This is a genomic window from Asticcacaulis tiandongensis, assembly GCF_006475605.1.
GTDB lineage: Bacteria > Pseudomonadota > Alphaproteobacteria > Caulobacterales > Caulobacteraceae > Asticcacaulis > Asticcacaulis tiandongensis.
The window spans coordinates 861,667-1,085,654 of sequence record NZ_SSBC01000010.1 but is presented as its reverse complement, the minus strand read 5'-3'; the positions used below and the strand labels follow the sequence as shown (position 1 = coordinate 1,085,654).

Annotated in this window: 242 protein-coding genes, 2 tRNA genes and 1 riboswitch (2 of these 245 only partly in view); of the genes, 160 read left to right on the top strand and 84 right to left on the bottom strand. The window is 56.5% G+C overall.

The window, feature by feature from the left end:
• The 12 genes from hisF to rpmH form a co-directional block, all read right to left on the bottom strand.
• Nucleotides 1-99, bottom strand: the start of a protein-coding gene (hisF, locus tag E5201_RS09335; RefSeq protein ID WP_140985758.1) for an imidazole glycerol phosphate synthase subunit HisF. It extends 669 nt beyond the left edge of the window; only the first 99 of its 768 coding nucleotides appear in the window; it begins with the start codon at nt 97-99; its stop codon lies off the left edge, out of view.
• Nucleotides 89-820 (bottom strand): 1-(5-phosphoribosyl)-5-[(5-phosphoribosylamino)methylideneamino]imidazole-4-carboxamide isomerase, encoded by a 732-nt coding sequence (gene hisA, locus E5201_RS09330; RefSeq protein ID WP_140985757.1) that lies wholly within the window; start codon nt 818-820, stop codon nt 89-91. The genes hisF and hisA overlap by 11 nt, the downstream gene beginning before the upstream one ends.
• Nucleotides 817-1,416, bottom strand: a complete 600-nt coding sequence (gene hisH / locus E5201_RS09325; RefSeq protein ID WP_140985756.1) for an imidazole glycerol phosphate synthase subunit HisH — start codon at nt 1,414-1,416, stop codon at nt 817-819. Before hisH ends, hisA begins: the two co-directional genes overlap by 4 nt.
• The gene (gene hisB, locus E5201_RS09320; RefSeq protein ID WP_140985755.1) at nt 1,413-2,909 is read right to left on the bottom strand and encodes an imidazoleglycerol-phosphate dehydratase HisB; all 1,497 of its coding nucleotides are present in this window, start codon (nt 2,907-2,909) and stop codon (nt 1,413-1,415) included. The genes hisH and hisB overlap by 4 nt, the downstream gene beginning before the upstream one ends.
• 4 nt (nt 2,910-2,913) lie before the next feature.
• Entirely contained in the window at nt 2,914-4,212 is a 1,299-nt protein-coding gene (gene hisD / locus E5201_RS09315; protein ID WP_140985754.1) for a histidinol dehydrogenase, read from the bottom strand.
• A gap of 26 nt (nt 4,213-4,238) precedes the next feature.
• Nucleotides 4,239-5,120: an ATP phosphoribosyltransferase gene (gene hisG / locus E5201_RS09310; RefSeq protein WP_140985753.1), complete on the bottom strand. Its 882-nt coding sequence runs from the start codon at nt 5,118-5,120 to the stop codon at nt 4,239-4,241.
• A gap of 14 nt (nt 5,121-5,134) precedes the next feature.
• The gene (locus E5201_RS09305) at nt 5,135-5,428 is read right to left on the bottom strand and encodes a YerC/YecD family TrpR-related protein (protein WP_140985752.1); all 294 of its coding nucleotides are present in this window, start codon (nt 5,426-5,428) and stop codon (nt 5,135-5,137) included.
• Nucleotides 5,429-5,559: 131 nt separating this feature from the next.
• Nucleotides 5,560-6,792 carry an Hsp70 family protein gene (locus E5201_RS09300; protein WP_140985751.1) on the bottom strand — a complete coding sequence of 411 codons (1,233 nt, stop codon included), beginning with the start codon at nt 6,790-6,792 and terminating at the stop codon, nt 5,560-5,562.
• 154 nt (nt 6,793-6,946) lie between these two features.
• Nucleotides 6,947-7,519: a ribosome biogenesis GTP-binding protein YihA/YsxC gene (gene yihA / locus E5201_RS09295; protein ID WP_425456575.1), complete on the bottom strand. Its 573-nt coding sequence runs from the start codon at nt 7,517-7,519 to the stop codon at nt 6,947-6,949.
• Between the two features lie 78 nt (nt 7,520-7,597).
• Complete coding sequence (gene yidC, locus E5201_RS09290; protein ID WP_140985749.1) at nt 7,598-9,571, bottom strand: membrane protein insertase YidC; 1,974 nt, start codon at nt 9,569-9,571, stop codon at nt 7,598-7,600.
• A gap of 46 nt (nt 9,572-9,617) precedes the next feature.
• Nucleotides 9,618-9,953 carry a ribonuclease P protein component gene (rnpA, locus tag E5201_RS09285; protein ID WP_140985748.1) on the bottom strand — a complete coding sequence of 112 codons (336 nt, stop codon included), beginning with the start codon at nt 9,951-9,953 and terminating at the stop codon, nt 9,618-9,620.
• Between the two features lie 73 nt (nt 9,954-10,026).
• Nucleotides 10,027-10,161, bottom strand: a complete 135-nt coding sequence (gene rpmH / locus E5201_RS09280) for a 50S ribosomal protein L34 (RefSeq protein WP_140985747.1) — start codon at nt 10,159-10,161, stop codon at nt 10,027-10,029.
• A gap of 222 nt (nt 10,162-10,383) precedes the next feature.
• On the opposite strand from rpmH, the gene E5201_RS09275 reads away from it, so the two are divergent.
• The gene (locus tag E5201_RS09275; protein WP_246050533.1) at nt 10,384-11,991 is read left to right on the top strand and encodes a sensor histidine kinase; all 1,608 of its coding nucleotides are present in this window, start codon (nt 10,384-10,386) and stop codon (nt 11,989-11,991) included.
• 60 nt (nt 11,992-12,051) lie between these two features.
• Here the strand turns inward: E5201_RS09275 and dapD are convergent, their stop codons facing one another.
• The 11 genes from dapD to E5201_RS09220 form a co-directional block, all read right to left on the bottom strand.
• The gene (gene dapD / locus E5201_RS09270; RefSeq protein WP_140985745.1) at nt 12,052-12,912 is read right to left on the bottom strand and encodes a 2,3,4,5-tetrahydropyridine-2,6-dicarboxylate N-succinyltransferase; all 861 of its coding nucleotides are present in this window, start codon (nt 12,910-12,912) and stop codon (nt 12,052-12,054) included.
• A gap of 64 nt (nt 12,913-12,976) precedes the next feature.
• On the bottom strand, nt 12,977-13,804 hold the full coding sequence (locus tag E5201_RS09265) for a DUF2145 domain-containing protein (protein ID WP_246050531.1): 828 nt from the start codon (nt 13,802-13,804) through the stop codon (nt 12,977-12,979).
• The gene (locus tag E5201_RS09260) at nt 13,801-14,166 is read right to left on the bottom strand and encodes a hypothetical protein (RefSeq protein WP_140985744.1); all 366 of its coding nucleotides are present in this window, start codon (nt 14,164-14,166) and stop codon (nt 13,801-13,803) included. Before E5201_RS09260 ends, E5201_RS09265 begins: the two co-directional genes overlap by 4 nt.
• Before the next feature lie 100 nt (nt 14,167-14,266).
• Complete coding sequence (locus E5201_RS09255; RefSeq protein ID WP_140985743.1) at nt 14,267-14,917, bottom strand: pyrimidine 5'-nucleotidase; 651 nt, start codon at nt 14,915-14,917, stop codon at nt 14,267-14,269.
• Between the two features lie 2 nt (nt 14,918-14,919).
• Nucleotides 14,920-15,864, bottom strand: a complete 945-nt coding sequence (gene argB / locus E5201_RS09250; RefSeq protein ID WP_140985742.1) for an acetylglutamate kinase — start codon at nt 15,862-15,864, stop codon at nt 14,920-14,922.
• An 86-nt stretch (nt 15,865-15,950) separates the two neighbouring features.
• Entirely contained in the window at nt 15,951-16,643 is a 693-nt protein-coding gene (locus E5201_RS09245) for a TPM domain-containing protein (RefSeq protein WP_140985741.1), read from the bottom strand.
• A 1-nt stretch (nt 16,644) separates the two neighbouring features.
• Nucleotides 16,645-17,472, bottom strand: coding sequence for a TPM domain-containing protein (locus E5201_RS09240; protein ID WP_140985740.1), 828 nt, complete (start codon nt 17,470-17,472; stop codon nt 16,645-16,647).
• 21 nt (nt 17,473-17,493) lie between these two features.
• Nucleotides 17,494-18,174 carry a LemA family protein gene (locus E5201_RS09235; protein WP_140985739.1) on the bottom strand — a complete coding sequence of 227 codons (681 nt, stop codon included), beginning with the start codon at nt 18,172-18,174 and terminating at the stop codon, nt 17,494-17,496.
• Between the two features lie 144 nt (nt 18,175-18,318).
• Nucleotides 18,319-21,051, bottom strand: a complete 2,733-nt coding sequence (locus tag E5201_RS09230) for a TonB-dependent receptor (protein WP_140985738.1) — start codon at nt 21,049-21,051, stop codon at nt 18,319-18,321.
• A 329-nt stretch (nt 21,052-21,380) separates the two neighbouring features.
• The gene (locus E5201_RS09225; protein WP_140985737.1) at nt 21,381-22,142 is read right to left on the bottom strand and encodes an ABC transporter permease; all 762 of its coding nucleotides are present in this window, start codon (nt 22,140-22,142) and stop codon (nt 21,381-21,383) included.
• Nucleotides 22,139-23,080: an ABC transporter ATP-binding protein gene (locus tag E5201_RS09220; RefSeq protein WP_246050527.1), complete on the bottom strand. Its 942-nt coding sequence runs from the start codon at nt 23,078-23,080 to the stop codon at nt 22,139-22,141. Before E5201_RS09220 ends, E5201_RS09225 begins: the two co-directional genes overlap by 4 nt.
• Nucleotides 23,081-23,201: 121 nt before the next feature.
• Between E5201_RS09220 and E5201_RS09215 the strand changes: the two genes are divergently transcribed.
• From E5201_RS09215 to E5201_RS09145, 15 genes are all read left to right on the top strand, one after another.
• The gene (locus E5201_RS09215) at nt 23,202-24,482 is read left to right on the top strand and encodes a BNR repeat-containing protein (RefSeq protein ID WP_246050525.1); all 1,281 of its coding nucleotides are present in this window, start codon (nt 23,202-23,204) and stop codon (nt 24,480-24,482) included.
• Nucleotides 24,483-24,564: 82 nt separating this feature from the next.
• Nucleotides 24,565-25,713, top strand: coding sequence for a glycoside hydrolase family 88/105 protein (locus tag E5201_RS09210; RefSeq protein ID WP_140985735.1), 1,149 nt, complete (start codon nt 24,565-24,567; stop codon nt 25,711-25,713).
• A 111-nt stretch (nt 25,714-25,824) separates the two neighbouring features.
• Nucleotides 25,825-26,265 carry a TadE/TadG family type IV pilus assembly protein gene (locus E5201_RS09205; protein ID WP_246050523.1) on the top strand — a complete coding sequence of 147 codons (441 nt, stop codon included), beginning with the start codon at nt 25,825-25,827 and terminating at the stop codon, nt 26,263-26,265.
• Between the two features lies 1 nt (nt 26,266).
• Nucleotides 26,267-28,012 (top strand): pilus assembly protein TadG-related protein, encoded by a 1,746-nt coding sequence (locus E5201_RS09200; RefSeq protein ID WP_181404581.1) that lies wholly within the window; start codon nt 26,267-26,269, stop codon nt 28,010-28,012.
• 67 nt (nt 28,013-28,079) lie between these two features.
• Complete coding sequence (locus E5201_RS09195; RefSeq protein WP_181404580.1) at nt 28,080-28,874, top strand: ABC transporter ATP-binding protein; 795 nt, start codon at nt 28,080-28,082, stop codon at nt 28,872-28,874.
• Nucleotides 28,875-29,003: 129 nt separating this feature from the next.
• A complete protein-coding gene (locus E5201_RS09190; protein ID WP_140985732.1) occupies nt 29,004-29,765 on the top strand; it encodes an SPOR domain-containing protein in 762 nt (253 codons plus the stop codon).
• Complete coding sequence (gene nagZ / locus E5201_RS09185; protein WP_140985731.1) at nt 29,766-30,857, top strand: beta-N-acetylhexosaminidase; 1,092 nt, start codon at nt 29,766-29,768, stop codon at nt 30,855-30,857.
• Between the two features lie 6 nt (nt 30,858-30,863).
• Nucleotides 30,864-31,715, top strand: coding sequence for a segregation and condensation protein A (locus E5201_RS09180; protein WP_246050521.1), 852 nt, complete (start codon nt 30,864-30,866; stop codon nt 31,713-31,715).
• Nucleotides 31,712-32,365: an SMC-Scp complex subunit ScpB gene (gene scpB, locus E5201_RS09175; RefSeq protein ID WP_140985730.1), complete on the top strand. Its 654-nt coding sequence runs from the start codon at nt 31,712-31,714 to the stop codon at nt 32,363-32,365. Before E5201_RS09180 ends, scpB begins: the two co-directional genes overlap by 4 nt.
• Before the next feature lie 117 nt (nt 32,366-32,482).
• Nucleotides 32,483-32,677, top strand: a complete 195-nt coding sequence (locus tag E5201_RS09170; RefSeq protein WP_140985729.1) for a twin-arginine translocase TatA/TatE family subunit — start codon at nt 32,483-32,485, stop codon at nt 32,675-32,677.
• 102 nt (nt 32,678-32,779) lie between these two features.
• On the top strand, nt 32,780-33,382 hold the full coding sequence (gene tatB, locus E5201_RS15075) for a Sec-independent protein translocase protein TatB (protein ID WP_140985728.1): 603 nt from the start codon (nt 32,780-32,782) through the stop codon (nt 33,380-33,382).
• A complete protein-coding gene (tatC, locus tag E5201_RS09160) occupies nt 33,375-34,262 on the top strand; it encodes a twin-arginine translocase subunit TatC (protein WP_140985727.1) in 888 nt (295 codons plus the stop codon). The genes tatB and tatC overlap by 8 nt, the downstream gene beginning before the upstream one ends.
• Nucleotides 34,263-34,415: 153 nt before the next feature.
• Nucleotides 34,416-35,714, top strand: a complete 1,299-nt coding sequence (gene serS / locus E5201_RS09155; protein ID WP_140985726.1) for a serine--tRNA ligase — start codon at nt 34,416-34,418, stop codon at nt 35,712-35,714.
• Between the two features lie 15 nt (nt 35,715-35,729).
• Nucleotides 35,730-36,533, top strand: a complete 804-nt coding sequence (gene surE / locus E5201_RS09150; protein ID WP_140985725.1) for a 5'/3'-nucleotidase SurE — start codon at nt 35,730-35,732, stop codon at nt 36,531-36,533.
• Complete coding sequence (locus E5201_RS09145; RefSeq protein ID WP_140985724.1) at nt 36,526-37,203, top strand: protein-L-isoaspartate(D-aspartate) O-methyltransferase; 678 nt, start codon at nt 36,526-36,528, stop codon at nt 37,201-37,203. The genes surE and E5201_RS09145 overlap by 8 nt, the downstream gene beginning before the upstream one ends.
• Here E5201_RS09145 and E5201_RS09140 read toward each other — a convergent pair.
• Genes E5201_RS09140 through E5201_RS09130 form a run of 3 tightly spaced genes read right to left on the bottom strand, consistent with a single transcriptional unit; the run spans nt 37,200 to nt 38,395 of the window.
• Nucleotides 37,200-37,502, bottom strand: a complete 303-nt coding sequence (locus E5201_RS09140; protein WP_140985723.1) for a hypothetical protein — start codon at nt 37,500-37,502, stop codon at nt 37,200-37,202. The two genes, E5201_RS09145 and E5201_RS09140, sit on opposite strands and share 4 nt — an antisense overlap.
• Complete coding sequence (locus E5201_RS09135) at nt 37,492-38,016, bottom strand: RNA polymerase sigma factor (RefSeq protein WP_140985722.1); 525 nt, start codon at nt 38,014-38,016, stop codon at nt 37,492-37,494. Before E5201_RS09135 ends, E5201_RS09140 begins: the two co-directional genes overlap by 11 nt.
• A gap of 4 nt (nt 38,017-38,020) precedes the next feature.
• Entirely contained in the window at nt 38,021-38,395 is a 375-nt protein-coding gene (locus E5201_RS09130; protein WP_140985721.1) for a hypothetical protein, read from the bottom strand.
• Nucleotides 38,396-38,608: 213 nt separating this feature from the next.
• Here E5201_RS09130 and E5201_RS09125 point away from each other — a divergent pair, with 213 nt between their 5' ends.
• The 4 genes from E5201_RS09125 to E5201_RS09110 all read left to right on the top strand — a co-directional run bounded on the left by E5201_RS09125 (nt 38,609) and on the right by E5201_RS09110 (nt 43,595).
• Entirely contained in the window at nt 38,609-39,781 is a 1,173-nt protein-coding gene (locus E5201_RS09125) for a M23 family metallopeptidase (protein ID WP_140985720.1), read from the top strand.
• A gap of 101 nt (nt 39,782-39,882) precedes the next feature.
• Nucleotides 39,883-40,191: a preprotein translocase subunit YajC gene (gene yajC, locus E5201_RS09120; protein ID WP_281280214.1), complete on the top strand. Its 309-nt coding sequence runs from the start codon at nt 39,883-39,885 to the stop codon at nt 40,189-40,191.
• A gap of 108 nt (nt 40,192-40,299) precedes the next feature.
• Complete coding sequence (gene secD, locus E5201_RS09115) at nt 40,300-42,897, top strand: protein translocase subunit SecD (RefSeq protein WP_140985719.1); 2,598 nt, start codon at nt 40,300-40,302, stop codon at nt 42,895-42,897.
• Nucleotides 42,897-43,595, top strand: coding sequence for a squalene/phytoene synthase family protein (locus E5201_RS09110; protein ID WP_140985718.1), 699 nt, complete (start codon nt 42,897-42,899; stop codon nt 43,593-43,595). The genes secD and E5201_RS09110 overlap by 1 nt, the downstream gene beginning before the upstream one ends.
• Before the next feature lie 114 nt (nt 43,596-43,709).
• Here the strand turns inward: E5201_RS09110 and E5201_RS09105 are convergent, their stop codons facing one another.
• From E5201_RS09105 to E5201_RS09095, 3 genes are read right to left on the bottom strand one after another with little or no spacing between them, the layout of a single operon-like run.
• The gene (locus E5201_RS09105) at nt 43,710-44,378 is read right to left on the bottom strand and encodes a DUF1353 domain-containing protein (protein ID WP_140985717.1); all 669 of its coding nucleotides are present in this window, start codon (nt 44,376-44,378) and stop codon (nt 43,710-43,712) included.
• Between the two features lie 51 nt (nt 44,379-44,429).
• Nucleotides 44,430-45,788 (bottom strand): ATP-binding protein, encoded by a 1,359-nt coding sequence (locus E5201_RS09100; RefSeq protein WP_140985716.1) that lies wholly within the window; start codon nt 45,786-45,788, stop codon nt 44,430-44,432.
• A 6-nt stretch (nt 45,789-45,794) separates the two neighbouring features.
• Nucleotides 45,795-46,496, bottom strand: coding sequence for a response regulator (locus E5201_RS09095; protein ID WP_140985715.1), 702 nt, complete (start codon nt 46,494-46,496; stop codon nt 45,795-45,797).
• A 151-nt stretch (nt 46,497-46,647) separates the two neighbouring features.
• Between E5201_RS09095 and E5201_RS09090 the strand changes: the two genes are divergently transcribed.
• Nucleotides 46,648-47,925 carry a NupC/NupG family nucleoside CNT transporter gene (locus tag E5201_RS09090; RefSeq protein WP_140985714.1) on the top strand — a complete coding sequence of 426 codons (1,278 nt, stop codon included), beginning with the start codon at nt 46,648-46,650 and terminating at the stop codon, nt 47,923-47,925.
• Here the strand turns inward: E5201_RS09090 and E5201_RS09085 are convergent.
• Nucleotides 47,922-48,368, bottom strand: a complete 447-nt coding sequence (locus E5201_RS09085; protein ID WP_140985713.1) for a PaaI family thioesterase — start codon at nt 48,366-48,368, stop codon at nt 47,922-47,924. The genes E5201_RS09090 and E5201_RS09085 overlap by 4 nt on opposite strands.
• Nucleotides 48,369-48,400: 32 nt before the next feature.
• On the opposite strand from E5201_RS09085, the gene E5201_RS09080 reads away from it, so the two are divergent.
• Nucleotides 48,401-48,673 carry a DUF3253 domain-containing protein gene (locus tag E5201_RS09080; RefSeq protein WP_140985712.1) on the top strand — a complete coding sequence of 91 codons (273 nt, stop codon included), beginning with the start codon at nt 48,401-48,403 and terminating at the stop codon, nt 48,671-48,673.
• 62 nt (nt 48,674-48,735) lie between these two features.
• Here the strand turns inward: E5201_RS09080 and E5201_RS09075 are convergent, their stop codons facing one another.
• Nucleotides 48,736-49,098: a hypothetical protein gene (locus tag E5201_RS09075; RefSeq protein WP_140985711.1), complete on the bottom strand. Its 363-nt coding sequence runs from the start codon at nt 49,096-49,098 to the stop codon at nt 48,736-48,738.
• 252 nt (nt 49,099-49,350) lie between these two features.
• Between E5201_RS09075 and E5201_RS09070 the strand changes: the two genes are divergently transcribed.
• From E5201_RS09070 to E5201_RS09060, 3 genes are all read left to right on the top strand, one after another.
• On the top strand, nt 49,351-49,770 hold the full coding sequence (locus tag E5201_RS09070) for a RidA family protein (protein WP_140985710.1): 420 nt from the start codon (nt 49,351-49,353) through the stop codon (nt 49,768-49,770).
• Nucleotides 49,771-49,879: 109 nt separating this feature from the next.
• Nucleotides 49,880-50,395: a glycine zipper 2TM domain-containing protein gene (locus E5201_RS09065; RefSeq protein ID WP_246050520.1), complete on the top strand. Its 516-nt coding sequence runs from the start codon at nt 49,880-49,882 to the stop codon at nt 50,393-50,395.
• Nucleotides 50,396-50,509: 114 nt separating this feature from the next.
• A complete protein-coding gene (locus E5201_RS09060; RefSeq protein WP_140985709.1) occupies nt 50,510-50,977 on the top strand; it encodes a glycine zipper domain-containing protein in 468 nt (155 codons plus the stop codon).
• A 64-nt stretch (nt 50,978-51,041) separates the two neighbouring features.
• Here the strand turns inward: E5201_RS09060 and E5201_RS09055 are convergent, their stop codons facing one another.
• A complete protein-coding gene (locus E5201_RS09055) occupies nt 51,042-52,271 on the bottom strand; it encodes an RICIN domain-containing protein (RefSeq protein ID WP_181404579.1) in 1,230 nt (409 codons plus the stop codon).
• Between the two features lie 169 nt (nt 52,272-52,440).
• Between E5201_RS09055 and gatB the strand changes: the two genes are divergently transcribed.
• From gatB to otsA, 6 genes are all read left to right on the top strand, one after another.
• Nucleotides 52,441-53,937, top strand: coding sequence for an Asp-tRNA(Asn)/Glu-tRNA(Gln) amidotransferase subunit GatB (gene gatB, locus E5201_RS09050; protein WP_140985707.1), 1,497 nt, complete (start codon nt 52,441-52,443; stop codon nt 53,935-53,937).
• A gap of 3 nt (nt 53,938-53,940) precedes the next feature.
• The gene (locus E5201_RS09045) at nt 53,941-54,618 is read left to right on the top strand and encodes a peptidylprolyl isomerase (protein ID WP_140985706.1); all 678 of its coding nucleotides are present in this window, start codon (nt 53,941-53,943) and stop codon (nt 54,616-54,618) included.
• 103 nt (nt 54,619-54,721) lie between these two features.
• Entirely contained in the window at nt 54,722-54,979 is a 258-nt protein-coding gene (locus tag E5201_RS09040) for a hypothetical protein (RefSeq protein ID WP_140985705.1), read from the top strand.
• A gap of 171 nt (nt 54,980-55,150) precedes the next feature.
• The gene (gene otsB, locus E5201_RS09035; RefSeq protein WP_140985704.1) at nt 55,151-55,885 is read left to right on the top strand and encodes a trehalose-phosphatase; all 735 of its coding nucleotides are present in this window, start codon (nt 55,151-55,153) and stop codon (nt 55,883-55,885) included.
• Complete coding sequence (locus E5201_RS09030) at nt 55,873-57,744, top strand: glycoside hydrolase family 15 protein (protein ID WP_140985703.1); 1,872 nt, start codon at nt 55,873-55,875, stop codon at nt 57,742-57,744. Before otsB ends, E5201_RS09030 begins: the two co-directional genes overlap by 13 nt.
• On the top strand, nt 57,741-59,126 hold the full coding sequence (gene otsA / locus E5201_RS09025) for an alpha,alpha-trehalose-phosphate synthase (UDP-forming) (RefSeq protein ID WP_140985702.1): 1,386 nt from the start codon (nt 57,741-57,743) through the stop codon (nt 59,124-59,126). Before E5201_RS09030 ends, otsA begins: the two co-directional genes overlap by 4 nt.
• A gap of 46 nt (nt 59,127-59,172) precedes the next feature.
• Here otsA and trxB read toward each other — a convergent pair whose 3' ends face one another.
• The 5 genes from trxB to E5201_RS09000 form a co-directional block, all read right to left on the bottom strand.
• Nucleotides 59,173-60,150, bottom strand: coding sequence for a thioredoxin-disulfide reductase (gene trxB / locus E5201_RS09020; protein ID WP_140985701.1), 978 nt, complete (start codon nt 60,148-60,150; stop codon nt 59,173-59,175).
• Between the two features lie 77 nt (nt 60,151-60,227).
• Nucleotides 60,228-61,271 (bottom strand): mitochondrial fission ELM1 family protein, encoded by a 1,044-nt coding sequence (locus E5201_RS09015; protein WP_246050514.1) that lies wholly within the window; start codon nt 61,269-61,271, stop codon nt 60,228-60,230.
• A gap of 34 nt (nt 61,272-61,305) precedes the next feature.
• Complete coding sequence (gene greA, locus E5201_RS09010; RefSeq protein WP_140985700.1) at nt 61,306-61,779, bottom strand: transcription elongation factor GreA; 474 nt, start codon at nt 61,777-61,779, stop codon at nt 61,306-61,308.
• Nucleotides 61,780-62,000: 221 nt separating this feature from the next.
• Nucleotides 62,001-64,232: a DUF6311 domain-containing protein gene (locus E5201_RS09005; protein ID WP_140985699.1), complete on the bottom strand. Its 2,232-nt coding sequence runs from the start codon at nt 64,230-64,232 to the stop codon at nt 62,001-62,003.
• A gap of 237 nt (nt 64,233-64,469) precedes the next feature.
• The gene (locus E5201_RS09000; RefSeq protein WP_140985698.1) at nt 64,470-64,880 is read right to left on the bottom strand and encodes an acyl dehydratase; all 411 of its coding nucleotides are present in this window, start codon (nt 64,878-64,880) and stop codon (nt 64,470-64,472) included.
• 153 nt (nt 64,881-65,033) lie between these two features.
• Here E5201_RS09000 and E5201_RS08995 point away from each other — a divergent pair, with 153 nt between their 5' ends.
• From E5201_RS08995 to ispG, 4 genes are all read left to right on the top strand, one after another.
• On the top strand, nt 65,034-65,318 hold the full coding sequence (locus E5201_RS08995; RefSeq protein ID WP_219993580.1) for a hypothetical protein: 285 nt from the start codon (nt 65,034-65,036) through the stop codon (nt 65,316-65,318).
• A 168-nt stretch (nt 65,319-65,486) separates the two neighbouring features.
• Nucleotides 65,487-65,810 carry a hypothetical protein gene (locus E5201_RS08990; protein ID WP_140985697.1) on the top strand — a complete coding sequence of 108 codons (324 nt, stop codon included), beginning with the start codon at nt 65,487-65,489 and terminating at the stop codon, nt 65,808-65,810.
• A 132-nt stretch (nt 65,811-65,942) separates the two neighbouring features.
• Complete coding sequence (locus E5201_RS08985; RefSeq protein WP_181404578.1) at nt 65,943-67,094, top strand: helix-turn-helix domain-containing protein; 1,152 nt, start codon at nt 65,943-65,945, stop codon at nt 67,092-67,094.
• Nucleotides 67,095-67,229: 135 nt separating this feature from the next.
• Nucleotides 67,230-68,348, top strand: coding sequence for a flavodoxin-dependent (E)-4-hydroxy-3-methylbut-2-enyl-diphosphate synthase (ispG, locus tag E5201_RS08980; RefSeq protein ID WP_140985695.1), 1,119 nt, complete (start codon nt 67,230-67,232; stop codon nt 68,346-68,348).
• Between the two features lie 66 nt (nt 68,349-68,414).
• Here the strand turns inward: ispG and E5201_RS08975 are convergent, their stop codons facing one another.
• From E5201_RS08975 to E5201_RS08960, 4 genes are all read right to left on the bottom strand, one after another.
• Nucleotides 68,415-69,383: a magnesium and cobalt transport protein CorA gene (locus tag E5201_RS08975; protein ID WP_140985694.1), complete on the bottom strand. Its 969-nt coding sequence runs from the start codon at nt 69,381-69,383 to the stop codon at nt 68,415-68,417.
• Between the two features lie 3 nt (nt 69,384-69,386).
• Nucleotides 69,387-69,881, bottom strand: coding sequence for a GNAT family N-acetyltransferase (locus tag E5201_RS08970; protein WP_140985693.1), 495 nt, complete (start codon nt 69,879-69,881; stop codon nt 69,387-69,389).
• Between the two features lie 51 nt (nt 69,882-69,932).
• Entirely contained in the window at nt 69,933-70,436 is a 504-nt protein-coding gene (locus tag E5201_RS08965; RefSeq protein ID WP_246050512.1) for a GNAT family N-acetyltransferase, read from the bottom strand.
• A gap of 155 nt (nt 70,437-70,591) precedes the next feature.
• Nucleotides 70,592-71,335 carry a HesA/MoeB/ThiF family protein gene (locus E5201_RS08960; protein WP_140985692.1) on the bottom strand — a complete coding sequence of 248 codons (744 nt, stop codon included), beginning with the start codon at nt 71,333-71,335 and terminating at the stop codon, nt 70,592-70,594.
• An 85-nt stretch (nt 71,336-71,420) separates the two neighbouring features.
• Here E5201_RS08960 and E5201_RS08955 point away from each other — a divergent pair, with 85 nt between their 5' ends.
• The 4 genes from E5201_RS08955 (at nt 71,421) to hslU (ending at nt 74,677) form a co-directional block, all read left to right on the top strand.
• On the top strand, nt 71,421-72,179 hold the full coding sequence (locus E5201_RS08955; protein WP_140985691.1) for a YoaK family protein: 759 nt from the start codon (nt 71,421-71,423) through the stop codon (nt 72,177-72,179).
• 151 nt (nt 72,180-72,330) lie between these two features.
• Entirely contained in the window at nt 72,331-72,885 is a 555-nt protein-coding gene (gene hslV, locus E5201_RS08950; RefSeq protein ID WP_140985690.1) for an ATP-dependent protease subunit HslV, read from the top strand.
• Nucleotides 72,882-73,379, top strand: coding sequence for a GNAT family N-acetyltransferase (locus E5201_RS08945; RefSeq protein WP_140985689.1), 498 nt, complete (start codon nt 72,882-72,884; stop codon nt 73,377-73,379). Before hslV ends, E5201_RS08945 begins: the two co-directional genes overlap by 4 nt.
• The gene (gene hslU, locus E5201_RS08940) at nt 73,379-74,677 is read left to right on the top strand and encodes an ATP-dependent protease ATPase subunit HslU (protein ID WP_140985688.1); all 1,299 of its coding nucleotides are present in this window, start codon (nt 73,379-73,381) and stop codon (nt 74,675-74,677) included. Before E5201_RS08945 ends, hslU begins: the two co-directional genes overlap by 1 nt.
• A gap of 109 nt (nt 74,678-74,786) precedes the next feature.
• On the opposite strand, the gene E5201_RS08935 is transcribed toward hslU, so the two are convergent.
• A complete protein-coding gene (locus E5201_RS08935; protein WP_140985687.1) occupies nt 74,787-75,065 on the bottom strand; it encodes a DUF3144 domain-containing protein in 279 nt (92 codons plus the stop codon).
• 209 nt (nt 75,066-75,274) lie between these two features.
• On the opposite strand from E5201_RS08935, the gene E5201_RS08930 reads away from it, so the two are divergent.
• The 7 genes from E5201_RS08930 (at nt 75,275) to E5201_RS08900 (ending at nt 82,773) form a co-directional block, all read left to right on the top strand.
• Nucleotides 75,275-76,429, top strand: a complete 1,155-nt coding sequence (locus E5201_RS08930) for an FtsW/RodA/SpoVE family cell cycle protein (protein WP_140985686.1) — start codon at nt 75,275-75,277, stop codon at nt 76,427-76,429.
• A 202-nt stretch (nt 76,430-76,631) separates the two neighbouring features.
• Nucleotides 76,632-77,726 carry an undecaprenyldiphospho-muramoylpentapeptide beta-N-acetylglucosaminyltransferase gene (gene murG, locus E5201_RS08925; protein ID WP_140986104.1) on the top strand — a complete coding sequence of 365 codons (1,095 nt, stop codon included), beginning with the start codon at nt 76,632-76,634 and terminating at the stop codon, nt 77,724-77,726.
• Between the two features lie 155 nt (nt 77,727-77,881).
• Nucleotides 77,882-78,952: an AI-2E family transporter gene (locus E5201_RS08920; protein ID WP_140985685.1), complete on the top strand. Its 1,071-nt coding sequence runs from the start codon at nt 77,882-77,884 to the stop codon at nt 78,950-78,952.
• 209 nt (nt 78,953-79,161) lie between these two features.
• On the top strand, nt 79,162-80,589 hold the full coding sequence (gene murC / locus E5201_RS08915) for a UDP-N-acetylmuramate--L-alanine ligase (RefSeq protein WP_140985684.1): 1,428 nt from the start codon (nt 79,162-79,164) through the stop codon (nt 80,587-80,589).
• Nucleotides 80,586-81,545, top strand: coding sequence for a UDP-N-acetylmuramate dehydrogenase (murB, locus tag E5201_RS08910; RefSeq protein ID WP_140985683.1), 960 nt, complete (start codon nt 80,586-80,588; stop codon nt 81,543-81,545). The genes murC and murB overlap by 4 nt, the downstream gene beginning before the upstream one ends.
• Before the next feature lie 82 nt (nt 81,546-81,627).
• Entirely contained in the window at nt 81,628-82,422 is a 795-nt protein-coding gene (gene folP / locus E5201_RS08905; protein ID WP_140985682.1) for a dihydropteroate synthase, read from the top strand.
• Nucleotides 82,423-82,506: 84 nt separating this feature from the next.
• Nucleotides 82,507-82,773 carry a hypothetical protein gene (locus tag E5201_RS08900; RefSeq protein ID WP_140985681.1) on the top strand — a complete coding sequence of 89 codons (267 nt, stop codon included), beginning with the start codon at nt 82,507-82,509 and terminating at the stop codon, nt 82,771-82,773.
• A gap of 18 nt (nt 82,774-82,791) precedes the next feature.
• Here the strand turns inward: E5201_RS08900 and E5201_RS08895 are convergent, their stop codons facing one another.
• Both E5201_RS08895 and E5201_RS08890 read right to left on the bottom strand, forming a co-directional pair.
• Nucleotides 82,792-83,148, bottom strand: coding sequence for a hypothetical protein (locus E5201_RS08895; protein WP_140985680.1), 357 nt, complete (start codon nt 83,146-83,148; stop codon nt 82,792-82,794).
• Between the two features lie 12 nt (nt 83,149-83,160).
• The gene (locus E5201_RS08890; protein ID WP_181404577.1) at nt 83,161-83,403 is read right to left on the bottom strand and encodes a DUF1653 domain-containing protein; all 243 of its coding nucleotides are present in this window, start codon (nt 83,401-83,403) and stop codon (nt 83,161-83,163) included.
• 67 nt (nt 83,404-83,470) lie between these two features.
• On the opposite strand from E5201_RS08890, the gene thiD reads away from it, so the two are divergent.
• Nucleotides 83,471-84,253, top strand: a complete 783-nt coding sequence (gene thiD, locus E5201_RS08885) for a bifunctional hydroxymethylpyrimidine kinase/phosphomethylpyrimidine kinase (RefSeq protein WP_140985679.1) — start codon at nt 83,471-83,473, stop codon at nt 84,251-84,253.
• Between the two features lie 387 nt (nt 84,254-84,640).
• Here the strand turns inward: thiD and E5201_RS08880 are convergent, their stop codons facing one another.
• Nucleotides 84,641-85,036, bottom strand: a complete 396-nt coding sequence (locus tag E5201_RS08880; protein ID WP_140985678.1) for a hypothetical protein — start codon at nt 85,034-85,036, stop codon at nt 84,641-84,643.
• Between the two features lie 172 nt (nt 85,037-85,208).
• On the opposite strand from E5201_RS08880, the gene E5201_RS08875 reads away from it, so the two are divergent.
• The 4 genes from E5201_RS08875 to E5201_RS08860 all read left to right on the top strand — a co-directional run bounded on the left by E5201_RS08875 (nt 85,209) and on the right by E5201_RS08860 (nt 90,769).
• A complete protein-coding gene (locus E5201_RS08875) occupies nt 85,209-86,384 on the top strand; it encodes a phosphoserine transaminase (protein WP_140985677.1) in 1,176 nt (391 codons plus the stop codon).
• A 248-nt stretch (nt 86,385-86,632) separates the two neighbouring features.
• On the top strand, nt 86,633-87,922 hold the full coding sequence (locus E5201_RS08870; protein WP_140985676.1) for an adenylosuccinate synthase: 1,290 nt from the start codon (nt 86,633-86,635) through the stop codon (nt 87,920-87,922).
• Between the two features lie 209 nt (nt 87,923-88,131).
• Nucleotides 88,132-88,932, top strand: coding sequence for a PleD family two-component system response regulator (locus tag E5201_RS08865; protein WP_140985675.1), 801 nt, complete (start codon nt 88,132-88,134; stop codon nt 88,930-88,932).
• An 85-nt stretch (nt 88,933-89,017) separates the two neighbouring features.
• Nucleotides 89,018-90,769, top strand: a complete 1,752-nt coding sequence (locus E5201_RS08860; RefSeq protein ID WP_140985674.1) for an aspartyl protease family protein — start codon at nt 89,018-89,020, stop codon at nt 90,767-90,769.
• Between the two features lie 39 nt (nt 90,770-90,808).
• On the opposite strand, the gene rpoH is transcribed toward E5201_RS08860, so the two are convergent.
• The 4 genes from rpoH to folE form a co-directional block, all read right to left on the bottom strand.
• Nucleotides 90,809-91,699 carry an RNA polymerase sigma factor RpoH gene (rpoH, locus tag E5201_RS08855; protein ID WP_425456569.1) on the bottom strand — a complete coding sequence of 297 codons (891 nt, stop codon included), beginning with the start codon at nt 91,697-91,699 and terminating at the stop codon, nt 90,809-90,811.
• 271 nt (nt 91,700-91,970) lie between these two features.
• Nucleotides 91,971-92,972, bottom strand: coding sequence for an RluA family pseudouridine synthase (locus tag E5201_RS08850; protein WP_140985673.1), 1,002 nt, complete (start codon nt 92,970-92,972; stop codon nt 91,971-91,973).
• Between the two features lie 71 nt (nt 92,973-93,043).
• On the bottom strand, nt 93,044-93,481 hold the full coding sequence (locus tag E5201_RS08845) for a biopolymer transporter ExbD (protein ID WP_140985672.1): 438 nt from the start codon (nt 93,479-93,481) through the stop codon (nt 93,044-93,046).
• Between the two features lie 152 nt (nt 93,482-93,633).
• The gene (folE, locus tag E5201_RS08840) at nt 93,634-94,296 is read right to left on the bottom strand and encodes a GTP cyclohydrolase I FolE (RefSeq protein WP_140985671.1); all 663 of its coding nucleotides are present in this window, start codon (nt 94,294-94,296) and stop codon (nt 93,634-93,636) included.
• A 210-nt stretch (nt 94,297-94,506) separates the two neighbouring features.
• Here folE and cysS point away from each other — a divergent pair, with 210 nt between their 5' ends.
• The 4 genes from cysS (at nt 94,507) to E5201_RS08820 (ending at nt 98,124) form a co-directional block, all read left to right on the top strand.
• Nucleotides 94,507-95,931: a cysteine--tRNA ligase gene (cysS, locus tag E5201_RS08835; protein WP_140985670.1), complete on the top strand. Its 1,425-nt coding sequence runs from the start codon at nt 94,507-94,509 to the stop codon at nt 95,929-95,931.
• Nucleotides 95,932-96,363: an SRPBCC domain-containing protein gene (locus E5201_RS08830; RefSeq protein ID WP_140985669.1), complete on the top strand. Its 432-nt coding sequence runs from the start codon at nt 95,932-95,934 to the stop codon at nt 96,361-96,363.
• Nucleotides 96,363-96,788, top strand: coding sequence for an iron-sulfur cluster assembly scaffold protein (locus tag E5201_RS08825; RefSeq protein WP_140985668.1), 426 nt, complete (start codon nt 96,363-96,365; stop codon nt 96,786-96,788). Before E5201_RS08830 ends, E5201_RS08825 begins: the two co-directional genes overlap by 1 nt.
• Before the next feature lie 244 nt (nt 96,789-97,032).
• Complete coding sequence (locus E5201_RS08820) at nt 97,033-98,124, top strand: GNAT family N-acetyltransferase (RefSeq protein WP_140985667.1); 1,092 nt, start codon at nt 97,033-97,035, stop codon at nt 98,122-98,124.
• 7 nt (nt 98,125-98,131) lie between these two features.
• On the opposite strand, the gene E5201_RS08815 is transcribed toward E5201_RS08820, so the two are convergent.
• Nucleotides 98,132-98,371, bottom strand: coding sequence for a DUF2798 domain-containing protein (locus tag E5201_RS08815; RefSeq protein WP_140985666.1), 240 nt, complete (start codon nt 98,369-98,371; stop codon nt 98,132-98,134).
• Between the two features lie 205 nt (nt 98,372-98,576).
• On the opposite strand from E5201_RS08815, the gene yidD reads away from it, so the two are divergent.
• From yidD to E5201_RS08800, 3 genes are all read left to right on the top strand, one after another.
• A complete protein-coding gene (gene yidD / locus E5201_RS08810; protein ID WP_140985665.1) occupies nt 98,577-98,828 on the top strand; it encodes a membrane protein insertion efficiency factor YidD in 252 nt (83 codons plus the stop codon).
• Nucleotides 98,829-98,913: 85 nt separating this feature from the next.
• Nucleotides 98,914-100,839 (top strand): threonine--tRNA ligase, encoded by a 1,926-nt coding sequence (gene thrS, locus E5201_RS08805; protein WP_140986101.1) that lies wholly within the window; start codon nt 98,914-98,916, stop codon nt 100,837-100,839.
• Nucleotides 100,840-100,863: 24 nt separating this feature from the next.
• Nucleotides 100,864-101,874, top strand: a complete 1,011-nt coding sequence (locus tag E5201_RS08800) for a glycosyltransferase family 2 protein (RefSeq protein WP_140985664.1) — start codon at nt 100,864-100,866, stop codon at nt 101,872-101,874.
• A gap of 30 nt (nt 101,875-101,904) precedes the next feature.
• Here the strand turns inward: E5201_RS08800 and E5201_RS08795 are convergent, their stop codons facing one another.
• Nucleotides 101,905-103,587: an ArnT family glycosyltransferase gene (locus tag E5201_RS08795; RefSeq protein ID WP_140985663.1), complete on the bottom strand. Its 1,683-nt coding sequence runs from the start codon at nt 103,585-103,587 to the stop codon at nt 101,905-101,907.
• A gap of 144 nt (nt 103,588-103,731) precedes the next feature.
• Between E5201_RS08795 and E5201_RS08790 the strand changes: the two genes are divergently transcribed.
• Together E5201_RS08790 and E5201_RS08785 are read left to right on the top strand one after the other, a co-directional pair.
• Nucleotides 103,732-104,463, top strand: a complete 732-nt coding sequence (locus E5201_RS08790) for a glycosyltransferase family 2 protein (RefSeq protein ID WP_140985662.1) — start codon at nt 103,732-103,734, stop codon at nt 104,461-104,463.
• 110 nt (nt 104,464-104,573) lie between these two features.
• Nucleotides 104,574-105,023, top strand: coding sequence for a hypothetical protein (locus E5201_RS08785; RefSeq protein ID WP_140986100.1), 450 nt, complete (start codon nt 104,574-104,576; stop codon nt 105,021-105,023).
• Nucleotides 105,024-105,199: 176 nt separating this feature from the next.
• Here the strand turns inward: E5201_RS08785 and E5201_RS08780 are convergent, their stop codons facing one another.
• Nucleotides 105,200-105,418 carry a hypothetical protein gene (locus E5201_RS08780; protein WP_246050510.1) on the bottom strand — a complete coding sequence of 73 codons (219 nt, stop codon included), beginning with the start codon at nt 105,416-105,418 and terminating at the stop codon, nt 105,200-105,202.
• A gap of 149 nt (nt 105,419-105,567) precedes the next feature.
• Entirely contained in the window at nt 105,568-106,206 is a 639-nt protein-coding gene (gene phaR, locus E5201_RS08775) for a polyhydroxyalkanoate synthesis repressor PhaR (protein ID WP_140985660.1), read from the bottom strand.
• Between the two features lie 456 nt (nt 106,207-106,662).
• Here phaR and E5201_RS08770 point away from each other — a divergent pair, with 456 nt between their 5' ends.
• The 3 genes from E5201_RS08770 (at nt 106,663) to E5201_RS08760 (ending at nt 109,684) form a co-directional block, all read left to right on the top strand.
• A complete protein-coding gene (locus E5201_RS08770) occupies nt 106,663-107,868 on the top strand; it encodes an acetyl-CoA C-acetyltransferase (RefSeq protein WP_140985659.1) in 1,206 nt (401 codons plus the stop codon).
• 149 nt (nt 107,869-108,017) lie between these two features.
• The gene (gene phbB, locus E5201_RS08765; protein ID WP_140985658.1) at nt 108,018-108,743 is read left to right on the top strand and encodes an acetoacetyl-CoA reductase; all 726 of its coding nucleotides are present in this window, start codon (nt 108,018-108,020) and stop codon (nt 108,741-108,743) included.
• Between the two features lie 191 nt (nt 108,744-108,934).
• Nucleotides 108,935-109,684 carry a DUF4908 domain-containing protein gene (locus E5201_RS08760; RefSeq protein ID WP_246050508.1) on the top strand — a complete coding sequence of 250 codons (750 nt, stop codon included), beginning with the start codon at nt 108,935-108,937 and terminating at the stop codon, nt 109,682-109,684.
• Between the two features lie 2 nt (nt 109,685-109,686).
• On the opposite strand, the gene gloB is transcribed toward E5201_RS08760, so the two are convergent.
• Nucleotides 109,687-110,460 (bottom strand): hydroxyacylglutathione hydrolase, encoded by a 774-nt coding sequence (gloB, locus tag E5201_RS08755; protein WP_342774722.1) that lies wholly within the window; start codon nt 110,458-110,460, stop codon nt 109,687-109,689.
• 65 nt (nt 110,461-110,525) lie between these two features.
• Here gloB and E5201_RS08750 point away from each other — a divergent pair, with 65 nt between their 5' ends.
• The 12 genes from E5201_RS08750 (at nt 110,526) to E5201_RS08695 (ending at nt 121,055) form a co-directional block, all read left to right on the top strand.
• The gene (locus E5201_RS08750) at nt 110,526-111,296 is read left to right on the top strand and encodes a methyltransferase domain-containing protein (RefSeq protein ID WP_140985656.1); all 771 of its coding nucleotides are present in this window, start codon (nt 110,526-110,528) and stop codon (nt 111,294-111,296) included.
• A gap of 63 nt (nt 111,297-111,359) precedes the next feature.
• Nucleotides 111,360-111,863, top strand: a complete 504-nt coding sequence (locus E5201_RS08745) for a SixA phosphatase family protein (RefSeq protein WP_246050506.1) — start codon at nt 111,360-111,362, stop codon at nt 111,861-111,863.
• 54 nt (nt 111,864-111,917) lie between these two features.
• Nucleotides 111,918-113,000 carry a quinone-dependent dihydroorotate dehydrogenase gene (locus E5201_RS08740; protein WP_140985655.1) on the top strand — a complete coding sequence of 361 codons (1,083 nt, stop codon included), beginning with the start codon at nt 111,918-111,920 and terminating at the stop codon, nt 112,998-113,000.
• Between the two features lie 78 nt (nt 113,001-113,078).
• Entirely contained in the window at nt 113,079-114,332 is a 1,254-nt protein-coding gene (locus tag E5201_RS08735) for a dicarboxylate/amino acid:cation symporter (RefSeq protein ID WP_181404576.1), read from the top strand.
• Between the two features lie 252 nt (nt 114,333-114,584).
• The gene (locus E5201_RS08730) at nt 114,585-114,887 is read left to right on the top strand and encodes an ElaB/YgaM/YqjD family protein (protein ID WP_140985654.1); all 303 of its coding nucleotides are present in this window, start codon (nt 114,585-114,587) and stop codon (nt 114,885-114,887) included.
• 84 nt (nt 114,888-114,971) lie between these two features.
• Nucleotides 114,972-115,445 carry a hypothetical protein gene (locus E5201_RS08725; protein WP_140985653.1) on the top strand — a complete coding sequence of 158 codons (474 nt, stop codon included), beginning with the start codon at nt 114,972-114,974 and terminating at the stop codon, nt 115,443-115,445.
• A 159-nt stretch (nt 115,446-115,604) separates the two neighbouring features.
• Nucleotides 115,605-115,748 (top strand): entericidin A/B family lipoprotein, encoded by a 144-nt coding sequence (locus E5201_RS08720; RefSeq protein ID WP_181404575.1) that lies wholly within the window; start codon nt 115,605-115,607, stop codon nt 115,746-115,748.
• Between the two features lie 162 nt (nt 115,749-115,910).
• The gene (locus E5201_RS08715) at nt 115,911-117,743 is read left to right on the top strand and encodes a sensor histidine kinase (protein ID WP_246050504.1); all 1,833 of its coding nucleotides are present in this window, start codon (nt 115,911-115,913) and stop codon (nt 117,741-117,743) included.
• Nucleotides 117,740-118,189 (top strand): response regulator, encoded by a 450-nt coding sequence (locus E5201_RS08710; protein ID WP_140985652.1) that lies wholly within the window; start codon nt 117,740-117,742, stop codon nt 118,187-118,189. Before E5201_RS08715 ends, E5201_RS08710 begins: the two co-directional genes overlap by 4 nt.
• A gap of 3 nt (nt 118,190-118,192) precedes the next feature.
• On the top strand, nt 118,193-119,782 hold the full coding sequence (locus E5201_RS08705; protein WP_140985651.1) for a hybrid sensor histidine kinase/response regulator: 1,590 nt from the start codon (nt 118,193-118,195) through the stop codon (nt 119,780-119,782).
• A 49-nt stretch (nt 119,783-119,831) separates the two neighbouring features.
• Nucleotides 119,832-120,206, top strand: a complete 375-nt coding sequence (locus E5201_RS08700; protein WP_140985650.1) for a hypothetical protein — start codon at nt 119,832-119,834, stop codon at nt 120,204-120,206.
• Between the two features lie 132 nt (nt 120,207-120,338).
• Nucleotides 120,339-121,055: a sensor histidine kinase gene (locus E5201_RS08695; protein WP_140985649.1), complete on the top strand. Its 717-nt coding sequence runs from the start codon at nt 120,339-120,341 to the stop codon at nt 121,053-121,055.
• 99 nt (nt 121,056-121,154) lie between these two features.
• Here the strand turns inward: E5201_RS08695 and E5201_RS08690 are convergent, their stop codons facing one another.
• The gene (locus E5201_RS08690) at nt 121,155-121,550 is read right to left on the bottom strand and encodes a DUF1489 family protein (protein ID WP_140985648.1); all 396 of its coding nucleotides are present in this window, start codon (nt 121,548-121,550) and stop codon (nt 121,155-121,157) included.
• 92 nt (nt 121,551-121,642) lie between these two features.
• On the opposite strand from E5201_RS08690, the gene E5201_RS08685 reads away from it, so the two are divergent.
• Complete coding sequence (locus E5201_RS08685; RefSeq protein WP_140985647.1) at nt 121,643-123,580, top strand: patatin-like phospholipase family protein; 1,938 nt, start codon at nt 121,643-121,645, stop codon at nt 123,578-123,580.
• A gap of 56 nt (nt 123,581-123,636) precedes the next feature.
• On the opposite strand, the gene E5201_RS08680 is transcribed toward E5201_RS08685, so the two are convergent.
• Nucleotides 123,637-124,113, bottom strand: a complete 477-nt coding sequence (locus tag E5201_RS08680; protein WP_140985646.1) for a hypothetical protein — start codon at nt 124,111-124,113, stop codon at nt 123,637-123,639.
• A 294-nt stretch (nt 124,114-124,407) separates the two neighbouring features.
• Here E5201_RS08680 and E5201_RS08675 point away from each other — a divergent pair, with 294 nt between their 5' ends.
• A complete protein-coding gene (locus E5201_RS08675; RefSeq protein WP_140985645.1) occupies nt 124,408-125,457 on the top strand; it encodes a glycosyl hydrolase family 18 protein in 1,050 nt (349 codons plus the stop codon).
• Here E5201_RS08675 and panC read toward each other — a convergent pair.
• Nucleotides 125,454-126,323, bottom strand: coding sequence for a pantoate--beta-alanine ligase (gene panC / locus E5201_RS08670; RefSeq protein ID WP_140985644.1), 870 nt, complete (start codon nt 126,321-126,323; stop codon nt 125,454-125,456). The two genes, E5201_RS08675 and panC, sit on opposite strands and share 4 nt — an antisense overlap.
• Nucleotides 126,324-126,380: 57 nt before the next feature.
• Here panC and E5201_RS08665 point away from each other — a divergent pair, with 57 nt between their 5' ends.
• Together E5201_RS08665 and E5201_RS08660 are read left to right on the top strand one after the other, a co-directional pair.
• Nucleotides 126,381-127,157 (top strand): SPOR domain-containing protein, encoded by a 777-nt coding sequence (locus E5201_RS08665; protein ID WP_140985643.1) that lies wholly within the window; start codon nt 126,381-126,383, stop codon nt 127,155-127,157.
• Nucleotides 127,158-127,243: 86 nt separating this feature from the next.
• Nucleotides 127,244-128,965 (top strand): phosphatidylglycerol lysyltransferase domain-containing protein, encoded by a 1,722-nt coding sequence (locus E5201_RS08660; RefSeq protein WP_140985642.1) that lies wholly within the window; start codon nt 127,244-127,246, stop codon nt 128,963-128,965.
• On the opposite strand, the gene sfsA is transcribed toward E5201_RS08660, so the two are convergent.
• On the bottom strand, nt 128,906-129,607 hold the full coding sequence (gene sfsA, locus E5201_RS08655; RefSeq protein WP_140985641.1) for a DNA/RNA nuclease SfsA: 702 nt from the start codon (nt 129,605-129,607) through the stop codon (nt 128,906-128,908). The genes E5201_RS08660 and sfsA overlap by 60 nt on opposite strands.
• A gap of 48 nt (nt 129,608-129,655) precedes the next feature.
• Between sfsA and E5201_RS08650 the strand changes: the two genes are divergently transcribed.
• The 15 genes from E5201_RS08650 (at nt 129,656) to E5201_RS08580 (ending at nt 146,454) form a co-directional block, all read left to right on the top strand.
• Complete coding sequence (locus E5201_RS08650) at nt 129,656-130,456, top strand: competence/damage-inducible protein A (protein ID WP_140985640.1); 801 nt, start codon at nt 129,656-129,658, stop codon at nt 130,454-130,456.
• Nucleotides 130,453-131,868, top strand: coding sequence for a M20/M25/M40 family metallo-hydrolase (locus E5201_RS08645; RefSeq protein ID WP_246050502.1), 1,416 nt, complete (start codon nt 130,453-130,455; stop codon nt 131,866-131,868). The genes E5201_RS08650 and E5201_RS08645 overlap by 4 nt, the downstream gene beginning before the upstream one ends.
• Before the next feature lie 65 nt (nt 131,869-131,933).
• Nucleotides 131,934-132,020 (top strand) — tRNA-Leu (locus E5201_RS08640).
• 165 nt (nt 132,021-132,185) lie between these two features.
• Nucleotides 132,186-132,668 carry a GNAT family N-acetyltransferase gene (locus E5201_RS08635; protein ID WP_140985639.1) on the top strand — a complete coding sequence of 161 codons (483 nt, stop codon included), beginning with the start codon at nt 132,186-132,188 and terminating at the stop codon, nt 132,666-132,668.
• Nucleotides 132,669-132,771: 103 nt separating this feature from the next.
• Entirely contained in the window at nt 132,772-133,437 is a 666-nt protein-coding gene (locus E5201_RS08630; protein WP_140986093.1) for a GntR family transcriptional regulator, read from the top strand.
• Nucleotides 133,438-133,606: 169 nt separating this feature from the next.
• Complete coding sequence (locus tag E5201_RS08625) at nt 133,607-135,022, top strand: aldehyde dehydrogenase (RefSeq protein ID WP_425456574.1); 1,416 nt, start codon at nt 133,607-133,609, stop codon at nt 135,020-135,022.
• Between the two features lie 10 nt (nt 135,023-135,032).
• Nucleotides 135,033-136,487, top strand: coding sequence for an NAD-dependent succinate-semialdehyde dehydrogenase (locus tag E5201_RS08620; RefSeq protein ID WP_140985637.1), 1,455 nt, complete (start codon nt 135,033-135,035; stop codon nt 136,485-136,487).
• The gene (locus E5201_RS08615; protein ID WP_140985636.1) at nt 136,484-137,893 is read left to right on the top strand and encodes an aspartate aminotransferase family protein; all 1,410 of its coding nucleotides are present in this window, start codon (nt 136,484-136,486) and stop codon (nt 137,891-137,893) included. The genes E5201_RS08620 and E5201_RS08615 overlap by 4 nt, the downstream gene beginning before the upstream one ends.
• A gap of 105 nt (nt 137,894-137,998) precedes the next feature.
• On the top strand, nt 137,999-139,372 hold the full coding sequence (locus E5201_RS08610; RefSeq protein ID WP_140986092.1) for a glutamine synthetase family protein: 1,374 nt from the start codon (nt 137,999-138,001) through the stop codon (nt 139,370-139,372).
• A 75-nt stretch (nt 139,373-139,447) separates the two neighbouring features.
• Nucleotides 139,448-140,551, top strand: a complete 1,104-nt coding sequence (locus E5201_RS08605) for an ABC transporter substrate-binding protein (RefSeq protein WP_140985635.1) — start codon at nt 139,448-139,450, stop codon at nt 140,549-140,551.
• Between the two features lie 205 nt (nt 140,552-140,756).
• Nucleotides 140,757-141,860: an ABC transporter substrate-binding protein gene (locus E5201_RS08600; protein ID WP_140985634.1), complete on the top strand. Its 1,104-nt coding sequence runs from the start codon at nt 140,757-140,759 to the stop codon at nt 141,858-141,860.
• A gap of 60 nt (nt 141,861-141,920) precedes the next feature.
• On the top strand, nt 141,921-142,832 hold the full coding sequence (locus E5201_RS08595; protein WP_140985633.1) for an ABC transporter permease: 912 nt from the start codon (nt 141,921-141,923) through the stop codon (nt 142,830-142,832).
• Nucleotides 142,829-143,707: an ABC transporter permease gene (locus E5201_RS08590; RefSeq protein WP_140985632.1), complete on the top strand. Its 879-nt coding sequence runs from the start codon at nt 142,829-142,831 to the stop codon at nt 143,705-143,707. The genes E5201_RS08595 and E5201_RS08590 overlap by 4 nt, the downstream gene beginning before the upstream one ends.
• Before the next feature lie 8 nt (nt 143,708-143,715).
• Nucleotides 143,716-144,852 carry an ABC transporter ATP-binding protein gene (locus tag E5201_RS08585; RefSeq protein ID WP_140985631.1) on the top strand — a complete coding sequence of 379 codons (1,137 nt, stop codon included), beginning with the start codon at nt 143,716-143,718 and terminating at the stop codon, nt 144,850-144,852.
• Between the two features lie 207 nt (nt 144,853-145,059).
• Nucleotides 145,060-146,454 carry an aspartate aminotransferase family protein gene (locus E5201_RS08580; RefSeq protein WP_140985630.1) on the top strand — a complete coding sequence of 465 codons (1,395 nt, stop codon included), beginning with the start codon at nt 145,060-145,062 and terminating at the stop codon, nt 146,452-146,454.
• A gap of 52 nt (nt 146,455-146,506) precedes the next feature.
• Here E5201_RS08580 and E5201_RS08575 read toward each other — a convergent pair whose 3' ends face one another.
• The 3 genes from E5201_RS08575 to E5201_RS08565 form a co-directional block, all read right to left on the bottom strand.
• Complete coding sequence (locus E5201_RS08575; protein WP_140985629.1) at nt 146,507-147,292, bottom strand: hypothetical protein; 786 nt, start codon at nt 147,290-147,292, stop codon at nt 146,507-146,509.
• A gap of 153 nt (nt 147,293-147,445) precedes the next feature.
• Nucleotides 147,446-147,958: a hypothetical protein gene (locus E5201_RS08570; protein ID WP_140985628.1), complete on the bottom strand. Its 513-nt coding sequence runs from the start codon at nt 147,956-147,958 to the stop codon at nt 147,446-147,448.
• Between the two features lie 235 nt (nt 147,959-148,193).
• Nucleotides 148,194-148,988: a DUF3313 family protein gene (locus E5201_RS08565; protein WP_140985627.1), complete on the bottom strand. Its 795-nt coding sequence runs from the start codon at nt 148,986-148,988 to the stop codon at nt 148,194-148,196.
• 131 nt (nt 148,989-149,119) lie between these two features.
• Here E5201_RS08565 and E5201_RS08560 point away from each other — a divergent pair, with 131 nt between their 5' ends.
• Nucleotides 149,120-149,866: a site-2 protease family protein gene (locus E5201_RS08560; RefSeq protein WP_140985626.1), complete on the top strand. Its 747-nt coding sequence runs from the start codon at nt 149,120-149,122 to the stop codon at nt 149,864-149,866.
• On the opposite strand, the gene E5201_RS08555 is transcribed toward E5201_RS08560, so the two are convergent.
• A complete protein-coding gene (locus E5201_RS08555; RefSeq protein ID WP_140985625.1) occupies nt 149,867-151,147 on the bottom strand; it encodes an NAD(P)/FAD-dependent oxidoreductase in 1,281 nt (426 codons plus the stop codon).
• Between the two features lie 68 nt (nt 151,148-151,215).
• Nucleotides 151,216-152,619, bottom strand: a complete 1,404-nt coding sequence (locus E5201_RS08550; protein ID WP_140985624.1) for a glutamine synthetase family protein — start codon at nt 152,617-152,619, stop codon at nt 151,216-151,218.
• Between the two features lie 118 nt (nt 152,620-152,737).
• On the opposite strand from E5201_RS08550, the gene E5201_RS08545 reads away from it, so the two are divergent.
• The 3 genes from E5201_RS08545 to E5201_RS08535 all read left to right on the top strand — a co-directional run bounded on the left by E5201_RS08545 (nt 152,738) and on the right by E5201_RS08535 (nt 156,486).
• Nucleotides 152,738-153,508, top strand: coding sequence for a TrmH family RNA methyltransferase (locus E5201_RS08545; protein WP_140985623.1), 771 nt, complete (start codon nt 152,738-152,740; stop codon nt 153,506-153,508).
• A gap of 74 nt (nt 153,509-153,582) precedes the next feature.
• Complete coding sequence (locus E5201_RS08540) at nt 153,583-154,794, top strand: glycoside hydrolase family 27 protein (RefSeq protein WP_140985622.1); 1,212 nt, start codon at nt 153,583-153,585, stop codon at nt 154,792-154,794.
• Between the two features lie 234 nt (nt 154,795-155,028).
• The gene (locus E5201_RS08535; RefSeq protein ID WP_140985621.1) at nt 155,029-156,486 is read left to right on the top strand and encodes a sigma-54-dependent transcriptional regulator; all 1,458 of its coding nucleotides are present in this window, start codon (nt 155,029-155,031) and stop codon (nt 156,484-156,486) included.
• A gap of 134 nt (nt 156,487-156,620) precedes the next feature.
• Here the strand turns inward: E5201_RS08535 and thiC are convergent, their stop codons facing one another.
• Nucleotides 156,621-158,474 carry a phosphomethylpyrimidine synthase ThiC gene (gene thiC / locus E5201_RS08530; protein WP_140985620.1) on the bottom strand — a complete coding sequence of 618 codons (1,854 nt, stop codon included), beginning with the start codon at nt 158,472-158,474 and terminating at the stop codon, nt 156,621-156,623.
• 82 nt (nt 158,475-158,556) lie between these two features.
• A riboswitch (TPP riboswitch) is annotated at nt 158,557-158,678 on the bottom strand.
• A gap of 179 nt (nt 158,679-158,857) precedes the next feature.
• A complete protein-coding gene (locus tag E5201_RS08525; protein WP_140985619.1) occupies nt 158,858-159,070 on the bottom strand; it encodes a DUF6496 domain-containing protein in 213 nt (70 codons plus the stop codon).
• Nucleotides 159,071-159,432: 362 nt separating this feature from the next.
• Between E5201_RS08525 and E5201_RS08520 the strand changes: the two genes are divergently transcribed.
• The 36 genes from E5201_RS08520 to E5201_RS08350 all read left to right on the top strand — a co-directional run bounded on the left by E5201_RS08520 (nt 159,433) and on the right by E5201_RS08350 (nt 183,463).
• Nucleotides 159,433-159,630, top strand: a complete 198-nt coding sequence (locus E5201_RS08520) for a hypothetical protein (RefSeq protein WP_140985618.1) — start codon at nt 159,433-159,435, stop codon at nt 159,628-159,630.
• Nucleotides 159,631-159,632: 2 nt separating this feature from the next.
• On the top strand, nt 159,633-159,986 hold the full coding sequence (locus tag E5201_RS08515; RefSeq protein WP_140985617.1) for a hypothetical protein: 354 nt from the start codon (nt 159,633-159,635) through the stop codon (nt 159,984-159,986).
• A 423-nt stretch (nt 159,987-160,409) separates the two neighbouring features.
• Nucleotides 160,410-160,781, top strand: a complete 372-nt coding sequence (rpsL, locus tag E5201_RS08510) for a 30S ribosomal protein S12 (RefSeq protein ID WP_140985616.1) — start codon at nt 160,410-160,412, stop codon at nt 160,779-160,781.
• 12 nt (nt 160,782-160,793) lie between these two features.
• The gene (gene rpsG, locus E5201_RS08505) at nt 160,794-161,267 is read left to right on the top strand and encodes a 30S ribosomal protein S7 (RefSeq protein WP_140985615.1); all 474 of its coding nucleotides are present in this window, start codon (nt 160,794-160,796) and stop codon (nt 161,265-161,267) included.
• A gap of 129 nt (nt 161,268-161,396) precedes the next feature.
• Nucleotides 161,397-163,475 (top strand): elongation factor G, encoded by a 2,079-nt coding sequence (gene fusA, locus E5201_RS08500; protein ID WP_140985614.1) that lies wholly within the window; start codon nt 161,397-161,399, stop codon nt 163,473-163,475.
• 111 nt (nt 163,476-163,586) lie between these two features.
• The gene (tuf, locus tag E5201_RS08495; RefSeq protein WP_140985475.1) at nt 163,587-164,777 is read left to right on the top strand and encodes an elongation factor Tu; all 1,191 of its coding nucleotides are present in this window, start codon (nt 163,587-163,589) and stop codon (nt 164,775-164,777) included.
• Between the two features lie 371 nt (nt 164,778-165,148).
• The gene (locus E5201_RS08490) at nt 165,149-166,291 is read left to right on the top strand and encodes a GNAT family N-acetyltransferase (protein WP_140985613.1); all 1,143 of its coding nucleotides are present in this window, start codon (nt 165,149-165,151) and stop codon (nt 166,289-166,291) included.
• A gap of 347 nt (nt 166,292-166,638) precedes the next feature.
• Nucleotides 166,639-166,947: a 30S ribosomal protein S10 gene (gene rpsJ / locus E5201_RS08485; RefSeq protein ID WP_006273890.1), complete on the top strand. Its 309-nt coding sequence runs from the start codon at nt 166,639-166,641 to the stop codon at nt 166,945-166,947.
• Nucleotides 166,948-166,960: 13 nt separating this feature from the next.
• Nucleotides 166,961-167,698: a 50S ribosomal protein L3 gene (rplC, locus tag E5201_RS08480; protein ID WP_140985612.1), complete on the top strand. Its 738-nt coding sequence runs from the start codon at nt 166,961-166,963 to the stop codon at nt 167,696-167,698.
• 2 nt (nt 167,699-167,700) lie between these two features.
• Nucleotides 167,701-168,336, top strand: a complete 636-nt coding sequence (rplD, locus tag E5201_RS08475) for a 50S ribosomal protein L4 (RefSeq protein WP_140985611.1) — start codon at nt 167,701-167,703, stop codon at nt 168,334-168,336.
• A 4-nt stretch (nt 168,337-168,340) separates the two neighbouring features.
• Nucleotides 168,341-168,637, top strand: coding sequence for a 50S ribosomal protein L23 (locus E5201_RS08470; RefSeq protein ID WP_140985610.1), 297 nt, complete (start codon nt 168,341-168,343; stop codon nt 168,635-168,637).
• A 15-nt stretch (nt 168,638-168,652) separates the two neighbouring features.
• Nucleotides 168,653-169,489: a 50S ribosomal protein L2 gene (rplB, locus tag E5201_RS08465; RefSeq protein WP_140985609.1), complete on the top strand. Its 837-nt coding sequence runs from the start codon at nt 168,653-168,655 to the stop codon at nt 169,487-169,489.
• Between the two features lie 3 nt (nt 169,490-169,492).
• Nucleotides 169,493-169,771: a 30S ribosomal protein S19 gene (gene rpsS, locus E5201_RS08460; RefSeq protein WP_140985608.1), complete on the top strand. Its 279-nt coding sequence runs from the start codon at nt 169,493-169,495 to the stop codon at nt 169,769-169,771.
• A gap of 2 nt (nt 169,772-169,773) precedes the next feature.
• Nucleotides 169,774-170,157, top strand: a complete 384-nt coding sequence (gene rplV, locus E5201_RS08455; RefSeq protein ID WP_140985607.1) for a 50S ribosomal protein L22 — start codon at nt 169,774-169,776, stop codon at nt 170,155-170,157.
• Entirely contained in the window at nt 170,157-170,909 is a 753-nt protein-coding gene (gene rpsC / locus E5201_RS08450; RefSeq protein ID WP_140985606.1) for a 30S ribosomal protein S3, read from the top strand. Before rplV ends, rpsC begins: the two co-directional genes overlap by 1 nt.
• A gap of 5 nt (nt 170,910-170,914) precedes the next feature.
• Nucleotides 170,915-171,355 (top strand): 50S ribosomal protein L16, encoded by a 441-nt coding sequence (gene rplP, locus E5201_RS08445; RefSeq protein ID WP_140985605.1) that lies wholly within the window; start codon nt 170,915-170,917, stop codon nt 171,353-171,355.
• Between the two features lie 3 nt (nt 171,356-171,358).
• The gene (gene rpmC, locus E5201_RS08440) at nt 171,359-171,550 is read left to right on the top strand and encodes a 50S ribosomal protein L29 (RefSeq protein WP_140985604.1); all 192 of its coding nucleotides are present in this window, start codon (nt 171,359-171,361) and stop codon (nt 171,548-171,550) included.
• 9 nt (nt 171,551-171,559) lie between these two features.
• The gene (rpsQ, locus tag E5201_RS08435) at nt 171,560-171,799 is read left to right on the top strand and encodes a 30S ribosomal protein S17 (protein ID WP_140985603.1); all 240 of its coding nucleotides are present in this window, start codon (nt 171,560-171,562) and stop codon (nt 171,797-171,799) included.
• Between the two features lie 306 nt (nt 171,800-172,105).
• Complete coding sequence (gene rplN, locus E5201_RS08430; RefSeq protein WP_006273901.1) at nt 172,106-172,474, top strand: 50S ribosomal protein L14; 369 nt, start codon at nt 172,106-172,108, stop codon at nt 172,472-172,474.
• Nucleotides 172,475-172,476: 2 nt separating this feature from the next.
• The gene (gene rplX / locus E5201_RS08425; RefSeq protein ID WP_140985602.1) at nt 172,477-172,791 is read left to right on the top strand and encodes a 50S ribosomal protein L24; all 315 of its coding nucleotides are present in this window, start codon (nt 172,477-172,479) and stop codon (nt 172,789-172,791) included.
• Complete coding sequence (rplE, locus tag E5201_RS08420; RefSeq protein WP_140985601.1) at nt 172,784-173,344, top strand: 50S ribosomal protein L5; 561 nt, start codon at nt 172,784-172,786, stop codon at nt 173,342-173,344. The genes rplX and rplE overlap by 8 nt, the downstream gene beginning before the upstream one ends.
• Before the next feature lie 18 nt (nt 173,345-173,362).
• The gene (rpsN, locus tag E5201_RS08415; RefSeq protein WP_140985600.1) at nt 173,363-173,668 is read left to right on the top strand and encodes a 30S ribosomal protein S14; all 306 of its coding nucleotides are present in this window, start codon (nt 173,363-173,365) and stop codon (nt 173,666-173,668) included.
• Between the two features lie 15 nt (nt 173,669-173,683).
• Complete coding sequence (gene rpsH, locus E5201_RS08410) at nt 173,684-174,082, top strand: 30S ribosomal protein S8 (protein ID WP_140985599.1); 399 nt, start codon at nt 173,684-173,686, stop codon at nt 174,080-174,082.
• A gap of 26 nt (nt 174,083-174,108) precedes the next feature.
• Complete coding sequence (gene rplF / locus E5201_RS08405; protein WP_140985598.1) at nt 174,109-174,642, top strand: 50S ribosomal protein L6; 534 nt, start codon at nt 174,109-174,111, stop codon at nt 174,640-174,642.
• Nucleotides 174,643-174,645: 3 nt separating this feature from the next.
• A complete protein-coding gene (gene rplR, locus E5201_RS08400) occupies nt 174,646-174,999 on the top strand; it encodes a 50S ribosomal protein L18 (protein ID WP_140985597.1) in 354 nt (117 codons plus the stop codon).
• 12 nt (nt 175,000-175,011) lie between these two features.
• Nucleotides 175,012-175,584, top strand: coding sequence for a 30S ribosomal protein S5 (gene rpsE / locus E5201_RS08395; protein ID WP_140985596.1), 573 nt, complete (start codon nt 175,012-175,014; stop codon nt 175,582-175,584).
• A gap of 3 nt (nt 175,585-175,587) precedes the next feature.
• On the top strand, nt 175,588-175,764 hold the full coding sequence (gene rpmD, locus E5201_RS08390) for a 50S ribosomal protein L30 (RefSeq protein ID WP_140985595.1): 177 nt from the start codon (nt 175,588-175,590) through the stop codon (nt 175,762-175,764).
• 159 nt (nt 175,765-175,923) lie between these two features.
• Nucleotides 175,924-176,403 carry a 50S ribosomal protein L15 gene (gene rplO / locus E5201_RS08385; RefSeq protein ID WP_140985594.1) on the top strand — a complete coding sequence of 160 codons (480 nt, stop codon included), beginning with the start codon at nt 175,924-175,926 and terminating at the stop codon, nt 176,401-176,403.
• Nucleotides 176,404-176,571: 168 nt separating this feature from the next.
• The gene (gene secY / locus E5201_RS08380) at nt 176,572-177,933 is read left to right on the top strand and encodes a preprotein translocase subunit SecY (RefSeq protein ID WP_140985593.1); all 1,362 of its coding nucleotides are present in this window, start codon (nt 176,572-176,574) and stop codon (nt 177,931-177,933) included.
• Complete coding sequence (locus E5201_RS08375) at nt 177,930-178,502, top strand: adenylate kinase (RefSeq protein ID WP_140985592.1); 573 nt, start codon at nt 177,930-177,932, stop codon at nt 178,500-178,502. The genes secY and E5201_RS08375 overlap by 4 nt, the downstream gene beginning before the upstream one ends.
• A 257-nt stretch (nt 178,503-178,759) precedes the next feature.
• Complete coding sequence (gene rpsM / locus E5201_RS08370) at nt 178,760-179,128, top strand: 30S ribosomal protein S13 (RefSeq protein ID WP_140985591.1); 369 nt, start codon at nt 178,760-178,762, stop codon at nt 179,126-179,128.
• A gap of 13 nt (nt 179,129-179,141) precedes the next feature.
• Entirely contained in the window at nt 179,142-179,531 is a 390-nt protein-coding gene (rpsK, locus tag E5201_RS08365) for a 30S ribosomal protein S11 (protein WP_140985590.1), read from the top strand.
• 72 nt (nt 179,532-179,603) lie between these two features.
• The gene (locus E5201_RS08360) at nt 179,604-180,620 is read left to right on the top strand and encodes a DNA-directed RNA polymerase subunit alpha (RefSeq protein ID WP_140985589.1); all 1,017 of its coding nucleotides are present in this window, start codon (nt 179,604-179,606) and stop codon (nt 180,618-180,620) included.
• Nucleotides 180,621-180,917: 297 nt separating this feature from the next.
• A complete protein-coding gene (gene rplQ / locus E5201_RS08355) occupies nt 180,918-181,334 on the top strand; it encodes a 50S ribosomal protein L17 (RefSeq protein ID WP_140985588.1) in 417 nt (138 codons plus the stop codon).
• Nucleotides 181,335-181,835: 501 nt separating this feature from the next.
• Nucleotides 181,836-181,985, top strand: coding sequence for a hypothetical protein (locus E5201_RS14780; RefSeq protein ID WP_181404573.1), 150 nt, complete (start codon nt 181,836-181,838; stop codon nt 181,983-181,985).
• Between the two features lie 206 nt (nt 181,986-182,191).
• Nucleotides 182,192-183,463, top strand: a complete 1,272-nt coding sequence (locus E5201_RS08350) for an alkaline phosphatase family protein (protein WP_140985587.1) — start codon at nt 182,192-182,194, stop codon at nt 183,461-183,463.
• A gap of 67 nt (nt 183,464-183,530) precedes the next feature.
• Here E5201_RS08350 and E5201_RS08345 read toward each other — a convergent pair whose 3' ends face one another.
• Nucleotides 183,531-184,427 (bottom strand): hypothetical protein, encoded by an 897-nt coding sequence (locus tag E5201_RS08345; protein ID WP_140985586.1) that lies wholly within the window; start codon nt 184,425-184,427, stop codon nt 183,531-183,533.
• A gap of 119 nt (nt 184,428-184,546) precedes the next feature.
• Between E5201_RS08345 and E5201_RS08340 the strand changes: the two genes are divergently transcribed.
• The 5 genes from E5201_RS08340 to E5201_RS08320 all read left to right on the top strand — a co-directional run bounded on the left by E5201_RS08340 (nt 184,547) and on the right by E5201_RS08320 (nt 189,180).
• Nucleotides 184,547-185,971: a Do family serine endopeptidase gene (locus tag E5201_RS08340; RefSeq protein ID WP_140985585.1), complete on the top strand. Its 1,425-nt coding sequence runs from the start codon at nt 184,547-184,549 to the stop codon at nt 185,969-185,971.
• Between the two features lie 154 nt (nt 185,972-186,125).
• Nucleotides 186,126-187,454, top strand: coding sequence for a replication-associated recombination protein A (locus E5201_RS08335; RefSeq protein WP_140985584.1), 1,329 nt, complete (start codon nt 186,126-186,128; stop codon nt 187,452-187,454).
• Between the two features lie 172 nt (nt 187,455-187,626).
• Nucleotides 187,627-187,935, top strand: coding sequence for a DUF805 domain-containing protein (locus E5201_RS08330; RefSeq protein ID WP_181404572.1), 309 nt, complete (start codon nt 187,627-187,629; stop codon nt 187,933-187,935).
• A 99-nt stretch (nt 187,936-188,034) separates the two neighbouring features.
• Complete coding sequence (locus tag E5201_RS08325) at nt 188,035-188,493, top strand: DUF805 domain-containing protein (protein WP_140985582.1); 459 nt, start codon at nt 188,035-188,037, stop codon at nt 188,491-188,493.
• Nucleotides 188,494-188,643: 150 nt separating this feature from the next.
• Nucleotides 188,644-189,180 carry a hypothetical protein gene (locus tag E5201_RS08320; RefSeq protein WP_140985581.1) on the top strand — a complete coding sequence of 179 codons (537 nt, stop codon included), beginning with the start codon at nt 188,644-188,646 and terminating at the stop codon, nt 189,178-189,180.
• On the opposite strand, the gene dusA is transcribed toward E5201_RS08320, so the two are convergent.
• The 3 genes from dusA to E5201_RS08305 all read right to left on the bottom strand — a co-directional run bounded on the left by dusA (nt 189,177) and on the right by E5201_RS08305 (nt 192,159).
• The gene (dusA, locus tag E5201_RS08315) at nt 189,177-190,214 is read right to left on the bottom strand and encodes a tRNA dihydrouridine(20/20a) synthase DusA (protein ID WP_140985580.1); all 1,038 of its coding nucleotides are present in this window, start codon (nt 190,212-190,214) and stop codon (nt 189,177-189,179) included. The genes E5201_RS08320 and dusA overlap by 4 nt on opposite strands.
• Before the next feature lie 69 nt (nt 190,215-190,283).
• Entirely contained in the window at nt 190,284-191,321 is a 1,038-nt protein-coding gene (locus E5201_RS08310; RefSeq protein ID WP_246050499.1) for an alpha/beta hydrolase, read from the bottom strand.
• Between the two features lie 67 nt (nt 191,322-191,388).
• Entirely contained in the window at nt 191,389-192,159 is a 771-nt protein-coding gene (locus tag E5201_RS08305) for a PhoH family protein (protein WP_140985579.1), read from the bottom strand.
• 377 nt (nt 192,160-192,536) lie between these two features.
• Here E5201_RS08305 and E5201_RS08300 point away from each other — a divergent pair, with 377 nt between their 5' ends.
• Entirely contained in the window at nt 192,537-193,061 is a 525-nt protein-coding gene (locus E5201_RS08300) for a gamma carbonic anhydrase family protein (RefSeq protein WP_140985578.1), read from the top strand.
• Here the strand turns inward: E5201_RS08300 and E5201_RS08295 are convergent.
• Nucleotides 193,033-194,241, bottom strand: a complete 1,209-nt coding sequence (locus tag E5201_RS08295) for a BaiN/RdsA family NAD(P)/FAD-dependent oxidoreductase (protein ID WP_140985577.1) — start codon at nt 194,239-194,241, stop codon at nt 193,033-193,035. The genes E5201_RS08300 and E5201_RS08295 overlap by 29 nt on opposite strands.
• Nucleotides 194,242-194,393: 152 nt before the next feature.
• Between E5201_RS08295 and E5201_RS08290 the strand changes: the two genes are divergently transcribed.
• The 5 genes from E5201_RS08290 (at nt 194,394) to E5201_RS08270 (ending at nt 196,417) form a co-directional block, all read left to right on the top strand.
• Nucleotides 194,394-194,621, top strand: coding sequence for a DUF2061 domain-containing protein (locus E5201_RS08290; RefSeq protein WP_140985576.1), 228 nt, complete (start codon nt 194,394-194,396; stop codon nt 194,619-194,621).
• Between the two features lie 165 nt (nt 194,622-194,786).
• Entirely contained in the window at nt 194,787-194,993 is a 207-nt protein-coding gene (locus E5201_RS08285; RefSeq protein WP_140985575.1) for a DUF2061 domain-containing protein, read from the top strand.
• 129 nt (nt 194,994-195,122) lie between these two features.
• Complete coding sequence (locus tag E5201_RS08280; protein WP_140985574.1) at nt 195,123-195,248, top strand: entericidin A/B family lipoprotein; 126 nt, start codon at nt 195,123-195,125, stop codon at nt 195,246-195,248.
• Entirely contained in the window at nt 195,205-195,861 is a 657-nt protein-coding gene (locus E5201_RS08275; RefSeq protein WP_140985573.1) for a DUF1287 domain-containing protein, read from the top strand. The genes E5201_RS08280 and E5201_RS08275 overlap by 44 nt, the downstream gene beginning before the upstream one ends.
• Entirely contained in the window at nt 195,827-196,417 is a 591-nt protein-coding gene (locus E5201_RS08270) for a hypothetical protein (protein ID WP_140985572.1), read from the top strand. Before E5201_RS08275 ends, E5201_RS08270 begins: the two co-directional genes overlap by 35 nt.
• Nucleotides 196,418-196,482: 65 nt before the next feature.
• On the opposite strand, the gene E5201_RS08265 is transcribed toward E5201_RS08270, so the two are convergent.
• From E5201_RS08265 to E5201_RS08245, 5 genes are all read right to left on the bottom strand, one after another.
• Entirely contained in the window at nt 196,483-198,456 is a 1,974-nt protein-coding gene (locus tag E5201_RS08265; protein ID WP_140985571.1) for an ArnT family glycosyltransferase, read from the bottom strand.
• Between the two features lie 72 nt (nt 198,457-198,528).
• The gene (locus tag E5201_RS08260) at nt 198,529-198,870 is read right to left on the bottom strand and encodes a hypothetical protein (RefSeq protein WP_140985570.1); all 342 of its coding nucleotides are present in this window, start codon (nt 198,868-198,870) and stop codon (nt 198,529-198,531) included.
• A gap of 204 nt (nt 198,871-199,074) precedes the next feature.
• Nucleotides 199,075-199,383 carry a Dabb family protein gene (locus tag E5201_RS08255; RefSeq protein ID WP_140985569.1) on the bottom strand — a complete coding sequence of 103 codons (309 nt, stop codon included), beginning with the start codon at nt 199,381-199,383 and terminating at the stop codon, nt 199,075-199,077.
• Nucleotides 199,384-199,472: 89 nt separating this feature from the next.
• Nucleotides 199,473-200,015 (bottom strand): YcxB family protein, encoded by a 543-nt coding sequence (locus tag E5201_RS08250; RefSeq protein ID WP_140985568.1) that lies wholly within the window; start codon nt 200,013-200,015, stop codon nt 199,473-199,475.
• A gap of 51 nt (nt 200,016-200,066) precedes the next feature.
• Entirely contained in the window at nt 200,067-200,480 is a 414-nt protein-coding gene (locus E5201_RS08245) for a MerC domain-containing protein (protein WP_140985567.1), read from the bottom strand.
• Nucleotides 200,481-200,691: 211 nt separating this feature from the next.
• On the opposite strand from E5201_RS08245, the gene E5201_RS08240 reads away from it, so the two are divergent.
• Both E5201_RS08240 and E5201_RS08235 read left to right on the top strand, forming a co-directional pair.
• On the top strand, nt 200,692-202,671 hold the full coding sequence (locus E5201_RS08240) for a glycoside hydrolase family 2 protein (RefSeq protein WP_140985566.1): 1,980 nt from the start codon (nt 200,692-200,694) through the stop codon (nt 202,669-202,671).
• A gap of 28 nt (nt 202,672-202,699) precedes the next feature.
• A complete protein-coding gene (locus E5201_RS08235; RefSeq protein WP_181404571.1) occupies nt 202,700-203,392 on the top strand; it encodes a DsbA family oxidoreductase in 693 nt (230 codons plus the stop codon).
• Nucleotides 203,393-203,398: 6 nt separating this feature from the next.
• On the opposite strand, the gene E5201_RS08230 is transcribed toward E5201_RS08235, so the two are convergent.
• Nucleotides 203,399-204,154, bottom strand: coding sequence for a polysaccharide deacetylase family protein (locus E5201_RS08230; protein WP_140985564.1), 756 nt, complete (start codon nt 204,152-204,154; stop codon nt 203,399-203,401).
• 121 nt (nt 204,155-204,275) lie between these two features.
• Here E5201_RS08230 and E5201_RS08225 point away from each other — a divergent pair, with 121 nt between their 5' ends.
• A complete protein-coding gene (locus E5201_RS08225) occupies nt 204,276-205,001 on the top strand; it encodes a hypothetical protein (RefSeq protein WP_140985563.1) in 726 nt (241 codons plus the stop codon).
• A 4-nt stretch (nt 205,002-205,005) separates the two neighbouring features.
• On the opposite strand, the gene E5201_RS08220 is transcribed toward E5201_RS08225, so the two are convergent.
• Entirely contained in the window at nt 205,006-205,812 is an 807-nt protein-coding gene (locus tag E5201_RS08220; RefSeq protein WP_140985562.1) for an SGNH/GDSL hydrolase family protein, read from the bottom strand.
• A gap of 151 nt (nt 205,813-205,963) precedes the next feature.
• Between E5201_RS08220 and E5201_RS08215 the strand changes: the two genes are divergently transcribed.
• Nucleotides 205,964-207,814, top strand: a complete 1,851-nt coding sequence (locus E5201_RS08215) for an ABCB family ABC transporter ATP-binding protein/permease (protein WP_140985561.1) — start codon at nt 205,964-205,966, stop codon at nt 207,812-207,814.
• 71 nt (nt 207,815-207,885) lie between these two features.
• Here the strand turns inward: E5201_RS08215 and E5201_RS08210 are convergent, their stop codons facing one another.
• From E5201_RS08210 to E5201_RS08200, 3 genes are all read right to left on the bottom strand, one after another.
• Nucleotides 207,886-209,940, bottom strand: coding sequence for a glycoside hydrolase family 43 protein (locus E5201_RS08210; RefSeq protein WP_140985560.1), 2,055 nt, complete (start codon nt 209,938-209,940; stop codon nt 207,886-207,888).
• A gap of 77 nt (nt 209,941-210,017) precedes the next feature.
• Nucleotides 210,018-210,812, bottom strand: a complete 795-nt coding sequence (locus E5201_RS08205; RefSeq protein ID WP_140985559.1) for a 3-hydroxybutyrate dehydrogenase — start codon at nt 210,810-210,812, stop codon at nt 210,018-210,020.
• A gap of 5 nt (nt 210,813-210,817) precedes the next feature.
• Nucleotides 210,818-211,189, bottom strand: a complete 372-nt coding sequence (locus E5201_RS08200; RefSeq protein ID WP_140985558.1) for a phasin — start codon at nt 211,187-211,189, stop codon at nt 210,818-210,820.
• 717 nt (nt 211,190-211,906) lie between these two features.
• On the opposite strand from E5201_RS08200, the gene E5201_RS08195 reads away from it, so the two are divergent.
• From E5201_RS08195 to E5201_RS08150, 10 genes are all read left to right on the top strand, one after another.
• Nucleotides 211,907-212,785 (top strand): MotA/TolQ/ExbB proton channel family protein, encoded by an 879-nt coding sequence (locus E5201_RS08195; RefSeq protein WP_140985557.1) that lies wholly within the window; start codon nt 211,907-211,909, stop codon nt 212,783-212,785.
• 5 nt (nt 212,786-212,790) lie between these two features.
• On the top strand, nt 212,791-213,228 hold the full coding sequence (locus tag E5201_RS08190) for an ExbD/TolR family protein (protein WP_140985556.1): 438 nt from the start codon (nt 212,791-212,793) through the stop codon (nt 213,226-213,228).
• A 13-nt stretch (nt 213,229-213,241) separates the two neighbouring features.
• On the top strand, nt 213,242-213,961 hold the full coding sequence (locus E5201_RS08185; RefSeq protein WP_140985555.1) for an energy transducer TonB: 720 nt from the start codon (nt 213,242-213,244) through the stop codon (nt 213,959-213,961).
• 258 nt (nt 213,962-214,219) lie between these two features.
• On the top strand, nt 214,220-214,936 hold the full coding sequence (locus E5201_RS08180; RefSeq protein WP_140985554.1) for a hypothetical protein: 717 nt from the start codon (nt 214,220-214,222) through the stop codon (nt 214,934-214,936).
• Nucleotides 214,937-215,104: 168 nt separating this feature from the next.
• Nucleotides 215,105-215,872, top strand: coding sequence for a M48 family metallopeptidase (locus tag E5201_RS08175; RefSeq protein ID WP_140985553.1), 768 nt, complete (start codon nt 215,105-215,107; stop codon nt 215,870-215,872).
• Between the two features lie 45 nt (nt 215,873-215,917).
• A complete protein-coding gene (locus E5201_RS08170) occupies nt 215,918-216,328 on the top strand; it encodes an energy transducer TonB (protein WP_181404570.1) in 411 nt (136 codons plus the stop codon).
• A gap of 113 nt (nt 216,329-216,441) precedes the next feature.
• Nucleotides 216,442-216,517 (top strand) — tRNA-His (locus E5201_RS08165).
• Between the two features lie 69 nt (nt 216,518-216,586).
• Nucleotides 216,587-217,681 carry an NAD(P)/FAD-dependent oxidoreductase gene (locus E5201_RS08160; RefSeq protein ID WP_140985551.1) on the top strand — a complete coding sequence of 365 codons (1,095 nt, stop codon included), beginning with the start codon at nt 216,587-216,589 and terminating at the stop codon, nt 217,679-217,681.
• 73 nt (nt 217,682-217,754) lie between these two features.
• A complete protein-coding gene (locus E5201_RS08155; RefSeq protein ID WP_342774721.1) occupies nt 217,755-218,534 on the top strand; it encodes a transglycosylase SLT domain-containing protein in 780 nt (259 codons plus the stop codon).
• A gap of 231 nt (nt 218,535-218,765) precedes the next feature.
• Complete coding sequence (locus E5201_RS08150) at nt 218,766-219,776, top strand: LLM class flavin-dependent oxidoreductase (RefSeq protein WP_140985549.1); 1,011 nt, start codon at nt 218,766-218,768, stop codon at nt 219,774-219,776.
• Here E5201_RS08150 and E5201_RS08145 read toward each other — a convergent pair.
• The 4 genes from E5201_RS08145 to E5201_RS08130 all read right to left on the bottom strand — a co-directional run bounded on the left by E5201_RS08145 (nt 219,756) and on the right by E5201_RS08130 (nt 222,955).
• Nucleotides 219,756-219,941, bottom strand: coding sequence for a Thivi_2564 family membrane protein (locus E5201_RS08145; RefSeq protein WP_140985548.1), 186 nt, complete (start codon nt 219,939-219,941; stop codon nt 219,756-219,758). The two genes, E5201_RS08150 and E5201_RS08145, sit on opposite strands and share 21 nt — an antisense overlap.
• A gap of 146 nt (nt 219,942-220,087) precedes the next feature.
• Nucleotides 220,088-221,836 carry a DUF4153 domain-containing protein gene (locus E5201_RS08140; protein WP_140985547.1) on the bottom strand — a complete coding sequence of 583 codons (1,749 nt, stop codon included), beginning with the start codon at nt 221,834-221,836 and terminating at the stop codon, nt 220,088-220,090.
• Between the two features lie 57 nt (nt 221,837-221,893).
• Nucleotides 221,894-222,520: a histidine phosphatase family protein gene (locus E5201_RS08135; RefSeq protein WP_140985546.1), complete on the bottom strand. Its 627-nt coding sequence runs from the start codon at nt 222,518-222,520 to the stop codon at nt 221,894-221,896.
• A gap of 3 nt (nt 222,521-222,523) precedes the next feature.
• Nucleotides 222,524-222,955 carry an HIT family protein gene (locus tag E5201_RS08130; RefSeq protein ID WP_140985545.1) on the bottom strand — a complete coding sequence of 144 codons (432 nt, stop codon included), beginning with the start codon at nt 222,953-222,955 and terminating at the stop codon, nt 222,524-222,526.
• Between the two features lie 81 nt (nt 222,956-223,036).
• On the opposite strand from E5201_RS08130, the gene E5201_RS08125 reads away from it, so the two are divergent.
• A protein-coding gene (locus E5201_RS08125) for an RluA family pseudouridine synthase (RefSeq protein ID WP_140985544.1) crosses the window boundary here: on the top strand, nt 223,037-223,988 show its 5' portion. The gene runs 56 nt beyond the window's last position; the window shows 952 of its 1,008 coding nt (coding positions 1-952); the start codon lies at nt 223,037-223,039; the stop codon falls past the right edge of the window.

Below are 223,988 nucleotides of genomic sequence, written 5' to 3'. Positions count from 1 at the left end.
GACCGCGTCACCCAGCACTTCGTGGCCAACAAACTGTACGCCCTTGACGACCTTGCCGTCCTTGACATCCAGACAGGGGATGATGCGTCTAGCCAACATTTATAGCTGCTTTCAGGTCAATCAGGCCCTCATAGATCGCCTTGCCGACGATTGCGCCGTTGATGCCGATGGCCTTGAGGTCATAGAGGTCTTCGACCGAACGCACGCCGCCCGAGGCCTGAATGTCAAGATCAGGGCGCGCCTTGCGCAGGGCTTTCATTAGCTCCATGTTCGGCCCCTGCAACATGCCGTCGCGCGACACATCGGTGACCAGAATACGCTGCGCCACGCCCACCGGATAATAGTCCAGTACATCCCACAGTGAGATGCCAGAGCCTTCGACCCAGCCATGCAGGGCCGCGTCATAGCCACCGTCTTTGGTCGGCAGCACATCAAGCGCCAGTGTAATGCGATCCTTGCCGAAATCCTTAAGCCAGTTGCGTACCTCTTCAGGGGTTTTCACCGCCGCTGATCCTACCACGACCGCCGAAACACCGGCATCGAGCAGGGTCTGGACATGTTCGCGCGAACGCACACCGCCACCGGTCTGGATCTTGGCACGTGACACCGCCGCAAGACGGCCAATCAGTTCATGCTGCTGCGGTGACCCGGCCTTGGCGCCATCAAGGTCCACAATATGCACCCATTTGGCAAATTCGGCGTTGAACAGATCAAGACGCTTGAACGGGTCAGAGTCATACTTGGTGACGGCATCAAAACGACCCTGTTCAAGACGAACGCATTCACCCTCGATCAGGTCTATGGCGGGATAAAGGATCATGAAGGCACCTTAAGGAAATTCTCTAAAATCTTGGCTCCGGCGACGGAGGAGCGCTCAGGGTGGAACTGACAGCCCCAGACATTGTCCTTGCGCACCATGGCGGCAAAGGGGGCGGCATAGTCTGATGTCGCCAGCGTATGCTCGCTCACCGGACAGACATAGCTATGGACGAAGTAGGCATAGTCACCGTTCGTCAGGCCGCTGGTCAGAGGATCGTCGCGCACGATCTCAAGCTGGTTCCAGCCCATATGCGGCACCACCAGAGGGGCGGGGGCCTCAAGCTTTTTGACACGTCCCGGAATAAGCCCCAGACAGGCGACATCGCCTTCTTCGGACGAGTCAAACAGCATCTGCTGCCCAAGGCATACACCCATCAGCGGCTGTTTCAGGCTGCGGATGGTGTCATAAAGCCCCAACTCATGCACACGGTTCATCACATAGCCTGCCGCGCCCACGCCCGGCAGCACAACCTTATCGGCAGCGGTGATTTCAGCGGCATCGGACGACAGCACGACATCGGCGCCAAGGCGCTCAAACGCGAACAGCACCGAGGCCGTATTGGCGCACCCAAGTTCGATTATGACGATCTTGCTCACGCCAGCATCCCCTTGGTTGAAGGCAGGGCCGTGCCTTCGATGCGCGTGGCCATGCGCAGAGCACGACCCAGCGCCTTGAAGCAGGCCTCGACCTTGTGATGGTCGTTCTCGCCTTCGACCTCGACATGCACCGAAGCGCCCAGCGCATCGGCCAGTGAGCGGAAAGCGTGGCCGGTCATCTCGGTCGGAAACTCGCCGATGTGCGAGGCGGCAAATTCGCCCTTGAAGACACAGAAGGCGCGACCGGAAATATCGACACTGACCTTGGCTTCGGTTTCATCCATCGGCAGGACAAAGCCAAAGCGCGCCATGCCGATGCGGTCACCGAGCGCCTGCTTCAGCGCTGCGCCAAAAGCCAGCATACAGTCTTCGATGGTGTGGTGCGCATCGATATGCAGATCCCCCTCACAGGCCAGTTGCAGAGAGAAACCGCCGTGCGTCGCCACCTGATCCAGCATGTGATCAAAGAAGCCGTTGCCGGTGTGAATGGTGATCGGCTTCGGGCTATCGAGATCGACAATGGCGGAAATACGCGTTTCCTTGGTGTCGCGCAGAACCTCGCCACGCCGTGCGGGCTTGGATTGACTGACCACACCAATCGCCGCCAGCAAGCGGTCATTGTGTGCTACGTCGCCGACGGGCACGATCAGGCCGTCAAAGGCGACCTGCGCCTTAAGCCCCAGACGCTTGATGGCCCCAAGGGTAGCCGCCTTGTCAACGGGTTGCAGCCAGACCCACGGCCCGTCATTGAGGGCAAAATCGCTTAAGGCAGTGCTTTGGGCCAGTTGCTTACGCAGTCGCGTCTGCTCCGAACGGATCAGGCGAATGCGGTCCTCAAGATTAAGCGCCCGCGAAGGGGACAAAGAGGCCTCAGCCGCACGGATCGACGGCGTCGCCAAAGGCGTGGCCTCGGCGAAACGTTGCAAACCGGCTGCCAGCTTATCCGAGGTGATCAGTGCGCCAACCTGAGCGCCCGCCAGTCCATAGAGGAACGACAGGCTTTTTAAGACCACGACATTGGTTTCGGTCGCCGTCAAAGCCGTCAGGCTTTGGGCATCGGCGGCGTCAAAAGCGCTTTCGTCGATCACCAGCAGGGTCGGGTAAATATCCACCGCCAGCGTGCGGGCGGCTTCGATGGTCCAGGCCTTGCCGTCCGGCAGACGCGGGTTGTCAATCAGGTAAGCACCGGCGGTCTTGCCCTTGGGGGCGGTGTCGCTGAATTTGACCGACAAACCATAGGCCTCGGCCATGGTCTCAAGCACCGTCTTGCGGGTGTCATCCGCCCGCACCGAGGTGAAGCCTTCAAAGCCATTGACCTTAAGGCGACGCAGGATCAGCTCGAGACCGCCTGTAATGTCGCGGGTCACCACAAGGCGTGACGGTTCAACGCCGTAAACCTCGGCCATGCGGTTACGCAAAGGCTCCAGCGACGGCGGGGCGCTTTCAAGGCCACTTGAGGCGGCGTTCAGGGCAGAAAAGGGCGAAGGTATCATATTATTAAATCTCCAGCCTGAAATCTGCCGCCCGTGCGTGGGCTTCAAGGCCCTCAAGACGGGCCAGACGGGCGGCGGCAGGGGCAATAGTGGCGGCACCGGCTTTGGTGGCGCGTTGCACCACAAAGCTGGTCAGGTAGGAACGCACGGTAATGCCGTCATAGGCCCGCGCGGCTCCATCGGTCGGCAGGACGTGGCTTGGCCCCGCCGCATAGTCACCAAAGGTTTCAGCGGCATAGGTGCCTGCGAAAATCGTACCGGCGGCGGTCAGGAGCGGTATAAGCGCATCCAGTTCTGCCACCTGTAAGGCAAGGTGTTCCGGCCCATAGAGGTTCGACACCTCGGCGGCGGCCTCAAGGCTGTCAACGACAAACAGACGCGCCTGCTCAAGCGAGGCACGGGCAATGGTTTCGCGCGGCAATTGCGAAACCTGAGCCTCAACCTCAGCGGCGATGGCGTCGGCGATGGCGGCATCAAGCGCCACCAGAACCACCTGCGCATCGGCATCGTGTTCGGCCTGACTGAGCAGGTCCGCCGCCACCAGACGCGCATTAGCCGTCGCATCGGCAATGACCAGAAGTTCTGAAGGGCCCGCAGGCATATCAATGGCAATGCCGGATACGCGCTCAAGTGCATAGCGCTTGGCTTCGGCAACATATTTGTTGCCCGGTCCGAACAGCTTGTCTGCCGCCGGTACGCCCTCAAGCGCCCCAAGCGCCATAGCGGCGATGGCATGTGCACCACCGACGCGCCAGACGGCCTCAAGACCCGCAGCCTGACCCGCAGCGATCATCATCGGGTGCAGCGAACCGTCCTTTGACGGCGGCGTGACGCAGACGCGATTCGGGACACCGGCCACAAGCGCAGGCACTGCCGTCATGATCAGGGTCGAAAACAAAGGCGCGGTACCACCGGGCACATAGAGGCCGGTGGTGGTGATCGGGCGATAGACCCGTTGCAGGCTCAGGCCGTCAGCGGGGGCAATAACCGGCCCATCGGTCGGCAATTCGGCCTGATGAAAGGCGCGGACATGTTCGACCGCAAGTTCCATGGCCTCAAGATCCGTGGCCGTCAATTGCGCACGCGCGGCATCGACGCGAGCATTGTTCAGTTCAATACGTTCTACGCCGTGGCCATCAAGTTTCAACGCCCAGTCATTGACCGCATCAAAGCCACGCGCTTCGACATCATCGAAAATAGTTTTGACGGTGGCCAGCACCCGCTCATCGCGCCGGTTTTCCGGACGGGCGAGGGCGGCTTTTTTCTCCGCCGCGTTCAGGTCTTTCCAGACAAAGGTCTTCATCTTTTTAAACTTTGTAATCTGCGCCCTTAGCGCATCATTTTCTCAATCGGCAGGACGAGGATCGCCGAAGCACCTGCACTTTTAAGCTTATCCAGCGTGTCCCAGAACACATTCTCCTGACAGACGGCGTGGACAGCCACCGCATCATCACGACCGGCCAGCGGCATGATGGTGGGGGCATCGGCACCGGGGATCAGGCGGATGATCTCATCCAGATGTTCGCGTGGGGCATTGAGCATGACGTATTTCGCACCATTCGAAGCGGTCACACCATCAAAGCGATGCACGACCATATCATAGATATGCTCAAGATCGGCGGGCGGCGCATGCGGGGCCTTAATGAGCACCGCTTCGGACGACAGCACCAGATCAGTCGCCTTCATGCCATTGGCCTCAAGCGTCGCACCGGTTGACACCAGATCACAGATAGCGTGGGCAATCTTCATACGGGGCGCGACTTCGACGGCGCCGCGCATTTCGACAATAGTCGCATTAACGCCGTTGTTTTTCAGCCATTTGCCGAGAATGTTCGGGTAAGACGTCGCAATACGCTTGCCCTCAAGGCTTTGCGGACCTTCGTAAACGGCATCATTGGGCACAGCAATTTTCAGTGTGCACTTGCCAAAACCCAGACGCTGAACGATCTGGCTCTCAAGATCGGCATCGGGGAAGTGCTCGGCCAGCACATTGTAACCAACGATCCCCAGTTCCGCGACGCCATCGGCGACAAAGGTCGGGATGTCATCATCACGCACGCGCAGAAGATCGATGGGCTGGTTTTCGATGCGATAAAGAAGTTCGTTCACGCCCTTAAGGACGCGCAAACCCGCACCGGCGATCAGTTCGAGTGAACGGTCAGCCAGACGGCCTGATTTCTGAACAGCAATGCGTAAACGCGGCGTGGTCATACGGGTAACTCTCTTTATGGCTTCGGCTTAAGGCGATCCAGCACGCGCCGGTAACCTTGATGAGGCATGTCACGTAAAAAACGCGCCACGCGGGTAACGGTTGTGGTCGAGGCTCCGGTGCGCTCAGAGATTTCCCGATAGGAGACATCCCCCTGATCGAGAAGCTGTGCCACGCGGAAGCGTTCTGCAAAGGCCCGTATTTCTGAAGGCGTACACAGGTCATCGAGAAAAGCCGCCACCTCTTCCGGCGTTTTCAGCGTCAGAAGAGCAGTTGCCAGTTCGGTTTTGTCCTGTGCGGTGTCAGACATACGAGTTGTTCCACTGTGTTAGTGTGCTAATACAGTGGGGCAATCTGAAATGCAAGCCATTTCTATGCCTCTCCCCTCAGGGGAGAGGGCTGGGGTGAGGGGGGAGGCATTGAGCACGAACGTGAGGGAAGTCAGGCGGCGAATTCGGCCTGCGCCGCCAGACCTAAGCCCTGAACGACCGAGGCAAAACGGTCACCATAATTAAGGCTGGCTGAGGGGAAGGCCGCTTTCAACGCAGTTTCAAACCCGGGCAATGCCGTCGAGCCACCGGTAAGGAACAGGGTATCGACCTCATGCGGCATTAAGCCTGCCTTGCTGAGCGCCTGTTCTGCCGTCAGAATGATTTTACTGACGTCGCGGGTGGTGGCCTCAATGAGACCTGTCCGGTCGATATCCGACGTCCAGCCTTTTTCAATATGGCTGTAATCGAGATGCGCCGTATCTTCGGACGACAGGGTAATCTTGGCGGCTTCGATACGGGCGGCGATGTCGTGGCCATAGCGGCCTTCTAGGACTTTCAGCAAACGCCCCACCAGATTGCGGCGTTGCGCCAGATAATGCAGTTCCTTCGCTCCCAGCAGAGTTTTCTGAGTATAGAGCTGGTTGATCAGATGCCAGGTTGAAAGCTGATGGTAATAAAGCCCCGGCATGTCATTGCCGTTACTCATCAGACTGCGAAAGCCCATATCCGGCATGGCGGTCGCAAGGCTCAGGGCCTTGTCGAAATTGGTGCCGCCAATATGTACCCCGACATTGGCCAGAATGTCTGCTTTGACTGACGTCAGGCGCATGACCGAAAAGTCTGACGTCCCCCCGCCGATATCGACCACCAGTATGGTGGCCGCCCCTTCAAGGCGGCTCTGGAAGTCACGCGCCGCCGCCAGAGGTTCATACTCAAAACGGATATTGCGAAACCCTTGCGCTTCAGCAATGGCCCTTAGTTCATTCTCGGCCTGCTGATCAGCTTCGGGGTTGTCATCGACAAAGTGCACGGGACGGCCCAGCACCACATCTTCGATCTTATGACCGGCAAAGGCCTCCGCCGTCTGCTTCAGATGGGCGATATAAAGTCCGATGATGGTATGAAAGCTTTTGCGGCCTGCTCCGATCTGAGTGGTTTCCTTAAACAGGGTCGTGCCCAGAACCGACTTGAGGGCGCGCATCAGGCGGCCTTCGTAGCCCTCAAGATATTCGGACATGGCCACACGCCCGAACTGCGTCCGGCCTGTCTCCGTATTAAAGAAAATGGCCGAGGGCAGGGTGGTCGCTTCACCCTCGATGGGCACCAGACGCAACTGATCACCCAGTCCTACGCAAACGCCTGAATTGGACGTGCCGAAATCAATACCGCAATAGGGACGCATACAAGCGCATTCCAAAAAGTGTGAAACGGTTTTTGGATCAAAATGCGCGTCGAAGCGAAATACAGCGCGCATTCCAAAAAGTGTGAAACGGTTTTTGGATCAAAATGCGCGTCAAAAAATCACAAACACGCGGTGATCTAAAATGATAGCCGGTTTAGGGCGCGACTTCGCAGGTTTGCATGATCTCGGCCCTGAGTTCAGGAATGCCGAGGCCTTTTTCCGATGAGGTCGCCAGCACCACAGGGTGCGCCGCCGGACGTTTTTTAATCGCGGCTTGCGTCTTGGCAATGACCGCCTCAAGCTCGTGCGGCTTGATCTTGTCAGCCTTGGTCAGAACGATCTGGTAGGAGACAGCAGCGGTATCGAGCGCATCCATAGGCTCGTTATCGACGTCCTTGAGGCCGTGACGGGCATCAATCAGCAGATAGGCGCGCTTAAGGGCCGGACGACCGCGCAGGTAATCACGCCCAAGGTTCTGAAAGCGCTTGACCTCGGTCTTGGACGCCTTGGCCCAGCCATAGCCGGGCAGATCGACCAGACGGAACTTATCATCGACGACGAAGAAATTGACCTCACGCGTCCGACCGGGTTCATTAGAGGCGCGCGCCAGATGGTTGTGACCGGTCAGGGCGTTGATCAGGCTCGACTTGCCGACATTGGAGCGTCCGGCAAAGGCGACCTCAGAAAGGTCATCCGGCGGCAATTGCTCGATCTTGGCGGCGCCCATGACGAAACGCGCAGGGCGTGCGAATAACACACGCCCTGCTTCGAGTTGATCTTCTGTGTAGAGTTCGTCCGTCAAGGTTTACTGACCACGCTTTTTCTTAGTGCCTGAGGCGGGTGTGCCCGCGGGCTTTGGTTTTCTGGGTTTGGCGGGCTGATCTTCAGGCAGGCCGATGATGCCGTCATTGATCACGTCATCAGCGATTTCCATCGTATGCGCCGCCTCTGAGTTAGGCTTGGTGCGCGCCAGCTTGCCGAAGAAGGTGTCGATCGGGTTTTCGACGCCCATCTTGTTCATCAGCATATATTGCTGGGCGATAGTCAGGACGTTGTTCCATGTCCAGTAGATCAGCAGACCCACGGCGAACGGGGCCATGACAAAGGTGAAGATCAGCGGCATGAAGGCAAAGATCTTGCGCTGAACCGGATCCGGCATCGGCGGGTTCATACCCTGCGACAGCCACATGGACAGACCATAGAGCACGGGCAGGACGCCGATATGCAGCGGGCCATCAAGGAAGCCGCCAATGAACGGCACGGTTGCCGGATTGTAAGGGATCAGGCCGAACAGATTAAAGATGGTCGTCGGGTCACGATCCGACAGGTCTCTGATCCAGCCGAAGAAGGGGGCGTGACGCATTTCCAGCGTAACGAACAGCACCTTATAGAGCGCATAGAAGACAGGAATCTGAACCAGAATGGGCAAGCAACCGGACAGCGGGTTGATCTTCTCTTTCTGATAAAGGGCCATCATCTCCTTCTGCATGTCCTGAGGGTTGCCCTCATGACGCTTCTTGAGTTCCTCGACCTTCGGCTGAAGCATCTTCATCTTGGTCATGGATTCGTAGGCCTTATGGGCCAGCGGGAAGAAGATCAGTTTCACGATAACCGTCAGGCCAAGGATCGCCAGACCGAAGTTACCAAACAGGGCAAACAGGTGCTCAAGTACCCAGAACAGCGGACGGGTGAAGAACCAGAAATTGCCCCAGTCAATCGCCCAGTCAAAGGACGGTATATTGTCGGCATCCTGATAGGCGGCCAGACGTTCGGCCCGCTTGGCACCGGCAAAAATCTTGTAGCTGACCTCAACCGGCTGACCTGGCGCAATATTCAGGGCATCGGCGACATAACCGACCTGATAGATATATTCTTTTTCCTTGTCCTTTGCCTCAGGATTGACCGCTGAGGCTTTCAGAGCCGCATGGATTTTGCTTTCCTGATTAGGGATAACCGCCGCCAGCCAGTATTTGTCCGTCAGGCCCATCCAGCCGCCGGTCGAATCGATACGGGTATTGGCCTTGTCGCCCTTTTCCCAGCTGGTGAACTTCAGTTCCTTACGGGTATAGGCCTCGGCGGTTGCATCCTTTGAGAAAGCGCCAATGGCCCCTTCGTGCAGGATCATATTACGGCCAAGGGTGTCCGGCACATCATGACGCACCACATTGGCATAGGGGGCCAGTGTAATGGCATTGCCGGTTTCATTGGTCACCTTGTCGGTGACAGTGATCATATAGTGTTCGTCGATGCTCAGGGTGCGCTCGAACTTAAGGCCCGTACCGGCGTCGTAACCGAGAACCACATTCTTGCCGACACTAAGCGTATCCCCCGAAAGCACCGTCCAGACGCTTGAGCCGCTCGGCAGACCCGCGACATTGGCCCCGATAAAGCCCGATTCCGCATAATAGGCATGTTCGGCACCCTGCGGACGGAACAGTTCGACGTTCGGCGAATCTGCCTTGATCGTCTCGCGATAGTTTTTCAGATACAGATCATCGATCTTGGCGCCGGTCAGCGACAGAGACCCCTTGAGCGACGGCGTATCGATCTTCACACGCCCGGTCTGGGTCAGGGCCTGATCGCGTGGCAGTTGACCTGCGACAAACAGGCTGTCGGCTGTCGGGACAGGCTTGGCCGCTTCCTCGGTCTTGGCGCGCGCTTCAGCTGCGGTCCTTTGTTCTTCGATCTGCGGGCCAGCTATGAAATACTGATAGCCGAACAGGATCGCCAGAGACAGGGCGAGGAACATAAACATGTTGCGGGCGTCATCACGCTTCATCGGCGGCACTTCTCAAGGAGGGTAGGGTGGATGGAGGTTTCAGGGTTCAGTCTTTGGGCGAAAGCCTTATCAGGGCGCGTTTAACATCGTCAAGCAAACCTTGCCAATCGCGCTCAAGCGTCGTGGCACGGGCAATGAACACATAGTCGTGTCCGGCGCGGCCATATTCCGGGGTCAGAAGACGTGCCGCTTCACGCAGACGGCGCTTGGCACGGTTACGCAAGGTTGCCCCGCCGATCTTTTTGGTGGCGGTAAAGCCCAGACGAATCGCATCTGTGCCATCGTCACGCTTACGGGCCTGAATGACCACGCCGCCACGTGCCTGATAAGGGGCCTTATTGGCCATCAGGAACTCAGCGCGTTTTTTCAGTCGCGGAAGCATGCGTACCCCTGAACATGAAAAAAGGCTCTTAAATCGCTTTAAGAGCCTTTTTTAAACGATTTTCTGCCAAAGATCAGGCAGTAAGGCGCTTACGGCCTTTGGCGCGGCGACGCTGAACGACTTTTTGACCGTTCTTGGTAGCCATACGCGAACGGAAACCGTGGCGGCGCTTGCGAACGAGGCGGCTCGGCTGATAGGTGCGTTTCACTGGGACTGCTCCGGTTAAGGGGCGATAGCCTCAGGTTACCCAATAGCTATCTGCATTTCAAAAGAGGCGCGTCGATAAACCGACAAAGTCAGCTTGTCAATGCTTAGTGGCCCCTAATAGCGCCCTTTTGCGTCATTTGGAACAATATACAGGAATTAGATCACGAAAACGTTAGTTTATGTGTTAGCCTGTCAGGCAAATCGCCTTACCATGACCGGAATGATGCCTGATACCTCCGCCCATACCTTAAAGACCAAGGCAAAATCTGACGCCCAAGTGCGTGTTGCGCCTAAGGTAACGGCTCCATCAGGTCACAAGCCTGCCGACATAAGCCTGCGTTACCGTCACTATGGCCGTCAGGTCAGGGCCTTTTATGAAAAACTGAAGCCGTTTTTCAGGCGGCTGGGGCGCGGGATCAATTCCTATTTCCACGGTTTGTCCGGTCATCTGCTGCTCCTGACCGCCCTGTTCGTCGTGGTGATGGTGATCATCATTCTGGTGCCGTCCATGGCCGCACATCAGGAACGCTGGCTGATTGACCGTGTGCGGCAGGCGGAAATTGCCTCTCTGGCGCTGGATGCCTCGCCCGAAAGCACGGTGTCGCGTGATCTGTCCTCGCAGTTGCTCGATAGTGTCGGGGCATCCTATCTCGCCCTGCAAAATAATGGTGTGCGTGACTTTGTTCTGCGTGACCCTGAGGTGACCATTGAGCCGGATACCGTCAATATCACCCGCAACCAGAATGATCTGCGCGATGACCTTGTCTATCTCTGGGGCCCTTGGAAGACGCTTCTGGGCAATTCCGACCGTTTGATCCGTACCGAGGTGCCCCCGAGACTCCGTAAGGGCACAGACCGGATCGAACTGGTGGTGCCGGCTGAACCGCTCAAGGCGGAACTGAAGCGCCATCTGGGGTCTATCCTGCGTCTGTCGGTTCTGATTTCGCTGGCCGCTGGTGTGCTGGTCTTCGTGTCTTTGTTGCTGTTCATCGTCATGCCGATCCGCAACCTGACCAAGGCCATTGCCCGCTTCAAGGAAAACCCCGAAGACATCACCATCACCACGCGCCGTTTCAGACGCAGTGACGAAATCGGCCAGATCGAGGAAGAACTGGCCCAGATGCAGGAGGAGGTGCGTCATTCCCTTCGCTCCCGCGCCCGTCTGGCGGCACTGGGACAGGCGGTATCCAAGATCAACCATGATTTGCGCAACATGCTGACCGCGGCGCAGATGGCCTCAGAGCGTCTGGCCTATTCCGGTGATCCCAATGTCACCAAGGCCCTGCCGCGTCTTGAGCGGGCGCTGGATAGGGCGCTGACACTGGCGGAAAATGTTCTGAACTACGGCAAATCAGACGAGCTTCCGGCAAAGATACAGATTGTCAGGCTGCGTGAACTGGCCGAAGCGGCTGCCGAAGATGCCGGTCTGGGCGCGGGCGAAAAGGTGCGTTTTGCCCTTAAGGCGGTCGATGACTTCACCTTTGAAGCCGACCCCGACCATATTCACCGCCTGCTGGTCAATCTGATGCGCAATGCCCGTCAGGCCATCGAAGCGCAACCCAACCGCAAGACGCTGGGGCGTGTGACCATCAGTGCCGTAAAAACCGCCGAAGACGTTATCATGGCGGTGTCGGATAACGGCCCGGGTATTCCTGAACGTGTACGCAATACCCTGTTTCAGCCGTTCTCAGTAACCGCCTCGCGCGGTGGCTCAGGGCTTGGGCTGGCGATTTCACGCGATCTGGCGCAAACCCACGGCGGTGATGTGCGGCTGGTGGAAACCGGCCCGAACGGCACCTCTTTCGAAGTGCGAATCCCGCAAAAAATATAGCCCTTTCCAATGGAAAGGGCCATTTGCCTCGGGTCAAACGGGTGAAGGGCCTGAGGCCCTTCAGTCGCGCAGCAGTTCGTTGATACCGGTCTTGGAGCGCGTCTGGGCGTCCACACGCTTGACGATGACGGCGCAGTACAGATGCGGCGCGTTCGGGTTCTTGTCGTTCGATGACGGCATGGAGCCAGCGACGACCACCGAATAGGGCGGGACTTCGCCATAGAAGACTTCGCCGGTTGAGCGGTCAACGATACGCGTGGATTGGCCGAGATAAACGCCCATGCCAAGCACCGAACCTTCGCGGACGACCACGCCTTCGACCACTTCTGAGCGGGCACCGATGAAGCAGTTGTCTTCGATGATGGTCGGGTTGGCCTGAAGCGGCTCAAGTACGCCACCAATACCCACGCCGCCCGACAGGTGGACGTTCTTACCGATCTGAGCGCAGGAACCGACGGTCGCCCAGGTATCCACCATGGTGCCCTCGGCAACATAGGCACCGATATTGACAAACGACGGCATCAGCACAACGTTCTTACCGATAAAGGCACCCTGACGGACGATGGCGCCCGGCACTGAGCGGAAACCGGCCTGCCGATAGTCGTCAGCCTTCCACTTGGCGAATTTGTTGGGCACCTTGTCCCAGAACGGCCCGATAGCGGCTTCGTCAAACAGACCCTTACCGGCGGACATGATGTCATTGCCATTCAGGCGGAACGACAAAAGCACGGCCTTTTTCAGCCACTGGTGCGTGACCCATTCGCCATCCACCTTTTCAGCAACGCGGAAACGGCCATTGTCGAGCAGGCCAAGCGCCTTTTCAACGGCATCACGGACAGGGCCGGTGGTGGACGGGTTCAGCGTGTCGCGGATTTCCCACGCGGCTTCGATGTCGTCGTGAAAGGCGGCGAGGTCAGACATGGCGGCTCCTTACGAGAGGTGTAAAATTGTTCCGCCAAGCCAATAGGGCGACATGCGACCTCAATCAAGGCGTAATTGCCGCCTGAGGCCGGTAGTCCAGCACATAGGTCTCGCTCAGAAGCCCGTGTGTGGTCATAAAGGCCGAGAGGCTTTCGGAGGTTGCGGTTTCAATGCCGCCTTTCTGGTCATCCAGGCGGATACGTGAATCAACCGCAGGCCCAAGCGCACGTTGCACCAGATTGGTGCGTATCGGCGTGGGTTCAAAATGCGCCGCCAGATTGGCCTTGATCTGGGCGTAGTCCTTCGTTTCCCATGTCACGGCAGCTATGATATCGAGCATGAACTCGACGCAGTTCTGATAGCGCGGATCATGCGGATTGGAGACCAGTGAATAGTCAGGTACGTGCAACGCCTCATAGTCCTTCGTGCCAATCATGCCCAGCAGCCGCCTTTGCATCTCAGGCGTCGGAATAAGCACTGCGACATCCTCTTCGGCAGAGCCTTTGACAAAGTCATAGGGAAAATCCTGCTTCAGATAGGACAGGTTTTTTGGCAGGGTTTCACCATTACCATGGTAGAGATTATAGACCGCATAGCCTTTCAGGGTGCGCCCATCGGGCGTTTTCAGGTCGCTGTAGACCCAGAAAGCGCCGTGGGTATAGCTGACCCCGTCAGGCAGTTTTTCGTGCGGCTGGCTTGAACGAAAGACAATCGCCACGCGTGCGCCTTTGGTCGCCAGTTCCTGCTCGATCTGCTTGGCGAAGGGTGCGGCAACCGCAGGCATTAGAAAGGTTGTGCCCGCGGCGCTGTCCCCCGACTCCGCACCTCCTGCCTGCGCCCCAAACGGCAGTGCCAGACAGGTGGCCATCAGGCCGATTATAAGCCGTTTCACTGACAGTCTCCGCACGTCTCACGCGCAGGTTCACGTGTTGGCTGGGGCGTTTGCGGTACATTGGGCGCGGGCTGGGCGATGACGGTTTCCTGACTGACCTCAAGCGGGGCATTGGCAGCGTCCCACAAGGCCCCCCCCGTTGCAGAAGCGGCGTCTCCGGATAAATCAAGACCTGCACCAACAATAACAATCGGCACGGCAACCACGCCCAGAGCTACCTGAACACCGGAAAGCGCCAGTTCGGCACTGGCCTCGGCAGAATTGCCCGACGCGTTGGAGGCATTTTCAAAGCTGCCCTGCGCCAGAACAGGCGAGGTCAGAAGCGCACTTAAGGTCAGTGCGGTGAGGGTCGATTTAAGCATGATGGGTTCTCCTATATATTTGAACATCGTTCACATGAACATTGTTCAAATTTGTGCCACTGTCAAGCGGCTTCAGAACAGGCATGTCAAAATATGGAAATCAGATGCGCAGAAAGGCCTTAAGCGACGGACTGCGGTGATGGACAAAAGCGTCCGTATTGGCCTCAGCGTCAGGCCCGACCAGAACCGTGGCCATACCCAGATCATGCGCTGGTTTCAAATTCTTCGGGCTGTCTTCGAAAAACAGAGCCTTTTCAGCGACAACGCCATGCTTATCGATCAGGCGCTGAAAGGTGGCAAGGTTCGGCTTTGGCACAAAACCGGCGTGATCGAGGTGGAACACATCCTCGAACAGATGCCCCATCTCCAGCTTTTCAATCAGGCGCGTGGCATGCCTGCCGTCAGCATTGGTAAAGACGATCTTGCGACCGGGCAGAGCGGTAATCGCAAGGTTCAGGGCTGGATCAGGGGTTACATTATCGATGCTGACGTCGTGGACATAGTCCATGAATTCATGCGGATCGACTTCGTAATTGGCCATAAGCCCCGCCAGTGTCGTGCCGTGCTCCATCAGATATTTTTTCTGAAGCGCATAGGCTTCACCGCGCGGCAAACCGATCCGGCGCATGACATAGGCGGTCATGCGCTCGGATATCATCGGCATGACATCGCAGTCGGCCGGATAGAGGGTGTTATCCAGATCGAACAGCCAGGTATCAATGTGGCCTAGGTTTCGACCGGTCAGGGCCATGGTCAGGCCGGATCGCGGGTGATCAGCGTACCGGCCCCGTGGGCGGTAAACAGTTCGACCAGCATGGCATGCGGACGACGCCCATCAAGAATAACCACAGCCTCGACGCCTGATTCAACGGCGGCAATAGCGGTCTCAAGCTTGGGGATCATGCCGCCAGTCGCCACACCGGTGGTGATTAGGTTCTGCGCCTCAGATACCGTCATCTGACGGATCAGTTCCTTGTCGGCATCAAGCACACCGGCAATGTCGGTCAGGAGCAGCATGCGCTTGGCATTGAGCTTGCCTGCCACGGCACCGGCCACCGTATCGGCATTGATATTATAGGTGCGGCCATCGTCGGCCACACCGATGGGGGCAATCACCGGCACATAGTCGTGTTCGGTATCACCAATAAGGGTGCGGATCAGCTTGTCATCAACGACCTTGGGTTCACCAACATAGCCGAGATCAACCACACGCTCGATTTCAGAATCAGGATCTTTTTTGGTGCGGGTCGCCTTCTGCACCGTCAGAAGACCGGCATCCTTACCTGACAGGCCAACACCGCGCACATCGGCCTCAGCGCCTGCGCGGGTGATCCAGTTAGCGATCTCTTTATTCACCGCACCTGACAGGACCATTTCGGCAATCTCCATGGTTGCGTCATCGGTAACGCGCAGGCCATCAATAAAGGTCGATTTGACACCGGCGCGGCTCAGCATCGAGGAAATCTGCGGCCCGCCACCATGCACGACAACCGGATGAATACCCAAAAGCTTCAGAAGCACGATATCGGAAGCGAACAGCTTGGCTGTCGCTTCTTCGCCCATAGCGTGCCCGCCGTATTTGACCAGAACGATCTCACGGTCATAGATCTGAATATAGGGCAGGGCCTCGGCAAGGGTCTTGGCGGTGGCCCAGCCTTTGGCTTCCTTGGCTTCAATGGATTCGGTCTGTTTGATCATGGCCTGAGAAATTGCAGTTTACTTTTTAAGCTGCGCCTTAGCGGAAATGGGGGGCTGTGTCATGTGTTATGTAAGTAAGTAATGACTTATATCTCGATCAGCACATCAGGAAGCTCATTGAGATTCACCGCTTCCGGAGGGAAATGCGCGCTCAGGACTTCCCCACAAAGAGCGACGGCTTCTTCAAAACCGCCGGTCAGATCGTCCTGCTTGATGTGTGAGATCAGCGCCGCTACGGCCCTTTGCCAGACGTCCTTATCGACCTTCGAATAGATGCCTTCGTCAGCAATGACATCGACGAAATGCTCCTCAAGGGCGCAGAAGATCATAACACCAGTGCGGTCTTTGGTCAGGTTCAGGCCACGGGCAGTAAACTGTTCCATAGCCTTTTTGTGCGCACGGCGACGGGTAATAAAGCGCGGTGTTAGCCACAGCCTGACCTTGGGCAGATCGGCAATGAGATAGGTCGCCACAAACAGAATAAGCTGCGCCGTGGCATAGAAGGCTATGTCCTCATAGGTGTGCAGATTGCCCGCGGCTCCTGGCGCATTCCACCCCAGAGCCGCCGTCAGAACCGGCCCCAGCCAGTCATGCGGCCAGATATTGAACACCAGAAGCAACAAGGGCAGGACAAAGGCCATGCCCGCGGCCCACATCAGCGGTGTTTCCGGATAATCCAGCGCTTTTTTTCGAATGACACAGGTGATTTCACCAGAGGTTGTTTCCTCGGCTTTGGATATGGCTACGTTGACACGTGCATGATCGATTTTCAAAGGCATCTCACCAACTCCCCGAAGCGCCGCCGCCACCGAAACCGCCTCCGCCACCGCCAAAGCCACCACCCCCGCCGAAGCCGCCACCGCCGCCCCCGCCACCAAGGCCTCCGAGCAGGAAGAAAGGCAGCCAGCCGCGCGAGAACAGGGCAATAAAAATGAAAATAAGGATGATCATCCATGCTGGCGGGCCGTCACTGGATTGCGCGGCCTGCTGGGTGGCGGCCTGAGCCTTTTCGATAGCAACGCCGCGATCCAGAGACAGTTGCTCGATGATCAGATCACTGCCCGCAACAACCCCGCCTGCGTAATCACCATTGCGAAAGGCGGGCAGAATGCCCTCACGGATAATCAGACCGCTCAGGGCGTCTGTCAGAACCGGCTCAAGGCCATAGCCGACCTCAATACGCACACTGCGCTCATTGGGTGCGACAATCAGCAGAACGCCATTGTCCTTCAGTTTATTGCCCTGCGCATTGGCGCGGGTGCCATCCTGACCTATGCCCCAATGACGGCCCAACTGATAGCCGTATTCCTCAATCTGATAGCCCTCAAGACTATTGACCGTGACGATCACAAGCTGATCAGAAGTTGCCTCCTCAAGCCCCTGAAGCTTTAGGCTTAAGTCCTGCTCGACTGCAGGCGACAGGATATTGGCCTGATCGACCACCCGACCGGTCAGGGCCGGAAAGACAGGGCCTGAACGTGCGGCCGCGGCCTTGCCGGTGCCCCTGATGCTTTCAGCCAGAGTCTGAGCTTGAACGTTCCCGCTGAAGAGCAGGGCGAACAACAGGAAAAAGGCCGCCACAAAGGCGTTGGTATGTTTTAACGTCATGGTGACGGCCTTGGGCACGCGTTACTGAGCTGCCGGACTTGCCGGAGCCGCAGGTGCCTGAGCGGGCGCTTGTGCGGCAGGCGCGGGGGCAAGGCCAGAGAAATCGACGTTCGGGGCCTGTTCGGCACCGGCTGTGGCCTTGAAATATTCGAACGGCTTTTCACCGCTATAAAGCGTCTTGGCCCAGATCACGGTCGGCCAGACGCGGAGCGTGGTGTTAAAGGCCTGAGCCGATTGATTGTAGTCACGTCGCGCGATGGAGATGCGATTTTCCGTGCCTTCAAGCTGCGACTGGAGGGTTAGGAAGTTCTGATTGGCCTTAAGATCGGGATAGCGCTCCACAATGACCATCAGGCGACCGAGCGCCGAAGACAGACCGTCCTGCGCCTGCTGGAACTGCTGGAACTTGGCCGGATCAGTCAGGGTCGATGGATCAACATTGACCGAAGTGGCTCTGGCGCGGGCCTCGACAACGGCGGTTAATGTGCCGCGCTCCTGAATGGCCGCACCCTGAACGGTGGCCACCAGATTAGGCACCAGATCGGCACGGCGCTGATACTGGTTTTCAACTTCCCCCCATTTGGCGCGAACATCTTCCTGCTGGGTCGGAATGTTGTTGTATCCACAGCCGACAAGGGCGGCTGCCGCGGCAACCGCGCTAAGGCCAAGCATCGTTTTCTTAACAATCCGCGTCAGGTTCATCGTTCAGGCTCCCTTGGAAGATGATTGGCCAATACATAAGCCATATTCGGGAAGCACCAAAGGATTTTTCGCACAGGCCGGTGCGAACATAAAAAAGGTGCCTGAGCGAACTCAGGCACCTTGAAAAGCACAAAGGGCTTTTAACTAGTTGCGGTAACGCACACCGAAGAAGATGCGCTTGCCGAAGGTTTCATTACCGATATAGCGATAGGCGTTGTTGTACTCAATGCGTTGCTCGCCGGTCAGGTTTACGCCTTCAACAAAGGCCGTCCAGTTCGGTGTGACATTGTAGCTGGCCGAAGCGTCAAGCGAGCCGTATTCTTCGGTGTATTCCGCCAGTTGGCCGCGACCACGAGCGTTGACCAGCCAGGCGTCACGCCAGTTGTAGGACAGGCGTGCCTGAAACAGATTGTTCTGGTAGTAGGCCGAGATGTTATAGCTGTCACGTGACAAGCCGGGGAAGGGCAATACTTCACCGCTGAGGAAGTCTGTTTGCTTGTACCCCTTGTCCTTTTGGTGAGTATAGTTGGCCAGAATGCCCAAACCGTTCCACGGTGCAGGAAGGAAATCGAAGGCATATTGCCCGCCGATCTCTATCCCGTTGATGGTCACCTTGTCAGCGCCGTTAAAGGGGCGGGTAATATCGTATTCATCACCGTCAATGATTTCCTTAAAGGTATCGCTGTCAATGAACGATGAGATTTTTTTCTGGAACAGGGTTACAGACACGAAGCTGTCGGCGTTGAAGTAACGTTCGATGCCTATATCCGACTGGGTGGCCTGAAATGGTTTCAGATCCGGATTGCCACGTGTGCCGGTTCTGCCGACAATATCTGTCGAACGGCGCAGCGCTAGTTGCGACGGTGCCGGACGGGCCATAACCTCAGCCACGGTAAAGCGACCGACCCATTCGTTGGGTACGAAGTTGAACTTGAGGTTAAGGGACGGCAGGGCCTTCTTGTAACCGCCGGATTGTGAGCCGCGGACAAAGGTTGTTACACCGTTCTCAATGACTGAGTTGTAACCAGTGGACAGAGTCTCTGTATCCACGTGACGCATGCCCAGATTGCCGTCCATAGTGAAGTTGAACAATGGAAGTTCAAAATCTATCTGGATGTAGGCGCTTTTGGTCTTTTCTTCTACGCCCCATGTATCAAGAAAGTTCTGGTAAGAGCCTTCTTTATTCGGGTTGGGGTTGGTCGCATAAATGTCGTGGCCGTCTGTAACGCCTGCCTCAGCAAGAATAGCAGCATAGGTGTCCATGGTCAGAGCGTTCCAATGCCTGACGCCACCCGAGGAACCTAGGTCGCCAGTGTCAAAAAAGGCAATGTCATTCTTCGTTGCCGTATTGTTGACAATGGATTGAATAGTGGCGAGGTCCGCTTCATAGGTTACGCGAGCACCGGTTGACGACTGGCGGGCAGTACCATTCGCAATCTGGGTTGTGCGCTGATAGAGCAATGAGTCGTTGGTCGTCTCACGGATATCAAAACCGCCCTTGATATTTTTCAACCAAACGCTATCAGGGCGGTAGGTTGCGTTAAACTTGAAGCCCTTTTCTTCAGCATCATTGTCGCGCGGATTGTAAACGGCATCCAGACGGTTGACCCCCTGACCTGTGGTTACATCCAGTCCGGGAAAGCTGATATTGGGCGCTTTGCGGTTATCAGAATAGTCGACAACTGCACGCGGCACACCAAGAACTACCGCATTCGCGTTAATCTCGTCGTTATGCACCTTGCCGCTTGAGAAGCTTAGTTTGGCGTCAAGAGTAAGTTGCGGGTTAACATCCCACTTACCGCCGATCGCAGACGTATATTGCGTACGGGTCAGACTCCCCAGAATGCTGCGCTGAGTCAGTTCTACCAGCGAACTGCCAGACGATATGATTTCGATATGGTCAATCGTGCTGTCTGGCCCTACGTTGGTATTGGCATAGTCGATTACCCCGGTTGTACCGGAGAGTTGCAGCAGCATAGAGTCAACTTTTTCGTCAGCCTTGGCGTAGGTGCCTTCCCAATAAAGCTGTACGGTATCGCTCGGGCGCCATTCAACAATACCGTTGAGCGCATAACGTTCCGTATCGCGACGGTCGATAATGTAGCGTGGAATTTCCGGTATAAAGTCATCAACGGTACCGTCATTATCCGCGTCACGCTTTGTCCAGCCTGTGGTACGCGCATTATGTGAATCGAGATTACGCTTCTCATAGGTCGCGCTCAGAAGCACGCCCAGCGTGTCGTCCATAAACAGGCGCGAACCGATCACCGCCAGTTTAGGGTCAACCTTATCGGCCAGATCAGAATAGACGCCTTGTGCCGATGCGGAGAAGAAGGTCTGGCGGCTGTCAAACGGGCGGCGGGTGATGATGCGCACGGTACCACCGAGGCCACCTTCGGTGACTTCAGCGGTCGGAGACTTGACGACCTCAAGACGGGAAACAAATTCTACCGGCAGGTCACGGAAATCAACCGCACGGTCACCAGCGCCAACGGTCAGCGACAGAGCCGACGAGCCATTGACTTCGACACGTACAAGGTTCGGCTCAGCGCCACGGATCGAAACGCCACGGCCTTCGCCGTCCTGACGGCTGATCTGAACGCCGGTGACGCGCTGGAGCGCTTCGCCGAGGTTTTTATCAGGGAACTGGCCAATGTCTTCTGCGGTGATGGCGTCAACCACCTGAACAGAGTTGCGCTTCACGTTCATGGCCGAGCGCAGTGACGAACGGATGCCGGTGACGACAACTTCCTGTATAGGCTCATCGGCGGCAGTGTCCTGCGCCAGAGCGGCGGTTTGACCGGACATGCAGAAAGCAAGCACGGCAGCGGAAGCGCCCAGAGTTAACGGGAGGCGTTTAGCGCGGAAGGATTTCATTTTCCAATTCCTGTAGAGAATTTAAATATTATCAGGGGGAGGGGGGCAAAAAACAGCCCAAAGTTATCTGATTGATTTTGATCAATTTATGATCTTTATTAATTGCTGGTGACGGTATTTGACGTTTTTATATTTGGCAATACAGCATTTTCGGAATCCACGCTGTGACGCAGGACAAATTCTGAACTGAAAGTTTTTCAAAAATAAAAGCAGATGCTTAACTGCGGTCATACCTTAGTGCGCTTAACATGTAAGCGCACTTTAAGGCTCTGCTGATGCAAAGAAGTTACAGTCGAAAGAGCTATGTTACGCAAGCGTAAAGAGGCGCTTTAGCTCCGCAACCGGTATCCGGTTTTGAAAATCCAGCTTATAATAGCGATACAGATAGCCATGAACATAAGTGTCATGCCAAGGCTGACACTTATGTTAAAGTCCGCCTGACCATAAAACGTCCAGCGGAAGCCATTGACCAGATAAACCACCGGATTGAACAGGGTTACGGTCTGAAACGCCTGTGGCAGCATGGAGATCGAATAAAAGGTCCCGCCGAGAAAGGTCAGGGGCATAAGAATGAGCATCGGTACGATCTGAAGCTTCTCAAAACCATCGGCCCATATCCCGAGAATAAAGCCAAACAGGCTGAAGGTCACCGAGATCAACACCAGAAACCCGATCATGGCCAGCGGGTACATGACGCTGTAATCGACAAACAGGCGCGCGGTCGCCAGTATGATCAGCCCGATAATCAGCGACTTGGTTGCCGCTGCCCCGACATAGCCCAAAAGCGTCTCGGCCACCGATATAGGGGCGGAGAGGATTTCGTAAATGGTGCCCGTGAACCGCGGCAGATAGATGCCAAACGAGGCGTTAGACACGCTTTCGGTCAGAATGGTCAGCATAATCAGGCCGGGCACGATGAAGGCGCCATAGGATACGCCGCCAACCTCTTCCATGCGGCCGCCAATGGCTGAGCCAAACACGACAAAATAGAGCGAGGTCGAAAGCACCGGTGACGCGATGGATTGAAACAGGGTGCGCCAGGTGCGACCGAGTTCAAACAGGTAGATGGCTTTGATTGAATTGAAGTTCATATGCCTGTCCCCGCGTGCTCGGTATGTACCAGATTGACGAAAATGTCCTCAAGCGAGGAGCGGCTCATGTTCAGCGTACGGAAATCAAGCCCCGAAGCCGACAGGCGCTTGATCAGGTCAGTACCCTGATCTTCGGCATTCTCGCCCTCAAGCACATAGGTCAGGGTCAGGCCGTCTGTCGACAGTGTCCCTGTCTGGGCGCTCAGGTCTGCGGGCACCGAGGACAATGGTTCCTTAAGGCCCACCGTAACTTCGGTCTGACCCAGCTTCCGCATCAGGGTATGCTTATCCTCAATAAGGATGATTTCCCCCTTGTTGATCACCCCGATCCGGTCAGCCATGTCTTCGGCTTCTTCAATATAATGTGTTGTCAGAATGATCGTCACACCCTGTTCACGCAGGCGGCGCACCATCTGCCACATGTCGCGGCGCAGTTCGACGTCAACACCGGCGGTGGGTTCATCAAGGAACAGGATCGAGGGTTCGTGCGACAAGGCCTTGGCGATCAGCACCCGACGTTTCATGCCGCCACTTAATGAGGCAATCTTGGCGTCCTTCTTGTCCCACAAAGACAGATCGCGCAGAATTTTTTCCAGATAGGCATCATTGTCCGAAAGCCCGAACAGACCGCGGCTGAATTTCACCGAATGCCAGACGGTAATGAACATGTCGGCCGACAGTTCCTGCGGCACCAGTCCGATACGGGCGCGCGCCTTGCGGAAGTCTTTTTCAATGTCGTAGCCATCGGCCATGACCGTACCGGCGGTTTTACGCACCAGACCGCAGATAATACCGATCAGTGTCGTTTTACCGGCACCATTCGGCCCCAGAAGCGCGAAGATTTCCCCGCGTTCGATCTCAAGATCGACGGATTTAAGTGCGCGATGTCCGCCCTTATAGGTCTTTTCGAGACCCTTAACGCTGATGATGGAGGCCACCGATGTTTCCTTCTGGTGCTTTGTGCGGTGAATATAGGGGCTTGGCATTACAGATCAATGTAATAGCCTGCGCGGAACGAAAAATAGTGTGAGAGGTACTAGGGTGATCAGGCGTCTGTTTTTGTCAGTAGTTATGATGTGTGTCGCCGTCGGTATGCCTGCGACGGCTCAGGAGGCCATTGACCGGGTCTGGAACGGCCATAGCGTCGGATTCGACCTGAAACTAAGTGATACGCATATCTATGTCGCCTATTATGATGCCAACCGGCAATTGACCGTAGCGCAGCGGCCTTTGAACAATCCGGCCCATTGGGTCTATCATAAGGTGGACACCTGGCTTGGCTGGGATAGCCATAACCTGATTGCCATGGCCATTGATCCTGAAGGCGCCTTGCATGTGGCGGGCAATATGCACGTCGATCCGCTGACCTATTTCCGCAGTGATGCTTCAGGTGATGTGCGCACCCTGAAGCGGGTTGCGCAAATGGTCGGGCCTGAGCGGGAAGCAGCCATGACCTATCCGGTGTTTTTACACAGCCGATCCGGCGATCTGATTTTCAAATATCGTGACGGCACCAGCGGGCGCGGCGATGAAATCTACAATATCTATGATGCCAGTACTCAAAGCTGGCGACGTCTGACGGCGGCCCCATTGGTGGACGGAGAGGGTAAATATAACGCCTATTTCATGGGACCAAAACAGGGGCCTGACGGTGTCTTTCATATGGCGTGGGTGTGGCGTGATACGCCTATGGCCGACACCAATCATGACCTGAGTTACGCCAAAAGTGCAGACCTGATTAACTGGCAAAAGGCGGACGGTTCGCCGCTGACCCTGCCCATCAGGCTTTCAAAGGCCGAAATTGTCGATCCTGTGCCGGTCAAGGGCGGGATGATTAACAACAATACGGTGGTCGGGTTCGATGATCAGGGACGTGTAATGATCACCTATCACAAATACGACCCGAACGGGGACACCCAGATATGGGTCGCGCGCTTTACAGGTAAGGATTGGGAGCGCAAGCAGATCAGCCAGTGGCGTGATTACCGCTGGGATTTTTCCGGTGGCGGGTCATTGGACAGTGAGATTTTTGTCGAAGGGGCGCGACCAGCAGGTGAGGGGTACCTGATCGTTCCGGTGGTGCGGTTGGGGCAATCGATTGAATTCGTTATCCGCGCCGATGACCTGAGCCTGACCGAAGAGCGTAAGCTTGACGGCAGGGCGGCGCAACTGGCCCCCCGTTTTGAAAAAAGCGAAGGTCAGCAGATCAATACGCTTGAGACACGCAAAGGTAACAAAACCTATGTGCTGGGCTGGATGAGCTATCCGCCGCAACGCGACCTGCCGCGCAAGGATGTGCCGCCGCCGTCTGTCCTTAAATTGTTTGTCGAAAGCGACTGAACAGGGCTGGTCAACGAACCGCAAATAAAATAATCATACAATTAAAGCCCCGTCATGAGGGCATAACCGCAGGAGAGAGACGATGAAACCTTTGTCCGCACTGGTTTGTGCGCTGGCCTTGGCCTTGCCAATGACCGCCCCCGTGAAGGCCCAGGACGTGCCCTATAAACCCGAAGCGGTCATGAGCCTGGCGGAAAAGGTGGCTGACTATCAATTGGCCACCATGGCCGGTGGTGAAATTCCCCCCAAGGCATCAGGTGATACGCCGCACCTCAAAGGTTGGGTGCAGGGTGCCTTGTTTGTAGGCCTGACGGCGCTGGCTGATCATAGTGACAAGCCCCACTACAAGAAGGTGATCATGTCGCGAGGCATTGCCAACAAATGGCGTCTCGGCGACCGTATTTTCCATGCCGACGATCATGTGATTGGTCAGTCCTATCTGTGGGCGGCGCGCAATGGGGCTGGCGAAGCGGCGCTTAAACCGACGCAAGCCACGCTTGACCGCATCCTGATTACCCAGCCCAAGGGCGATCTGGTGCATACCGAATACGGTACGGGCCGGGATTGCTCAGACCGCTGGTGCTGGTGTGATGCCCTGTTCATGGCCCCGCCGGTGTGGTTTGAGATGTCAAAGGTGACGGGTAATCCCGCCTATGCCGATTATGCCAAGCAGGAATTCCGCGCGGCGACCGATTACCTTTATGACACCGAAGAGCACCTCTATTTCCGCGATTCGCGCTTCTTTGACCGCCGCGAAGCCAATGGAGCCAAGCAATTCTGGAGCCGTGGCAATGGCTGGGTATTGGCCGGACTGGCACGGACCATCCCGCTTCTGGCCGAAGATGACCCCGAGCGCGCCTATTATATCGGCATTTTCCGGGAAATGGCCGCGAAACTGAAAACCATTCAGACGGCTGAAGGCTATTGGGCGCCATCCCTCTTGTCAGATCGCGACAAGGCCCTGCCGGAAAGCAGCGGCACAGGCTTCTTTGTCTATGGTCTGGCGTGGGGTGTCAACGCCGGCATTCTGGATCGTAAGGAATATGAACCGACTATCCGCAAGGGCTGGGCAGCCCTGACACGCGCCGTGCATCCTGACGGTAAGCTGGGCTGGGTGCAACCGGTGAGTGACCGTCCCGAAAGTGTCGAATATGATGACACGCAGTTCTACGGTGTCGGCGCGTTTTTACTTGCGGCTACCGAAGTTTCCGAGATGAAGCTGGGTAAGTAATCTGTACCACCCTTAATGGCTGCGGCACATTAACTGCAACCATTAGGGGTTTATAAACGCTCGTTTGGCAATTTATGGTTGTGTTACACCTCGTTAAGGAGGCACGCGACCATGATGTATCGATCTTTGAGCCTGCCCGCGCTGACCCGCCGCCTGTGCCGTAGCCGGCGCGGTGCCATAGCGGTTGAATTCGCCCTCATCAGCCCGATCCTGATCCTCATGCTGACGGGGATCGTCAACTATGGCAGCTATTTCTGGACGTCCCATGCGTTACAGCAAATGGCAAATGATGCCGCGCGCGTCGCCATATCCGGCACGACGCAGTCCGAGCGGGCCGCATTGGCGCAGACTGTGTTTGACCAGCAATCCGAACAGTATGACCTGACCATCCCCGGCCAGACCGAACTCAGGGTTGTCGAGGATGCGCAAACCATCACCGTGCAGGTCAGTTTTGTGCCGACCTCAGGGCAGGGCTTTAATCTCATGGGCACCTTGCCCGGTATGCCGTCAACCATTGAACGCACGGCCTCTATTGTACGCGGAGGCTATTGATATGTCCCGTGGCTCCCGTCGCGGCCCCCGTATTGTCAAGGCGTCGCTACAGACTTTCAGCCAGAATCAGCGCGGCGCTGTCATGGTGATTACGGCCATGACCATGACGCTTGTCATTGCACTGGCGGCGCTGGCGATCGATATGGGGCATGTGTTTCTGCAAAGTCGCAAGCTTCAGGGCATAGCTGATCTGGCGGCCCTGTCTGCGGCTGCAGACTTGCCTAACGCTCAGTCAGCGGCTCTGGCGACGGTAAAGGCCAATGGCTGGCCGGAATCCGTTGGCCCCTTAAACACGCTTGCACAGACCGGTCACTATGATGTGACCCTAAGCACCAATAGTCAGGCCCGTTTTGTGACGGCGACACAGACCTTACCCGCCAATTCCGCCCGTGTGACGCTGCGCGGCGAAACGCCTCTGTTTTTCGCTCAAGTGCTGCTCGGACGCCCCAGCATGACTATTGAGCGCACCGCGGTCGCCACACAGACACGGCTGGCGGCCTTTAGCATCGGTACGGGCCTGCTCAATCTGAACGGGGGTGTGGTCAATGGCCTCCTGAGCGGACTTACCGGCTCGAATGTGTCCCTGAGCGTGATGGATTATAATGCGCTTGCCGCCGCAGATGTTGACCTGCTGCGTTATGTTGATGCCCTGCATACCGAACTTGATCTGACGGCGGCGGATTATAATGATGTGCTGAAATCCGAAATCACCATGGGCAAGGCCTTATCCGTTCTGGCCGATCAGGTGTCGGTCAATGCAAAGGGGCCGATCAGGGCCATCGCCGCGACCAATATCAAGGACACCAAAATTAAGCTCAATGAACTGATTGATATCGGTGCCTATGGCCCTCAGGACAGCTTTGCCGGAGCGCCGGATCAGGCGGTCACGGTGAAGTCAGACGATGTGCTGAACGCCATGCTGGCTCTGGCCAACAAAAACCGTCATGTGGAACTCGATGTCGGGGCCGCTGTGCCGGGGCTGGCATCTGTAAAGACATATCTGGCGATAGGCGAACGACCCAATAATTCGCCGTGGATTACTGTTACCAACAAAGGCAATCCCATCCTCAGAACAGCGCAAACCCGTCTTTACATTGAGGCATCAACCAAAGAGGCGGGGGGGCTGAACAGTCTCAATAATCTTCTGGGCGGGCTTTTGGGCGGTTTGCTGGGCGGGCCTAAGCCCAAGGCTGATCTTGTAACCTTGCCCATTCTGGTGGAACTGGCCTCCGCCGAAGCGAAGCTGTCTGATATTGGCTGCGCCGCCAATCCGGCAGACCGCAGCGTGACGCTTGACCTTAAGCCTTCGATTGGCCGCGTTATGATCGGTAAGATCAATCTGAACGACCTGAAAGATTTCAAAAAGGAGTTGCCGGTGTCATCGGCCACACTGGTCAATCTGGCAGGCATTACGGTGACGGCAAAATCCGAAATCAAGCTGGGCGGCGAGAACTGGCAGAAACTGACCTATACGGCGGCGGATATTGCCAGCCAGAAAACCAAAACCGCCAAAACCAATGATGCCGTAAATTCGGTGGCCTCGTCTTTGGTGCAACGCATGAGCCTGAATGTGGCGGGCGTGGATCTGGGGGCGGTCACGTCGATCCTGGGGGGCGTTCTCGGGAATGTCGCTACCGTGCTTGACCCGCTAATCAATCAGTTACTGGGCCTGTTAGGCGTCGGGCTGGGGACGGTGGACGCGCAGGTAAATGGTGTGCGCTGCTCCGGTGCTGTGCTGGTGGCGTAAATTTTCCGGATATACGACCCGCTTTTCATGTACTACAGGCGCGGTAGTCAGTACCGGAAACAGCGTAATGTATAAGTGTCTTGTTGATATCCGTAATTGCGATGTGATCCGCTCGCAGCCTTTATTGCTGAACATCAATCTACAAATTGCGCCCTTCGGCCACACGGCGATTATCGGGCCAAACGGGTCAGGCAAGTCGACCCTTATCCGGCTTCTGATGCGCGATATCTATCCGATGATGCGTAAGGACAGCCCGCCGGTTAATCTCTTTTGTGGCGAAGATCACTGGACGCAGGGCGATATCCGACAGCAGATCGCGCTCGTGTCGATGAAATTTGCCGATTACCTGCTGGAAACCGGCGGCCTGAGCGTCTTCGATGCCGTCATCTCCGCCCATTTTGGTACCTATGGTTTCTATAAACCGGAGGCCCTGACGGCGGATATGCGCGTCCATACGCAGTCGGCGCTTGAGTTGATGCAAATCGCCGATATGCGGGATCGCTCCATCCGTGAACTCTCTACGGGGCAATTGCGCAAGGTGCTGATTGCGCGCGCCATTGTGCTGAAACCAAAGCTGTTTCTGCTCGATGAGCCGTCACTAGGGCTTGATATAGCCGCGCAGTCAGATTTTCTCGACTATCTCAAACATACGCTCATCGATGCAACGGTGGTTATGGTCACGCATCACCTTGAAGAAATCCTGCCGGAAATTGATAATATTGTCCTTATGAAGGGTGGGCGCATCTTTCTGACCGGCCCCAAGGCGGAGGTGTTGACCTCTGAAAACATGACGGCGCTTTTTGATAAGCCGGTTATGGTTGAAAAGAACAGGGAAGGTCTTTATGCCATGCGTCGGCTATAGTTAATTAAGTGCCGGATATGGGTTAGCGTCGGAATGTGGCTTCTTCTAAGGCCACAGCGATGACAAAATGGATTGATTGTATGCGGGTGATTCGCGCACTGCGAAGCACCGGAATGAAGGACACGTCTGATGGAAGACAACGAGCGCGACCGTGACCGCGGCACCTATTCGCCCCCGACGGAAGATCACCTGAGTTATGAGACCCGTCGTCAGGCCTCGCGCGACCAGACGCCGATCACACTGATTGCCTCAGGCATCGTACTGGTGGTGCTGCTGCTGGCGGTGGTGCTGTTCTACAATTCCGGCCTCAACAGCCGCAAGGTGGCCGAGGTCGGTACGCCGGTCGGCGACTATAAGGATGCCGGTGTCGAAGACGCCAAGCCCTTAAGCGACGAAGACCTGCTTGATCCGGCGCTCGGTACCGAGAACCCGACTTTTGCCGAAGGGGCCGAACAGCCAAAGCCGCGTGAAGTGATCAACGAAGCCCCGGCACCGGTGGCTCCGATCAAAGGCCCGCTAACCTCCGAAAGCTCCGCAACGGCAACGCCTCCGGCCCAGACGACCACGCCCTCGGCTGCGGCGCCCGCGGCAAAGCCCGCCACCCCGCCCGTGGTCAATGCCTCTGCGGCAACGCCGAAACCGGCAGCTTCAGGCTCAGCGGCCGTTCAGATCGGCGCGTTCGGATCACGCGAAATTGCTGACCGTGAATATAACGCTATTGCGTCAAACTATGGTTTATTCCTCAACGGGACAGCCAAGTCCGTTGAACGCATTGAGCGCGACGGCACGGTTTTGTACCGGACATCGTTCGCCGGCTTTGCCTCAAAGGAAAAGGCGTCGGAATTCTGTAATGTGCTGAAATCAGCCGGAAAGAGCTGCTTCGTTAGATAAATGCTGGGATTTAACAACAAACATCGTATCGGTGCCTATATCTTCGGTTGCGCAGGCCTTGAACTGACCTCTGAGGAAGCGGCCTTTTTCGCGGCGCATAAGCCTTTGGGCTTCATTCTGTTCAAGCGTAATATTGATACGCCCGAACAGGTGCGCGCCCTTATTCGTGACCTTAAGGCCGCCGCAGGCCATGACCATGTCCTGTTCCTGATCGATCAGGAAGGCGGACGCGTTCAGCGCCTAAAGCCGCCGCACTGGCAGGATTATCCGCCCGCTGCGCGTTTTGAGGCCGTTAGCGGCAATGCCTATGAGCAACGCGAATATGTCCGTCTGGGTGCGCGTCTTATGGCGCATGACCTTAAGGCGCTGGGGATCAATGTCGATTGCGTGCCGGTGCTTGATGTGCCGCAGCCGGGGGCGCACGACATTATCGGTGACCGTGCCTATGGCCTGACGCCGCAATCCGTCGCCGTCAATGGCCGCGCCGCTGCCGAAGGCTTGCTGGCGGGCGGTGTCCTGCCGGTCATCAAGCACATTCCTGGACACGGACGGGCGCTGGCCGATTCGCACCATGAACTGCCGGTTGTCTCTGCTTCGCTGAAAGAACTTGAGGAAACGGATTTCTATCCGTTTCGCGTCAATGCCGACATGCCTTTGGCCATGACGGCGCACGTCGTCTATACGGCCATCGACAAGCGCAATCCGGCGACCACCTCGCGTAAGGTGATCGACCTGATCCGTAACAAAATCGGTTTCCACGGCCTCTTGATGAGTGATGACCTGTCCATGGGGGCCTTAAGCGGCGCTATGGCGGCCCGCACCAAAGCGGCTTTACGCGCCGGTTGTGACGTCCTTCTGCATTGCAACGGCAATCTTGAGGAAATGCGCGCCATCGTGGCCAATGCGCCCGTCCTTAAGGGCAAGGCGCTGGCCCGTGCCGAAGCGGCTTTTGCCCGTTACGTGCCGGTGGTTGAGCCGCTCAATGTCGATGAGGCACGGACGCGCCTGAACTATGCGTTGAACTCAAAGCCGCCGGTCGTGCGCGAAGACTACGAAGACTATAACGACCCGACGGAATATGTAGGGGTGTAACCGGTCGTGGCCCCAAGACGCGGCGCGGAGTCACTCAGTCTGGGGCTGGAAAACGAGGTTTTCCAGCAACGGCTTGATTTCGCTGCCGATAGCCCTGAGGAGATCGAGGCCGAAGAAGCGCTGGTACTCGATCTCGATGGCTACGAAGGCCCGCTGCACGTGCTGCTGGTTCTCGCACGTCAGCAGAAGGTCGATCTGCTGAAAATCTCCATCACCCGTCTGGCAGAGCAGTATCTGGCCTTTATCCATGAGGCGCGAAAGCTGCGGTTTTCGCTGGCGGCGGATTATCTGGTCATGGCCTCATGGCTTGCCTACCTCAAATCGCGCCTCCTCCTGCCCAAACCTGAACGCCCGCAAACCGAAGAAGCCGCCCCCGAAGAACTGGCGGCGGCGCTGGCCTATCGCCTTCAGAAACTTGAGGCGATCCGTAAGGCGGTGGACAGTATCACCTCTCGGCCCCAGCTTAAGCGCGATGTCTTTGCCCGTGGCGACCCTGAGGCGACGATCATTCTTCCGTCCTCAAAACTTGAGGTGTCGCTTTTTGAGCTGATGAGCGCCTATGTCACCCAGCGCAAGAAAGAGATCGACCGGCACTATGACCCCGGTATGCGCACCGAAGCCTACCCCCTTGAGGAGGCGCGTGATCACCTGCGCGACGTACTGCCGGAGTTAAAAGACTGGACCTTGCTTGAAAATATTGCGCCTCAGCCGGTTTCCGAACATGGCCCCAGACGGGCGTCATTTGTCGCCTCGACCCTGTCGGCGTCTCTGGAACTGACCAAGGAAGGCCTGTTACAGCTTCAGCAATTCGGCACCTTCGAAGAACTTTATATGCGCCAAAAAACGGAGCGGCCATGACTGACCTGACCGAACGCGCCGTCGAAGCCCTGCTGTTTGCTGCCGCAGGCCCGCTTTCGGCCGCAGACCTGCAACGTCGCCTGCCCGAAGGCGCCGACGTCGGTAAGGCGCTGGCGGCGTTAAAAGGCCGCTATGCCGGTCGCGGCGTGACGCTTGAGATCATTGCCGACAAATGGCAGTTTCGCACCGCGCCTGACCTCGGCTACCTGATGGTTGAGGAACGCGAAGAACCGCGCAAGCTGTCCAAGGCCGCGCTCGAAACCCTTGCCATTATCGCCTATCACCAGCCCGTGACCCGCGCCGAGGTCGAAAATGTGCGCGGCGTAGGGCTGTCGCGCGGCACGCTGGATGTGCTGCTTGAGATGAACCTCATACGCCTGAGGGGGCGCAGGCGGTCACCGGGGCGTCCGGTCACCTATGGCACCACTGAACATTTTCTTGAAACCTTCTCATTACCGAGCCTCACGGACCTGCCGGGGGCTGCGGATATGCGGGCGGCAGGGCTGCTTGATCTTAATGTGCCGTCCGATTTCGTGATTCCCGACCCGTCAGGCACGCGTGAAGCCGAAGACCCCATTGATCAGGATGACATGGAACAGGTCGAGTTTGCACAGGATTTCTTCGACAGCGCCATTGAAGGCAAGTCCTGAAGTCCACGACAAAATGGATGCGTGATACCCTCTTAGAGAATAGGTCCCAATTTTGCTTTGAAGTGTGGTTAAACTACGCCTATAAGAGGGGCAATCAAGTGAGTAGGAGACGTTAATATGGGTAGCTTTAGCATCTGGCACTGGGCAATTGTGGCCGTCGTCGCCCTGTTGCTGTTCGGTGGCCGTGGCAAGCTTTCCGGTCTGATGGGCGATGCCGCCAAAGGGATTCGGGCGTTCAAGGACGGTCTGAAAGACGAACCGGAAGCCGAGAAAAAAGACGCGAAAATCGTCGCCGACAAGGACGACAAATAAGCCTTCTGGCTTTGTCGTAACCTGATCTGAAAACATCGCGCTGCACCGTTAGACTGTGCGGCGCGTTTGTCCTTACCTTCTTTGTGTCAAAGGCCGGATGGAATGCTTCCCGGAATAGGCGGCTCTGAGCTTATACTAATTGCGATTGTGGCGCTCATTGTCGTGGGGCCTAAGGATTTGCCAAAGCTTATGCGGCAGATCGGTCGCTTCGTGGCCAAAATGCGCTCTATGGCCGATGAATTTCGCACCAGCTTCGAAGACATGGCCCGCCAGTCTGAGCTTGATGACCTGCGCAAAGAGGTCGAAGCCCTGCGTTCCGGTCAGTCCGTATCGCCGGTGCTTGATGATATCCGCGAGGATATGCGCAAGATTGAAACCGAGATCGATCAAAACATCAAACCCGTAGGCCCGTCCTACAGTGCCGCCAAGGACGTCCCGTCTCCTGACGAAGAGGATCTGGGCCGTCCGGCAGTGATTGATGATGACCCGATGCTCGATAAGCCGATCCTGTCGCCTAAGGCCGCCGCTCTTCAGGCCCAATCTGAGGCCCAGTCCGAAGCCGGCGCACCTGCGAAGCCAAAACGGGCACCGCGTAAAAAAGCCGTAGCGGCTGATGCGCCGCCCGCCAAGGCGGCAGCAAAAAAAGCGACCCCCAAAAAAGCGTCGCCTAAAAAAACAACGGGCGCGAAGGTGACAAATGACTAAGGATATTGTGCCCGCCGATCCTGACTTCGATCCGGATGAAGCTGATATCGAATCGTCCCGTGCGCCTTTAATGGATCACCTGATTGAGCTGCGTTCGCGCCTCATCTGGATGGTCGTGGCCTTTATTCTGGCCTTCATCCTGTGTTTTGCGTTGGCCGAGCCGATCTATCTGTTCCTGCTGCACCCTTTTGAGGTCGCCAGCCGTATTCTGGCGGCGCAAAAGGAAAGTGGTGGGCACGGTGCGGGGCCATTCGACCTTATTTTCGTGCTGCTGGGCATGAAAGAAGCCGGTACGCCCGGCGAATTGTCGCTGATCTATACGGCACCGCTTGAGTTCCTGTTCACCAAGCTGAAAATGGCCGGTTTCGGTGCGGTAATCCTCAGCTTCCCTATGCTCGCCTGGCAGGTCTATCGCTTCGTCGCGCCGGGCCTCTATAAGCGCGAACGCAACGCCTTTGTACCGTTCCTGATTGCGGCACCGGTGCTGTTTCTGATCGGGGCCTTGCTTGTCTATTATGTCATTTTGCCAATGGTTCTGTGGTTCTCCCTGAACCAGCAGATTTTCGGTGATGCCGGTGTGTCGGTGCAACTGATGCCTAAGGTGTCAGAATATCTCTCTCTGGTCACCACCCTGATGCTGGCCTTTGGCCTGTGTTTTCAGTTGCCAGTGGTACTGACGCTTTTGGGCTTGTCGGGCATGGTCACCTCGCAATTGCTGCGCGAAGGCCGCCGTTATGCGATTCTGGGCATTGTGATTGTGGCCGCCATCGTCACGCCCCCAGACCCGATTTCGCAGTTGATGCTGGCGATCCCGATTGTACTTCTGTACGAAATTTCGATCTGGTGCGTGAAGATCATCGAATCGCGTCGCGCGGACTAGGACGGGGGCTTCCCCCTTCCGTCATTTCGCTTGCGCTCAATGCCCCCTTCCTCGTAAACGGGGAGGCATAAACATGGCTCCTCATCCCTCCCTGTGTTACGGGGAGGGGGGACCCCGAAGGGGGGGGAGGGGCAATATTTTCAGAGAACAGACATGCACGATATCAAAGCCCTCCGCGAAACACCTGAAACCTACATCAAGGGCTGGGAATCGCGTGGCCGCACATCCGCGACCGCTGATGTCGAACAGCTTCTGTCGCTTGATAAGGCCTTGCGTGCCGCCAAGACGGCGTTTGAAACCAATCAGGCCCAACTAAAAAAGCTGTCGGGTGAAATCGGCAAGGCCAAGGCACAAAAGGATGAGGCCCGTGCCTCGGAACTAATGGCTGAGGTTGAGGCCCTTAAGGGCGGTATCGCAGCGGCGCAGGAAGACGAACGCACAGCCGATGTGAACTTGCGCGACCTGCTGGCGTCTCTGCCAAACCTGCCGTTTGAAGAGGTCCCGCAAGGCGAAGACGAAGCCGGTAATGTCGAAGTGCGCACTCATGGCGCGCCGACAAAGCTGGCCTTTGCCCCCAAGGATCATGCCGATCTCGGTGAGACGCTGAAAGCCGCCTTCGGATCAATGATGGATTTTGAAGCTGCCGCAAAAATTTCCGGTGCGCGGTTCGTCGTCCTTAAGGGGCAGCTGGCCCGTCTGGAACGCGCCATTGGTCAATGGATGCTTGACGTTCAGACTTCTGAGCATGGCTATCTGGAAGTCAATCCGCCGGTTCTGGTGCGCGATCATGCGCTGTACGGGACTGGGCAATTGCCTAAGTTTGAAGAAGACCTGTTCAAGACAACGGTTGAACACTACCTCATCCCGACCGCCGAAGTGTCACTTACCAACCTCGTACGCGAAGCCATCACGTCCGAAGAAGAACTGCCGCTGCGTCTGACGGCCCTGACCAACTGCTTCCGCGCTGAGGCAGGCTCTGCTGGCCGTGACACCAAGGGTATGATCCGCCAGCATCAGTTCCAGAAGGTTGAACTGGTGTCGATCACCACGCCGGAACAATCCGCTGCCGAACATGATCGCATGGTCGATAATGCCGAAACCATCCTGAAAAAACTGGAACTGCCGTTCCGTACTATGCTGCTCTGCACCGGTGATATGGGCTTTGGCGCGCGTAAAACTTTTGACCTTGAGGTGTGGTTGCCGTCGCAGGATACCTATCGCGAAATCTCCAGCGTCTCGAACTGCGGTGATTTTCAGGCCCGTCGCATGGATGCGCGTATCCGCAAAACCGGCGAAAAAGGCACACGCTTTGCCCATACGCTTAATGGCTCCGGTCTGGCGGTTGGCCGGACGCTGGTGGCCATCATGGAAAACTATCAGGACGAAAACGGCCGCATTGCCATTCCGTCCGTCCTGCAACCCTATATGGGCGGCCTGACACACATCGGATAAGCCGGAGACTGTAGCATGCGTATCCTTCTGACCAACGACGACGGTATCGACGCCTATGGCCTGAAGGTGCTGCATGAAATCGCCCGCGCCCTAAGCGATGACGTCTGGACCTGCGCGCCGCTGTACGAACAGTCGGGCAAGGGAAGGGGGATCACCCTGCACGATCCGTTGCGCGCCATTCGCCGCGACGAAAAGACCTTTGCGGTCAATGGCACACCGACCGACTGCGTTCAGATTGCGGTCAATGACCTCCTGCCGTCGCCGCCTGATCTGGTGCTGTCGGGCGTTAATCGCGGGTTCAATCTGGCGCAGGATGTGACCCTTTCGGGAACCGTCGCCGGCGCTTTACAGGGCATGAGCCTTGGTGTCCCGTCTATCGCCCTGTCGCAGTGTCTGGATTTCGATATGGACATCGAAGCCCAGTGGGAAGCGTCACGCCACCATGGCGCGCCGGTCATCAGCGCCCTGTTGTCAAAGGGTTGGCATAAAAACATCATCTTCAACATTAACTTTCCCGACTGTGATGACGATGTGGTGGCCGGTGTTGAACTGACCCGTCAGGGGTTTCGTGACCTGCACGAACTTCATGCCGTCAAACGCGTCGATCCGCGCGGCCGTGACTATTACTGGCTTGATTTTGAAGCGCAGGAAAACCAGCTGCTTGACGGTACTGACCTTAAGGCCGTTGCCGAAAACCGAATCTCGGTCACACCTTTGCATCTTGACCTGACCCATTATGAAACGCTTAATTCGTTCAAAGGGGTATTAGGGGGCGCGGTACCGAAAAAGGTCGTCAGATCGGAGTCTGTCAATGATTGATAAGAGTGCTGGGATTGATGAAAGTGCGGACGAAGCCCCGCAAACCCGCATTGAGCGCTTGCTGACCAGCCTTAAGGCGCAGGGCATTGCCGATGAGCGCCTGTTGCATGCGTTGGAATATACGCCGCGTGACCTGTTCGTGCCCGACCTGTTTCTCGACCGGTCGTGGGAAGATTCCGCCATTCCCATCAACTGTGGCCAGACGATTTCCCAGCCCTATATCGTTGCCCTGATGACGCAGGCCCTCAAGCTTGAGGGGCGGCATCGCGTTCTGGAAATCGGCACTGGCTCAGGCTACCAGACGGCGATTCTGTCGCGGCTGGTGCGCTATGTGTACACCATTGAACGTTATCGCTCTTTGATGGTTGAGGCCGAAACGCGCCACAAACGCCTGATGCTGGAAAACATTATCTATCGCTTTGGCGACGGCTGGGAAGGCTGGCCGGAACAGGCACCGTTCGACCGTATTCTGGTCACCGCCGCCCTGCCCGAAGAACCTCTGCCTCTGCTGGCGCAGCTAAAAAACAACGGCATCATGGTCGGGCCTCAGGGGCGCGGTTCCGTGCAACGCCTGCTGCGTTATACCCGCAAAGATGATAGTTACCTGACCGAAGACCTGGGCGAGGTACGCTTTGTGCCGCTGATCGCCGGTGTCGCCAAGGAGGCCTAAAGTTTCAGGCCCTTACGGAACAGCAGGATAAACGACGGCAAGGTGATCAGAATGGCGGTCACCATCAGGCCCTGCTGCGGGGCGATATGCGCGAAACCTTCCGCCAGATAGGGCGCCAGCAACCCAAGTATGAGGGTGAACAATCCGCAGCTCAGGGCCAGCCGGACCTGCTGCTGACGGTAATGCTTTCGGGACACAGCCTCAAGCACACGCATCTGGAAAACCGGATCATGAGCCGGTACGGCGGGACGGCGCGTGGCATCAGCTTCAAACAGGGCTTTCAGGGGATCATTGCTCATGGTCAGGTACTCCGAGTAACTGGCACAGGTGCGAGCGGCCACGCTTAATATGCGATTTTACGGTGCCGATGGGAAGCCCCAGAATGGCGGCAGCTTCGGCATGGCTATGGTTTTCTGCGACACACAGGCACACCGCCGCCCGCTGATCGAGCGGCAATTGTTTCAGGGCGACCTCTAATGATAAACGGGTCTCATGCTCAGGGCGTGTCCGGTCGGGTTGCAGGTCGTGCCATTGCGTGTCGCGGGTGCTGTGGCGCATCCGCTGGCGGCGCGCATTCAGCGCCTTGCGGTAGGCAATGCCACAGACAAATGTACGAAAAGAGACGCCTTGCTCAAGGGCGTCCAGTTTCTGCCAGGCGGTGACGAAGCTTTCCTGAGCCAGATCGTCGGCATCTTCGGGGACAGATACCAGCCGTCTGAGGAACAATCGCACCGCCTGCTGGTGTTCGGACACCAGTTGCGCAAAGGCCTGTGACGAGCCTTTGCGTGCCCTGTCTAGGCGGGCATCGGACATTAAATCAGCCCTTACCCTGCTTGTGTTTGATGATGGCTGAAATCAGGGCAATGACCGCACCGACGCCAAAGCCGATGGCCAGCGCCATGAACAGAGGCCCGCCGCCGTTAAAGCTGAAATAACCGAAGGCGGCGCTCAGGGCGCTGAAGACGGCAATGGTTGTCAGACTGTCCTTGCCGCCCTTGGGCATGTCATTCAGCGTCGCCAGCAATTCCGGTGGCGGTTCCTTGCCCTGTTCCAGATAGGTCTGGATCAGTTTGATGGTTTCAGTCTTGACTTTGCGCTGATTATAGATGGCCCAGTAGCCCATGCCCATGCCCAGCGGCATACCGAGTACTGGAAAAATCAGCCACCAATAGGCATGAAACAGGTTTTCCATAATTTGTCCTCTGATTTATGGGGACACGTTCGTGCCCCCTCCTGTAACTTAATGTCCGCCGTCAGGGCTATGGATGCAAAGCGGACTAATTTTTTTGATTATAATCCCCCATCAGCCGGTCGATTGCCGCCCTTGATAACCTTTCGTTATCCATAATTGGCACATAAGTATCGTGAATGAACCGTTAAGCCTTTTGTGTCGGGAGATATATTGATGCGCGCCGTGACCCGTGAAATTCAAACCGTAAAGCCACGGTCAGGGCAGTGGATCGCAGGCGGCATTGGTCTGGTGAGTGCGCTGTGCCTTATGGGCTGCACCACTAACAGGACGGTGAAACCGCAATATCCGGTTTATATGGAAGACCGCCCGGCCTCGACGCAGCCTATCCCCATGCCAACCGCCCCTGAGGCCAGTGTGCCTCAGGTATCCGATCAGGGGCCAGCCGTTACAGGCACAGGCAGTCAGGGGGCGATTACCTCCACCAATCTGCCGCCGCCACCCTCAACCACCCAGACTCCACCGCCTCCGCCTCCGCCACCGACCGCCGCGACCACGCAGTCGGTTCAGGACGGCTATATCTATTCACTTCAAGCGGGCGACACCCTGTTTGGCGTGTCGCGTCGGTTCGGCGTTCCTATCCGTAATATCTATCAGTTGAATGGTCTGTCGGCTGATTCCGTAACCCGTCCGGGGCAGAAAATTCTGCTGCCCGCTACGGCTGTCGATAAGGGTGTCGAAGAGCGGGCCACGGGTAAGGCGCTGGTTAAGGTTCAGAAGGCCGCTGCCGCTACGCCCGCTGCTAAACCGGCAACGCCCGCGGCTCAGCCCAAGCCCGTCGTGACACCCACGGCTCCGGCAACGACCACCACCACGACGACCACGACCACAGTGACACCGCCTGCGGCACCGAAACCGGTCACGCCAGCTCCGGCCCAGGCCCCTAAACCCGCCGTCTCCGGCGCCTTCCCCAATCAGGCCGAGATCGTCAGACTGGGTAAGGGGCGGTTTATCTGGCCCTATAAGGGGCAGATTCTAGTACCCTTCGGTCAGTTGGCTACCAATGTGCGCAATGACGGTATCAATATCGGCGGGCCGGAAGGCGCAACGGTTGTCTCAACGGCGGCCGGATCGGTCATCTATGTCGGAGACCAGATGAAGGAACTTGGTAACACCATCTACATCAAGCATGATGATGGCTTCTACAGCGGCTATCTGCATATGGCTTCCATCAAGGTGAAAACCGGCCAGAAGGTGGCACAGGGCGAAACCATCGGCACGCTCGGGCGCACCGGCGCTGTGGATAAGCCGCAACTGCATTTCGAGATCCGCTATACGCCGTCCACAGATATCGCCAAACCGATCGATCCGTCGCTGGTACTGCCCTGATAAGGAATCGGTAAGCCCATTGACGTTTTTTATGTTGCGCCTATCTAAGGCCAGCTATATCAACGCAAGCAGCTTATAACAGGTATCAGGAGAATCCCGCCTTGGATCCGAACAACCCTATCGTCAGTATTCTGCCTTTCGTTGCGATTTTCGCACTGATGTACTTCCTTATCATCCGCCCGCAGCAAAAGCGCGCCAAGGAACATCAGACCAAGATCGCTGGCCTGAAGCGCAATGACACGGTGGTGTTGTCGAGCGGCATCATCGGGAAAATCACCCGCGTTGAAGACGCCGAGGTCATGGTCGAAATCGCTTCGGGCGTGAATGTGCGTGTCGTTAAGGGGCTGGTCTCCGAAGTGCGCGCCAAGGGTGAACCGGCTGCGGCGAATTCGACGCCGACCGTTTCTTAATCTGAACCGCTACCGTTATGTGGGTCTGTCCGAAAGGGCAGACCTTGTTTTATGTTCACCTGTGTCGCTGTCATTGCGACAGGGTCAAGCCTTTAAGGGCACACGCTGATGATGGAACTTTCCCGCTGGAAAATTATTATGGTGGCTTTTGTCACCCTGGCCGGCATCTATTTGTCGCTGCCAAATTTCCTGCCCCAAAACGTCAGGGATAACCTTAAGGGCTTTGTGGCACCGAACACGCTTAATCTCGGGCTTGACCTTCAGGGCGGTTCCGAGTTGCTGCTTGAGGTTGATACCGATGCGCTGGCACGGGAAAAGACCCAGAACCTGACCGAAGATGTCCGCGCCCGTCTGCGGGATAACCGGATTGCCTTTTCCGGCCCGAGCATAAGCGGTGACACGGTTTCGGTACGCATCTCCGATGCCGCTCAGGTAGATGCCGCCCAAAAGGCGCTGGCCAATCTGTCCATGCCCTTGCCGCAGAACCAGTCTGTGCGTGACGTCAATATTACCAAAGGCCCTGACCAGACCCTGCGCCTGACCTTTACCCGCGAAGGCCGCAACTTCGAAGCGGCGGCGGCGGTTGACGCCTCCATTCTGGTGGTGCGCAAGCGTATCGATAATCTGGGGACCAAAGAACCGACCATCATGCGTCAGGGCACGAACCGTATCGTGGTGCAGGCCCCCGGCGAAAGCGACCCCGAACAGCTTAAGCGCGTTATCGGCACGACTGCCAAGCTGACCTTCCAGATGGTCGATGTAACTGTAACGCCTGCGGACATTGAGGCTCGTCGTATCCCGCCCGGCACGGAACTTCTGCCGAGCATGGACCCTAACCTCTCATCTGTGGTCGCCGTTAAAAAACGTATTATTGTATCGGGTGATGACCTGACCAATGCCTCGGTTTCGACTGACGAATTCCAGAAACCGGCTATCTCCTTCAGCTTCAATTCTCAGGGCGCGCGCAAGTTTGGCGACGCGACCGCCGCCAATATCGGTAAGCCGTTCGCCATTATCCTCGATGGTCAGGTGGTGTCCGCCCCGAATATCCGCACCGCGATTACCGGTGGTCAGGGTCAGATTACGGGTAACTTCACCTATCAGGAAGCCTCCGAACTGGTGAATGTCCTCAAGGCTGGTGCTCTGCCTGCGCCGCTGAATGTCGAACAACAACGTACCGTCGGGGCTGAACTGGGGGCCGATTCGGTGGCCAAGGGGCAGATTTCGACGGTCGTGGCCTTCCTGTCCGTGCTGGTATTCATGGTACTGGCCTATGGCTTCCTGTTTGGTGGCATTTCGATTGTCGCTATCCTTGTGAACCTGATCCTGTTGATTGCGGCCATGTCGCTGACGCAGGCGACCCTGACCTTACCCGGTATCGCGGGTCTTATTCTGACTCTGGCCATGGCGGTTGACGCCAATGTTCTGATCTATGAACGTGTCCGCGATGAAATCCGTTCGGGGCGTAATGTTATCGGGTCGCTGGATGCGGGTTTCAGCCGCGCTTTGGAAACCATCATCGATGCCAACCTGACCACGCTCGGTGCGGCGATTATCATGTTCTTCTTCGGCGCAGGGCCGGTACGGGGCTTCGCCTGGACATTGTCCATCGGGGTTCTGACCTCGGTATTCACGGCCGTGTTCATCACGCAGGTGCTTCTGGCCTGGTGGTATCGCACCAAGCGTCCGAAAACCGTTCCGGTTGAACATCCGACCGAGAAAAAAGCCTGGCCGCTTATTCGCCTTATGCCGCAAGTCACGAACTTCCAGTTCGTCAAATATGCCAAGGCAGCCGGTGCGGTTTCCGCAGTGCTTTGTGTCGCTTCGGTCTTCTTTACGGTCTATCCCTTTACGCCGCCGTGCGGAGGGCTGAACTGTGGTGTCGATTTCAAGGGCGGTACCGTGCTTGAAATGCGCACCACCTCGGGCCAGATTGATCTGGGACAGGTACGTTCGACACTCGAAGCGCTTGATCTGCACGACATTCAGGTTCAGGCCGTGGGCAGCGCCGGTAACGAAGCCTCGATCCGCTTCGGAACCCCCGAAGGCAATCCGGCAGCAGCCGTTGACAATATCAAGTCCCATGTCGCCGAGCAGATTTCGGGCGCTGAATTTACCCGCACCGAAGTGGTGGGGCCAAAGGTATCGGGCGAACTGATGACCGGCGGGGTTCTGGCTCTGGCCTGCGCTATCTTGCTGATGATGGTCTATATCTGGTTCCGCTTTGAATGGCAGTTTGGTGTGGCCACGGCTATTGGCCTGTTGCACGATGTGCTGCTGACCTTTGGTCTGTTTGCCCTGTTCAATCTTGAATTTACGCTGACGGCGGTGGCCTCCATCCTGACGATTATCGGTTATTCGATGAACGACACCATCGTTGTGTTCGACCGCGTGCGCGAAAACCTGCGTAAGTATAAAAAAATGCCTCTGCGCGATATTGTCGATCTGTCGCTTAACGAAACCCTGTCGCGTACCATCATGACCGGTATCACGACGGTGGGTGCACTTCTGGGGCTGGCGGTACTGGGGGGCGATGTGCTGTTCGTCTTCGCCGTGGCGCTGATCTTTGGTGTGATTATCGGTACCTATTCGTCGATCTATGTCGCGGCACCGATCATCCTGCTGTGGGGCGTCAACCGTAACCCCGGTCAGGTTGAGGTGGTCGATCTTGGGGGGCATAAGCCCAAAAACGTACCGCGTCCCTGATGTCCTCTCCAACGGACATAGACATCGAAACCGAGCCGCGTGATGATATCCTGCGCCTGAGCTATGCCTTCATCGATGATGAGGCACTCAGGGCGCAGGCTCTGGCGGTGGCAGCCTTCCTTGAACTGTTGCGTGAGGTGCCGCAAAAGGTATCGGAGCCCCTTCTGGGGGATATCCGTTATACCTGGTGGTATGAGGCGATTGACGAAATCGCCGAAGGCCGCAAGGTGCGCTATCACCCCTTAAGTGTGGCGCTTGAAGCCCTGATCCGGCAGCATGGCCTTGAGGCCGAACGGTTCCGCGAAGCGATTGATGCCTATCGCCTGCTGCTCGAAGAAGGGCGTCTGAGCCTCAAACAGGCGCTTGAACTGGTCGATGCTGCCGATGTGTCACTGATCCGGCAGGCGGCCACGCTGATATCACCTCATACGGATACGACGGCCCTGACGGCGCCGGTACGTTTTTACGCGCTGGCTTTGATGCGGGCGCAGGGTTTGCTGAACGTCGATGAAGCGGGTGACACCGAATACAGGCACCTGTACCGCGAAGCCCGTCGGGCCCTTAAAACCTTGTCGCCCAAGCTTTTGCCTCTGGCCCTTCCGGCAGCTTTAGCCACCGACCGCTGGACCGGCCACCGGCGCGGGCCTCTGGGGCAGCGCTTCAAGCTGTTCTGGACATTCCTTACAGGCCGTATCTAGCACGGCCTTAGGCCCTGCACCCCTATGAGCCGAGCCAGAATACCCTTTCCATTGCGATAGGAACGGATGATGCCACGCACCTCGGGTGTGACGGGTGCAGGGCCTGAGGCCCTGCTAAAAGCCAAACCGTGACTTTTTCTGAACCGGAGTAGCGGCAACGGGTTTCGGCCCATAGGCCTTCCAGCCCTTGGCGACCATTGCCTCAAAGCCCTTGCATTGCGGTATGACCATCACCACACCGGTCTTTGGCTTGGCAAAGGGGGCAGGGATGCGCTTGTCAGGCTGGGACGGATTGACGAACACCCAATCGGACGGCAAACCATAGCCGCGTTCACCGCCATTGCGTACCGCCTGATAGGCGATCTGGGCCTCGACCTCACTGACATTCCATTTGCGCATGGCGCGATAGAAGATATCGTCGGCATCCTTGCGCTTGCCGGGCTCACCTATGGCATAGAGCCAGTCATGGATAATAGCGGCACGGATGGTTGGGCCGTCTGAACTGACGGCGAACTGAGCAAACCACGGCACAGAGGCAAAATCAGTGCGGAACCATTTGGGCACCACGACGACCTTGCCGGTTGCCTTATCGCAATAGGGGAACTCATCGTTCAGCGTATAAAGCCTGCGGCCGTTCTTGTTGACATCAAACAACAAAACCGGCTGCGGCGACAGGGATGAAGGGGTAACCACCGGCACAACCGGCGTCGGCGCAGGCGTGGTCGCGCAACTCCCCAACAGGGTGGCGGCAGCAAGCGTTAAGGCGGTAAGAGAACGGATCATGGCTCGGTCTGGTTTGAGGGTGTGGGGTCGCTTATAGCTGCATTTCGGCATTTATGTGATGGGGATACCGATATCGGCACGTAATCCACCTTGCGGGCTTTGATCAAGCCGTAACTCACCGCCGTGGCCGCGTACCGTGTCACGCGCAATCGCCAGCCCCAGACCCACACCCTTTTTGTTCTGATTGCGCGAATCATCAAGGCGCGAAAACGGCGTCATGGCGTCTTCACGCTTTTCAGGGGCGATTCCGGGGCCGTCGTCATCGACATAGATGTGCAGCGACTGCTTGCCATTGGACTTATGCTCTATGGCGACCGAAACCTGCACGTTTTTGGCATAATGGAACCCGTTTAACACCAGATTCGACAGGGCACGTGACAGGGCCATCTCCCGCAGGGGAAGGGTTACGTCCTCAGGCAGGGGGATAAATTCCGGCTGGTGTCCGGCGCGCTTCGCCCCGTCGATAACCGACTGAATTAACTGATTAACGAAAACAGGTTGCGGGCTTTCCTGCATCTCGCCACGGGCAAAGGCCAGATACTCATCGATCATATAGGCCATTTCGGACACGTCCTGTTTCATGCGGGTCGTGGCCTCATCCTGCGGGGCCATGGCCAGTTCGAGCTTTAGGCGTGTCAGGGGTGTTCTTAGGTCGTGACTGACCGACGCCAGAAGCGTAGTGCGTTGATCTATATGGCGTTGTATGCGCTCTTTCATCTTGATGAAGTTCTGCGCCGCCGCCCGCACCTCAGAGGCCCCATAGGGCTTGAAGTCAGGATCATCATCACCACGCCCGAATTTTTCGGCAGCGTTAGAGAGGCGCTCAATGGCCCGCACCTGATTACGGATGAACAATATGGCAATGGTCGTTAGCAAAAGCGTCGCGCCGCCCATCCACAAAATAAAGATATGGGCCCGTGTGGCAAAGGCCCGTTCACGGGGAGCAATGACCCGCATGACACCGCCATCAACGGCGACACGAATGTCCACAGCCCCTTGATAACGTGTGGTTTCATACCAGAAGGGATCATCAAGCTGTGCTTCAAGCGCGCCTTTCAAAGACCGGTCAAGCGCCGTCCACGGATTACGGCGGCGGCTGTCAGGCAGTGCCCGATCCGGCTGATAGACAATAGATAATTGCATGGACTTTTGCGCAGCAGCGGCAATCTGAGCCATGTTTTCAGGGGTCGGTTCGCCCTTATAGGCATCGACCGCCCAGCTTATGTCGCCGACAAGCCCTTCGGACAGGCGGGCGGTTACGGTTTGCCAGTGCAAATCGAAAAAGGCCCATGTCACCGCAAACTGCATCAGAGTGATCGGCAGGACGATAATCAGCAGCGACCGTCCCCATAAGGTGCGGGGAAAGCGGCGTTTAATGGCTTGTTTAAAAAGGCGAAAATACGCGCGCATTGCCGATTAATCTGGCGCCAGCATGTAACCTTTGCCGCGCACAGTCTGAAGGTAACGCGGGTTTTTGGGATCCTGCTCGATCTTGCGCCGCAGACGCGTGACCTGAACGTCAACGGCGCGGCCGGTGGTATCCACACTGTCCTTGGCCAGATCAAGACGATCCACCGGCACATTGGCGCGTTCGGCCAGATATTTCAGCAGTTGCGCCTCCGCCTCAGTCAGGCGCACCAGCGACCCGCTTTTGGTCAGTTCGGCGCGTTCCAGATCAAAGCTGAAATTGCCCATATTGATTGACTTGGGCAGGGCAGGCTTAACGCCGGTACGGCGCAAAATTGCCTCGATACGCAGCAGAAGTTCCTGCGGTTCAAAGGGTTTTGACAGATAATCATCTGCCCCGATACTCAGGCCCATGATCCGGTCATCGGGCAAACCACGTGCCGTCAGTATGAGGATCGGCACATTGGAATTGGAACGCACCCACTTTGACAGGGAAAACCCGTCTTCGCCGGGCATCATCACATCGAGAATCAGCAGGTCAAAATCGAGCAGTTGCAACATGCGTCGCGCCGCATCGGCATGGGCCGCCACGGTAACACGGAAGCCCTGACGGCTCAGAAACTCCTTAAGCAGATTGCGGATGCGGTCATCATCATCCACCACCAGAAGGTGGCGGGTAGTGGCGTCATTGCCGGGGGAAGGAGCGCTCACGTCTTGTCCTCAGATTTTGGGGCGGCATAATTTTACATAGACTACAGGTCACGCACATGATTTGTCATCTGTAATTGTCGTGTTTATGTCATGTGAAAGGATTAATGCTCAGGGCACGGAAAAACAGAAGAGGCCTCAGGGGAACTTGGAAATGCTGTCCTACGGTTGGTTGAATGCACAAAGTCTCTTAGGCATTGGGGTGATTATTGCCGTCTGTTGGGCCTTGTCGGAAAGCCGTCGGCAGTTTCCCTGGCGGCTGGTACTCGGTGGCATAGCTGCTCAGATTGTTCTGGTGCTTATTTTCTTTGCCTTTCCGCAATCCAAAGCCTTGCTTGAGAACATAAACGGGGCGGTCGATGCCCTCAATGCCGCTACCTTAAGCGGCACACAGTTCATTTTCGGCTATCTGGCAGGCGGACCACAGCCCTATGTGGTGGAAAATCAGGGGGCACTGTTTGTTTTCGCCTTTCAGGTTCTGCCGCTGATACTGGTGATTTCGGCACTGTCGGCCCTGTTGTGGCACTGGAATGTGCTGAAATGGGTTATCCGCGGGTTTGGTTTCGTCTTTGAGAAGACCATGGGACTGGGCGGGGCTTCGGCGCTGGCGGTTGCCTGTAATCTGTTTTTAGGCATGATCGAAAGCCCGATTGTCATACGCGGTTATCTCGACAAGCTGACGCGCTCTGAGTTGTTTTTGCTGATGACGGTAGGGCTGGCGACGGTCGCCGGGTCAACCATGGTCGCCTATGCGCTGATCCTGCGCGACACCTTGCCTAATGCCGCCGGACACGTGCTGGCGGCCTCGATCATCTCGGCCCCCGCAGGCATAGTCTTGTCGCGCATCATGGTGCCGCAGCAGAAAGACGAAGCGCTGGCTTCCATCGATTATAATTCCACCCTGAAATATGACGGCAGTATCGACGCGATCTCCAAAGGTACGGCGGACGGGTTGATGGTGGTGCTGAATATTTCAGCGATTCTGATCGTGTTTGTAGCGCTGGTGGCTCTTCTGAACGGGTTCCTGGGTCTGTTGCCGGATGTGGCCGGTGCGCCCATCACGCTTGAGCGTATCCTGAGCGTAATTTTTGCGCCACTGGCCTGGCTGATCGGCATTGACTGGCGTGAAGCGCAGACCGCAGGCTATGTCCTTGGGACCAAACTGACCGTGACCGAATTCATGGCCTTTATCACATTGGGCAATATGCCGGTTGAGGCCCTGAGTGAACGCTCGCGCATGATCCTGACCTATGCCATCTGCGGTTTCGCTAATATCGGTTCGGTAGGCATCACAGTAACAGGGCTTGGTATACTGATCCCTGAACGCCGCGAAGAGGTTATGGGTATGGTGTGGAAGGCGCTGTTTGCCGGTTTTCTGGCCACCTGTTTGTCGGCCAGTATAGTGGGGGCTATGCCGACAGGACTGTTTTAAGCACCTGACCGGCTGGAGCGTTTGATAATGCCGGAAAAGGCCATGACCGGCGTGTCATTGGTTGTAATCTGACCGCGCACAAAGATCGTGGATTTGCCTGATCTGACGACCTCGCCGGAAGCGATGATGATATCTCCCAGATTGGCGGGGCTGACGAACTGAGCATCCAGTTGCATGGTGACGCCGCCTGAGGTCTTATTTTCATCCATGGCGATGATAAACAAGGCCGTATCGGCGAGGGACAGCAGGCACCCGCCGTGCATGATGCCGCCACCATTCAGGTGGCGCTGTTCAACCTTCAGGGCTACGCGCATCTGGCCATTTTCATCAGGCTGATAATAAAAAGGCCCAATGAGGTTGACATAGTCATCGTGAAACGGCGAAAGGTACCATCCCTTGAAATCGCCGTCTTCGACCTGAATGGGGGCGGGTTGATCGGCCATGGGATACTCCTTAACGCTACAAAGGCCCGAACATGTCGAACCCGGTGGAAGACCTGATTATCGATCTTCTTTCAAATCTGAAAAATAATGAGACTTTGGGCCCCAATCAAGTCGCAAAGGCGATTAATGCCGAATACTGGCGGCGTCAGTTGCCGCAGGTGCGGGCCGCCATTCAGTCGCTTGAGGATGCCGGACGCATCGAGGTGGTGCGTAAGGGCAAGGTCGTGCCGTTCGAAGGCATAAAGGGTATTTACCGTGTACGACTGGTTAGCGAGTCTGTAGCGGCACCGGAATCAGACGCTTAGTCTTAAACCTAAAGGTTACTGAGGGACGGCCGCCCATCCGAAAAAGGGGCGACCTGTCTCAATCAGCTTGCGGCGGGCTTCGAAAGTTCTTCGCACAGCCAGATATATTCGTCCCATTTCTTGGCATCACTGGCCTTGATGGCCTTAAGCGGTGCCGTGTACTCAGTGACCTGAGCATTTACATCGGTCTCGGAAACCTTGGCCAGAGCCATATAGACCTTTTTCATCTGGTCGCGTTTTGTGGCGGCATCAGTCGTGGTTGCGCCTGTCTCAATCTGAACCTGATAAATACTGGCGCACATGATCGAAATGTTTTTGAGCTGTTCTTCGGTGCTTTGTTCCTGCGCCACAGCAGGCACAAAGGCCGAACTTGTCAGAAGTACGGCCATGCCAGAAACGATGGCTTTTTTAAACGTGGTTTTCATTAATAGGTACCGTTGGTGTGAGTGACGTCCTGTGCCGCTGTTGCCCGTGTTTCAGGCAGGCGTTTCAGGCAAATCATGCCGGTAAAACAACAACTCGCCTACCCCTGTTCAGGGGGGATAAAACGTCTGATTATAGTACTTGCGGGCGGATTATGACTGCAAATTTATATAACGCCTATGCAAACGCATGGTCTTGGTGTGAAAATGAGCTATGCCTTGACGCTAAGTGTGTCATTTGGAAAGGAACAGAGCATGAGTGGTTCAACTGAGACTCCGGTAAAACCTGTCCATGCAGACGGTGCCATTTTCTATATGCATCCGCATCCGCGATCGCCATTCTCTGAGGCCGTTCAGGTTGGCCCTGTGCTTTATCTTTCGGCGATGATCGGACTGGATAATAACGGGCAACTGGTCGAGGGCTTTGACGGGCAGGTGCGCCAGATCATGCACAACAGTCAGGCCATTCTCGAACGCTACAGTCTCAGTCTTGATAATGTCTTCAAAGCGACGGTCATGTTGACGGACATGGACAAATGGGGTGCGTTCAATCGTATCTATAAACCGTTTTTCCAGCCAACCCGTCTGCCGGTTCGCACGGCCTTTGGTGTCAGCGGTCTGGCCTATGGTGCCGAGGTTGAAATCGAATTTCAGGCCTGGATTCTGGGCGCATAGGCCCTCAAAACCCACCAGTTCTTTATTTTTGCGCGACATGTTTCGCGGAGAAGGATTACACGCATTGTCCTATTCTTGAGGTCATGAAACCTTAGGAAAGGCATGTGCTATGATTACGCCTAATATTAAGCCTCTGTTGCTGGCAGCAGGAAGCCTCGTACTCATGGGATCGGCGCCCGCCATGGCCCAGACTCACCATTCCGGCGCAGCCTATGATGGCTATTGCTACCAGAAAAATAGCCAGGCGCGCACAAAGGGCACTGTAATCGGTGTCGCTGGCGGCGCGGTCCTCGGTAACGTGATTGCCGGTAAGGGCAACAAGACCGAAGGCACCGTGCTTGGTGGCCTTCTGGGTGGCATCATCGGCAATCAGGTCGCCAAGAACCGCCAGAATAATAACCAGAATGTCGAGTGTCTTTATGGGCGCTATTACATCTTTGAAAACGGCTATTATGAACCCGATAGTCCGCCTGCAGGGTACACGACAACCTACTTCTATCAGCGCCCGGGTAATGCCGACTATTACGTCCGCCGCAACGGCTATGACTACGAATGGCGCGGATATAATCAATCGAACAATCCGCCCACCTATAATGACGGTGGCTTAAGGCCCTATGGCCAGTAGGCTGAGCTTTTTCCTACCTTAAGTCTTCGTTCAGTTACGGTTCAGGGACGGGGGCTTAAGGTAAGTCATCACGCAGATGATAATTTTGTATAGTTGATTTGAAAGGATTTGAGCATGACCTCCGGATATAAACAGATCGCCGCCGGTGTTGGCGCGGTAGCCATGGCTCTGACATTTATGGGTGCGGCTTCTGCGGCACAGGCGCAAAACCGCTATGACGGGTTCTGCTACGAAAAGGTTCAGAATACCAAGACCAAGGGTACGGTTATCGGTGCAGCAGCCGGTGCAGCGCTGGGCAATGTGGCCGCCAGTGATGGCCGCAAGACTGAGGGCACTATTCTCGGTGGCGTAGTTGGTGCCGTGGTCGGCAACCAGATCGGTGAGCATCAGAAAGAAAAGAACAAGGCCGAATGCCTGAATAACCGTTATTATGTCTATGATGGCGGACGTTATTACACGCCCCCACGGGCACCTGAGGGGTATCGAGTCGCCTATTATAATGAGCGTCCCTACTACGATAGCTACTATACGCACAAAAATGGCAAGGTAAGACAGTACAAGCCAAAGCGTAATTATCGCTAAAAAAAACCGCCGGAGCTTACAGGCTCCGGCGGTTTTTTTATGAGGGTATGCCTGAGAGTCCCCTTTATTGAAGCGGCATAATTCCGGCGGTCGCTCCTGAGAAAAAAGCCCAGTCTGAGGGTAAAATATTAGTTGTCGCATCGTCTGCGCTGGTAACGGACGGGGCCGCCAGACCGTTGACAAACCGTTTGGTCAGGACGCCAGCACCCCCGACGATCAGAGTATTGTTCTGACCGCCAGTGAGGGCGTTTTGGCTATCGGTAGAAACAGGCTTGCCATTGGCACCGGTCACATTTAGAGCCGAGAAACCGGGCTGCATGGAGACGGTCGTGATCTTGCTGTCTGCCCGCAGGCTTTCAGCCAGGGCGGGGCCGTATGAGAAGCTGCCCGCCTCGGTGGCGACTGCCGGATAGAATTTCTGGTTGTCTGTATTGGTGCAGTCCCAGGCAATGACATCCGTACCCGCCCGCGTATCAAAGGCGAATATGTCTGCGCAAAGATTGTCACGGTTACGCAAGGTGCCTTCGGTGGTGAAGGTCCAGTCCTGTCCGGCTGCCCCTGTGCAGGCCTCAAGTCTTAGTGGCTGGCCTTTCTGACCGTAGGACAGGCATTTATCGCCCTGAACAATGGCCCCGGATACGCCGCTTTTGAAGGCAAAGCTCTGGTTGGGTTGGCGGTCGCAATTATCAACCGTGATCGTGCCGCGATTGCCAAGCGTATTGAGACACCGACCTTGTGTGAAATAGCTGGCAATAACGGGCAAGCCCTTAACCGGTTGCAGGGCCGCCGGTGCCGCAGCACTTTGAGTAGGTGTGGCCGAGGTGATTTTTATACGCGTGGCGAAGAAGGCCTGATTTTCCGTGCCGGTACATTCCCAGCCAATGACCGGTGTGCCTGCACCCTTTTGAAAGTTTAGTATATCTGCGCACTGACCGGAATCACTCTGGAGCGTGCCATTGGGGTTAAACGTCCATTTCTGATCATCGGAATCGGCGCAGCCTGTCACCGTCAGGGGCTGCCCGCGTGTGGTGGCCGCAAGGCATTTGTCGCCCTGACGCAGGTGGCCGGTTTCTTCGTCGTAACGCAGCCCCTGAAGCGGTCCCGCATTACATTTATTTATGATGGCGCTGGAATCGCCTTCGCGGGCTTCAAGGCAGTAATCCTTGACGAATTTGGTGCCGACCGACAACTGCATATTGTCTGAGGTCTGAGCCAGTGTGCCACCGGCCAGAAGGGCACTGAAAAGAACGGCAATAAGAGCCATAAACCCTTTGGAGGTTGGTGATAGCGACATGTTACTCTCCCGTAAGGTCGCGTTTACAGCGATCCATTTTTGACGGTATATTGTCAGACATAATGGAGTTTGTAAATGCCGGATACGTTGCGACATATGTTGCGACTGGCCGGTGCTTTTTTTATAAACCGTCTTGGCCACAGACCAGCCTTTCGGCTATAGGAAATTTATGACCGACTCTAAATCAATTCAGGGCCGCACAGGCCCGTGGGAACTCGTTATCGGCCTTGAGATTCACGCTCAGGTGGCCTCGAACTCAAAGCTGTTTTCCGGCGCGGCTGTCGGTTTCGGCGCCGGGCCGAACGAGCAGGTGAGCCTTGTGGACGCGGGCTTCCCAGGCATGTTGCCGGTGCTCAACCGCTATTGCGTCGAACAGGCGGTGAAAACCGGTCTGGGGCTTAAGGCGCAGATCAACACCCATTCGCGTTTTGACCGCAAAAACTATTTTTATCCGGATCTGCCGCAGGGCTATCAGATCAGCCAGCTGTTCTACCCTATAGTGGGTGAGGGCGAAGTGCTGATAGATCTGTCTGATGGCACCTCAAAGCCTGTGCGCATTGAACGACTGCACCTTGAGCAGGATGCCGGTAAGTCGATCCACGATCTTGATCCGAACGCCACCTATGTCGATCTTAATCGGGCCGGTACGGCGCTGATGGAGATTGTCTCGAAGCCTGACATTCGCTCCGCCGAAGAGGCCGTGGCCTATTTCAAGAAAATCCGCACCATCCTTGTGTACCTCGGGACGTCTGATGGTGACATGGAAAAGGGCAATATGCGTGCCGACGTTAATGTGTCGGTGTGCCGGCCTGGTGCCTATGAGCGCTTCCGCGAGACGGGCGATTTCAAGCAACTGGGGACGCGCTGCGAAATCAAGAACGTCAACTCGTTCCGCTTCATGCAGCAGGCGATTGAATACGAAGCCCGCCGCCAGATCGAAATCATCGAGGACGGCGGCACCATCGATCAGGAAACCCGTCTGTTCGATTCGGTGAAGGTTGAGACGCGCTCACTACGTTCCAAGGAAGAAGCGCACGATTATCGCTATTTCCCTGATCCTGACCTGTTGCCGCTAGAGCTTGAACTGGCGTGGATCGAGGACATCAAAAAGTCCCTGCCGGAACTGCCGGACGACAAGCGTCAGCGCTTCATCAGCCAGTATGGTCTCAGTGCCTATGACGCCGGTGTGCTGATCACCGAACAGGCGCGTGCCGACTATTACGAAGCCGCAGCCAAGGGGCGTGACGCCAAGCTGGTGGCCAACTGGGTGACGAACGAACTGCTGGCGCGCCTGACCAAGGATGGTCTTGAGATCGATCAAAGCCCGCTGCCGCCTGCGCATATTGCTGGTCTGGTGGAACTGATCGAGACCAATGTCATTTCCTCAAAGATCGCCAAGACGGTGTTTGAGCATATGTGGGACGGCAAGGGCGATATCACGCCCGCTGAAATCGTTGAAAAACACGGTCTGAAACAGGTTACCGATACCGGTGCCATCGAAAAAGCCGTCGATGAGATCATTGCCGCCAACCCCGATAAGGCGGCCGAAGTGGCCACCAAGCCTCAGGCCATCGGCTGGTTCGTCGGTCAGGTCATGCGCGCCACCGGCGGCAAGGCTAATCCGGCGGCGGTCAATGATATCCTCAAGGCGAAGCTGGGGCTTTAGGCTATGCGGCGCAGGGGCCTTCTGACGACCGGTGCTGTGGCGGGATTTCTGGCGCTCATCGGTTGTGGCCCTAAGCCGGAGCCTGAAAAACCACCGGTTAAGCCCGTGCCGCCGAAGCCGGTGGTGAAAGCCCCAGAGCCGGAACCCGAACTCCCGCCGATTGACGTGCCGGACACAGCGCGCGTCAGGCTTGAAACCACCATGGGCGATATTGTCCTGGAACTGAACGGTAAGGCCGCGCCGATTACGACGGCGAATTTCCTGCGTTATGTCGATGCCGGTAAGCTGGATGGTGCCACCTTCTGGCGGGCCATGAAGTCGCACAATGGTGGGTTCGTTCAGGTATCGACCTCCGGACACCGTTTCCCCCCGATTGCTCATGAGCCAACCAGCCAGACGGGCTTGTCCCACACCAATGGTACCGTATCCATGGCGCGCTATGCGGTAGGTACGGCCTCGCACGAGTTTACACTGTCGGTTGGCGACATGACCTATATGGACGCTGGACGCGACCCTGAGGGTGATAATCAGGGCTATGCCGCCTTTGGCAAGGTCATAAGCGGCATGAGCGTCGTGCGTCGTATCCTGAACAGAAAAATCGCCAAAACCACCAAACCCGGTGGCTGGGACGGGCAGATGCTTGAGGAACCGGTTACCATTATTTCCGGTAAACGCATCTAGGGGCTCTTTCGCTTCTCTTATATCACTCGGCCCTCAAGCATATGTTGGTTTGATAGTCTTTCAGCCTATCATTGATAATAATCAACATATGCGGAGCTGAGACATGCCCTATGTACTGACTCTTCCTGACGTGCCCCCACGCGCCCCTGAAATGCTGGGGGCCGCTGCTGCCGTTGCGGCCGCCGGATTTTTGCTTGTGCCGCTGATCAAGCGGTTTTGTCATGGCTTCATGCATGCGCCTGTCGCCCACAAAACCTGCCTGAAAGATGAAAAGGCCCAGTGGGAAAACATGGACAATGAAAAGGTTGATGACATGGTGGAGGAGAGCTTCCCCGCCAGTGATCCGCCCGCCAACTATTGATGGTGTTTTTGTGCTGCGGTGCAGGGTAACGGGATCGTGAGGCGATCGTGTAAATAGTTCTGAATAATCAGAGTTATGATGAAGAATGCCTAAAGTAATATCTTTGATGTCGCTGAATGATCGTCTCGCGACTGCGTACATCTTCTCTGACCATTTTCTGTGGGGAGCCGGATGAAATCCAAACCCGAATACCTTGATTTAACTAAAATTTCTTTATTTCTTGATCTTGACGGGACGTTGGCACCGATTATGCCGCGTCCCGATGATGTTGTGCCTGATAAACGCCGCACAAAATTGCTCAAAGACCTTCAGGCACGTCTTGAAGGGCGCCTTGCGGTGATATCGGGGCGTGATACGTCAACGATTGATTATATTCTTGAGCAGAGCGTGATGTCTGTGGCCGGTGTGCACGGCCTGCAACGCCGCACGGCCTTTGGTGAACGCATGGATGCGGTGGCATCCGAGGCGCTTGAGGCTGTGGCAGACGTGTTTGGTGAAATGAAAGACCGTCACGACGGCATATATATCGAAGACAAGAGCCTGAGTGTCGCCGTGCATTATCGCCATGCGCCTGAGGCGAAAGAGGATATTATCAACAAGGCGCAAGCTCTGGTGGAGAAGAACGGCCTTAGTCTTCAGGCCGGTCATGAGGTGATCGAACTGCGCACGCACGGTCCCAATAAGGGGGACGCCATTCAGGCCTTTATGAATGAGGCCCCGTTCATGGGCCACAGACCGGTCTTTGTCGGGGATGATCTGACAGATGAGGTGGGGTTTGTCATGGCCCGTCAGGCGGGCGGTTTCGGCGTCAAGGTCGGTGGTGGCCGCAGTGAAGCGGACTATGCTCTGAGCGATCCGGAAGCCGTACTCAACTGGCTTGAGGAGAGTCTGTTATGCCTGACGTAAGTCATGCTGCGGGGGCCCAAACCCATCCGGTGGTGGCAGAACTTTCTGCGCGTCCGTCCCATAGTCTGCACCTTTCGCCTATTGGTAATTGCATGGTATCGGCCCTGATCGACCCGCAGGGGCGTTGGGTCTGGAGTTGTGCGCCGCGATTTGATTCTGATCCGGTCTTTTCCTCGCTTGTGTCAGGCGTAGCCCCCGACACCGAGGCCGCAACCGGGCTGTGGGCCATTGAGGTAACTAATCAGGTATCGGTGCGTCAGGCCTATGCGCGCAACAGTGCGGTTTTGCATACCTGGCTTACTGATGCCGATGGTGCGGCGGTGGAGATCATCGATTTCTGTCCGCGTTTTGAGCGTCTTGAGCGCCTGTACAGTCCGGTTTCCTATTGCCGCATTGTGCGACCGGTCAAGGGGACGCCCCGCCTGAGGGTGCGCCTGAAGCCAACACGTAATTACGGTGAAGCGCTGGCGGAAACTACCTTTGGTTCCAATCACATACGGTATATGTGTGGTGATACGATCTTGCGTCTGACCACCAGTTGTCCGGTCTCGCATATCCTTGAGGAACGTGAGTTCCGCCTTGAGGAAGAACAGATTTTCTTCCTTGGGCCAGACGAAGGTTTTGCGGGTGATCTGCGTTCGACCGTGCATCACATGCTTGAAAAGACCGATCGTCACTGGAAGGCGTGGGTGCGTGGGCTTGCCTTGCCTCTGGAATATCAGACCGAAGTTATCCGCGCTGCCATTGGCCTGAAGCTTTGTGTTTATGAGGAAACCGGCGCGATCATTGCCGCCATGACCACCTCGGTGCCCGAGGCTCCGCATTCACAGCGCAACTGGGATTACCGCTATTGCTGGATCAGGGACGCCTATTATGTGGTGCAGGCCCTAACGCGCTTGGGGACCATGCAGACCCTTGAGAACTATCTCAAATATCTCAGGAATATTGTGGATCGTGCCGAAGACGGCCAGATGCAGCCGGTCTATGGCATCGGCTTTGAGACGGCACTGACCGAATCCGAAGCCCCCTTCCTCAAAGGCTACCAGGGCATGGGGCCAGTCAGGGTGGGTAATCTGGCCTATATCCAGCATCAGCATGATGTCTATGGTCAGATCATCCTGTCCTCAGTCCACGCCTTCTTTGACCAGCGCCTGCTGCGGCCCGGTACGCTTGCCGATTTCGAGCAGCTTGAGGCCGTAGGTGACAAGGCCTTTGAAGTGTTTGATCAGCCGGATGCCGGTCTGTGGGAGTTCCGCACCTTCGCCAAGCCGCATACCTATAGTGCGGTCATGTGCTGGGCGGCCTGCGACCGCCTGTCTAATGCTGCCAGCGTGCTGGGTTTGCCTGAGCGCGCCACGCACTGGAAGGAACGGGCAGACCATATCCGCACCGTCATCGATCAGAGGGCGCTGATTAAGCAGGCGGATGGCACAGAGCTATATTCGTCGGCCTTTGATGTCGATGAGGTTGACGCCAGCATTCTGCAACTGATTGACCTGCGTTATATTCCGCCCGACGACCCGCGCTATCTGGCGACTCTGGCCGCCGTTGAAAAGGGGCTGAGGCGCGGGCCGCATATGCTGCGCTATGCCTTGCCCGACGATTTTGGTGAGCCGGAAACCGCGTTTAATTTCTGCACCTTCTGGCTGATTGAAGCCCTGCATTACGCCGGTCGCAGCGATGAGGCGCGTGAATTGTTCGAAGGCATGCTGAAAGCCCGTACCCCCGCTGGGCTGCTGTCCGAAGATACGTCCTTTGAGGACGGCACGCTTTGGGGGAATTACCCGCAAACCTATTCATTGGTCGGCATTATCAACTGCGCCGTCCTTCTTAGCCGTCCGTGGAAGGATATCCGATGAGCCGCCTGATTGTTATTTCAAACCGCGTCAGCGCCCCGACCGATAAGGCGGGGGTCGCGGTGGGTGGTCTGGCCATGGCCTTAAGCGCCGCCTTGCGCGAAGGTAACGGCATGTGGTTCGGCTGGAGCGGTGAGGTAGCCGAAACCTCCGGTCAGATTTCCGTACAGCGCATTGGTGGCGTGACGGTCGCCCTTACGCACCTCGATGAGCAGGATGTACACGAATATTATAACGGCTATGCCAACAAGACCCTGTGGCCGCTGTTTCATTACCGCCCTGATCTGGTGAGTTTTGAACGCTCGTTTGACGAAGGCTATGCCCGCGTCAATCAGCGCTTCGCCGAAGGGGTAGCGCCACTGCTGGTCGAAGATGACCTGATATGGGTGCAGGACTATCACCTTATCCCGCTGGCGGCCAAGCTGAGAGAGCAGGGGGCAAAGAACCGGATTGGTTTCTTCCTGCATATTCCCTGGCCGGCCATGCGCATATTGATGACCCTGCCCAAACATCTGGAACTGGTCAGGACGATGTTCGACTATCACCTGATTGGCTTCCAGACCGAAGACAGTGTCAGCGCCTTCCGGGAATATGTCCTCAATCATGCCGGTGGCGAGGATTTGGGTGATGGACGTGTGAAGGCCTTTGGAAAAGTGACGCATATTGCCGCCTATCCTATCGGCATTGACGCCAAAGAATTTGTCGAGTCTTCCCAAAGCCCGACGGCAGCGGCCTATTGCAAGCGCATGCGCACCTCACAGAACGGTCGTAAGATGATGATTGGCGTTGAACGGCTTGACTATTCCAAGGGGCTTGAGGAACGCTTTGTCGCCTATGACCAGTTCCTGCGCGACTATCCGCAATATGAGAACAATGTCTTTTTGCTTCAGATCGCTACGCCCTCGCGTGAAGAGGTCGACGCTTATCAGGATATCCGCAACCGTCTGGACAGTTTGTCGGGCCATATCAATGGTGAGCATGCGCAGGTCGATTGGGTGCCGATCCGCTACGTCAACCGCTCGTATCGTCGGGATGAACTGGCGGGCATCTATCGCGCGGCGCATGTCGGTCTGGTGACGCCGCTGCGGGACGGGATGAATCTGGTGGCAAAGGAATATATTGCCGCTCAGGATCCCGACGATCCCGGCGTGCTGATCCTGTCGCAATTTGCCGGTTCAGCGGAGCAGATGAAGGATGCGCTGATCGTAAATCCGTTTGACCGTGAAGCCGTGTCGGAAACCATCCATGAGGCGCTTTCTATGCCGCTTGCGGAGCGTAAGCGGCGCTATGAGGCCCTGATGCACGGGGTTATGACCGATGATGTGGTCAGTTGGCGAGAAGCCTTTGTCCGTGACCTGAAGGCGGAAGTTCTGGAAACTTTATAAAAAAGCCTCCCTGATTGTCAGGGAAGCTTCGCTTTTATGTGTCACCTTAGTAGGCGCCGATTTTCTGATCCTGAGCGTGGTGGTCTTCTTCAGCCAGAAGGCGAACCGCCTCAAGGGCCGCCTGACAGCCCATGCCTGCGGCGGTTACCGCCTGACGATAGACGTCATCGGTCACGTCACCGGCGGCAAATACGCCCTTGATGGCGGTTTTGGGGGTGCCGGCTTCAACCTTGATGTAACCGCCTGTGTTGAACTCAAGCTGACCGGCAAACAGCTGCGAGGCCGGTGCATGGCCAATAGCCACGAACACGCCATCGACATCAAGGGTGCTGAGTTCGCCGGTATTGACGTTTTTCAGACGAACACCGGTGACCCCGAGCGGATCGGTTTCGCCGATGATCTCATCAATGGCCGAGTTCCACACCGGCACGATTTTCGGTTCGGCCAGCATACGTTCGGCAAGGATTTTCTCAGAACGCACCGAATCGCGGCGGTGGATCAGATAGACCTTTGAGGCGAACTTGGTGAGGAACAGGGCTTCTTCGACAGCGGTATTGCCGCCACCCACCACGGCCACGGCTTTGTTGCGATAGAAGAAGCCATCGCAGGTGGCGCATGCCGAGACGCCGAAGCCCTGAAAGGTCTTTTCCGACTCAAGACCCAGCCACTTCGCCTGAGCGCCGGTCGAGATGATCACGGTTTCGGCCAGAAACTGCTGACCGCCATCGGTTTCCAGCAGGAACGGGCGGCGCGTCAGGTCGGCCTTGACGACAATATCATGGATGATTTCGGCACCGACATGCTCGGCCTGTGCCTGCATCTGCTCCATCAGCCAGGGCCCTTGAATGACGTCGGCAAAACCGGGGTAGTTTTCAACATCGGTGGTGATGGTCAGCTGGCCGCCAGTTTGCGGGCCGGTGAAAACGACCGGATTTAGCAAACCCCGCGCCGCGTAGATGGCCGCTGTCCAGCCTGCGGGGCCGGAACCGATAATGGCGCAACGAAGGGGGCGGGGAGTGGTCATGGGGACAGCCGATTCTCAGGTTTGAAAGACAGGCCCTTTAGATAATGAGGCCGAACCCGCTTGTCACCCCCCTCAGGTCACTTGCTCAGGCGGTCAGGATATTTTTCATTAAACCGCTTCAGGACTTCGGTCGCCGCGCGTGTGGTTTCATCCAGCGGCTGATAGTTCCAGTGGCGCAATTCGCCGGAAAAGGGCCGTGCGGCCCCGTAATCCTGCAAGCCCTTGTGAAACAGGTCAAACTTCTGCCCTGCGCCACGGCGGTCGGTTTCGAGTATATGGACGGGTTTGCCTGTGGCTGCCGCCTCGGTGGCCATATTGACCGAATCGTCGGTCACCAGAATGTGGTCTGCGGCCTGAAGGAAGGCGAAATAGGGGTTAGGGCCTTCGCCGTCATAGATAATGCCCTTATGGTCTTTCAGGGCGTCCATAAGGATAAGGCGTGCGGCCTCAGGTGTGCGGCGTGAGACACTCAGAAGCAGGGTGGCGTTTTGGCGTTTGACAGCGGTTTTTATCTGTCGCGCCAAAGTTTCGGCTCGTTCGGGGCTGATGGTACGGGTTTTCGATTTGCCGCCAATCAGTACAGTTACATAGGGGCCACCCAGCGCTTCGATCTGATCGGTAAAGGCGGCATATTCGGACTTAAGGCGCGTCAGGCTAACCCGATGGGTGGCCCCCTGAAGGGACAGGACATTGTCGCCGCTGACCTGATCATGCTGGGGGGCGATCACCAGATCATAGGGCGCAAGTGCCGTACGCGGGTTTTGTAACTGCACCACAAAGGTTTGATCTTTTGAGCGCTTTTTCAGGCGCAGGCTGTGGGGCAAGGTCGCGCGTCCGGCGGCAATCCAGATATCGGGGAAGGGCGGGCCGATAATATCCGAATCGCGCTTAAGCATTCGGTCTGGCCACAACTTGAGGGCGGTCGGAAGTGCGTCAAACATCCGGCGATAGCGGATATGACGCACAATGATCTGGGCGGGAACCTGAGATGCTATGGCTTCAGCAAGACCCAATACCTGATTGTGGATACCGGCGCGCCCGTCCGAAACCGCCCAGACAGTAAGCTGTCTGACGGGCGGAATAATAAGCGAGTCTGCCGTAACAGGGGGGGCAATAATCACAGGCTTAACCTCTTTTACGCCGCCCCGCTATTGATCAGATCCACTCGACTTTCAGGATTTCATAGGCCTTGACGCCGCCGGGGGTAATCACCTCAACGACATCGCCGACTTCCTTACCAATCATGGCGCGGGACAGGGGAGAAGACAGCGAAATGCGGCCAGATTTCACATCGGCCTCGTGCTCACCGACCACCTGATAGCGGCCTTCTTCTTCGGTATCTTCGTCGACGACCGTAACGGTCGCGCCAAACTTCACCTGATTGCCGGAGAGTTTGGAAACGTCGATCACCTGAGCACGGCTGATCTTATCTTCGATATCGGCGATCTGACCTTCGATCCATCCCTGACGCTCCTTGGCGGCATGGTATTCGGCATTTTCCGATAGGTCGCCATGCGAACGGGCTTCAGCGATCGCAGCGATCACGGCAGGACGTTCCACGGACTTCAAACGTTTAAGATCATCGTCGAGGGCCTGATAGCCCGCGCCGGTCATCGGCACTTTTTCCATGTGCGATTAATTTTCTTAAATTACGCCCTGAGTGGAAGACAAATAAAGCAACTTCGGTTGAGGGCGCCTGCAACCGATTGAAAACATAGTGGCGGAAGAACTGACTTGCAAGCCATAAGCCCGCCCCCGTTCTAATTAGTCAGGGGGATAAGTCAGCCCCCGGATTTCTCCGGGGGCGGCTCTATAGACCATTATGACATAAAAAGAAAGCGCAGGCGTTTTTAAGGCCCTTCGACGGCGATCTTGAGCTGGTCGCCATTTTGCGGGATGGCGCTGATGAGGGGCGGCGGATTGGCCCGTTCGGCGGCTTTGGCGGCGGCCTTGGCGGCTTCGCGTTCGCGCACGGCGGCGTCTTCGATGGTCATGCGGAACAGCTTCATGCCCAGTGGCCGGTCATCATCCATTGAGGCCCCAAGGGATTTCAGCGAGACGGGCTCATGCACTATAAAGGCTACCGTCATGGTGTGGCGATGGAAAACCGAGGCCGGAATGGCAATGTCCTGATAGGTCATGATCTTTTGCAGGTTCATCGTGTCGACTTTTTTGCCGTTGATCAGCACATCGACCTTACGCGGTTTGTAGAAGCTCTTGGCCCAGATGCGTAAAGACGGCTTTTCAGGCCGCACGTCATTTGTGAACTGCACATCCTGAATAGGAATAACCATTTGCGAGCGTTCGCCCAGCGTCCATGAACCGTCGGCTTCGGGGGCCGACCAGTTCTTGTCGAGCAGGCAGGAGCCCTGATTCAGGAAGCCGAAACCCATACGGGCGCGGATCGGTTTCCATTCGGGGTGCGGCAGGTCGAGGTGGCGTTTTGAGGCCGGTGGTATGATCCAGACACCGTCCACCTCACGCATCAGGGGTTGCAGGTTTTCAGGCGCAAGGCATTGATTCAAAAAGACATACAGGCGCTCATCATCGATTTCACCTTCAAGATAGGTTTCACGGCCCTTGGCTTCGATGCGTGCCTGATCAATGTTGCCCCGCGCCGCATACATGGTGTTTACGGGCTTTTGCTGTGACACAGAGCGCCAGGTGACTTCGTAGAACAGCTTGTCGTTCAGATGCACCTGTGGCGGATAGAAGTTGACGCCTTTGGCGCCGGTAATCAGGTCATCCCAGACCGGTGAGGGGGTCTGGTCATAGATAACGGTTGATCTGGCCAGTTCGGTTTGCACGCGCATGGCGGGGATAAAGCCCTGAAGATCGATCAACTGAATGATGATGATGGCAGGGAGCGCGATCTTCATCATGCGGGGACGACTTTTGTAGACGACCACAAGCGCAATAAGGATCAGTGTATAGGCAATCGGCCAGAAGAAACGGCCTGAGGCGCGCAGAACCGCCAGAATATCCAGCACTTTTTCCGGCAAAGGAATGCGCAGAAGCGTGATGTCATAGAACTGAATGTGGTGAGATACCGCGACGATCAGCAGAACGACATAGGGGATAATCAGCGGTTTGGCGCTTTCGATAAACGGGCGTGCCTGACGGGCCGAGAAGGTGATCTGATAGAGGAGTAAGGCTCCAAGCAGCAGGCCGAGAATGCCCAGTCCCATATACTGGAAGCCTTCGAACGCCTGTCCCATATCCTGCGGATGGGCTTTGATAAAGAAAGAGAAATCGGGATGTACCGGATTGATCGGTGAATCGAGTCCCATCGAATAATAGCCGTATCCGGCAGAGCCTGCGCTATTGCCCGAATAGGCGCCTGACAGGCCAAGGGTGATGATAGGGGCGAGGATAATCAGGGCGCAGTCACGCACGATCAGCAACATGGCCTTACGGTCCAGCGCTTTGGCGGCGGGGATAAATTTACGCAGAACATCGCCGCCCCAGATCGCGGCCATGATGAACATCAGGTACGGATGGATGAAGCCGACCGTGCCCAAAGCCGCGGCGTACCAGTAGTTTTTGTGCTTCTCGTCCCTGACATTGAAGAAAATCCACAGGGTCCACAGGATGAAGAAGTGGGCCACCAATGTGTCGTGACGCATGCGGTGGTACATGGCGGGGAGAAGGCAGAGGATAATGGCACCGGCAAGGGCTGCCCAGCCGTTAGGCGCATGGGGCCTGACCAGTTTCCACGCAAAGAAAAACTGCAGGACGACACACAGGCCGAACCACGGGCCGATGAACTGGAAATTGTCCGGAAGGATGTCTTTGAAGACTTTGAAGAAGAAGGAAAAAAGCGGATTGGAGTCCGTATAGATAATCGAGATGCCGGTCGGGTGCGCCAGCAAGTCCTGATAGTTGAAGGGCCATGCCCAGGGCACGTTACGGAAGGCATGCCAGCCCAGAACGTGCTGCCCCCAGTCTTCATCCAGCAGCCAGCCGATGCGGGTTGGATCGAGGATTTCGATGTGGAAAAACAGCGAAAACAGGGCCGCAGGGGTCGCCACAATAAGGGCGCGCAAAATCCATTTACAGGCTTCGGTCAGATCCAGCTTCATAGGTGAGGTTCAGTCGATTTAGGGGCAAAATACAGAGTTCAGTAGCCCACCTTGGGTGGGCGGGCGTTAAAATACACTGAAATAAGGCAAAATACGGACAAAAAGCGGCGTAAAATGCCCTGTTTTGCAGGGGGTTTTAGGACGGTTTCCACCCGCGTCACAGATAAGATGCCCCCTCCGCCTCGACTTCGCTCGGCACCTCCCCCGCTTTGCAGGGGAGGATGGAGAATGAGGGGGTCAATCCTTTGGCATCGGATTGCGCTGGAAGACTGAACGAGTCAGGCAGGAGAAAACCAGCCGTCCGGCTTCGTCCAGAAGATCGTGCTGAGCGATGACCACGCCCTTGGTGTCACCGACCGCATCCTTACCCATAATGGTCAGGCGACCGCGGAGCAATTCACCGGCAGGCGGGTTGCGCGACCAGCGCAAGGCATCAACCGCCAGACGCTTGGTTTGTGGCCATGTGGCGGCGGCTTCCTGCTCAAGACGTGACCATAGAGTGAAAATCAGGGCATCCGGCAAACCTTCGCAGCGGTCCCATGACGGCGCGTAGGTCAGGCAGAATTTCTCAAGGTCTTCCTGTGACACGACGCCAGCGCCTATTGAGGCCACCTGACCAATCCAGAGGTCGTCGAACGCTGCGGGCATACGGATTTATTCCTGCTTTTAATAACTCGGTTCCGATGCTTTTAACGCCTGTTCGGAAAAGTGTGAAATGGTTTTCCGAGGTAAAGTTCAAGCAGTTGTCGTATTGACGGAATGTTTGCGGCACTATGATCGCAATACAGGCAGGGGGCGCTCATGAAGCCAAGAATTACAATATGTGTGCGTGAGGACGGCAGTTTTGAGATATTGCTGAACGAAGCCGGACGAGATCAAATGGTTCTGGAATTACAACGCCTTGATCGAGAATGGGATCATTTCCATCTGGATCATTTTGATGATCCCGATATAGCTGATTGTACAGATATCCCTTTATCCGTAAGGCCTTATAATGAGGGAGACAAGGTGTTTGAGAACGGCAAGGTCTTATTCAGGCCGGATGACTGGGATATCGCCTACTATCCTCATGTTATGAAAGCGTGACAGGCTTGATGAATGACCACAGAGGATTGTTAGAAGCTTTGACTGCTGGCAGACCCGCAAACCATATTTTCAAAAGTGAGTTTCATGTCGTCCCCATAAATGGGGAAACAGGTTCCCATGGAAATGGAAAGATGAAATAATTACAGCGTGATCAAAATTCATTCTAAAATGGAAATCGAAGCCGCCCAGTTTGGTGGCTGGCAACTCACTTTGTGGGCAGGGGAAGCGTGCGACTATTCGATACCGTTTAGGGCTATTTTGACCGAAATCGTCAATGTGTTGAGAAAAGGCGATATGGCAGAGCTGAAATTGCCGCCATTCGAAGACGGCGAGGACTTCATTGAAGGTATTATTCGTGTCAGGGAAATCGAATTAAATATCTACTATGAGTATAGTCTGGGGTATTTGGCTCTCATGAACGAAAGTCGCGAAGTGTTGGAGCATGTCTTCAGCGAACTTGAGCCGACTGTGGAGCTTATTAGCCCGTTATAAATTCACTCAGCCGAGGGCTCATTGCCTGAGCGTTGGTTGTCGGCCCTTTGCATAGTGGGGTTTGATAGAATACGAATTGATTCGCTCAGGCCTATGTGGTTTGGTCTGGCGCAGCGGCGAAATGCGGACAGCATGAATACGGACGACAGTATCACAGTTATAGAGGATGAACCCTATACGGGCCTGTTCCACGGAACCGGTGCGCGACAGCTTGCGCCCGAAGCCGTTGAGGCCGATCCGCGGGCCTTGGGCGAAATTCTCAGGTCAACGCGTCTGGCCATCGGCTATGATCTTGATCAGGTGGCTGATATTACCCGTGTCCGGCGCACCTATCTTGAGGCCATTGAGCATGGCCAGTATGACCGTTTGCCGTCGCGTTCATTTGCGATTGGGTATGTGCGGGCCTATGCGCGGGCCTTGCGGCTTGATGAAGAAACACTGGCGGACGTTTTCAAGCGCCAGACCGCTGATGCCCAGCAGACCAGCCTCAGGGCGCCTATCGGGGCGGCGATCGAAGACCTTAAGCCGAAATATCACTATATTATTGCCGTTGTGGCTGTGCTAGTCGGGGCCATTGTCGCCTGGAACCTGTTTCAGCGTCAGCCGCAGCATGTTGATGACGATGGCAATCCGGTCGCCAGTGCGCCTGAGGTCTGGGCCGCAGGCGTGCCGATGGTTGCCGATGGTGTGATCAGGGTCGGTGCGCCTCTGCCTGCGCCCAAGGATCAGGACATGCCTGTGCCCTATTATACGGCCGGACTTGAGGAAGGTTTTGCCGCCATTGCCGCCGAACGTCAGGCGGCGCTTGGGGAAGCGCCGGTGGTCGCACCGCAGCGGCGTAAGGCGTTCAACCCGCGCGGGGCGGTCTATGGGGCGCAACCGAGCGAGTCTTCGGTCATCATTCAGGCCCAGAAAAGCGTTAATCTGGTGGTACGGGGGCAGGACGGACTGGTCTATTTTGCCCGTCAGATGGGGGCGGGTGAGGCCTATCGCGTGCCGCAACTCACCTCGGTGCCGATGCTGATCGACGTGTCCGATCACCGCGCGCTGGATGTGTTTTTTGATGGCGAATATGCCGGTGAGCTTGAGGGCAATACGACCCCGATCAGCAAGATCAATGCCCGTGCGGCTGCGACGGCGCGGCTTATGGATACCCATCCTGAGGGGGAGGCACCAGTTCAGGTGGCGGCCCCGTCGCGGCCAAGCGTGTCAACCGATGGGCTGCCTTCGGGGCCGATACCTTATCAGCCGTCTGTGGCGGCCCCTCTGGAAGTGAACGAATAAAGTCCGATTATCGTATGGCGAAACGCAACGTAACGTCCTAAATAGCAGGCGTTGGTTTGCTATATGCCTAAGCCGGATACCCCACCACCCCGCCAAAAGCAGGGAGGCGAATTTAGAAAGACTTCGAGTAGCATCATGTCACACGCTGATCACACCCACGTCCGGCCCTGGCGCATGATTGACCGCCGCAAGAGCCGGAAGATTCGTGTCGGCAAGGTCGAGGTCGGGGGCGATGCGCCGATTACGGTGCAGTCGATGACCAACACCAAGACCCATGATGTGGACGCAACCGTGCGTCAGATACATGCGCTTGAGGAGGCCGGTGCTGATATTGTGCGGGTGTCGTGTCCGGATGTCGAATCGACTCAGGCGTTGAAGTCTATCGTCAAGCAGGTGTCGGTGCCGATCGTTGCCGACATCCATTTCCATTATAAGCGCGGCATTGAGGCGGCTGAGGCCGGTGCGGCGTGTCTGAGGATCAATCCGGGCAATATCGGGTCTGCGGATCGGGTGCGCGATGTCGTACAGGCGGCCAAGGACTATGGCTGTTCGATGCGCATCGGGGTCAATGCCGGATCGCTTGAGAAAGAGTTGCTGGAAAAGTATGGCGAGCCGTGTCCGGACGCTATGGTCGATAGCGCCCTGTTCCACGCCAATATATTGCGTGACCACGATTTCCACGAGTTCAAGATTTCGGTCAAGGCGTCGGATGTCTTTCTGACGGTTGCGGCTTATCAGGCGCTGGCCGAAGCCATTGACTGTCCGCTGCATATCGGGGTGACCGAAGCGGGACCTTTGAGGACGGGCACGATTAAATCGGCCATCGGGCTGGGGAACCTGTTGTGGGCCGGTATCGGTGACACGATCCGTGTGTCCCTGGCGGCTGATCCGGTCGAGGAGATCAAGGTCGGGTTTGATATCCTTAAGTCGCTGGGGTTGCGCCATCGTGGCGTCAATATCATCGCCTGTCCGTCCTGTGCGCGTCAGGGCTTCAATGTCATTGAAACCGTAGCGAAGCTTGAGGAACGTCTGGCGCATATTGCCACGCCCATGAGCCTGTCGATTATCGGCTGTGTCGTTAACGGGCCGGGTGAGGCGCTCTATACGGATGTCGGCTTTACCGGCGGTGGGGCCGGGGCGGGTATGGTTTATCTGGCGGGAAAGCCCGATCACAAGCTTAAGAATGACGATATGATCGAGCATATTGTCGGGCTTGTGGAAGATCATGCGGCGAAGGTGAACGCGGGCGTTTAAGGGGAATGCCCCCTCCGTCGCAGACTGCGCTGCGACACCTCCCCCGTAAACAGGGGAGGATGTTTTTTAAAGCCACTTCATGCGGCGGAAACGCGCATAGAGCAGGGCGCAGATGACCACAATGACGCCCAGCACCACGAAATAGCCATAGCGGGTAGTGAGTTCGGGCATGAATTCGAAGTTCATGCCGTAGATACCGGCTATGGCGGTCGGCACGGCGAGAATCGCTGCCCAGGCCGCCAGTTGGCGGGTAATGGCACCGGTGCGCTGCTGCTCAAGCAAATTGCTGAATTCAAAGACGCTGCTTAACACCTGCCGCAGGTCATCGACCATGGTCAGGACGCGCCGCACATGGTCAAGCACATCGTTGAAATAGGGGCGGGCCTCGGGGTCGATGCACGGCAGGTCAGTGCGGGTCAGCTTACCGGCCACCTCGCTCATAGGCACAAGGATGCGCTGAAAGCGGATCAGTTCGCGCCGGAGGAAGAAGATGCGGGTGATTTCAGCCCGTCCAAGGAAGCTGTCGACCGTGTGCTGCTCCATGCCCAGCACTTCATCTTCGATGGCTTCGATGACCGGCAGGTAGCCGTCAACGATGAAATCGAGAATGGCGTGCAGAACATAATCAACGCCATGCGATAAAAGGGTCGGGACGTTTTCGAGTTCGGTGCGCAATGTGCTGTGGGAGCGGGCCGAGCCGCTGCGGACGCTGATGATGTGGCTTTTGCCGACAAACAGCGCCGTTTCGCCGTATTTAATGGCCCCGTCATCAAGGTGCGCCGTACGCGCGACAACAAACAACTGATCGCCGTAGATGTCGACCTTGGGGAGCTGGTTGGCCTTGAAGGCATCTTCGACCGCCAGAGGGTGAAGGCCATAGGTATCCTTGAGGATGCGCATTTCCTCTAAGGTCGGATCAGCCAGTCCGATCCAGACAAATTCGGACTTATCGGCGGCGCAATCAACCTTTTCGCCAACCTCAATGGGTCGAATTTTCTGACCGTTACGGTAAAGATAGGCGGCGATTACGGTCATGCGTCAGGTCAGGGCTTTGTGCATCACGTGGTTGGTCAGGTCGTAGCCCGCGATGCTGACGGGGTCTTCGCGGACAAATTCAAAGCCGGAGTGACGGGCAAAGCCTGCGCCCTGATCATGGTCAACCGGAACAATCAGGGACAGGCTGCGGGCCTCAGGGAAATGATCAAGCGGGGCCTGCATCAGGGCCTTGCCTAGGCCTGTACCGCGAAAATCTTCACGGACATAGATCTTGTGAATGTCGATGCGGTCGCCGGTCAGGGCCGCCGACAAAAAGCCCGCAGGCGTGCTGCCAGCGCTGGCCAGCCAGTAGATATGGCCGCGTTCGTCCATGTCGTCTTCGAGGGTATCCAGGTCGAACAGGGCGCTGATGATGGCGTCCATCTGAACCGGTGACACGACGTTGCGATACAGTCGCGGCCAGATGATCATGGCCAGTTCGCGGACTATGGCCAGTTCGTCCTTATCGATGATGCGCAGGCGGGGCGTTGAGCTCATGAATCGAATATAGCCATAAAATGCGGTGGCTATAAACGTCTAATTTTTAGGTCAATTTTCAACGGGAATGGGGCGCGACATAATGTGGTCAGTGAAGGGGTAAGGGCCCATCTGAACGGCAAGCGTGTCGATAATCTCAAAGCCCTGAGACCGGTAGAAGGCAATGGCCGGTGCATTGCCGTCATTGACATAGAGGTTCAGGCGGGTGGTGTCGGGAAAGGCGTCTGATATCAGGGTTATCAGGCGTTTGCCAAGGCCCTGTCCACGCGTTTTCGCCCGAAGATAGAGCTTCTTGATCCATACGCTATCACCTTCCTGAAACGCTGAGGCGAAACCCAGATCACGATCTCTGGTCTCTGCGATCCAGTAGCGGTGTCCTTCGACGGCTATTTCATGGTGCAGGGCGGGCAGGGCGTAGAGGCTTTTGACCATCGCGGGGATCTGCGCGTCATCCAGAATACCCTTGTAACATTCCGGCCAGATATCATGCGCCAGATTTTGCACGCGGGGCAGGTCAGTGATCTCAAGGGGGCGGAGGCTTATGGGATCAGCCAAGGATGGCTCCGTATATAAAAGACGCTTAAGGCCGGAGGGGGGGAGGCCTTAAGCGTCGCAAAGCCGGAACCCTGAGGGGGGGGAAGATAGTTCCGGCCTATGGTTGTTAGATAGGTGGGGCGAACGGAATTTCCAGTATCTGAGGCCAAAAAGATTTAAGCGCCACAGACCGGACAATCAGGTTCGGCGGGTAAGGATACGGTACGTGACTGCATGGTCAGGCCATCGAAGATCAGCAGTTTACCCGTAAGCGGCTCACCGGCGCCGGTGATTAGCTTGATGACCTCAAGTGCGCCCATCGTGCCGATAATGCCAGCTATCGCCCCGACCACGCCCATGCGCTCACAGGTTTCGGCATCAGGTGGAATGTCGGGCACCAGACACTGATAGCAGGGTTTGCCGGTGAAGACGCTGACCTGACCATTGAAGCGGCCAAGGGCCGCGGAAACCAGTGCCTTATTCAGCCTTATGCAGGTCTTGTTGACCAGATGGCGGGTGTGGAAGGTGTCGCTGCCGTCGAGCACAATGTCATAGGGGGCGATAAGGTCGGCGGCATTGGATTCGGTCAGGCGCAGGTTGTGCGTAATGACAGCCGTGTGCGGATTGAGCGCCTTAAGGTGGGTGGCGGCGGCTTCGACCTTTGGGGTATCGATGTCGTCTGTTCTGAAGATCACCTGACGTTGCAGGTTGGAAAGGGATACTGTGTCATCATCAATCAGGCCGAGCGTCCCGACACCGGCAGCAGCGAGATAAAGTGACGCAGGGGCGCCTATGCCGCCTGCGCCGATCAGCAACACCTTCGCGGCCTTGAGGCGCATCTGGCCCGCGCCGCCGATTTCTTTCAGCACGATATGACGGGCGTAACGGTCGAGTTCATCATCTGAGAGCATGGATGCCATATAGGCCTGTCAGCGGCGGAATGCCAGCAGGGAAGCTTGCAGAAGCGGGCCTCCGGGGCCTATGGTCACGTGGTCGGGGAGTGTGATGGCCAGACGTTTAAACCGGAATTACAGCAGACACCTAAGCGGCAGGCGGCGCACGGAGGCCGGTGACCGGCGGTTGGGGTTTGTTCTCGCCTTTGTTGCCGGGGCAATCAATGCCGGAGGTTTTCTGGCGGTCGGGGCCTATACGTCGCATATGAGCGGGTTTGTTTCCGGGCTGGCTGATCATGTGGTGCTAGGCCAGTTTGGCTTTGCGGTGGCGGTATTCATCTATGTTTTCAGCTTTTTCTGCGGCGCGGTAACTTCAAGTCTGCTGATCAACTGGGCGCGGTTTAAGCGGCTGCATTCGGAATTTGCGCTGGCCATACTGCTTGAAGCGTTTTTGCTGCTGCTGTTTGGGCTTCTGGCGGCCAATCTGGTGTTTGACATCTATCTGGCGACGGAAACCACGATTGCTTTGCTGTGTTATATCATGGGCTTGCAGAACAGCCTGATCACCAAGGCATCGCATGCGGTTATCCGTACCACGCACATGACCGGCGTTATTACCGATCTGGGGATCGAGGTCGGACGGTTTTTGTTTAGCCGGACAGTGGGCACGCAGACTCTGTGGGACAGCCGCAAGGCGAGCGTCTTAGCGGGCCTGTTGCTGGCGTTTTTGCTGGGGGGATTTATAGGAGCCTATAGCTTCAGCCGCTTTGGCTTTGTCAGTGTTCTGCCGTTCTCGGCGCTGCTGGCGGCGGTGGGGATCGGGCCGGTTCTGGATGATCTGACGCGACGGCTGCGAGGGAAGGGCAGGTAGGGCTCAGAAAAAAAAGAAAGATACCTCACCACCCCGACCGCAAGCGGTCGCGGTCCCCCTCCCCGCCAAAGGCAGGGAGGAGTGAAGAAGGCGGCATGAAATAGAGACCGGCCTATTGAAACGGCGGCGGAAAACCGCCAATTAGACGTTTATGACTCAAGATAGCAATTTTCCTAACTGGCACGGCACGACTATTGTTGCGGTGCGTAAAGGCGGCAAGACCGTCATCGCCGGAGACGGTCAGGTGTCGATGGGGCCGACCATAGTCAAGGGTGGGGCACGCAAGGTGCGCACGCTGGCCGGTGGCAAGGTGATCGTCGGCTTTGCCGGTGCCACGGCAGATGCCTTTACCTTGCTTGAGCGGCTTGAGGCCAAGCTTGAGCTTTATCCCGATCAGCTGGCGCGGGCCTGTGTCGATCTGGCGAAAGACTGGCGCACGGATCGGTATCTGCGCCGCCTGGAGGCCATGCTGCTGGTGGGTGACAGGAACACTATCCTGACCATTACCGGTGTTGGTGATGTGCTGGAGCCGGAAGACGGGGTGGCGGCAATCGGATCGGGGGGCACCTATGCCCTGTCGGCGGCGCGTGCCCTTTTGGAATATGAGCCGGATGCCGAGGTCATTGCCCGCAAGGCCATGAAGATTGCCGGTGAAATCTGCGTCTATACCAATGGTAATGTTACGCTGGAGTCGCTTGAGGCTTGATAAGCTTTCGCCCCCTGAAAGAAGCTGATTCCGGCCTGTTGTTTATCTGGATGTCGTCGCCGCACGTCAGGCTGTGGTGGCATCAGGATGGATCAACGCCCGACGAAGAGGTTGAGGAAGCTTTGGGGCTTATCGGGTCTTCGGAGGGCGCAGCCTTCATTGTGGAGTTTAACCGTAAGCCTGTGGGCTATATTCAGCACTACGATCCGGCGCTAAGTGATGACGGGTTTTACTTCGCCGGTCAGCCGAAAGGGGCGCAGGGCGTCGATATGTTTATCGGTGATGTGAGCCTGACCGGACAGGGGCTGGGGCCACAAATCCTGCGTCAGTTCGGTGATATGTTGCTTAAGGGCGGCGCGCCGAAATTACTGGTTGATCCCGATTCCGACAATGAAATAGCCATCCGATGCTATCAGAAGGCCGGATTTGATATTTATGAACAACACGATAGCCCCCAATGGGGCCGTGTCACGCTTATGCACAGAGTGAAATAATGACCAGCTTTTCCCCACGTGAAATTGTTTCCGAACTCGATCGTCATATCATCGGGCATAATGACGCCAAGAAGGCAGTCGCGGTCGCCTTGCGTAATCGCTGGCGGCGCAAGCAGACGGCGGATGATATTCGCGATGAAATCACGCCGAAAAATATTTTGCTGATAGGGCCTACGGGGGTCGGCAAGACCGAGATTGCACGGCGTCTGGCCAAGCTGGCGCAGGCCCCGTTCATCAAGATTGAAGCGACCAAGTTCACCGAGGTCGGCTATGTCGGCCGCGATGTCGATCAGATTGTTCGTGATCTGGTGGAGGCGGCCATATTGATGGTCAAGGAAAAGAACCGTCAGGGCGTGCGCGCCAAGGCGGAAGCGGCGGCGGAGGAGCGGTTGCTTGACGCGCTGGTCGGGGCAACGGCAACGCCTGCGACGCGCGACAGCTTCCGCAAGCGCCTTCGGGCCGGTGAACTCGATGACAAGGAAGTCGAGATTTCGGTGACCGATAGCGGCAACAGTGTTGGCATGTTTGAAATCCCCGGTCAGCCCGGCAATGCCATAAACCTGTCGGAGATGTTGTCCAAGGCTATGGGCGGCAAGCAGAAAAATGTGCGCCTGACGGTTAAGGCGGCGCAGCCGATCCTGCTGTCCGAGGAAAGCGAAAAGCTTCTGGATCAGGAGGCGGTATCTCGTGAGGCGCTGACTCTGGCGGAACAGGAAGGGATTGTCTTCCTTGATGAAATCGACAAGGTGGCATCGCGTTCCGATCGTAGTGGCGCCGATGTCTCCCGCGAAGGCGTGCAGCGCGATCTGTTGCCGCTGATTGAAGGCACCACGGTTTCGACGAAATACGGCCCGGTGAAGACCGACCATATTTTGTTCATCGCCTCAGGGGCGTTCCATGTCGCCAAGCCCTCGGATTTGCTGCCGGAATTGCAGGGGCGTTTGCCGATCCGTGTCGAGCTTAAGGCCCTGACCGAGGCCGATTTCAAGCGCATTCTGACCGAGCCGGAAGCCAATCTTCTGAAGCAGAATCAGGCGCTTCTGGCGACCGAAGGTCTGACGCTTGCGTTTGATGATGGGGCGGTGGCCGAAATGGCCGCAGCGGCCGCGCAGGTCAATGCCAAGGTCGAGAATATCGGTGCGCGCAGGCTTCAGACCATTATCGAAAAGGTGATGGAGGATTTGAGCTTTACGGCGGCTGACCAGTCAGGCCAGACCATTACGATTGACGCGGCCTATGTGCGTGAGCGCTTAGGCGAGATTGCCGGTGATGCTGACTTGAGCCGGTATATTCTTTGATTAAAAAGCCCCTCTGAAAACAGAAGGGGCTTTTGGGTTTAAGGGGCTTGCCCCCTCCGCCTCGACTTCGCTCGGCACCTCCCCCGCTTCGCAGGGGAGGAGGCCAGAATCAGGCGTTTTCCGCTTCGGCCCTGGCGTATTCGTCGTAGTGATGATTTAGGAATTCGCGGTACTGAGCGACGGATTGATTGATAAATTCCTCGCGTGAGGCGTTCAGCTTGCCCTTGCTTGAGCTTTCGATGGACAGCAAAAAGGCGTTGTAACGCGCGGCGGCGTGGGTCAGGGCAATGCCTGACAGTTCATGGCCATGTTGTTCTGCATTGGTGTTGGCCTGAGTAATATGGGCCGAGGCCATAGAAGCGAAGGCGGCATTAACGGAATCGGTCATCGGGTTTCCTGAGCGTTTATGTTCTTTGATGCGTAATTGTGAGTGCTGGGGCGGGGGCTTGTCAAGGCGCTAAAAGATGTTGATGACGGGTTAATTTAACGGGTTTTTAACCACGTCTGGCGACTGTGGGGGCAATGTGGCCGGTGTGAAAATGTGGGCAAATCTGACGGGTTTGCTGCATCGGTTTTCTGCAATTTCCGGTACCCGCCATGCCCCAAGGCTATGCCCATCCTTTTACGCGTACTGATCGTTCGCCACTGGCTATCTGGTGGTGGACGGTGGACCGTGTCACGCTGGCGTCGGTATTGTTGCTGATCTTTGCCGGTCTGGTGTTTTCGTTTTCGTCGTCACCGGTGGCCGCGCCCAAGATCGGGTCAGCCAATGATTTCTATTACACCCAGCGGCATCTGATCTTTGCGGTGGCGTCAGCGACCCTTATGATTAGCGTGTCCATGCTGTCGCTCAAAGGGGTGCGGCGGGTCAGTACGCTGATCTATGGCGGGGCCCTGACGATCATGGCCCTGCTGCCGTTCATTGGCCACAAGGCCAAGGGTGGGCGGCGCTGGCTTGATCTGGAATTTTTCAGCCTTCAGCCGTCGGAATTTATCAAACCGGCCCTGATTGTGCTGATCGCCTGGATGTTCGCCGAAAGCCAGAAGGGGCGCGGTGTGCCCGGTGTGACCATTGCCGTGATATTGTATGTGCTGTGTGTCGGGCTACTGCTCATTCAGCCGGATGCCGGTCAGACCATCCTGATTACATTGGTGTTCGGGGCCTGTTTCTTTATTTCAGGTGTGCCGATGCGCTGGATTATCGGTATGTCGGGGGCGGCGGTCGTGGGCATGGTCAGTCTTTATTTTGCTCTGCCGCACTTCCGCAGCCGTATTCAGGAATTTGTCTCCCCCGAGGGCGACCGCTATCAGGTGGAGCGCGCGGCGGCGGCGATTGCCAATGGCGGCATCTTTGGTACCGGCACCAATGAAGGTACGATGAAGCGCCTTATTCCCGATATGCATACCGACTTTATCTATTCGGTAGCGGCAGAAGAATATGGGCTATGGGTATCACTGCTGCTGATTGCGTTGTTCAGCTTCGTCGTTCTTCGCGGACTATGGAAGGCTATGAATATGCCTGATCCTTTCCGTCAGATTGCGACGTCTGGCCTTTATATTATAGTCGGTTTGCAGGTGTTCATTAATGTGGCGGTGAACCTGAGCGTCATTCCGCCCAAGGGGATGACCCTGCCGTTTATTTCCTATGGCGGGTCGTCGCTGATGGCTATGGGACTGACCATGGGGCTTATACTGGCGCTGACGCGCAAGCGGCCAGCTGAGGTGCAGCCTGACGATCCGACAAAGTGGTGAAACTCACGAAAAAGTTTGCCGTTTTACGGCAATACATTTTTCGTGGTTCGATAAGGTCAAATCCGTCTCGAAGCGGTTCTTCGACGGATTTGGCTTGTTTGCATGAGGGTGACAAGTGGCGCGAACTGATTCTGAAGACCTGAACGAAGCGCCGGAAGCCTCTAAGGTGGCGGTTGTGGCGGCGGGGGGCACCGGCGGACATATGTTTCCGGCCGAGGCTCTGGCGCGGGCCTTGAGTGCGCGGGGTTGGCAGGTCGTGCTGGCGTCCGATGCGCGGGGCGCGGCCTATGCTGACCGGTTTCCGGCGATTGAGCGGTTATCGCTTGAGGCGGCGACCTTTAAGCGTGGTGATGTCATCGGCATGGCGCGGGCGGGCTTTAAGATCGCGCAGGGCATATTGCAGGCCCGCAAGGCGTTTAAGCGTCTCAAGCCTAAGGCGGTGATCGGGTTTGGCGGCTATCCGTCCTATCCGGCATTGATGGCGGCACTGGCGCGCAAGGATGTGACGCTGTTGCACGAACAAAATTCGGTGCTGGGGCGGTCAAACCGGCAATTATGCGCAAAGGTTGATGCGGTGGCCTGCGCCTTTCCGGTGTTGCGTATGGCGCCTAAGGCGCTTGAGGGGCAGGTTCAGGTGACGGGAAATCCTGTGCGACCCGATATCCGCGCACTCTATGATCAGCCTTATCCGGCGATGGACAGGGAAATCCGCATTCTGGTGACCGGCGGGTCGCAGGGGGCGAAGCTTTTGTCCGAAACCGTGCCGCAGGCGCTGGCTTTGTTGCCGGTATCCTTGCGCATTCGTTTGAAGGTTGAGCAGCAGTCGCGGCCTGAGCAGCTTGAGGCGGCCAAGGCCATCTATAAGGCCGCGGATATTGATGCCGAGGTCGCCCCGTTTTTCAGTAATATGGCCGAGCGGCTGGGGCGGGCGCATCTGGTAATCGGGCGGGCAGGGGCGTCGACCTGCTGCGAACTGGCGGTGGCCGGTAAGCCGTCGATACTGATCCCCCTGCGTATCGCTGCCGATGACCATCAGACACATAATGCCGAGGTGTTACAGGCGGCGGGCGCGGCTGAGGTCATTCAGGAAAAGGAACTGAGTGCAGAAAATCTGGCGGCGATCGTGCGGGCCTTACTCGATAACCCCGAAGTATTGAAGAAAAGCGCTGAAGCGGCGCGGTCTGTGGCGCGGCCTGATGCGGCGGAATTGCTGGCGGATCTGGTCGAGCGGATGGTAAGGAAGAAGGGTGAAACCGGAAAAGGGAAAGATAACCCCTCTGTCACAGCGACGCTGTGACCAACGCTGGCAAAAGCTATACTTTTGCTGGCGCTTTACCCCCATCCGAGATGGGGCGTATGAAGGGAGGAGTTCCTCATTTCTTCTTTATGAGACGTAAGCCTTTCTGATAGGCCTGAAGAGTGTGTTTCGGATCGGGGAGGTTGTGAAATCCGATGATTTTCAAACGTGAAGAAGCGCTGGATGCCGCCTTTGTGCAAAAGGTGCTGTTTATCCTGTTTATCGTGGCCATCAGTGCGCTGGTGTTCAAGCTTATGGGGCTGTGGCTGCTGGTGTTCGGGGCCATTGTGGTAGCGGTGGTGCTACGCGCCATTGCCGAACCCTTAAGCCGTCTGACGCGATTGCCGGAAAGCGTGGCGGTGCTGCTGGCGCTGTTGAGTGTTGTGCTGCTGCTGGTGGGGGTAAGCTATCTGTTCGGGCGTGAAATCGTCAGCCAGACTCAGGAACTGAGATCGCAGATTCCTATGGCCTGGGAGAATTTTCAGTCCCAGCTTGAGAATACGGAAATCGGTGCGTTCCTACTTGAGCAGGTCGATGACATCTGGCGTCAGGCGTCGGGGGCTTTGTCGGTCATTCCGCGTGTGGCCGGAGGTATCGCCGAAAGCCTCGGGAACCTCTTGGTGGTGGTCGTGGCCGGTATTTTTATCGCCATTAATCCGCGTAGCTACAGAGACGGTATCGTCAGGCTTTTTCCGCCCAAACATAAAGAACGTACACGCGACACGCTGAATGCGACGGGTCATGCCTTGCAGCAGTGGCTGGTGGCGCAGTGCTTTTCCATGGTTCTGGTGGGTACCCTGACGGCGATTGGTCTGAGCATTATTGGTGTGCCTTCGGCGGTGGCGCTGGGGCTGATTACCGGGCTGGCGCAGTTCGTGCCCATGGTCGGGCCGATTGTCTCAACCATACCGGGGTTGTTGCTGGCCGGTGTGCAGGGCTGGGAAATGATGTTGTGGACGCTGCTGGTCTATACCGGCGTGTCGCAGCTTGAGTCCAATTTCATTACGCCGATGGTGCAGAAGCAGGTGACTTCCATTTCGCCGGTCGTTGTTCTGTTTGCGGTTTTGGGGTTCGGCAGCCTGTTCGGGCCTTTGGGGGTGCTGTTCGCCACACCTTTGGCGGTGGTGGCGCATACGCTGGTGATGAAGCTCTATGTCGGTGAAGTGCTGCATGACCATAAGGCGGTGGACCGTGCGGTGCCGGATCACGAAGACAAGAAAAAGTGACCTGAAAAAGGGGAAAGCAAGATGCCCCACCACCCCCGCGATTACATCGCGGCGGTCCCCCTCCCCATCACAGATGGGGAGGTATGAAGAAACAGGTATCAAAGACGTCTTGAGCACAAGACAGTGAGCTGAAAAATCGTCCGTGACACCCGTAAACGCTTGCTTTAAAGCAGGCACTTCCTGTCTTTTTCAGTTGGCTTTGAGACCTTATGATTTCTCCTTCCAAGCTACGTCCGACCCCGTTCGATCTGGGGCCTGTGCATTTTGTCGGTATCGGCGGTATCGGCATGAGCGGCATCGCCGAAATCATGCTCAAGATCGGCTATCAGGTACAGGGATCTGACGCCAAGGCGTCGGCCAATACCGAGCGGCTGGAAAAGCTTGGGGCGAAAATTTTTGTCGGTCATGCGCCTGAGCATGTGACGGCGGATGTGTCGGCGCTGGTCTATTCGACCGCCGTCAAGGCCGATAACCCCGAAATGGTCGAGGCGCGTCAGCGGCGTATCCCTCTGGTGCGCCGTGCCGAAATGCTGGCTGAACTGATGCGTTTGCAGTTTTCGATTGCGGTTGGCGGTACGCACGGCAAGACGACGACAACCTCTATGGTGGCGGCGGTACTGGATGCCGGCGGGCTTGATCCCACAGTGGTCAATGGCGGCATCATCAATGCCTATGGCACCAATGCCAAGGTCGGCGACGGTGACTGGATCGTCGTGGAAGCCGATGAGTCGGACGGGTCATTCCTGAGGCTTAAGTCTACGCTGGCGATTGTTACCAATATTGACGCCGAGCATCTGGATCATTGGGGTAATTTTGAAGCGGTCAAGAAGGGATTTGCTGATTTCATTGAGAATATTCCCTTCTATGGCTTTGCGGCGGTGTGCATCGATCATCCCGAAGTGCAGGCGCTTACGGCACGGGTTGAGAACCGTCGCCTGATCCCCTATGGCGTGTCGCCACAGGCTGAGGTGCGCTGTACCAATATCGATTTCGGGCCTGAAGGGGCGACCTTTGATGTGGTGTTTTCGCCCAACGGGGTTGAGCCGTTCACATGGGAAGGGCTTAAGCTGCCGATGACCGGCAACCACAATGTCTCCAATGCCACGGCAGCCATTGCCATTGCGCGGGAACTGGGGGTCAGTGAGGCTCAGGTGCGTCAGGGCCTGTCGGGCTTTGGCGGGGTCAAGCGGCGCTTTACGACCACCGGTGTGGTCAATGGTGTGCGCATTGTCGATGATTACGGGCACCACCCGGTGGAAATCGCGGCGGTGCTCAAAGCCGCACGTCAGGTCAGTCAGGGGCGGGTCATCGCCGTAGTTCAACCCCATCGTTATACGCGTTTGCGTGACCTGATGAGCGAGTTTGCCACCTGTTTCCATGATGCGGATACGGTGATCGTCGCCGATGTCTATAGCGCCGGTGAGGCACCGATAGAGGGCGTCAGCAAGATGGATCTGGTGGAAGCGCTGCACCGCTATGGCCATCGTCATGCCATCGGGCTGGATCATCCGACGGCGCTGGCGGGGATTGTGGCGACTGAGGCAAAAGACGGCGATATTGTTGTCCTTTTAGGCGCGGGCGATATTACGCAGTGGGCCTATGCGCTTCCCGAACAGCTTGAAGGGCTTAAGGCATGAGTGAAGTCCTGAGCGATTGGCGTGATACGCTCCCTGCCGTGCGTGGCAAGATTGCCCGTGATGCCGAACTGGCACCGTTTACATGGTTAAGGGTCGGCGGGCCTGCGGAAGTGCTGTTCCTGCCTGAGGATGAGGCAGACTTAAGCGTCTTCCTTAAAGGGCTTGACGCGTCCGTGCCGGTGACGGTGATTGGGGTAGGGTCGAACCTTCTGGTACGTGATGGTGGCATCAGGGGCGTGGTTATCCGTCTGGGTAAGAATTTCGCCAAGGTGGAAGCCAGAGGCGAGGCGCGCATCTATGCCGGTGCAGCGGCGCTGGATGCCAATGTCGCTAAGGTGGCGGCGCAGAACGGGATTGGCGGGCTTGAGTTCTATCGCGGCGTGCCGGGTTCGATTGGCGGGGCGATTGTCATGAACGCCGGTTGCTATGCGTCGGAAACCAAGGATGTGCTGTTTGAGGCCTATGCGCTGAACCGTCAGGGTGAGCGCGTCGTGCTGTCGAATCGTGAGATGGGTTATAGTTATAGGCATTCGGATGCGGCGGATCGGGGCGACCTGATCTTTGTCGGTGCCCTGTATCAGGGAACGGACGATGATCCGTTTGAAGTCACCAAGCGCATGGAAGCCATTACTGAGCGGCGTGAAAAGTCTCAGCCGATCCGTGACAAGACCGGCGGTTCGACCTTCAAGAATCCGGCAGGCCATTCGGCGTGGGAACTGGTCGATAAGGCCGGTTGGCGCGGCAAGCCTTTTGGTGGCGCGAAGTTCTCGGATTTGCACGCTAACTTCCTGATTAACTTTGATAATGCCACGGCGGCGGATCTGGAAAATCTGGGGGAGGCGGTGCGCGCCGACGTCAAAGGAAAGTTCGGCGTCGAGCTTCAGTGGGAAGTGAAGAGACTGGGTGAAACCTCACCTCTCCCCCTTGGGGAGAGGAAGGCCCAAGGGGCCGGGTGAGGGGGGCTTTGTGGCTCATTCTGACTTGAAGTCCCCTCACCCCGACCCTCTCCCCGTGGGGGAGAGGGAGAAGGTTCTGATTATGGGCATTGTTAATGCCACGCCGGATTCGTTTTCTGACGGTGGGGCCTATGTGCCGCTTGAGCAGGCGCGCAAGCTGATCGCCGAGGGGGCGGATGTGCTCGATATAGGCGGGGAATCGACACGGCCCGGTGCCGAGCCGATCAGTGTGCGTGAGGAAATCAGGCGTGTCGTGCCACTGATTGAGGCGATACGGACCAGGTGGGATGGCGGCATCAGTATCGACACCCTTAAGCCTGAAGTGGCGCGCGCGGCATTCAAGGCTGGCGCGACAATCTGGAATGATGTCACGGCCCTGACCTATAGCCCCGAAAGCCTTGAGACGGCGGCGGCTCTGGGGGGGCAGGTCATACTGATGCACATGAAGGGCGAGCCGCGCACCATGCAGGTTGCCCCGCACTATGATGATGTGGTGTCAGAGGTCGAAGCCTATCTGCTCGGGCAGGCTGAAGCGGCGATGGCGGCAGGGGTCAGACGGCAGGATATCTGGCTTGATCCCGGGATCGGGTTCGGCAAAAACCTTGAGCATAATCTGAAGCTTATACGGGCAACGGAACGGCTTTCGTCGCATGGGTTTCCGTTACTGATGGCGGCGTCACGCAAGCGGTTCATTGCTGCGCTTGAGGAACGTGACGGCGGGGCGGCGTCTGCGGCGACCGAAAGGCTGGGCGGGACGATTGCGGTGCATCTTTATGCGGTTGAAAGAGGGGCGCGTATGGTGCGGGTGCATGACGTTCAAGCCATGCGGCAGGCCCTGAGGCTTCGGGACGCGCTAAAATGTGACAGGGACGTGTAAAATAGTCTCAGGTGTAATTAAATCTGTTTGCCAGGCTGAGCGCTTCGTGCGTACATTCTCAGGCTTCTGACGGAGATGGGGAATATGAAGAGAGCGGCGAACAAATCCTATGGCCTGTATGTCGGGAAACGACGCACCTTGCGCTTTACGCATGCGCCGGACGAGGTTGCCGGTGAGGCCGTTACGGCGGTTCGCGCTCAACCGGCTGCGGCCGATTTTGAGGTCATGCGCGAAAATATGATGCGTGTGGTATGGCCGCTGCTGGCGTTTGGGCTGGTGGCCTTGTCGATCATGGGCGCCGCAGAGATTGGCGGTTATGATGCCGCGTTTCTGGCCGGACGACTTAGCTGATCAGACGGTTTGGCTGAATCAGTTCGGCATATAGATGTCGAAGGCGGCCTGAAAGTCGGGGTCTTCGATATGGAAGTTGCCGCTTAGGGTATAGACGCCGGGGGAGACGAGCGCATAGGCGTCTGGCACCAGCGGCAGATGCGTGATCTCACCGGCTTTTTGTCCGATCTGTTCCAGCACGAGTCCTTCGGCGCGATTGACGCGAATGACGCGGCCAGCCTGAATCTCGAAATCCACAAGGGCGTCCTGCGCATCGATCCGGTTCAGCCGGAAGATGATTGTCCGGCCCAGCATGGCGCGGGCCATAGGATCGTCGCCCTCAGCGAAGGCTTCCGGTGCCAGTTCATTCCAGTAGGGGGCGGGGTCGGAAGCCAATAGCAGGACAATTCAGTCAGCGGTGATCAGTTGAAAACGCGGCACAGGGCCGTGATCTGTCTGGACAGATTCGCTGAACATGGACAGGGGGCGCACCCACAGGTCGGGCTGTGGCTGATAGAGCGGCAGATACAGCACCATGATCTCTTCGGTTTCGGAATGGATTACCGTGCCAAGGACGCGGTAGTCATTACCTTTGTAATGGCGGTAGAGGCCGCGCGGCAGGGCGCTGTGTGTATCGGGAAGGGCTGTCATGAGGCATTGTCTTTTGTGATGAAAGGTTCCATGTACCCTTAACTGTGCCTCAGGTGAAAGGTAAGATATGCAGCGCGTACTGATTATTGCAGGGTCTGATCCCTCTGGCGGGGCCGGTATTCAGGCCGACATCAAGGCGGTGACCTGCCTTGGCGGCTATGCCATGACCGCGATTACGGCCCTGACGGTGCAGAATACGCTGGGGGTGACCGATGTCTTTCCGGTGCCGGAGGCGATTATTACGGCGCAGGGCCGCGCCTGCCTGAGTGATATCGGTGCCGATGCCGTCAAGACAGGGATGCTGGGGACGGTCAGTGTGGTGGAAACCGTGGCAGCCCTTATGGACGAGGCGCAAGGCGCGTTTAAGGTGGTTGATCCGGTGATGGTCGCCAAGGGAGGGCATGCGCTCTTGCCGGATGAGGCGGTGTCGGCGATCCGAAGCCAGCTTATTCCTCGGGCGGGTCTGTTGACGCCCAATGCACCGGAAGCCGAGGTGCTGACGGGGATTAAGGTGGTGGATGAAGCCAGCCAGAGACGGGCCGGTGAGGCGCTTTTAAAGATGGGGGCCGGGGCGGTTCTGATGAAGGGCGGGCACATTGACGGGGTTGAGGTGGTCGACTGGCTGCTGATGCCCGAGGGCGAAACCCGTTTCTCAAATCCGCGAATTGAAACCCTGCATACACATGGTACGGGCTGTACGCTGGCCAGTGCCTGTGCGGCTTTGTGGCGCAAGGGGCTGCCGCTGGAAGCCAGTGTGTCTGAGGCGCGGGATTATGTGCTGGGGGCAATTGTCAATGCGCCCGGTCTGGGGGGCGGGCATGGCCCGTTGAAGCATAACTGGGGGATTTGAAGCCCACGCTCAGGCGAAGGTGTGGAAGAAACTCCGAGCGCTTCAGCGAGGCAAGCCCAAGCGGGCGCCGCGCCTTATGGCGCGCCCTCGCGGAGCGATGAGCGCAGCGAATTGAGCGTGAGCGGAAAGAACAGTGCGCTTCAGCGAGGCAAGCCCAAGCGGGCGCCGCGTCTTATGGCGCGCCCTCGCGGAGCGATGAGCAAAGCGAATTAAGCGTGAGCGGAAAGAAATGGCGGGCCCGCTTGCGGTGTCCGAGGGGGAGGGAGGGGAGACACCGGCGCGAGCCCGCCGTAGGAGCCGCCGTTCGTATGGAGGGGCGAAACGGCGGCTGTATATATATAACGACGCCGGGGAGGGGAATCCGTCGTTACGGAGGGCTTTTTATCCTTAACGTCTGTAGCCGTAGCTGCGGCGGTCACGAAGTTCGGCCATCAGGCGGTGTTCCAGCGCGTTTATCCGGCGATCAAGAACCGAGGCTTCCTGACGGTCGATGCCACGACCGGTACGTTCATAGCGGCGGGCCAGTGACTTGATGTCGCGCAGGTCGCTGCTCAGGCGATTGACTTCGGAACGGTTAAGAGCACCGGAGCGACGGCCCTGACTGATGCGGTGTTCCAGACCGTCAATACGGCGATCAAAGGAACGGTCACGATTGTCAAAACGGTCGTGGTGACGTTCGTAGCGATGATCATTATGGGCGGCAGCCGAAGCGGGAACCGACAACCCGCCGAGAGAGACGGCGGCAACGGCGGCAATGGCGAAGGTTTTCAGATGCGTCTTCATGGTGTGGCTCCTTAATTTCGCTGATCTTCAGCGTTGAAGCCATATAAACATGCTGATCCCGAACCGAACCTGAACCGCGTGGTTCATAATAGGTTCATCTTTTTTACTTGCTCTCAGAAGGGTTTGGACGCAAAAGCGGCGCACAGATTATCCCTTATCCAGAGGTCAGCTCATGTCTCTTAAGCCAGCGATCAAACCCGAACGTCCGTGGTTTTCTTCGGGGCCGACCGCCAAGCGTCCGGGCTGGAGCGTGCAGGCGCTGGAGAGCGCACCGGTAGGGCGGTCGAACCGTTCAAAAGCGACGGTGGGGCGCTTGCGTCAGGCGCTTGAGCTGACGCGCGAAATTTTGGGCATTCCGGCAGAGTATCAGGTGTTTTTTACGCCGGGTTCGGACACGGGGGCTTTTGAGGCGGCGATGTGGAACCTTTTGGGGCCGCGCAAAGTGCAGCTTCTGGCGTTTGAAAGCTTCGGGCAGTTGTGGGCCAATGATGCGACCGAGCATCTCAAGCTCGATGCCGAGGTTTTGAGCGCGTCCTATGGCCAGTTGCCGGATCTGTCGCGTATCGATCCTCAGGCCGATCTGGTGTTTCCGTGGAACGGGACGACTTCGGGCGTCCGCGTACCGAACAGTGATTTTATCAACGGCCATCAGGGGTTGGTGCTGTGTGACGCGACATCGGCGGCATTCAGCATGAATTTGCCGTGGGAAAAACTCGATGTTATTACCTTCTCGTTCCAGAAGGCGCTGGGCGGCGAGGCTGGTATCGGGGCGCTGATCCTGTCGCCGAAAGCCGTTGAACGCCTGAATAGCTATGATTCGGGTCGTCCGATCCCCAAGGTCCTGCGCCTGAAGAAAAAGGGTGAGGCCGACATGGCGATACTGGGGGGGGATGCGATCAACACCTTCTCGTTCCTCATTATCGAGGACTATCTGGATGCCCTGCGTTGGGGGGCGCGTGAAGGCGGGCTTGAGGCGCTGGTGGCGCGGTCTGAGGCCAATGCCGAGGCCCTGTTCCAGTGGGTGGAAAAGACGCCGTGGATCGATTTTGTTGCTGAAGTGCCTGAGACGCGTTCGACGACGTCGGTATGTCTGAAATTTGTCGCGCCGGAAATTCAGGCGCAACCGTCCGAGGTTCAGGCCAAACTGGCGGCCAAGGTTGGCAGTCTTTTGGATATCGAAGGGGTGGCCTATGATGTCACCGGCTATCGCGCCGCACCGCCGGGCCTGCGTATCTGGTGCGGATCAACGGTGGAAACGGATGATATAGAGGCGCTGTTGCCCTGGCTTGAGTGGGGTTATGCCGAGGCCGTCGCGGCTTTGAAAGCGGATGGTACAATAACAGGCTGAGCGGCGTATTTCCGCCAGAGCAATGCCCCCTCCGTCGCGGACTTCGCCGCTACAGCTCCCGTAAACAGGGGAGGATGTAAGGGCGAAAGCGATAAATCCGCATAATGCACTTTTATGACTTTCCAAGTGCGGCTGAGTAGGTTACAGGCTGCAACCGCCTGAAATTTTTGACGCGCCGCAGCTTGTCCCCAAACCGGACAGCTCAGGTGCTTTTGCGCGCGTAAAGCGGCTTTTACGGAGTAATAACCTTGGCCAATGTGACCGTAGTGGGCGCCCAGTGGGGCGACGAAGGTAAGGGGAAGCTGGTTGACTGGCTGTCCAATCGCGCAGACGTCGTCGTGCGCTTTCAGGGCGGTCACAATGCCGGTCACACCCTTGTGGTTGACGGCAAGGTTTATAAGCTGTCTCTGCTGCCTTCGGGCGTCGTTCAGGGCAAGCTGTCGGTCATCGGTAACGGTGTGGTCGTCGATCCGTGGGCGCTGTTTGACGAAATCGGCCGTGTTGAGGCGCAGGGCCTTAAGATCACCTCTGACCTGCTGGTGCTGGCCGATAATGCCTGCCTGATCCTGCCGATCCATCGTGAACTGGATGCGGCGCGTGAAGCCGCTGCCGGGGCCGCCAAGATCGGTACGACCGGTCGCGGCATTGGCCCGGCCTATGAGGACAAGGTCGGCCGCCGCGCTATCCGTGTCGGTGATCTGGAAGATTTTGACGCGCTGGATGCCAAGCTCGATCGCCTGCTGGCGCACCACAATGCGCTGCGTCGCGGGTTGGATCTGGCGGAAGTCAACAAGGCGGAACTGCTTGAGGCGCTTAAGGAAATTGCCCCGCGCCTCCTGAGCTTTGCCAAACCAGTGTGGTATGTGCTCGACAAGGCCAAGCACGAAGGCAAGCGCATTCTGTTTGAAGGGGCGCAGGGCGCGCTTTTGGATATTGACCACGGCACCTATCCGTTTGTGACCTCGTCCAACACCGTCGCCGGTCAGGCCGCTGCCGGTTCCGGCATGGGCCCGCGTTCGGCAGGCTATGTGCTGGGCATCCTCAAGGCCTATACGACCCGCGTAGGCTCCGGTCCGTTCCCGACAGAGCTGTTTGACGAGGTCGGCGAGCGCATTGGCCGCGTTGGTCATGAGTTCGGCACCGTTACCGGCCGTGCCCGTCGCTGCGGCTGGCTGGATGCGGTTCTGGCGCGTCAGTCGATTGCCATTAACGGCATTGACGGCATTGCCCTGACCAAGCTGGATGTGCTGGACGGTATCGAAACCCTGAAAATCTGCGTTGGCTATAAGCTCAATGGCGAGGTGATCGACTATCTGCCGTCGGGTATCAAGGCGCAGGAAGTCATCGAGCCGGTTTATGAAGAGCTTGAGGGCTGGTCGGAATCGACGCAAGGCGCGCGTTCGTGGAAAGACCTGCCGGGCAATGCCGTGAAATATGTGCGTCGTATTGAGGAACTGATCGGGGCACCGGTGGCTTTGCTGTCGACTTCGCCGGAGCGTGAAGATACGATCCTTATGCGTGATCCGTTTCAGGACTAATTTACATCATGGGGGAAAACGGTTTTTCCCCCATGTGCCCCCTGACCGTATTGAGAAAAAATCCCTCGGGGCGGCCCGACGGGATTTTTTCACTTTTTATGCCTGATTTTTAGAGAGAGGGAGTGGTGTCGTGATTATCTCTTTTAACGTAAAGCCGTCATTTACCGATTTGCGTTAGTCTCGGGTGAAACCACTGGAGATTTGACAGCGTGTTTGTCGAACCGGCAAAAATTAACAAGCTCAGGCCGCATCTGAAGCACGTTTTGCTGCTTGAGCCCAATGTCGGTTACGCGCGTATGCTGATGGACATGCTGCGGGCGATGGGCGCGCAGGAAGTGCTTCATTTTAAAAACGAAAATGAAGCGCTGGATAAGGCGCACATGGATGCTTTCACGCTTGTGTTCTGCGCCCATCAGCCGCCACTGGCTCATGCGGCCAACTTTACGCGTAACCTGCGCCGTTCCGAAGCGCCTTCGCGTAAGGCGCCGGTCATCATGATGCTGACGGAAGACTATATCGGGCCGTTTTTGCGCGAAGCCCGCGATGCCGGTGCCGATGAGTTCATGAAAAAGCCCGTTACCTGGGCGGATTTTTTGAAGCGGGTCGAGCATGTGGCCTTCAAAAGCCGTCCGTGGATCGAGGCCGTCGGCTATGTCGGCCCTGACCGTCGCCGGTTCAATTCGGGCGAATATGCCGGTGAACGCAAGCGCTCATCGGATAAGGTCAATGACGAACTGCAACCGATTGAACAGGCCGTGCGTATCTTAAGGGCGGCGCACAACCAGTATGAGAGCAACCCCTTACAGGCGCGTAAAGCCATGATGGCCCAACTGGAGGTGCTGGTGCCCGCCTGTAAGCGGATAAGGTCCGAGACCTATCTGACGGATGTAAAGGCCGTACTGCATTGCCTCAGGAGCGATCCGCCGGACATGGACGGGCTGGCTCCGCCCATCTACAGCCTGTCGCAGTTTTTCAAGATTGAAGACCGGCAGCCGACGAAGGTCGCCTGAGGCTTGGTTTCTTCCCGAATCGCGTGTTACTCAGGCGAATACACGGCGGCTGATTGCCTGAGAACAGGTGAAACGGGGGAGGATTATGCTGACGCGGCGACAGATGGCGGTCTTGCTGGGTGGGGCGGGAGCTTTTCCCTTTGTGGCTCAGGCGGAACCGCGAATCGTACGGGTGCCGCTGACGCTTTACCGGCGGGGATTGCCGATGGTTCAGGCGCATCTTAATGGGCGTGGGCCATATAATTTTCTCCTGGATACCGGCGCGTCGACGTCGCTTGTAAAACATAAGATCGCCGTTGAAGCTGGTCTGAGGCCGGTGGGGCAGGGGGTAATTCGCGGGGCATCGGGCACGGAAACCACTGAGCTTTATCATGTGTCGCACCTTCAGGTAGGAGACGGGCTTAACCTAAGGGAGTGGCAGGTTGTCGGCTCCAGAGGCTTCAACGTACCTGATGTTGACGGCCTGTTGTCCATTGAGGCGCTGACCAGTGTGCCCTGCCAGATTGACTTTCAGGCGAAGGAGTTGCGCTATTATCCGGTCGCGGGGTCTATGGATCTGACGGGGTTTGGTAATCTTGAGGCGCAGTTTCATGGCGGGCGGGCCAGAAGCATCAAACGCGCCTATATCCGGCTGAATCTGGCGGGGCGGAAAATAAACTGCCTTCTGGATACGGGGGCTGAGGCCCCGCTCAGTCTTTTTGCCGACTATGTGGAGGCACAGAAGCTATGGGACAAATACCCGCTTATTGGTGAGGGCAGGTCACAGGGAGTAAATGGCAAGACGGTTAGCAACCGTATCGTCGAGATGCGTGACATTCAGGTGGGCGGCATATGGGTGCCACGCATGGCGGTCATGCTGGCCAATCCGGATGACCGAAACGCTATGAAGGGCGGGGCCCATGCGCAAGGTGTTGTCGGGGCCGCGTTTCTCAGTGCCTTTATTCTGGCGTTTGATGGTGAGCGTTCGGTGCATGTCAAATCGACCGGCAGTCTGCTGGGGCTTGCTCCGCCCGAAAAGGTACAACCGAACCTGCCGGAGGCTGTGGCAGGGCGTGAAACTATACCGTTCAGGCTTGGGGAAGACCGGCGGTTTTTATTTCCGGTGACGGTGGGGGGGAAGACTTATTCAGGTGCGTTTGCGCTGGCGGATGCACAAAGTACCATTGGCAGTAATATGGCGCGGGTCTGTGGGCTGAAGGCCTTACCTGAGGGCGGATATGATGCGTCAGCGCTGGTGTTCGGTGAGGTATCTGTCGCCGGTTTCAGGCTTTTTGAAGCCGAAAACCCGAAGCAGAGCATACATCTGGGGCAGGATTTCCTGAGGCTTTTGCCGTCCGAACTTAATCTCGATGATAAATATATGACGCGTTACACTGAGGGGGCGCCGGAAAAGACCGGATATAGCCGTCTTCCGGTCGAGCGTGACGCAAAAGGACGGATGATTCTGCCGGCAAAACTGGCGGGGCGGGATATGCGGTTCGTGCTGGATACACTGGTGGGATACGGTGTCATGCTGACTCCGGCCTCGGTGCGCAAACATGCGTTGTGGGACGCCTATCCAAAGGCCGAAAACCGTCTGTCGGGGGCGAAAACAAAAATTCGCTATACGGGCATCAGTGGTCTTGAGTTTGGGGATTTTCGCATTGATCCGGCACCGGTCACGCTGTTTGATCCGGCGGCAGCGGATGATCCGAAATATGAAGGGCTGGATGGGGCGATCAGCATCGGGGTGCTTTGGCGGTTCAATATGATCTTTGATCAGGACGGGAGCGTGTGGTTTAAACCGAACAAGCGGTTTGGATATAATCCCGGCAGTATTCCTGCGGCACCGGCATAAAAAAGCCCCGCGAAGTGCGGGGCTTTTTCGTGGGGTGAATCAGGCAGCAGCCGCTTCGGTCATGGCCTTTTGCAGCTTTTCAAAGGCCCTGACTTCGATCTGGCGCACCCGTTCGCGGGAGACACCAAAGCGTTCGGCCAAGTCTTCGAGGGTCGTCGGGCTGTCCTTCAGGCGGCGTTCGGTCAGGATGACCTTTTCGCGGTCGTTCAGTTCGCCCATGGCTTCCTCAAGCAGGCTCATGCGCAGCTTGTACTCTTCGGATTCGGCCAGCACTGTTTCCTGAGACTCGGTCTTATCGTCCACCAGCCAGTCCTGCCATTCCGAATCGCCCTCAGCGGCCCGCAGAGGCGCGTTAAGGGAAGAATCGGGCGATGACATGCGCCGGTTCATGGAAATGACCTCGTCTTCGGTCACCCCAAGCTTGGTGGCGATCTGAGCGACGTTTTCAGCGCGCAGGTCACCGTCCTCAAGGGCGCTGATTTCCGATTTCACCTTACGCAGGTTGAAGAACAGCTTCTTTTGCGCGGCGGTGGTGCCCATCTTAACGAGCGACCATGAACGCAGGACATATTCCTGAATGGCGGCTTTGATCCACCACATGGCATAGGTTGCCAGACGGAAACCTCTGTCGGGGTCGAATTTCTTGACGGCCTGCATCAGGCCGACATTGCCTTCAGAGATGACTTCACCAATCGGCAGGCCATAGCCGCGATACCCCATGGCGATCTTGGCCACGAGGCGCAGGTGCGAGGTAACCAGCTTATGGGCGGCCTTGGGGTCTTCGTGCTCGGCCCAACGCTTGGCCAGCATGAATTCCTCGTCCTTGGCGAGCATAGGGAACTTACGGATTTCCGACAGATAGCGGTTCAGGCCGCCGTCTGGTCCAAGCGACGTCATGGCAGGTAAGCTCATAACAGCTGTGTTGGTCATGGTATCCCCTTCAGTGTCCTGTGTCGTTTTATCTTCGGGCATAAGAACCCCCTGTTGAAACGCCAGCCAAAAAGGTGGGTCCAATTGAGCGCTCAATTGCCTACCTTTTCCATGTAGGAAGGTTTAGACGAAAATAAAGGCCCTCTAAGGGCAGAAAATACTAAACTCACAGATTAGTAATCGTGGGTGTTACGATTTGGGCTTCAGGAAAAGAAAATATACCCTCTCTGTCACTTCGTGACATCTCCCCCAACAAGTTAGGGGAGTATGGTCAGAGGTCAAGCAGGGCGTCGTGCAGGGCGGCCATATCTTCGGGGAAGGGGGCCTCGAAGGACAGTTTCTCGCCGGTGACCGGATGGACAAAACCGAGGTGTGCGGCGTGAAGCGCCTGACGCGTGAAGTTCAGGTCTTTGATAATGTCGGCGACGGCCCTGACCGGAGCGCCGGAGCCATAGACCGGATCGCCAAGGCAGGGGACGCCAATATGGGCCATATGCACCCTGATCTGGTGCGTGCGGCCGGTTTCAAGCGTGCAGCGGATGTGTGAGGCGACCGGCTTGTCACCGAAAACGTCCAGCAGGCGGTAATGGGTAATGGCTTCGCGTCCGCCCTGACGCAGGACAGCCATTTTCTTGCGGTCATGCATGGAGCGGCCGAGGCGGGTGGTGACCGTACCGGATTCTGATTTAGGAACGCCGCGTACAAAGGCCTCATAGGCGCGTTTAATGTCGTGGCGCGAAAAGAGATCGCTCAGGCCTTTGTGCGCCTGATCGGACTTGGCGGCGACCATGACGCCAGAGGTATCCTTGTCAAGGCGATGGACAATGCCAGGACGCAATACGCCACCAATGCCGGACAGGCTGTCGCCGCAGTGATAGAGCAGGGCATTGACCAGCGTGCCGTCAGGTGTCCCTGAGGCCGGATGAGCGGCCATGCCCGCCGGTTTATCGACGACGATCAGGTGGGCGTCTTCGTACAGAACCGTGAGGGCAAGGTTCTGTGGTTCAGGCAAGGCGGAGACGGGGGCGGGAATCATCAGGCTGTAGCTGCCGGCGCGGGCCTTATGCTTGCCGTCAGTGATGGGCTCACCATTAAGCTTCAGGCGGCCTTCTGCGATCAGGGACTGAAGGCGGGCGCGGGACATATCGCCGATAAACGGCACCAGTGCGCGATCCAGCCGGTCACCTGCCTGATCAGGGGGCAGGTCAAAGTGCAGGGTTTCGCCGGTTTGGTCGTCTTCGATGTCTTCGATGTCGTCAGGAGAATAGGTCATGCGCTCATATAACAAAAAACACGCCGGAAGCGTGAACTTCCGGCGTGTCTGAAATCGGTTTTATCCGTTTATCAGGTAATGTCTTCGTTGATCAGGCCGATCTTGAAGAAGCCGTTGTCCTGAAGCACGTTCAGAACAGCCATGAAGTCGTTATATTCAATGTCGGCATCGCCACGCACCAGAACACGCTCATCAAGCGGGTTCGGGGATTCAAGGGCCACAGTCAGATCAGCCGCAAGGGTTGCCAGCGAGGTCTTGTTGGTACCGATATAGATGTCGTCGGTGCCCTGAATGGAGATGAAAACCGGATCCTTGGGTTGTTCCTGCTGTTCCGGATTCGGAATCGCAGGGGGGAGGTCGAGTTTGATCGACACGGTCGCCATAGGTGCAGACACCATGAAGATGATCAGCAGCACGAGCATGATATCAACGAACGGTGTCACGTTGATATCGGAATTTTGTTCCACATTGTAACGACCACCGCCGCCACCGCCGAGCTTAGCGCCCATCTTGTTACTCCCTAGTGTGCCTGTGCAGACACAGGTAAAAAATTTCGATGGGCGATTTATGCCCACTCAAAGCCAATTGTAAAGGCCATGAATGCAAAACTATTTGCGAAAAAACCTGATTTTTAAGGCTTGCGCGAAAAAATTAAGCGTTTTCAGGGTTGGCAAAAGCGAAGAAAGCGATCCTGCAACGCCTGATCGGTTTTAAAGGCCCCCGTAAAACGGGTCGTTACGGTGGTAACGTTCTTATGGTGCACGCCACGGGTGCTCATGCACTGGTGTTCAGCATCAATCAAAACGGCAACGCCCAATGGGGTCAGTGATTCTTCGATGGCGTCAGCGATCTGCTTGGTCAGGGTTTCCTGCGTTTGCAGGCGTTTCGAGAAGATTTCAACGACGCGGGCGATTTTCGAGATGCCGACGACCTTGGCGGTCGGCAGGTAGGCGACATAGGCCTTACCCAGAAACGGGGCCATATGGTGTTCGCAGTGTGATTCGACATCGATCTGACGCAGCAGAACCATGTCGTCATAGCCCTGTACGTCCTCAAAGGTACGCGACAGTTCCTTGGCGGGGTCGGATGTGTAGCCGTTGAACCACTCGCTATAGGCTTCGACGACGCGCTTAGGGGTGTCGATCAGGCCTTCGCGTGAGGGGTCATCACCGGCCCATGCCAGAAGCGTGCGCACAGCATTCATGGCTTCTTCTTTTGAGGGGCGTTCGACGTTCAGGGTTTCGCCGAAGGTTTTGGAACGGGTGGCATTCAGCAGGCTGGTGACCGGATCGGTTCCGGCGGCTGCGGCTTCAGATTGACTCATGAAAAACTATCTCTCTCCGGAGGGCCGAGTAGCGCCGGAACGAAGGTTCCGGAATGACGCGTGGCATCCCTCTTTGGTGGCCCCTTATGATACGCACGGGCCGTATGCGTGGATCAAATTTTCAGGCGCGTTTTCGCTTAAATAGCATGGTGCTATGCCCGTCGAGTGTCTATATGGGGCAAGGCAATGGAAGATCAACCTAAAAAAATCATGAAACTAAAGCTCCAGGACACCTTAAAGCGCGAAAAGCGCGACTTCGTTCCCCGTGACCCGAAAAGGGTTACCCTGTATGTCTGTGGGCCTACGGTCTATAATCATGCCCATATTGGCAATGCGCGGCCCGTCGTGGTGTTTGACGTGCTGTTCCGGCTGCTGCGGGAAATCTATGGCGTGGATCACGTCGTCTATGCCCGGAACATCACCGATGTGGACGACAAGATAAATCAGAAGGCCATGGATGAGGGCGTGGACATCAGCGTCATCACCAATCGCTATGCTGACATATATAATGCCGACATGGCGGCCTTAGGCGCGTTGCGGCCGACGCTGGAACCACGCGTGACGGCCAATATGGACGCGATTGTTTCCCAGATAGGGGCGCTGATTAATAACGGGCACGCCTATGCCGCCGAAGGCCATGTGTTGTTCGATGTGGCCAGCTACAAATCCTATGGCAGTCTGTCGAACCGGTCTCTCGATGACATGATTGCCGGTGCGCGGGTCGAGGTGGCCCCCTATAAGAAGAATGCGCAGGATTTCGTACTGTGGAAGCCGTCAAAAGAGGGCGAACCGCGCTGGGACAGTCCGTGGGGTGAGGGGCGTCCGGGCTGGCATATCGAATGCTCGGCGATGATCGAGGCCAATCTGGGCCTGCCGATTGATATTCACGGTGGCGGGCATGACCTGATCTTCCCGCACCATGAAAATGAAATCGCGCAAGGGGTCTGTGCCCAGCATGGCCACAAGCACGAAGAGGACTATGCCCGTTACTGGATGCACAATGGCTTCCTGACCATGGATGCGGAAAAGATGTCCAAGTCACTGGGTAATGTGTTGCTGGTGCATGATCTTATTCAGCAATATCCGGGAGAGGTGGTGCGTTGGGCATTGTTGAGCGCCCATTATCGTTCCCCGTTAAACTGGACCAAGGATTTACTCGATCAGAGCCGCAAGGAACTAGATTACATCTATGGTGTTTTGTTGCGAAATAAAAATGTTCCGCTTAAAGCGCATCAAATGGAAAATCCATTGGAAGTGTTGATGGATGATCTCAATACGCCATTAGCTAAATCTAAATTATTCGAGTTGGCAAAAAATGTTGAGCACTTTGTAAATTCTGAAGTCAAGAGAACTGAATTGGCTCAAGAAGTTGCACCAGTTGCAGCATCAATTTGCATGTATTCTTTGAGGTCGCTCGCAAATGTTTTGGGGGTCCTCCAGCAAGACCCTGAGGACTGGTTCAAGGGCGGGGCGGACGATGATCTGTCGGCCAAGGTTGAGGCCTTGCTTGAGGCGCGCAAAACCGCACGCGCCGAGAAAAACTGGGGCGAGGCCGATCGTATTCGTGACGAACTGAACGCGCTTAATGTTGAGGTCATGGATGGCCCGCAAGGCGCGACATGGAAGATAAAGTAAATGGCATTCAAGGTTGAACAGCGTATCGGCATTTCGCGTCCGGTGGATGATGTCTATGAGATCGTGGCTGATCTGAAGGGCTGGACGCAGTGGAGTCCAATCCATCAGGTTGTGGAGGGGGAACTGCGTTTTGGCGCACCGGTACGCTTTGAGGAGCAGTATGAGGGCTTGGGACTGTGGGAGATCGGTGGATTTGTCTCTGACTGGTCGCCGCTGTCGCATATTCATATTGGCGTGCCGAAGAAGTTTTATGAAGGGTCTCTGATCCGGTTTTTCGAGTTTGAGGAATTGTCGAAAACCGGCTGTTCCTTTGCTATTGGGGCGGTCTTTTCCGGCTTTTTGTCTGAACGGGAAGGGCGACGCTACGCCAAGTTCCTCAAAAAGGGATTCACGGCCTATTGTGAAGCCTTGAAGGCACGGGCAGAGGCGTAATGATCGACGATCTCTATTCGCGGGAGATACTCAGGCGCACGACACAGCTTCAGCATGTCGGGCATCTGGAGCGGTTTGACGGTTTCGCCGACCGGACGGCTAAGCTGTGCGGGTCGCATATCCATGTTGAAGTGACGATGGACGGGGAGGTGCTTACTGGTTTTGCGCAAACCGTAGAAGCCTGTGCGCTGGGGCAGGCAGCGGCGGCCATCCTCAGTCAGCAGGTGATAGGCGCAACGCGTGATGAGGTTGTGGCCGCCCGTGATGCCATGCGGGCGATGTTTAAGGGCGCGGACTTTGCCTTCCCTGAGCGGTTTACCGATTTTGCTATTTTGCAGTCGGTGAAGGATTTTCCGGCGAGACATGCCTCGACGCTTCTGGCGCTTGAGGCCACGGTTGAGGCGATGGAGCAGGTGGCCCGCTGATTTTTAAGGCTAATACAAGAGTCCTGAGCGAGGAAAAGCCCTTTCCGTCGCGGACTTCGCCGCGCCACCTTCCCCGTAAACGGGAAGGATATGGTGGGTATATAGCGACCGGGCATGGTTAATTTTCGCTTCTTTAGACAACCTTTGGGGGCGTTAATTCCATTTAAAGGTGTTTTGCGTTTTAAATACCCTTTTTGATTGTAATTTTTGTGCGTAGTCGCAAAAGTATAACGGGAGGTGCAAAATGCCCATACGTGTATTTACCGAAAACGACATCAGCGCGGTCAATGATTTATGGCAGTCGGTCTGGTGGCCAAAGCGCAGTCGGGCCGGTTGGCGATGGTTGATGGAAAATCCTGTCCTGAAAGACGCGCCGGCACCGATTGGCTGGGTGCTGACGGATGCTACCGGTGAGGTGCGCGGGTTTTTAGGCGCTTTGGTGCAGAAATTCTGGCTTAGGGATGAGGCGCATTACGGACTGACCGGACATTCGCTTGTGGTCGCCCCTGAAGCGCGCGGCTCAAGTCGGCATCTGCTGCATACGCTTTTGAGTGAGCCCGGTTTTTTCACCTGTTATACGCTGAATGCCAATGCGCTGGCCTATCGGCTTTACTGGAAATATGGCTTCAAGCCGTGCCCTGTTGAGACGGCGGAGCTTAAGCTGTCCTGGGTGCTTGATCCGCTAATCTGTCTGGAGGGGCGGTTGCTGCGCTGGGCCGTCAGTGATCATCCGTCTCTGGCGCGTCGGGTAGGGGAACGTTTGTTGCCCGGCAAGGTATGGAAAAAGGAGCGGGTGCCGTTTGAAAACGGGGTGCGTCCGCTGCATCCTTCTGATCCGGCCTATGAGGTATTCTGGCAGGCTATGCGTGCGCAGGGGCGTCTGGTGGCTGATCGCAGCCCGCAGGTTCAGCGCTGGCGCATGAAAGATCCTGATCTGACCATTCCTCAGGTCATGCTGGCCTATGCGCCGGAGGATGAGGTGACCGCCTATGCCACCGCCATATTCGCCAAGGGCAATTCCATTGAGCCGCTTGTGCTGGAGATCATTGATCTGGTGGCGCTTGATGAGGCACCGGAGGGTGTGCCTGCGCTGATGGAGGCCTTAATTAAAATCGGGCGGGCGCATGGCGCGGCCAAGGTGCGTCTGTCTATGGTCAATGCACAGCTGTTGTCGCAGCTAGGGGAATATGCACAGACGGCGCGACGTGAAGGCGGATGGAACCATGCACAGATCATACCGCGTCAGGGCGGGCCGGACATCAATCTGTGGCAGCCGACGCCCTATGACGGGGACCTGAATATTTCCCTACGTCCGCCGCCGAAACGCGTGGCATAAGAGGTCGCTATTGTCCGGATGTTTCGACGATCAGCGTCGCCAGTCTGCGGACAACGGGCAAAAGGCATAGGACGGACGGGAAGGCGATAACCCAGGCTATGGCCCAGGCCTTAAGCCAGTCCGCCATAAGGTGAGGCGTTACCCCGCCATGCAGCAACAGCATGACCATGGAAATCAACCCGCTCATCATCACTGACAAAAGAAACGGCATGACGATGGCCATGTAGCGGGCGGGCAGTTTTTTCATGGAACGCTTTCAGGGGAGGCGGGTACTATATGCAGGCCCATATGGGGCTGAGGTGGCTCTGCGCAAGGGGTGGCTTTGGCGAAAGCCGCAAGAGAGACCCCTCCGACCCCGCTGCGCGGTGCCACCTCCCCATGCTTGTGCATAGGGAGGAGAGGGGGGATGATCCTTTTGTTTTTGGCTGAGAAGGCTTTATACTATTGGCCTGATGGCTTCTGTATATGAAAAAACTGTGCGCGGGGCGTTGCGCACCTATAAACTGACCCTGTCGATGTTTATCGGCCAGCAGTGCCGCTTCTTGCCGACCTGTTCGGAATATACCGCCGAAGCGATGATCACTCATGGGCCGCTTAAAGGCTCATGGATGGGGGTAAAGCGCATCTGTCGGTGCCGCCCCGGCGGCGGCTCAGGCTATGATCCGGTGCCGCCAAAGCCTGAAAAAGAACAAGAGCGCACTTGATAAACCCTTGTTGGCTGTCGTACAGGCAGGAACAATATCAACATTCCAGCCTGTCGTAGGGGCGGAATAAACCGAGAGAAACATGATGATCGACCTGACCTTTCCCGATGGCGCCGTGCGTTCCTATGAGCAGGGGGTCACAGGTCGAACCATAGCCGAGGGGCTGTCGAAATCTCTGGCGAAAAAAGCCGCCATGATCCGCCTGAATGGCGATCTCTATGATCTTGATCGTCCGATTGAAGGCCATGGCACGATTGAAATCCTGTTGCGTGATGCGCCGGAAATGCTTGAGGTCATCCGCCACGATGCGGCGCACCTTCTGGCGCAGGCCGTGCAGGAGCTTTTCCCCGGTACGCAGGTCACCATTGGCCCGTCGATCGAGGACGGCTTCTATTATGACTTTGCCCGCGCGGAGCCTTTCAGTCTGGATGATCTGCCGAAGATCGAAAAGAAGATGAAGGAGCTTGTGGATCGCGACGAAAAGATCGTGCGCGAGGTCTGGGATCGTAACGAAGCGATTGCGCATTTTGAGTCGATTGGCGAAAACTATAAGGCCGAGATTATCCGTGATCTGCCCGGCACCGAGACCATCACCGTCTATCGGCATGGCGATAACTGGAAAGACCTGTGTCGCGGGCCGCACTTCCCGTCATCTAAATTTGTCGGCAAGGCCTTCAAGCTCACCAAGCTGGCCGGTGCCTACTGGCGCGGCGATCAGAACAATGCCCAGCTTCAGCGCATCTACGGCACGGCCTGGGCATCGGAGGAAGACCTTCAGGCCTATCTGACGCGCATCGAGGAAGCCGAAAAGCGCGACCATCGTAAGATCGGCCGCCAGATGGACCTCTTCCACATGCAGGAAGAAGGTCGCGGCATGGTCTTCTGGCACCCGAAGGGCTGGACGCTGTGGCAGACGCTTGAGGCCTATATCCGTCGTAAGCTGGATAAGGCGGGCTATGTCGAGGTGCGTACCCCGCAGGTGCTCGATTCGACCTTCTGGCAGAAGTCCGGTCACTGGGATAAATATCGCGCCAATATGTTCGTCTGTGAAACCGTTGAGGGGGAAACCCTTGCGGTCAAGCCGATGAGCTGCCCCGGCCACGTGCAGGTGTTCAATGTCGGCTTACGTTCGTACCGCGAACTGCCGATCCGCATGGGCGAATTTGGTTCCTGCCACCGCTATGAACCTTCGGGGTCTCTGCATGGTCTGATGCGCGTGCGGGCCTTTACGCAGGATGACGGGCATATTTTCTGTCGCGAAGATCAGGTGGTCAGTGAAGTTTCCGATTTCGTCACCCTGACGCAGCAGGTCTATGCCGATCTCGGCTTTGAAGTGGATGAAATCGCGCTTTCAACGCGGCCTGCGCCGGATGTGCGTGCAGGTACGGATGAACAGTGGGATCAGTCAGAGGCCATGCTGCTCGATGCGTCGCGCAAGGCAGGCGTTGAGCCGCGAATCGCTCCGGGTGATGGCGCGTTCTACGGGCCAAAGCTTGAGTTTATCGTGCGCGATGCCATTGGCCGTACCTGGACCTGTGGGACGATCCAGCTCGATATGGTGCTGCCGGAGCGGCTGAGTGCTGAATATGTCGCCGAGGATGGATCGCGTCGCCGGCCAATTATGTTACACCGTGCCATATTTGGGTCATTTGAACGCTTTATTGGCATAACTATCGAAAACTATGCGGGTAAATTCCCTCTGTGGCTGGCACCATTGCAGGTCATGGTGGCACCGATCACCTCCGATACTAATGATTATGCGCAACAGGTCGCGCAAAAATTGCGTAATGCAGGGATAAGGGTTGACACCGACCTGCGTAATGAGAAAATAAATTATAAAATTCGTGAGCATTCCTTAGCTAAAGTACCCGTTATTGCTGTCATAGGCCGAAAAGAGGCTGAAACCGGTGAGGTTGCCCTGCGTTATCTGGGGCAGGACGGACAAAGTATATTGTCGCTTGATGAAGCGGTCAGAGTATTGACGACGGGGGCCGCACCTCCGGACTTATAATTTTTTTTATAAAGTATTTTGATCATGCAACAACTTCTCTCCCCGACTATCGCAGAACTGTTGAAGTTACGCCGTCTGGAGGATGATGAGGCGAGATTATACGCACCCGATATACGGGTGCGTGCCGCCCCTGTACCGTCGGGGGTCAGCGTGGTCATGGTCTGTTATCATACCGGCGGCATACTTTATCAAAGCATCGAGCGGGTGCTGTCTGAGCCTAGCGTTAGTCAACTGGTGCTGGTCGATAACGGGTCTTCGGCACAAACGTCGGAAGCCTTGCATGAGCTTGAGGCGCGTGATGAACGGGTCTTGCTGGTGCAGGGGCAGGGCAATATCGGTTTTGCCCGTGCGGCCAATCTGGGCGCACAACTGGCCAGCCAGCCCTGGCTTCTGTTCCTCAATCCTGACGCTATTCTGTGTGACGGGGCCGTTGAGGGGATGATGCGGACAGCAGCAAAAGCCACGCATCCGTGTCTGGTCGGGGCAAGAGTGCTGAATACCGACCTGACCGAGCAGCGCGGCGCACGGCGGGGCGAGGTGACGCCATTTACAACGCTGGTATCCCTGACGCGTCTGTCGCGCGTCGTTCCGGCGCTGAAAAAGTTTGAGATACATCTTGAGGATCAGCCGGTACCAGAGGCACCTGTGCCGGTGAAAACCGTGTCCGGTGCCTGTTTCCTGATGTCACGCGCGGATTTCCTGCGGATGGAAGGCTTTGACACCAGTTTCTTCCTGCATGTCGAGGATGTCGATCTGTGCTGGCGGGTGCGTGAACAGGGCGGAGAGGTGCTGTTCCATCCCCATGCCCACGTCATCCACGAAGGCCATACCTCACGCGTTGAGCCGATTTTTGTCGAGCTTAATAAAGGGCATGGGCTGAACTATTATTTCCGTAAGCGGGCGAAGGGGCTGTGGCGCAAAGCCTATGTTGCCGTGCTCAGTCCGGTTATTCTCGGTGTATCGGTGTTGCGGGCGGCGGCGCGTCCGCGTCTTAAGGAAGACGAAGATGCGACGGTCGAAGCCGTTATTAAATAGAGTTCAAAGGGGGGCTTTTGGCCCCCTTTTTTATTGTGACTGATAGAGGGTTATTTTGACGGCCTTGCCGTTGGAATAATTGTGGCCTTCGACGGTGGTCACACGGCGCGCGCTGATGCGGCCTGCGTGCAGGGCGGCGCGGAAGTCTTCTTCAAAGCGTGATTCGACATAGACCGGACGGTTCTGCTTCAGGGCGGCGATGGCTTCGGGCACGGTTTCTGCCAGTTCGGTCTTGGTGCCCATGGCGAAGACGAAGCTTGGTTCTTCGTATCCGAGTATGGCCACAGGGCCGGGATGCAGGCCCTGACGCGGATCAAGGCGTGTGTCGATCAGGGCCTGTTCGAGCGATTGCGTCACCCACAAAGGCTTAAGCTGCGACAGGGTGGTGACAAAGCACAGGTGTGCGGCAATACCAGCCCCTAGCAAGCACAGAAGGCCTGTGCGTTTGTGGTGACGCCAGAGGAAGAACGCCCCCAGACCACTGACCAGCAGGCTTGAGGCCACGGTGAGTGACACGAGCGGGGCAGCACCTGTGCTGCCAAATTCACTGAGGCCGTAAATGACGATCAGGCTGATGAGCGCACCACCAAACAGACCGAGAACCGTATTCATCACCTTGGCCCAGGTTTTCAGCGGCATGGACAGGCTGACGGCGGCGAGGAGGGCTAACCCGCCGTAGGTCGGCAGGGGATAGTGCACCAGCTTGGTCGGCGACAATTCGAAGACCAGAAACGCGGGCAGGAACCAGCAGATGGCAAAACGGATGGCGGGTTCCCTGAAGCGTGACAGGGCTGTTTGTAAGGCGCCCCCTAACAGGAAGCTGCCGGGGAAGAACAGCAGCGGCAGCAAAAGCGTGTGGGTGCCGGGCCAGGCGAAGTGGCCTTCGTCGCCGCTAATCAGTTTGGGGGCCAGATCGTCACCGATCGAGGTCTTCCAGAAGCTGCCATCAGTCGCAATGGTAATGGCAATGGCCCACGGCCCAACCAGCAGGATGACCAGTAAAATGCCCCAGCTCCAGCCGAGATGTTTGAACCAACGGGCATTGCCGTTTTTCGCCTGCGCATCCCATGCCAGAAGCGTCAGGGCGCAGGCGGCAAAGACCATAGGCCCAATGGGGCCCTTGATGAGAATGGTGCCTGCCAAAGCCACCCAGAAAATAAGTTTTTCTTTGAAAATTTTCGGTTTTTCGGCATCAGGCGGCAGGCTTTTCCAGCGCGTATAGATGATGGCCAGTGCCACCATCGACAGGGTAATCAGGCCCGCCTGAACCGCGTCGGTCTTGGCGATGAAGGCTTCGGTGGACAGAAGGAAGCTGACACCGAAAATAATGCCTGCCTTGAGGCCGCGCCGGTTATCAAACAGGTGTCCCGCCCCCCACGTCAGGGCAAAGGCAGCAAGCGCCGCCCCCAGCAAGGACGGCCAGCGATAGGCCAGCACATCGCGTGCACCTTCGGCAGAGGTGAGGGACGCGCTGGCGGCCTGAAGCCAGTGAATGCCCACGGGTTTTTTGTGACGCGGGTCGTCCTGATAGCTGATATTGATGAAGTCGCCTGTTTCCAGCATCTGGGTGCTGGCCTGCACGAAGCGTGATTCGTCGCGATCTAGCGGCGGAATAATCATGGCGCAGGGCAGGCCGACAAGGAATGCCAGTATGGCCGCTATAAACGGGCCTCTCAGACCGGTGGTGGCGGCTTGCAAAAGGCGTTGCGACATGGCGTGCAGTTCCCGACGGTAAAAGCGGTGTGGGCGTAAGTCCGCGCAGATGATGCGTGTGTTTACGCTATGGTACAAAAGTGTTAAGAGGCCCGCTTGTTAGAGTGCGCGAGTCTGCGCCTGATCGTGAACGGGTTATCTCCTATGTCCTTAGTCGTCTCTGTCGTCGTAGCTGTCAATAACGAAGAGGGTGCGGCGGTACAGGTTGCCCGTGAGATTGATACGGTTTTTGCCGGAACCTACGGGTCGGATCAGTATGAAATCATCTTTGTTGACGATAAGAGCCGTGACGCCACCCTTGAGCGGTTACAGGCCGTGCGGGCCGAGCTGCCCCGTCTGAGGATTATACGCCATCAGAGCAATACCGGCAAAAGCGGTGGGGTGCGTACCGGCGTGCTTAACGCGCGCGGTGACATCATTGCCATGCTGGATGGGGACGGGCAAAATCCGGCGGCGGATGTGCTGAAAGTGACGACGGTGCTTGAGGCATCCGCGCCTGAGGTCGGTATGGTCGCCGGTGAGCGCCGTAACCGTCAGGACAACCAATCCAAGCGTCTGGCGTCGCGCTGGGCCAATAATATCCGCAAATCGATGCTGAATGACGGTTCCAATGATACGGGCTGCGGCATCAAGGCGATCCGTCGTCATGTGTTCCTGCGGTTGCCCTATTTCGACAATATGCACCGCTATATGCCGGCGCTTGTGACCCGTGAGGGTTTCCTGACACTGTTTCAGCCTGTCGAAGATCGTTTGCGCACGACAGGTCAGTCGAAATATACTAATATCGGACGCTTGCTTGAGGCCTTGACGGATCTGCCGGGGGTTATGTGGCTTAATCGGCGCTACCGCAATCCGGGAAGCACGACTGAAGTCTGAGGGGCCAAGTCTGAGGGGATTTGAAATACGGAGGGGGTATGGCGCGTAAACCTAGTCAGGAAGAGAAAAACGCGTTAATGACTCACCATATGATGGGGGCGGGAAACACTATGGCGACAACGACACCCAGACAGACCAGTCCGCTGACGGCCTTTCCGTTACTGGCGATACCGGTTCTGGTCTATAATATTCTGGCATTCATTTCGCTGATCGGTGGTGACCCCAACAGCGCCTATAATGGCCTTACGCAGCCCTGGTTTACGATCCCTATGCCCAGCGCGGGGACGCAGTGGATCATAAGCGTCGGGGATGTGATTATCCTTGTTGGTCTTTTCATGCTGTTTTTTGAACTGCTGAAATCGACATCGTCGGATCAGGTAGCCATCGTCAACCATTCGTTTTCAATGGTTCTGTTTATTGTCTGTCTGGTCGAGTTTTTGCTGCTGCGCCCATTTGGGACATCAGTGTTTTTCCTGCTGACCATGATGACGCTTCTGGATGTGCTGGCGGGCTTTATTGTTACCATTATTACCGCACGGCGCGATTTCGGGGTGGGGTAAGGTTTGCCGGCTCAAGCGAACAGGGTGAAGATGGTTGCCACCAGCAGGACGTCAAAAGTTTTCAACATAAACGGGTAAACAAGCGACATAACAGACTCCGCATCAGATACGTGGAGGGCTGCAAGTCCTGTGCCGCGTGGTTAAGGCTGTGTTTAGCCTGTTGGTATTTGTATTTATTATATTTTTTGACGTGTCAGGCGGCCTGGGTGAGGGCGGCGGTCGAATGTGCCGGAAAATTCCGCCCGCATATAGGTCGTTTTTGCCGCATCCAGCATATTGCGTCCGCCCCTGAGGCCGCGCTTTTCGCTTTCGCCCATAAGCTGGACAACATAGGCCGCATCTTTGTAATTCCGTGTCGGCGGAATTTCGTGATCGATGACGGGTCCTGAGGGCACAGGAAGTGTTGCATTCGGGTACGGTCGCTTCGTCATAGACGGGTGGCTGCAAAAAGTGCGCCGGTATGACAGGGGGTTAAGAAAGATGCCCCCTCCGCCTTCGCTGTGCTCAGGCACCTCCCCCGGCATAGCCAGGGGAGTATGAAGGATCAGGATTTTTTTGCCAGCTGATCGAGCTGCTGTTTCATGGCTTCGATCTGGTCACGCAGTTCCGAGACCTGATCGCCATTGGCCGAAGGGGTCGGGGCGGCAGGCGCGGGGGCTTCGGCAGGTGATGAGGCGGCTTGTGTCGCTTCAGGGGCGAGGCCCGCGAAATTGAACGGCGAGAACATGCGCATGGCGCGGTCAAACATCGCCAGATTTTGTGTTACCTGTTCATCGAAGAAGCCAAGGTTAGGCGTGACACCGAACGTATTGGGAAACTGTGAGCGGAAACGCTCCTGTTGTTTGGTGAAGCCATCCAGAGACATTTCAAGATAGGTCGGCAGGAGGGTTTGCATCGAGTCGCCGTAAAAGCTGATGAGCTGGCGCAGGAACTGGATCGGCAGAAGATTCTGGCCGCGGCTTTCTTCTTCGAAGATGATCTGAGCCAGAACGCCACGGGTGATATCATCGCCGCTCTTGGCATCAAAGACCACAAAATCGACGTTCTGACGCACCATTTCAGACAGATTATCAAGGGTCACATAGGAACTGGTGGCGGTATTATAGAGCCTCCGGTTCGCATATTTCTTGATTACGACCTTATCGTTTTCGCCGCGTTTGGATTTGGTTTTGGCTTCGGTCATTGTAATCCCTTGTCTCCTGCCCGGCACTATGCCGAAATTATTGCGCAATAAAAAACATTGCGCACTGCCGAAAGATCGGCGTCTTAATTCTGTTCACATGCCTGAAATGCACCGCGTGCGGGCCTTAAAGGGGTGAAGGGTAAATTGTGCCTTTACCGCAAAGTCTTTTGATAAATAGATGGCTTTTTAGATAAATGTTCAAGTGCAATAGTTTGTGCAGCCGCACAAAAAGGTAAATCCGGCGTGATGACACGGAGCCTGCAACAATAAGACACTCAAATTGGCGTTACCGTCGCGTGACAGATGCATTTGGCTGGTGACTTGGGGAATCCTTTGGGGCAGGTTCGGTGTCAGGTATCACCTGCCGCACAAAGGTCGGGGCTGCCTGAGGGATATTTTTTTATGCGCCACCGCTTCGCTGCTTGAGCGCGATTTTATAGGATTAGAGGAAATTTCATGACCAAGTCTGTATCTGACGTGGTGATCGTAGCGGCAGCGCGTACGCCGGTAGGATCGTTTTTAGGCAGCTTATCGAGCCTTTCGGGTGCGGAACTGGGCGCGCATGTCATCAAGGCGGCGCTTGAGCGTTCGGGCCTTAAGGCCTCAGACGTTGATGAAGTGATTCTTGGGCAGGTGCTTCAGGCCGCTCAGGGGCAGGGGCCGGCGCGTCAGGCATCCATCAGGGCGGGTCTGGCGCAGGAAACACCAGCCTGGAGCCTTAACCAGATCTGTGGCTCGGGACTTAGGGCTGTGGCGCTTGGGGCTCAGCAGATTGCGCTGGGCGATTCCAATGTGGTGATCGCCGGTGGTCAGGAAAGCATGTCTCAGGCCGTGCATGCCGCCTATCTGCGTGGCGGGCAGAAGTTCGGTGATGTCAGCTTTGTTGACACCATGATCAAGGATGGTCTGTGGGACAGCTTCAATAATTATCACATGGGCCAGACGGCAGAAAATATCGCTGCCAAATGGGAGATTTCCCGTCAGGCACAGGACGAGTTCGCCGTCGCTTCGCAGAACAAGGCCGAAACCGCGCAAAAGGCCGGTAAGTTCGATGACGAAATCGCACCGGTGACCATTAAGGGCCGCAAGGGCGACACTGTGGTCGATAAGGACGAATTCATCCGTCATGGCGCAACCGTTGAAGGCGTGTCGGGACTTAAGCCTGCCTTTATCAAGGACGGTACCGTCACGGCGGCCAATGCTTCGGGGCTTAATGATGGGGCAGCGGTGCTGGTGCTGATGTCGGCGGATGAGGCGCAAAAGCGCGGCCTGAAGCCGCTGGCGCGCATCGTGTCCTGGGCCAATGCCGGTGTTGATCCGGCAGTCATGGGCACAGGGCCTGTGCCGGCATCGAAAAAGGCGCTGGAAAAGGCAGGTTGGTCGGTTGGTGACCTTGATCTGGTGGAATCCAACGAAGCCTTTGCCGCTCAGGCGCTGTGTGTCGTCAAGGAACTTGGGCTTGATACGTCGAAGGTCAATGTCAATGGCGGCGCCATTGCCATCGGTCACCCGATTGGCGCTTCGGGCGCGCGTATCCTGACGACGCTGGTTTATGAGCTGAACCGTCGTGCCGCAGAGGCAGGCAAGCCGCTTAAAGGCCTTGCGACCCTGTGCATTGGTGGTGGGATGGGTGTCGCCCTGACCGTTGAAACAGTCGGGTAAGCCGCCCTGGCGGACTGCAAATAATCATCTGCCTGTGAGCCGGTGCTCACGTACCTTGTGTACGCTCCGCTCCTGTTCTCGGCAGCTAATCATTTTCGCCTCGCCATGACGACTTACAGGCAGGCATAGGAAGCTAAAGGATAATTATAATGTCGAGAGTAGCATTTGTGACCGGCGGTACGCGCGGTATTGGTAAGGCCATCTCAAAGCGTCTGGTCGATGCCGGTTTTAAGGTCGCCGCCGGTTACGCGGGCAATGAGGAAAACGCGCGCAAGGTCGCCGACGAACTGGGCGTATTTGTTGTCAAAGGCTCTGTGGCCGAATTTGAGGATTGTCAGCGGGCTGTGGCTGAGGTTGAGGCTGCGCTCGGCCCCGTCGAGGTTCTGGTCAATAATGCCGGTATCACACGTGACGGCTTTTTCCATAAGATGAGCCAGACCCAATGGCAGGACGTCATCCACACCAATCTGGATTCCATGTTCAACATGACCCGTCAGGTCATCGAGGGCATGCGTGAGCGCAGCTATGGCCGCATCATCAATATCTCGTCGATCAACGGGCAAAAAGGGCAGGCCGGTCAGTCAAACTATTCGACCGCCAAGGCCGGTGTGATCGGCTTCACCAAGGCACTGGCGCTTGAGTCGGCGGCTAAGGGGATTACGGTCAACTGCGTGGCTCCTGGCTATACCTCGACCGAAATGGTCAGCGCCATCAATCCGGCGGTGCTTGAGAAGATCGTCGCCGGTATTCCGGTTGGCCGTCTGGGGACCCCTGAAGAAGTGGCCGAGATTGTGGCGTTTCTGGCGTCCGATATGGGCAGCTTCATTACCGGCGCGACCATTGCCGTCAACGGCGGTCAGCATATGGCCAGTTAAGAGGTCAAAACGCTTTGCGGCACAGGTTTTGCTTAGGCGCAAACCCCTGTGTTGCAAAGCGGACGCACCTGTATGAAAATTAATGTTTGTCTTAAATCCGCCCCTTTCAATGCCTATCAGTGCCTTTGATGACGTACTTCGGTTTGACATTGGTAAAGACTGCGGAAAACAGGGCGGCAGAGGGGCGGTATGTGGCATTATTATGCCTGATCGTCGCTGCCTTTAGCCTGTCCTTTGCGGATATGGCCTTTGGGCAGGGGGCGCGTACCTTACGCGAATCCCTGACCGGTCAGATGGCCAATGACGGACGCAACCGTTCAGCCCCACCGGTCGCCCGGTTCAGCACGGATCGCGGCGCAAGCTTCGTCTTTGACCGCAGTCAGCGCAATCCGCTTATTCAGTTCGATGGCGAAGACGAGGTCTGGGCCTTAACGCCGACACCCGGCCCGATGGGTGACGTTATCTTTAAAAACGATATGGGGGAGCCTGTCCTTAAGGCGACCCGCTGGGGCGGGATGATCCTGTTTTCCAAGGATCGCCCTACCGGTGATCCGGTGGCCATGACCGGTCAGGCGGACGCCTTTGAACCCGGCCATATTTCGCCGTCGCAGCTTTTTCAGCATATGGTGCGGACCTCCAAGCGCGTTTCCGGCTCTTTCAAGCGCCTGATCCGCTTTGAAGGTGATATTGATACGCCCGGTGTGGAATATCTGTTTGCCGATGCCGCCACGGTGACGGCGGATGCCATGATCGAGGTTTCCTCCAGCCGTGAAGGGCGTAAGCTGCTTGAGCCGGTGCAGGAGGTGCGTCTGACGCAAGGTCGTCCGCCCGGTGCGCGCATCGAAGGCAATACGCTGGTGGTCAAGCTCGATATCCATCGCGGTTGGGGCGGCCGTCCGTCGTCGAAACGCGTCGCGAAACTGCTGACCTCGGGTAAGTAAGGCTAAAAATTATCCTTGGCGGCGCGAAGTTCGCCAAAGCGCTGTGCCTGACGGGCCGGATCATTTTCCAGAAGCGGAAAGCGCAGGAATGGATTAGCGGCGATCTCATCACCCAGGCGCGTGGGGACGGTGGGCTGACCAGCGGCCCTCAGGTTCCGGATGCGGTCACCGGCCACATTAAGCACGGCATCAACGCCCAGGCTTTCGGCAAATTTCAGGTTCGACAGCGCATATTCGTGGGCGCAGTAAAGCTGTGTGTCCGGGTCAAGCGCCATGAGGCGGGTCAGGCTCTGCCACATCTGTTCAGGCGTGCCTTCAAACAGACGCCCGCAGCCCAGCGGAAACAGGCAGTCTCCGATAAAGGCCAGCTTATTGTCCGTGCTGACATAGCCGATATGGCCAAGCGTATGTCCGCCGAGGTCAATAATATCAAATACGGTTTCCCCCAGCCGGAACTGGTCGCCGCCGGACAGGAACTGATCGAGCGGGGCCACGCGGGCGACTTCGGACGGGCCAAAAATTTCGGCGCCAAAGCGGGCCTTGAGGGCGGCGTTGCCACCGGCGTGATCGGGGTGCCAGTGAGTGTTGAGGATATAATCCAGTTTGCCAAAGCTGTTCTCGATCACTGCAATCAGGCCGGTGGCTTCGGGCGTGGTATCCGGTGTGTCGATACAGGCGACCCTACCGCTCAGCGCGTCGCGGATGAGGAAGCCGTAATTGTCTGTACGGGCGGGGAACGGGTGGATTTGCAGGCTCATCACGCGGATTTCACTCATATGGCCGGAAATATGCCCTATTATTATAGGTAGTTGATGCCTGTTTATAGTCCGGATGGTCAGATTTGCGTCGCCCCGTAGAAGATTTAGGTCTGTTCTATACCACTCCCGAAGGGCGTGTGGTGCAGTCCATGGTAAGCCGAAAACTCAGTGAGGCCTGGCCAGATGTGGCGGGGCTTGATGTGCTGGGGCTGGGCTATACCACGCCGTTTCTCGATATGTTCAATACCGCGCGGCGGGTGATTTCGGCCATGCCGGCGGCGCAAGGGGCCGAGATATGGCCGGAAGAGCTTAAGTCGCGTACGGTACTGGTGGACGAATATAATACACCGTTCCCGTCAGGCCTGTTTGATCGTCTTTTCCTGATGCACAGCCTTGAGGAAGCCTCGAATGCTTCAGGGCTTTTGTGTGAAGCGTCACGGCTTATGGCGCCCAATGGCCGCATGATATTGGCCGTGGTCGCGCGCGGCGGTCTGTGGACCCATGCCGAGCGCACGCCCTTCGGGCACGGCCAGCCGTTTTCCCGTTCGCAGCTTGAGGCCATATTGCGCAATGCCGAACTTGAGCCGGTCGCCTGGTCACATGCGCTCTATGTGCCGCCGATGCGCTCTATGTTGCGCTGGGCGCAGATGTTTGAAAACTGGGCGCCGAAAATATGGCCCTATCCGGGGGGGCTGATTCTTATCGAAGCCTGCCGCCGTTCGGTCAGGGTGCCGGTCAGGGGGGCGGCAGTTTCAGTCATTGATGAATTGCGGGATGTACTGGGGGTAAAGGCCCCGACACCGGCGGCTAATTTTGAGGGTATAAGCCGCGTTGAAAACACCGATATGGCTTGAGAAAAAACAAACTTGTGGCCATATGTCGCAAGACAGAACACAGACTTTTACAGGGTCGACGCTATGAAACGACTGATTGTCATGCGCCACGGCAAGGCGGAAAAGGAAGCCGAATCGGGCGAGGATTTCGACCGTGCACTGGCCGAAAGGGGCGTGGCTGAAGCCAAAGCCGTGGCCGAGGCGCTTAAAAGCTATGGTGTAAAACCTGACTATGCGCTGGTGTCACAAGCCGCGCGCACACAGGGTACATTCAGGGCCGTGCAATCGGTGCTGGGCGACATCGAAGCGGATATCCGGAAAGACATGTTCGATGCCGATTCCTATGGCCTTCGGGATATTATCGAAGCCCATGAGGCGGCTGGCGACACCATACTGGTGGTCGGGCATAATCCGGCAGTGCAATACCTTATTCTGGACTATATGGTTGAGGCTTCGGCGTCGATTGTCGATATGGATAAGATACGCGCCGGTTATCCGACGGCGACGGCGACGCTTTTTGACATTGATGCCGCCGGACGGGCGCAATATGACGGCCTGTTCAGCCCGCGTGATCTGATAGGGGCATAGGGCTGACGCGGAAACGCAGGGATCGTTTCCGTATAATGCTTTGAAGGAAGTAAGATGGACTTTTATCTGGCGGCGACAAAGGCCTTGCATGTTCTGGATGCCGAGGACGCCCATGCGACGACCATTGCCCTGCTAAAGGCGGGATTAGGGCCGCGCAATGCCTATAATCCGCTGGAACTGAGCGTCGATATTCCGTTTGAGGGCGGCAATCTGCATTTGCCGAACGCCATTGGTCTGGCCGCCGGATTTGATAAGAACGCCGAGGCCCCTGACGCCATGTGCCGCGCCGGTTTCGGCTTTGTCGAATGTGGAACCGTGACGCCTTTGCCGCAGGCCGGTAACCCGCGTCCGCGACTGTTTCGCCTGAGCAAGGATGAGGCGGTCATCAACCGTATGGGCTTTAACAATAAGGGGCTTGAGGTCTTTGCCGCGCATCTGATGCGCTATTCCGGTCGCAGCCGAAGCTTTGTTATCGGCGCCAATATCGGGGCCAATAAGGACGCCAGCGACCGTATGGCCGATTATGTCACTGGCCTTAAGCGCCTGTGGGGGCTGAGTTCCTATTTTACGGTCAATATTTCTTCGCCCAATACGCCCGGCCTGAGGGCGCTGCAGGGGCGGTCGCATCTCGATGAGCTTCTGGCGCAGATTGCCGCGACACGTGCCGATCTTTATAAGGCTACCGGTCACAACTATCCGGTCTTTCTCAAGATCGCACCGGATCTCAGCGAAGCGGAAATCATCGATACGATCGAATCGGCAGTGACACATGGTCTCGATGCCGTGATCGTCTCGAATACGACCATTGAGCGACCCTTAAGCCTGCAATCGCTCTATGCCAAGGAAACCGGCGGATTGTCCGGTGCGCCGTTGTTTTCATTATCGACAGCGGCCCTACGCATTGCCCATCAGGTCGCCAAGGGGCGTCTGAAGCTTATCGGGGCCGGCGGTATTGCCAGTGGCGCGGATGCCTATGCCAAGATCAGGGCGGGTGCGTCGGCGGTGCAACTCTATTCGGCACTGGTTTATAAGGGGCCGGGCCTGGTGACCCACATCAAGTATGATCTGGTTGAGCGCCTTAAGGCGGATGGTTTTACCCATATATCGCAGGCGGTTGGCACGGAGGCCAATATCTGAACTCAGGGTTTAAAAATCCTGCCTTGATCCATCAGGGCAGGGGACTATGGTGCCCGGCTATTCTTACAAGGTCGTCCCATGCTGAAATCTGTTCCTTTCTGGTTACGCGTCCTTATCGGTTTTGTTCTGGGCACGGCAGTCGGGCTGGGGTTCGGTGAAGCGGCCCTGCCGTTTGTCACGCCGATTGGCGATATCTTTATCCGCCTGATACGGCTGCTGGTCGTGCCACTGGTGTTTTTCACGATTGCGGCGAGTATTGCCCGACTAGGGGATACGGCGTCGGGTGGTAAGGCGCTAAAGCTTGGGGGGATGACGCTCGGCTGGTTTGTCATTACCTCGGTTCTGGCGGTCGGGCTGGGGTTTGCCATTGGCGGCTGGCTGCAACCTGGGCAGGGCCTGAGCGGTCTGCCGCTGGCGGATGTAAAGCCCAGAGACATTCCATCGGTTTCGGAGGTTCTGACCGGCATTGTGCCTGCTAACATCTTTCAGTCCTTTGCCGAGGCGAAGGTACTGAGCATTGTTTTTGTAGCACTTCTGATCGGGGCAGGCTTGAGTGCGCTAGGGGACAAGGCGTCTGATTTGCGTCGCCTCGTCGATCAGGCGAGCCAGCTTATGTTTACCCTGACACGCTGGGTGATCTGGCTGACGCCGTTCGGGGTGTTTGGCCTGATTGCCGCGGTGGTGGCCAGTTACGGGCTGGAAAGCCTCAGGCCGCTTCTGGGGTTTATCGGCGCGGTTTATCTGGCGTGTCTGATCCATGTCTTTGTCGTCTATCCTTTGCTGCTTAAGGCGCACGGACTCAGGGTCTCTGGCTTTTTCAAAGGAGTGTTTGAGGCGCAGCAGACGGCATTTTTCACCTGCTCAAGCATTGGTACCCTGCCGGTGTCGCTGAATGCGGCGATTAACCGGTTGAAGCTTGATCCGGCCTATGCCGGTTTTGCCCTGCCGCTGGGGGCCAATATGAAGATGGATGGTTGCGGCGCAATCTATCCGGCCATATCGGCGATTTTTGTCGCTAACTATTTTGGCATTGAACTGACGACCGCCCATTATGTCACTATTGCCCTGGCGTCGGTGCTGGGGTCACTGGCGACCGCAGGGGTGCCGGGAGTGGCGACGGTTATGCTGACCCTGACGCTGGCGGCGGCGAATCTGCCGCTTGAGGGGATCGCCCTTCTGGCGGCGATTGACCGGATTATTGATATGGTGCGCACCGCAACCAATGTAACGGGCCAGATATTGGTGCCGACACTGGTGGCGCGGGAAAACGGTTTGATTTCAGCGGAATCGGAGCTTGTGAAACCACCGGTTTCCCAAGCGTCAACAAGTTAAATATAGCGACATTTATCAAGCCTTTATATTTGCCTGACCGGCCTCACATCGCATCCTTCTTATGGCGAGGATAGCTTGAAGTCATCACATCCGCAGCGGTCATCTGACACGGATTTCGGAAAAGACGCACCCCCCCCAGCGCTTTTCCGTGACAGTCCACACAGTCTTCCGTGTCAGACATCCCCCCCCCCGCCCCATGACCTTTGCGGATGTGACCCCGTTTTGGTTCCTAGCCGCAATCAGGAGAATTCGATGTTATCTTCCGCTACCAAAGCCGCTGCCGGTGTAACCAAGGCTCTGGCTGAACACGATGTCCGTTCCAAGCTTGACAGATCGCTGGACCGCGCTGGTGAAGAAGCGCGCCATGTGGTCGATGATCTGAGTGACCGTGCCAATGAAGCCGGTGCCAAGGTCCGCCATCTATTTGACGGTGCCTCGGAACGCGTAGGCCATGCCTCGGATCGTCTGAACCGCGAAGTTCATGATAACCCAGTGCGTTCAACCCTTGTGGCGCTTGGGGCCGGTGTAGTTCTTGGGTATTTGCTGCGTCGTTAATCCGGACGTGACCAAATCAAGAGGCGGCGGTGGTCCCCTGTGCCGCCGCCTTTTTCTTTGCCTGAAAGCCTGTAAGGAAGCATCATGTCTATTGCCGGTAGCCTCATTGAGCTTTTGCTCACAAGACATCATCTGAAATCTTCACGCACGCATATTGTGAAGGTGCTGGGCGCACTCGCCGGTCTGGTGGGGCTAATGATGTTTGCTGCCAGTGCGCTGGCCTTGCTGCTGTTTGCCATCTTATGGCTGGGCTACAGGCTGATGGTCGTGTCGGGCCTGAGTGATCTGAGCGCGGTATTGTTTGTCTCAGTGGGTATAATATTAATTGCGGTGGCTGTGGTATGGGCGCTCAATCATCTGCGTCGCACCCTGATGCAGGCCTTTAATGATCTGCTGCGTACCGCCACCACAGTGCCCGGCCAGCAGGTGGTTTCAAGCGCCCTGAGCAGCACGGCAAAAGTGGCGGGCGCTTTCAGACAGGGGCTTATGACCTCAGACAGGCATGCCCGGAAACGGGCACGTCGGGAAGATGAGCCGCATCCCGCCGCCAAGGCATAAAGTGTCTCGGCGCTGCCTTAATAAAGGCATTGAGCCTTATGGTTTTTTTACGGGGCGTGTTTGAGGGTCTTATAGCCCCATTACCGGTTTTATTGCACCTTTTGTATCAGGCGGAGATAGGCTCTGCCAGGTTATAAACCAGATTATAAAAGGTGCATCATGCGCTCTACAATTACCAAACTGTTCCTGATTATGGCGCTCGGTTATTCGGTAACTGCGTGCAACACTATCTCCGGATTTGGTCAGGATGTTCAGGCGGGCGGCGAAGCGGTTGAAGGTGCAGCCGAAGAGGCCAAGCCTTAAAATTAAAAGAGTGCTTTAAAAAAACTAGACTTGCTGATTTGCCGGAGGTCATAGTTCTGAAAACCAGTCAGTAACTGTGGCCTCCGGATCGGGGCGGCCAGATATGGGCGAATTGGGGTATTTATGGAGAGGCCTTTATGGTTGAGGGGCAAATACATATACATGGCAATGTTTGCCGTGTTGTCGTTTGCCATGGCCGGTTTTTCCGTCATCGTCTATCAGCATTATGAACGCATTCAAAAGCTGAATGATTACGCGCTTTATCAATACGAAGTCATACGCCAGAGCCGCGTGGTTCTGATGGATCTGGTGGATATGGAGACCAGTGTGCGCGGTTACCTTATTTCCGGTGATAAAAGCTTCGTTCAGCCCTATCAGTCGGCGCGTAATATGTTGAATGCCGATATTACCATCCTGCGTAATCACACCTTCCGCGATGAAGGGGCGGCGCGTGAGGTCTATGCCTGGCTGGACCGCATCCGTACTTTTCGTAAGGTGCTTGATGATCAGGTGGAAAACAAGACCGTCAATCCGCGCACCCGCGTTTCAATGGCTGATCTCGACCGGCAACGCGCCGAAATGGATCAGTTGCGCCGCATGATGGAAACCAGCATCGTCAAACGGCTGATTGAGGTACGTAAACAGATTGCTGTCAAACATGATGAGCGCAGCAATTTTATCTATACGATTGTTATTGGTAATGTCGTGATTATCGGCATTCTGCTGATGGGCACGCTGACGATTGTCAATCTGGAAGGCCGGTATGAGAAATCCGTCCTTAAGCATGAGCAGGCCGAAAAGCGCTATCGTGAGGTCATTGAGGGCATCAATGATGGCCTGTTCGAATATAATTTCGTCAATGAGACCCTGTATTGTTCGCCGGGCTATAAGGCGCTTCTGGGGTATAAAGACTACGAATTCGAGAGCAGTTTCCGCAACTATCAGGATCATCTGCACCCTGAAGACCGGGATGGCGCCTTGTCGGATATTCGCCGCTATGTTGAGGGAGATACCGACAGCTATAATTCGGTTTTCCGCATGCGCCACAGGAACGGACACTATATCTGGATACTGGCGCGGGGTGTCGGCGTCGGCGACGATTTCAGCGCTATGAAGCTGCTGGTTGGCACCCATGCCGATATTACGGAACAGAAAGAACATGAGGAAGAACTCAGGCAACTGAATGGCGAGCTTGAGACCTTTACCTATATTACATCGCACGATCTTCGGTCGCCTCTGGTTAATCTCAAAGGGTTTTCGCGCGAACTGGAATTGTCGGTAAAAGAGGTCAGCGATCTGGTGCGCCTGCATGCGGACAAGATACCGCCCGAAGATATCAAGCGGCTTAATTTTACCCTGGACACAGATATCCCCGAAGCGCTCGGTTTCATCGCCAAGGGGGTTGAGCGCATGGACAGCCTGACCAAGGGCATACTCGATCTGTCGCGTATTGGACGTCGTGTGTTCCGCCTCAGTGAAGTCGATGCGCAGGCCGTCTTTGACAAGTGCAAGGGGGCGCTGGGCTATGATATTACGCAAAAGCAGATTGAGGTTATTTGCCAGCCTTTGCCGGTGCTGGTGACCGATGCGCTGGCGCTTGAGCAGATATTCGGCAATCTGCTGGATAATGCTGTTAAGTATCTGAGGCCGGATGTGCCGGGGCGCATTGAGGTCAGCTGGCGCGAAACCTCAGGGTCTTATGTCTTCACCTTTGCCGATAATGGTCGCGGCATTGATGAGGCTGACCGGACAAAGATTTTTGAAATATTCCGCCGTGCCCGAAATACCGAAGGGGTAACCGGCCTTGGACTGGGTATGGCCTATGTCAAGGCAACCCTGAGGCGGCTTTCGGGTGGCATATGGTTTGAATCCGCTGTCGATGAGGGCACACGCTTTCACTTCCGCCTGCCGAAACGTATCGAAACGGCAGAAACGGAGACGGACATGTCTCCCGACGGGACAGTTGACGCGGCAACAGAAGGTACGCGTATATGATAGGCATGTTCAACGAACAGTTCACGATGGTCATGATCGAAGACGACGAAGGTCATGCGCGTCTGATCCGAAAGAACCTTGAGCGGGCCGGTATCGGCAATCCGGTCATCCATTTCGATGATGGGGCCAAGGCGATCGATTATTTCTTTCATCGCGGCATGACCAAGGATCAGCACGACAAGACCCTTGTGCTGCTTGATCTTAATTTGCCAAATATCGACGGTTATGAAATCCTGCGCCGCATCAAAACCGATCCGGCGACACGCGCCATACCGGTTATTGTCCTCACGACAACGGACAATCCGCGTGAAATTGACCGCTGTTATGAGCTGGGGTGCAATGTCTACATTACCAAGCCCGTGGAATATGACAGTTTTTCCGACGCCATCCGCAAGCTGGGGCTGATGCTGGCGGTGGTCAAGGTGCCACACAGCGCAAAAGGGTAGTTTATGCCGGATATACCGCTGAAATATATTCTCTATGTTGAGGATGATGAGGCGCTCGGTCGGCTTTTGCAAAAGCGGATGCAGCGTCACGGACTTGAGGTCGATCTGGCGGCGACAGCTGAGGACGGCTTTGAGCGCCTGAAACACAAGAATTATCAGCTTATTCTGCTGGATTATAATCTGCCGGGCATGAACGGGCTTGAGCTTTTACCGCTGATACGGGAACTGCCTAAGCCGCCACCGGTGATTATACTGACGGCAGGTGGCGACGAACGCATTGCCCTTGAGGCCATGCATCTGGGGGCGGCGGACTATGCCGTCAAGGACGTCAACCAGACCTATTTCGATCTGCTGCCAGCGGTTATGCAGGCGGCCTATGTCAAGGAACGCCTGCTCAGGGAAAATGAGCACCAGAAGCAGGAGCTTCAGGCGGCCAAGGAAAAGGCCGAGGCGGCATCTCAGGCCAAGACCGACTTCCTGACGACCATGAGTCATGAAATCCGCACGCCGCTTAATGTGGTGACGGGGCTGGCCGATGTGCTGATCCGATCGCCGCTGAATGATGAGCAGGTGCGGATTGTCGAAACCCTGCGTACCAACGGGCAGTTATTGCTGCGGCTGATCAATGATCTTCTGGATATCAGCCGCATCGAGGATAACCGGATAGAGTTTGAAAGCGTCACCTTTAATCCGGCGAGTATCCTGTCCGACATCCAGTTGATGTTTGCCCAGGGCATTGAGCGCAAGGGCGTCTATTTCAATGTTATCGATAATATAGGCCGGGTATCGGTGAGTGGCGATCGCACGCGATTGCAGCAGATTATCATGAACCTGATCTCTAATGCCCTGAAGTTTACCTCAGCGGGGGAAATAGAGCTGATCGGCGAGGCGCGACCGGCCGGGGAGCGGATTGAGCTGACCTTTACGGTTCGCGATACGGGCATAGGCATAGCAGAAGAAAAACGTCGGGTTATTTTTGACAAGTTTACGCAGGCTGATGCGTCCATCACGCGGCGTTTTGGCGGTTCGGGGCTTGGGTTGTCGATTGCGCGCGCCCTGACGGAAAGCATGGGCGGAAGCATTGAAGTCGAAAGTCAGGAAGGGGCCGGATCGATCTTTACGGTACGTCTGAGCCTGCCTTTGGCTGCGCCGGAAAATGTAGGCGAACTGTCGCCACTGGCGCGGATGCAGGAGGGGCCGGCACCGGTGGTACTGATTGTTGAAGACTATGAGCCCAATATTATGGTCGCCACCCTGATGCTTGAGGATATGGGCTATGAGGCCGATGCGGTCGAATCCGGTGCCGAGGCGCTGGCGCGCGTAGCCAGTCGCGACACCCCGTATCATGCGGTTCTGATGGATGTGCAGATGTTTGATATGGATGGCTATGAGACGACGCGCCGCCTCAGGGCGCTGGAGGCCGAAAAGGGCTTTTATCACAGGATCATTGGTGTTACGGCCCATGCGCTGGCCGGTGATCGTGAGCGCTGTCTTGAGGCGGGGATGGATGATTATATGTCCAAACCCATTCAACCGGATTTGCTGGCCCGCAAGCTCAGGGAGATAAGCGAAGCCGTTGCTCCGGAGGCCTGATAACAGTAAGCTGGTCGTCATAGATAAACAGGCGGAGACGGAGACTTTTATGCTTCAGGAACAGAATTTTCCCGACGCCTCAGCGGTCGCTGAGGCTATTCGTGATTTAAAACCTGAGGCCATGCGCCTGCTCAGTCGCTCCGAGGCGGGGCTGCTGCGCGAGGATTTAAGGGCGGATATCGCACGTCTTCAGGCTCTGGCTGAGGGCTATGATGACAGCGAAAAAGCGCTGTCTGAGGATGTGCTGGAGACACTGAAAGAGGTGCGCCAGCGGATAGAGCAGACCCTGCATGATTTTCTCAGGCTGGGGGACGAGAGCGCGCAAGCCGCGCCGCCGGAGCAGGGTGTCCTGAATGAGGAACTGCGTCAGATATCTATTCGCCTGGAGCGTCTGATCGTGGCAGCCGAGGTCTGGTTCGCGTAATTTTTATCAATGCCTTACTTACGGCGTATGGCTCAGGCACTGTGCTTTTGTCTGACGGGAGTTAGGATTTTTTCTAAGTACCTGACGGGTCCATCCGAGTCGCTGCTCAGACCGCTTACCGGGGTATGAAACATGAGAGTGACGACAATGGATGATGCTTCGTCCGACCTGATTAAAGAAACCCTGTACCGCCAAATGCTATCAACTGTATCTCATGACCTGAAAACGCCGCTGGCCACCATTATCGGGTCATTGGAAGTGTGCACGCTGCTTGAGGCCAAGCTGAGCGAAGAAAAGCGTCGCACGCTTATTTCTTCGGCGCTTTCCGAGGCTTACCGGCTCGATAAGTTCATCACCAATATTCTTGATATGGCCAAGCTGGAAAGCGGGGCCGTGGCGCCGCGGCCTGAACTGACGCACCTGACCCCGCTTATTCGTGATTCGATCACGCGTCTGGGGCCGCTCAAGGATCGAGGGGATATTCGCCTGCATAATCTTGGGGGGGATAGTTTTATGACCGATGGCATGTTGTTAAGCCGCGTCATCGGACTGATTATTGAAAACGCCCTTAAGCACACGGGGACTGCGCCGGTGGTCGATATAGACTATGGCGTCAATGAAGCCGGTGTGTTTGTCCATGTCCGCGACCACGGGCCGGGTGTGCCTGAGGACAAGATGCGCGCTATCTTCTCGAAATATACGCGCCTGAAAAAACAGGATCAGCAAACCGCCGGAACGGGTCTTGGGTTAAGCATTGCCGAACAGATCATGGCCTTGCTGGGCGGGCGTGTGGAGCTTAAAAACCATCCCGAAAGCGGGGCGGTCTTCAGCTTGCTGATTTCGGCCTAGATATTACAGGCCGTTAGATACCCCGACTGTTGAATGTAGCGATGGAAGATGCCACACACCTCGGGGCAATCGGGTGCAGGGGCTGCGCCCCTGCCCCTGCTACCAGGCACCGGCGTCTCTGAGGGCGGCGACCAGCTCTGGGGGCAGGGCCGCGCCGTCATCGCCCTGAGGCAGGTCGCGCGGCGCATCCTTAAGTTCAAGATACCGCCAGCCCTGAAAAGCACGGCGCGGCTGAGGTTGGGTCGGAATGTGACGGGTGGACAGGGTGATCAGGCATTGGGGGGGATCGCCCTCAAGCGTATCAATGCGCACAATCTCACGACGTGCCTGAATGACGCCCTTTATGACCCAGTAAAGTGAGCCGCCGTTCAATAGCTCGTCTGCGCGTTTGGGCGTCTGGCGCGTATGGATGACGCGCGTGTCGTGACCGCGCTCCCAGTCAAGCAAGTCTTCTATCGCCTCGACACCGACGCAGAGTTTGACCAGATGTACCATTTACGCCTACCTTAAGTCTGTGATGCTCCTTGTACAGAAATCCCGCGACGTCACAAGCCTTGCGTAATGCTCCCTCCATTAGATCAGCATAGATGACCGCACCTCAGGACGATTCGCCGAAAACACTCGATGCCGCACTGGCAAAGCTGTTCAATACCTCAGCGGGGCTGAAGGACGCGAGCTGGATCACCCTTACCGGCGGGACACGGCTGTTTTCCGAAGGCGAGGAGTCCGATCAGTTCTATCTGCTCAATGCCGGACGGCTAGGGGTGTTCCGTCACGATGAGGATCAGGCCGGCCTTCAGCTTATCGGCATCATAAAGCCGGGTGAACCCGCCGGTGAGATGTCCCTGATTGCCGGTACGCCGCACGCTTCGACCGTCATTGCCTTACGTGACTGTGAGTTGATGGTGCTGCCTAAGGCGGCGTTTCTTGAAGCTATAGCCACGGCGCCGGATGTGCTTTTACTGTTGTCTCAGCAGATGATCCTGAGGGCGCGCTCATCGGTGGCATCACAGGGGCGGCGGCACAATACGCCCAATGTTTTTGCCTTCTTTGCCCTGAATGACTATGCGGTCAGGCCGCTGGTTGACGGGATCGTCAATGCCATCAATCTGCTAGGCTATCAGGTCTGTATCTTCGACAGCTTTTTCCACGGCTCGGCGGTGGAGGTCTTCTCCGAAGCCGAAGCCTCACACGACTATGTGTTCTATATTGCGGAAAAAGATGAGCATCACTGGCGGCAACTCAGTTCGCGTCAGGTCGATCATACCTTCTGGGTCGGGGATGCTCGCGTCCATAGCCAGCGCACACCGGAAGAGGCCGGGGCTTTGTCGGCGGAGACGCTCAGTCTGGAAGCGTCGCAGGGGCTTGATCCGCTGGGGCTTTTGCGGTCGCCTGATCTGGTGCTGATCCAGAGCGAAGCGCCGGATGAACTGGGGCGGATGCACAAGCAGATTGCCCGCACGATAGACTGGATCGACCGCTATAAACCGGCGCGCTGGTTCCATGTCGCTGAGCGCAATGGTGTCGATATGGCACGTCTGGCGCGGATTATTACCGGTCACAGTGTCGGGCTGGTGTTTTCCGGCGGCGGGGCGCGGGCTTTTTCGCATATCGGCGCGGTTCAGGCCCTACGCGAAGCCCATGTGCCGATTGATTTTGTCTGCGGTTCCTCGATGGGGGCGATTGTTGCGGCATGCGTGGCGCACGAATGGAGCGAGGCGCAGATTGACGACAATATCCGTAAGGCCTTTGTTGAGTCGTCACCGCTGGATGATGTGACCTTTCCCTTTATCGCCCTGACCGGTGGCAAAAAGGTGGATGAGCGGCTGAAAATCTATTTTGGTGAGGCGCTGATCGAGGATTTGCCACTGCCGTTTTTCTGTCTGTCGTCGAACCTGACCAGCGGCACGGTGAAGGTGCATAAAACCGGCTCTCTGGCACGCGCACTGAGGGCATCGATTTCACTTCCCGGTGTCATGCCCCCCGTCGTCGAGGACGGTCAGGTGCTGGTGGACGGAGCGGTTATGCGCTCATTTCCGGCCCTGATGATGCGTAACACCCATCTGGGGACGGTGGTCGGGGTCGATGTCACGCGCGCCAAGGGAATTGATCCGAAATCAATCAAGGTGCCTAAGAATCTGCCGACCTGGTTTGCGACGGGTAACTGGCGCAAGGGGCCGCCGATTGTCTCGATCCTGATGCGCTCGGCGACCATTACCACCACCGCAGAGCTTGAGCAGAGCCGCCGCGCCAGTGACCTGTTGATCATCCCAGAGCCGCAAGGCGTCGAGATACGCGACTGGCATGCCTATGACGAGGCTGTGGAAAACGGCTATCAGACGACGGTCGACAGTCTGTCGCGGCTTGAGTGTCCGGTAACCAAGCTACGCAAGCGGGGGGTGAGCCTGCACCCCAATATTCCGGCCTTTACGCCGGACGATAGTTTTATCACCACGCCGCGCCCTGAGAAGCTCAGATACGGGTTCAAAAAACCGGTTAAGCCACGCAGCAAGAAAGACAAATAAAAAAGGACGCCTGTGGTTACGGGCGTCCTTTTGTTTAGGTCGATCAAACGCTTGTTTTAGTTCGGAGCGGCAGACGATGAGGTCACGCCGGCACTGGCCAGCAGGTTTTCCATCTGCTTGCCCATCAGGGTCAGGCCGTTATTGATATTGGTCAGGCAGGTTTCCTCACCTTGCTCGCGGGTAGCGGTGGCGGGCAGGTCATTGAAATCGCGCCAGCAGGTCTTGGTGTCCGGGCAGCTTTCCTTGGCCATGCCTTCGATCATGTTGACAAATTCATCGGCCTTGGCCTCGTCCTGCATGATGGTGCTTGTCAGGTTGTGGGTCAGCTTTTTGATCTCGGTGTAGTTTTCAACACCGGCCACTTCCTGACAGCTGTAGGACACCAGCATCAGGTACATGGAGGTAGCGGGAATATTGGCCGGATCATCGATCGGCTTATCCTTGGCCAGCAGGCTGCTTTCCTGCGCCTGAGCGGCAAAGGGAGCGAGAGTCAGGAACAGGGCGCTGACAAACAGTCTGAAAAGGGTCTTCATGGTGTGCCTTCGGGTTTTTTGTTTTGTTGGTTTCTACAGGAAAGAAAAGGGACGTTGACTTCCTGCGGAGGAGAGGCGTGCCATTTCCGACTAGACTCAAATTACAATAAGAACTGTGATCATAACACGGCTCAGGGCAATAAACGCCCCCCTATTCAGGGGGAGTGCAAAAATTATCCACAGGTCTGAAATGGATAGGACATTGGGATTACAGACTAAATCCGACGGTATTCAGGGATTGCCATGGCTTGATTTAAAAGGTATTTTATTGGTAATTAAAAATAGGGGAAAATAATGACCAAAATAATACCAAATAAATTCGGGGTGGCCATGGCTCTTGCGGCGGCCTTATCGGTGGGTAGCGTGGGTGTTGCACAGGCCGAACGAGTGGTAGCGATTGGCTATGTCCCTGCCTTCAAGGGTATGGGGCGCGTCATGGCGCAGGCCGACCTGAGGCAATATACCCATCTGAACGTTTCCTTTGTTAATCCGGTGGCAGATGGCGCGGTTATGGCCGGCGACCGGTTTGCCTGTATGAATGACCATACCGGTCAGGCAGTGACGGACGCAGATTTTCGCGCAGCGGTGTCTAAGGCGCATGACAATGGCAATCGGATACTGGTGTCGCTGGGCGGGGGCGTCATTCCTGAATGTTCAGGCAACTGGGCAGAATTACTGAAGCCCGAAAACCGTGGTGTTGTGGTGAAAAACCTGTTGGCGCTGGTGGATCGCTATGGCCTTGACGGGCTGGATGTCGACATCGAAGGCGTGCTGCTGACTGAGATTGATGCGGCAGGTAATTACACGCCCTTTATAGCCGAACTCAGTCGTGAGCTTAAGGCGCGCGGCAAGCTTCTGACCTGTGCCACCGCCTCATACGAAGGCGGCATGATCCCTGTGTCCTCCATTCCCTATTTTGATCTGGTCAATGTCATGTCCTATGACGCGATTGGCCCAGGCTGGGGGCAGGCGGGGGATGAGCATTCCCCCTATGCGCAGGCGGTGACGGACATGGCCCTGTGGCGGGCGCGGGGTGTGCCGCAAGAGCGGCTGGTTCTGGGGGTGCCGTTTTACGGCTATGGCTATGGCCAGTACCGTGCCGGATATAATTTCAGGGATTTGCTGGCGGAGTATGGCGAGGCGGTATTTGATAAGGATGTCTGGGGGACGCGGTGCGCCGGATGCGACTACATCACCTATAACGGCCTTGAGACCCTGAGAAAAAAGGCCGAACTCGGGGTGCGCGAAGGGGCCGGGATCATGGTCTGGGAAATATCGCAGGACACAGAGGATCATCGCCTGATCCGGACGCTGAATGAGGCTATGGAAAAGACGACAGACTAAACCGCGATATTGTCGATCAGGCGCGTCTTGCCGAGCCATGCGGCGGCCAGCAAACGCAAGGCGCGACTGTCAGCAGAGGGCGGGGCCAGACTGTCGGCGTCGCGCAGGGCAATATAGTCGATGGGGCCAAAGCCTGCGGCCTCAAGGCGGATTTTGGCCCGTTCAATGGAGGCGTCGGCGTCACCACCAGCCTGTACCGTTTCGGCGATGGCATGCAGTTCGGCGTGTAATTTAGCGGCGGTGTCGCGTTCTTCGGCACTGAGGTAGGCGTTGCGTGACGACAGGGCCAGACCGTCGGATTCGCGAATAGTCGGCAGCCCAATGACCTCAAGCGGCATATCGAGATCGCGGGTAAAGGTCTGAACGACCTTAAGCTGCTGATAGTCTTTTTCACCAAACACGGCGATGTCGGGGGTTACCTGATTGAACAGCTTGGTGACCACGGTGGCCACGCCGCCGAAGAATTGCGGACGGAAATCGGTCTCAAGCCCTTCGGCGGGTCCGGTTAACTCTATCTTTGTGGCAAAGCCTTTGGGGTACATTAACTCTGAGGTCGGCAGCCAGACAAGATCAGCACCGGCTTCGGCCAGCAGGGCGGAATCGGCGTCTTCACGGCGCGGATAGCGATCGAAATCCTCATGCGGGGCAAATTGCAACGGATTGACAAAGATCGACACAACCACCTTGTCGCTTAAGGATCTGGCGTGTTTCACCAGCGCCAGATGGCCTGCGTGCAGGGCCCCCATGGTCGGCACAAAGCCAATCCGCTGCCCCTCAGAGCGCCAAAGGGTGATCCGCTGACGCAAGGCCGCCAGTTCACGCAAGCGGTCAGGTGTTGTGACAGATGAAGGTACAGGCTTAAGCATACGGGTTAACCATTTTTCCTAACCAGGAATTTATACGGCATGTGATAAGGTGTCCCTATGCGCTCGTATATTTCCATTTCCCTGATCCGCAAGCTGGGGCTTTGTCTGATGGCCCTCAGCCTGAGCGGTTGCGGGGCAGCCACTGATGACGGCCGGTTCTTCCAGAATCTGGCAGAGCGTTTAACGGAAATAGAGATCGAAGAAAAGCCCAAAGATATTGCGGTGCAAACCGAAGACGTGCCTCTGGCGGCGCCGGCAAAGACTGAGGTGCTGAAAACGGCAGGCCTGACAGTCGTCGATATGGCCCTTGATATGGCCCGCAAGGGGGAGGTGCCCCCCGCCGCTCAGCGTACAACCGAACTCATTCGCATAGTGAATCCGTTGGATATGCCGCGCCCCGATGCCGATACGGTACTGGATACCGGGCTTGAGGCCGAGTTGCGTACGGCTTCTGCGCCGACTACTGCGGCTTCTGCTTCTGCTTCTGCTTCTGCTTCTGCTTCTGCTTCTGGGGCGGCTCAGGTTCTGGCCGGTACTCAGGCGGTTAATCAGGCGGTTGAGAAGCCCGCTCAGGCAGTTATGCCGGTACAGGCGTTCAAGACCATTCAGATCGGCTCGTTCAGCTCCGAGGCCCGGGCGCAACAGGCCTGGCAGGGACTTCAGGCGCGTTACCCTGATATGGAGCGCCTGAAACCGGTCATGCAGCCGGTGACATTGGCATCCGGGGCGACGGTCGTACGTTTGCGCCTTGGCCCTGTGGAGAATGACGCGCAGGCGAAGCGTCTATGTATGCAGCTTGAAATTAGCGATAGCTGGTGCGCCAAGGCCGGTTAGGTTTTAGCTGTGTAAAGGCGGGTTAGGCCTTTTGAGCGGATCAAAAGGCGTGTAAAATCGCTCAGATTCACGCAGGAAGTCCATCCATGAAGCATCGCGCCGACACGCGGCAAATTATTGCCGAGTCCCTGATACTTCTGGTGCCCAAGGTGCTGGCCTTATTGATGCTGGTGGCGGGCGGAATGCTTCTGGTGTCGGTGCTGGCGCCGATCAATCCTCAGGCCTTACCGTTTATCAAGCGCTGGTTTCCGCTGGAACTGGTCGAGTTGTCTCATGCCGCTGGTGTCGTCAACGGGGTGTTGCTGATCTTTGTTGCCCGGGGCCTGTGGGAGCGGATCGATACAGCCTGGTATATGGCGCTGGGGCTGTTGCTGGCGGGGGCCGTGGTCTCGCTGACGCGTGAATGGGCGGTCGGTATGGCGGTCTTCATGATCGTCTGTGCGCTTATTTTGTTACCTTGTAAGCGGGCCTTTGCACGTCGTTCGACGCTTCTGAGCATGAACATCAAACCTCTGTGGCTTATAATCGGTGCAGGGGTTTTGATCTGCATCGCGGTTGGTGGGTTTTATGCCTATGAAACCGTGACTTACGCGCATGATCTGTGGCAGGACTTCGCCTATGAGGCCAGTGTGTCACGGTTTTTACGTGGTCTGGCGATTATTGGCCTGACGGTGCTGATGTTTGCGCTTTATCGCCTGTTTGGTATTGCGCGCGCCATTCCCGGATTGCCCGATGAAACCGATCTGGCGGATATCCGTCTGGTGGCTTCGGTGTCTTCTGATCCGGCGGTATGGCTGGCGCTAACCGGTGACAAGCATATTCTGTGGAACGAGGCGCGCACGGCCTTTGTCATGTATGGCGTTTCCGGTCGGCAATGGGTGGTTGTCGGTGCGCCAGTCGGGGCGGTGGCCGAAGGCGAGCGCCTGTGCTGGCGATTGCGCGAAATGGCCTCGCTGGCCGGAGCGCGGCTGTCTTTTTATCATATTGATGCGTCCGAATTGCCGCTGATGCTTGATCTGGGGTTGCGGCCCTACAAGATTGGCGAAGAAGCGCTGGTGGATGCTCAGAATTTCGATCTGGCGGGCAAGAAGGGCTACACCTTCCGGCAGATATGGCGCAAATTTGAGCATGTGGATTTCGGTGTATTGTCACCCGACGAGGTGGCCGCGCACATGCCGCGTCTTAAGGTCATCTCCGATGGATGGCTAAAGGAAAAAAGCGCGAAGGAAAAAGGCTTTTCCATGGGCTTTTTCGATGCCGATTATATTAAAATGACGCCGGTTGCCGTCATCCGTATAGACGGGGAAATTATGGCCTTTGCCAATTTGTGGCCAACGGTCGATAAGTCTGTACTGGGCATTGACCTGATGCGCTACGATCCGGCATCCCCGCCGAGCATTATGGAATATCTGTTTTTGCGCCTGATCTTTCATGCGCGTGACGAAGGCTATCGCTATTTCAGTCTGGGTATGACGCCGCTGGGGGGATTTGGCGGGGAGCGCGGCGGCAAGCCGGTCAGTACCCCCTGGCACCGCATTGCCAGCCTGATCTATACCTATGGCAGCGAGGTCTATAATTTCGATGGTCTGCGCGCCTATAAGGAAAAGTTCAAACCGCAGTGGCGGCCGTCCTATGTGGCGGTGCGTGGTTCCGAAGCGGCCCTGATGCGGGCGCTGGGGGCCGTGGTGGTTCTGGGGAGTCGCGGTGATCCCGATCGTGTGGACACGCGCCTGCTACAGAACCTTAATTTACAGAACCTCAAGGCGATGGCTGAAGGTCAGGCCCTGTTCCGAAAACCCGAAGCCTAGGGCGATGATCTCTACACCGTGGGCGCGGGCAGTGCGATAGGCTTCGGCAAATTTACCATCAAGATCAGCGGCGACATCAAAGCGCTGACAGTCATCGCGCTGGACGCAGAAGACAACCACGGCGCGGTAACCGGCAGACACCATCTCCGCCAGTTCATGCAGGTGCTTTGCGCCGCGCGTGGTGACGCAATCGGGAAATTCGGCCAGACCCTCTGTGCGTGACAGGTGGACGTTCTTGACCTCAATATAGGCATCGGGCCGAAGTGCATGGGCGGTGGCCAAAAAATCAATGCGCGAATTAAGTCCGTATTTCACTTCGGGGCGTACTGTTTCGTAGCCGTCAAGTTCGGTGATCAGCCCGTCATGAATGGCCTTACCGATCAGGCGGTTGGGCCATTGGGTATTGACGCCGACCCAGACGCCGTTTTCCTTAAGCGCTTCGAGGCGGTATTGCAGCTTTTTAAGCGGATCATTGATGTGCGTGACCAGCGCCTCAGTGCCGGTTTCAAGCAGGCCCATCATCTTGCCGGGATTAGGGCAGTGGGCGGTAACGGTTTCGCCGGAACTTAAGTCAATGTCGGCGAAAAATCGTTTGTATCTTGATTGCAAACGGCCTTTGATAAGCCCATTCATAATCATCATGCCTGATCCGTCCTCATGTTGGGATATCAGCCATAAGGAGCTCTGCCTGTGCCGGTCAATGATCAATCCGATCCGACAGCCGCAATTGTCATTATTGGTGACGAAATCCTGTCAGGACGTACCGCCGACAGCAATATCAATACCATAGCGAAGTTTCTCAATGCCATTGGTGTCGATCTGACCGAGGTGCGGGTGATTGGCGATACGCAGGCCCAGATTGTCCGCACGCTTAATGAGGTGCGGCATCAATATGATTATGTCTTTACCACCGGTGGTATCGGGCCGACCCATGACGACATTACCGCTGACTGTGTGGCGGCGGCCTTTGGTGTGCCGATCAATGAGCGACAGGATGCGCTAGATATCCTGCTGGAACGCTATGGCGGGGACGCGAGTTTGCTTAATCCCAACAGCCGCCGCATGGCGCGTATCCCTGAAGGCGCGTCACTGATCCTTAATCCGGTATCAGGGGCACCGGGGTTTCAGCTGGGTAATGTGTTTGTCATGGCCGGTGTGCCGCGCATCATGGCCGGTATGCTCAATGATGTGGCACCGCGTTTGCGTCAGGGGCGCAAGGTTCTGTCACGCACGATCAAGGCGACCTATGTTCCGGAAAGTCTGGCGGCGGATATATTGTCCGAGGTCAATCAGGCCTGGCCCGATCTGTCGCTCGGCAGCTATCCGTTCGGTATTTTCCCGGATGAATTTGGCACGCAACTGGTGATACGCGGGCGCGACAAGGCGCAGCTTGATGCGGCGACCGACGCCCTGATCGCCGGTCTGCCTGAGGTGGTAAACACGGCAAAGCAACGGTTTCCTGAGGCAAGGTTTGAGGAGTTGGTTGCGTGAAACGTGTTCCCGTCTGGGCTATGGTCGCCCTGTTGTCTGTGGCGGCACCGATGGTGCTGGCCCAACCCGCAGGTGTCACGCAACAGGCCGCGAGCCTCAGGGATGCGGCGTTGACGGCTAATGACTCTTATCGCTTTGTCGAAGACCTGACGACGCGCTTTGGGGCGCGTCCGGCAGGGTCTGAGTCTGAGCGCAACGCATCCTCATGGGCGGTCAATGAACTTATGCGGCAGGGGTTTGAAAATGTCCGACTGCAAACCTTTCCGCTGCAAATCTGGGAACGCGGAGAGGAAAAGCTTGAGATCATTGGCCCCTTTGCCCAATCGATGGCGGTAACGGCACTGGGGGGCTCAGGTGCTACGCCGCCCGAAGGGGTTGAGGGCGAGGCGGCACTGTTTGAGACTTGGCAAGGCTTTGTCGATTATATGGGTGACCTTAAGGGCAAGATTGTCGTTATCCTGCAACCGACGCCGCGCACGCAGACCGGTGTCGGCTATAGTGTCGGGGCGGGTAGTTTCAGACGTCACGGGCCGGATATGGCGCGTGAGCGGGGTGCAGCGGGCTATGTCATCCGGTCGTTGGGCACCGAAGATCACCGCTTTGCTCATACAGGGGCGACGCGCTGGCTTGGGGACGAAGGTATTGCGGCGCTGGCCATATCGCCACCCGATGCCGAACAGTTTGGCCGCATCCTTAAGCTTCAGCGCGAAGGCAAGGCGGGGCCGGTAAGGCTCAGGCTTGTGTCGCGTCCGGTGTTTCGGGGCGAAGGTCAGTCGCAAAATGTCATCGCCGAAATCAAAGGGAGTAAATATCCCGATGAGGTCATCCTGATAGGCGGTCATATCGACAGCTGGGATCTGGGGACCGGTGCTGTCGATGACGGGGCAGGCATGGCGGTGACCTATGCGGCGGCTAAACTGATTATTGATAGCGGGTTACGGCCTGAGCGGACGATACGTCTGATCTTCTGGGGGGCGGAAGAGGTTTCGCAACCGGACGATAAGGGGCTTACGGGCGCGAATGCCTATGCGGAAGGGCATGAGTTATCAAAACATGTTGCCGCCGCCGAATCGGATTTCGGGGCCGATGTCATCTATGCCTTGCGCTTGCCGGTGGGGGATGATCCGGCCTTTGTCAAAGCCTTAAGTGAAGTGTTGATGCCGCTGGGGGTGCACATCGATAAGGACCCTTCAACCGGCGGCGGGCCGGATACGGGGCCGCTCAATGTCAAAGGGGTGCCGGTGTTTAACCTCAGGCAGAACGGCTATGACTATTTTGATGTCCATCACACGGCGGATGACACGATGGAACGCATAGAGGCGAAAAAGCTTGATCAGAACGTGGCGGCGTGGGTGTCGACCGTCTGGCTTATGGCCAATAGCCGCGTCCGCTTTCAGCCGACGAACAAATAGGTGGGCAATCAGAAAACGCTCTCGACGCGGATAAAGGCGGCGGCTATAAGGGCCTCCGGTTTTAAGCGGGCGTGGCGGAATCGGTAGACGCAACGGACTTAAAATCCGTCGGGAGTGATCCCGTGCCGGTTCGAGTCCGGCCGCCCGCACCATATTTTCCGCTCACGCTTATGCTCGTGGCACGTCTCAAGTGAGACGCGCTGTTCACTCGCCGCTCCGCGAGGGCGGCGAACGGTCGCCGACGCCCGCTTGGGCGTTGTTTCGCCCCATTGCAGGGCGTAAATAGGGGCTTTATTTCGTGCCCGGAGACTCAAGTCATGACAACCCATTGGCGGCAGATGGGGCTCAAAGATATTGACGCGGCGTTTGAGGTAGCGGCGGTGGCGCACGAAAGCCTGCCGGAGCGGCGCGAAATCTTTGCCGAGCGGTTGAGTTTGTTTCCCAAGGGATGTCTGGTGCTTGAGACGGGCGGGCGAGTTGTGGGCTATGCCCTGTCCCATCCCATTAAACGCTTTCAGCCGCCAGCGCTGGATAGCCTGCTAGGGCAAATCGCGCCTGAGGCGGACGACTATTATATCCACGATGTCGCTATCCTGCCCGAAGCGCGGGGTGGTCAGGCTCAGGCAGCGGTTCGGTATCTGCTTGGGATTGCCGCAGATTATGAAAGCGCGTCGCTGGTGTCGGTCTATGGGACAGCCGGTTTCTGGGGGCGGTTTGGTTTTGAGCCTGCCGTGCAGGACATGACACAAAAGCTTGCGCCCTATGGTGACAGCGCCGTCTATATGCTTAAGGCCATGTAATTCTGTTGAGCTGTGTCCTTGGGTATTTGCAGGGGCGGGTCATAGGTGCTTATATGACGGCTCAGGAATACAGGAGCAGGGCTTGAGCCTTTCGACAGTCAGCATGGAAGAGCCTTCGGTTCATGATCAGGTTTACGAAAGTTTGGCCGAGGCCCTGATTCAGGGACGCTTTGCACCGGGGAAGTCGGTGTCACTGCGTACTCTTGCGCATCAGTTGGGCGTCAGCGCCATGCCTGTACGCGAAGCCGTGCGTCGCCTGATCGCGCAAAAAGCCCTTGAGTTACAACCTTCAAACAAGCGTCTCAGGGTACCGTCCTTGTCGGAAAACAGGCTTCAGCAGTTGATGCTGGCGCGCCAGTGGGTGGAGCCTGAACTGGCCTATCGGGCGGTGGCGCATATAACGCCAGACATAATCGCCCAGCTTAAGAGCGACGATGCCCAGCTTATGGCGGCCCTGGCTGAAGGCGATGTCGATGGCTATATGCAGGCCAATCATGCCTTCCATTTTCATATCTACAGGCTGGCTGAGGCGGACCTGTTCCTTGATATGGCGCGTTCGCTTTGGCTTCAGTCAGGCCCCTTTATGCGTGCCGTGTTTGGTCGGTTAAATGCCGTACAACTGCCGCAGGATCACCATCTGGAACTGATCGCGGCCTTTGAGCGCGGAGACGCCGAAGCGGTGCGTCGGCATATGTCCGAAGACGTGCATGAAGGCATGGAACTGATGATGGAAGCGCTTAAGAGCGAGGCAGAGGTCACGCTGAGTTGAGCATCCTGACCTTGACAAGCGGGGCGGCGGGTCACAGTTTGTGATCACAGTTTTGACAGCGAGATCAGGCACCATGACCCCACTCATTGCAGCCAGAGACAAGGCAGGCGTCGTCGCCGCGCTGGGGCAGATATTCATCCCGTCACAAGGCTTCGTGGACGGGCAGTGGATGGCGGCTAAATCCGGCAAGACCTTTGATAATATCGCGCCGCGTGATGGCACGCTCATCAACCGGATTGCGGCCTTTGGGGCCGGTGATGTCGATAGAGCGGTGCGGTCGGGGCGGGCGGCGTTTGAGGATGGCCGCTGGCGTTTTAAGGCACCGAAGGAAAAGAAGAAAATACTGCATCGTCTGGCCGATCTGATGACGGAGCATGCGGAAAATCTGGCGCTTCTGGAGGTGCTCGATACCGGTAAGCCGATCCGCGATGCCCGCGCCGTCGATATCCCTCTGGCCATCCAGTCGGCGCGTTACTATGCCGAAGCGCTCGATAAGATATATGGCGAGGTCGGCCCGTCGCCAGAAAGCCGGTTTTCCTATGCGGTACATGAGCCTTTGGGGATCATCGGGGCGATTGTGCCGTGGAACTTCCCGCTGCATATGGCCATGTGGAAGGTGGCACCCGCTCTGGCCATGGGTAATTCGGTGGTGCTCAAGCCTGCGGAGAATTCAAGCCTGACAGCGCTTTATACGGCGGCACTGGCGGTTGAGGCCGGTGTGCCCGCTGGTGTGTTTAATGTGGTGACGGGGCTGGGCACCGAGGCAGGTGACGCACTGGCACGAAATATGGATGTGGATATGATCGCCTTTACGGGGTCGGGACCGGTCGGGCGGATGCTGATGCGGGCCTCTGCCGATTCCAACCTCAAGCGCGTGTCGCTGGAACTGGGGGGGAAGTCGCCGCAGATCGTTTTTGCCGATGCGCCAGACCTTGAAGCCGCAGCGCAAAATGCCGCCTGGGGCGTATTTTATAATCAGGGGCAGGTCTGTACGGCGGCGTCGCGTCTGTTTGTCGAGGAAAGCATCCGTGACGATTTCGTCAATCGCGTCATCGAGATCGCCAAGGGCATAAAGGTTGGTGACCCCTATGATCCCGAGACGCAGTTCGGGGCGATGATCTCCGAAAAGCAGATGCAGACGGCGCTTTCCTATATCGAAAAAGGGCAGGTCGATGGGGCGCGGTTACGTCTTGGGGGCGGACGGGCGCGAGCTGAGAGTGGCGGGTTTTATGTCGAGCCAAGCCTGCTCGATAATATCGCACCTGACAATATTCTGGCCCGCGAAGAGGTGTTCGGGCCGGTGTTGTCGGTGCTGACGTTTAAGGACGAGGCCGAAGCTTTCAGGCTGGCCAATGACACGGTCTATGGTCTGGCGGCGGGGGCTTGGACGTCCGATCTCAATCGGGCCATGCGCGCGGCAAAGACATTGCGGGCCGGTCTGGTGTGGATCAATGGCTGGGACAGCTGCGACATTACCTTGCCGTTTGGCGGCTTCAAGCAATCCGGTTTTGGCCGTGACCGATCGCTGCATGCGATGTATAAATATGCCGATATGAAGTCTGTTTCCATCAGCTTTCAGCCCTAGGGTTACAATCATGAAACTGACGCCCGCGCTCATTGAGATTTTAGGTCAGGATATATCCCTAACCAAACCTGAATATTTAGCTTTTCCGGTTTATAATCCATCCAACGGTAAGGTTTTAGCCTATGTCCGCGAACAGGGCGAGGCGGAAACAAAAGCGGCGGTCGATGCTGCCCATAAGGCCTTTCAGGCATGGGCTAAAAAGACCGCAAAGGAACGGGCGACGGTCCTTAAACACTGGAACCATCTATTGATGGCGCATCAGGCCGATCTCGGGCTATTGGTGGCGCTGGAGCAGGGGCGGGCTATCACCGAAGCGCGGGGCGAGGTCGCCTATGCGGCCGGTTTCATTGAATGGTTCGCCGAGGAAGGCAAGCGATCCTATGGCCGCACCATTCCGGCGGTGGCTGAGGACAAGCAACTGGTGACCATTCGTCAGCCCATCGGTGTGGTGGGGGCGATCACGCCGTGGAATTTTCCATTGTCAATGTTGACGCGGAAACTGGGGCCGGCGCTGGCGGCGGGCTGTACGGCGGTGGTTAAGCCTTCAGAAGAGACGCCGCTCTGTGCCATTGCCCTGAAGAATCTGGCGCTAAAGGCTGGTGTGCCGGAAGGGGTAATCGGCCTGATAACCACCACCAAAGCCAAACCGGTCGGAGATGTATTGACGAGCGATGAGCGCGTGAAGAAGTTTTCCTTCACAGGTTCTACGCCGGTCGGTAAGGGGCTTTATGCGCAGTGTGCGGGGACAGTAAAGAAGATATCGCTGGAACTGGGGGGCAATGCACCGTTGGTGGTCTTTGATGATGCGGACCTTGATATTGCTGTGCCTGCGGCGATCCTGTCGAAGTTCCGTAATTCGGGTCAGACCTGTGTCTGCGCCAACCGTCTGCTGGTGCAGGCCGGTATCTATGACCGCTTTGTCGAGCGTTTTACCGAAGCGGCATCAAAGCTTAAGGTGGCACTGGGCTGGGACGAAAGTTCAGGTATTGGGGCGCTGATCAATCAAAAGGCTATTGATAAGGTCGAGCGTCTGGTGGCCGATGCAGTGGCTAAAGGTGCAACGGTCAGGCTGGGGGGCACTGTGGCGCAGTCTGTCGGTGATCTGTTTTATCCGGCGACGGTGCTGAGCGATTGCACGCGCGACATGACGCTGTTTGATGAGGAAATCTTCGGGCCGGTGGCGGCGATTTATAAGTTTGAGTCTGAAGATGACGGCATAAGTCTCGCGAATGATACGCCTTTTGGACTGGCGGCCTATCTGTTTACGCAGGATCTGTCGCGGGCCTGGCGTGTTGGGGCGCAGCTTGAGGCCGGTATGATCGGCGTCAATGACGGGGTCATGTCAACCGAGGTCGCCCCCTTTGGTGGCATCAAGGAGTCGGGCATCGGCCGCGAGGGTGCGGTCGAGGGGCTGGAGGAATATACCGAGATCAAATATCTTAGTTTCGCGGGCATTGGCGGATGAGTGTTTTGCCTTCGGTATTTGCAGCGTCCCCCTCACCCCAGCCCTCTCCCCGTGGGGGAGAGGGAGAGATAGCGGCATTTCTGGCAAGGCAAATCGCTATATTTGAGGCTGCGCACCCAAGGACGCTTGAGTTGGCGCAGGCGTCTTCGGCGGTTTGGCGCGGTGGGGTGCCCATGCACTGGATGGGGGACTGGTCGTCGCCTGTGCCCTTGTTTGCCGAACGGGCCAAAGAGGCGACCCTGTGGGATGTCGATGGCCATGCCTATGACGATTTCTGTCTGGGCGATACGCCGTCAATGTTCGGCCACGGGCGGGAGGAACTGCAACGTGCCATTGCCGATCAGGCGCTGAATGGCGTCGGGTTTATGTTGCCGACGGTCAGGTCATTACGTGTCGGTCAACTATTGACAGAAAGGTTCGGCCTGCCGCTGTGGCAATGTGCGACCACGGCCTCGGACGCCAACCGTGCGGTAATCCGCTGGGCGCGAGCCATTACCAAACGCCGGAAAATCCTGATCATCGATGGCTGTTATCATGGCATGGTCGATGACGCCTTTGTGGTGCTGAAGGACGGGCAGGCGACCGCTAAAAAGGGCTTGATCGGGCAGGTCACGGATCTGACGCAAAGTACGGTGGTTGTGCCGTTTAATGATCTTCCGGCGATGAGTGCGGCATTGAAACGCGGCGAGGTGGCCTGTGTGCTGCTTGAGCCGGTGATGACCAACTGCGGGATGATCCTGCCCGATGAGGGGTATCATCAGGCATTGCGGGCCTTATGCGATGAGACCGGTACGCTACTGGTCTATGATGAGACCCATACCCTGTCCTCAGGCTTTGGTGGTTATGTGCGTGAACATGGTTTGAGGGCCGATATTCTGACGGTGGGCAAGGCCATTGCCGGAGGCGTCCCCGCCGCGGTCTGGGGGGTGTCGGCGGAAGTGGCGGCACGTATGGATGCCGCTCAGGCGGAAATCGGCGCAGGCTCATCGGGTATTGGTACGACATTATCCGGCAACGCGCTGGCCATCGCCGGTATGGAAGCCATGCTGACCGAGGTCATGACGCCAGAGGCCTATGACTATATGCAGGCGGGGGCGACATATCTCGTTGACGGTTTGCGTGAGGTGATTGCGCGGCAGGGTGTCGACTGGAGCGTGGTGCATGTCGGTGCACGGGCCGAACTTGTTTTTGCGTCGCCGACACCGCGTAATGCTGCTGAGATGCGTCCACATCTTGAGGGGGCCTTGTTACCTGCCTTTCATCTGTATCTGATCAACAAAGGCGTGCTGATTGCGCCATTTCACAATATGATGCTGATTTCCCCCAAGACGTCCTATGAAGCCACGGACCGGCTTGTGGCGGCAGTTGAGGGCTTTGTAAAAGAATATAAAGCGTTGAATATATAAGTCAGGCGGTGGGATTGCCCCCTCCGTCTTCTCGTAAACTTCGAAGACACCTCCCCCGTATACAGGGGAGGAGGAAAAAATAAGATGACCCTGCCGTCCCATCCTATGGTTGCTGATATTGCTGAAGCCGAGACCTTTCTGGCGGCGCATCCGCACATCAATTATTTCGAGATATTGTTCACCTCGATGACCGGTGTGCCGCGTGGCAAGCGGCTGCGTCGGCATGAGCTTTTGCCGATCTATAAATACGGACGCTTCCTGCCGGGGTCGGTGCTGGTGGTCGATACGTTGGGGGCCGATTGCGAAGATACGGGCCTTGTGTGGGAGGATGGCGACGCCGACCGTGTCTGCCGTCCGGTTCCCGGCACACTGGTGCCTGCGCCCTGGTTAGGCGATGACGTCGGGCAAGTCATGCTGTCGATGTATGAACTGGATGGAACGCCCAACGACCTTGATCCGCGCCATGTGCTGCAACGGGTGCTTGAGCGCTATGAGGCCGATGGCCTGACGCCGGTGGTGGCGTGTGAGTTGGAGTATTACCTGATCGACCTTGAGCGCGGGCCTGAAGGGCAGTTGCGACCGGCGGCGACCTTTAACACGGGACAATCGCCTAAGGGCACTCAGGTCTATGGCTTGCCGGAAATCGAGCAGCACGGGGCCTTTTTCCGTGACCTGTGGGAGACGGCTGATGCGCAGAATATCCCGCTTGAGGGGGCGATATCCGAATTTGCCCCCGGTCAGGTGGAACTGACACTCAGCCATAAGCCCGATGCCTTAAGGGCGGCAGATGATGCGGTGATGTACAAGCGTCTGGCCAAGGGGGTTGCGCTGTCGCATGGTATCGAGGCGACCTTTATGGCCAAGCCCTGGGCCGATCGCGCCGGTTCGGGCTTCCATGTGCATATCAGTGTCGCTGACAAAGACGGTAACAACCTCTGCGCGTCGGATGATCCGCAAGGCTCAGACATGCTGAAACAAATGATCGGCGGTATGAAGGCGCATCTGGCAGATGTCATGGGCATACTGGCACCCAATGCCAACAGTTTCAAACGCTTCAAAGCCAACTCCTATGCACCGGTTGGGCTGACATGGGGGGTAAATAACCGCACCGTGTCCTTACGCGTGACGGCGGGGCCAGCCCATACGCGTCATGTCGAGCATCGTGTGGCAGGGGCGGATGCCAACCCCTATCTGGTGCTGGCGGCTATATTGGCAGCGGCACATCACGGTATTGCGCAAAAGATTGATCCCGGCCCGGCGGTGGTGGGCAATGGCTATGCGGCGGCGGCGGAATCTGGCGCGATCCTGCCAACCAACTGGTTTGCGGCAGTGGATTACCTAAGTAATTCCAAAGTCTTGCGTGACTATCTGGGGGAGCGTTTTGTCGACATGTATGTGTCGGTCAAGCGCACCGAGCAGGCGCGTTTTTATGAAGAAGTTACGGAACTCGATTATGATTGGTATTTGCGTAATGCCTGATCGGGGGTTGCTGTGAGAGGGCGGGTCTGGCTATAAGGCGCGTTTGTTTTGCGTTGTTTTATAAGGAGATTGGCTATGGTGGCTTACCGTAACAAGGCTTCGCGCCGTTCAATACTGCAAGGTCTGGGCGCTGCGGCGGTGGGTATCAGCTTTGGCGGGCTTCAGGCCTGTTCGGGTGGTGCCAAGGTTGGCGAGAACGGTGAGGAGCAGCGGCTCAATTTCTATAACTGGGACACCTATATCGGCGATACGACCCTGTCGGATTTCAAAACCGCCAGCGGTATCACCGTCAATATGTCGGTCTTTGCCACCAATGATGAACTGTTTGCCAAGCTGAGATCGGGCAATTCCGGTTTTGATGTCGTCGTGCCGTCTAATGATTTTGTCACGCGTCTGTCTCAGGCAGGCCTGTTGCAGGAACTGGATCATTCCAAGCTGCCGAATCTCAAAAATCTTGATCCAACGTTTCAGGATCCGGCCTATGACCGTGGCGCGAAATATTCGGTCGCCTATGCCTGGCTTTTGTTAGGGATTGGCTATCGTAAGTCGAAAATGCCAGCGGGCTTTGTGCCGGACTCGTGGAAGTATCTCTATGACTCCGACATGTTTAAAGGCCGTATCGCGCTGTTGTCCGAAGCCGGTGACCTCATTCGTCTCGGGGCTAAATATCTCGGCCATAGCGTCAACGCCATTACGCCGGAAATCGTCAAGCAGGTTGAGGATTTGCTGATTAAGCAAAAGCCGAATATTGGCTCTTTCCACGCCGACGACGGGCAGGATCGCCTGCTGGCCGGTGATATTGACGTGGTTATGGAGTTTAACGGCGATATTGCTCAGGCCAAGCTTGAGGACGACGACATCGAGTTCGTCATCCCCAAGGAAGGGTCGCAGTTCAACGCAGATACCCTTGCCATTCCGGTGGATGCGCCGCGTCCGGATAATGCGCATCAGTTCATCAACTATATTCTTGATCCTGAAGCCAGCAAGCACATCTTTGAGACCATTCTGTATCCGACGCCTAATCTGGCGGCTAAGGCGCTCATGCCCGACAGCTATCGCAACTCACCGATTATCTTCCCGTCTCAGGCTGATCTGGCGAAATGCGAATATGCCGACTTTGAAGGTCAGGAAATGGCGCAATTATATGAAGATGCCATTACCCGCGTAAAAGCCGCTTAATCACGGGCAAAAAGATTACAGAAGCACCGGGGGGCAACTCCCGGTGTTTTTTGTGCGGTGTCTAGATGCCGTACATCAGTCTTTTCGGATTATGGCGGGATTGTGATCACTTTGGGCTTGACGCATCGGTCATAGCGTATTCTCCTCCTGTTAACACATTGATGACGGCAGGTTCAGGTCGTCCGGAAAACTGAGGAGATAGAATATGAGTTCTTCACGCCACAGAGCTTCGCGTCGGTCTTTGTTACAGGGGATGGGGGCTGCCGCTATCGGCATCAGTTTTGGGGGGCTTGCGGCCTGCTCGAAAACCGCTGAGGTGGGCGATAATGGCGAAGAAAAGCGCCTGAATTTTTATAACTGGGATACCTATATCGGTGAAACGACCCTGTCAGATTTCAAGGATCTGACGGGTATCAACGTCAACATGTCGATTTTTGCCACCAATGACGAACTGTTTGCCAAGCTTAAGACCGGCAATTCCGGCTTTGATGTGGTGGTGCCGTCCAATGATTTTGTGACCCGCCTGTCTCAGGCCGGTCTGCTGCTTGAACTGGATCACTCAAAACTGCCTAACCGCAAGAATCTTGAGCCAGCCTTCCTTAATCCGACCTATGATCCGGGCGGGAAATATTCGGTGGCCTATACCTGGTTGCTGTTGGGGATTGGCTATCGCAAATCGAAAATGCCAAACGGTCTGGTGCCGGATTCATGGAAATACCTGTTCGATTCCGATCAGTTCAAAGGCAAGATCGCGCTTCTGTCGGAATCTGGTGACCTAATCCGTCTCGGGGCCAAGTATCTGGGCCATAGCGTCAACGGCATCACGCCGGAAATCATCAATCAGGTCGCGGCCATGCTCATCAAGCAAAAGCCGAACATCAAGGCTTTCCACGAAGATGACGGGCAGGACATGCTGCTGGCCGGTGATGTCGATGTGGTGATGGAATATAATGGTGACATTGCTCAGGCCAAGCTTGAAGACGATGACATTGATTTCATCATCCCTAAGGAAGGTTCGCAATTCAACTCGGATACCTGGTGTATTCCTAAGGATGCGCCGCGCCCGGATAACGCGCACCAGTTTATCAACTACATGCTTGATCCTGAGGCCGGTAAGAAGATTTACGAGAAAATCCTGTTCCCGACCCCCAATGCGGCCGCCAAGGCGCTTATGCCCGATAGCTACAAGAATAATCCGATCATTTTCCCACCGGAATCCGATCTGGCGAAGTGCGAATATGCCGATTTTGAAGGGCTTGAACTGGCGCAGGCCTATGAAGATGCTATCACACGCGTGAAGGCGTCTTAAAATGCAGGCGTTGCGGCCACCACCGCAACGCCCTTTTGATTAACGGTAGGGGATAGCCGCATGGAGCAAAGCTGGCGTCAGTCCAAGGGCATTTTTGCCGCTATGTTCAGCGCGCCGCTTGTGTGGCTTGTGCTGTTCTTCTTTGTGCCCTTAGGCATAGTCTGGCTCTATTCCTTCGGTGAAAACAGGGGGCTGATTGACATTGCCTTTACAGGCACCTGGTCGAACTATGCCAAGGCGTTAGAACCGCTTTATCTCGGTATTTTTGCCAAATCGATCTGGGTCGCGGCGCTCACCACTTTTTTGTGTGTGGTGATAGGGTTTCCCGTGGCGCTGGCCATTACCTTTGCGCCCGACAAGTGGAAGCCGTGGATGCTTTTGCTGGTCATGTTGCCGTTCTGGACGAACCTTCTGATCCGCACCTATGCCCTGATAGCGGTGTTGCGCACCGAAGGCTATATCAATCAGAGTTACCGTTTTTTGTGGGAAAATGCTTCAGGATTCATGACCCTGATCGGGCTGGCCCCCTTGGGTGATTTTACGCCGCTGAACCTTCTGTATAATAATTTTGCGGTGGTTGTGGGGCTTGTGTACGTGCATCTGCCGTTCATGATCCTGCCGCTTTATTCGACGCTCGACCGGCTTGATCGCTCGTTGCTGGAGGCGTCGCTGGATTTGGGGGCAGGGCATATCCGCACCCTGTTTTCCGTGGTGGTGCCACTGGCGGGGGCAGGCATTGCTTCGGGGATTCTGATCACCTTTATTCCTGCGCTTGGGGCCTATCTGACGCCTGATCTGCTGGGCGGGACGGATTCGCAGATGATCGCCAATGTCATCGAATCGCAGTTCAAGCGGGCCAATAACTGGCCGTTCGGGGCGGCGCTGGCGTTCTTGCTGGTTTATCTGACCTTTATCGGGATTGCGCTTCAGGGCCTGCTTGACCGGTCGGCAAGAAAGCGGGGGGCGGCATGAGCGAGATTAGTGTGAAACCGAGAAAAATACCACCCGGCCCACTGGAATATCTGCGTCGCTGGCCGATGCAGGTGTGGCTGATCGGGGTGACCCTGTTCCTCTATGTGCCGCTTATCAGCCTGATGGTTTTCAGCTTTAATGACTCGCGCCGAAACGTTGTGTGGCAAGGGTTTACGTTCAAATATTATGAGCGGGCGCTGAATAATGAAAGCCTCATTCAGGCCTTTACCAATTCGATGGTCATCGCCCTGTTTGCCACCATTATATCGGTGATTGTCGGGGCGATGGCGGCCATTGTCCTGTGGCGCTTCCGCTTTCCCGGCAAGACGGCTTTTCATGCCGGTATGGCTATTCCGATTGTCGTGCCGGAAATCTGTATGGGCGTCGGAATGCTGGTGTTCTTCGCCAAGGTTCTGCCCTGGCCGCAGGGGCTGATGTGGCCGTTCAATCTGGGGGCCATTATCATTGCCCACGTCTCGTTCTGTTTCCCGTTTGTGGCGGTGGTGGTGCGCGCAAGGCTTGCGGGCTTTAACCGCGAGCTGGAGGAGGCGGCAAAAGACCTTGGGGCGTCGGAATGGCGCACCCTGATTGACGTGCTGTTGCCACATATCAAGCCGTCGCTGATTGCCGGAGCACTTCTGGCCTTTACCCTGTCGCTCGATGATTTCGTCATCACCTTCTTCACGGCGGGGCCGGACACGGTGACCTTCCCGGTGAAGATTTATTCGATGGTGCGCTTCTCGGTGACGCCTGAGGTCAATGCGGCCTCGACCATACTGATTGTCGTTACTGTTCTTCTGACCTTCCTTGCGCTTAAGGTGCAGGGTTCCAGCGCCCTGACCGCCGGACACGGCGGCGGGGAGGCCAAAAAGTGAGCCAACTCATGACTGATATTTCGGCACCCTTAAGCGATAAGACCATTATTCGTTTTGAGAACGTCTCAAAGCATTTTGGCAAGAACACTGCGGTCGATAACGTCTCGCTTGAGATCAAGGAGGGAGAGTTTTTCTCTTTGCTTGGCCCGTCGGGATGCGGAAAGACCACCTTGTTGCGCATGCTGGCCGGTTTTGAAATGCCGTCCGAAGGCAGGATATATATTGACGAAAAGGACGTTTCCCTGACGCCGCCCAACAAGCGGCCAGTCAATATGGTCTTTCAGTCCTATGCCGTTTTTCCGCATATGAGCGTGCTGGAGAATGTCGCCTATGGCCTGAAAATGGACGGTGTCGGTAAGTCCGAACGTTTGCAGCGGGCTACTGAGGCGCTGGAACTTGTCAAGCTTGGCGGGTTTGGTGAGCGGATGCCGGATCAGATGTCCGGCGGCCAGCGGCAACGTGTGGCGCTGGCACGGGCATTGGTCAAAAAACCGCGTGTGCTGCTGCTCGACGAGCCTTTGTCAGCGCTGGATGCCAAACTGAGGGACGCCATGCGTACCGAACTGGCGCTGCTTCAGGAGAAGGTGGGGATTACCTTTATCATGGTCACCCACGATCAGGATGAGGCTCTGGCCATGGCTACGCGCTGTGCGGTTATGCATCGCGGGATATTGCAGCAGGTGGCGACGCCGTTTGATCTGTATGAATTCCCCAATTCGCGCTTTGTCGCGGACTTCATCGGAAGCGTGAATATGTTTGAAGGCACGCTGGCGGTTGATGAACCGGCACATGCCATTATTCGCTCAAAAGAAATCGGCGATATCTACCTTGATCACGGGGTCACCGGCGGGACAGGCGCGACCGTCTGGGCAGCCCTGCGGCCTGAGAAAATAGAGATTCACAAATACGACGCCAAGCCTGCGAAAATGGAAGATGCCCCCGAAGGCTTTAATATAGCCGAAGGCACGATCCGTCTGATGACCTATCTGGGCTCGGAGACGGTTTATGAGGTTGAGTTGAATTCCGGCCGTATGGTCAAGGTGTTACGGTCAAATCTTACGCGCTGGGATCAGGAAGATTTCACCTGGGATGAAAAGGTGTGGCTGGCCTTTAATGCGACGTCTGTAGCGGCCCTATTGAGTTAGCAGGGGCAGGGCCTCAGGCCCTGCACCCAATTGCCCCGAGGTATGTGGTATCGACCATTGAAATGGCAGGAGACGTCTGGCTCGGCCCTGACGGGTGCAGGGGCCGCGCCCCTGCCTTGTGATCACAATTTTGCGAAGTCGTATCGGAGGCTAAAGTCAGCGGCTATAGTGCGGGTATAAGTTTGATCCGCACCGGAGTTGCGCGCTATGCCTGATGCCCTGAAAAACCACAATGCCGATGAACTCAAGCGGCTTGATCTGGCGCACCATTTACCGGCGCAGGCCGATTATAAGGTGCTTCATGACCTGGGTGGCAGCCGGATTATTGTCCACGCCGAAGGTTCTACGATCACTGACATTGACGGGAATAAGTTGCTGGATGGCATGGCCGGTCTATGGTGCGTCAATGTTGGCTATGGCCGGTCGGAACTGGCCGAGGTCGCCTATCAGCAGATGCTGGAACTGCCTTATTATAATACGTTTTTTAAAACGGCGACGGAACCAGCCGTCAGGCTGGCGGCGAAGATTGCTGAGAAAATGCAGATCGGTAATCCTGATCTGACGCATGTGTTCTTTAATTCGTCGGGCTCGGAGGCCAATGATACCATATTCCGGCTGGTGCGGCATTACTGGACGCTGAAGGGAGAGCCGGAACGCAAGGTTTTCATCAGTCGGCGTAATGCCTATCACGGGTCAACGGTGGCAGGCGCGTCTTTGGGGGGGATGAGCTTTATGCACGCGCAAGGCGGATTGCCGATTGCGGGTATTGAGCATGTGCGCCAGCCCTATCTGTTCGGTGAGGGGTTCGGCTGTAATCCGGAAAGCTTTGTTGAAGCTTGTGTTCAGGATATCGAGGACCGCATCCTTATGGTTGGCCCGCGCAAGGTCGCGGCCTTTATCGGTGAGCCGATACAAGGGGCCGGTGGGGTAATTATCCCCCCTGACTCCTATTGGCCGAAGGTTGAGGCTTTGTGCCACAAATACGGTATTCTGCTTATATGTGATGAGGTTATCAACGGCTTCGGACGACTGGGGGAATGGTTCGGTCACCAGCATTACGGCATCAAGCCTGACCTGATTGCCATGGCTAAGGGCTTATCCTCGGGCTACCTGCCGATTTCGGCGGTTGGAGTGTCAAAATCAATCGTTGATGTTTTGGTCGAAAAGGGTGGCGACTTCGTCCATGGCTATACCTATTCGGGGCATCCGACCTGTGCCGCGGTAGCGTTGCGCAATATCGAAATCCTTGAAAGAGAAGGACTTGTGGAGCGCACGCGCGACGTCACCGGCCCTTATCTGAAGGCCGCGCTGAAGCGTCTGGATGATCATCCGCTGGTGGGCGAGGCGCGGTCTCTGGGCCTGATTGGGGCGGTTGAAATAATTGCCGAAAAAGGCACAAATAAGCGATTTAAAGGCGAAGAAGGGCATGCCGGGCCTGTGGTGCGGGATATCTGCATTAAGAACGGTCTGATGGTGCGCGGTATCCGCGATTCCATCGTCATGTGTCCGCCGCTGATCATCACCGAGGCTGAGATCGACCGCATTGTCGATACGATCAGGCTATCGCTTGATGAGGCAGAACCGATTTTGCGGGCGCTTTAGGCGATACTGAATAAAAAATGGGAGCGTTTATCGCTCCCATTTTTTAGTGTGTTCATCTGTATTGATAGATGGCGTGGATAATCTTCAGGGCCATATCACTTTCATATTCGCAAATTTCCGAATTGCCACTGTGTTTGATGGAACGAATATGATTTCTAAGATTGTATGTCTGCGCCTGCATTTGATTTTCGTAATGCTTCGCTGAATCGTAAGGCAGTTGCTTATGCAAGAGCTGCGAGTAGCTGTTCAGAGCATGGCCAATGGAATCATCGGCGAAATTGCACCGTTTAATGCTGTCTTCCCGCTCACGTTTTGAAAGCTTTCTGACTGTAGGTGCCGATACCGTCGCTGGAGCCTGTATGATGGCAAGCGTATATGAGTGCGGGGGCGCGACGGGATAAGTCGTAACGTAAGCGGGCGCTGCATATGGCTGAGCATAGGTTGGTGCGGTATGGACCGGCGCTGCATATGGCTGAGCATAGGTTGGTGCGGTATGGACCGGCGCTGCATATGGCTGAGCATGGGTTGGCGCGGTATGGACCGGTGCTGCATATGACTGTGCATGGACAGGTGGCGCATAAGAATGAGTAGGGGCGGGGTTGGTGCCGTAATATGTGGGAGCCGGAGCCATAGGGGGAAGTTCAGACTGATGTACGGGTGACATCAAGGCCTGGGGATAGTGTTGGGGCGTAATATATTGTGGCGGTGCAGACTGTGGCGTAGGGGGTGCATAGCCCGGCATTGCATATGCTTGCTGCGGATAGTCTTGTGCGGTTGCAGTTGAGGCGCAAAACACAAATGTGCTTAACGCGGCTGCGGATACACCTGAAAATTTCATGTCTAACGCCTTTTGATTTAATCAACGCATTCCAATCTGAATGGATCGGAATGCGTTCTAAGCGATTGTTTCGCTTAGTGCTTCGAAACTATCTGAGTTTTACGAAGCGCTTAAGTTGATGTTTGCGGCCCGTCATCTTAAGGGCCTCAATGCTCAATAACGTGCGTAAAATGGCACGTGTACAACGGTTACGGGAATGATGTGTGATTGTATGACAGGTGCAGGCGCAACGTGTACGGGCACAGACGCGACCGGCGCTAAAACCTGAGTAGCCAAAACAGGAGCGGTTTGAACGGGAGACGTCTGAACAGTAACAGCTTGGGGGGCTGCCTGAGCAGGAATGGCACGCGTATGAACTACTGGCGCGGGTGCTACTTGAACGGGTGCTGAGTAGGCTGCAATAGTTGCAGAGGGCACAATGTGAGTTGAGATTGGTGCCTGATTATACACAGTAACTGGACTCACATGCGTCACTTGCGTTACATAGCTAACAGGTGTTGCGGGGACCTGAACATAGTATGGATTGTAAGTTGATGTGTATAGATAGTGTGATGTATAAGGTGTATATTGCTGGTAAACATATTGTTGATGGGTTTGAGCACTTGCATTTGTGCCAATGAGTGTAAAAACAGTAAATGCAGCTGCGGAAATACCAATAAGCTTCATATCCAACTCCTTCTGAGCGAGTGCCTGATCCATTATCAGCTTGTCTGTGACAATGGTGACATTCTACCCAAAATTGTTTCTATATGATTAAGCGGGGTGGAAAATGCACATTGTGCAATTTTTGGGCGATAGAGGGCGCGCGCTTTGAGGCAGGCAGAGTCGTGCAGAAAAAAGCAACGCATAGACACATTAGGCGCTGCTTTTTTGCATTGAAAATTGAATGCCAAGCGGTGTTTTAGTTCGGATCGGCAGGGGCTGTCGCCGGGGAGGGTGTTGGACGGCTGGAGGGGACATAGAGGCCGGTAATGCGGTCGATGATGAAGCCCGTCTCATTGATACGGCCGCCATATTTCAGGCAGGGATCGGTGTCTTTGGTGTAGGTGCGTTTCTGGGGCAAAGGATCAGGGGACATGGCCGCCGCTGCATCGTCGCCGAAGGGTTCGGCAAATTGCAGGGCATCCCCCAGACGTGACAGTGACGGCGTATCGGTGCCGAGCGCCTGAGCCTGACGTACCCAGACAATGGCGCCGATCTGTTTGTCCTGTTGCAGCATTTCCGCTTCGGCCCCAAGTCCGCCCAGGGTGCCGGGCAGGCGCAGGCCTATGGGGCCTGGGATGAAGAAATTGGCCACCGCCGCAGCACCGGAGCCGACTGTGCCGGTCGGTTCAAACCAGATGACAGCAGAGCGGACCTCGGCGTCGCTTTGGGCGACATCTGTGACCATTTCATAGCGCTCGGCCAGTTCGAAACACAGCTGTGCCTCGACTTCGGCAAGCACAAGCGCCCGTTCGTTTTCGGTCAGGGTATAGCGCGCGTTTTCGTCAGTCACGAGTTGTGTGGGGTGAAGATAGACCCGCGTGACATTATTGAGCGCCATAGTCTCGCTATAGGTACGGGTCGTCGTCCGTCCGGTTTTTGTGTCTTTGAGGTTTTCAATCGTGGTCAGGGTTGTGTTGACCGGTGTCGGGGCGCTGACGCAGGCGGTCAAAAAGGCAGAGAGCAGTACCGGTATGAAAATGTGAAAACGCATCGTACCCTCTTATGAATTGTTACAAACAAGTACGATGGTCTGAGCCGGATGGATTTCAGCATTTGAAGAAATTGCATCAGTTTTAAATAATTCACCTTCCCCATTATGTTTTGAAGCGATAATCGGGAGGCATGAAAAATGGTCTGAGCCTTAATTTCGTTTTGCTTCTGGGTGCTTTTGCCCTGACGGGCGCAAGTCTGATCTATGCGCCTGAATATGCGTCCATTGCGACCTTTGCCTTTGTGCTTCTAGGCTGGGTCGTGGGCCTGTGCTTGCATGAGTTCGGACATGCCTACAGCGCCTGGCGGTTTGGCGATCATACGATTGAGCAACGCAACTATCTGGGGCTCGATCCGGTCGCCTATATCAATGGCCCAATGAGCATCATCCTGCCGATCATCATTCTGGCCATCGGCGGAATTGCCTTACCCGGTGCAGCGGTGTTGATCCGGCCTGATCTGATCCGCCAACGCTGGCAGCAGTCTTTGGTATCATTGGCGGGGCCTGTGGTGACACTGGTGTTGGCCTTTTTGTTTTATGCGTGGGGACATGCGATCTATGCCGATAAGCCGGAAAGCCTTCTGGGGGATGCGGTTATCCTGCTGGCCTTTTTCCACTTCATGGCCTTTGTGCTGAATATGTTGCCCTTACCCGGCCTTGATGGCTATGGCGTGATTACGCCGCTATTGCCGCAGCCACTGCGCGGCATGGCCGAGAAACTTGAGCGGATACCGCTGATCACGCTGGTGCTGGTGGTGGTGATTTTCTTCTTTGGCTTCCGCTATATATTCGCGCTGATGTACGGCTTTGCGGAAGTGTTTAATCTCGATTTGTCGACGGCGTTTCGTGCCTATGACAAGTTCCAGTTCTGGAAATAATCAGAAGCGGTCGCGCAGGGCGTAATAGCTGAGCCCCGCGACCTGAAGGGGCCAGCGTAAAAGTTTGCCGCCAAAGAAGGCTGGAACCGGCAGGCGTGACAAAAGGTCGATATCCTTAGGGTCGCCCATAGCGGCGCGGGCCAGAAGTTTACCGAAATAAGGGGCCAGAGCCACGCCCTGACCGGAATAGCCGGCGCTGACGAAGACGTCTTTTTCCAGTTCGCGGACAAAGGGGGCGCGGCTCAAGGTGATGGCCAGTGTCCCGCCCCAGCCATAGTCGATGGGGGTGCGTTCAAGCTGAGGATAGATTTTCAGCATGTGTTTGCGGACGAAACCCTTAATGTCGTCGGGAAAGCGGGGGCTGTAGTTTTCGCCACCGCCGAACAGGAGGCGGTTGTCGGGGGTTTTACGCCAGTAGTGGACGACAAAACGCGAGTCTGCGGCGGCATAATGGTTGGGCAGGATGGCGGGATCATCGAGCGGGGCGGTGACAAGGATGAAATTGTTGATCGGCAGGACGTGGCGGTCAATATCGCTGTCCAGTCCCTGCATATAGCCGTTACCGCAGATCAGGAGTTTTTGCGCTGTCAGGTGACCCGAAGGGGTGGTCAGGACGATGCTGCTTTTGGTGCGGGTAATGGATTGCACAGGGCTGTGTTCATGCAGGCGGGCACCGGCAGAGTGTGCTTTTCGGGCCATGCCGAGCGCCAGTTTCAGCGGGTGCAGATGCCCACCGCCGCCGTCATAAATACCGCCATGATAGACAGGGGTGCCAAGTTCGTTGGCGATCTCGGTTTTGTTCAGCAGCCTGATCTGGTCGTAGCCATAGTGGTCGTGGATGAAGTCGGCATAGGCGCGGTCTTCGGCGGCGAATTTGGGCTTGTGCCAGCTATGGAGGATGCCCGGACGGAAGTCGGCATCAATACCGCTGTCGAGCAGGGATTGCAGGTGGGCGCGGGCATCCATGGCCATGTCCCACAACTGCCGTGCGGCATCGGCCCCCATTTGCGCCGTCAGGGTTTCAGGGTCGAGGCGCTGGCCGATATGTACCTGACCGCCGTTACGGCCTGTGGCCCCTGAGCCAAGCGTTGCGGCTTCGAGCAGGGTAACAGAGTGGCCCTGCTGCGCCAGTTCAAGTGCCGCCCCAAGACCGGTAAAGCCGCCACCAATAATGGCGACATCGGTATGGGCGTCGCCTTCGAGCGGCGGATATGCGTGAAGCGCGGTTGTGGCGGCGTAATAGGAGTCTGGTGGATGGCCTGTGTTTTCAAGGCGGGTCATGTTTTCTCGCGTTCAGTTCTGGCCCCTCACCCCGACCCTCTCCCCCACGGGGAGAGGGGGACGGCCGGTCACACGTTCAGAAGAAGGAATTCGCGCTCCCACGGGCTGATGGTGCGCATGAAGGTTTCATATTCCTGCTGCTTGACGCGGGTGTAGGCCGTGACGAAGGCGGGGCCTAAGAGCTCGGCCAGTTCTTCGCAGCGTTCCAGCTTGATGACGGCCTGAATGAGTGAATAGGGCAGGTCGGCGGACGGGTCGTTCGAGGCGTCGGTGTCCACCGGCGGCAGAGGCTTGAGGCCCTGTGTCATGCCAAGATAGCCGCAGGCCAGTGCCGCGGCTATGGCCAGGTAGGGGTTGGCGTCAGACGACGGGATGCGGTTTTCCAGACGGCGGTTTTCGGCGTCCGAGGGGGGCACACGCAGGCCTGCGGTGCGGTTATCATAGCCCCAATGCGTATTAACCGGTGCGCCAGACCCCTTGGACAGGCGGCGGTAGGAGTTGACATAGGGAGCCAGCATCGCGGTAGCGGCCGGCAGATAGGTTTGCTGACCGGCGATAAACGAGGCGAACAGCGCGGTTTCTTCGCCGGTTTTCGGATCGGAAAACAGGTTGAGGCCGGTTTGCATATCGACGATCGACTGGTGGATGTGCATGGCGGAACCGGGTTCCAGCGCCATCGGCTTGGCCATGAAGGTGGCGTAGATGTCGTGTTCGAGCGCGGTTTCCTTGATGGTGCGTTTGAACATGAAGACCTGATCGGCGAGTTCGAGCGGGTCGCCGTGGCGCAGGTTGATTTCCATCTGGGCGACGCCGGATTCATGAATCAGGGTGTCGATCTCAAGGCCTTGGGCTTTTGAGTATTCGTACATGTCCTCAAAGAGGTCATCAAATTCATTAACCGCCGAAATCGAATAACCCTGACGGCCGGTTTCGGGGCGGCCTGAGCGACCTACGGGCGGTTTGAGCGCATAGTCGGGGTCGATGTTCTTTTCGACCAGATAAAATTCAAGCTCGGGGGCGACAACCGGTTTCCAGCCCTTTTCATGGTAGAAGGACAGGACGCGGCGCAAGACCTGACGCGGGCTTTCCTCGACCGGACGGCCATCGGGGTGGAAGGCGTCATGGATGACCTGAGCCGTGGGGTCGGTCGCCCAAGGGACTACGGCGAGGGTGTTGAAATCGGGCTTTAGGAAGATATCGGTATCGGATTGCACCGTGCCGACAATGCCTTCGAGATCGGGGAAGTCGCCGGTAATGGTCTGATAGAAGATCGACAGGGGCAGGTTCATATAGCTTGCGGTCTGGAATTTGCGCACCGGCATGATCTTGCCGCGCGCCACCCCCGCAAGGTCAGCGACCATACATTCAATTTCTTCGATATTCTGCTGGGCGAGCCATTCGGACGCCGAGGTGATATCCGTGGCGCCGCGTTGGGAAAAACCGGTTTGCGGACGTTTGGATTTCGATTTCATAAGAACCTGCTTTTAGGGCTGTTTCGCTGATCATGACCTTGTCTGCCCGTTTTTCCAAGTCCCCCCACGGATATGTGATCACAGGCGGGGGCGCGGCTTTTGTGGTAGGTTCTGTCACATGATTATTGACATTAATGATTCTTCTGATGCGCGGCTAAGGCTTTACCAAGATGTCAAAGACCGTGACCTGAGTGGGCGGGAAGGCCTGTTTATGGCCGAGGGCAAGGTGGTGCTGGAGCGGTTGTTCGCGTCGTCACTGGCGCAGACAGTCAGTGTGCTCACCACGCCTGAGCGGTTGAAGGGGCTGGATGTGTCGGCCCTGTCTGTGGAGGTGCCGGTCTATGTGGTGGCGCAAGGGATGATGGATGAGATTGCCGGTTTTCCTATTCATCGGGGTTATCTGGCGCTGGGGCGCTATCTGCCGCCATCGACATTAGAGGCGTGTGTCGGTACAGGCGCGGCACGGGTTCTGGTGCTGTGTGGTATCAGTAATACGGACAATATGGGCGGCCTGATGCGCAATGCGGCGGCCTTTGGGGTGGATGCGGTGGTGCTTGATGAGACCTCATGTGATCCGCTCTATCGCAAGGCCATTCGCGTCAGCGTCGGGGGCGTTCTGGAGGTGCCGCATTTTCGGGTCAGTGATGTGACGGGGACGTTGCGGCGTCTGGGGCTTGCGGCGTTTGCGCTTAGTCCGGCGGGGCGGCAGCGGCTTGATGAGGTCGAGGTACCTGAGCGCTGTGCGGTGCTGATGGGGGCCGAGGGGCCGGGGCTTTCTAAGGCGGTTATGGCCGAATGTGAGACGGTGCGCATTGAGATGAGTGGGGGATTTGACAGTCTTAATGTGGCGACGACGTCGGGGATCGTGCTGTATCATTTCTGCCGTTAGGGCATAAAAAGACTTGCATTAAATAAAATTGATATAATTATTCACCTTCAATGATCATATAATTGGAGGAAGCGATGAAATCTTTGTTTGCGGGATTGGCTGCCGGTGTGCTCCTGCTGGGGCAGGGGCTGGCGGGGAGTGCGGTGGCGCATGAAAGCCTGAAGCTTGAGGCCCCGAAGCCCGATCTGGCATCGGCGCCGCCGATGGGCTGGAATTCATGGAACAAATATAAATGCGATATCAGCGAGGAACTGATCCGCAAGCAGGCTGATGCCATGGCTTCTTCGGGACTGAAGGACGCCGGTTATCAGTATATTGTCATTGACGATTGCTGGCAGAGCCATCGTGATGAAAAGGGCAACATTCAGGCCGATCCGGTGCGTTTCCCTTCGGGGATCAAGTCGCTGGTCGATTATGTGCATTCAAAGGGGCTGAAGTTCGGGCTTTATTCCGATGCCGGTGTCCTGACCTGCGCCGGTCGTCCGGGCAGTGCGGGTTATGAGTTTCAGGATGCGCGGCAATATGCCGAATGGGGCGTCGATTATCTGAAATATGACTGGTGCTATACCGGCACGCGCAATGCCGAGGCGGCCTATACGATCATGGCCAAGGCGCTGAGGGCGTCGGGACGGGACATTGTGCTGAGTATCTGTGAGTGGGGTGACAACAACCCGTCCGCCTGGGCGCATAAGGCGGGACATATGTGGCGCACGACCGGTGATATCTTTGATGCCTGGGAAGGGCAGCAGGGCCATTCGATCGGCATGACCAATATCCTCGATAAGCAGGTCGAACTGTGGCGCTATTCCGGCCCGAATCGCTGGAATGACCCTGACATGCTTGAGGTCGGCAATGGCGGCATGACGGTCACCGAATATGAATCGCATTTCAGTCTGTGGGCCATTCTGGCCGCGCCGCTGATTGCCGGTAATGACATGGCCAATATGGATGCCGACACGCTGCGTATCCTGACCAATAAGGACGTCATTGCCGTTGATCAGGATGTGCTGGGGGTTCAGGGCCGTCGTATCCACAAGGACGGCGATCTGGAGATATGGGCGCGTCCGTTAAAGGGCGGTGACTATGCGGTGGTGTTGTTCAACCGTTCAGCCGAAGCAAAAGACATGCGCGTGACGTGGGAACAGCTTAATCTGCCCGCGGGCCTGAAGGCCGAGGTGAAAGACCTGTGGTCGAAGAAGGTGACAAGGAATGTCGCCGGAAGCTATGGCGGTACGGTGGCCTCGCATGGGGTGATCATGGTGCGCCTTACGCCTAAGAAGTTGTAGGGGCTGAGGCTGAAGTACCCCTCCGTCTTTTTTGCATACGCAAAAAATCCACCTCCCCATGCTTGCGCATAGGGAGGAGAAGGGATGGCAAGTGTTATCTGCCTCGGGGCAAACGGGTGCAGGGCCTGAGGCCCTGCGTTCGGAAACGGGACATTAACCATTACTCTACACCGGATTTTCACTTCATTCGCCTAAAGCTGTCTCAAAATAGGCCGATATTGAGATGGTGGGCAAATGGCGAAGACAATCCTGATCTGTGACGATGATCCGACGCAAAGGCGGCTGATACAGGCTGTGCTGGAGCGTGAGGGGTTCTATGTCCTGCATACGGAAAACGGGCCGGAAGCCTTTGAGCGGCTGTCGACAACCTCAGGGATTGATGCGGTTATTCTCGATCTGGTGATGCCGGGTCAGTCAGGCATCGATACGCTGAAAGATATACGTGCGGCAGGTATTCGAACGCCGGTGGTGGTGCTGACTGGCAATGGCGGCATCGACACGGTGGTTAAGGCCATGCAGGCCGGGGCGCAGGATTTCTTCGTCAAGCCCGCATCGCCCGAACGTATTCTGGTCAGTGTGCGCAATGCCTTGCAGATGGGTGATCTGAGCAAGGAAGTGACACGGCTCAAGAAGCAGGCGACCAACCGCATCGGTTTTGACGATCTGGTGGGCACTTCGGGCACCATGATGATGGTGCGGCGTCTGGGGGAACGAGCGGCGAAGTCGAATATTCCGGTATTGATCCTAGGGGAAAGCGGGGTCGGTAAGGAACTGATCGCGCGCGCCATTCAGGGCTCAAGCGAACGTGCGGGTAAGCCTTTTGTTGCCGTCAACTGTGGCGCTCTACCGGAAAATCTGGTGGAATCCATCCTGTTCGGGCACGAAAAAGGCTCGTTCACCGGCGCGTCTGACAAGCATCTGGGCAAGTTTCAGGAGGCTAATGGCGGTACGCTTTTCCTTGATGAAGTCGGGGAGTTGCCGCTCGATATGCAGGTCAAACTGCTCAGGGCGTTGCAGGAAGGCGAGATCGATCCGGTGGGGTCGAAGCGTCCGGTCAAGGTCGATGTGCGTATTATTTCGGCGACCAACCGTAATCTGGCGGAACAGGTCGAGGCGGGGCGGTTCCGCGAAGATTTGTTTTACCGGTTGAATGTCTTCCCGATTGAAGCGCCGTCATTGCGTGAACGGCGTGAGGATATTCCGGCGCTGATCGAGCATTTTATTCGTCGCTTCAATGTCGAGGAAGGCAAGCGCGTTAGCGGGGTTGCCCCTGAGGCTATGCAGCAGTTGTCGGCCTATGACTGGCCCGGCAATGTGCGTCAGCTTGAGAATACGGTTTATCGCGCGATTATTCTGGCGGATTCGCCCTATCTGCAACCGTTTGATTTTCCGGCCATCAGTGGCGTCAGTCAGCCGGTGCCGGTGCCGGTGGCGCAAGCCGTCGAGCCTGCCGTGATCAGTGAGCAACGGGAAGCGACCGCTCAGCTTGAGGATCAGCCGGTGCGTATCCTCGATCAGGCGGGGCATCTGCGTAAGTTAGAAGATATCGAGCGTGACCTGATTGAGCACGCCATCGGGGTCTATGCGGGCCATATGTCCGAGGTGGCGCGGCGTCTGGGGATCGGGCGGTCAACGCTCTATCGCAAGGTGCGTGATTGCGGCCTTGAGGGCATGGTGAAGGAAGCGGGGTAGCAGGGTCACGGACCCTGCACCCGTTAGACCTGAGGCAGGTGGCGCTTTTCTTTGCTTATAAAGAGGAAGCGCCCCCTCCGTTACGGTAGAGGTTTCACACCTCGGGGCAATCGGGTGCAGGGCCTGAGGCCCTGCTAATCTGCCGGTTCGGCGGGGATATAGACCTTTGAGCCGAGGGCTTTGAACTTTTCTGACATTTCCGACATGCCTGAGGCGGCGGCCTCAAGGTCGGCTTTTTCGTTGTCAGTCATGTTGGCGGCATAGTCGCGCACTTCCTGCGTGATTTTCATCGAGCAGAATTTGGGCCCGCACATCGAACAGAAGTGTGCGGTTTTGTGCGCGTCTTTGGGCAGGGTTTCGTCGTGGAACGCACGCGCCGTGTCGGGATCAAGGCCGAGATTAAACTGATCCTCCCAGCGGAAATCAAAACGGGCACGACTTAAGGCATCATCCCAGATACGGGCGGCGGGGTGGCCCTTGGCGAGGTCGGCGGCGTGGGCGGCGATCTTATAGGTGATCACGCCGGTTTTCACGTCATTGCGGTCAGGCAGGCCCAAGTGCTCCTTAGGGGTAACGTAGCAGAGCATGGCGGTGCCGAACCAGCCGATCATGGCCGCGCCGATACCTGAGGTGATGTGGTCATAGCCGGGGGCGACATCGGTCGTCAGCGGGCCTAAGGTATAGAAAGGCGCTTCGCCGCAGACCTTAAGCTGCTTGTCCATATTGGCCTTGATCTTATGCATCGGCACGTGACCGGGGCCTTCGATCATTACCTGACAGCCCTTGGCCCAGGCGATGTGAGTCAGTTCGCCAAGCGTATCAAGTTCGGCAAACTGCGCGGCGTCATTGGCGTCAGCGATTGAACCGGGGCGCAGGCCGTCACCGAGCGAGAAGGTGACGTCATAGGCGCGCATGATGTCGCAGATTTCATCGAAGTGCGTGTACAGGAAGTTTTCCTTGTGGTGGGCGAGGCACCACTTGGCCATGATCGAGCCGCCGCGTGAGACGATACCGGTGACGCGCTTGGCGGTCAGGTGAACATAGGCCAGTCGCACACCGGCGTGGATGGTGAAGTAATCGACGCCTTGCTGGGCCTGCTCGATCAGAGTGTCACGGTAGATTTCCCACGTCAGGTCTTCGGCAACGCCGCCCACCTTTTCCAGCGCCTGATAGATCGGCACGGTGCCGATGGGGTTAGGTGAATTGCGCAGAATCCATTCGCGGATGTTGTGGATGTTGCGGCCGGTCGAGAGGTCCATGACGTTATCCGCGCCCCAGCGGATGGCCCAGACCATCTTGTCGACCTCTTCTTCCATCGACGAGGTGACGGCGGAATTGCCGATATTGGCGTTGATCTTCACAAGGAAGTTGCGGCCAATGATCATCGGCTCGACTTCGGCATGATTGATATTGGCCGGAATGACGGCGCGGCCACGGGCGATTTCGTCGCGGACAAATTCAGGGGTGATGAAGTCAGGGATTTCGGCACCGAAGTCTTCGCCGTCGCGGATGACCTCGGCGTCTTGTTTGCGGCGCATGTTTTCACGGATGGCGATATATTCCATCTCTGCGGTGATGATGCCTGCGCGGGCATATTCGAGCTGGGTGACCGGACGACCGGCCTTGCCGCGCATAACCTTTGGCAGGTTGGGGAATTCCGGCGCCAGACGGTCGGCGGAGACATTGCCGTTGTCTTCGGGTTTGACGGGGCGGGCTTCGATATATTCGACATCGTCGCGATCAAGGATCAGCTTTTCGCGAACGCGCGGCAGGCCCTTTTCAATTTCAGGGACGAAGCCCTCTTCGGTGTAGGGGCCGGTGGTGTCATAGAGACTTACGGGGGGCTCAAGGGGGTCGGTGAGGGTGACTTCGCGAAAGGGGACGCGGATATCGGGGAACAGGGTGCCGCTTTCGTAGACTTTTTTAGAGCCGGGAAAAGGCGACGATTCAACCTTAATGGGCTTAAGGTTTTTAACAGGTGCGTTCATGGATTTCCTCCTGCGGTGCAAAAGGATCATGAGCGTAAGGTTTTATGGCTTTGGGTTCCCGAATGCGGATTTGATGCGCAGATCGGGCCTGAACTCCACTCCCTTCGCCGGCATGACCCGGATCAGGTTCGACGGTTTTAGGGCGAAGCGTCTAAACGCCCAGTCTCAGTCCGCATCAGCCTGCGGACACTCCGGTGAACGGGCGCAATTGTAGGCTATGGGGAAATAAGGTCAAGGCGGATTGGGACGTTTTGGGAGCAAAGCGGGCGTGTGACACAAAGCGGGAGGGTGGGGGAGGGGCGCTAAGTAAGAAACCCCACCACCCCCGCGATTTCATCGCGGCGGTCCCCCTCCCCGCCAAAGGCAGGGAGGAATAAAGGTGGCTATTGCTTTTTCTTCGCGCGAGTCTTTTTCAGCCGCTTTTTGTTTTCAGCGGGTGTGTTGTCCTTCGAGGCACCGGCTTCGCTCAGGGCAATGGCGATGGCCTGGTTACGTTTCCTGACTTTTTTACCGGCACTGGTTTCAAGATCGCCCTCTTTGAAGTCACTCATGACGTCTTCGATGATGTCTTTTTGTTCAGGCGTTTGTTTAGGCATGGTCAAGCCTCCTGCAGGTAAGCGTCTATCCGGCGCTCACTAAAGCAAAATATCAGCGGGGCAGGACGGGGTGTGGACGTAAAAAGCGCTAAAAGCCAGTCTTGATGCTTTCCTTAGTTTGATTTCCCTTAAGCCCTAGCGGCTTTTGATGTGAGGTGAGACATACTGAAATTGTCATGAGAAAAGCCTTTGCTTTTAAACATGCAGCAAATCCTCAGAAGGGAATTGTAACAAGCGCTAAGGCGTTTGGTGCCAGATCATTGATTTGGTGATGGTGTTGAAAAGCAAAAGACCGGTTCGGGCTGCCGTGCAAAGCAATCCGGGCCGGTCATTTTTTTGTCTTGAATCAATGGAGCGTGAAGATGCCGAAAAAAGGTAGCAATACCCCGACACAGGAACGCAATCGCCCTGAACGCCGTGGAGATGGTGGTGATCGCGGTCATATTGAGGCGCAATTTGCCCGTTCCCGTCCACCGAAGCCGGTGCATGATCAGGAACCTTTACCGCAGGATGTAAATAAAAAGGGGCCGCCTGAGCGTCCGGCGCCCGAGGAGGCATAAACATGGTTGATAAGGAAAATGGTACGGGCCCGGTAAGAGACGTTCCGCTGAAGGCGGATCGTCCTGAGGCAGAGGTTAAAAAGCCTCAGGCTTCTGGTGATGCGGGTCCCGTAAGAGATGTGCCGCTTAAAAGTGATCAGGTTGCGCCTACAGCTGAGGAAAGGGCTGCAGATCGGGCAGACAAGACCGGTCAGGGTGGGCCTGTGAGGGATGTGCCAGTGAAGGACGACCGGCAGGAGCCGCCCGCCAAGGAAGGCGAGGGCATTGATAATGACCGTTATTCCAAGAGTAATTCCGATCATCCACGGGTTAAGAAGCCTAACAAGACGTCAACCGATACCCAGACACTTGTGTAGGCGCCAGACACTTGTGTAGGCGCATATGGAGGGGGCGTCGTCGTAGCGATGGCGGGGAATATTTCCCTGCCTTGCCCTATGGCAAGCGACCCTCCCGTCACTTTGCTTTCCGCAAAGCGCCACCCTCCCGCAAGCAGGAGGGAGAAAATCAACAAACCCCATCGAAGCTATGGGCCCTGAGGTGTCTTTCACCGCTTGACCGGTTGGTGACTCTCCTATATAGCCGCACAATCTTTTTTGGAGGCGGGCCGTAAGGTTCTTCCCCCTGACGATATTTACAAGGGCCTGAGTGCCCGCCGTAACCCCCAAAGCGCGGGTTGCGGCTTTTGTGTTTGTCGTTAAGCGGGCTTCTTTAAAATTTCAACCGAAACCCTCCGGCCAAACGGCACAGGTTTCCATCATATAGAGAAAGTCATCGTTTCGATGCCCACTATCAACCAGCTTATCCGTAAGCCTCGCAAGCCGAAGCCGGTTCGCAACAAGGTTCCTGCCCTGAAGGGCTGCCCACAGCGTCGCGGCGTTTGCACGCGCGTTTATACCACGACCCCTAAGAAGCCTAACTCGGCTCTGCGTAAGGTTGCCAAGGTGCGCCTGACGACGGGTATCGAATCGGTGTGCTACATCCCCGGTGAAGGCCACAACCTTCAGGAACACTCTGTTGTTCTGATCCGCGGCGGCCGCGTGAAGGACCTTCCCGGTGTGCGTTACCACATCCTGCGCGGCGTACTCGATACGCAAGGCGTTAAGAACCGTAAGCAACGTCGTTCGCACTACGGTGCGAAGCGCCCGAAATAAGGAGAGCGCGATATGTCACGCCGTCACCGCGCCGAGAAGCGCGAAGTCCTTCCTGATCCCAAGTTTGGTGATCTGACTGTCACCAAGTTCATGAACTATGTGATGTACGAAGGCAAAAAGGCTGTTGCCGAAAACATCATCTATGGTGCGTTCGACATCCTCGAAGCCAAGAAAAAAGACGCCACCGCGATCGAAACCTTCCATGCCGCTCTGGACAACGTGTCTCCGGCTATCGAAGTGCGTTCGCGTCGCGTCGGTGGTGCGACCTATCAGGTTCCGGTTGAAGTCCGCCCTGATCGTCGTAAGGCTCTGGCTATCCGCTGGCTGGTTAACGCTGCGCGCAAGCGTGGTGAGAACACCATGACGGAAAAGCTGGCTGGTGAGTTGCTGGACGCGTCCAACAACCGCGGCACCGCTGTCAAGAAGCGTGAAGATACGCACAAGATGGCTGAAGCCAACCGCGCCTTCGCACACTATCGCTGGTAGGGTCTTTGTGGGCGGGGCTGTCACAGCCCTGTCGCAGAATGGCTTTAACGCGCGGGCGGTTCTTAACAGATTTAAGAGCCTGCCCGCGTCTGCTTTTTACTTATCCCCTTTTCTGAACTGAGGCCCAACATGCCCCGCAGTCATAAAATCGAGGACTACCGTAACTTTGGTATCATGGCGCACATCGACGCCGGAAAGACCACAACTACGGAACGTATCCTCTTCTACACCGGTAAAAACCACAAGATGGGCGAGACTCACGACGGGGCCTCGACCATGGACTGGATGGATCAGGAGCAGGAGCGTGGTATCACCATTACCTCTGCTGCGACGACCGCTTTCTGGAAAGAAAAGCGCCTGAACATCATCGACACCCCGGGCCACGTGGACTTCACCATCGAAGTGGAGCGTTCGCTCCGCGTGCTCGATGGCGCGGTTACCGTTCTCGACGGCAATGCCGGTGTTGAACCGCAAACTGAAACCGTCTGGCGTCAGGCCGACAAGTACAACGTGCCGCGTATCGTGTTCGTCAACAAGATGGACAAGCTGGGCGCCGACTTCGACAAGTCCGTTGAATCCATCCGTGACCGTCTGGGTGCCAAGGCTGTGCCTATCCAGCTGCCAATCGGTGCCGAAAACCTCCTGAAGGGTGTTATCGACCTCGTGGAAATGAAGGCTCTGGTCTGGGAAACGGATCAGGTTGGTGCCGATGCCGACGTTCGTGAGATCCCTGCTGATCTGGCTGACAAGGCCGCTGAAGCCCGTCAGTACCTGATCGACAATGCCGTTGAGCTTGATGACGAAGCGATGGAAGCCTATCTCGAAGGCAATGAGCCTTCGGTTGAGACCCTGAAGAAGTGCATCCGTAAGGCTGTTCTGACGGGCGCTTTCTATCCGATCCTCGCCGGTTCGGCCTTCAAGAACAAGGGCGTTCAGCCTCTGCTTGATGCCGTTGTTGATTACCTGCCGTCGCCGGTTGATATTCCGCCGACCCCCGGTATCGACTACAAGACCGAAGAACCCATCACCCGCAAGGCATCTGACGAAGAGCCTCTGTCGGTTCTGGCGTTCAAGATCATGGATGACCCGTTCGTTGGCTCGCTGACCTTCTGCCGCCTGTATTCGGGCAAGATGGAAACCGGCATGGGCCTGCTCAACTCGACACGCGAAAAGCGTGAGCGCGTTGGCCGCATGCTGCTTATGCACTCGAACAACCGTGAAGACATCAAGGAAGCCTATGCCGGCGACATCGTTGCTCTGGCAGGCCTCAAGGATACCCGTACCGGCGACACGCTCTGTGATCCGCTGAAGTCACCGGTTATTCTCGAAAAGATGGAATTCCCGGCACCGGTTATCGAAATCGCTGTTGAGCCGAAGTCCAAAGCCGATCAGGAAAAGCTGGGCGTTGCCCTGTCGAAACTGGCGGCGGAAGATCCTTCCTTCACCGTGTCTACTGACCACGAGTCAGGCCAGACCATCCTGAAGGGCATGGGCGAGCTTCACCTCGACATCAAGATCGACATCCTTAAGCGTACCTACAAGGTTGAAGCCAATATCGGCGCGCCTCAGGTGGCCTATCGTGAATCGATCACCCGCAAGGCTGAAATCGATTACACCCACAAGAAGCAAACCGGTGGTACGGGTCAGTTCGCTCGTATCAAGCTCATCGTCGAGCCGGGTGAGCCCGGCACGGGCTTTGTCTTCGAATCCTCCATCGTTGGTGGTGCGGTTCCGAAAGAATACATTCCCGGCGTGGTCAAGGGCTTTGAATCGGCCAAGGAAAACGGTCTTCTGGCTGGCTTCCCGCTGATCGACTTCAAGGTGACCCTGATCGACGGCGCCTACCATGACGTTGACTCCTCGGTTCTCGCCTTCGAAATCGCTGCCCGCGCCGCCTTTAAGGAACTGCGCGAAAAAGCCTCTCCGAAGCTGCTTGAGCCGGTCATGAAGGTCGAAGTTGTGACCCCTGAGGAATACCTCGGTTCGGTCATCGGTGACCTCAACGGTCGTCGCGGTATGATTCAGGGGCAGGACATGCGCGGTAACGCCATCGTCGTTGACGCCTTCGTACCGCTGGCGAACATGTTCGGCTACGTGAATACCCTGCGTGGTATGTCACAGGGCCGCGCCCAGTTCACCATGACCTATGACCACTACGAGCCGGTGCCGCAACACGTCGCCGACGAAGTGATCAAGAAGTACGCCTAAATAAAAACCTGTTGGCCCGTGGCTTTAGTTATGCTACGGGCCAGCACACCTTAAACAGCACCTATCAACCCCTAACCGAGTGAAGGCCCGCGCGATGCGCGGGGATTTGAAATGGCCAAGGAAAAATTCAACCGCACGAAGCCGCATTGTAACATCGGGACCATTGGTCACGTTGACCACGGCAAGACGACCCTTACCGCTGCGATCACGATGACGCTGGCAAAGTCCGGCGGCGCCGTCGCCAAGAACTATGCCGACATCGACGCGGCTCCTGAAGAAAAAGCACGCGGCATCACCATCAACACCGCACACGTGGAATATGAGACGGCTAACCGTCACTACGCCCACGTTGACTGCCCGGGTCACGCCGACTACGTGAAGAACATGATCACCGGTGCTGCTCAGATGGACGGCGCTATTCTGGTGGTTTCGGCCGCTGACGGCCCTATGCCTCAGACCCGCGAGCACATCCTGCTGGCCCGTCAGGTTGGCGTTCCGGCTCTGGTCGTGTTCATGAACAAGGTTGACCTTGTTGACGACGAAGAACTGCTTGAACTCGTTGAAATGGAAGTTCGTGAACTTCTGTCTTCCTACCAGTTCCCGGGCGACGATATCCCCATCACCAAGGGTTCGGCCAAGGCCGCTACCGACGGTGTGAACCCTGAAATCGGCGAGCAGCGCGTTCTCGAGCTGATGCAAACGGTTGACGACTACATCCCGCAACCTGCACGTCCTATCGACCAGCCGTTCCTGATGCCGGTTGAAGACGTGTTCTCGATCTCGGGCCGTGGTACGGTTGTGACCGGTCGCGTTGAGCGCGGTATCGTTAAGGTCGGTGAAGAAGTCGAAATCGTCGGCATCCGTCCGGTTCAGAAGACGACCTGCACGGGCGTTGAAATGTTCCGCAAGCTGCTTGACCAGGGTGAAGCTGGCGATAACGTTGGCGTTCTGCTGCGCGGTACCAAGCGTGAAGACGTTGAGCGTGGTCAGGTTCTCTGCAAGCCAGGTTCGATCACCCCGCACACCAAGTTCGTTGCTGAAGCCTACATCCTGACCAAGGAAGAAGGCGGCCGTCACACCCCGTTCTTCACGAACTACCGTCCTCAGTTCTACTTCCGTACGACGGACGTGACCGGTATCGTTCACCTGAAGGAAGGCGTGGAAATGATCATGCCTGGCGACAACGCTGAGCTTGATGTTGAACTGATCACCCCGATCGCCATGGAAGAGAAGCTGCGCTTCGCTATCCGTGAAGGTGGCCGTACCGTCGGCGCCGGCGTTGTGGCAAAGATCGTCCAGTAAGCAGGGTCGCGACCCTGCACCCGTAACAGGGCGCAGGTGTCAGCCTTGAATACAATTAACCCCCGCCAGAGCAATCCGGCGGGGGTTTTTGTTGGTTTGGAAAGCGCCACTTGCCTCGGGGCTGATGGGTGCAGGGTCCAAGACCCTGCGTGAGGCGTCTTGTTACTGCGATCCTTAAGATACCCCTCCGGCCCTTCGGGCCACCTCCCCGCAAAGCTGGGCGGAGGGAAGTTAGGGGCAGGTGGTACGGAACTGCCCCACACCCCAACCCTCTCCTCAGGGGGGGGAGGGAGATATAGGGGGATTTTCTGTTTCTGTTAGGGGCATTTAAACCCGTTTCTGTATAATTCGTTCTGAAAACAGGAGGCCCCATGCCTAACCCGGCAAGTGTCGATATAATAAAGCCCGAAGATATTTCCGCGGAAGACATCGCTCTGTGGCAGTCTTTTGTAGCGGCGCGTGACGATCTGAAGGGGCCGTATTTCGATGTGCGTTATGCGCAGGTCGCGGGCCGTGTGGTGCCGGAAGCGCGTATTGCCCGCCTGAAGGATAATGAGGGGCGGGTGATCGGTTATCTGCCCTATCAGATACGTGGCAAGACCCTGCAGCCGCTCGGTGCGCCGATGAGTGATTATCACGGGCTGATTACGACTTCGGATATTGAGATCAACTACCGTAAGCTGCTGAAGCTTTTGGGGGCGACGCGTCTGGAATATGCCGGATGGGTGGGCAAGCTGAATGGGGCCGGAAAGACGGTTGAGCTTATTTCACAGGTGGCGGATTTGTCTGCGGGCTATGAGGCCTATCTGGCGCGGCATTCGGCGGAAAGCGTCAAGTTTTATAAGAATGTCGCGCGTTGCCAGCGCAATGTCGAAAAGGATTTCGGCGGGTTCAGCTTTGCGTTTGGTACGGTCACGCCTGAGGTTTTACGCTGGGTGACTGAGCTTAAGCGCGAGCAATATATCCGGTCGGGCATGCATGATGTGTTTGCCTGCGGCTGGACCTTTGAGTTGCTGATGCAGTTGGCGCAGATTACTGACGCAGACTATGGCCTGCGGGTAGGTACGCTGCATAATGGTGATGAGCTGGTGGCGGCGGAAATCTGCCTGCTGAACGGTTCGGTGTTGCATCTGTGGTTTCCGGCCTATGCGGAGTCGTATCAGCGCTATAGTCCTGGTATATTGCTGTCGCTGGGGATCATGGAATATATGGCGGCGCGCGGTATAACCCAGGTCGATTTCGGTGCGGGCGGGGAGGGGTACAAACACACCATGACCTCGCCGGGGCCTGTGTGCCTTGAGGGCAGTGTAAGTGCGCAGACGCCGATTCTCAGCCTGATGGCGGATACGGTAGAGGCGGTGACGCCGGTCGCCAAAACCAGGGTGGCGGCCGTGCGGTTATCATTGAGCCGCCGGATGCGTATTATTCGGGCCTGTGAAACTGAAGCCGAGGGAAAGCGCGAGGCGTTTCGCGGACTGGTTCGACGCGCGCTCAGCCGGTTGCGGGCAGCGTAGGCTGGTCAGGGTGAGGGCAATTTCGCGTATCTTTAAGAAACAAAGGAAAATGCGCAGGGAGGGGCTTGACGGGGGGCTTTGAGTTCGGCATATACGCCACCTCGGTTAGATCGGCTGTGGCCCTATGGGTCAGACGCGATTTAAAACCACGAAATTAAACCGGTAACGGCGTTTAAATCTTAAGCGACATTATCTGTTTTCCGAATGGCCCGTGCAAGGGTGACCTTGCAGGGGCTTTGTTTTTGCGGATATCGCGTCGGTCTTGCGTTTAAGAGATCGAAGCTGGTCTTTGAAATGGTTCAACGGACGCGGGATACGCAAACCCTTTAACTTGGATTATGAGCGACATGGATCGTCAGAATATCCGCATACGGCTCAAGGCCTTCGATCACCGCGTACTGGACCATTCCACACGCGAAATCGTCAATACGGCCAAGAGAACCGGTGCTACTGTGCGGGGGCCTATCCCTCTGCCGACGCTGATCGAGCGTTTCACCGTTAACCGTTCGCCGCACGTGGACAAGAAATCCCGCGAGCAGTTTGAAATCCGTACGCATAAGCGCGTACTCGATATCGTCGATCCTACCCCGCAGACTGTGGACGCGCTGATGAAGCTCGACCTGTCGGCAGGTGTGGACGTCGAGATCAAGATTTAAGGCGGGCCTGATCATGACGAATTCCGTAAGAACAGGACTTCTCGCCCGCAAGCTGGGCATGACCCGCTACTTCGATGCTGATGGCAACCATGTGCCTGTGACGGTTCTGTCGCTGGACGGCCTTCAGGTTGTGGCGCAGCGCACCAAGGACAAGGACGGCTACACGGCTGTTCAGCTCGGTGCCGGTGTACGCAAGGCCAAGAACGTTTCCAAGCCAGAGCGTGAGCGTTTTGCCAAGGCTCAGGTTGAGCCTAAGGCGATCCTCGCTGAATTCCGCGTTTCTGAAGATAACCTGATTGAAGTGGGTGCCGAGCTTTCGGCGGATCACTTCGTTGAAGGTCAGGCCGTTGACATTCAGGGCACGACCATCGGTAAGGGTTTTGCCGGTGCCATGAAGCGCTGGAACTTCGGTGGTATGCGCGCTACCCACGGTGTGTCGGTGTCTCACCGTGCGCACGGTTCGACGGGTCAGCGCCAGGATCCGGGTAAGGTCTTCAAGGGCAAGAAGATGGCTGGTCACTACGGTGTTGAAACCGTAACGACCCTGAACCTTCAGGTTGTCCGTGTCGATGCCGAGCGTGGTCTGGTGTACATCAAAGGTGCCGTTCCCGGTGCTGAAGGTTCGTACGTCAAGGTTCGCGATGCAGTGAAGAAGGCGGCTCCGGCAAATGCGCCAAAGCCTGCTGGTCTCAAATCCGCAGCCGCTCCGGCTGTTGCTGAGGAAGCTCCTGCGCAAGAGGGAGCTGAATAATTATGGCAAAACTCGACGTCATCACTCTCGACAACGGCAAGGCCGGTTCGGTTGATCTGTCTGATGCTGTTTTCGGCATCGAAGAGATCCGCTCGGACATCCTGTCGCGTGTCGTAAACTGGCAGCTGGCCAAGCGCCGCGCCGGTACACACAAGGTTCAGACCCGCAACGAGAATTCTCGTACGGGTAAGAAGATGTACAAGCAAAAAGGCTCTGGCGGAGCGCGTCACGGTTCACGCCGTGCGCCGCAATTCGTCGGCGGTTCGCGCGCCTTTGGTCCGGTTGTTCGCTCGCATGCGTTCGACCTGCCGAAGAAGGTACGTTCGCTGGGTCTGCGTCACGCCCTGTCGTCCAAGCTGAAGTCCGGCTCGCTGATCATTCTTGATCAGGCCGCCCTTGAGGCTCCGAAGACAGCCGCGCTGCGTGCCCAGTTCGAAGCGCTCGGTCTTAAGAATGCTCTGTTCATTGCTGGCCCTGAAGTTGACAACAACTTTGCGCTGGCTTCGCGCAACATCCCCAATATCGACGTCCTGCCAAACGCAGGCCTGAATGTCTATGACATCCTGCGCCGCGAAAAGCTGGTTCTGACGAAGGCGGCGGTTGAAGCAATCGAAGCTCGCTTCGCTGTGGAGGCATAAGCAAATGGCTGCTACTATCCGCAATTACGACGTCATCCTGTCGCCACACATCACTGAAAAGTCGACCCTGCTTTCCGAGCAGAACAAGGTTGTCTTCAAAGTGGCGCTCGATTCGTCAAAGGACGAAATCGCCTCGGCCATCGAAGCTATCTACGGCAAGAAGGTTGTGAAGGTGAACACGGTTGTCACGAAGGGCAAGACTAAGCGCTTCAAAGGCATCATGGGCCGTCGCGTCGATGTCAAAAAGGCTATCGTCACCCTTCAGGATGGCGAGTCAATCGACATCACGACTGGCTTGTAAGGAGAGGTTTGAACAATGGCTTTAAAGCATTACAATCCGACCTCGCCGGGCCGTCGCGAACTGGTTCTTGTTGACCGTTCCGACCTGCACAAGGGCCGTCCGGAAAAGTCACTGGTTGAAGGTCTCACCAAGTCTGGTGGCCGTGGCGCCGGTGGCCGCATCGCTGTCCGCTTCCGCGGCGGTGGCGCGAAGAAGCTTTACCGTATCATCGACTTCAAGCGTCGCAAGTTCGACGTTGTCGGCACGGTAGAGCGTCTGGAATATGACCCGAACCGCACCGCGTTTATCGCGCTCATCAACTATGCTGATGGTGAAAAGGCATATATCCTTGCACCGCAGCGTCTGAAGGTCGGTGATAATATCATCGCTTCGGAAAAGGTTGACGTGAAGCCAGGTAACGCTGCGCCCCTGCGTTCGCTGCCTATAGGTACGATCATCCACAATATCGAGCTGAAGCCACTTAAGGGTGGTCAGCTGGCTCGTTCGGCTGGTGCCTATGCTCAGCTGGTGGGTCGTGACGCCGGTTACGCCCAGATCCGTCTGGGTTCGGGCGAACTGCGCACGGTGCTCGATACCTGTATCGCTACCGTCGGTGCCGTTTCCAACCCTGACCACATGAACCAAAGCCTCGGCAAGGCCGGTCGCGCCCGTCACAAGGGCTGGCGTCCGCATGTTCGTGGTGTGGCCATGAACCCGATCGACCACCCGCACGGTGGTGGTGAAGGCCGGACATCGGGTGGTCGTAACCCTGTGACCCCGTGGGGTAAACCCACCAAGGGCCGCAAAACCCGTACCAACAAAGCGACGGACAAGTACATTATCCGTTCGCGTCACGTTAAGAAGGCTCGCTAACCCATGGCACGTTCCGTATGGAAAGGTCCTTTTGTTGACGGTCATCTGCTTAAGAAGGCAGAGGCTGCACTGGACTCGGGCCGCAAGGACGTCATCAAGACGTGGTCGCGGCGTTCGGTCATCATGCCCCAGTTCGTGGGCCTGACGATCGCAGTTTATAATGGTCAGAAGCATGTGCCAGTGATCGTGTCGGAAGACATGGTAGGCATGAAGTTCGGTGAATTTTCGCCTACGCGGAATTTCCCCGGCCACGCAGCTGACAAGAAGGCCAAGAGGAAGTAGTCATGTCACAGACAAAAAATCCTCGTCGTGTTGCCGCCAATGAAGCGCGCGTGAAGCTGGTGTCTATCCGCATCAGCCCACGCAAGCTGAACCTGGTTGCCGCTTCGATCCGTGGCCTGCGCGTTCAGCGCGCGCTTAACGAGCTTGAGTTTTCTCACAAGCGTATCGCCAAGGACGTCCGCAAGGCGCTCTATTCGGCGGTGTCGAATGCCGAGAACAACCACAATCTCGATATCGACAATCTGGTCGTTGCCGAAGCTTTCGTCGGCAAGGGTCTGGTGATGAAGCGTTTTGCGTCCCGCGCACGCGGTCGTTCTTCGCGTATCCTGAAACCGTTCTCTGAACTGACGATCGTCGTTCGTGAACTTGGCGCGGAGGCTGCGTAATGGGTCAGAAAGTTAATCCGATCGGTCTGCGCCTTGGCGTCAACCGTACCTGGGATTCGCGCTGGTTCGCTGCCCGTGGTGAATATGCCAAGCTTCTGCATCAGGATCTCAAGATCCGTAAGGTGCTGAAGGAAAAGCTGAACGCCGCTGGTGTATCGCGTATCATCATCGAGCGTCCGCACAAGAAGTGCCGCATCACCATCTATGCCGCCCGTCCGGGTGTCGTCATTGGTAAAAAAGGCGCGGACATTGACAAGCTGCGTAAGGACGTTTCGACCATCACTGATGGTGAAGTGTTCCTGAACCTGGTTGAAATCCGTAAGCCGGAAGTTGACTCTCAGCTGGTTGCCGAATCTATCGCGCAGCAGCTTGAGCGTCGTGTGGCTTTCCGTCGTGCCATGAAGCGTTCGATCCAGTCCGCTATGCGTCTGGGTGCCAAGGGTATCCGTATGAACCTTTCGGGTCGTCTCGGCGGCGCGGAAATCGCACGGATGGAATGGTACCGTGAAGGCCGCGTGCCTTTGCACACCCTGCGTGCTGACATCGATTTCGGTTTTGCCGAAGCTTTGACGACCTATGGCATCATCGGCGTTAAGGTATGGATTTTCAAAGGCGAAGTGCTTGAGCATGATCCGTTCGCGCAAGATAAGCGCTGGGCGGTTGAGGCTTCCGGCCCGTCGTCGAGCGAGCGTCCCGAGCGTTCCGACCGCAATCGTGGTCCACGCCGTGACCGCAATAACAAGGAGGCCTAAGAGCTATGCTGCTTCCTAAGCGCACTAAATACCGGAAGGCCTTCAAAGGTCGTATTCACGGTAATGCCAAGGGCGGCTTCACGCTGAACTTTGGTTCCTACGGCCTGAAGACGGTTGAGCCTGAGCGCATCACCGCCCGTCAGATCGAAGCCTGCCGTCGTGCCATCACGCGTCAAATGAAGCGTCAGGGCCGTGTATGGATTCGTATTTTCCCTGACCTGCCTGTAACGGGCAAGCCTGCCGAAGTTCGGATGGGTAAAGGTAAGGGCGCGGTTGATTACTGGGCGGCACGCGTCGCTCCGGGCCGTATCCTGTTTGAAATCGACGGTGTGCCGGACGATGTCGCGCGTGAAGCCCTGCGTCTTGGCGCAGCCAAGCTTCCGGTGCGTACCCGCGTTGTGACCCGTCTTGACGCTGGCTTCCTGCCGGCTGAGGCTGCGGAGTAAGTCATGACGAAGATCGCCGACCTCCGGGGCAAGACCCCCGACCAGTTGCAAGAAACCCTTCTGAACCTCAAGAAAGAGCAGTTCAACCTGCGCTTCCAAAAGGCAACAGGGCAACTTGAAAAGACCCACCGCGTGAACGAAGTCCGCAAGGACATCGCCCGCATTCAGACGCTCCTGTCTGCTCAGAAGGCGTAAGGAAAACCCATGCCCAAGCGTATACTTGAAGGTCTGGTCGTCTCTGATAAAGGCAACAAGACCATCGTCGTGAAGGTGGAACGTACGGTTATGCACCCGCTTTTCAAAAAGCCGGTTCGTGTTTCCAAGCGCTACCACGCCCATGACGAGAACAACGATTACAAGACCGGCGAAAAGGCCCGTATCGTAGAAACGGCCCCTAAGTCGAAGCTTAAGACCTGGGAAGTACTTCCGAAGGAAGTCGCCTAAGGGACAAGGCCTAAGCGTAACCCCGAAGCGGCTATCCGTTTTTGGGGTTTATGCCTGTCTTGAATAGCAATCTGTGAGACGGTTCAGGGCAACCTGAATACCCTTCACACCTGCTGATCTGGCAAAATGCTCGCGAAACTTCCGGTAAATATACCGGAACGGATTCGTCGGGCATTTTTCCGTTTGCTTATTTTGGAGAAATGGGCTTTAAGGCCCGCTTCTTCGGAATCACTATCGTTATCGTGCGGTATCCGTACCTTTTACAAAAGGGACGGGGAGAGCACGGGATTTTTGAAAGTTTGAACCATGATTCAGATGCAGACTAATCTGGAAGTGGCCGACAATTCGGGCGCACGCCGGGTCATGTGCATCAAGGTGTTGGGCGGCTCTAAGCGCCGTTACGCCTCGGTGGGTGACCTGATCGTTGTCTCGGTTAAGGAAGCCATTCCACGCGGTCGCGTGAAAAAAGGCGACGTTCTGCGCGCTATCGTCGTGCGTACGTCCAAGGACATTCAGCGCAAGGACGGATCCGTGATCCGCTTCGACACCAACGCTGCCGTCATCGTTAACAAGTCGAGCGAGCCTATCGGCACGCGTATCTTCGGTCCAGTGCCGCGTGAACTGCGCGCCAAGAACCACATGAAGATCATTTCGCTGGCTCCGGAGGTCATCTGATCATGGCTGCCAAGATCAAAAAAGGCGACAAGGTCGTCGTGCTTTCGGGCAAGGACAAGGGCCGTCAGGGCACCGTCCTGAAGGTTATCCCTTCTGAGAACCGCGTTGTGGTTCAGGGCGTCGCTGTCGTTCAGCGTCATACCCGTGCGTCGCAGGCTAACCCGCAGGGTGGCATTGTGAACAAAGAAGCCGCTATTGATGTTTCCAACGTCTCTATCGTTGACGCCAACGGCAAGCCAACCCGCGTTGGTTTCCGCCTTGAGGGCGACAAGAAGGTACGTTTCGCCAAGACGACGGGAGATGTCATCAATGGCTGATGCTCAAAAATATACGCCTCGTGCCAAGCAGGTCTACATCGAGTCCATCCGTGACGCACTGAAGGCCGAGTTCGGTTACACTAACGACATGCAGATCCCGAAACTCGACAAGATCGTCGTGAACATGGGTATCGGTGAAGCTGTGGCTGACTCCAAGAAGGTTCAGTCCGCTATCCGCGATCTGGCGGCTATCACTGGCCAGAAGCCTGCACCAACCCGCGCCCGTCAGTCCATCGCCGGCTTCAAGCTGCGTGAAGGTATGATCGTCGGTGCCAAGGTGACCCTGCGTAAGGATCGTATGTACGAATTCCTTGACCGCCTGATCACCATCGCGCTGCCGCGTGTGAAGGACTTCCGTGGTCTGAACGGTAATTCGTTTGACGGTCGTGGCAACTACGCCATGGGCCTCAAGGAACACATCGTGTTCCCTGAAATCAATTACGATCAGATCGACCAGATGTGGGGCATGGATATCGTTGTGTGCACCACGGCCGGAAATGACCAGGAAGCCAAGGCGCTTCTGAAGCACTTCCAGTTCCCGTTCACGAACTAAGGCGGGAGAAAGAACACAATGGCAAAGAAATCTGCTGTCAATCGCAACGAAGCCGTCAAGGCCCTGGTTGAGAAGTTCGCCGCCAAGCGCGCTGAGCTGAAGGCCATCGCTACTGACGAGTCGCTTCCGCTGGAAGAACGCTTCGCTGCCCGTCTGAAACTGGCCAAGCTGCCCCGCAACTCGGCGCCTACGCGCATCCGTAACCGCTGTGAAGTCACCGGTCGCCCTCGCGCTTTTTACCGCAAGCTCAAGATGAGCCGTATTTCGTTGCGCAAGCTTGCCAACGAAGGGCAAATCCCCGGCATGACCAAAGCTAGCTGGTAAGGGAGAAAAAGACACATGTTTATCTCTGATCCCTTAAGCGACCTGATCGCTCGTATCAAGAACGCGGCTACCCGCAAGCGCTCCAAGTTGCTCACACCGGCTTCCAAGCTGCGTGCGCGCGTTCTGGACGTTCTGCGTGACGAAGGCTATATCCGTGGCTATTCGCTGCTGGAAGTACCGGGTGAATTCCCGCAGTTCGAAATCGAACTGAAGTACTTCGACGGTCAGCCGGTCATCGCGGAAATCGCCCGTGTATCAAAGCCCGGTCGTCGCGTCTATTCATCGATCAAAGATCTGAAGCCTATTAAGAACGGCCTCGGCATCTCGATCCTGTCCACGCCCAAAGGCGTCATGTCTGACAACGCAGCCCGCGAAAATAACGTCGGCGGCGAAGTCCTCGTCCGCGTCTACTAAGACCGGAACGCAAGGAAATTAAGACCATGTCACGGATTGGCAAAAAACCTATAGCTGTACCGGCGGGCGTGACCATCACGCTCAACGGTCAGGACATCACCGTAAAGGGCCCCAAGGGGCAACTGAACTGGACGGTTGTTGAAGAAATCGAAGTCAAGCAGGAAGGCGCTGAACTCAGCGTTTCCCCGCGTGGCGAAACCGCCCGTCACCGCTCAATGTGGGGTCTTTCGCGTACGCTCATCGCCAATATGGTGAAGGGTGTAACCGAAGGCTTCGAGCAAACGCTTGAACTGGTTGGTGTGGGTTACCGCGCAGCACTGAAGGGCAATGCCCTGTCGCTGTCGCTCGGCTTCTCGCACGATGTTGACGTTCCGCCACCAGCGGGCATCACCTTCGTTGTACCGAAGCAAACCGAAATCAAGATTCAGGGCATCGACAAGCAGGTTGTTGGCGAACTGGCGGCGAAAATCCGCAAGATCCGTCCGCCTGAGCCTTACAAGGCCAAGGGTGTCCGTTATGCCGGCGAAAAGGTTCGCCGCAAAGAAGGGAAGAAGAAGTAAGTCATGGCTCTTTCTCCTCGTGAACAACTGGCTCGTCGCGCTCAGCGCAACCGTACGCGCCTGAAGAAGCTGTCTAACGGCCGTCCGCGTCTGTCGGTCTTCCGTTCGGACAAGAACATCTACGCTCAGGTCATCGATGACGTGAACGGCAAGACCATTGCAGCGGCGTCGTCGCTTGAAGCGGCTGCCAAGCGTGGATCTGACACGGCCTCGGCCACTGAAGTCGGCAAGCTGGTAGCGCAACGCGCTGTCGAAGCCGGTATCAAGGACGTCGTTTTCGACCGTGGCGGTTACATCTATCATGGTCGGGTGAAGGCGTTGGCGGAAGCCGCGCGTGAAGCCGGTCTTAACTTCTAAGGGGTCGGATTTATGGCACGTCCTAACGAAAACCGTTCCGAGCGCCGCGACCGTACCGAAGAACCTTCGGAGTTCGTAGAAAAGCTCGTCCACATCAACCGCGTTGCGGCTACCGTTAAGGGTGGTCGTCGCTTCTCGTTCGCTGCACTGATGGTCGTTGGTGACCAGAAGGGCCGCGTCGGTTTCGGTCATGGCAAGGCGCGTGAAGTGCCGGAAGCCATCCGCAAGGCCACCGAAGAAGCCAAGAAGTCGCTGATCCGCGTTCCGCTTCGTGAATCACGCACCCTGCACCATGACGGTTACGGCCGTTGGGGCGCAGGCAAGATCCAGCTTCGCACGGCGCCTCCGGGCACCGGCGTGATCGCGGGTGGTCCTATGCGTGCGGTTCTGGAAACCCTCGGCATTTCCGACGTTGTCGGCAAGTCGCTCGGTTCTTCCAACCCTTACAACATGGTTCGCGCCACGTTTGAGGCCCTGAAGGAGCAAAATTCGCCCCGTCAGGTTGCTGCAAAGCGTAACAAGAAGGTCGCTGATCTTCTGCCGCGTCGTGCTGATGGCGCTGCCTCGACCGAAGCGGAGGGCTAAATCATGGCTACTGTGACTGTTAAGCAAACGGGCTCCCCCATTCGCCGTACCGCGCATCAGCGCGCGACGCTGATTGGTCTGGGTCTGAACCGTATCGGTCGTGTATCAACGCTTGAAGATACACCTTCGACCCGCGGTCAGATCGCCAAGGTAGCTCACCTGATCGAGATCGTTGAGTAGAACGAACGCTTTCAGAGCTGAAAATAAAACGCCTCCGCAGCCCCCTGCGGAGGCGTTTTGCTATTTATGAGAGGCAGATTCCTGTATGGGATACCTGAAAATCCTTTCGGCCGAGTCGGCACAGGTGTGTCGGCGTAATTCTTTTTAAAGAGGCATAGCATGACTAAGTTGAATGAAATCCGCGACAATGAAGGCGCCACCAAGGGCCGTATGCGCGTGGGCCGTGGCCCAGGCTCCGGCAAGGGCAAGACCGCAGGTCGCGGTGTAAAGGGTCAGAAATCCCGTACCGGCGTTTCGCTGCAAGGCTTTGAAGGCGGTCAGATGCCGCTTTACATGCGTATGCCTAAGCGCGGTTTCAACAATCCCTTCGCTCTGAAATTTGCAGAAGTGAACCTGTGGCGTCTGCAACAGGCGATCGACGCAGGCAAGCTCGATGCCTCTCAGGCGCTTGACGCCGCTGCCCTTAAGGCTGCTGGCGTTATCCGTCGTGAGCTGGACGGCGTGCGTCTGCTCGGTGAAGGCGAACTGAAAGCCAAGCTGAACCTGACCGTTTATTCGGCGTCCGCTTCAGCGGTTAAGGCCGTTGAAGCTGCGGGTGGTTCCGTAACCCAAAAGCGTCCGGTTAAGGCCGAAGCCTAAGGCATAGATGACACCCCGATTTTTTTAATTCGGGGTGTCGTTTTCTTATGCAGGCCCCATATGGGCATAGGGATGGTCTGAAAAGACGTCTCGCGCAAAGTGGGCCCGCGCATTAGGGTGGTTTTCATAGGGGCAGGAGAGTGATTCTGTCCGTGATCTGAGGTTTTCATGGCATCTGCGGCTGAACAACTGGCGGCCAATATGAATTTCGGAGCCTTCGCAAAGGCTAAGGATCTTCATAAACGTCTTCTTTTCACATTAGGGGCTTTGATCGTTTACCGTCTGGGGACCTATATCCCCATTCCGGGTATCGATATTGCGGCGTTTTCGCAGGCCTTTTCCGGTCAGTCGCAAGGCATTCTGGGCATGTTCAACATGTTCTCAGGGGGCGCGGTCGAGCGGATGGCTATCTTCGCTCTGAACATCATGCCCTATATCTCGGCCTCGATTATCGTTCAGCTTATGGGGTCGGTATACGGCCCCTGGGAAAAGCTGCGTAAAGAGGGTGGGGAAGCCGGTCGTAAGCAGCTTAACCAGTATACGCGCTATCTGACGCTTCTGCTGGCGCTGGTGCAGTCGTTCTCGATTGCCGCAGGGATGCAGGCGGCAAGCCCGTCTCTGGCGCTCAATCCGGGACCGATGTTCCTTATTACTACGGTGGTTACCCTGACCGGTGGTACCATGTTCCTGATGTGGCTGGGTGAGCAGATCACCGCGCGCGGCATCGGTAACGGTATTTCGCTGATCATTTTTGCCGGTATTGTCGCGGTTCTTCCGCGCACGATCACCAATCTTCTGGCCCTGTCCAAAGAAGGTCAGATCACGGCATTCATTCTGTTCTTCGTTGTGGTTGTTGTCATCGCGACCATCATCTTCATCGTCTTCATGGAACGCGCCCAGCGTCGTCTGCTGGTGCAGTATCCGAAGCGTCAGGTGGGGAACCGCATGACGGGGGGCGAATCCTCCTTCATGCCGCTTAAGGTCAACACCGCCGGTGTTATTCCGCCGATCTTTGCCTCGTCGCTTCTGCTGATGCCGACGACGGCTGCGGCCTTCCTCGGGCAAAACCCGGACAGCGTGCCCAGCTGGTTGTCGTGGCTGCCTGGCCTGACGGCGCAGCTTCATCAGGGGCAGCCGCTGTTTGTCTTCCTGTATGCCTCGCTGATCATCTTCTTCTGTTTCCTCTACACCTCGCTGGTGTTCAACCCTGAGGAAACCGCCGAGAATCTGCGTAAGTACGGGGGCTTCCTGCCGGGTATCCGTCCGGGCAAGCGTACCGCAGAATATATCGACTATGTGCTGACGCGCATTACGGTGATCGGTGCGGCCTATATTACGCTGGTCTGTCTGTTGCCGGAGTTTCTGGTCATGGGTCTTGGGAATGCCAGCTTCTATTTTGGCGGTACGTCTATCCTGATCGTGGTGACCGTGACCATGGATACGGTGGCGCAGATCCAGTCGCATCTTCTGGCGCACCAGTATGACGGCCTGATTAAAAAATCTAAGCTCAGGGGAGGGCGCGGTAAATGAATCTGGTTCTTTTCGGACCGCCAGCTGCCGGAAAGGGCACTCAGGCCAAGCGCCTGGTGGTCGCCCATAATATGGTGCAGCTTTCGACCGGCGACATGCTGCGTGCAGCCATTGCCGCCGGTTCGGAACTTGGTCAGCGCGTGAAGTCTATACTTGATACGGGCGGTCTGGTGTCGGACGACATCGTTATCGACCTGATCCGTGAGCGACTGCCTGAGGCGGAAGCCGCAGGTGGAGCCATCTTTGACGGCTTTCCACGTACCGTAGCTCAGGCGGAAGCGCTTGATGCCATGCTGGCTGAGCGCGGTTCGCAGATTGATCGCGTGGTCCGTCTGAAGGTCGACGAGACCGTGCTTCTGGAGCGCATTGAAAAGCGCTTTGCCGAAGAAGGTCGTTCAGACGACAACCCCGAATCCTATAAGGTGCGTCTGGCAGCCTATAATGCCCAGACCGCCCCTTTGCTTCCCTATTACGCGGCTCAGGGCAAATTGTCCGAAGTCGATGGCCTGGGCTCCGTTGAGGAGGTTTCAGGCCGTGTCGAGCAGGCCCTCTCGGTTCTGGTTGGCTAAATACCAAACCGGTGCGCTTTTAAGGTAACTTAGGGCGGGCCGGTGTCTATCCGCCGGGATATGTTAAGATTTCCCTTTGAAACTTGACAATATCTCACTTCTACCCATTGACGGGAGCAAAACCCTCTGTATAAGGGGCAGCTTCCGCGAAACGCATACGCGCATGTCTTTGTCGCTCATCCGGTAGGATGGAGGACGGCATACGCGTCGATTTCGTATTTTAAACGTGCTTCCAGACACGTTCAGGAGAACAAGACGTGGCCCGTATTGCAGGCGTCAATATACCGACCAACAAGCGCGTAATCATCGCGCTCCAATATATTCATGGCATCGGCGCGAAAAAGGCCGAGGAAATCGTGACCAAGGTGGGCATCGAAGACAGCCGCCGCGTCAACCAGCTTTCCGACGCCGAAGTGTTGCAGATTCGTGAAACCATCGACCGTGATTATCTGGTCGAAGGCGATCTGCGTCGCGAAGTGTCGATGAACATCAAGCGTCTTATGGACCTGGCTTGCTATCGCGGCCTGCGTCACCGTAAGGGGCTGCCTGTGCGCGGTCAGCGTACCCACACCAACGCGCGTACGCGCAAAGGCCCGGCGAAGCCTATCGCTGGCAAGAAGAAGTAATCGGGACTGACTTATGGCCAAAGAACCTTCACGCGTTAAAAAGCGCGAGCGCAAAAATATCACGTCGGGCGTAGCGCACGTTAATGCGTCCTTTAACAACACGATGATCACCATCACCGATGCACAGGGAAATGCTATTTCCTGGTCGTCAGCCGGTCACATGGGCTTCAAGGGTTCGCGTAAGTCGACCCCTTACGCTGCTCAGGTTGCCGCTGAAGATGCCGGCCGCAAGGCTATCGAGCATGGTGTGAAGACCCTCGAAGTCAGCGTTGCAGGCCCCGGTTCGGGCCGTGAATCAGCGCTTCGCGCCCTGCAGGCGGTAGGTTTCACCATCACCACTATCCGTGATGTGACCCCGATCCCGCACAATGGCTGCCGTCCGCCTAAGCGTCGTCGCGTTTAATTCTTTTTTCTACCCTTTTTACGTTGCCCTCTGAGTTAACCGGAGGGCAACCTTTATCGTCTGAGGGACGCAATGATCGAAAAAAACTGGCAACAGCTGATTCGTCCCGAGAAGCCACTGGTTGAAGCTGGTTCCGACGCCAGCCGCAAGATGCGTCTTGTGGCTGAGCCTCTGGAGCGTGGCTTTGGTGTGACGCTCGGCAATGCTTTGAGACGCGTTCTGCTCTCCTCCCTGCAAGGGGCCGCCGTGACGGCGGTACAGATCGACGGCGTGGTTCACGAATTCTCCTCCATCGAGGGTGTGCGTGAAGACGTTGTGGATATTATTCTGAACATCAAGCAACTGGCGCTGCGTCTTCATTCTGAAGGTCCGAAGCGTATGGTTCTGCGTGCGTCGAGCGCTGGTCCGGTAACGGCCGGTCAGATTGACGTGCCGTCGGATATTGAAATTCTCAATCCCGATCATGTCATCTGTACGCTGGACGAGGGCGCTAATGTGCGCATCGAGTTCACGGTTCAGAGCGGCAAGGGCTATGTGCCTGCGGATCGTCTGCGTCCGGAAGATGCACCTATCGGCCTGATCGCCGTTGATGCGCTTTATTCTCCGGTCAAGAAAGTGGCTTATCGCGTCGAGCCAACCCGTCAGGGTCAGTCGCTTGATTATGACAAGCTGATCCTTGATGTTGAAACCAATGCTGCCGTGACGCCTGTGGATGCTGTGGCCTATGCCGCACGTATTCTTCAGGACCAATTGCAAATCTTCATCACCTTTGAAGAGCCGAAGCCTGCCGTCGTCGAAGAAGGTAAGCCGGAACTGCCGTTTAATCCGGCGCTCCTCAAGAAGGTTGACGAACTGGAACTGTCGGTGCGTTCGGCTAACTGCCTGAAGAACGACAATATCGTTTACATCGGTGACCTGATCCAGAAGACGGAATCCGAAATGCTGCGTACACCGAACTTCGGTCGTAAGTCGCTGAACGAGATCAAGGAAGTTCTGTCGTCCATGGCCCTGTCGTTGGGTATGGATGTGCCGAACTGGCCGCCTGAGAACGTTGAAGATCTGGCCAAGAAGTTCGAAGACCAGATCTAAGACATTCAACAAAAAGGTCTTCGGCTGTCGCCTTAGTGTACTTTTTGGTGTAGATAATAAGGTGAAAGCCAAGCTCGGGTCGGCCCGTCGCTTGGCTTTCGCTTTTTATAGAAGCGCAATTTTATGAAATTGCGGTTTGCTTGGTGGGAAAGACCAAAACCTTGTCCCGCCAATCTCGGTCAGCTTGACCGACGTTTATGACGGACAAAGGCCATTCGGGTCGTTGTTTTTGTTCATAGGCTTGCTTTTGGGGTCGCGTACCTGCCTGAGGGCAGACGGGACTTTGGAGATTTTACTATGCGTCACGGTATGGGTCACCGTAAACTCGGCCGCACATCGGCTCACCGCACGTCCATGTTCGCCAACCAGGCGGCATCGCTGATCAAGCACGAACAGATCGTCACCACCCTGCCTAAGGCGAAGGAACTGCGTCCTTTCGTCGAGAAGCTGGTTACGCTGGCGAAATCTGGCACCCTGCATGACCGTCGTATCGCCATTTCGCGCGTACGTGACGTTAAGCAGGTCGGCAAGCTGTTCGACGTTCTGGCAGCCCGTTATGCTGACCGCAACGGCGGCTATGTCCGTATCCTGAAGGCTGGCTTCCGTCACGGCGATAACGCCCCTGTAGCGATCATCGAATTCGTTGATCGTGACGAAAGCGCCAAGGGCAAGGACTCTGGTCCGGTTGAAAACTTCGCTGAAGCTGAAGACTAGAGCGCTTTCCGAAAAGTGTGACGCACTTTTCGGATTAAAAAGCGCGTTGAAATAAAATTTAGAGCGTTGTTCCGATTCAATAAGAACGGAACAACGCTCTAAGATTTTCAGACATTCTGTCTGGCAAAAGGCTCCCGCAAGGGGGCCTTTTGTTGTTTTGGGGGAGAGGGAGGGGAGAGAAGTAAAAGAAGTAAGAAGTAAGATGCCCCACCACCCCCGCGATAAATCGCGGCTGTCCCCCTCTCCGCCAAGGCAGGGAGGAGTGAAGGGGGAGGGCTTCACGAAAAATGTGTGTGTGCGTTGTGCTAAAAAAGCGGATTATGGCCATCTAAGGTGAGAATGGGGCGAAATGCGGCAAAAACGCCTTTAGTTTCAAACGTAACGTAGCTGTGATGAGGCGTGAGTAGGCAGGGCTATCTCCATCCCCTATGTTGACAGTGTGGATTTAGAATCGATTAAGGGTTTTAAAGGCCGCGGTTTTCAAACTAGGAGGAGGGTACAATGCGTGACGATTTCGATATGACCACTGAGGTCTCCGATACGCCCGATACAACGGCTTCCCATCCGGTTTCCGAGCCGACTAACGGGGATGATGCCTATACGCCGTTCGCGGCCATGCCCATTTTGGATTCGCTTCGGGCCAGCGATTAATGTTCAGGTAATTGAGACTTCGGGCGATTGACGCTCGTGAGCAATCAGTGCCTTTTAAAAGCCTTCGGTAGTGCCGGAGGCTTTTTTCGTTGGGTTTGCGGCGATTGGTCTCAGGTTCAGGCGGTGTGAAAATGCCCTGGCGTCACATGTCTGTCGTGCTTGGGGGATAGAGGGGGCGGAATAGTCTTTATTCCGGTGAGTGTCCTATGCGTATATTCAAGAAGCTAAGTGTCTGGTTCGGGCTTTTGGCTCTGGCGGGGCTTGCGGCCTGCGCCAGTTTGCCCGATCATCCGCAGTCCCCGTCAGTGGTTGCGGCGACCCCTGAGCGGGCGGGCACAGCGGTTCCGCTTATTCTTATCTCCATAGATGGCTTTCATCCGGATTATCTGACGCGCGGCGTGACGCCCAACCTCAATGCCATCGGGCAAAAGGGTGTGTCAGCGGCCATGCGACCGTCATTCCCCAGTGTCACCTTCCCGAACCATTACACGCTGGTGACGGGATTGCGGCCTGATCATCATGGTATTGTCGGCAACACCATGCGCGATCCGCAGCGCCCTGAGCAGCGCTTTGCCCTGTCGAATGCCGAGGCGGTAACTGACCGCTTCTGGTGGGACGACGGGGTGCCGTTCTGGGTGAGCGCCGAGCAAGCCGGTATGAAGACCGGCACCATGTTCTGGCCGGGATCGGAGGCTGATATTCGCGGGGTGCGTCCGTCCTATTATGTCAAGTTCAACCAGAAGCTTCCGGGCAATGCGCGGGTTGATCAGGTTCTGGCCTGGCTTGATCTGCCAGAAGCCGAGCGTCCGCAGGCGACGACGCTTTATTTTGATATTGTCGATACCGCAGGCCATCATCACGGGCCGGACTCAGAGAGGGTCAATGAGGCTGTGGCCAGCGTTGATCAGTCGATCGGTTATCTGCTTGAGCAACTGAAGGCACGCGGACTTGAGGGCAGGGTCAATATTGTTGTGGTGTCCGATCATGGCATGTCACCGACCTCAGCGGATCGGGGGGTGTTTCTGGATGAACTTATTCCGGCGGACAGCTATCGTTTCGTGACGCTTGGCCCCGTGGCCATGCTCAATGCGGTCGACGGGCGTGACGCCGAAGTGGCGGCGGGACTGTTGAAAGATCACGAGCACATGCAGTGCTGGCGTAAGGGCGAGGTGCCGGAGCGTCTGCATTTCGGGACGCACAGACGCGTGCCTGAGTTTGTCTGTATGGCTGAGGCGCGCTGGCTGATTGCGCAGAACCGTACCAAGGGCGTGGGCTATACCGGCGGGGCGCATGGCTATGATCCCGAAAGCCCTGACATGGCCTCAAGCTTCATTGCCGCCGGGCCGGATATTCGTCAGGGTGTGGCGCTTGAGGTGTTTGATAATGTCGATGTCTATCCGTTTGTTATGCGTCTGCTGAAGCTTCAGCCGGAGCCGAATGACGGGAGCCTGAAGCTGCTGGAACCGGCCTTAAGGTAAGGAATGGACCCCTCCGTCGGCCTCGCCGCCACCTCCCCACGCCAAGCGTAGGGAGGTGGGGATGCGGTTAACCGAAAAGGGCGCTGGTGTAGATCAGGCCCTTTTTGAGTTTGGGGGGCAGACGGTTAAGTTTCCAGATCGACGGGTCTTCGAAGCCTTTAAGCGCTTTGAGATGGCGGGCGGCCAGACGGTTCAGACCGGCTTCGGACAGGGTGAGCATGAGCCAGCCATGGGCGAGCCTCAGTTCCGCAGGTTCCTGAGCGGTGGCCGACAAGACCGCTTCGGAGGCGGTTTTGAGTTCGGTTTCAACCGTATGGTCGAAATAGGTGTTGAAGTGCTGATCGGCGTCAGGGCTGTCGTCGAACAGACCGTAGTAAAGGTACTGCTCATAATGGGCCCGTGCCACAAGGGCGTACTGGCAAGGCGTGTCGGGTGTCAGGCCGGCGCGGGCGATACGGAACATGGCCTCATGTGAACCGCCCCATTTGGCCATGTGGGCCTGAAGCCGGTTCATATAGCCCGACAGGGGGACGTTATGTGCATCGAGCAGATAGGCTTCGGCCCGATTTTGCTGATCCTTGTCAACGGGGTCTATGTTAGCGGCCATATAGAGGGCAGCCGCCAGACCATTGTTAGGCGCCTGTTTCAGGGTTTCCGAGAGCACATCGAGCGCAATATTCAGGTGGTAATAGTAGTTTTCAATCTGGCACTCGCTGAGGCGGGCGGCGGTGTCCATACCTCTGTGACGGCGGGAAACGCCAAAGCGCAGGCCGCCGGAAAGTATCATGCCGGGCACATCGTTTTTGTTGGCAATGGCGGCATTCAGTGGCGTGTCCAGCGGACAGGCGTCGTAGCATAGCTTGATGAGCTCATAGGCCGTTTCGGGCGTGGCCACGGTGATAAACGCTTTGAGCGGTTCCCAGTTCCTTTGGCGAATATGCGCAAGCGCCTGCTTTGCGTTCATGACGTCCCCCCTGATTATTCCCTGTATTCACCGGTTTATCTCCGGCGTTATGCCTTGATATGGCCATTAAAGATTTTAAATTATGATGAATGAAAATGTTCCCTGACGAGATGGTGTCCATGTCCCTGAAATCGATGCTTGTGGTATCTTCGCTGGCCTTGCTGGTTGCCTGCTCACCCGACAAGGGCGTGTCGCAGGATCAGTATCAGGGGCAAGGTTTCCACGAAGCGCCTGCGCCCGCTGACCGGCGCGTGCCCGGTGATGCCGGAGCGATGAAGTCGTCTTTTTCGCCGGTCGTGAAGCAGGCGGCTCCGGCTGTGGTCAACGTCTATGCCCAGCGTGTCACCCGTCAGCAGGTCGATCCGTTCTGGAGTCTGTTCGGAGGCGGGCAGCCGCGCAGCCGTGTTGAGCAATCGCTGGGATCGGGTGTGATCGTGCGCGCCGACGGTATTGTTGTGACCAACAATCACGTCATTCAGGGCGGTCAGGAATTTATGGTCGTGCTTAATGACCGGCGCGAATTTTCGGCCAAGGTGCTGTTGGCCGATGAGCGCACCGATCTGGCTATCCTGAAACTTGAGGCCAATGGCGAGAAGTTTCCGGTGCTCAATCTCGATGACGGGCGTGACCTTGAGGTCGGTGATCTGGTGCTGGCCATCGGTAATCCGTTTGGAGTCGGGCAGACCGTGACGAACGGGATTATCTCGGCGGTGGATCGTGTCGGCGCGGGTGACGGGGCGTTTATTCAGACCGATGCTGCCATTAACCCCGGTAATTCCGGTGGGGCGCTGGTGGACATGGACGGTGATCTGATTGGTATCAACAGCTTCATCCTGTCGCGCTCAGGCTCTTCGGCGGGGGTAGGGTTCGCCATCCCGTCGGCCGTGGTGCGTCGGGCGGTGGATACCGCGCTTGGGGGGCAATCGACGCTGGTGCGGCCCTGGCTTGGGGTCAAAGGCGATGCCGTGACCTCGGATATCGCGCGCTCGCTGGGGCTTTCGAGGCCGGACGGGGTATTGGTGTCGGATATCTATGCCGGTGGGCCAGCGGACAAGGCAGGCCTGAAGACCGGCGATGTCGTTCTCACAGTCAATGGTGAGGCGGTTAATGATCCGAAGACGCTGAATTATCGGGTCAGTCTGCTTAACCCCAATGATGAGGCGGTGCTGTCGATTGTGCGTAGTGGCAAGATACAGGCCTTAAGCGCCCGCGTGGCGGCACCGGCAGCTACACCGGCCAAGGATCAGCGTGAGTTGAAGGGGAATTTCCCGCTCAATGGGGCGACGGTTGTCAATCTGTCTCCGGCACTGGCGGAAGAGATTGGCATCGATCCGTTCTCTGCCCCCAAGGGCGTGATGATCTATAGTCTGTCGGGGCGCACCTATGCGGCGGCGGCGGGCTTCCGGCCCGGCGATCTGGTGCGCGAGATTAACGGTCAGGCGGTCAATACGACAGCGCAGCTTGAGACGTTGTTGAAAGGCGGGGCCCAGCGCTGGAACATCACTATTACCCGGAATGGACGTAATATTACCGCACAGTTTTAGCAGGGCCTCAGGCCCTGCACCCATATGCCCCGAGGTTTGGGACTTCTGCCATTGTAATGGAAAGAGCCATTTGGCTCGGCTCTAACGGGTGCAGGGTCCGCGACCCTGCGACCTTGCTTGCGTTTTGCTGCGAGGATGTTCTATAGATGTTCACATGTCCGATCTGTTTCAATCTGCGGGTTTAACGCCCCCTCCACAGCCTGAAGGCTTCAAGCCGCTGGCCGAGCGTTTGCGTCCGCAAAGTCTGTCCGAGATTGTCGGGCAGGATCATTTGCTGGGCGAGGGTGGGGCGATTGCGCGGGCGGTTGAACGAGGGTTTTTACCGTCGCTGATCCTGTGGGGACCGCCGGGGGTGGGCAAAACCACTATTGCACGTCTGCTGGCGGCCAGTGTGGGTTATGAGTTCCAGCAGATTTCCGCCGTGTTTTCCGGTGTTGCTGACCTGAAAAAAGCCTTTGAGGCGGCGCAGATGCGCAAAAATCAGGGCGTGCGCTCGGTATTGTTTGTCGATGAAATCCATCGCTTCAATCGTGCGCAGCAGGACAGCTTTCTGCCCTATGTCGAGGCGGGGGTGGTGACGCTGATCGGAGCGACGACCGAGAACCCTTCGTTTGAGCTGAATGGCGCGCTGTTGTCACGCTGTCAGGTGTTTGTGCTCAAGCGGCTGGATGAGACGGCGCAGGAGAAGCTGATTGGACGGGCAGAGGCGCATTTTGGTCATCCGTTGCCGCTTGATGACGGGGCGCGGGAGACGCTTAAGGGCTTAAGTGACGGCGACGGGCGGTATTTGCTGACGCTGATTGAATCGCTTGAGGCCATGGGCTTTGAGGCACCGCTGAACAGTGAAGCGTTGTTGCAGAGTTTGCAAAAGCGCCGTCCGAATTACGATAAGGATCGGGAGGGGCATTACAATCTGATTTCGGCCCTGCATAAGTCGGTACGCGGGTCTGATCCGGATGCGGCGCTTTACTGGATGGCGCGGATGCTACAGGGCGGGGAAGATCCACTCTATATCGCGCGGCGGCTTCAGCGTATGGCCTCTGAGGATATTGGTGCGGCGGACCCTTTGTCGTTGCTGATTACCAATGCGGCCAGAGAAACCTATGAGGTTTTAGGCTCGCCCGAAGGCGAACTGGCGCTGGCGCAGGCGGTAGTGCACATGGCGTCGGCCCCGAAATCCAATGCGGTCTATACGGCGTTCAAGGCGGCGATGAAGGCGGCGGCGGATACCGGTGATCTTGATCCGCCCGAAGTCATCCGCAATGGCTCGACCAAGCTGATGAAGCAACTGGGGTATGGCGAAGGCTATATCTATGATCCTGATGATCCGGACGGGTTTTCGGGCCAAAATTACTTCCCTGACGGTATGAAGCGTCCACAGTTCTATACGCCCAAAGGTGACGGGCACGAAGGCAAGGTCAGGCAGCGGCTTGAATACTGGGCGGAATTGCGCCAGAAAAAGCAGGCCGCACAAAAGCGGTAATTTTTTAGCCCGAGAGACCCCTATGGCTTCTTTTTCTGTATTTCACTGGATCATTATAGCCTTACTGGTTTTGCCGGCGTTTTTACCCCTGTTCATCAAAAAACCAGCCGGGCCTAACCGCTTTGGGCCTCAGCCTCAGCCGCAATCTTTTGGCAGTGCCATTCAGGTGTGTATGACCAAATTTGCTGAGCGTAAGGGGCGGGCGACGCGGTCGGAATACTGGTGGTTTTATCTGTTCACCCTTCTGGCGGGATTGGGGATCGGGATAGTTGCCAGCGTTACAGGCGTCGAGGCCTTAAGCTACGCAACCTATGCCTTTACCGTACCGTCAATTTTTGCCGGTATCCGGCGTCTGCATGACATCAACCGCAGCGGGTGGTGGCTGCTGATCAGCTTTGGGTTTGGCGCATTTGTGCTGCTTTACTGGATGGTTCAGCCGTCGCAAGAGGATGAAGCGCAGCTTGCTCAGGTGTTTGAATAGAATTTCCTGTTAATGCCTTAAAAAGGCTGCGAATTTGCCTCAAGTCATCCTTATTGCGAGCCTAGTCTGTCTGCTTTTACGGTAAGCAGTGGGCGGGTTATGGATATGCACAGTCTGGGGCAGGCGGCCCTTCTTATGGTGTGGTTGGCGACAGGGATATTGCCCTTCTTTATTCGACCGGCGCACCTGCCTAACCGCTATGGTGGCCAAAGGGAGGCTGTCGGGTTTGTGCAGGCGGTAAGGGTCGGTTTTCGCAAGGCCTTTGATTACAAAGGGCGGGCGTCGCGGTCGGAATACTGGTGGTATCTGGCGGCGTTTTTAAGCGTCTATTTTACGGCGGAAATGATCGAGGAGGCTTTTGATGTCTCGTGGTTTCATGTCGCTTCGGTGATATTCATTGTGCCTTATTTTGCCGTAGCGGCGCGCCGGTTGCATGACCTTAATCGCAGCGGGTGGTGGCAGCTTATGGGGCTTGGGGTCGGGCTGTTTGTTATGTTTTTCCTGCTGGCGGAACCGGCGGCGGAAGCGGAACGACATCAGGAAGAGGTCAGGCTCTAGCCTGTTTAAGACACCCTCCTGTCCTTTTCGCCTTCGGCGCAAATGCCACCCTCCCGCAAGCCGGAGGGAGGGAGAACTAAAATTTTGGCTTGATAGTGTCGGGTTATTTTCCTCATATAGGTAAAGACTGAATAATGAAACGGGGCGGGGATGAGTGAGGCGAAGAATCTGAACGGATATCAGTTAGCGCATATACTGATACGTCTGATGGCGATCTTCATATTGGTTGATGGTCTTTACTGGGCCTTACCCACTATCGGATTTTTCATGTCCCTTACCGTCTGGGGCGATGATATGGCGGCGGCTGCCATGAATGAGCGTATGTTTATTGTAAGTCTGATCCAGCCGCTCATTAAGATAGTTGCCTGTGCTGTTCTGTGGTTCGGTAGCCGGTGGTTCAGCCAGAATATTTGTCCCGCTGAGGTTCAGGAGGTTGAGGTGCCCGTTACGGCGGATACGCTGAAATCGACAAGCATATTTATAGCTGGACTGGTGCTGCTCTATATATTTAGCAAGGGGCTGATTTCGGCATTGAATGCACCTGACAGTGGGTCTGTTTGGGCGGGGGTATTGCCTTGGGCGATTCCGATACTGATTGCCCTGAGCCTGATTCTGTTTCCGAGCGCAGTGGTCAGCGGGATAACAAAGATAGCTGGTCTTATCGGAGCCAAGCGTAACCGGTTTTAATCAGCGGAGGCCTGTTGCAGGGCGTAGTCCTGCTGGCGTAGCCTGATGCTTTCCGTGGCGGCATAGACGGCATCGGTGGCGCGATCGATGACTTCAAGGCCCGCGCCTTCGGCAATGGAGTCCACCGTCAGGATGCGGCGGAAGGCGCGCGCGCCGGGCAGGCCGTGCATCAGGCCAAGCATATGGCGGGTGATGTGGGTAAGCTTTTCACCGGCCTCAAGCTGGGCCTCGATATAGGGGCGGTAGAGGTTCAGGGCCGTAAAGGGATCGACGTCTGCGGAGCCGCCAAAGAGGCGCTGATCAACCTGACCTAACAGGGCCGGTTCGTGATAGGCCTTGCGGCCCAGCATCACGCCATCGACATGCTTAAGGTGCGTTTCGGCCTCATCGATTGTGTTAATGCCGCCATTGATCGAAATCGTCAGGTCAGGGTGGGCGCGTTTCAGCGCATAAACCAGTTCATAATTAAGCGGCGGAATGTCACGGTTTTCCTTTGGACTAAGGCCCTTGAGCCAGGCCTTGCGGGCATGGACAATAAAGGTGGTGATGCCTATCGCTTTGCAGGCCTCAACGAGGGCGAACAGGGCGGCCTCTTCGTCCTGATCATCGACGCCGATACGGCATTTGACCGTGGCGGGCAGTGATGAGCCTTCACGCAGGGCCTGCATACAGTCGGCCACAAGTTGTGGCTCACGCATCAGGCAGGCTCCGAAGCTGCCGGATTGGACGCGGTCGGACGGACAGCCGCAGTTGAGATTGATCTCGTCATAGCCATAGTCTTCGGCGATTTTGGCGACGCGATGCAATTCGTCGGGTTCTGATCCGCCGACCTGAAGGGCCAGGGGGTGTTCGCACGCATTATAGCCAATCAGACGGTCGCGGTCGCCGTGGATAATGGCCTTTGAGGTGACCATTTCCGTATAGAGCAAGGCGTTTTGCGTCAGGGTACGGTGGAAGGCGCGGCAATGCCGGTCCGTCCAGTCCATCATTGGGGCTACGGAAAAACGGTGCGAACGGGCGTAGGTGTTGGTCATTACAAAGGTACAGTGGCCACAGTTGGCGCTTCTTTAGCTGACTGTGGCCTGATTTTGTACCCTTAAGTTTCAGTCGGCGAATTTCAGGTGCTTGCCGAAGAAGGGCAGGACGTGGTTCTGAAGGCGGTCGGGCAGGCGGTTGACGTGATTGCCGTCATAGATGTCGTAGGTGTGGGTGATGCCATAGGTGGTCAGGGCCTGATGATAGGCATCGGAATCGGTCTTAAGGCCGTCTTTGTCACCCATGTCGATGGCAATAGCCTTATAGGTTTTCAGGTTCGGCACATATTGGTCGATCATGGCCAGAGGCGCATTGGCGGCCCAGCGGGCCAGCAGGGCGTGATCGGCCTCTGGGTTGCCGGTCGGCAGATCGAAATAGAGCGGGGCTTTCGACGGATTGGGCGACCAGGCGGCGGCGGAGGCCATGGTCGCGCGTTCCCAGAAACTCAAAGACGGGGATTGTGCGGGGGTCGTGACGGCCTTGAGGCGGTTCAGAACATCCTCAGGCGGGGTCTGACGCGCCGAGAGGCAGCAGGGGCTTAAAGAATAGATGGCCGCGAAATATTCGGGGTACTTCATGCCGATACGCAAGGTGCCGTAACCGCCCATAGAATGGCCTGCCAGACCGCGGCTTTCGCGGGTCGCCAGCGTGCGGTAGTTGGCGTCGATATAGGTAATCAGGTCTTTGGTGATAAAGCCTTCCCAGTTACCGGTGGTCACTGAGTTGGAATACATAGAGCCATTATGCACGGTTTGGGAATCAGGCAGGACGATGATCATGCCCTTGACGCCTGCGGCATAGGCATTGTCGATCGATTGCGGGGTGTTGATTTCCTTCGTCCAGATTTCGTTATTGATGCTGTAGCCATGCAGGGCATAGAGCACGGGATAACGTTTGTCGGGATGGCTGTGATAATCGGCAGGCAGATAGACGATCACCTTACGGTCAGGGCTATTGCCTTCGAGATTGCCCGCGATGGACGGACTGTGGACCGTGATGCGCTCGGTGATGACCTGTGCGGTGGCCGCAGTTGACAGGCCGAGCGGCAGGCCTAAAAACAGGCACAGCGCCGCAATAAACATGAAGTACTTGAAAGTGCAGCGCATCCGTAGTCCCCTGTAGTTGTTTTTTACAGACTAGACTGAAGATGCGCCGCTTCTCAAGGATAATCGCCTAAAGCACGCCAAGCATCTGGGCGACCAGCGGGTGACGAACAATGTCGCCGTCGGCCAGACGCACGACCTTGATGGTCTCAACGGCCTCGAACTTATCGGCGACATCCGCAAGACCGGACAGGCCCGGCAGCAGGTCGGACTGGTTCGGGTCACCGGTCACCACCATGGTCGAGTTCCAACCCAGTCGCGTCAGCAGCATCTTAAGCTGGGTGTAGGTGCAGTTCTGGGCTTCGTCGATGACGACAAAGGCATTGTTCAGAGTCCGCCCGCGCATGTAGCCGACGGGGGCGATCTCGATCAGGCCTTCCTGAATAAGGGCCTTTACGCGCTTCATGCTCAGGCGGTCGGTCAGGGCATCATAGAGCGGGCGCAGATAGGGGGCGAGTTTGTCCTCCATATCACCGGGCAGGTAACCGATGGACTCACCGGCCTCGACGGCGGGGCGCGACAGGACGATACGCCCGACCTTACCCGCCTCAAGGGCTTCGACGGCCTTGGCGATGGCGAGGTAAGTCTTGCCGGTGCCTGCGGGGCCAAGCGCCAGCACCAGATTTTTTTCGTCTATGGCATTGAGGAGGGCGGCCTGACCTTCGGATTTCGGTTTGATGGTTTTGACATAGCTCTGGTCCCTGTCTTCGTTGGCTGAGGCGCCCATGGGTGACCAGCTTCCGTGATTGACGCTGATGCGGCGCACCTTGGTGTCGCTGGCATATTCCTGCGCATCGAGTGTGCCTTCACGCAGATAACGTTTGGTAGAACGCTTGGTCATAACGGGCCTCCTGATGAAATGGGGAATGAGGCATAAAAAAAGACGACACCGGAAACGGGATCGTCTTTGCGTATGCGTATTGTACAAAAAGCAGGGCAGTGGCCGGTGGGGGCGTCGCATCCATACGGCCAGACCGCAGAAGGCGGCAGGGCTAAGGGGGGAAGCGGTGTACTCAGACAGGCCACGGGTAACCTCATGGATAAGGTAGGGTGCGGGCTTTAGCCAGCCTATGGAGGAGATACCGATTCCCTGCCAAAGACAGTATGAGATTTGCGCGAAATGGTTAGCGACGCATTAACCTTAAGTAACGATGCAGTTACGTTTTGACGAAGTTTGTGTGACAAGGGGGAGGGGGCAGATTGTATAGGGAGTGTGGAATGCCGCTATATGCTTTGGAAGATAAGGCCCCGCAGGTCGGCGAAGGTGGCTGGATTGCGCCGTCGGCGGATGTCATCGGTGATGTGCGGCTGGGGGCGGAGGTCAGCGTCTGGTTTCAGGCGGTGATACGCGGCGATAATGAGCCGGTGACCATTGGGGCCCAGAGCAATATTCAGGACGCCGCGGTGCTGCATTCCGATCCCGGTTGTCCGCTGGTGATCGGCGAGGGGGTAACCGTTGGCCACAAGGCTATGCTGCATGGCTGTATCATTAGGGACAACAGCCTGATCGGGATTAATGCCGTGGTGCTTAATCGGGCGCAGATCGGGCGCAATACGATTGTCGGGGCGGGGGCATTGGTGCCCGAAGGCAAGGTCTATCCGGACGGGGTGCTGCTTCTGGGGTCACCGGCGCGGGTGGTGCGTGAACTGACCGAGGCACAGATATCAACACTAAGGGTATCTGCGGCGCATTATGTCGCTAACGGCAAGCGGTTTAAGGGCGGGCTGAAAGCGATTGACTGATGTGGGTTGAGGCATGGACGGCGCTTGAGAAACAGGCCTGAAGCAGATAGCCGCCGGTCGATGCTTCCCAGTCAAGCATTTCGCCTATGGCATAGACGCGCGGCAGGGCCTTCAGTTCCAGTGTGTCCGTGAGGTCATCGAAGCGGAGGCCGCCCGCCGAGGATATGGCGCGCTCAAGCGATTGCGTGCCGGTCAGCCTGAGCGGCAGGGCCTTTATTGATTGCGCAAGGTCGCTGAGGTTGCCGCAATCGCGCAGCAGGGCAATATGCAGGGGCGACAGGTTCAGGGCCTTGCGCAGGCGGTTGCTCAGGCTTTGGTGTGTCGGGACGCGGGCGAGTTTGTCCGTGACCTGCCCGACGCTGAGCTCGGGACGCAGGTCAAGGAACAGGGTAACGGGCGTAGTGGTTTCCAGCGCATCGCGCAGGGCGGCGCTGAGGGCATAGACGGCACCGCCTTCGATGCCGTCGCGGGTGATCATCAGTTCGCCCTGACGGCTGTGTTCACCAAAGGTCAGGCGGATGTTTTTCAGCGGCTGACCGGCGAAGCGGGCGCGGAAGATGTCGCTCCATTGGGTCAGAAAGCCCATATTGGCGGGTCGGAACGGGGCGATAGTGATGCCCCTGGCACCCAGGTGAGCGGCCCAGCCGCCATCGGCACCGAGACGCGGCCAGCTGGCGCCGCCTAATGCCAGAACCGTTATGTCGGGTGTGACGCGACGGGTTTCGCTATTGTGCGAAAAGACCAGAGCGGTGTCGTCAAAGCCTTGCCAGTCATGGCGCAGATGCAGGCATACGCCCTGAGCGGACAGGCGATTGAGCCAGGCCCTCAGGAGGGGCGAGGCCTTGAGGGCTTTGGGGAAGACGCGGCCACTTGAGCCGACAAAGGTCTCTGCCCCCAAACCATCGGCCCAGTTGCGCAGATCCTGCGGTGAAAAGGCCTCGATCATGGGGCGCAGGCGCTCGGCAGTTGCGCCGTAGCGCGTGAGGAAAGTCTCAGGCGCTTCGGAATGGGTGAGGTTTAGTCCGCCGCGACCGGCCATGAGAAATTTACGCGCCACAGACGGCATACGGTCATAGATATCGACGGGAAACCCTTTGGCGCTGAGGCGTTCGGCCAGCATCAGACCGGCAGGGCCTGCGCCAATTACGGCAATCTGAGGGGGGCTGGAAAGGGGCGACATGAGGCTGTGTACGCAGGATCGCTTTTTTTGGCAACGCCTCTTTCGTGGCGCTGTATAATTATTATTTATTAAAATTTAAAAGATAATCAATTTTTCTTTTAGAGTTTAGCGGCATAGGGTGTGGTTCGTAACAGTCATAAAGGAGACAGGTCATGCGGTTGGCAGCGAAAACATTATCTTACGGTCTGGTGCACGTGGTGGTCGCCGCGAGTGTGGCCTATGTGCTGACCGGAAGCTGGGCGATTGCTTTGGGCATTGGCTTGCTGGAGCCGGTGGTCCAGACGCTGGTCTTTCCGCTGCATGAGAAGCTTTGGGAGCGGAAAGAGGCTCCCAAGGCAACAGAGGTGGTCTGGGCGCAGGCAAGCAAGCGGATGGGCTAAAGTTTCTGGTTATATTATTTGCGCGCATATGATAATGAGAATTATTATTATTTATAGACGGTAAGTGATCAAACCATAGGGGGAAGCGTAATTGTTATTTTATGCCGGTTTCCCCCTTAATGCGAAGGCTAACGCCCGTCTTTTTTGCGTCGGTTCAGAGGTAGTATGCGCCTGTTATTTAAAACACTAAGCTATGGGATTGTGCATATTGGTGTGGCCACGACGGTTGCCTATGTTTTGACGGGGAACTGGATGATTGCCGTCGGTATCGGCTTGCTTGAGCCGATTGTTCAGACGCTGGTGTTTCCGCTGCATGAATGGCTGTGGGAGCGGAAGAAGGGCGGAAAGATACGCCTGTTTCATACCCATTAGAGGTGCCCATTAGGGGGTGCCCCCATTAGGAGTAAAGGCGCAGCGCAGGGACAGAAGGCATAAGAGTGGCTTGTTTTTAGCCACATTCTGGCAATATGTTACTTATTCATTTTTATAGGAGGCTTTTTCATGAAACGTATGGTTCTGGTTTCACTTCTGGCGCTTTTCCCGCTGCTTACGGCCTGCAACACCATTCAGGGTGTGGGACGCGATGTCACTAAGGTCGGTGAAGTTCTGGAAGACGCGACGACCTGAGGTGTCTGTGCTGACGCGGCGTCTGCTGCTGGCGGGGCTTGGGGTTGGCTGTGCTCTGCCAACCCTTTCCCAGCCCATAAGTGCCGCAGCCTCGCGGGTTAAGACATTCATTGTCCATGCCAAAGCCCAGACCAGGGAACGGGTGGTGTATGATCCGGCCTATCGCCGTATTCCCTATCCTATGGGCGATGTGCCGCTGAATACCGGCGTCTGCACGGACGTGGTTATCCGCGCCTATCGCGCTCTGGGCATAGATCTGCAACAGCTTGTGCATGAGGATATGAAGGCGCATTTTGCGCTCTATCCGAAAATATGGGGCCTGAAACGGCCTGATCCGAATATTGATCATCGACGGGTGCCGAATCTTGAGACCTTTTTCAATCGGTTTGCCGAGGGGCGGGCAAGGTCAAAACGGCCCGAAGATTATCAGCCGGGAGATCTGGTGACCTGTCGGTTGCCGGGCAATTTGCCGCATATCATGATCGTTAGCGACGAACTGGTTTTTCTCAGCCAGAACCGCTATCAGATTATTCATAATGTCGGCGCAGGCCCCAAGCAGGAAGATCGTTTATTCAGCTATGACATCACCGGACACTACCGCTACAGGCTCTGAGCCGATTATCACGCAGCAGGGATCACGCGCCTTGCTCAATTTTTTCAAGACAGCGCGCACCCATTATCTCAATCAGTATCGCTCGTTTATTGAACATCAACGCAGCAGCGGTCGCGTCGGTGAGGCCGAAGTTCTGCTTGAGACGGATGATACGCGTCTGCTGGACGGGCTTCTGGTGGCGGATTATTGTTTCACCGGCCCTGAAGATGCCAGTGTTGTCCGCTTTGAGCCGACGCGCGGGTTGCAGTTCAATCCGGTGGAAGTCCTGCTTAACGGGGCGCAGATCATTATTGCACAACTGCGCTGGGATGAGGTGGTGATTACCTCGGATACGCCTTTACCGGACGCCGACAGCCTGCGTCCGTGGTTTGACGCCTTCCTTGAGCCGCAGGACGTGCCGGAGGATCATCATGAGCCGCTGGCCTATGTGCTGCATTCCGTGGCGTTTGAAGAAGGCAAGTTGATTATTGATCTGGGGTCTGCGCCGACTGAGGCCTTGTTTGAGTTATTACTAAGGCTCATTCAGGGCGGGGCCAAAGAGATAAGGGTAGCATAGGGGGATTGCCCCCTCCGGCGCAACAAGTCCGCCACCTCCCCCGTAAACAGGGGAGGATGATAGGGTCAGCGTTTGTAGAAGGTGCGGGAAGCGCCTTCGGTGGTCGTGCCATCTGTGCGGGTGGCGCGGATCGACAGGGTATGCTGACCGGCGCTTAAGCCGGATTGGTCGATCTTGAAATCAAACTGCACCTTTGGCCAGTTAGGGTCATATTTCAGAACCTCAGGGGCGCGGGCCCCTTCGGGATCAAGGCCGTAACGGGCCTCGGAAGCCACCTTTCCGTCGATCAGGATTTCAACCTTTGTGATGCCAATCGGGGCGGTCGCGATGCCAAAATAATTGGCGTCGCTGTCGGGTTTCAGAAAGGTGCCGCGCGGCGGTTGGGCGATATAAAGGGCCGGGAACAGCGGGCAATCCGCAGGCGCGGCAGGGGCGGTTTTTACCCGCGCCGTATAAAGCGTGACAGCGGTGCGGTCAGGCGGCAGATTGACGGTCTTGTGCGGTTCAATGGCCTCAAAGCGGCGGCAGAGTTCCTGATAGAAGGCGATCTCTGAGGGTTGGTGATAGAGATAGCTGGGTTCCGGCAGGACGAGCACCACACCCTTACCTGCATGGGTGCGCCCTAAGGCTTCGATATCCAGCCCCCAGTGCTGACGCGCGGTGTTGAAGCGGCTGAAGGTGTCATAAGGCTCACCCAGCGTATAGTAAAGCCGTTGCTGCGCATCGGGCAGTTCAAGGTGGGTGGCGGGCACATGGCCTGAGACGGCAAGTGCCACATCGTTGCCGAAGCGCTGTTCGGCGATAGCCTTGGCCTTATCGACCTCGGCCTGAACCGGTGCCCAGTTTTCATTGCGCATAAAGTTCAGGGCGCGCCATTCAGCAGGAATGGTGGCTGAATTGGCCCAGGCCCACTGATAGGCGGTGATGCCCAGACCGACCCCAATCGCTAGTATCGGCCCGAGGGCAATGACGAACTGACGCAAACGACGGTGCGCGGGGCGGGCTTTATCGACAAAATTAATCAGCACCGCCGGCACAAGGGCGACCAGAGGCACATAGGCGAGGAACGGCCAGTGCGGCATCAATATGCGGTTGGCGGGCGATTGCACCAGATAGAGGCCGAAAATGAACAGGCCAACGACACCGAGCAGGGCCTGAGGTTCCTTGCGCTGGTCTCCAGTTATTGGCCACACGGCTTTTTTACCGGCATAGAGCAGGGCAAAAAAGAAAATCGGGGTGGTGATGCCGATCTGCTGATTGAGGAAGGACATCAAAAAGCTGATGTCAGGTCGCCAGTCGGGCCGGTTGGTGACGTGAAAGGCGATGGCGGGCCAGCCACTAGTGGCATTATAGATAAGTGACGGCACAAGCCCTAAGGCGGCGATCAGGCCGGTGACCCAGAATTTGGGATTGGTCCACAGTTTGCGGCCCTGAGCGGTCAGGAGGGCGAACAGCACCACGCCTGCGCCCGGAATGAGGAAGCGGAAGTGGATGAACAGGCCGAGCGCCGCACACAGGCCGGTCAGGCTCCACCATTTCCAGCTATCGTCGCGTAAGGCGCGCAGCAGGCAACCAAGCATCAGGGCGAGCAGAAGCTGCAAGGCCCCTTCGGGATAGTAGATGGTGCCGGACATGCTTAAGGGCGGGATCAGCACAGCCAGAATGGCGGCCCATATGGCCTGACGCTTTGTGACGACCCCTGAAGCCATGAAATAGACGGCAAACGGAATGGCTGTGGCAATAAGCAGAGATAAGAGGCGAAGCGGCAGAAGGTCCCAGCCGAAGATGGCCGTCACGACACGTGACAATAGCGGAAAGCCTGCGGGGATGTCGGGATAGCCCAGGGCCGGATAAAGGCCGGAGACGGCAAAGTGGCCTTCTTCCCAGATCGGGTTGGATATGATCCCGATATACAACTTCCAGAAAAAGACCGCAGCACCGATGATCAGGCCGATGCGGATCAGGGCCTTATCGTCACCGAACAGGGGTTTGCCCGCAGCCGCACTTTCCGGTTCGCTGCCCAGTTCATAAAGTTGCATGTCTTACCCCCGCTAGGAATCAGTCAGGCGCATAAAGCCACAGGGCTTACGGCCTGACAAGCCGCCGGGGAATCAGGGTTTGGGGGTGGGGAGGCGTTCCACGCATTGGGCAACCTGTGGTCTGAGTTTGACAGGCTCGGTTTCCTTATGGGCGATGCGTACAGAAGTGGCAGGTTCCGGGGCGAAGGCGAATTTTTCTGCCTGTGTCTCAAGCTTAACGATCTCGTCTTCACGGCGCAGGATTTCGCTTTCAACGTCGGTTAGGGCCTTTAGCGACAGGTTGGGCGAGCGCTCAACCCGTATGACCAGCAGGCGCATTTCGTCATAGGCCTGATCGCGCAGAGCTTCGGCGGCCGCGCGACATCTTATGGCTTCAGCGCCCTTAAGGTCTGGCAAGGGAGCTGCGGCAAGCATTAGTGTAGAGGCAAGGGTTAAAAGGTAGCTGATCGGAACATCCCCCAAACTGGACGTGCTTCGGAAGGGCCGTAAAACCTGTATATAGTGCAACTATACGCCTTTGGGGCGAAATTGCAAATAAATGGCAAGGCTTTGCGTGTTGTCGCTACCTAGAGGTATTAAAAGGTTATTTTGAGGCCTTATAATGCCTGAATATCCGGCCTAAAGGGCGGTGGTGACGGCGGTATCAACCGTATAGTCAGCGGCATAGCGCAGGTCACGTAAGGGTCTTACAGCGTCAATCGAGGCCTGATAGAGCGGATGGGCCTTATAGGCACGCAGGGCGTCGGCGTCAGCAAATTCGCCGTAGACGACCACTTCGATATCGTTGCCGATCTGGTCTATCTTCTGATTGAAGGCGATTTCCAGTTTCTGCGCGTGCGGTATCTGGGTGAGAACCGAAAGCCCCTTGCGGATCGCCTCGCGGTCTTCGTGGGCTTTGCAACTGAACAGAACAATGTGACGCAGCATCGGTAAGATTTTTCCAGGCTAACATTACGGAACCACTGTCGTCTTAAGAGTATAAACGGAAGCGTCAAGGCATAAGCCTGCGAAAGGTCTCAGATGGGCCGGTTTTCTTGCCATAAGCGCTGCATTCGAGTGATGAAAGCTTCCTGATCAGTTGCGGTGGCGAATATTCTTTTTGGAATTATCACCGCAGCGGCAGGGGTTACGTAAGCCAGAATAAGGTGGCGTGTTGTAACCACCGTATGGATTCCGATCCATCTGAAACGCGCCTCCTGATGGTTCAGATCGACGGCAAGGTCCTCATCACTTAGCTGAATATGGGCATCATGTTTTGCATTGGGCATATTTCTGAAATTCAGCAAACTACAGACCAAGCATATGGTGATCGTCACGAAAGCCATGATGAAAAATGCAGCCAGCATTAGCAATGCTAATAAAGTTAGCTCTGCCATCAGATTGTGATTGTTAATTTTGAAGGCCCCGATAACGCCTAAGACGGTCGGAACAGGCGTGAACATCAGCCAAGAAGCCGGGCGGCTATAGTGCCGGGGCAGAAAATCCAACGAATATTCGACATAATCCTTTAGGGTCAGGCGAAAGGCTGGGAGATGAATGGGCTGTGTCGTTGTCATCATGCCAGCTTATTGGAGCCGTTAAAAATGGCAACTTTTTAAAAGTAGCTTTAATTATAAGGCTTTTGTTGCAATACCAGAAGGGCGACGCCAGTTAAGGAAGTGGGCGCTGGCGATAATCAGCGCGCCCGTAATCGTCAGCAGGGTTTCGTGGGCTTCGAGGGCGTGTATATAGGCACCGGCGATCAGGAAGCCGAAACCGATAAGTGCCAGACCGACGACCAGCGGTTTTTTCCAGCCGCCGGAACGACTTAAGGCCCACAGGCTGACCGGCGCGGCGATCAGAACCAGAATCTGGTGGACCAGATGATTATCGGTGGCCTGACCCATCAGGGGTAGGGCTGCAAAGGCCGCAGGCAAGAGCAGACAATGCGCCAGACACAGGCCGGATAAGCCAATCGCGCTCAGATCGAGGATGGCGATATGGTTATGTTTGACTTTTCCGTGGGGGGCCGGTGCCGAAGACATAAGGCGTATAGTCCTGTGGTTAAGCGGTACATCACGGTAGATATGTTATAGTGTAACTATTGGCAAGTGGCGGGGGTGAAAAAAGTCAGAGGACGGCTTTTTTATCGGGGTGTCCGGTATATGGCGGAAGGGTCTCAAAAAGGCACGAATCGTGTGATGCCGTCCGACAGAGATTTTCACCACATCAGTTTTAACGCATACGGGCGCAGGCATGCTGAGAGTTCTTAAGATGATAATGGCGATGCTGTGTCTGTGTGTACCGGTCTCTGCCGGAGCCTTTTCCCAGAGCGAAATCAATGCCGACTGGCGTTTTATGTCTGAGGATGTAGCTGAGGCCGCTGCGCCTGAGTTTGATGACAGGGCGTGGATAAAGGCGACCTTACCGCACAGTTTCAATAGCTATCGCGGGGTCGGCTGGTATCGCAAAGCGCTTGATCTGAAGGCGGTGGCGCGGGGTGACCGGGTCTATCTGCAATTTGACGGGGCGGCGCTGGTGGCGGATGTCTATATTAACGGACACTCAGTCGGAAAGCACGAAGGCGGTTACACGGCCTTTCGCTATGATATTACGAAATTTCTCATGGCCGGGCGCAATGTGATTGCCGTGAAGGTCGATAATTCGGCGCGCGCGCATATAGCGCCCTTTGGCGGTGAGGCGACGGTAGAGGGGGGACTGCATCGCGGTGTGTCGCTCATTCAGGCGCGCGATGTCGGCATTGACTGGCTCGATCACGGGGGCAACGGTGTGGCGGTGACGAGCGCCCTCACGCTTAACAACCATGCTGATCTTAAGGTCAATGTCGCCTTGCGCAATCAACGGGCGCGCAGCGTCAAGATGACCGTTAATACGCGTATCTTTTCACGCGAAGGTATGATGGTCATGCAGATGACGCGCAATGTGACGCTCAAAGGGGGCGAGGCGCAGACGCTGGCGCTGGCCGGGCGTATGGTTCAGCCAAAGCTGTGGAACGGACGCAACGACCCCTATCTATATGCCGCGGTGACAGAGATTTCCGACGGCAACGAAACCCAGGAACGCATCGTTACCCATTTTGGTATCCGTCAGGTGCAGATCGATGCCCAGCATCGCTTTTTGCTGAATGGTCAGCCCTATCGGGTGGTGGGCGTAAACCTCAATACGGGGCGTGCAGGCAAGGGGCAGGCGGTCAGCGAAAGTGATATTGCTGAGGATTTCGATCTGCTGGAAGATATGGGGGTGACGGCGGTGCGGATAGCGCCATTTGCCGCGTCTCAGGCGGTTTATCATGAGGCGGACCGGCGCGGCATATTGGTGGTCACGGGCTTACCCGAAGGTAAGCGCGGGGAACTGACGGCGGCCTTTCATGCCAATACTGGTCAGCAGCTACGCGAACTGGTGCGCCAGAATATCAACCATCCGAGCATTGTAGCGTGGGAGACAAGGGCGGCGACCGATGCTGCCATTGTCGCGTCCGAAGATCCGTCGCGCCTGACGCTCAGTGCGGTCGGGACGGACAATCCGGCCCTGTTGCTGACCGCTGCGGGGAAACCTGCAGGGATCTATTTTGAACCGAAAGCTTCGGTTAATGAGGCGGCCACCTTAAGCGGGGTGATTGATGCCTTTCATGCGGCCCATGCCGGTTATCCGATGGCTATCCTGGGCTATGGCACCGGCGGCAGTGTGCGCCATCAGTCAGAAGCCGTGACGCGGATTGATCCGGTCTCAGGCTGGCACCCTGAGGCATTTCAGGCGGCTTATCATGAAATGGCCTGGGCGCATTTGCGGGCACGGCCTGCGGTGTGGGCGAGCTTTGTCTGGCAAGTCTTTGATTCGGCTTCGGAAGGTCGTAATGACGGCGATCAGACGGGCATGGATAATAGCGGCCTGATCACCTATGACCGTAAGGTGAAAAAGGATGCCTTCTGGTACTATAAGGCGCAGTGGTCGGCGCAGCCATTTGTCTATGTGGCCAACCGGCGGTTCCATGAGCGTACCGGTCGGGTGACACAGGTGAAAATCTACAGCAATCAGCCTTCGGTGACATTGACGGTCAATGGTGTCGTTGTCGGCACTCAGGATGTTCAGGGCGGGGTCGCAACTTTTAGCAATGTCAGTCTGGCGATGGGCACCAATACGGTGCGGGCCGAAAGTGGTGCGCATCTTGATGAGGTCAGGTGGACAGTCAGACCCGCCGTACCCATATTGCCGTAAAGGTTTTCAATCTGCCTGTGAGGTAAGTATGTCCGCTATAGTTGTCGATATCTGGTCGGATATCATTTGCCCCTTCTGCTGGATCGGTAAGCGTCAGTTTGAGAGGGCGCTGGAGGCTTTTCCGCATAAGGATCAGGTCGAGGTACGTCATCGGGCGTTTCGCCTGTCGCCGGATCAGCCGGTGGTGCCAACCGGCGTGATGTTGCAGCAGAAATACGGACTGACGGCCGAGCAGGCGGTGAACAATCAGCGCCGCGTCGAGGGCATGGCGGCCAGTGTCGGGCTTGAGTATCATCTGGATAACACTCTGTCCGGCGACAGCCTTAAGGCGCACCGGCTTATTCGCTATGCGGGTGATAAGGGCGCGGTTTTGCTTGAGCGGCTTTATCGCGCCTATTTCACCGAAGGCCTATCGGTGTTTGACGATGAGGTGCTTGTCCGGCTGGCGGTTGAAGCCGGCCTTGAGGCCGAGGCCGTGCGGGCGTTTCTGGCTGGTACGGAACTGACGTCTGAGGTCGAAGATGATCAGCGCGGTGCGAACCTTGCGGGAGCCAGAGGTGTGCCACACTTCGTCTTTGGGGGGCGCTACGCTGTGTCAGGTGCCCAGCCGCCGGAGGTGTTTACACAGGCGCTTGAGGCGGCGTGGAAAGATGCCGGTGCTTCAGCAGGCGGTTCTGCGGGTGATGGGCCGGTCTGTGAGGACGGGGTGTGCGAGGTTTAACCCCTTCTATCGCGTCCAGTTCACATGCACGACCTTATAGCCCTGATCCTTGAGGGCCTTGAGGATCATCGGCATGGCTTCAGCGGTCACCGGCTGCCAGTCGTGCAGCAGGATAATGCCGCCCTTTGACGTCGCCAGATTGTTCATCAGGCGATTGGTCACAGACACGGCGGTTTCACCGGCTTCCCAGTCATTGGCGGCGGCATCAATGGAAAAAACCGTGATGCCCTGAGCCTTGGCTTCGGCCAGCAGATGTTCGGTCTGACCCAGATAAGGGAAGCGGTAAAAGGGGGCCGCATCAGCGCCAAGGGTGGCTTTGAGTGCGGCTTGCGTTGTCTTGAGGTCTTCCTTTTGCGCCTCAGGGGAAAGCGCCGTCATATTGTCGTGCTTATAGCTGTGCATTCCCGCCGTATGGCCATCGGACACCACCAGACGCGCCAGATCGGGATATTGCGTGACCGCGTCACCGGTCATGAAGAAGGTGGCCTTCACGCATTCGGCCTTAAGGGCGTTGAGAACTTCGGGGGTGGTGTCAGGGCGCGGGCCGTCATCGAAGGTCAGGACGACTTCGTGAGGTTTCAGCGGCAGGCGTGGATGCTGTACCGAGCCATAGGCCTGACCGGCTTCGGGACCGAGTGTCAGAACACGGGCCGTGCCCAAAGCCTCAGGCGGACAATCGGTTTTGAGGGTGTCCGCCAGTACCGGTGCAGTGGCAACAAGCGGAAGAGCGGCTAATGCCGTTAGCAGGCTACGTAAGGTCATGAAATCTTGTAAATCCGTGAGGTTTGCGACATCCCTGAGATGGATAGTATAATCTTGTTGTTATGACTCTATCCGGCTGAATTAAAAGCATGACTGAGACCGTTTGAACAGGGGGACGATCATGAGGCTTGGGCTTATCGCTGTCGGGCTTATGGGGCTATGGCCTGTAATGGCTTCGGCCGGAGAATCGTTTCCGATAACAGGAAGCTGGCTGAAAACCGCTGATGCACCTGAGGTTGCAGCGCGTCTGTTGCCCGAAGACGCGCTAGACGTGGTCGACATTCGTGTGGGTAATACTATTGTTTTTGCACATGATCCGCCTGCGAATGTCAGACTGTATGCTCGACCCGAATCGGCCACGGCCTTAGTATGTCGGCGGGTATCTTACCATGTGGCTTTTCAGCCCGAAGCGGGGGCAGACCCGCAGCGACTCAGTGATGAGACGGTTTTGCATGTAAACCGCGTCAGTTCATCCGGAATGGTTGGCCTGAGCAAGGGCGAGGTCTGTGCCGACTTGCCGGTTAATCGCTTTGCCAGCGTACAGGGGCGGCGCACCGAAGCAGAGGCGATTGAGGTTCTGGAGTGGTTATCAGGACTACAGTCATTGAAAAAACCACCCAAGGAACTGACGGTGACCTGTCAGGCAAAGATCATGCCTGAAGTCTGTAACGGAAGTCCGTTTAAGGTTCTGACGAGTCTGCCGCTTGAAAAGACCTATATCATAGACGGGAACAGTATAGCGGTCATGCCCAATGGGGCCGGTCAGCTATATTGGGATGTTCGAATTGAAACCGAAGGCGAAAAGCGCAGGATTTCCCTTGTATGGAAAATACCTGCGCCGTTTTAATCACTTAGTTTTTCACATATGGGGCGATGGCGGGATCAGCCTTGACCCACAGATCGACCACCATCTTGCCGAAATATTTTGAGCCTTCGGGGCCGGTGTGGGTGTAGTCAAAGCCCTGACGGCTGTTGTCGGCCTGTTGCGAGGCATCGGTGAAGATGGCGGGTACGGTCGTGCCGGTGGTGATGCCTTCATAGACGTTTTCAGGAACAGGCCCGCCGCCGAGTTCAAGTGATTTCGCGATGCCCATTTCCTGCACTTTGGCCTGACCTTCGGCATAGAGGTCGATCAGGGTAACATCTGAGGTGCGGGCAATCAGACGCGTCAGTTGCGCCCACGGCAAAAGGTCGTTTTGCAGTTTGAAGTTCTTGAAATGACGCTGGGTGAGGGGGGTGACCAGCACAGGGGTGGCACCGGCTTTTTTCACATCCACCGTGTAGTTGCGGATATTCACCGGAAATTCGGTGCGGATATCGGTGCGGCGTTCAGGACGGTGTGAGCCGTCATTATGGCCGAACTGAATCAGCACATAGGTCTCAGCGAAATTGCCCTTGTCATTGATGAGCGTCAGGACTTCGTCCCACAGGCCTTCGACGCGGTAGGATTTGGAGGAGCGGCCACCGCGCGCCTTATTGATGCAGGTAACCTCGGGTTTGAACTGCGCGCAGAAGCCGGTGCCGTAGCCAGCCCGTTCGGTCATGGTCGAATCGCCCACCAGAATGACGCGGATGGGCTTGAGCGGTTCGGCGGCGGCATTTGAGGCCATAAGGGGCGCGGTTATAAGGGCGGCGGCCAGAAGAAGTTTGCGCAACATGGTCAGTGGGTTTCCCTGTCTGTGTGATTATTTATGATTACATCCGGCTGCTTATGATTACAATCTCTAAGGGCTTTGTACGGCGCAGGCTTGGCTTTCTGGCGCAGCGGCCTATATAGGGCGCATCACTGCACCGAAATGATCCCTAAACATGCGTAGCTATGCCTCTCAGGATTCGGCCAAACCGTCCGAAGCCCGTTCCAAATTCGCTTCCACTCTGGCGGTTCTGAAGCCCTATATCTGGCCCTCTGACCGGCCGGGTTTGCGGGCCTATGTGGTGCTGGCGCTGCTGGCGCTGGTAATGGGCAAGGTGTTCACCGTCATGATGCCCTATGCCTACAAGTGGGCGACGGACGCGCTTGATCCGCAGGCGCCGGTCAGCAACCTGTGGCTGGCGTCGCCGCTTCTGATGGTTGTGGCCTATGGCGTGGCGCGGCTTTTGTCCAATGGGTTCAATCAGATACGCGACGCTTTGTTTGCGCCGGTCGGGCAACATGCAGTACGCGGGCTGGCCAACCGGACGTTTGCGCATCTGCATAATCTGTCGTTGCGGTTTCACCTGCAACGGCGCACCGGTGGTCTGTCGCGGGTCATTGAGCGCGGGGCGACGGGGATTGAAACCATTGTCCGTCTGACGATCCTGATGGGGGTGCCGACACTGGTGGAGTTCCTGCTGACGGCGGCAATCATTGGGCACGAATATAATATGCTCTATGTGGCGGTTATCGCTGTGACGGTGGTGGCCTATGTGTGGTTTTCGATTGTGGCGTCCAACTGGCGCATCCGCATTCGTCGCGACATGAACGATGCCGACACCGAGTCCATGTCCAAGGCCGTGGATTCGCTGCTGAACTATGAGACCGTCAAATATTTCAACAATGAGGCGCTTGAGAAGGCGCGTTATGACGTCTCGACGGCCAAGTATGAGAAGGCAGCGACCAAGACCTTTACATCTCTGGCCTGGCTTAATCTGGGGCAGGCGGTGATTTTCACGCTGGGCATGGGCGCGGTGATGCTGATGTCGGCGCGTGAGGTCATGGCGGGGCAGCAGACTATCGGCCACTTTGTCATGATCAACGCTCTGATGGCGCAACTGGCGATTCCGCTGAATATGATCGGGACTCTGTATCGGGAAATCACCACGTCTGTGACGGATATGGATGCCATGTTTACGCTTCTGGATGAACCGGCGGAAGTGACTGACAGGCCGGACGCGAAGACGCTTAAGGTCGAAAAGGCGGCGGTGGTGTTTAAGGATGTGGTGTTTGCCTATGATCCGGCGCGGCCAATTCTCAAAGGGGTGTCGTTTGAAGTGCCAGCTGGTAAGACCGTGGCCATTGTCGGGCCTTCGGGGGCGGGGAAATCGACCCTGTCGCGGCTTCTGTTCCGTTTTTATGATGTTAAGGGCGGAGCCATCGAGATTGACGGGCAGGACATTCGGGAGGTGACGCAAGCCTCACTGCGTAAGGCCATTGGTATGGTGCCGCAGGATACGGTGCTGTTCAATGATACGGTGGCCTATAATATCGGCTATGGCCGTGCGGGGGCGACCGAGGCCGAAATTCATGACGCCGCCGAGCGGGCGCAGATTGCCGGTTTCATCGCCTCGCTACCGCTGGGCTATGATACGGAAGTGGGCGAGCGCGGCCTTAAGCTGTCGGGCGGGGAAAAGCAGCGCGTCGCGATTGCCCGTACACTCCTGAAAGCGCCGCCGATATTGATCCTTGATGAGGCGACCTCGGCACTGGATACGCACACCGAGCGGGAGATTCAGGCGTCGCTTGATGAGGTATCCCAGAACCGCACGACGCTGGTGATTGCCCACCGCCTGTCCACTGTGGTCGGGGCGGACGAGATACTGGTGCTGAAAGATGGCGTAGTGGCCGAGCGCGGGCGTCACAACGATCTTATGGCGCTTGGGGGGCTTTATTTCGATATGTGGGAAAAGCAAAAAGCCGCCGATGCGGCGCGTGAGACTCTGGCGCAGGTGGGGGCGGTATAGCGGAGGCATTACCAGAGCGTCAGGGCGGAAATCTTAAAATCCTCCCCTGCATAGCGGGGGAGGATGTAAGGTTATTTCCAGATAAAGCGTACGCCGTCCTGAGCATCTGATTGCGGGCCGGGGCTATCGGCAGTGATTTTTTTCGTTGTTGGATCAATGCGTAAGAAGCGGTGGTTGACAAGCGACATGAGCACCAGTTCGCCATAGGGCGTTTCAATCCACTGGAAGCTTTCGGATGTGGACGGCTCACCGGTTTTAAGCGTAACGGAGGCGTCGGTATTGACGCTCAGGTAATGGTCGCCAGATTTCAGCGCCACACGGCCAAGGCCCAGATCGATAACCTCAAAAGCTGTGGGCGTGCCGTCGGACAGTTTGCCGTCCGTAACCGACAGGCCGGTGTTTTGGTTGAAACCGGTGAAGGTGACTGACTGACCATAGGGAATGGGCCGCATCAGGCCCTGAGGGTGGGGTTGATGGATAGTGACCTCGTCAAAATCCGCATAGCCGCCTTCAACGCTGGTGGTGTTGTAATTGAACAGGCTGTAGCGCACGCCCTGAAAGGTTTTCAGTTGGAAAACCATAGTGAATTCATCGCCAATCGGCGTGAAATTCTGACCGTCGATGGAATAGCTGAAGCGGGCTTTTTCGGTCAGGAAATCGCAGTCGGCGCGGAACCACAGGCGGGTGGCGTCGGTTTTGATGCGCTCGGTTTTGCCGGTCTGCTGATCATATTGCACGATATTCAGGCCGGTGGCGGCCTTCTCAACGCCAATCCACGCATAGGGCCGGTTGAGCAGCCCAAGCCCCGCGACATCTCCTGTTTTCAGGCCGCTGGCGTCAAGGGCTACGGTCGGCTGAGAGATCGGCCCGATAGAGCGTTGTGTGAGCGTATTCTTTGCCCACCAGAAGCTTTTGGCGGGCAGGGCGTGCAGACGTAAGTGGCCGCTGCGTTCGCTCAGTGACCATTTATCGTCAACCGGTACATGATTCCATTGCCACAACGGTTTCAGTTTTGGGCCCGAAAAATCGTCGTTGCGTTCAAACGGTACGGTGATCGGCTGCGGATCGGCGGTTTTCGGTTTGACCCATGTGCGCGGATTGCGCTCCAGATTGCCCTCAAGGCCGAAATAGGGCCAGCCGTCTTTCCATGTGATCGGCGCAATCCCCAGCAGTCTGCCAACCGAATTATAGTCCATCATGGAAAAGCCCCACCATTCACCAGAAGGGGTATCAACGATACCGCCCTGATGCAGCGACATGCGGCCATTTGGGGCCGGGTTGGGCGGGATGACCTTGAAGGGGGCCGAATCCTCAGTGCCCCATGCGTCCTCAAGGCGATAGCCTTCGGCCAGACCGAAATCCTCATCTATGCTGATGGATTGATTGACCTCCCACGGGCCTTCGGGGTGATCGGCGCGCGCGGCGGGCATACGCATGCGGCCTGCGAACCACGCGCTGGTGATATAGTATTTGCCGTCAAACTTATAGAAATGGACGCCTTCGCCCATGCCGGCATCGCGGGAAATGATCACGCGCTCGGAACCCGGTACGATATCGGTCAGGTCATCGGTCAGTTGTACCATGGAGATATCCTGATAGCCCCAGATGGCGTAGATCTTCCCGTCATCGTCAAACAGTACCGACAGGTCGTGCATGGAGCGCTTCATTTCCTTGCGCGTCCAGGGGCCTGCGGGATCGGTGGCGGAAAAGACCTGTGTTTTCTCACCGTTGACATTGCTGAAGATATAGAAGGTGCCGTTATGATAACGCAGGCTGGGGGCCCAGATGCCCTGACCGTAGATTTCCTTGCCCCCTTCGAGGCGAAAACGCTCGCCCAAATCAAGCCGGTCGAGGGCATAGGTCAGGAATTCCCAGTTCACCAGATCCTTTGAACGCAGGATCGGCAGGCCTGGCATAGTGTGCATGGTTGTGCCGGTCATATAGAAATAATCGCCGACGCGGATCAGGTCGGGGTCCGAGAACTCATCGTAGAATATGGGATTGGTAAAGGTGCCGTTGCCATTATCCGGTGTCCATGTGACGGGCTTTTCTAAGGCCAGCGCCGACAGGGGCGCTAACCCCAGCAAGGCGGCCACACAGATGGATTTCAGCAGACGGCTACGCATCGGTTCTCTCCCTTTGTTTTGGGAGAGACCCTAGCGACAGGTTCAGGCTGAGGCAATTAAAAAGTCAGACAATTGACCTATTGCGATGTCCAGCCACCATCAATGGCTTGTAGCGAACCGGTGATCGAAGCGGCCATATCAGAGGCCAGAAAGGCTGCCAATGCGGCTACTTCGTCGGTGCTGACAAACTTTTTGGTCGGTTGCGCCGCCAGAAGCACGTCACGGATGACTTCTTCTTCGGTAATGCCACGGGCTTTGGCGGTGTCGGGGATCTGCTTTTCGACCAGAGGTGTCAGGACATAGCCCGGACAAATGGCGTTACAGGTCACGCCATGGGCCGCGCCTTCGAGAGCCACCGTCTTGGTCAGGCCGGCAATACCATGCTTGGCGGCGACATAGGCCGATTTGAACGGCGAGGCGACCAGCGCATGCGCCGAAGCGATATTGATGATTCGGCCAAAGCCATTGGCCTTCATGTCCTCAAAACTCAGGCGAATCGTGTGGAAGGCGCTGGAGAGGTTAAGTGCAATAATCATGTCCCACTTTTCAGGCGGGAAGGATTCGATAGGCGAGACATGCTGAATGCCGGCATTATTGACCAGAATGTCCAGCCCGCCCAGTTTTTGCCGCGTATCGGCGATCAGTGCTTCGATCTGATCCGGCTTTGTCAGGTCAGCGCCATTATAGGCAACCTTAACCCCATAGCTGCGTTCAAGCTCGGCGCGGGTGGCCTCAATTTCATCGGCGGGGCCGAAGCCGTTGAGCATGATGTTATGACCATCCGAGGCCAGCTTACAGGCAATCCCTAAGCCTATACCGCTGGTGGAACCGGTAATCAGGGCGTGACGCGGGGAGGGAGCGGATGCGGGCATAGGTCTTAAGCCTTGTCTTCTGAAGTCGTCTCAGGGGAGAGGGGTTCCGCACCCGGAGACGATGCGGCGATGTTGAGGGCCTGCTGGCCGCATTGTTCAACAAATTGCATGGTCGCGCGAGTCTGATTCTCACCGTACTTCAGACAGGTTCTGGCCCACTGATTCTGAAGCTCGGCAATTTCAGCGGCGTCACGTGTGGTGGTGGCCTTCTGCATCAGGGAAACCGCATCTCGGGTAAAGTCAGTGGTTTCCTGCGCGTAGCGGTGTGAGGAGGCCGAGATCATCTCAATGAGATTTACCAGACTGCGCGCGGCGAGTTGCTGCTGTGTGCCCATCAGTTTCAGGCCGGCTTCAAAAGGGGACGGTGGCTTACTCATGGGAAGTTCAATCTGTGTCTAAGGGTTCCGTTACAAGAGCTTAAAGCGGCCACATAAAAGTGTGAAACAGTTTTTATCGGGCCACCTCTGCCATGGGAGGCAGGTAACAGGATATATGTGTCATCTTGAAGGTCGGTTTGTATGATTTATGGTCTTATTTCTGAACGCATATGCCCCGCCGGGCTGAAAAATCGACGTTATAAAACTGACATAAAGTCAAAAAGATGCGTTGATTTTGCCGGAAAGAGATTTTTGGGGGCAAACCGGTGCTTAACGGAGCGGAAATATTCTTTTTTGAGAAAATAATTTTCAGTCGCGTCAAAAACATTAACTATCAGACATGTTTGAACTTTTGACCGATTTAGCCATGCTTTTGACTGTCTGTTGCTAAAATAACACGCGAAAAGTTAAAATGACCACCTTGACGTCTAAGCCAGGGTTAGGCTTCTTTAGGCACAAATCACTTATCTCAAGTGATGGCTATGTGATCATTGAGGGGTCATTATGGCAGGATAATGTGTGAAATGGTGCGGATGCTGTCAAAGAAACAGCGCGACCATGACGCAAATAGAGGGCTCACAGGGGATCTTTCGCCTATGCGGGAAGAAGGTGCCATGTGGGTCTATGGTTTTAACACGGGGGTAAACGCTTCCCCTAATATCCCTGGTCCGCCCTCTTATTAAGTGGGTTACGTCCTAATTCAGGAATTGGCGAAAAATGCTCGAACACAAGAAACACAATACGCTCATTGCCATGCTCGGTGCCGCCGCACTGCTGATGAGCGCCCCGACCTTTGCTGCTGCAGCGGTCGCTACGTCTCCGGTTGCTGCCGAAGCTTCGGTTGCGGCTGAACCTGTTGTTGAAGAGGCTGCGGCCGAAGAAACCACCGAAGCCGCGGCTTCGGGTCATGGTGAACTGACCGTTGCGGCCATGTTCATGATGGCCGTGCCGGTTGTTAAGGCCGTTATGATCGGTCTGGTTCTGGCGTCGATCATCTCCTGGGCCCTGCTGGTTATCAAGCTTCTCGAATTCTCCAGCCTTAACAAGTCGACCAACCGCTTCCTCGAAGATTTCCGTGGTGCGCGCTCGATCGCCGATATCAACCGTCTTGCCGTTTCTGACGAGCATGCCGGTAACCCACTGGCCGATATGGCCGCCGTGGCAACCGAAGAAGTTCAACTGTCCAAGCAAGCTGGTCTGGCTATCTCGGGTGAGCACCGTGAATCCACGCTGCACCGTGCGTCTCAGTCGATCAACGCCGTTCAGGCTGGTCTGGCCAAGCGTCTGTCCGGTGGCCTCGTGTTCCTTGCTTCGACCGGTTCTATCGGGCCGTTCGTTGGTCTGTTCGGTACGGTTTACGGTATCATGAACTCCTTCATCGGTATTGCTAACACAAACACAACCAACCTCGCCGTTGTGGCTCCGGGTATCGCTGAAGCCCTTCTGGCTACCGGTATCGGTCTGGCTGCCGCTATCCCGGCCGTTGTTATGTACAACGTATTCAACAGCATGATCGCTCAATACGGCACCCGTTCGGAACAGTTTGTTTCCGAACTGCTGAACTCGCTGTCGCGTCAGCTCGACAAAGGGGCATAATGTAAATGGGAGCCAAGCTATCCTCTGGCAGCGGCGGCTCGAAATTTCATATCGAGCAGAACAGCGATATTAACGTTACGCCGTTCGTCGATATTATGTTGGTGCTTTTGATTATCTTCATGGTGGCCGCCCCTATGGCCACCGTGTCGGTAGAAGTCAAATTGCCAACAGCCGTCGCCCCGCCCCAAGTCAACCCACCGAAGCCGATCTATATTTCCATTCAAGAGAGTGGTGACGTATTTATCGGCGATTATCCGACCTCGCTCGCTTCCATGGGCGCCGATATGAGAACTCAGATTGGCGAACGTGATCCTGAGAATGAGCGGATTTTCATTCGCTGTGACCGTAAGACGCGCTACGCCGATTTCATGCAGGTTATGAATGCCCTGCAGGATAACGGTTTCTACAGCGTGGCTCTGGTCGGCGAAGATGGTAATACGTAAAAGGGCATAGAAAATGGAAGAGACCCCCCACAGGCGTCGGGACCCTATTCTTGACCCGCCCGAGAACAAGAACAAATCAGCTATCTTCGTCGGTCTCGGCGTAGCAGCGGTTGTTCACGTTGCGCTCGGTTACTACATCTATAAAGAAAAGTTCGAAATCAAAGAGGTGGAGTATGTCGACACCAAGATTGATACCGAACTGATCGATCTGCCACCACCGCCACCTCCGCCTCCGCCACCTCCGCCGCCGCCGCCGGATCAACCGCCGCCGCCGCCGAAGTTGCAGATTCGGGAACCGGTAATCGCGCCTAACGCGCCTACGCCGCCGCCGCCAATTCAGGTGGAGCCGACCAAGCGTGAAGACCGCGTTGAGTACGAAGGCCCTCCAGCCGTCGTGCCCGGACCTCCGCCTCCGCCGGCGCCGCCTGCTCCGGCAGGTCCGCGTTACGTGCGGGCACAGTGGACCGTTCCGACCGGCCAGCAAATGGCGGATCTTTATCCGTCACGCGCTATCGATGCTGAAGTTGAAGGGTCTGTTGAGATCGATTGTCGTCTCAACTCTCAGGGCCGTATCACGGGTTGTGATATTATCTCTGAGAACCCAAGAAACTACGGTTTCGGTCAGGCAACTGTCAGAGGCTTCATGCGTCACGCCCGTGCAAGACCGGGTGAAGACGGTGAAATCCGCGATGGCGACCGCAGAAAGTTCCGCTTTACGTGGGTTCTTAACTAGGACCTTCCGTTTAACGGTAAAATTGAAAAGCCCTCCGGCCTTTGGGTCGGGGGGCTTTTTGTTGTCTTGTCAGGCTTCTGGCTCAGGAGTCACGCAACGGCGGGGTGTCAGGTTCTGAACTGTGAAGGGGTATGTGTTTGGCATGATGCCTTGTAATGCAAATATACATTGCATGCGCTGTTAGCTTGTTATACAAAGTATCGTGTGTAAACAAGCTGATGCGCTAAAGGCATCGGCCCGAACGGGAAAGGAATTCTGATGTCCGCTGCGCTCACCCCTGATCGTCGTTCTTTGTTATGCGATGCCGAGGCCCATCGACCTATGGCCCGATCGACCCTGATGGGCATAGGTATTGCCGTGCTGGTGCATGCGGGTCTGGCGCTTTATATAATCAATGAGCGCTTCGAGATCGTTGTGCCGCCCGCGCCGCCGGAAATCATTATTGAAGGCACGACGGTTACGCTGGATAAGCCAAAGCCTGAACCGAAACCGGTTGAGGATCAGCCGGTAAAGCAAACCCAGATAAAGATTCATACGCCGGTTAATGTGAGTGCGGCGACGCCTGACCCACTCCCTGTTGTCCTGACTCCGCCCGATGCGGTTGTCGGGCCGGTGACGGGGCCTGTAACCTCCATTTCCGGTAAACCGTCACAGATTTCCGAACCTGCGGGGCAAACCGGCCCCGTCTATGCCAGAGCGGTGTGGACACGGTTTCCGGACTCCGAAGTCATGATGCAGTATTATCCATCGCGGGCGCATGATGCAGAGATTGAAGGCAGTGCCACCGTATCCTGTGAAATCATTGATACAAAAGGACGTGTTGCCTGTACCACTTTGAATGAAGCGCCTGCCGGTTATGGTTTTGGACGGGCGACGGTCAGGGCGGTTGAGGCGCGCGGTCGTGCGGATACGGCGAAGGGCAATCTGCGTATTGGTGATGTGATGCTGGTTAAACTTAGCTGGACCCTGCAATAAGGAGTTATGTATCGCAGTGAGAGCCTCCGGACGTGTGCCGGAGGCTTTATGTATGGATAACTTATGCTGACTTTGACACCACGAGGCGGGTGAGGGATTGACGTGTGCGGTAAAACGCAACAGTTTGCCTTCAGAGATTTAAGGCCATCGCGGAAAAGGTTATAGGTTATGAAGCGCGCAAATCTGATGAAATTCGGCATAGCATCGGCTATGGTTCTGTTCGGTGGTGCGGCCCTGGTAGGCTGTGAGACCAACGAAACCCTTGGGCGCAGCCAGTTCCTTCTGGTGGATAATGCCGATCTGGCACCGACCGCGCTTCAGGGCTGGTCGGAAATGCTTAAGACCGCGAAAGTGTCTCGTGATGTCAGCCTGAACAATCGGGTGCGCACGGTAGGGGCGAAAATTGTCACCGCCGCCGGTTATAATGCCAGCGAGTGGGAATATGTCGTCTTTGAAAACGATCAGCCCAACGCTTTTGTCATTCCCGGTAACAAGATCGGCGTTAATACCGGCATGTTCAAGGTCGTGAAGAATGACGATCAACTGGCGGCGGTTCTGGGCCACGAAGCGGCGCATATTATTGGCAAGCATGCGGCTGAACGTTATTCGCAACAGTCTGCCGCGCAGATCGGCCTTCAGGTGGCGGTCGGGGCGACGGAGGGCCGTGTGCAACAGGCTGTGGCTAACTATGGGGGCTTAGGGGCGCAGTTGGGTCTGCTGTTGCCTTATTCACGCAAACACGAGCTGGAGGCCGACAAGATTGGCGTCGATATCATGGTGCGGGCGGGATACCGAGCCTCCGAAGCCGTAGCCTTATGGCGCAATATGCAGGCGCAGGGCGGGGCAGGCAACCCTGAGTTCATGTCCACACACCCGTCGGAAGCAACACGCATCAGCCAGCTTGAGGCCTATATCCAGCAAAGGGGCTATAAATAATTCAGTGGCAGGGCGTTAGACCCTGCCTTTTTTATGGGGGAAACAATGAAAATTAAGGTGTTTATCGCCACTGCGCTGGTTTTTTTCGGTGCCGAAACCGCTAAATCAGAGGGGCGGCAGCCTCAGGCGCCAAAACCGCATGAACAAAGTAATGTGGTTGTATCTCAGTTTCCGACGGTTGATGAAATGTTCAGGGCCATGCCTTCGCGGGCGCTTGATGATGAATTGAGTGGTGAGGCCTCTGTCGCTTGTGTCTGGGACGCTGAAGGCAGACCAAAGAATTGCCGTGTCACCGGCGAATCTCCTCGCGGGCAAGGTTTTGGTAAGGCCGCTGTTAAATTGGTGGAGCGCAAGGTTCGTGTGGATGTCGATGCTACTCGGGCGTTACCGGTCGTGCCGGATGAGGCGACATTCAGGTTTAGCTGGATACTAAATGATGTTCCTGAGCGGCCATAGGTTAATTGTCATAGTGATCCGGCGCTTTCTGTAATGGTTTCGGTGTAAAAGCGCAGAAAGGCTCTTGATCGGCGGCGCGTGAGGGGCTATGTCGTGCGCCTCCGCGATAGCGTGCCGTCTTAGCTCAATTGGTAGAGCGCCAGATTGTGGCTCTGGAGGTAGCTGGTTCGAAACCAGCAGACGGTACCATCGCGGATTTTCCCCTTTAGCCTTATTCTTTTGACTATGTCGCTATCGGGCGATCGGGAAGGATAGGGCGTGTCAGTTTCAGCCTATAGTCTGATCATCATTGGCGGCGGTGTGACCGGCCTGTGCGTGGGATTGCGGGCGCTGGATGTCGGATTTTCCGTAAAACTTATCAGCAAGGATGCGGTCGGCGAAACGACCTCGGCGCTTTCGGCAGGCATGATTGCGCCGGCGCTTGAGGCCATGACCGAGGCTGATCCGAAAGCTTCATTCATCCGTTATAAGGCCGCGCATGATTACTGGCGTGGGTTTGCCGAGAATGTTGGCCTGTCGGCGATTATAGATATGGCGCAACCGGCCGTGTGGTTGTGGTCAGGCGATAGCGGGCCTTCCGAAGACGAGATGCTGAAGCGGTTTGAAGATATGGGGGCCAAGGCCAAACCTGTGTCTGATGAGGGGCTGAAGGCTCTGGGCTATAAGGCCCCGTTTCAGGCCGCGGAAATTACCGGTGACTGGTTGCTGGCGGCAGAGCCGGTGCTTGGCTATCTGAAGTCCCTGTTTATCGAACGGGGTGGTCAGTGGATTGATGGAGAGGTGGCTTCGGTCAGTGGGACAGCGGTTAGCTTGCAGGATGGAACGGCGCTCGAGGCCGGTCAGGTGGCCGTGTGTGCCGGATATGAGTCTGTGGCCTTTGCGTCGGCATTAGCTTCATTGTCGGGCCTGAAGCCGATCAAGGGGCATTTGCTGGATGTCGCGGCCAAATCTGATCCGCAACTGGCGGGAAGGATTATCCGCGCGCCCTGGGGTTACTGGGTCAGCTATGAGGGCTTAAGCAAGTTCGGGGCGACCATGCAGTCGGGCCAGGGCGATACGGTTATAGAGCCTGCAATGGTCGAAAGCCTGACACAGAAGTCGGGCAAGATGGCTTCGCGCCTGTCGCCGTCACTTAAGGGCGCAACGCCGCGCGTAGGGGTGCGAGCCGCGACGGCGGACGGGTTACCGATAATTGGCCGTGACGCCCCAAGCGGGGTCTATGTCGCCACGGCCATGCGTCGAAACGGCTGGATTTACGCGCCCTATGCCGCGGAGGTGCTGGTGGCGCAGATGACCGGCATGCCGGTGCCGGAAGGGGCCGAGGACTACAGTCCTGACCGGATTAACGCCTGATTAACCATAAACTTTGATCATGCCCGTTATGACGGTATTTTCGACTCAAGGGGCAGGTGGACAGGGCGGGGTAATGGCCTCGATCACCCGTGCGTCTCAGGCGACCGGAGTTGACTTTTCATACCTTGTGAAAACGGCGCAGCGTGAAAGTTCGCTGAACCCCAAGGCCAAGGCCCCGACTTCATCGGCGGCGGGGCTGTTTCAGTTCATTGAGCAGACCTGGCTGGCAACCGTCAAATCCCACGGGGCCAAGCATGGCTATGGGGCCTATGCCAGTCAGATCGTAAAGGGCGAGGGCGGGCGCTATTATGTGCCTGATGCCCGTGCGCGTCAGCAGGTGCTGGGCTTGCGCTACGACCCTGACGCGGCCTCGGTGATGGCGGCGGAACTGACGGCGGGTCATGCGGCCTATCTTAAGGGGCGCACGGGCCGTCAGCCCAATGCCGGTGAGCTTTATGCGGCACATTTTCTGGGGCCAGCTGGGGCGGCGAATCTGATCAAGGCGACGCAGACCAGTCCCAATGCTTCGGCGGCAGCGCTGTTTCCGCAAGCCGCGGGTGCCAACCGCTCGATTTTTTACAAGAACGGCCAGCCGGTAACGGTGACGGCCCTGATGACGAACCTGAGCTCCAAGGCGGGGGGGCAGGTGAATATAGCGCCCGTTGCGCCGCAAATGACCAATCCCTATGAGGGCATGTTCCTCACCCGCCTTGAGGGGGTGCAGTCGGACGCCATGTTACTTAATCTGGCGTTTGGCAATGGATCTGGCGAGCAGAGCTTGTTGTTTGCCACACAACTGATGGCAGCTTTCGGGCCGGAGAAGGAAGAGAGCCAAAAGGGCGGCTTCGTTTAGAGATCGTTCCTAAGGGGTGAAAAAAATGCCCCCTCCGCCTCGACTACGCTCGGCACCTCCCCCGTACGCTGCGCTACAGGGGAGGATGTAAGCGTTCTGACTTCGTAAAACAGGTGAGTATGGAAGATATCACACACCTCGGGGCAAACGGGTGCAGGGCCTGAGGCCCTGCCTCTTTTAATCGTAACCGGAGCGCCTACATAAGAGGTTTGGCTGGCTTGAGGTGTACGCATGACCCCGTTTTCCATTCTTGATTTGTCGCAGATATGTGAAGGGGCGGGGGCATCCGAGGCGCTGGCCAACTCGGCGAAGCTGGCGCAGGCGGCGGAAAAGCTGGGCTATAGCCGGTTCTGGGTGGCGGAACATCATGGGATGCCGGGGATTGCCTCGGCGGCGACATCGATCGTCATTGCCCATGTGGGGCATCATACACAAAGCATACGTATCGGGGCGGGCGGGATTATGCTGCCCAACCATGCGCCCTTTGTCATTGCCGAGCAGTTCGGCACGCTTGAGGCCTTGTTCCCCAAGCGGGTCGATCTGGGGCTGGGGCGGGCACCGGGGAGTGATATGCGTACCAATCGCGCGCTTCGGCGCACGTTGGACGGCAGTGTCGATCAGTTCCCGCAGGATGTCATGGAACTGATGGCCTATATGGGTGATGAAAGCGATGAGGCGCGTCTGAGAGCCATTCCGGGGGAAGGCAGTCATGTGCCGGTGTGGATTCTAGGCTCAAGTCTTTATGGCGCACAATTGGCGGCGCAACTGGGGCTGCCTTATGCCTTTGCCTCACATTTTGCACCGGATTACCTGTTTCAGGCGATACGTGTTTACCGGTCACAGTACAGGCCGTCAGAGGCGCACCCTGAGCCGCGTGTGATGGTGGGGATTATGGGGGTAGGGGCCGATACGGACGACGAAGCGCAATATCTGTTTTCGTCGATGCAGCAGAGTTTTGCGGCGATGCGGCGCAATGAGCGTATCCGCTTTCCCAAGCCGGTGCGTGGGCTTCAGTTAACGCCGGACGAGGCGTCTATGGTCAATCATATGCTGCAATTTGCTGTGGTTGGCGGGCCTGAGACGGTCAGGGCCAAGGTAGAACATTTTCTGGAAGCGACGGGGGCGGATGAACTGATTATTTCGATGCCCATCCATGATTTTGATGCACGTGTCCGGTCTGCGGAAATATTCGCACAGACCGGACTGATGCAAAGTGCCTTATCAGACGGTAATGCCGCCTAAGGCACCGAGAACGCCAAATACATTAAGCAGCCAGATAACAACGGCGATGACGACAACGCCGTTAAGGATGCCTTTGATCTTGCCGTCCATGGGAATGTAAGCGTTTACCAGCCAGAGCAGGACGCCTACGACAATCAGGACAACGACCACATTTAAAAGGGGCATATTCGGTTCCTCCGTTGAATGCGCGGAAAATTGCGCAGAAAATCAGATAACCAGACTATGTCCCCGACTCTCAGGTTTAAATCCGCAGGCGAAGGCTGAAACATAAGGGTGGCATAAGAAAATACCGCTGCCGCCCTTATGGGTTTTTAATACCGTTCATTGATCTTAAGCTGTTTGTCGCCCAGTTTGATATCGGACCATTCAGGCCTTGCCAACTGGATGCGGCCCTCGGTGAAGGCTTTGACGGAGGCCTCATTCAGGTCATAACTGACCTTCAGGATTTCCCATTTTTCATCCTTCAGCCTGTAGATATGCAGGGCCTTATCCTTACGGATGAGGAGTTCAGGCTGGTTGTCACCATTCAGGTCAATCAGGGCGGCATCGCAGACACCGGTATTCAGGCAGGGCGCAGAGGCATATTCATTTTCGGCATTGAAGGCTTGCGACAGGAAGCTTTGAGGCAGGGTGGCGCCTGCGGGATAGACCAGCCTGTAGTTTTTGGCCTCAGGTGTTTTGGCCGCAAGTTTACCACCGTCAAAATCATAGAGGTTTTGAGAAGCCTTCGCCTTGGTGGCCAGATCGCGAATGGTTTGCGTCTTGCCGTCGGTAATCAGTTTATCAATTGCACGTTCGCCATAGCCGGCGGTTTTAAAACGCAGGAGTTGCCAGTCAAAGGCTTCGGGGGTGACCTCACCGGCATTGAGGCGGGCGATCTGACTGTCGACGCTCAGGCGGGCTGGTGAGGCAATGGGCGTCAGGACGGCGATGAAGATTGCAACCTTGGTGATGGCCAGGCCGATATTGAAGGGCTCAAGGAGGCGCAGCCAGCGGCCGGGCATGACCGCGGCAATGGCGTAGGCCACACCATAGAGCAGGGCCACAATTACCCCGATAAAGGCGATGATGCGTGACGGTGTCAGACCGTATTGTCCGACGCGCAGGCTGAGGCCCACGGCGGCGAGGATGGCAAACACCAGAAGCAACAGAGCGGCGGCGCGGGCGGTCAGTTTCAGGACAATATTGACGGGACGCTCTTCGTCACCCTGCTGATAGGCGGCGTTGATCAGCAGAACCATCGCCAGACAGGCCCCCAAAAGCGTGCCGGTGGCGGCCCTTGTGGCCCAGAGCGGTTGCAGGCCGCTGAAGAACAGGCTCACGACAAAGATGAGGCCGACGACAACAATTACCGGCAAGAGCCACGACAGAACCCCGAGAATCAGGGCGCGGACATTGGCCAGAAGTTTGGTCTGAACGTCGCTTAAATGTACCGAGGCGGCGAAGGCAAGGCCTGAGAGCGGGTAAGCAACGTAGGTTTCCTCAAGCAGGTCACCGAACCATTCAAAGCCGATGAATTTCAGCAAAGCGGCCCCGAGCCACAATATGCCCCAGAACAGGCCGGTGAACAGAAGGCTTAGGGCCAGTTGTACGCCGCGTTTCCAGGCCTGATCGAAATAGACCTCATAGGGCGCAATGGGTTTGCGGGCCTGATCGGCGCTTGAGATCAGTTCGTGGGCAATGAACAGCAGGGGGTAGACAAGGAAGGTATCGGCATGGAACATGAAGCTGTAGCCACGGAAAGCCTCGCCTTCGCTTTGTGACCAGCCGATAAGCAAAAGCAGCAGAAAGGCTGTGATTGTCCACGCCGCAAGTGACAGGCGGCGCATGGCACCGGCACCGGCCCAGACAACAAAGGCGGTCAGGGCCACTGAGGCAAACAGGATGCGGTTCCACACCATCTCAGGCGGCCAGACGTTGTAATTGCCGTCCTGCGTCTTGCGGAAGGCGTCAATCTGCTCGGAGAGAAAGGCCAGTAACAGGCCGAAGACAAGGCCCACCGCCAGACGGAGATACAGGGCCTGACGGTCGGATAGCGGCGTATTGTATTTTGCGAGCATGATCTTCCCCGAATGTTTGTGCCGACTATGGGCCAAAAATCGGGGACTGTCAGCGGGTTAAATGCGGCCCATGGTCGTGGGGCCGTCATAGGCAGAGGAATGAATCGGCAGATTTTCCGGATCAAGGCCGGTCATGTGCCATGCGCTTCCGGTCTGGTCATAGCGTACCGGCGCGGCATTTGGGCTTGAGTACATCTCGCCCAGAAACACCCTGGCTATGGCGCGGAAGGGGATGCCATGCGAGACAAACAGGCAGGCCTCGCCGCCTGAGCGGTGTTCGTTGACGGCTTCGGAGACGCGGTCAATGACCTGAGACAGGGTCTCGGCATCGGTCGGATAGTGCTTGCCGTCGAGATCCGCCTCAGGGCGCATGTGGATGGCCATTTCGGCACGATGGGTGACGACTTCTTCAAGCGTCAGGCCTTCGAACACACCAAAGCTGCGTTCAATGATGCGGGGATCGACCTCGACCGGCAAACCCAGTGTTTCGGCGACAATCGAAGCGGTTTCATGGGCGCGCGACAGGGGGCTCGCGATAATGCGGTCAATGGACTGATCTTTAAGGAAGCGGGCGGCGGTACGCGCCTGAAGCCTGCCATTGTCATTCAGGGGGATATCCGTCGATCCCTGAAGGCGCAATTGGGCGTTCCAGTCTGTTTGACCGTGCCTGAGAACAAAAAACATGGATTAAAGCTCCGCCTTAATGCGTTCAGCAAGCGCTTTAAGCTTATCTGTATCGGCCATCTGGCCCGATGCGTGCGGGGCTTCGCTCTGACTGTCATAGGCTGGAATAATATGAAAGTGGATGTGAAACACCGTCTGACCGGCAGGTTCCCCATTGAACTGAGCGATGCGGATACCATCAGGGGTCAGGGCCTTATTGACCGCCTGAGCCACCAGCTGTGTCTTTACAATCAGGTTTTGCAGGGCGTCAGGGGCAATATCCAGAAGATTACGCGCCTCAGACTTGGGGATGACCAGCGTATGGCCTTCGGATTGCGGAAACACGTCCATGAAGCTTAAGACCGTATCGTCCTCATAGACCTTCACAGCCGGAATTTCGCCGCGTATAATTTTGGCGAAAATGTTTTGCGGGTCATAGGTTCCGGTCAGGCTCATTATCCTGTCTCCATCTGGATTCTGTTGGGTCCCACTCTTAAAGGACTATGCTTTCAGGGCCAAGAGGGTTAAGGGAAGGCTATGAGTAAAGAAGTCAAAACCCTGTATATCGGCGAAGGCGAAGACGGCACCCGTGTTGATCGCTTCATCAAGCGTCGCTGGCCGCATATCAACCACGTCATGCTGAACAAGCTGTTGCGTTCCGGTCAGGTGCGTGTGGACGGCAGCCGCGTCAAGGCCGATACGCGCCTTGTGGCCGGTCAGACCGTGCGTGTGCCCCCTCTGCCGGATGCGCCGTCCGAAGATCAGCAAAAGCGCGAACGGGCGACCTTAAGCCCGCAGGAAATCCGCTACGCCAAGTCTCTGGTGCTGTTTGAGGATGATTATGTCATCGCCATCAACAAGCCTTCGGGGCTGGCCGTTCAGGGTGGCACCAAGACGAAAAACCATATCGACCGGCTGCTGTCGGCGTGGGGTGAGGGGCTTGAGCGTCCGCGTCTGGTGCACCGGCTTGACCGCGATACGTCGGGCGTTCTGCTGCTGGGCAAGACACCGGCAGCCGCAGCGCGTCTGGCGGGAGCCTTTGCCAAGCGCAAGGCCTATAAGACCTACTGGGCGCTGGTGGCCGGTACGCCTGACCCCAAGGAAGGCGTCATTGATGTGCCCCTGATCAAAAAGGGCTTCAATGACCGCGAAATCGTCATGCCCGCTGATCCGAAGGAGCCGGGGGCAGAGGTGGCGGAAACCGAATATGTGACCATTTCACGTGCTGCGCACCGGCTGGCGTGGATGGCGTTGCGTCCACATACCGGCCGCACGCACCAGCTTCGGGCGCATATGCAGGCCATTGGTCATTGTATCCTGGGCGATCCGAAATATGCCGATGACCTGAGCCGTCCTTTGTCGGAAGGGCTGGGGTTGCAACTGCACCACCGCCGGATCGAACTGCCGCATCCGTCGCACGGAACGCTGATTGTCGAGGCACCGCTTGATCCGGTCATTGCTGCCGGATTTGAGCGTTATGGTTTTGATG

Bases quoted from the DNA above. Each gene is read 5' to 3' on its own strand.
- hisA (WP_140985757.1), bottom strand. From the start codon at position 820: ATGATCCTTTATCCCGCCATAGACCTGATCGAGGGTGAATGCGTTCGT.
- hisB (WP_140985755.1), bottom strand. From the start codon at position 2,909: ATGATACCTTCGCCCTTTTCTGCCCTGAACGCCGCCTCAAGTGGCCTT.
- hisD (WP_140985754.1), bottom strand. From the start codon at position 4,212: ATGAAGACCTTTGTCTGGAAAGACCTGAACGCGGCGGAGAAAAAAGCC.
- hisG (WP_140985753.1), bottom strand. From the start codon at position 5,120: ATGACCACGCCGCGTTTACGCATTGCTGTTCAGAAATCAGGCCGTCTG.
- E5201_RS09305 (WP_140985752.1), bottom strand. From the start codon at position 5,428: ATGTCTGACACCGCACAGGACAAAACCGAACTGGCAACTGCTCTTCTG.
- E5201_RS09300 (WP_140985751.1), bottom strand. From the start codon at position 6,792: ATGCGTCCCTATTGCGGTATTGATTTCGGCACGTCCAATTCAGGCGTT.
- yihA (WP_425456575.1), bottom strand. From the start codon at position 7,519: ATGGGCGCCGCCAAGATCGAGCAATTGCCGCCGGATGACCTTTCTGAG.
- yidC (WP_140985749.1), bottom strand. From the start codon at position 9,571: ATGAAGCGTGATGACGCCCGCAACATGTTTATGTTCCTCGCCCTGTCT.
- rnpA (WP_140985748.1), bottom strand. From the start codon at position 9,953: ATGCTTCCGCGACTGAAAAAACGCGCTGAGTTCCTGATGGCCAATAAG.
- E5201_RS09275 (WP_246050533.1), top strand. From the start codon at position 10,384: ATGCCTGATACCTCCGCCCATACCTTAAAGACCAAGGCAAAATCTGAC.
- dapD (WP_140985745.1), bottom strand. From the start codon at position 12,912: ATGTCTGACCTCGCCGCCTTTCACGACGACATCGAAGCCGCGTGGGAA.
- E5201_RS09260 (WP_140985744.1), bottom strand. From the start codon at position 14,166: ATGCTTAAATCGACCCTCACCGCACTGACCTTAAGTGCGCTTCTGACC.
- E5201_RS09255 (WP_140985743.1), bottom strand. From the start codon at position 14,917: ATGGCCCTGACCGGTCGAAACCTAGGCCACATTGATACCTGGCTGTTC.
- argB (WP_140985742.1), bottom strand. From the start codon at position 15,864: ATGATCAAACAGACCGAATCCATTGAAGCCAAGGAAGCCAAAGGCTGG.
- E5201_RS09245 (WP_140985741.1), bottom strand. From the start codon at position 16,643: ATGCCTTTGAAAATCGATCATGCACGTGTCAACGTAGCCATATCCAAA.
- E5201_RS09240 (WP_140985740.1), bottom strand. From the start codon at position 17,472: ATGACGTTAAAACATACCAACGCCTTTGTGGCGGCCTTTTTCCTGTTG.
- E5201_RS09235 (WP_140985739.1), bottom strand. From the start codon at position 18,174: ATGAACCTGACGCGGATTGTTAAGAAAACGATGCTTGGCCTTAGCGCG.
- E5201_RS09230 (WP_140985738.1), bottom strand. From the start codon at position 21,051: ATGAAATCCTTCCGCGCTAAACGCCTCCCGTTAACTCTGGGCGCTTCC.
- E5201_RS09225 (WP_140985737.1), bottom strand. From the start codon at position 22,142: ATGAACTTCAATTCAATCAAAGCCATCTACCTGTTTGAACTCGGTCGC.
- E5201_RS09210 (WP_140985735.1), top strand. From the start codon at position 24,565: ATGAAACCTTTGTCCGCACTGGTTTGTGCGCTGGCCTTGGCCTTGCCA.
- E5201_RS09205 (WP_246050523.1), top strand. From the start codon at position 25,825: ATGATGTATCGATCTTTGAGCCTGCCCGCGCTGACCCGCCGCCTGTGC.
- E5201_RS09200 (WP_181404581.1), top strand. From the start codon at position 26,267: ATGTCCCGTGGCTCCCGTCGCGGCCCCCGTATTGTCAAGGCGTCGCTA.
- E5201_RS09195 (WP_181404580.1), top strand. From the start codon at position 28,080: ATGTATAAGTGTCTTGTTGATATCCGTAATTGCGATGTGATCCGCTCG.
- E5201_RS09190 (WP_140985732.1), top strand. From the start codon at position 29,004: ATGGAAGACAACGAGCGCGACCGTGACCGCGGCACCTATTCGCCCCCG.
- nagZ (WP_140985731.1), top strand. From the start codon at position 29,766: ATGCTGGGATTTAACAACAAACATCGTATCGGTGCCTATATCTTCGGT.
- scpB (WP_140985730.1), top strand. From the start codon at position 31,712: ATGACTGACCTGACCGAACGCGCCGTCGAAGCCCTGCTGTTTGCTGCC.
- E5201_RS09170 (WP_140985729.1), top strand. From the start codon at position 32,483: ATGGGTAGCTTTAGCATCTGGCACTGGGCAATTGTGGCCGTCGTCGCC.
- tatB (WP_140985728.1), top strand. From the start codon at position 32,780: ATGCTTCCCGGAATAGGCGGCTCTGAGCTTATACTAATTGCGATTGTG.
- tatC (WP_140985727.1), top strand. From the start codon at position 33,375: ATGACTAAGGATATTGTGCCCGCCGATCCTGACTTCGATCCGGATGAA.
- serS (WP_140985726.1), top strand. From the start codon at position 34,416: ATGCACGATATCAAAGCCCTCCGCGAAACACCTGAAACCTACATCAAG.
- surE (WP_140985725.1), top strand. From the start codon at position 35,730: ATGCGTATCCTTCTGACCAACGACGACGGTATCGACGCCTATGGCCTG.
- E5201_RS09145 (WP_140985724.1), top strand. From the start codon at position 36,526: ATGATTGATAAGAGTGCTGGGATTGATGAAAGTGCGGACGAAGCCCCG.
- E5201_RS09140 (WP_140985723.1), bottom strand. From the start codon at position 37,502: ATGAGCAATGATCCCCTGAAAGCCCTGTTTGAAGCTGATGCCACGCGC.
- E5201_RS09135 (WP_140985722.1), bottom strand. From the start codon at position 38,016: ATGTCCGATGCCCGCCTAGACAGGGCACGCAAAGGCTCGTCACAGGCC.
- E5201_RS09130 (WP_140985721.1), bottom strand. From the start codon at position 38,395: ATGGAAAACCTGTTTCATGCCTATTGGTGGCTGATTTTTCCAGTACTC.
- E5201_RS09125 (WP_140985720.1), top strand. From the start codon at position 38,609: ATGCGCGCCGTGACCCGTGAAATTCAAACCGTAAAGCCACGGTCAGGG.
- secD (WP_140985719.1), top strand. From the start codon at position 40,300: ATGATGGAACTTTCCCGCTGGAAAATTATTATGGTGGCTTTTGTCACC.
- E5201_RS09110 (WP_140985718.1), top strand. From the start codon at position 42,897: ATGTCCTCTCCAACGGACATAGACATCGAAACCGAGCCGCGTGATGAT.
- E5201_RS09105 (WP_140985717.1), bottom strand. From the start codon at position 44,378: ATGATCCGTTCTCTTACCGCCTTAACGCTTGCTGCCGCCACCCTGTTG.
- E5201_RS09100 (WP_140985716.1), bottom strand. From the start codon at position 45,788: ATGCGCGCGTATTTTCGCCTTTTTAAACAAGCCATTAAACGCCGCTTT.
- E5201_RS09090 (WP_140985714.1), top strand. From the start codon at position 46,648: ATGCTGTCCTACGGTTGGTTGAATGCACAAAGTCTCTTAGGCATTGGG.
- E5201_RS09085 (WP_140985713.1), bottom strand. From the start codon at position 48,368: ATGGCCGATCAACCCGCCCCCATTCAGGTCGAAGACGGCGATTTCAAG.
- E5201_RS09080 (WP_140985712.1), top strand. From the start codon at position 48,401: ATGTCGAACCCGGTGGAAGACCTGATTATCGATCTTCTTTCAAATCTG.
- E5201_RS09075 (WP_140985711.1), bottom strand. From the start codon at position 49,098: ATGAAAACCACGTTTAAAAAAGCCATCGTTTCTGGCATGGCCGTACTT.
- E5201_RS09070 (WP_140985710.1), top strand. From the start codon at position 49,351: ATGAGTGGTTCAACTGAGACTCCGGTAAAACCTGTCCATGCAGACGGT.
- E5201_RS09065 (WP_246050520.1), top strand. From the start codon at position 49,880: ATGATTACGCCTAATATTAAGCCTCTGTTGCTGGCAGCAGGAAGCCTC.
- E5201_RS09060 (WP_140985709.1), top strand. From the start codon at position 50,510: ATGACCTCCGGATATAAACAGATCGCCGCCGGTGTTGGCGCGGTAGCC.
- E5201_RS09055 (WP_181404579.1), bottom strand. From the start codon at position 52,271: ATGTCGCTATCACCAACCTCCAAAGGGTTTATGGCTCTTATTGCCGTT.
- gatB (WP_140985707.1), top strand. From the start codon at position 52,441: ATGACCGACTCTAAATCAATTCAGGGCCGCACAGGCCCGTGGGAACTC.
- E5201_RS09045 (WP_140985706.1), top strand. From the start codon at position 53,941: ATGCGGCGCAGGGGCCTTCTGACGACCGGTGCTGTGGCGGGATTTCTG.
- E5201_RS09040 (WP_140985705.1), top strand. From the start codon at position 54,722: ATGCCCTATGTACTGACTCTTCCTGACGTGCCCCCACGCGCCCCTGAA.
- otsB (WP_140985704.1), top strand. From the start codon at position 55,151: ATGAAATCCAAACCCGAATACCTTGATTTAACTAAAATTTCTTTATTT.
- E5201_RS09030 (WP_140985703.1), top strand. From the start codon at position 55,873: ATGCCTGACGTAAGTCATGCTGCGGGGGCCCAAACCCATCCGGTGGTG.
- otsA (WP_140985702.1), top strand. From the start codon at position 57,741: ATGAGCCGCCTGATTGTTATTTCAAACCGCGTCAGCGCCCCGACCGAT.
- trxB (WP_140985701.1), bottom strand. From the start codon at position 60,150: ATGACCACTCCCCGCCCCCTTCGTTGCGCCATTATCGGTTCCGGCCCC.
- greA (WP_140985700.1), bottom strand. From the start codon at position 61,779: ATGGAAAAAGTGCCGATGACCGGCGCGGGCTATCAGGCCCTCGACGAT.
- E5201_RS09005 (WP_140985699.1), bottom strand. From the start codon at position 64,232: ATGAAGCTGGATCTGACCGAAGCCTGTAAATGGATTTTGCGCGCCCTT.
- E5201_RS09000 (WP_140985698.1), bottom strand. From the start codon at position 64,880: ATGCCCGCAGCGTTCGACGACCTCTGGATTGGTCAGGTGGCCTCAATA.
- E5201_RS08995 (WP_219993580.1), top strand. From the start codon at position 65,034: ATGAAGCCAAGAATTACAATATGTGTGCGTGAGGACGGCAGTTTTGAG.
- E5201_RS08990 (WP_140985697.1), top strand. From the start codon at position 65,487: ATGGAAATCGAAGCCGCCCAGTTTGGTGGCTGGCAACTCACTTTGTGG.
- E5201_RS08985 (WP_181404578.1), top strand. From the start codon at position 65,943: ATGAATACGGACGACAGTATCACAGTTATAGAGGATGAACCCTATACG.
- ispG (WP_140985695.1), top strand. From the start codon at position 67,230: ATGTCACACGCTGATCACACCCACGTCCGGCCCTGGCGCATGATTGAC.
- E5201_RS08975 (WP_140985694.1), bottom strand. From the start codon at position 69,383: ATGACCGTAATCGCCGCCTATCTTTACCGTAACGGTCAGAAAATTCGA.
- E5201_RS08970 (WP_140985693.1), bottom strand. From the start codon at position 69,881: ATGAGCTCAACGCCCCGCCTGCGCATCATCGATAAGGACGAACTGGCC.
- E5201_RS08960 (WP_140985692.1), bottom strand. From the start codon at position 71,335: ATGGCATCCATGCTCTCAGATGATGAACTCGACCGTTACGCCCGTCAT.
- E5201_RS08955 (WP_140985691.1), top strand. From the start codon at position 71,421: ATGGCCAGACGTTTAAACCGGAATTACAGCAGACACCTAAGCGGCAGG.
- hslV (WP_140985690.1), top strand. From the start codon at position 72,331: ATGACTCAAGATAGCAATTTTCCTAACTGGCACGGCACGACTATTGTT.
- hslU (WP_140985688.1), top strand. From the start codon at position 73,379: ATGACCAGCTTTTCCCCACGTGAAATTGTTTCCGAACTCGATCGTCAT.
- E5201_RS08935 (WP_140985687.1), bottom strand. From the start codon at position 75,065: ATGACCGATTCCGTTAATGCCGCCTTCGCTTCTATGGCCTCGGCCCAT.
- E5201_RS08930 (WP_140985686.1), top strand. From the start codon at position 75,275: ATGCCCCAAGGCTATGCCCATCCTTTTACGCGTACTGATCGTTCGCCA.
- murG (WP_140986104.1), top strand. From the start codon at position 76,632: ATGTTTCCGGCCGAGGCTCTGGCGCGGGCCTTGAGTGCGCGGGGTTGG.
- E5201_RS08920 (WP_140985685.1), top strand. From the start codon at position 77,882: ATGATTTTCAAACGTGAAGAAGCGCTGGATGCCGCCTTTGTGCAAAAG.
- murC (WP_140985684.1), top strand. From the start codon at position 79,162: ATGATTTCTCCTTCCAAGCTACGTCCGACCCCGTTCGATCTGGGGCCT.
- murB (WP_140985683.1), top strand. From the start codon at position 80,586: ATGAGTGAAGTCCTGAGCGATTGGCGTGATACGCTCCCTGCCGTGCGT.
- folP (WP_140985682.1), top strand. From the start codon at position 81,628: ATGGGCATTGTTAATGCCACGCCGGATTCGTTTTCTGACGGTGGGGCC.
- E5201_RS08900 (WP_140985681.1), top strand. From the start codon at position 82,507: ATGAAGAGAGCGGCGAACAAATCCTATGGCCTGTATGTCGGGAAACGA.
- E5201_RS08890 (WP_181404577.1), bottom strand. From the start codon at position 83,403: ATGACAGCCCTTCCCGATACACACAGCGCCCTGCCGCGCGGCCTCTAC.
- thiD (WP_140985679.1), top strand. From the start codon at position 83,471: ATGCAGCGCGTACTGATTATTGCAGGGTCTGATCCCTCTGGCGGGGCC.
- E5201_RS08880 (WP_140985678.1), bottom strand. From the start codon at position 85,036: ATGAAGACGCATCTGAAAACCTTCGCCATTGCCGCCGTTGCCGCCGTC.
- E5201_RS08875 (WP_140985677.1), top strand. From the start codon at position 85,209: ATGTCTCTTAAGCCAGCGATCAAACCCGAACGTCCGTGGTTTTCTTCG.
- E5201_RS08860 (WP_140985674.1), top strand. From the start codon at position 89,018: ATGCTGACGCGGCGACAGATGGCGGTCTTGCTGGGTGGGGCGGGAGCT.
- rpoH (WP_425456569.1), bottom strand. From the start codon at position 91,699: ATGACCAACACAGCTGTTATGAGCTTACCTGCCATGACGTCGCTTGGA.
- E5201_RS08850 (WP_140985673.1), bottom strand. From the start codon at position 92,972: ATGACCTATTCTCCTGACGACATCGAAGACATCGAAGACGACCAAACC.
- E5201_RS08845 (WP_140985672.1), bottom strand. From the start codon at position 93,481: ATGGGCGCTAAGCTCGGCGGTGGCGGCGGTGGTCGTTACAATGTGGAA.
- folE (WP_140985671.1), bottom strand. From the start codon at position 94,296: ATGAGTCAATCTGAAGCCGCAGCCGCCGGAACCGATCCGGTCACCAGC.
- cysS (WP_140985670.1), top strand. From the start codon at position 94,507: ATGAAACTAAAGCTCCAGGACACCTTAAAGCGCGAAAAGCGCGACTTC.
- E5201_RS08830 (WP_140985669.1), top strand. From the start codon at position 95,932: ATGGCATTCAAGGTTGAACAGCGTATCGGCATTTCGCGTCCGGTGGAT.
- E5201_RS08825 (WP_140985668.1), top strand. From the start codon at position 96,363: ATGATCGACGATCTCTATTCGCGGGAGATACTCAGGCGCACGACACAG.
- E5201_RS08820 (WP_140985667.1), top strand. From the start codon at position 97,033: ATGCCCATACGTGTATTTACCGAAAACGACATCAGCGCGGTCAATGAT.
- E5201_RS08815 (WP_140985666.1), bottom strand. From the start codon at position 98,371: ATGAAAAAACTGCCCGCCCGCTACATGGCCATCGTCATGCCGTTTCTT.
- yidD (WP_140985665.1), top strand. From the start codon at position 98,577: ATGGCTTCTGTATATGAAAAAACTGTGCGCGGGGCGTTGCGCACCTAT.
- thrS (WP_140986101.1), top strand. From the start codon at position 98,914: ATGATCGACCTGACCTTTCCCGATGGCGCCGTGCGTTCCTATGAGCAG.
- E5201_RS08800 (WP_140985664.1), top strand. From the start codon at position 100,864: ATGCAACAACTTCTCTCCCCGACTATCGCAGAACTGTTGAAGTTACGC.
- E5201_RS08795 (WP_140985663.1), bottom strand. From the start codon at position 103,587: ATGTCGCAACGCCTTTTGCAAGCCGCCACCACCGGTCTGAGAGGCCCG.
- E5201_RS08790 (WP_140985662.1), top strand. From the start codon at position 103,732: ATGTCCTTAGTCGTCTCTGTCGTCGTAGCTGTCAATAACGAAGAGGGT.
- E5201_RS08785 (WP_140986100.1), top strand. From the start codon at position 104,574: ATGGCGACAACGACACCCAGACAGACCAGTCCGCTGACGGCCTTTCCG.
- phaR (WP_140985660.1), bottom strand. From the start codon at position 106,206: ATGACCGAAGCCAAAACCAAATCCAAACGCGGCGAAAACGATAAGGTC.
- E5201_RS08770 (WP_140985659.1), top strand. From the start codon at position 106,663: ATGACCAAGTCTGTATCTGACGTGGTGATCGTAGCGGCAGCGCGTACG.
- phbB (WP_140985658.1), top strand. From the start codon at position 108,018: ATGTCGAGAGTAGCATTTGTGACCGGCGGTACGCGCGGTATTGGTAAG.
- gloB (WP_342774722.1), bottom strand. From the start codon at position 110,460: ATGAGTGAAATCCGCGTGATGAGCCTGCAAATCCACCCGTTCCCCGCC.
- E5201_RS08745 (WP_246050506.1), top strand. From the start codon at position 111,360: ATGAAACGACTGATTGTCATGCGCCACGGCAAGGCGGAAAAGGAAGCC.
- E5201_RS08740 (WP_140985655.1), top strand. From the start codon at position 111,918: ATGGACTTTTATCTGGCGGCGACAAAGGCCTTGCATGTTCTGGATGCC.
- E5201_RS08735 (WP_181404576.1), top strand. From the start codon at position 113,079: ATGCTGAAATCTGTTCCTTTCTGGTTACGCGTCCTTATCGGTTTTGTT.
- E5201_RS08730 (WP_140985654.1), top strand. From the start codon at position 114,585: ATGTTATCTTCCGCTACCAAAGCCGCTGCCGGTGTAACCAAGGCTCTG.
- E5201_RS08725 (WP_140985653.1), top strand. From the start codon at position 114,972: ATGTCTATTGCCGGTAGCCTCATTGAGCTTTTGCTCACAAGACATCAT.
- E5201_RS08720 (WP_181404575.1), top strand. From the start codon at position 115,605: ATGCGCTCTACAATTACCAAACTGTTCCTGATTATGGCGCTCGGTTAT.
- E5201_RS08715 (WP_246050504.1), top strand. From the start codon at position 115,911: ATGGCAATGTTTGCCGTGTTGTCGTTTGCCATGGCCGGTTTTTCCGTC.
- E5201_RS08710 (WP_140985652.1), top strand. From the start codon at position 117,740: ATGATAGGCATGTTCAACGAACAGTTCACGATGGTCATGATCGAAGAC.
- E5201_RS08705 (WP_140985651.1), top strand. From the start codon at position 118,193: ATGCCGGATATACCGCTGAAATATATTCTCTATGTTGAGGATGATGAG.
- E5201_RS08700 (WP_140985650.1), top strand. From the start codon at position 119,832: ATGCTTCAGGAACAGAATTTTCCCGACGCCTCAGCGGTCGCTGAGGCT.
- E5201_RS08695 (WP_140985649.1), top strand. From the start codon at position 120,339: ATGAGAGTGACGACAATGGATGATGCTTCGTCCGACCTGATTAAAGAA.
- E5201_RS08690 (WP_140985648.1), bottom strand. From the start codon at position 121,550: ATGGTACATCTGGTCAAACTCTGCGTCGGTGTCGAGGCGATAGAAGAC.
- E5201_RS08685 (WP_140985647.1), top strand. From the start codon at position 121,643: ATGACCGCACCTCAGGACGATTCGCCGAAAACACTCGATGCCGCACTG.
- E5201_RS08680 (WP_140985646.1), bottom strand. From the start codon at position 124,113: ATGAAGACCCTTTTCAGACTGTTTGTCAGCGCCCTGTTCCTGACTCTC.
- E5201_RS08675 (WP_140985645.1), top strand. From the start codon at position 124,408: ATGACCAAAATAATACCAAATAAATTCGGGGTGGCCATGGCTCTTGCG.
- panC (WP_140985644.1), bottom strand. From the start codon at position 126,323: ATGCTTAAGCCTGTACCTTCATCTGTCACAACACCTGACCGCTTGCGT.
- E5201_RS08665 (WP_140985643.1), top strand. From the start codon at position 126,381: ATGCGCTCGTATATTTCCATTTCCCTGATCCGCAAGCTGGGGCTTTGT.
- E5201_RS08660 (WP_140985642.1), top strand. From the start codon at position 127,244: ATGAAGCATCGCGCCGACACGCGGCAAATTATTGCCGAGTCCCTGATA.
- sfsA (WP_140985641.1), bottom strand. From the start codon at position 129,607: ATGATGATTATGAATGGGCTTATCAAAGGCCGTTTGCAATCAAGATAC.
- E5201_RS08635 (WP_140985639.1), top strand. From the start codon at position 132,186: ATGACAACCCATTGGCGGCAGATGGGGCTCAAAGATATTGACGCGGCG.
- E5201_RS08630 (WP_140986093.1), top strand. From the start codon at position 132,772: ATGGAAGAGCCTTCGGTTCATGATCAGGTTTACGAAAGTTTGGCCGAG.
- E5201_RS08625 (WP_425456574.1), top strand. From the start codon at position 133,607: ATGGCGGCTAAATCCGGCAAGACCTTTGATAATATCGCGCCGCGTGAT.
- E5201_RS08620 (WP_140985637.1), top strand. From the start codon at position 135,033: ATGAAACTGACGCCCGCGCTCATTGAGATTTTAGGTCAGGATATATCC.
- E5201_RS08615 (WP_140985636.1), top strand. From the start codon at position 136,484: ATGAGTGTTTTGCCTTCGGTATTTGCAGCGTCCCCCTCACCCCAGCCC.
- E5201_RS08610 (WP_140986092.1), top strand. From the start codon at position 137,999: ATGGTTGCTGATATTGCTGAAGCCGAGACCTTTCTGGCGGCGCATCCG.
- E5201_RS08605 (WP_140985635.1), top strand. From the start codon at position 139,448: ATGGTGGCTTACCGTAACAAGGCTTCGCGCCGTTCAATACTGCAAGGT.
- E5201_RS08600 (WP_140985634.1), top strand. From the start codon at position 140,757: ATGAGTTCTTCACGCCACAGAGCTTCGCGTCGGTCTTTGTTACAGGGG.
- E5201_RS08595 (WP_140985633.1), top strand. From the start codon at position 141,921: ATGGAGCAAAGCTGGCGTCAGTCCAAGGGCATTTTTGCCGCTATGTTC.
- E5201_RS08590 (WP_140985632.1), top strand. From the start codon at position 142,829: ATGAGCGAGATTAGTGTGAAACCGAGAAAAATACCACCCGGCCCACTG.
- E5201_RS08585 (WP_140985631.1), top strand. From the start codon at position 143,716: ATGACTGATATTTCGGCACCCTTAAGCGATAAGACCATTATTCGTTTT.
- E5201_RS08580 (WP_140985630.1), top strand. From the start codon at position 145,060: ATGCCTGATGCCCTGAAAAACCACAATGCCGATGAACTCAAGCGGCTT.
- E5201_RS08575 (WP_140985629.1), bottom strand. From the start codon at position 147,292: ATGAAATTTTCAGGTGTATCCGCAGCCGCGTTAAGCACATTTGTGTTT.
- E5201_RS08570 (WP_140985628.1), bottom strand. From the start codon at position 147,958: ATGAAGCTTATTGGTATTTCCGCAGCTGCATTTACTGTTTTTACACTC.
- E5201_RS08565 (WP_140985627.1), bottom strand. From the start codon at position 148,988: ATGCGTTTTCACATTTTCATACCGGTACTGCTCTCTGCCTTTTTGACC.
- E5201_RS08560 (WP_140985626.1), top strand. From the start codon at position 149,120: ATGAAAAATGGTCTGAGCCTTAATTTCGTTTTGCTTCTGGGTGCTTTT.
- E5201_RS08555 (WP_140985625.1), bottom strand. From the start codon at position 151,147: ATGACCCGCCTTGAAAACACAGGCCATCCACCAGACTCCTATTACGCC.
- E5201_RS08550 (WP_140985624.1), bottom strand. From the start codon at position 152,619: ATGAAATCGAAATCCAAACGTCCGCAAACCGGTTTTTCCCAACGCGGC.
- E5201_RS08545 (WP_140985623.1), top strand. From the start codon at position 152,738: ATGATTATTGACATTAATGATTCTTCTGATGCGCGGCTAAGGCTTTAC.
- E5201_RS08540 (WP_140985622.1), top strand. From the start codon at position 153,583: ATGAAATCTTTGTTTGCGGGATTGGCTGCCGGTGTGCTCCTGCTGGGG.
- E5201_RS08535 (WP_140985621.1), top strand. From the start codon at position 155,029: ATGGCGAAGACAATCCTGATCTGTGACGATGATCCGACGCAAAGGCGG.
- thiC (WP_140985620.1), bottom strand. From the start codon at position 158,474: ATGAACGCACCTGTTAAAAACCTTAAGCCCATTAAGGTTGAATCGTCG.
- E5201_RS08525 (WP_140985619.1), bottom strand. From the start codon at position 159,070: ATGCCTAAACAAACGCCTGAACAAAAAGACATCATCGAAGACGTCATG.
- E5201_RS08520 (WP_140985618.1), top strand. From the start codon at position 159,433: ATGCCGAAAAAAGGTAGCAATACCCCGACACAGGAACGCAATCGCCCT.
- E5201_RS08515 (WP_140985617.1), top strand. From the start codon at position 159,633: ATGGTTGATAAGGAAAATGGTACGGGCCCGGTAAGAGACGTTCCGCTG.
- rpsL (WP_140985616.1), top strand. From the start codon at position 160,410: ATGCCCACTATCAACCAGCTTATCCGTAAGCCTCGCAAGCCGAAGCCG.
- rpsG (WP_140985615.1), top strand. From the start codon at position 160,794: ATGTCACGCCGTCACCGCGCCGAGAAGCGCGAAGTCCTTCCTGATCCC.
- fusA (WP_140985614.1), top strand. From the start codon at position 161,397: ATGCCCCGCAGTCATAAAATCGAGGACTACCGTAACTTTGGTATCATG.
- tuf (WP_140985475.1), top strand. From the start codon at position 163,587: ATGGCCAAGGAAAAATTCAACCGCACGAAGCCGCATTGTAACATCGGG.
- E5201_RS08490 (WP_140985613.1), top strand. From the start codon at position 165,149: ATGCCTAACCCGGCAAGTGTCGATATAATAAAGCCCGAAGATATTTCC.
- rpsJ (WP_006273890.1), top strand. From the start codon at position 166,639: ATGGATCGTCAGAATATCCGCATACGGCTCAAGGCCTTCGATCACCGC.
- rplC (WP_140985612.1), top strand. From the start codon at position 166,961: ATGACGAATTCCGTAAGAACAGGACTTCTCGCCCGCAAGCTGGGCATG.
- rplD (WP_140985611.1), top strand. From the start codon at position 167,701: ATGGCAAAACTCGACGTCATCACTCTCGACAACGGCAAGGCCGGTTCG.
- E5201_RS08470 (WP_140985610.1), top strand. From the start codon at position 168,341: ATGGCTGCTACTATCCGCAATTACGACGTCATCCTGTCGCCACACATC.
- rplB (WP_140985609.1), top strand. From the start codon at position 168,653: ATGGCTTTAAAGCATTACAATCCGACCTCGCCGGGCCGTCGCGAACTG.
- rpsS (WP_140985608.1), top strand. From the start codon at position 169,493: ATGGCACGTTCCGTATGGAAAGGTCCTTTTGTTGACGGTCATCTGCTT.
- rplV (WP_140985607.1), top strand. From the start codon at position 169,774: ATGTCACAGACAAAAAATCCTCGTCGTGTTGCCGCCAATGAAGCGCGC.
- rpsC (WP_140985606.1), top strand. From the start codon at position 170,157: ATGGGTCAGAAAGTTAATCCGATCGGTCTGCGCCTTGGCGTCAACCGT.
- rplP (WP_140985605.1), top strand. From the start codon at position 170,915: ATGCTGCTTCCTAAGCGCACTAAATACCGGAAGGCCTTCAAAGGTCGT.
- rpmC (WP_140985604.1), top strand. From the start codon at position 171,359: ATGACGAAGATCGCCGACCTCCGGGGCAAGACCCCCGACCAGTTGCAA.
- rpsQ (WP_140985603.1), top strand. From the start codon at position 171,560: ATGCCCAAGCGTATACTTGAAGGTCTGGTCGTCTCTGATAAAGGCAAC.
- rplN (WP_006273901.1), top strand. From the start codon at position 172,106: ATGATTCAGATGCAGACTAATCTGGAAGTGGCCGACAATTCGGGCGCA.
- rplX (WP_140985602.1), top strand. From the start codon at position 172,477: ATGGCTGCCAAGATCAAAAAAGGCGACAAGGTCGTCGTGCTTTCGGGC.
- rplE (WP_140985601.1), top strand. From the start codon at position 172,784: ATGGCTGATGCTCAAAAATATACGCCTCGTGCCAAGCAGGTCTACATC.
- rpsN (WP_140985600.1), top strand. From the start codon at position 173,363: ATGGCAAAGAAATCTGCTGTCAATCGCAACGAAGCCGTCAAGGCCCTG.
- rpsH (WP_140985599.1), top strand. From the start codon at position 173,684: ATGTTTATCTCTGATCCCTTAAGCGACCTGATCGCTCGTATCAAGAAC.
- rplF (WP_140985598.1), top strand. From the start codon at position 174,109: ATGTCACGGATTGGCAAAAAACCTATAGCTGTACCGGCGGGCGTGACC.
- rplR (WP_140985597.1), top strand. From the start codon at position 174,646: ATGGCTCTTTCTCCTCGTGAACAACTGGCTCGTCGCGCTCAGCGCAAC.
- rpsE (WP_140985596.1), top strand. From the start codon at position 175,012: ATGGCACGTCCTAACGAAAACCGTTCCGAGCGCCGCGACCGTACCGAA.
- rpmD (WP_140985595.1), top strand. From the start codon at position 175,588: ATGGCTACTGTGACTGTTAAGCAAACGGGCTCCCCCATTCGCCGTACC.
- rplO (WP_140985594.1), top strand. From the start codon at position 175,924: ATGACTAAGTTGAATGAAATCCGCGACAATGAAGGCGCCACCAAGGGC.
- secY (WP_140985593.1), top strand. From the start codon at position 176,572: ATGGCATCTGCGGCTGAACAACTGGCGGCCAATATGAATTTCGGAGCC.
- E5201_RS08375 (WP_140985592.1), top strand. From the start codon at position 177,930: ATGAATCTGGTTCTTTTCGGACCGCCAGCTGCCGGAAAGGGCACTCAG.
- rpsK (WP_140985590.1), top strand. From the start codon at position 179,142: ATGGCCAAAGAACCTTCACGCGTTAAAAAGCGCGAGCGCAAAAATATC.
- E5201_RS08360 (WP_140985589.1), top strand. From the start codon at position 179,604: ATGATCGAAAAAAACTGGCAACAGCTGATTCGTCCCGAGAAGCCACTG.
- rplQ (WP_140985588.1), top strand. From the start codon at position 180,918: ATGCGTCACGGTATGGGTCACCGTAAACTCGGCCGCACATCGGCTCAC.
- E5201_RS14780 (WP_181404573.1), top strand. From the start codon at position 181,836: ATGCGTGACGATTTCGATATGACCACTGAGGTCTCCGATACGCCCGAT.
- E5201_RS08350 (WP_140985587.1), top strand. From the start codon at position 182,192: ATGCGTATATTCAAGAAGCTAAGTGTCTGGTTCGGGCTTTTGGCTCTG.
- E5201_RS08345 (WP_140985586.1), bottom strand. From the start codon at position 184,427: ATGAACGCAAAGCAGGCGCTTGCGCATATTCGCCAAAGGAACTGGGAA.
- E5201_RS08340 (WP_140985585.1), top strand. From the start codon at position 184,547: ATGTCCCTGAAATCGATGCTTGTGGTATCTTCGCTGGCCTTGCTGGTT.
- E5201_RS08335 (WP_140985584.1), top strand. From the start codon at position 186,126: ATGTCCGATCTGTTTCAATCTGCGGGTTTAACGCCCCCTCCACAGCCT.
- E5201_RS08330 (WP_181404572.1), top strand. From the start codon at position 187,627: ATGACCAAATTTGCTGAGCGTAAGGGGCGGGCGACGCGGTCGGAATAC.
- E5201_RS08325 (WP_140985582.1), top strand. From the start codon at position 188,035: ATGGATATGCACAGTCTGGGGCAGGCGGCCCTTCTTATGGTGTGGTTG.
- E5201_RS08320 (WP_140985581.1), top strand. From the start codon at position 188,644: ATGAGTGAGGCGAAGAATCTGAACGGATATCAGTTAGCGCATATACTG.
- dusA (WP_140985580.1), bottom strand. From the start codon at position 190,214: ATGACCAACACCTACGCCCGTTCGCACCGTTTTTCCGTAGCCCCAATG.
- E5201_RS08310 (WP_246050499.1), bottom strand. From the start codon at position 191,321: ATGCGCTGCACTTTCAAGTACTTCATGTTTATTGCGGCGCTGTGCCTG.
- E5201_RS08305 (WP_140985579.1), bottom strand. From the start codon at position 192,159: ATGACCAAGCGTTCTACCAAACGTTATCTGCGTGAAGGCACACTCGAT.
- E5201_RS08300 (WP_140985578.1), top strand. From the start codon at position 192,537: ATGCCGCTATATGCTTTGGAAGATAAGGCCCCGCAGGTCGGCGAAGGT.
- E5201_RS08295 (WP_140985577.1), bottom strand. From the start codon at position 194,241: ATGTCGCCCCTTTCCAGCCCCCCTCAGATTGCCGTAATTGGCGCAGGC.
- E5201_RS08290 (WP_140985576.1), top strand. From the start codon at position 194,394: ATGCGGTTGGCAGCGAAAACATTATCTTACGGTCTGGTGCACGTGGTG.
- E5201_RS08285 (WP_140985575.1), top strand. From the start codon at position 194,787: ATGCGCCTGTTATTTAAAACACTAAGCTATGGGATTGTGCATATTGGT.
- E5201_RS08280 (WP_140985574.1), top strand. From the start codon at position 195,123: ATGAAACGTATGGTTCTGGTTTCACTTCTGGCGCTTTTCCCGCTGCTT.
- E5201_RS08275 (WP_140985573.1), top strand. From the start codon at position 195,205: ATGTCACTAAGGTCGGTGAAGTTCTGGAAGACGCGACGACCTGAGGTG.
- E5201_RS08270 (WP_140985572.1), top strand. From the start codon at position 195,827: ATGACATCACCGGACACTACCGCTACAGGCTCTGAGCCGATTATCACG.
- E5201_RS08265 (WP_140985571.1), bottom strand. From the start codon at position 198,456: ATGCAACTTTATGAACTGGGCAGCGAACCGGAAAGTGCGGCTGCGGGC.
- E5201_RS08260 (WP_140985570.1), bottom strand. From the start codon at position 198,870: ATGCTTGCCGCAGCTCCCTTGCCAGACCTTAAGGGCGCTGAAGCCATA.
- E5201_RS08255 (WP_140985569.1), bottom strand. From the start codon at position 199,383: ATGCTGCGTCACATTGTTCTGTTCAGTTGCAAAGCCCACGAAGACCGC.
- E5201_RS08250 (WP_140985568.1), bottom strand. From the start codon at position 200,015: ATGATGACAACGACACAGCCCATTCATCTCCCAGCCTTTCGCCTGACC.
- E5201_RS08245 (WP_140985567.1), bottom strand. From the start codon at position 200,480: ATGTCTTCGGCACCGGCCCCCCACGGAAAAGTCAAACATAACCATATC.
- E5201_RS08240 (WP_140985566.1), top strand. From the start codon at position 200,692: ATGCTGAGAGTTCTTAAGATGATAATGGCGATGCTGTGTCTGTGTGTA.
- E5201_RS08235 (WP_181404571.1), top strand. From the start codon at position 202,700: ATGTCCGCTATAGTTGTCGATATCTGGTCGGATATCATTTGCCCCTTC.
- E5201_RS08230 (WP_140985564.1), bottom strand. From the start codon at position 204,154: ATGACCTTACGTAGCCTGCTAACGGCATTAGCCGCTCTTCCGCTTGTT.
- E5201_RS08225 (WP_140985563.1), top strand. From the start codon at position 204,276: ATGAGGCTTGGGCTTATCGCTGTCGGGCTTATGGGGCTATGGCCTGTA.
- E5201_RS08220 (WP_140985562.1), bottom strand. From the start codon at position 205,812: ATGTTGCGCAAACTTCTTCTGGCCGCCGCCCTTATAACCGCGCCCCTT.
- E5201_RS08215 (WP_140985561.1), top strand. From the start codon at position 205,964: ATGCGTAGCTATGCCTCTCAGGATTCGGCCAAACCGTCCGAAGCCCGT.
- E5201_RS08210 (WP_140985560.1), bottom strand. From the start codon at position 209,940: ATGCGTAGCCGTCTGCTGAAATCCATCTGTGTGGCCGCCTTGCTGGGG.
- E5201_RS08205 (WP_140985559.1), bottom strand. From the start codon at position 210,812: ATGCCCGCATCCGCTCCCTCCCCGCGTCACGCCCTGATTACCGGTTCC.
- E5201_RS08200 (WP_140985558.1), bottom strand. From the start codon at position 211,189: ATGAGTAAGCCACCGTCCCCTTTTGAAGCCGGCCTGAAACTGATGGGC.
- E5201_RS08195 (WP_140985557.1), top strand. From the start codon at position 211,907: ATGCTCGAACACAAGAAACACAATACGCTCATTGCCATGCTCGGTGCC.
- E5201_RS08190 (WP_140985556.1), top strand. From the start codon at position 212,791: ATGGGAGCCAAGCTATCCTCTGGCAGCGGCGGCTCGAAATTTCATATC.
- E5201_RS08185 (WP_140985555.1), top strand. From the start codon at position 213,242: ATGGAAGAGACCCCCCACAGGCGTCGGGACCCTATTCTTGACCCGCCC.
- E5201_RS08180 (WP_140985554.1), top strand. From the start codon at position 214,220: ATGTCCGCTGCGCTCACCCCTGATCGTCGTTCTTTGTTATGCGATGCC.
- E5201_RS08175 (WP_140985553.1), top strand. From the start codon at position 215,105: ATGAAGCGCGCAAATCTGATGAAATTCGGCATAGCATCGGCTATGGTT.
- E5201_RS08170 (WP_181404570.1), top strand. From the start codon at position 215,918: ATGAAAATTAAGGTGTTTATCGCCACTGCGCTGGTTTTTTTCGGTGCC.
- E5201_RS08155 (WP_342774721.1), top strand. From the start codon at position 217,755: ATGGCCTCGATCACCCGTGCGTCTCAGGCGACCGGAGTTGACTTTTCA.
- E5201_RS08150 (WP_140985549.1), top strand. From the start codon at position 218,766: ATGACCCCGTTTTCCATTCTTGATTTGTCGCAGATATGTGAAGGGGCG.
- E5201_RS08145 (WP_140985548.1), bottom strand. From the start codon at position 219,941: ATGCCCCTTTTAAATGTGGTCGTTGTCCTGATTGTCGTAGGCGTCCTG.
- E5201_RS08140 (WP_140985547.1), bottom strand. From the start codon at position 221,836: ATGCTCGCAAAATACAATACGCCGCTATCCGACCGTCAGGCCCTGTAT.
- E5201_RS08135 (WP_140985546.1), bottom strand. From the start codon at position 222,520: ATGTTTTTTGTTCTCAGGCACGGTCAAACAGACTGGAACGCCCAATTG.
- E5201_RS08130 (WP_140985545.1), bottom strand. From the start codon at position 222,955: ATGAGCCTGACCGGAACCTATGACCCGCAAAACATTTTCGCCAAAATT.